Origin of the sequence: Acaryochloris sp. 'Moss Beach' (assembly GCF_021497025.1) — a bacterium.
Taxonomy (GTDB): domain Bacteria; phylum Cyanobacteriota; class Cyanobacteriia; order Thermosynechococcales; family Thermosynechococcaceae; genus Acaryochloris; species Acaryochloris marina_A.
This window is the reverse complement of the sequence record NZ_CP071717.1, coordinates 1785999-2016684: the sequence shown is the minus strand read 5'-3', so window position 1 is coordinate 2016684 and position 230686 is coordinate 1785999. Positions and strand designations below refer to the sequence as shown.

197 protein-coding genes, 6 tRNA genes and 14 pseudogenes (2 of these 217 only partly in view) are annotated in these 230686 nt (G+C 47.7%); 98 read left to right on the top strand and 119 right to left on the bottom strand.

Annotation, left to right across the window (positions count from 1 at the left end):
• Together HRE53_RS09390 and HRE53_RS09385 are read left to right on the top strand one after the other, a co-directional pair.
• A protein-coding gene (locus HRE53_RS09390; RefSeq protein WP_235110135.1) for a hypothetical protein crosses the window boundary here: on the top strand, positions 1-36 show its 3' end. The gene continues 393 nt to the left of window position 1, outside the view; only the last 36 of its 429 coding nucleotides appear in the window; the start codon falls outside the window, past its left edge; the stop codon is at positions 34-36.
• Positions 37-328: 292 nt separating this feature from the next.
• Positions 329-859, top strand: a complete 531-nt coding sequence (locus HRE53_RS09385; protein ID WP_235110134.1) for a hypothetical protein — start codon at positions 329-331, stop codon at positions 857-859.
• A 406-nt stretch (positions 860-1265) separates the two neighbouring features.
• Here the strand turns inward: HRE53_RS09385 and murJ are convergent, their stop codons facing one another.
• A complete protein-coding gene (murJ, locus tag HRE53_RS09380) occupies positions 1266-2936 on the bottom strand; it encodes a murein biosynthesis integral membrane protein MurJ (RefSeq protein WP_235110133.1) in 1671 nt (556 codons plus the stop codon).
• A gap of 462 nt (positions 2937-3398) precedes the next feature.
• Here murJ and HRE53_RS09375 point away from each other — a divergent pair, with 462 nt between their 5' ends.
• The gene (locus tag HRE53_RS09375) at positions 3399-3824 is read left to right on the top strand and encodes a DUF6444 domain-containing protein (RefSeq protein WP_235110131.1); all 426 of its coding nucleotides are present in this window, start codon (positions 3399-3401) and stop codon (positions 3822-3824) included.
• Positions 3825-3936: 112 nt separating this feature from the next.
• Here the strand turns inward: HRE53_RS09375 and HRE53_RS09370 are convergent, their stop codons facing one another.
• The gene (locus tag HRE53_RS09370; RefSeq protein WP_235110129.1) at positions 3937-4422 is read right to left on the bottom strand and encodes a hypothetical protein; all 486 of its coding nucleotides are present in this window, start codon (positions 4420-4422) and stop codon (positions 3937-3939) included.
• 46 nt (positions 4423-4468) lie between these two features.
• A pseudogene (locus HRE53_RS09365) lies at positions 4469-5708 on the bottom strand (IS256 family transposase).
• Between the two features lie 41 nt (positions 5709-5749).
• Here HRE53_RS09365 and HRE53_RS09360 point away from each other — a divergent pair.
• Positions 5750-6049 (top strand): annotated as a pseudogene (locus HRE53_RS09360) (transposase); the annotation flags it as partial.
• A gap of 168 nt (positions 6050-6217) precedes the next feature.
• Positions 6218-7201, top strand: a complete 984-nt coding sequence (locus HRE53_RS09355) for an alpha/beta fold hydrolase (RefSeq protein ID WP_235110128.1) — start codon at positions 6218-6220, stop codon at positions 7199-7201.
• Positions 7202-7322: 121 nt separating this feature from the next.
• Here the strand turns inward: HRE53_RS09355 and HRE53_RS09350 are convergent, their stop codons facing one another.
• A complete protein-coding gene (locus tag HRE53_RS09350; protein ID WP_212663188.1) occupies positions 7323-7955 on the bottom strand; it encodes a chorismate lyase in 633 nt (210 codons plus the stop codon).
• Positions 7956-8098: 143 nt separating this feature from the next.
• On the opposite strand from HRE53_RS09350, the gene HRE53_RS09345 reads away from it, so the two are divergent.
• From HRE53_RS09345 to HRE53_RS09325, 5 genes are all read left to right on the top strand, one after another.
• Positions 8099-9778 (top strand): ABC transporter ATP-binding protein, encoded by a 1680-nt coding sequence (locus tag HRE53_RS09345; RefSeq protein WP_235110126.1) that lies wholly within the window; start codon positions 8099-8101, stop codon positions 9776-9778.
• A 5-nt stretch (positions 9779-9783) separates the two neighbouring features.
• Positions 9784-10170 (top strand): VOC family protein, encoded by a 387-nt coding sequence (locus HRE53_RS09340; RefSeq protein WP_235110125.1) that lies wholly within the window; start codon positions 9784-9786, stop codon positions 10168-10170.
• Between the two features lie 137 nt (positions 10171-10307).
• On the top strand, positions 10308-10760 hold the full coding sequence (locus HRE53_RS09335) for a GNAT family N-acetyltransferase (RefSeq protein ID WP_235110124.1): 453 nt from the start codon (positions 10308-10310) through the stop codon (positions 10758-10760).
• A gap of 346 nt (positions 10761-11106) precedes the next feature.
• A complete protein-coding gene (locus tag HRE53_RS09330) occupies positions 11107-11346 on the top strand; it encodes a DUF2281 domain-containing protein (RefSeq protein WP_235110123.1) in 240 nt (79 codons plus the stop codon).
• Positions 11347-11354: 8 nt separating this feature from the next.
• Complete coding sequence (locus HRE53_RS09325; protein WP_235110122.1) at positions 11355-11762, top strand: PIN domain-containing protein; 408 nt, start codon at positions 11355-11357, stop codon at positions 11760-11762.
• A 52-nt stretch (positions 11763-11814) separates the two neighbouring features.
• Here the strand turns inward: HRE53_RS09325 and bioF are convergent, their stop codons facing one another.
• Positions 11815-12999 (bottom strand): 8-amino-7-oxononanoate synthase, encoded by a 1185-nt coding sequence (gene bioF, locus HRE53_RS09320; protein WP_235110121.1) that lies wholly within the window; start codon positions 12997-12999, stop codon positions 11815-11817.
• A 278-nt stretch (positions 13000-13277) separates the two neighbouring features.
• Between bioF and acsF the strand changes: the two genes are divergently transcribed.
• Positions 13278-14354, top strand: coding sequence for a magnesium-protoporphyrin IX monomethyl ester (oxidative) cyclase (gene acsF, locus HRE53_RS09315; RefSeq protein ID WP_212663182.1), 1077 nt, complete (start codon positions 13278-13280; stop codon positions 14352-14354).
• Positions 14355-14583: 229 nt separating this feature from the next.
• Entirely contained in the window at positions 14584-16062 is a 1479-nt protein-coding gene (locus tag HRE53_RS09310; RefSeq protein ID WP_235110120.1) for an alpha-amylase, read from the top strand.
• 5 nt (positions 16063-16067) lie between these two features.
• Here the strand turns inward: HRE53_RS09310 and HRE53_RS09305 are convergent, their stop codons facing one another.
• From HRE53_RS09305 to HRE53_RS09295, 3 genes and pseudogenes are all read right to left on the bottom strand, one after another.
• Complete coding sequence (locus HRE53_RS09305; protein ID WP_235110119.1) at positions 16068-16241, bottom strand: hypothetical protein; 174 nt, start codon at positions 16239-16241, stop codon at positions 16068-16070.
• A complete protein-coding gene (locus tag HRE53_RS09300; RefSeq protein WP_235110117.1) occupies positions 16238-16735 on the bottom strand; it encodes a hypothetical protein in 498 nt (165 codons plus the stop codon). Before HRE53_RS09300 ends, HRE53_RS09305 begins: the two co-directional genes overlap by 4 nt.
• Positions 16736-16860: 125 nt before the next feature.
• Positions 16861-18261, bottom strand: a pseudogene (locus tag HRE53_RS09295) (DNA polymerase III subunit gamma/tau); the annotation flags it as partial.
• A 571-nt stretch (positions 18262-18832) separates the two neighbouring features.
• Between HRE53_RS09295 and HRE53_RS09290 the strand changes: the two are divergent.
• Positions 18833-19057: a hypothetical protein gene (locus HRE53_RS09290; RefSeq protein ID WP_235110116.1), complete on the top strand. Its 225-nt coding sequence runs from the start codon at positions 18833-18835 to the stop codon at positions 19055-19057.
• Between the two features lie 240 nt (positions 19058-19297).
• Here HRE53_RS09290 and HRE53_RS09285 read toward each other — a convergent pair whose 3' ends face one another.
• Positions 19298-19834, bottom strand: a complete 537-nt coding sequence (locus HRE53_RS09285; protein WP_235110115.1) for a GrpB family protein — start codon at positions 19832-19834, stop codon at positions 19298-19300.
• A 460-nt stretch (positions 19835-20294) separates the two neighbouring features.
• On the bottom strand, positions 20295-20534 hold the full coding sequence (locus tag HRE53_RS09280) for a hypothetical protein (protein ID WP_212663178.1): 240 nt from the start codon (positions 20532-20534) through the stop codon (positions 20295-20297).
• A 479-nt stretch (positions 20535-21013) separates the two neighbouring features.
• Between HRE53_RS09280 and HRE53_RS09275 the strand changes: the two genes are divergently transcribed.
• The 5 genes and pseudogenes from HRE53_RS09275 to HRE53_RS09260 all read left to right on the top strand — a co-directional run bounded on the left by HRE53_RS09275 (position 21014) and on the right by HRE53_RS09260 (position 25997).
• On the top strand, positions 21014-22018 hold the full coding sequence (locus HRE53_RS09275) for a LysR substrate-binding domain-containing protein (protein WP_235110114.1): 1005 nt from the start codon (positions 21014-21016) through the stop codon (positions 22016-22018).
• Positions 22019-22101: 83 nt separating this feature from the next.
• Positions 22102-22325, top strand: a pseudogene (locus tag HRE53_RS35145) (transposase); the annotation flags it as partial.
• Positions 22326-23108: 783 nt separating this feature from the next.
• The gene (locus tag HRE53_RS09270) at positions 23109-23501 is read left to right on the top strand and encodes a hypothetical protein (RefSeq protein WP_235110113.1); all 393 of its coding nucleotides are present in this window, start codon (positions 23109-23111) and stop codon (positions 23499-23501) included.
• An 87-nt stretch (positions 23502-23588) separates the two neighbouring features.
• A complete protein-coding gene (glpX, locus tag HRE53_RS09265) occupies positions 23589-24629 on the top strand; it encodes a class II fructose-bisphosphatase (RefSeq protein WP_212663174.1) in 1041 nt (346 codons plus the stop codon).
• A 78-nt stretch (positions 24630-24707) separates the two neighbouring features.
• Positions 24708-25997: a glucose-1-phosphate adenylyltransferase gene (locus tag HRE53_RS09260; protein ID WP_212663173.1), complete on the top strand. Its 1290-nt coding sequence runs from the start codon at positions 24708-24710 to the stop codon at positions 25995-25997.
• A 166-nt stretch (positions 25998-26163) separates the two neighbouring features.
• On the opposite strand, the gene HRE53_RS09255 is transcribed toward HRE53_RS09260, so the two are convergent.
• The 4 genes from HRE53_RS09255 to HRE53_RS09240 form a co-directional block, all read right to left on the bottom strand.
• Positions 26164-26237: transfer RNA gene (locus HRE53_RS09255), tRNA-Pro, on the bottom strand.
• Positions 26238-26270: 33 nt separating this feature from the next.
• On the bottom strand, positions 26271-26633 hold the full coding sequence (locus HRE53_RS09250) for a DUF1818 family protein (protein ID WP_212663172.1): 363 nt from the start codon (positions 26631-26633) through the stop codon (positions 26271-26273).
• Positions 26633-27301, bottom strand: coding sequence for a hypothetical protein (locus tag HRE53_RS09245; protein WP_235110112.1), 669 nt, complete (start codon positions 27299-27301; stop codon positions 26633-26635). The genes HRE53_RS09250 and HRE53_RS09245 overlap by 1 nt, the downstream gene beginning before the upstream one ends.
• A 17-nt stretch (positions 27302-27318) precedes the next feature.
• Positions 27319-27549, bottom strand: a complete 231-nt coding sequence (locus HRE53_RS09240) for a DNA-directed RNA polymerase subunit omega (protein WP_212663170.1) — start codon at positions 27547-27549, stop codon at positions 27319-27321.
• 266 nt (positions 27550-27815) lie between these two features.
• Between HRE53_RS09240 and HRE53_RS09235 the strand changes: the two genes are divergently transcribed.
• Positions 27816-28961, top strand: coding sequence for an alanine--glyoxylate aminotransferase family protein (locus HRE53_RS09235; protein ID WP_235110111.1), 1146 nt, complete (start codon positions 27816-27818; stop codon positions 28959-28961).
• Here HRE53_RS09235 and HRE53_RS09230 read toward each other — a convergent pair.
• The 3 genes from HRE53_RS09230 to HRE53_RS09220 all read right to left on the bottom strand — a co-directional run bounded on the left by HRE53_RS09230 (position 28958) and on the right by HRE53_RS09220 (position 31046).
• On the bottom strand, positions 28958-29398 hold the full coding sequence (locus HRE53_RS09230; protein WP_235110110.1) for a VOC family protein: 441 nt from the start codon (positions 29396-29398) through the stop codon (positions 28958-28960). The genes HRE53_RS09235 and HRE53_RS09230 overlap by 4 nt on opposite strands.
• Positions 29399-29494: 96 nt before the next feature.
• Positions 29495-29923 (bottom strand): MAPEG family protein, encoded by a 429-nt coding sequence (locus tag HRE53_RS09225; RefSeq protein WP_235110108.1) that lies wholly within the window; start codon positions 29921-29923, stop codon positions 29495-29497.
• A 229-nt stretch (positions 29924-30152) separates the two neighbouring features.
• On the bottom strand, positions 30153-31046 hold the full coding sequence (locus tag HRE53_RS09220) for a LysR family transcriptional regulator (protein WP_235110107.1): 894 nt from the start codon (positions 31044-31046) through the stop codon (positions 30153-30155).
• A 166-nt stretch (positions 31047-31212) separates the two neighbouring features.
• On the opposite strand from HRE53_RS09220, the gene HRE53_RS09215 reads away from it, so the two are divergent.
• Both HRE53_RS09215 and HRE53_RS09210 read left to right on the top strand, forming a co-directional pair.
• Complete coding sequence (locus tag HRE53_RS09215; protein ID WP_235110105.1) at positions 31213-31680, top strand: SRPBCC family protein; 468 nt, start codon at positions 31213-31215, stop codon at positions 31678-31680.
• 46 nt (positions 31681-31726) lie between these two features.
• Entirely contained in the window at positions 31727-32116 is a 390-nt protein-coding gene (locus HRE53_RS09210) for an MAPEG family protein (protein WP_235110103.1), read from the top strand.
• Here the strand turns inward: HRE53_RS09210 and HRE53_RS09205 are convergent.
• Positions 32104-32523 (bottom strand): cupin, encoded by a 420-nt coding sequence (locus tag HRE53_RS09205; protein ID WP_235110101.1) that lies wholly within the window; start codon positions 32521-32523, stop codon positions 32104-32106. The genes HRE53_RS09210 and HRE53_RS09205 overlap by 13 nt on opposite strands.
• A 30-nt stretch (positions 32524-32553) precedes the next feature.
• On the bottom strand, positions 32554-33426 hold the full coding sequence (gene yghU, locus HRE53_RS09200; protein WP_235110099.1) for a glutathione-dependent disulfide-bond oxidoreductase: 873 nt from the start codon (positions 33424-33426) through the stop codon (positions 32554-32556).
• Between the two features lie 369 nt (positions 33427-33795).
• Between yghU and HRE53_RS09195 the strand changes: the two genes are divergently transcribed.
• The 3 genes from HRE53_RS09195 to HRE53_RS09185 all read left to right on the top strand — a co-directional run bounded on the left by HRE53_RS09195 (position 33796) and on the right by HRE53_RS09185 (position 37279).
• The gene (locus tag HRE53_RS09195) at positions 33796-35088 is read left to right on the top strand and encodes a methylglyoxal synthase (RefSeq protein WP_235110097.1); all 1293 of its coding nucleotides are present in this window, start codon (positions 33796-33798) and stop codon (positions 35086-35088) included.
• A 603-nt stretch (positions 35089-35691) separates the two neighbouring features.
• Positions 35692-36324: a hypothetical protein gene (locus HRE53_RS09190; RefSeq protein ID WP_235110096.1), complete on the top strand. Its 633-nt coding sequence runs from the start codon at positions 35692-35694 to the stop codon at positions 36322-36324.
• Positions 36325-36643: 319 nt separating this feature from the next.
• Positions 36644-37279 (top strand): hypothetical protein, encoded by a 636-nt coding sequence (locus HRE53_RS09185; RefSeq protein ID WP_235110095.1) that lies wholly within the window; start codon positions 36644-36646, stop codon positions 37277-37279.
• A gap of 23 nt (positions 37280-37302) precedes the next feature.
• Here the strand turns inward: HRE53_RS09185 and grxC are convergent, their stop codons facing one another.
• The 6 genes from grxC to HRE53_RS09155 all read right to left on the bottom strand — a co-directional run bounded on the left by grxC (position 37303) and on the right by HRE53_RS09155 (position 40488).
• Complete coding sequence (gene grxC, locus HRE53_RS09180; protein ID WP_235110094.1) at positions 37303-37584, bottom strand: glutaredoxin 3; 282 nt, start codon at positions 37582-37584, stop codon at positions 37303-37305.
• A 71-nt stretch (positions 37585-37655) separates the two neighbouring features.
• Entirely contained in the window at positions 37656-37916 is a 261-nt protein-coding gene (locus HRE53_RS09175; RefSeq protein ID WP_212663154.1) for a hypothetical protein, read from the bottom strand.
• A gap of 39 nt (positions 37917-37955) precedes the next feature.
• The gene (locus HRE53_RS09170) at positions 37956-38342 is read right to left on the bottom strand and encodes an OsmC family protein (protein WP_235110093.1); all 387 of its coding nucleotides are present in this window, start codon (positions 38340-38342) and stop codon (positions 37956-37958) included.
• Positions 38339-39019: a cupin domain-containing protein gene (locus tag HRE53_RS09165; protein ID WP_235110092.1), complete on the bottom strand. Its 681-nt coding sequence runs from the start codon at positions 39017-39019 to the stop codon at positions 38339-38341. Before HRE53_RS09165 ends, HRE53_RS09170 begins: the two co-directional genes overlap by 4 nt.
• A gap of 43 nt (positions 39020-39062) precedes the next feature.
• On the bottom strand, positions 39063-39845 hold the full coding sequence (locus HRE53_RS09160; RefSeq protein ID WP_235110091.1) for an SDR family NAD(P)-dependent oxidoreductase: 783 nt from the start codon (positions 39843-39845) through the stop codon (positions 39063-39065).
• Positions 39846-39918: 73 nt separating this feature from the next.
• Entirely contained in the window at positions 39919-40488 is a 570-nt protein-coding gene (locus HRE53_RS09155; protein WP_235110089.1) for a TetR/AcrR family transcriptional regulator, read from the bottom strand.
• 206 nt (positions 40489-40694) lie between these two features.
• On the opposite strand from HRE53_RS09155, the gene HRE53_RS09150 reads away from it, so the two are divergent.
• Entirely contained in the window at positions 40695-40898 is a 204-nt protein-coding gene (locus HRE53_RS09150; RefSeq protein WP_235110088.1) for a hypothetical protein, read from the top strand.
• Positions 40899-41026: 128 nt separating this feature from the next.
• Positions 41027-41689, top strand: a complete 663-nt coding sequence (locus HRE53_RS09145) for a Uma2 family endonuclease (protein WP_235110087.1) — start codon at positions 41027-41029, stop codon at positions 41687-41689.
• Between the two features lie 99 nt (positions 41690-41788).
• On the opposite strand, the gene HRE53_RS09140 is transcribed toward HRE53_RS09145, so the two are convergent.
• Positions 41789-43228 carry a LuxR C-terminal-related transcriptional regulator gene (locus tag HRE53_RS09140; protein ID WP_235110086.1) on the bottom strand — a complete coding sequence of 480 codons (1440 nt, stop codon included), beginning with the start codon at positions 43226-43228 and terminating at the stop codon, positions 41789-41791.
• A gap of 144 nt (positions 43229-43372) precedes the next feature.
• Between HRE53_RS09140 and HRE53_RS09135 the strand changes: the two genes are divergently transcribed.
• A complete protein-coding gene (locus tag HRE53_RS09135; protein WP_235110085.1) occupies positions 43373-43666 on the top strand; it encodes an MSMEG_0570 family nitrogen starvation response protein in 294 nt (97 codons plus the stop codon).
• Here HRE53_RS09135 and HRE53_RS09130 read toward each other — a convergent pair.
• Complete coding sequence (locus tag HRE53_RS09130) at positions 43663-44817, bottom strand: MSMEG_0565 family glycosyltransferase (protein WP_235110084.1); 1155 nt, start codon at positions 44815-44817, stop codon at positions 43663-43665. The genes HRE53_RS09135 and HRE53_RS09130 overlap by 4 nt on opposite strands.
• 297 nt (positions 44818-45114) lie before the next feature.
• Between HRE53_RS09130 and HRE53_RS35140 the strand changes: the two genes are divergently transcribed.
• The 4 genes and pseudogenes from HRE53_RS35140 to HRE53_RS09110 form a co-directional block, all read left to right on the top strand.
• Positions 45115-45447 carry a hypothetical protein gene (locus HRE53_RS35140; RefSeq protein WP_235110083.1) on the top strand — a complete coding sequence of 111 codons (333 nt, stop codon included), beginning with the start codon at positions 45115-45117 and terminating at the stop codon, positions 45445-45447.
• Positions 45365-47470 (top strand): EcoAI/FtnUII family type I restriction enzme subunit R, encoded by a 2106-nt coding sequence (gene hsdR, locus HRE53_RS09120; protein ID WP_396133421.1) that lies wholly within the window; start codon positions 45365-45367, stop codon positions 47468-47470. Before HRE53_RS35140 ends, hsdR begins: the two co-directional genes overlap by 83 nt.
• 46 nt (positions 47471-47516) lie before the next feature.
• Positions 47517-48818: an N-6 DNA methylase gene (locus HRE53_RS09115; RefSeq protein WP_235110080.1), complete on the top strand. Its 1302-nt coding sequence runs from the start codon at positions 47517-47519 to the stop codon at positions 48816-48818.
• Positions 48819-49468: 650 nt separating this feature from the next.
• Positions 49469-50653 (top strand): annotated as a pseudogene (locus HRE53_RS09110) (reverse transcriptase domain-containing protein); the annotation flags it as partial.
• 7 nt (positions 50654-50660) lie between these two features.
• On the opposite strand, the gene HRE53_RS09105 reads toward HRE53_RS09110, so the two are convergent.
• Positions 50661-51728, bottom strand: coding sequence for an ISKra4 family transposase (locus HRE53_RS09105; protein ID WP_235108859.1), 1068 nt, complete (start codon positions 51726-51728; stop codon positions 50661-50663).
• 59 nt (positions 51729-51787) lie between these two features.
• Here HRE53_RS09105 and HRE53_RS34315 point away from each other — a divergent pair.
• The 7 genes and pseudogenes from HRE53_RS34315 to HRE53_RS09075 all read left to right on the top strand — a co-directional run.
• Positions 51788-51898: pseudogene (locus HRE53_RS34315) on the top strand (group II intron maturase-specific domain-containing protein); the annotation flags it as partial.
• Between the two features lie 78 nt (positions 51899-51976).
• Entirely contained in the window at positions 51977-52354 is a 378-nt protein-coding gene (locus tag HRE53_RS09095) for an HNH endonuclease (RefSeq protein WP_235111078.1), read from the top strand.
• 167 nt (positions 52355-52521) lie between these two features.
• The gene (locus HRE53_RS34310) at positions 52522-52656 is read left to right on the top strand and encodes a hypothetical protein (RefSeq protein WP_255801326.1); all 135 of its coding nucleotides are present in this window, start codon (positions 52522-52524) and stop codon (positions 52654-52656) included.
• A gap of 29 nt (positions 52657-52685) precedes the next feature.
• Positions 52686-53117 (top strand): hypothetical protein, encoded by a 432-nt coding sequence (locus HRE53_RS09090; RefSeq protein ID WP_235110076.1) that lies wholly within the window; start codon positions 52686-52688, stop codon positions 53115-53117.
• The gene (locus HRE53_RS09085; protein WP_235110074.1) at positions 53114-53527 is read left to right on the top strand and encodes a type II toxin-antitoxin system VapC family toxin; all 414 of its coding nucleotides are present in this window, start codon (positions 53114-53116) and stop codon (positions 53525-53527) included. Before HRE53_RS09090 ends, HRE53_RS09085 begins: the two co-directional genes overlap by 4 nt.
• Before the next feature lie 74 nt (positions 53528-53601).
• Positions 53602-55320, top strand: a complete 1719-nt coding sequence (locus tag HRE53_RS09080) for a restriction endonuclease subunit S (RefSeq protein ID WP_235110072.1) — start codon at positions 53602-53604, stop codon at positions 55318-55320.
• 37 nt (positions 55321-55357) lie between these two features.
• Complete coding sequence (locus tag HRE53_RS09075) at positions 55358-56485, top strand: YhcG family protein (protein ID WP_235110071.1); 1128 nt, start codon at positions 55358-55360, stop codon at positions 56483-56485.
• Here HRE53_RS09075 and HRE53_RS09070 read toward each other — a convergent pair.
• The 7 genes from HRE53_RS09070 to HRE53_RS09040 all read right to left on the bottom strand — a co-directional run bounded on the left by HRE53_RS09070 (position 56474) and on the right by HRE53_RS09040 (position 64601).
• Entirely contained in the window at positions 56474-57475 is a 1002-nt protein-coding gene (locus HRE53_RS09070; RefSeq protein ID WP_235110070.1) for a sll0787 family AIR synthase-like protein, read from the bottom strand. The two genes, HRE53_RS09075 and HRE53_RS09070, sit on opposite strands and share 12 nt — an antisense overlap.
• Complete coding sequence (locus HRE53_RS09065) at positions 57475-57993, bottom strand: MSMEG_0567/Sll0786 family nitrogen starvation N-acetyltransferase (protein ID WP_235110069.1); 519 nt, start codon at positions 57991-57993, stop codon at positions 57475-57477. Before HRE53_RS09065 ends, HRE53_RS09070 begins: the two co-directional genes overlap by 1 nt.
• 31 nt (positions 57994-58024) lie before the next feature.
• Entirely contained in the window at positions 58025-58708 is a 684-nt protein-coding gene (locus HRE53_RS09060) for a hypothetical protein (RefSeq protein WP_235110068.1), read from the bottom strand.
• 113 nt (positions 58709-58821) lie between these two features.
• On the bottom strand, positions 58822-59904 hold the full coding sequence (locus HRE53_RS09055) for an MSMEG_0568 family radical SAM protein (RefSeq protein WP_235110067.1): 1083 nt from the start codon (positions 59902-59904) through the stop codon (positions 58822-58824).
• A 9-nt stretch (positions 59905-59913) separates the two neighbouring features.
• Positions 59914-60924 carry a Nit6803 family nitrilase gene (locus HRE53_RS09050; protein WP_235110066.1) on the bottom strand — a complete coding sequence of 337 codons (1011 nt, stop codon included), beginning with the start codon at positions 60922-60924 and terminating at the stop codon, positions 59914-59916.
• A gap of 50 nt (positions 60925-60974) precedes the next feature.
• Positions 60975-61457 carry an MSMEG_0572/Sll0783 family nitrogen starvation response protein gene (locus tag HRE53_RS09045; protein WP_212663139.1) on the bottom strand — a complete coding sequence of 161 codons (483 nt, stop codon included), beginning with the start codon at positions 61455-61457 and terminating at the stop codon, positions 60975-60977.
• 339 nt (positions 61458-61796) lie between these two features.
• Complete coding sequence (locus tag HRE53_RS09040) at positions 61797-64601, bottom strand: EAL domain-containing protein (protein ID WP_235110064.1); 2805 nt, start codon at positions 64599-64601, stop codon at positions 61797-61799.
• 1175 nt (positions 64602-65776) lie between these two features.
• Here HRE53_RS09040 and HRE53_RS09035 point away from each other — a divergent pair.
• Positions 65777-67057 (top strand): MSMEG_0569 family flavin-dependent oxidoreductase, encoded by a 1281-nt coding sequence (locus HRE53_RS09035; protein ID WP_235110062.1) that lies wholly within the window; start codon positions 65777-65779, stop codon positions 67055-67057.
• Positions 67058-67074: 17 nt separating this feature from the next.
• On the opposite strand, the gene HRE53_RS09030 is transcribed toward HRE53_RS09035, so the two are convergent.
• From HRE53_RS09030 to HRE53_RS09015, 4 genes are all read right to left on the bottom strand, one after another.
• The gene (locus HRE53_RS09030; protein WP_235110060.1) at positions 67075-68250 is read right to left on the bottom strand and encodes an ARPP-2 domain-containing protein; all 1176 of its coding nucleotides are present in this window, start codon (positions 68248-68250) and stop codon (positions 67075-67077) included.
• Positions 68240-69682 (bottom strand): VWA domain-containing protein, encoded by a 1443-nt coding sequence (locus HRE53_RS09025; protein ID WP_235110059.1) that lies wholly within the window; start codon positions 69680-69682, stop codon positions 68240-68242. The genes HRE53_RS09030 and HRE53_RS09025 overlap by 11 nt, the downstream gene beginning before the upstream one ends.
• A gap of 201 nt (positions 69683-69883) precedes the next feature.
• Complete coding sequence (locus tag HRE53_RS09020; RefSeq protein ID WP_212663134.1) at positions 69884-70207, bottom strand: hypothetical protein; 324 nt, start codon at positions 70205-70207, stop codon at positions 69884-69886.
• Positions 70208-70257: 50 nt separating this feature from the next.
• Positions 70258-71079 (bottom strand): ion transporter, encoded by an 822-nt coding sequence (locus HRE53_RS09015; protein ID WP_212663133.1) that lies wholly within the window; start codon positions 71077-71079, stop codon positions 70258-70260.
• 283 nt (positions 71080-71362) lie between these two features.
• On the opposite strand from HRE53_RS09015, the gene HRE53_RS09010 reads away from it, so the two are divergent.
• On the top strand, positions 71363-74983 hold the full coding sequence (locus tag HRE53_RS09010; RefSeq protein ID WP_235110058.1) for a calcium-binding protein: 3621 nt from the start codon (positions 71363-71365) through the stop codon (positions 74981-74983).
• Between the two features lie 332 nt (positions 74984-75315).
• Here the strand turns inward: HRE53_RS09010 and HRE53_RS09005 are convergent, their stop codons facing one another.
• From HRE53_RS09005 to HRE53_RS08990, 4 genes and pseudogenes are all read right to left on the bottom strand, one after another.
• The gene (locus HRE53_RS09005; protein WP_212663130.1) at positions 75316-76620 is read right to left on the bottom strand and encodes an ATP-dependent RecD-like DNA helicase; all 1305 of its coding nucleotides are present in this window, start codon (positions 76618-76620) and stop codon (positions 75316-75318) included.
• 509 nt (positions 76621-77129) lie between these two features.
• A complete protein-coding gene (locus HRE53_RS09000; RefSeq protein WP_235110057.1) occupies positions 77130-80378 on the bottom strand; it encodes a leucine-rich repeat domain-containing protein in 3249 nt (1082 codons plus the stop codon).
• A 174-nt stretch (positions 80379-80552) separates the two neighbouring features.
• Positions 80553-81792 (bottom strand): annotated as a pseudogene (locus tag HRE53_RS08995) (IS256 family transposase).
• A 142-nt stretch (positions 81793-81934) separates the two neighbouring features.
• Positions 81935-82336 carry a hypothetical protein gene (locus HRE53_RS08990; protein ID WP_235110056.1) on the bottom strand — a complete coding sequence of 134 codons (402 nt, stop codon included), beginning with the start codon at positions 82334-82336 and terminating at the stop codon, positions 81935-81937.
• Positions 82337-82427: 91 nt separating this feature from the next.
• Between HRE53_RS08990 and HRE53_RS08985 the strand changes: the two genes are divergently transcribed.
• From HRE53_RS08985 to HRE53_RS08940, 10 genes are all read left to right on the top strand, one after another.
• Positions 82428-83111: a response regulator transcription factor gene (locus HRE53_RS08985; protein ID WP_235110055.1), complete on the top strand. Its 684-nt coding sequence runs from the start codon at positions 82428-82430 to the stop codon at positions 83109-83111.
• A gap of 5 nt (positions 83112-83116) precedes the next feature.
• Entirely contained in the window at positions 83117-84505 is a 1389-nt protein-coding gene (locus HRE53_RS08980) for an IctB family putative bicarbonate transporter (protein ID WP_235110054.1), read from the top strand.
• Between the two features lie 111 nt (positions 84506-84616).
• Positions 84617-85351, top strand: coding sequence for a hypothetical protein (locus HRE53_RS08975; RefSeq protein WP_235110053.1), 735 nt, complete (start codon positions 84617-84619; stop codon positions 85349-85351).
• Positions 85352-85573: 222 nt separating this feature from the next.
• Entirely contained in the window at positions 85574-85846 is a 273-nt protein-coding gene (locus HRE53_RS08970; protein WP_235110052.1) for a hypothetical protein, read from the top strand.
• 312 nt (positions 85847-86158) lie between these two features.
• Entirely contained in the window at positions 86159-88750 is a 2592-nt protein-coding gene (locus tag HRE53_RS08965) for a family 16 glycoside hydrolase (RefSeq protein WP_235110050.1), read from the top strand.
• Positions 88751-89230: 480 nt separating this feature from the next.
• Positions 89231-90697, top strand: coding sequence for a glycosyltransferase family 39 protein (locus HRE53_RS08960; protein WP_255801322.1), 1467 nt, complete (start codon positions 89231-89233; stop codon positions 90695-90697).
• Positions 90698-91357: 660 nt separating this feature from the next.
• Entirely contained in the window at positions 91358-92083 is a 726-nt protein-coding gene (locus HRE53_RS08955; protein WP_235110047.1) for a class I SAM-dependent methyltransferase, read from the top strand.
• 69 nt (positions 92084-92152) lie between these two features.
• Positions 92153-92299, top strand: coding sequence for a hypothetical protein (locus HRE53_RS08950; RefSeq protein WP_212663120.1), 147 nt, complete (start codon positions 92153-92155; stop codon positions 92297-92299).
• Between the two features lie 120 nt (positions 92300-92419).
• Complete coding sequence (locus tag HRE53_RS08945) at positions 92420-93067, top strand: class I SAM-dependent methyltransferase (protein WP_315876577.1); 648 nt, start codon at positions 92420-92422, stop codon at positions 93065-93067.
• A gap of 250 nt (positions 93068-93317) precedes the next feature.
• The gene (locus HRE53_RS08940) at positions 93318-93755 is read left to right on the top strand and encodes a hypothetical protein (RefSeq protein WP_235110046.1); all 438 of its coding nucleotides are present in this window, start codon (positions 93318-93320) and stop codon (positions 93753-93755) included.
• A gap of 106 nt (positions 93756-93861) precedes the next feature.
• On the opposite strand, the gene HRE53_RS08935 is transcribed toward HRE53_RS08940, so the two are convergent.
• The 4 genes from HRE53_RS08935 to HRE53_RS08920 all read right to left on the bottom strand — a co-directional run bounded on the left by HRE53_RS08935 (position 93862) and on the right by HRE53_RS08920 (position 95921).
• Positions 93862-95463: a TROVE domain-containing protein gene (locus HRE53_RS08935; RefSeq protein WP_315876576.1), complete on the bottom strand. Its 1602-nt coding sequence runs from the start codon at positions 95461-95463 to the stop codon at positions 93862-93864.
• Between the two features lie 55 nt (positions 95464-95518).
• A tRNA-OTHER gene (locus HRE53_RS08930) sits at positions 95519-95642 on the bottom strand.
• A 7-nt stretch (positions 95643-95649) separates the two neighbouring features.
• Positions 95650-95771 (bottom strand) — tRNA-OTHER (locus tag HRE53_RS08925).
• A gap of 21 nt (positions 95772-95792) precedes the next feature.
• A tRNA-OTHER gene (locus HRE53_RS08920) sits at positions 95793-95921 on the bottom strand.
• Between the two features lie 174 nt (positions 95922-96095).
• Between HRE53_RS08920 and HRE53_RS08915 the strand changes: the two genes are divergently transcribed.
• Together HRE53_RS08915 and HRE53_RS08910 are read left to right on the top strand one after the other, a co-directional pair.
• Positions 96096-98753, top strand: coding sequence for a HEAT repeat domain-containing protein (locus tag HRE53_RS08915; protein ID WP_235110044.1), 2658 nt, complete (start codon positions 96096-96098; stop codon positions 98751-98753).
• Positions 98750-98917, top strand: a complete 168-nt coding sequence (locus tag HRE53_RS08910) for a hypothetical protein (protein ID WP_235110043.1) — start codon at positions 98750-98752, stop codon at positions 98915-98917. The genes HRE53_RS08915 and HRE53_RS08910 overlap by 4 nt, the downstream gene beginning before the upstream one ends.
• Positions 98918-98922: 5 nt before the next feature.
• Here the strand turns inward: HRE53_RS08910 and HRE53_RS08905 are convergent, their stop codons facing one another.
• From HRE53_RS08905 to mnmG, 19 genes and pseudogenes are all read right to left on the bottom strand, one after another.
• Positions 98923-100086 carry an acyltransferase gene (locus HRE53_RS08905; RefSeq protein ID WP_235110042.1) on the bottom strand — a complete coding sequence of 388 codons (1164 nt, stop codon included), beginning with the start codon at positions 100084-100086 and terminating at the stop codon, positions 98923-98925.
• A 70-nt stretch (positions 100087-100156) separates the two neighbouring features.
• On the bottom strand, positions 100157-101392 hold the full coding sequence (locus HRE53_RS08900) for a glycosyltransferase family 4 protein (RefSeq protein ID WP_212663116.1): 1236 nt from the start codon (positions 101390-101392) through the stop codon (positions 100157-100159).
• 153 nt (positions 101393-101545) lie between these two features.
• Complete coding sequence (locus tag HRE53_RS08895; RefSeq protein ID WP_235110041.1) at positions 101546-102637, bottom strand: acyltransferase; 1092 nt, start codon at positions 102635-102637, stop codon at positions 101546-101548.
• A gap of 113 nt (positions 102638-102750) precedes the next feature.
• Complete coding sequence (locus HRE53_RS08890) at positions 102751-104055, bottom strand: glycosyltransferase (RefSeq protein ID WP_235110040.1); 1305 nt, start codon at positions 104053-104055, stop codon at positions 102751-102753.
• Positions 104056-104141: 86 nt separating this feature from the next.
• Complete coding sequence (locus HRE53_RS08885; RefSeq protein WP_235110039.1) at positions 104142-105434, bottom strand: UDP-N-acetylglucosamine 2-epimerase; 1293 nt, start codon at positions 105432-105434, stop codon at positions 104142-104144.
• Positions 105435-105493: 59 nt separating this feature from the next.
• A complete protein-coding gene (locus HRE53_RS08880) occupies positions 105494-106006 on the bottom strand; it encodes an HAD family hydrolase (RefSeq protein WP_235110037.1) in 513 nt (170 codons plus the stop codon).
• A pseudogene (kdsA, locus tag HRE53_RS08875) lies at positions 106006-106846 on the bottom strand (3-deoxy-8-phosphooctulonate synthase). The gene HRE53_RS08880 and the pseudogene kdsA overlap by 1 nt, the downstream one beginning before the upstream one ends.
• Positions 106843-107580, bottom strand: coding sequence for a 3-deoxy-manno-octulosonate cytidylyltransferase (gene kdsB, locus HRE53_RS08870; RefSeq protein ID WP_212663110.1), 738 nt, complete (start codon positions 107578-107580; stop codon positions 106843-106845). The pseudogene kdsA and the gene kdsB overlap by 4 nt, the downstream one beginning before the upstream one ends.
• On the bottom strand, positions 107577-108581 hold the full coding sequence (locus tag HRE53_RS08865) for an SIS domain-containing protein (protein ID WP_235110036.1): 1005 nt from the start codon (positions 108579-108581) through the stop codon (positions 107577-107579). Before HRE53_RS08865 ends, kdsB begins: the two co-directional genes overlap by 4 nt.
• 323 nt (positions 108582-108904) lie before the next feature.
• The gene (locus HRE53_RS08860) at positions 108905-110089 is read right to left on the bottom strand and encodes a DUF563 domain-containing protein (protein ID WP_212663108.1); all 1185 of its coding nucleotides are present in this window, start codon (positions 110087-110089) and stop codon (positions 108905-108907) included.
• Between the two features lie 77 nt (positions 110090-110166).
• Positions 110167-111084, bottom strand: coding sequence for an NAD(P)-dependent oxidoreductase (locus HRE53_RS08855; RefSeq protein WP_235110035.1), 918 nt, complete (start codon positions 111082-111084; stop codon positions 110167-110169).
• A complete protein-coding gene (rfbC, locus tag HRE53_RS08850) occupies positions 111081-111638 on the bottom strand; it encodes a dTDP-4-dehydrorhamnose 3,5-epimerase (protein WP_212663106.1) in 558 nt (185 codons plus the stop codon). Before rfbC ends, HRE53_RS08855 begins: the two co-directional genes overlap by 4 nt.
• Before the next feature lie 18 nt (positions 111639-111656).
• Positions 111657-112640, bottom strand: coding sequence for a GDP-mannose 4,6-dehydratase (locus tag HRE53_RS08845; RefSeq protein ID WP_212663105.1), 984 nt, complete (start codon positions 112638-112640; stop codon positions 111657-111659).
• Positions 112640-113440: a glucose-1-phosphate cytidylyltransferase gene (gene rfbF / locus HRE53_RS08840; protein WP_235110034.1), complete on the bottom strand. Its 801-nt coding sequence runs from the start codon at positions 113438-113440 to the stop codon at positions 112640-112642. The genes HRE53_RS08845 and rfbF overlap by 1 nt, the downstream gene beginning before the upstream one ends.
• 145 nt (positions 113441-113585) lie before the next feature.
• The gene (locus tag HRE53_RS08835) at positions 113586-114446 is read right to left on the bottom strand and encodes a sialate O-acetylesterase (RefSeq protein WP_235110033.1); all 861 of its coding nucleotides are present in this window, start codon (positions 114444-114446) and stop codon (positions 113586-113588) included.
• A gap of 99 nt (positions 114447-114545) precedes the next feature.
• On the bottom strand, positions 114546-115436 hold the full coding sequence (locus HRE53_RS08830; RefSeq protein ID WP_235110032.1) for a hypothetical protein: 891 nt from the start codon (positions 115434-115436) through the stop codon (positions 114546-114548).
• 166 nt (positions 115437-115602) lie between these two features.
• Entirely contained in the window at positions 115603-116763 is a 1161-nt protein-coding gene (locus tag HRE53_RS08825) for an MBOAT family protein (protein ID WP_235110031.1), read from the bottom strand.
• Between the two features lie 639 nt (positions 116764-117402).
• Positions 117403-117476 (bottom strand) — tRNA-Pro (locus HRE53_RS08820).
• 46 nt (positions 117477-117522) lie between these two features.
• Entirely contained in the window at positions 117523-119430 is a 1908-nt protein-coding gene (gene mnmG / locus HRE53_RS08815; protein WP_235110029.1) for a tRNA uridine-5-carboxymethylaminomethyl(34) synthesis enzyme MnmG, read from the bottom strand.
• Between the two features lie 235 nt (positions 119431-119665).
• On the opposite strand from mnmG, the gene HRE53_RS08810 reads away from it, so the two are divergent.
• Complete coding sequence (locus HRE53_RS08810) at positions 119666-121270, top strand: iron ABC transporter permease (protein WP_235111075.1); 1605 nt, start codon at positions 119666-119668, stop codon at positions 121268-121270.
• Here HRE53_RS08810 and HRE53_RS08805 read toward each other — a convergent pair.
• Complete coding sequence (locus HRE53_RS08805; protein ID WP_315876435.1) at positions 121267-122379, bottom strand: hemolysin family protein; 1113 nt, start codon at positions 122377-122379, stop codon at positions 121267-121269. The two genes, HRE53_RS08810 and HRE53_RS08805, sit on opposite strands and share 4 nt — an antisense overlap.
• A 964-nt stretch (positions 122380-123343) precedes the next feature.
• Between HRE53_RS08805 and HRE53_RS08800 the strand changes: the two genes are divergently transcribed.
• Positions 123344-124669 (top strand): serine/threonine-protein kinase, encoded by a 1326-nt coding sequence (locus HRE53_RS08800; RefSeq protein WP_212663097.1) that lies wholly within the window; start codon positions 123344-123346, stop codon positions 124667-124669.
• A gap of 164 nt (positions 124670-124833) precedes the next feature.
• Entirely contained in the window at positions 124834-127530 is a 2697-nt protein-coding gene (locus HRE53_RS08795) for an FHA domain-containing protein (RefSeq protein WP_235110027.1), read from the top strand.
• Positions 127531-127612: 82 nt separating this feature from the next.
• Here the strand turns inward: HRE53_RS08795 and HRE53_RS08790 are convergent, their stop codons facing one another.
• A complete protein-coding gene (locus HRE53_RS08790) occupies positions 127613-128533 on the bottom strand; it encodes a DUF3365 domain-containing protein (protein WP_212663095.1) in 921 nt (306 codons plus the stop codon).
• A 339-nt stretch (positions 128534-128872) separates the two neighbouring features.
• On the opposite strand from HRE53_RS08790, the gene HRE53_RS08785 reads away from it, so the two are divergent.
• Entirely contained in the window at positions 128873-129730 is an 858-nt protein-coding gene (locus HRE53_RS08785; RefSeq protein ID WP_235110026.1) for a phosphate/phosphite/phosphonate ABC transporter substrate-binding protein, read from the top strand.
• Positions 129731-129782: 52 nt separating this feature from the next.
• Here HRE53_RS08785 and HRE53_RS08780 read toward each other — a convergent pair whose 3' ends face one another.
• A complete protein-coding gene (locus HRE53_RS08780) occupies positions 129783-130307 on the bottom strand; it encodes a hypothetical protein (RefSeq protein ID WP_235110025.1) in 525 nt (174 codons plus the stop codon).
• Between the two features lie 228 nt (positions 130308-130535).
• On the opposite strand from HRE53_RS08780, the gene HRE53_RS08775 reads away from it, so the two are divergent.
• The 3 genes from HRE53_RS08775 (at position 130536) to purD (ending at position 132852) form a co-directional block, all read left to right on the top strand.
• Entirely contained in the window at positions 130536-130715 is a 180-nt protein-coding gene (locus HRE53_RS08775; protein ID WP_212663093.1) for a hypothetical protein, read from the top strand.
• 51 nt (positions 130716-130766) lie between these two features.
• Positions 130767-131498: a class I SAM-dependent methyltransferase gene (locus tag HRE53_RS08770; RefSeq protein ID WP_212663092.1), complete on the top strand. Its 732-nt coding sequence runs from the start codon at positions 130767-130769 to the stop codon at positions 131496-131498.
• Positions 131499-131568: 70 nt separating this feature from the next.
• Complete coding sequence (gene purD, locus HRE53_RS08765; protein ID WP_235110024.1) at positions 131569-132852, top strand: phosphoribosylamine--glycine ligase; 1284 nt, start codon at positions 131569-131571, stop codon at positions 132850-132852.
• 5 nt (positions 132853-132857) lie between these two features.
• On the opposite strand, the gene HRE53_RS08760 is transcribed toward purD, so the two are convergent.
• The 3 genes and pseudogenes from HRE53_RS08760 to HRE53_RS08750 all read right to left on the bottom strand — a co-directional run bounded on the left by HRE53_RS08760 (position 132858) and on the right by HRE53_RS08750 (position 136873).
• Positions 132858-133310: a single-stranded DNA-binding protein gene (locus HRE53_RS08760; RefSeq protein ID WP_235110023.1), complete on the bottom strand. Its 453-nt coding sequence runs from the start codon at positions 133308-133310 to the stop codon at positions 132858-132860.
• Positions 133311-133457: 147 nt separating this feature from the next.
• Positions 133458-135993 (bottom strand): annotated as a pseudogene (locus tag HRE53_RS08755) (sugar phosphate nucleotidyltransferase).
• 136 nt (positions 135994-136129) lie between these two features.
• Positions 136130-136873, bottom strand: a complete 744-nt coding sequence (locus tag HRE53_RS08750; protein ID WP_235111074.1) for a DUF561 domain-containing protein — start codon at positions 136871-136873, stop codon at positions 136130-136132.
• Positions 136874-137132: 259 nt separating this feature from the next.
• Here HRE53_RS08750 and HRE53_RS08745 point away from each other — a divergent pair.
• A pseudogene (locus HRE53_RS08745) lies at positions 137133-137484 on the top strand (histidine triad nucleotide-binding protein).
• A gap of 121 nt (positions 137485-137605) precedes the next feature.
• Here HRE53_RS08745 and HRE53_RS08740 read toward each other — a convergent pair.
• Positions 137606-137806 carry a hypothetical protein gene (locus HRE53_RS08740; RefSeq protein ID WP_235111310.1) on the bottom strand — a complete coding sequence of 67 codons (201 nt, stop codon included), beginning with the start codon at positions 137804-137806 and terminating at the stop codon, positions 137606-137608.
• On the opposite strand from HRE53_RS08740, the pseudogene psbA reads away from it, so the two are divergent.
• Positions 137715-138713 (top strand): annotated as a pseudogene (gene psbA / locus HRE53_RS08735) (photosystem II q(b) protein). The gene HRE53_RS08740 and the pseudogene psbA overlap by 92 nt on opposite strands.
• A gap of 202 nt (positions 138714-138915) precedes the next feature.
• Here the strand turns inward: psbA and HRE53_RS08730 are convergent.
• The 12 genes from HRE53_RS08730 to HRE53_RS08675 form a co-directional block, all read right to left on the bottom strand.
• Entirely contained in the window at positions 138916-140148 is a 1233-nt protein-coding gene (locus tag HRE53_RS08730; protein WP_235110022.1) for an NAD(P)/FAD-dependent oxidoreductase, read from the bottom strand.
• A 95-nt stretch (positions 140149-140243) separates the two neighbouring features.
• Positions 140244-141092, bottom strand: coding sequence for an HNH endonuclease family protein (locus HRE53_RS08725; protein ID WP_235110020.1), 849 nt, complete (start codon positions 141090-141092; stop codon positions 140244-140246).
• 64 nt (positions 141093-141156) lie between these two features.
• Positions 141157-142014, bottom strand: coding sequence for a DUF262 domain-containing protein (locus HRE53_RS08720; protein WP_235110019.1), 858 nt, complete (start codon positions 142012-142014; stop codon positions 141157-141159).
• A gap of 302 nt (positions 142015-142316) precedes the next feature.
• Positions 142317-145268: an excinuclease ABC subunit UvrA gene (gene uvrA / locus HRE53_RS08715; protein WP_235110017.1), complete on the bottom strand. Its 2952-nt coding sequence runs from the start codon at positions 145266-145268 to the stop codon at positions 142317-142319.
• A 126-nt stretch (positions 145269-145394) separates the two neighbouring features.
• Positions 145395-145958 (bottom strand): rhomboid family intramembrane serine protease, encoded by a 564-nt coding sequence (locus HRE53_RS08710; protein WP_235110015.1) that lies wholly within the window; start codon positions 145956-145958, stop codon positions 145395-145397.
• 82 nt (positions 145959-146040) lie between these two features.
• Entirely contained in the window at positions 146041-146346 is a 306-nt protein-coding gene (nuoK, locus tag HRE53_RS08705; protein ID WP_012162654.1) for an NADH-quinone oxidoreductase subunit NuoK, read from the bottom strand.
• 43 nt (positions 146347-146389) lie between these two features.
• Positions 146390-146986, bottom strand: a complete 597-nt coding sequence (locus HRE53_RS08700; RefSeq protein ID WP_212663078.1) for an NADH-quinone oxidoreductase subunit J — start codon at positions 146984-146986, stop codon at positions 146390-146392.
• A 3-nt stretch (positions 146987-146989) separates the two neighbouring features.
• On the bottom strand, positions 146990-147592 hold the full coding sequence (ndhI, locus tag HRE53_RS08695; RefSeq protein WP_212663077.1) for an NAD(P)H-quinone oxidoreductase subunit I: 603 nt from the start codon (positions 147590-147592) through the stop codon (positions 146990-146992).
• A 71-nt stretch (positions 147593-147663) separates the two neighbouring features.
• Positions 147664-148782, bottom strand: a complete 1119-nt coding sequence (gene nuoH, locus HRE53_RS08690) for an NADH-quinone oxidoreductase subunit NuoH (protein ID WP_212663076.1) — start codon at positions 148780-148782, stop codon at positions 147664-147666.
• A 155-nt stretch (positions 148783-148937) separates the two neighbouring features.
• Positions 148938-150074, bottom strand: a complete 1137-nt coding sequence (locus tag HRE53_RS08685; protein WP_235110014.1) for a citrate synthase — start codon at positions 150072-150074, stop codon at positions 148938-148940.
• An 88-nt stretch (positions 150075-150162) separates the two neighbouring features.
• Complete coding sequence (sixA, locus tag HRE53_RS08680) at positions 150163-150666, bottom strand: phosphohistidine phosphatase SixA (protein WP_235110013.1); 504 nt, start codon at positions 150664-150666, stop codon at positions 150163-150165.
• Positions 150666-150959: a DUF3288 family protein gene (locus tag HRE53_RS08675; protein WP_235110012.1), complete on the bottom strand. Its 294-nt coding sequence runs from the start codon at positions 150957-150959 to the stop codon at positions 150666-150668. The genes sixA and HRE53_RS08675 overlap by 1 nt, the downstream gene beginning before the upstream one ends.
• Before the next feature lie 204 nt (positions 150960-151163).
• Between HRE53_RS08675 and HRE53_RS08670 the strand changes: the two genes are divergently transcribed.
• The gene (locus tag HRE53_RS08670; RefSeq protein WP_315876574.1) at positions 151164-152324 is read left to right on the top strand and encodes a phosphoserine transaminase; all 1161 of its coding nucleotides are present in this window, start codon (positions 151164-151166) and stop codon (positions 152322-152324) included.
• A gap of 81 nt (positions 152325-152405) precedes the next feature.
• On the opposite strand, the gene HRE53_RS08665 is transcribed toward HRE53_RS08670, so the two are convergent.
• Entirely contained in the window at positions 152406-152777 is a 372-nt protein-coding gene (locus HRE53_RS08665) for a hypothetical protein (protein WP_235110010.1), read from the bottom strand.
• A 49-nt stretch (positions 152778-152826) separates the two neighbouring features.
• Positions 152827-153117, bottom strand: coding sequence for a hypothetical protein (locus HRE53_RS08660; protein WP_235110009.1), 291 nt, complete (start codon positions 153115-153117; stop codon positions 152827-152829).
• 207 nt (positions 153118-153324) lie between these two features.
• Here HRE53_RS08660 and polA point away from each other — a divergent pair, with 207 nt between their 5' ends.
• On the top strand, positions 153325-156279 hold the full coding sequence (gene polA, locus HRE53_RS08655) for a DNA polymerase I (protein WP_235110007.1): 2955 nt from the start codon (positions 153325-153327) through the stop codon (positions 156277-156279).
• Between the two features lie 37 nt (positions 156280-156316).
• Here the strand turns inward: polA and HRE53_RS08650 are convergent.
• Both HRE53_RS08650 and HRE53_RS08645 read right to left on the bottom strand, forming a co-directional pair.
• Positions 156317-156403 (bottom strand) — tRNA-Ser (locus HRE53_RS08650).
• A 34-nt stretch (positions 156404-156437) separates the two neighbouring features.
• Positions 156438-157688, bottom strand: a complete 1251-nt coding sequence (locus HRE53_RS08645; RefSeq protein ID WP_255801479.1) for a ComEC/Rec2 family competence protein — start codon at positions 157686-157688, stop codon at positions 156438-156440.
• Positions 157689-158329: 641 nt separating this feature from the next.
• On the opposite strand from HRE53_RS08645, the gene HRE53_RS08640 reads away from it, so the two are divergent.
• A complete protein-coding gene (locus tag HRE53_RS08640) occupies positions 158330-160057 on the top strand; it encodes a reverse transcriptase domain-containing protein (RefSeq protein WP_235110003.1) in 1728 nt (575 codons plus the stop codon).
• A 59-nt stretch (positions 160058-160116) separates the two neighbouring features.
• On the opposite strand, the gene HRE53_RS08635 is transcribed toward HRE53_RS08640, so the two are convergent.
• From HRE53_RS08635 to HRE53_RS08620, 4 genes and pseudogenes are all read right to left on the bottom strand, one after another.
• The gene (locus HRE53_RS08635; RefSeq protein ID WP_235110002.1) at positions 160117-160869 is read right to left on the bottom strand and encodes a ComEC/Rec2 family competence protein; all 753 of its coding nucleotides are present in this window, start codon (positions 160867-160869) and stop codon (positions 160117-160119) included.
• Positions 160838-161668, bottom strand: coding sequence for an IS1 family transposase (locus HRE53_RS08630; RefSeq protein ID WP_235108928.1), 831 nt, complete (start codon positions 161666-161668; stop codon positions 160838-160840). The genes HRE53_RS08635 and HRE53_RS08630 overlap by 32 nt, the downstream gene beginning before the upstream one ends.
• Before the next feature lie 56 nt (positions 161669-161724).
• A complete protein-coding gene (locus HRE53_RS08625; RefSeq protein WP_235110000.1) occupies positions 161725-161967 on the bottom strand; it encodes a DUF4131 domain-containing protein in 243 nt (80 codons plus the stop codon).
• Positions 161968-162145: 178 nt separating this feature from the next.
• Positions 162146-162415: pseudogene (locus HRE53_RS08620) on the bottom strand (cupin domain-containing protein); the annotation flags it as partial.
• Between the two features lie 31 nt (positions 162416-162446).
• Here HRE53_RS08620 and HRE53_RS08615 point away from each other — a divergent pair.
• A complete protein-coding gene (locus HRE53_RS08615) occupies positions 162447-162602 on the top strand; it encodes a hypothetical protein (RefSeq protein ID WP_235109998.1) in 156 nt (51 codons plus the stop codon).
• Between the two features lie 205 nt (positions 162603-162807).
• Here the strand turns inward: HRE53_RS08615 and HRE53_RS08610 are convergent, their stop codons facing one another.
• Positions 162808-163275 carry a DUF4079 domain-containing protein gene (locus HRE53_RS08610; RefSeq protein ID WP_212663068.1) on the bottom strand — a complete coding sequence of 156 codons (468 nt, stop codon included), beginning with the start codon at positions 163273-163275 and terminating at the stop codon, positions 162808-162810.
• A gap of 252 nt (positions 163276-163527) precedes the next feature.
• Between HRE53_RS08610 and HRE53_RS08605 the strand changes: the two genes are divergently transcribed.
• Entirely contained in the window at positions 163528-163737 is a 210-nt protein-coding gene (locus tag HRE53_RS08605) for an NAD(P)H-quinone oxidoreductase subunit O (protein ID WP_041660842.1), read from the top strand.
• A 60-nt stretch (positions 163738-163797) separates the two neighbouring features.
• Positions 163798-164769, top strand: a complete 972-nt coding sequence (gene mdh / locus HRE53_RS08600; RefSeq protein ID WP_235109996.1) for a malate dehydrogenase — start codon at positions 163798-163800, stop codon at positions 164767-164769.
• On the opposite strand, the gene HRE53_RS08595 is transcribed toward mdh, so the two are convergent.
• The 5 genes from HRE53_RS08595 to HRE53_RS08575 form a co-directional block, all read right to left on the bottom strand.
• Positions 164766-166658 (bottom strand): N-acetylmuramoyl-L-alanine amidase, encoded by a 1893-nt coding sequence (locus tag HRE53_RS08595; RefSeq protein WP_235109994.1) that lies wholly within the window; start codon positions 166656-166658, stop codon positions 164766-164768. The genes mdh and HRE53_RS08595 overlap by 4 nt on opposite strands.
• 346 nt (positions 166659-167004) lie before the next feature.
• The gene (locus tag HRE53_RS08590) at positions 167005-168408 is read right to left on the bottom strand and encodes a cation:proton antiporter (RefSeq protein ID WP_235111073.1); all 1404 of its coding nucleotides are present in this window, start codon (positions 168406-168408) and stop codon (positions 167005-167007) included.
• Positions 168409-168589: 181 nt separating this feature from the next.
• Positions 168590-169402: a carbon-nitrogen hydrolase family protein gene (locus HRE53_RS08585; protein ID WP_212663066.1), complete on the bottom strand. Its 813-nt coding sequence runs from the start codon at positions 169400-169402 to the stop codon at positions 168590-168592.
• 151 nt (positions 169403-169553) lie between these two features.
• Complete coding sequence (gene ftsH2, locus HRE53_RS08580) at positions 169554-171446, bottom strand: ATP-dependent zinc metalloprotease FtsH2 (protein ID WP_212663065.1); 1893 nt, start codon at positions 171444-171446, stop codon at positions 169554-169556.
• A gap of 333 nt (positions 171447-171779) precedes the next feature.
• On the bottom strand, positions 171780-173882 hold the full coding sequence (locus tag HRE53_RS08575) for an FAD-dependent oxidoreductase (protein ID WP_235109992.1): 2103 nt from the start codon (positions 173880-173882) through the stop codon (positions 171780-171782).
• Between the two features lie 672 nt (positions 173883-174554).
• Here HRE53_RS08575 and nuoL point away from each other — a divergent pair.
• Both nuoL and HRE53_RS08565 read left to right on the top strand, forming a co-directional pair.
• Positions 174555-176570 carry an NADH-quinone oxidoreductase subunit L gene (gene nuoL / locus HRE53_RS08570; RefSeq protein ID WP_212663063.1) on the top strand — a complete coding sequence of 672 codons (2016 nt, stop codon included), beginning with the start codon at positions 174555-174557 and terminating at the stop codon, positions 176568-176570.
• On the top strand, positions 176497-177969 hold the full coding sequence (locus tag HRE53_RS08565) for a NuoM family protein (protein WP_212663062.1): 1473 nt from the start codon (positions 176497-176499) through the stop codon (positions 177967-177969). Before nuoL ends, HRE53_RS08565 begins: the two co-directional genes overlap by 74 nt.
• 91 nt (positions 177970-178060) lie before the next feature.
• On the opposite strand, the gene clpB is transcribed toward HRE53_RS08565, so the two are convergent.
• Positions 178061-180685, bottom strand: a complete 2625-nt coding sequence (gene clpB / locus HRE53_RS08560; RefSeq protein WP_212663061.1) for an ATP-dependent chaperone ClpB — start codon at positions 180683-180685, stop codon at positions 178061-178063.
• A gap of 287 nt (positions 180686-180972) precedes the next feature.
• Here clpB and rpmI point away from each other — a divergent pair, with 287 nt between their 5' ends.
• The 4 genes from rpmI to accC all read left to right on the top strand — a co-directional run bounded on the left by rpmI (position 180973) and on the right by accC (position 185467).
• Positions 180973-181170 (top strand): 50S ribosomal protein L35, encoded by a 198-nt coding sequence (gene rpmI / locus HRE53_RS08555; protein WP_010477430.1) that lies wholly within the window; start codon positions 180973-180975, stop codon positions 181168-181170.
• Between the two features lie 81 nt (positions 181171-181251).
• Entirely contained in the window at positions 181252-181602 is a 351-nt protein-coding gene (gene rplT, locus HRE53_RS08550) for a 50S ribosomal protein L20 (protein ID WP_212663060.1), read from the top strand.
• A gap of 291 nt (positions 181603-181893) precedes the next feature.
• Positions 181894-183840 carry a hypothetical protein gene (locus tag HRE53_RS08545; RefSeq protein ID WP_212663059.1) on the top strand — a complete coding sequence of 649 codons (1947 nt, stop codon included), beginning with the start codon at positions 181894-181896 and terminating at the stop codon, positions 183838-183840.
• Between the two features lie 277 nt (positions 183841-184117).
• A complete protein-coding gene (gene accC, locus HRE53_RS08540; protein WP_212663058.1) occupies positions 184118-185467 on the top strand; it encodes an acetyl-CoA carboxylase biotin carboxylase subunit in 1350 nt (449 codons plus the stop codon).
• Positions 185468-185540: 73 nt separating this feature from the next.
• Here the strand turns inward: accC and HRE53_RS08535 are convergent, their stop codons facing one another.
• Positions 185541-185825, bottom strand: a complete 285-nt coding sequence (locus HRE53_RS08535) for a YggT family protein (RefSeq protein WP_212663057.1) — start codon at positions 185823-185825, stop codon at positions 185541-185543.
• Between the two features lie 272 nt (positions 185826-186097).
• Between HRE53_RS08535 and HRE53_RS08530 the strand changes: the two genes are divergently transcribed.
• Positions 186098-186220, top strand: a complete 123-nt coding sequence (locus HRE53_RS08530; RefSeq protein ID WP_212666389.1) for a photosystem II reaction center X protein — start codon at positions 186098-186100, stop codon at positions 186218-186220.
• Between the two features lie 450 nt (positions 186221-186670).
• Entirely contained in the window at positions 186671-187600 is a 930-nt protein-coding gene (locus HRE53_RS08525) for a Ycf66 family protein (protein ID WP_235109988.1), read from the top strand.
• Positions 187601-187641: 41 nt separating this feature from the next.
• On the opposite strand, the gene ilvN is transcribed toward HRE53_RS08525, so the two are convergent.
• The 4 genes from ilvN to msrB form a co-directional block, all read right to left on the bottom strand.
• On the bottom strand, positions 187642-188160 hold the full coding sequence (gene ilvN / locus HRE53_RS08520; protein ID WP_212663055.1) for an acetolactate synthase small subunit: 519 nt from the start codon (positions 188158-188160) through the stop codon (positions 187642-187644).
• 55 nt (positions 188161-188215) lie between these two features.
• Positions 188216-189187, bottom strand: a complete 972-nt coding sequence (locus HRE53_RS08515; RefSeq protein ID WP_235109986.1) for an alpha/beta fold hydrolase — start codon at positions 189185-189187, stop codon at positions 188216-188218.
• Positions 189188-189230: 43 nt separating this feature from the next.
• Complete coding sequence (locus tag HRE53_RS08510; protein ID WP_235109985.1) at positions 189231-189785, bottom strand: DUF4333 domain-containing protein; 555 nt, start codon at positions 189783-189785, stop codon at positions 189231-189233.
• 121 nt (positions 189786-189906) lie between these two features.
• A complete protein-coding gene (gene msrB, locus HRE53_RS08505; protein ID WP_212663053.1) occupies positions 189907-190302 on the bottom strand; it encodes a peptide-methionine (R)-S-oxide reductase MsrB in 396 nt (131 codons plus the stop codon).
• A 521-nt stretch (positions 190303-190823) separates the two neighbouring features.
• Between msrB and HRE53_RS08500 the strand changes: the two genes are divergently transcribed.
• The 3 genes from HRE53_RS08500 to HRE53_RS08490 are packed head-to-tail and all read left to right on the top strand — an operon-like array spanning position 190824 to position 195039.
• Positions 190824-193367: a glycogen/starch/alpha-glucan phosphorylase gene (locus HRE53_RS08500; RefSeq protein ID WP_315874850.1), complete on the top strand. Its 2544-nt coding sequence runs from the start codon at positions 190824-190826 to the stop codon at positions 193365-193367.
• A gap of 17 nt (positions 193368-193384) precedes the next feature.
• The gene (locus HRE53_RS08495; protein ID WP_235109984.1) at positions 193385-194455 is read left to right on the top strand and encodes a glycerate kinase; all 1071 of its coding nucleotides are present in this window, start codon (positions 193385-193387) and stop codon (positions 194453-194455) included.
• On the top strand, positions 194452-195039 hold the full coding sequence (locus HRE53_RS08490; RefSeq protein ID WP_235109983.1) for an ACP phosphodiesterase: 588 nt from the start codon (positions 194452-194454) through the stop codon (positions 195037-195039). Before HRE53_RS08495 ends, HRE53_RS08490 begins: the two co-directional genes overlap by 4 nt.
• On the opposite strand, the gene HRE53_RS08485 is transcribed toward HRE53_RS08490, so the two are convergent.
• Both HRE53_RS08485 and sigC read right to left on the bottom strand, forming a co-directional pair.
• Complete coding sequence (locus HRE53_RS08485) at positions 195036-195485, bottom strand: Fur family transcriptional regulator (RefSeq protein ID WP_212663050.1); 450 nt, start codon at positions 195483-195485, stop codon at positions 195036-195038. The genes HRE53_RS08490 and HRE53_RS08485 overlap by 4 nt on opposite strands.
• Before the next feature lie 225 nt (positions 195486-195710).
• The gene (sigC, locus tag HRE53_RS08480; RefSeq protein ID WP_212663049.1) at positions 195711-196982 is read right to left on the bottom strand and encodes an RNA polymerase sigma factor SigC; all 1272 of its coding nucleotides are present in this window, start codon (positions 196980-196982) and stop codon (positions 195711-195713) included.
• Positions 196983-197291: 309 nt separating this feature from the next.
• Between sigC and HRE53_RS08475 the strand changes: the two genes are divergently transcribed.
• Positions 197292-197840, top strand: a complete 549-nt coding sequence (locus tag HRE53_RS08475; RefSeq protein ID WP_235109982.1) for a cofactor assembly of complex C subunit B — start codon at positions 197292-197294, stop codon at positions 197838-197840.
• Positions 197841-198108: 268 nt separating this feature from the next.
• Here HRE53_RS08475 and HRE53_RS08470 read toward each other — a convergent pair whose 3' ends face one another.
• Together HRE53_RS08470 and HRE53_RS08465 are read right to left on the bottom strand one after the other, a co-directional pair.
• Positions 198109-198303, bottom strand: a complete 195-nt coding sequence (locus HRE53_RS08470; protein ID WP_235109980.1) for a hypothetical protein — start codon at positions 198301-198303, stop codon at positions 198109-198111.
• A 74-nt stretch (positions 198304-198377) separates the two neighbouring features.
• Positions 198378-198596: a DUF4327 family protein gene (locus HRE53_RS08465; protein ID WP_212666385.1), complete on the bottom strand. Its 219-nt coding sequence runs from the start codon at positions 198594-198596 to the stop codon at positions 198378-198380.
• 221 nt (positions 198597-198817) lie between these two features.
• Here HRE53_RS08465 and HRE53_RS08460 point away from each other — a divergent pair, with 221 nt between their 5' ends.
• The 3 genes from HRE53_RS08460 to malQ are packed head-to-tail and all read left to right on the top strand — an operon-like array spanning position 198818 to position 201462.
• The gene (locus HRE53_RS08460) at positions 198818-199078 is read left to right on the top strand and encodes an FAD-dependent oxidoreductase (RefSeq protein ID WP_235109978.1); all 261 of its coding nucleotides are present in this window, start codon (positions 198818-198820) and stop codon (positions 199076-199078) included.
• On the top strand, positions 199005-199925 hold the full coding sequence (locus HRE53_RS08455; RefSeq protein WP_315876572.1) for an FAD-dependent oxidoreductase: 921 nt from the start codon (positions 199005-199007) through the stop codon (positions 199923-199925). The genes HRE53_RS08460 and HRE53_RS08455 overlap by 74 nt, the downstream gene beginning before the upstream one ends.
• A gap of 16 nt (positions 199926-199941) precedes the next feature.
• A complete protein-coding gene (malQ, locus tag HRE53_RS08450) occupies positions 199942-201462 on the top strand; it encodes a 4-alpha-glucanotransferase (protein WP_212663046.1) in 1521 nt (506 codons plus the stop codon).
• Positions 201463-201542: 80 nt separating this feature from the next.
• On the opposite strand, the gene HRE53_RS08445 is transcribed toward malQ, so the two are convergent.
• On the bottom strand, positions 201543-202181 hold the full coding sequence (locus HRE53_RS08445; protein WP_235109977.1) for a Coq4 family protein: 639 nt from the start codon (positions 202179-202181) through the stop codon (positions 201543-201545).
• Positions 202182-202596: 415 nt separating this feature from the next.
• Here HRE53_RS08445 and HRE53_RS08440 point away from each other — a divergent pair, with 415 nt between their 5' ends.
• From HRE53_RS08440 to HRE53_RS08430, 3 genes are all read left to right on the top strand, one after another.
• Positions 202597-203115, top strand: coding sequence for a winged helix-turn-helix domain-containing protein (locus tag HRE53_RS08440; RefSeq protein ID WP_235109976.1), 519 nt, complete (start codon positions 202597-202599; stop codon positions 203113-203115).
• Positions 203097-203660, top strand: a complete 564-nt coding sequence (locus HRE53_RS08435; protein WP_255801478.1) for an IS630 family transposase — start codon at positions 203097-203099, stop codon at positions 203658-203660. The genes HRE53_RS08440 and HRE53_RS08435 overlap by 19 nt, the downstream gene beginning before the upstream one ends.
• A gap of 641 nt (positions 203661-204301) precedes the next feature.
• Complete coding sequence (locus HRE53_RS08430) at positions 204302-205438, top strand: hypothetical protein (RefSeq protein ID WP_235109974.1); 1137 nt, start codon at positions 204302-204304, stop codon at positions 205436-205438.
• On the opposite strand, the pseudogene HRE53_RS08425 reads toward HRE53_RS08430, so the two are convergent.
• Positions 205419-206475 (bottom strand): annotated as a pseudogene (locus tag HRE53_RS08425) (IS630 family transposase). The gene HRE53_RS08430 and the pseudogene HRE53_RS08425 overlap by 20 nt on opposite strands.
• Before the next feature lie 300 nt (positions 206476-206775).
• On the opposite strand from HRE53_RS08425, the pseudogene HRE53_RS08420 reads away from it, so the two are divergent.
• The 3 genes and pseudogenes from HRE53_RS08420 to HRE53_RS08410 all read left to right on the top strand — a co-directional run bounded on the left by HRE53_RS08420 (position 206776) and on the right by HRE53_RS08410 (position 210801).
• A pseudogene (locus tag HRE53_RS08420) lies at positions 206776-208155 on the top strand (ISKra4 family transposase).
• A gap of 421 nt (positions 208156-208576) precedes the next feature.
• On the top strand, positions 208577-210007 hold the full coding sequence (gene gndA, locus HRE53_RS08415; RefSeq protein WP_235109973.1) for an NADP-dependent phosphogluconate dehydrogenase: 1431 nt from the start codon (positions 208577-208579) through the stop codon (positions 210005-210007).
• Positions 210008-210081: 74 nt separating this feature from the next.
• A complete protein-coding gene (locus HRE53_RS08410; protein WP_235109972.1) occupies positions 210082-210801 on the top strand; it encodes an AsmA family protein in 720 nt (239 codons plus the stop codon).
• A gap of 137 nt (positions 210802-210938) precedes the next feature.
• On the opposite strand, the gene HRE53_RS08405 is transcribed toward HRE53_RS08410, so the two are convergent.
• Positions 210939-213041, bottom strand: a complete 2103-nt coding sequence (locus tag HRE53_RS08405) for an EAL domain-containing protein (RefSeq protein ID WP_235109971.1) — start codon at positions 213039-213041, stop codon at positions 210939-210941.
• A 581-nt stretch (positions 213042-213622) separates the two neighbouring features.
• Between HRE53_RS08405 and HRE53_RS08400 the strand changes: the two genes are divergently transcribed.
• From HRE53_RS08400 to HRE53_RS08365, 8 genes are all read left to right on the top strand, one after another.
• Positions 213623-214702 carry a cytochrome-c peroxidase gene (locus HRE53_RS08400; RefSeq protein ID WP_235109970.1) on the top strand — a complete coding sequence of 360 codons (1080 nt, stop codon included), beginning with the start codon at positions 213623-213625 and terminating at the stop codon, positions 214700-214702.
• Between the two features lie 69 nt (positions 214703-214771).
• Positions 214772-216526 carry an ABC transporter substrate-binding protein gene (locus tag HRE53_RS08395; protein WP_235109969.1) on the top strand — a complete coding sequence of 585 codons (1755 nt, stop codon included), beginning with the start codon at positions 214772-214774 and terminating at the stop codon, positions 216524-216526.
• 130 nt (positions 216527-216656) lie between these two features.
• A complete protein-coding gene (locus tag HRE53_RS08390; RefSeq protein ID WP_235109968.1) occupies positions 216657-216977 on the top strand; it encodes a hypothetical protein in 321 nt (106 codons plus the stop codon).
• Positions 216978-217112: 135 nt separating this feature from the next.
• On the top strand, positions 217113-218396 hold the full coding sequence (locus HRE53_RS08385; protein ID WP_315876434.1) for a S41 family peptidase: 1284 nt from the start codon (positions 217113-217115) through the stop codon (positions 218394-218396).
• 227 nt (positions 218397-218623) lie between these two features.
• Positions 218624-219388 (top strand): SIMPL domain-containing protein, encoded by a 765-nt coding sequence (locus tag HRE53_RS08380; protein ID WP_235109964.1) that lies wholly within the window; start codon positions 218624-218626, stop codon positions 219386-219388.
• 196 nt (positions 219389-219584) lie between these two features.
• Positions 219585-221447 carry an ABC transporter substrate-binding protein gene (locus HRE53_RS08375; protein ID WP_235111070.1) on the top strand — a complete coding sequence of 621 codons (1863 nt, stop codon included), beginning with the start codon at positions 219585-219587 and terminating at the stop codon, positions 221445-221447.
• The gene (locus HRE53_RS08370; RefSeq protein WP_212663030.1) at positions 221447-222379 is read left to right on the top strand and encodes an ABC transporter permease; all 933 of its coding nucleotides are present in this window, start codon (positions 221447-221449) and stop codon (positions 222377-222379) included. Before HRE53_RS08375 ends, HRE53_RS08370 begins: the two co-directional genes overlap by 1 nt.
• 7 nt (positions 222380-222386) lie before the next feature.
• Complete coding sequence (locus HRE53_RS08365) at positions 222387-223304, top strand: ABC transporter permease (protein ID WP_212663029.1); 918 nt, start codon at positions 222387-222389, stop codon at positions 223302-223304.
• Positions 223305-223332: 28 nt separating this feature from the next.
• Here HRE53_RS08365 and HRE53_RS08360 read toward each other — a convergent pair whose 3' ends face one another.
• On the bottom strand, positions 223333-223824 hold the full coding sequence (locus HRE53_RS08360) for a DUF1772 domain-containing protein (protein WP_235109962.1): 492 nt from the start codon (positions 223822-223824) through the stop codon (positions 223333-223335).
• A 47-nt stretch (positions 223825-223871) separates the two neighbouring features.
• The gene (locus HRE53_RS08355) at positions 223872-224495 is read right to left on the bottom strand and encodes an NAD(P)-dependent oxidoreductase (RefSeq protein ID WP_235109960.1); all 624 of its coding nucleotides are present in this window, start codon (positions 224493-224495) and stop codon (positions 223872-223874) included.
• A gap of 277 nt (positions 224496-224772) precedes the next feature.
• Here HRE53_RS08355 and HRE53_RS08350 point away from each other — a divergent pair, with 277 nt between their 5' ends.
• Both HRE53_RS08350 and HRE53_RS08345 read left to right on the top strand, forming a co-directional pair.
• Positions 224773-225531, top strand: a complete 759-nt coding sequence (locus HRE53_RS08350) for a hypothetical protein (protein ID WP_235109959.1) — start codon at positions 224773-224775, stop codon at positions 225529-225531.
• Between the two features lie 95 nt (positions 225532-225626).
• Positions 225627-226496 (top strand): helix-turn-helix domain-containing protein, encoded by an 870-nt coding sequence (locus HRE53_RS08345; protein ID WP_235109958.1) that lies wholly within the window; start codon positions 225627-225629, stop codon positions 226494-226496.
• Positions 226497-226965: 469 nt separating this feature from the next.
• Here the strand turns inward: HRE53_RS08345 and HRE53_RS08340 are convergent, their stop codons facing one another.
• The 5 genes from HRE53_RS08340 to HRE53_RS08320 all read right to left on the bottom strand — a co-directional run.
• Positions 226966-227499, bottom strand: coding sequence for a hypothetical protein (locus HRE53_RS08340; protein WP_212663025.1), 534 nt, complete (start codon positions 227497-227499; stop codon positions 226966-226968).
• A 3-nt stretch (positions 227500-227502) separates the two neighbouring features.
• Positions 227503-228450: a signal peptide peptidase SppA gene (sppA, locus tag HRE53_RS08335; protein ID WP_212663024.1), complete on the bottom strand. Its 948-nt coding sequence runs from the start codon at positions 228448-228450 to the stop codon at positions 227503-227505.
• Positions 228451-228700: 250 nt separating this feature from the next.
• Positions 228701-229975, bottom strand: a complete 1275-nt coding sequence (gene serS, locus HRE53_RS08330; protein ID WP_235109957.1) for a serine--tRNA ligase — start codon at positions 229973-229975, stop codon at positions 228701-228703.
• A 172-nt stretch (positions 229976-230147) separates the two neighbouring features.
• Positions 230148-230666, bottom strand: a complete 519-nt coding sequence (locus tag HRE53_RS08325; protein ID WP_235109956.1) for an isopentenyl transferase family protein — start codon at positions 230664-230666, stop codon at positions 230148-230150.
• Positions 230614-230686: the end of a hypothetical protein gene (locus HRE53_RS08320; RefSeq protein WP_235109954.1), read on the bottom strand. Its footprint extends 239 nt past the window's final position; the window shows 73 of its 312 coding nt (coding positions 240-312); its start codon lies off the right edge, out of view — the gene reads right to left on this strand; its stop codon occupies positions 230614-230616. The genes HRE53_RS08325 and HRE53_RS08320 overlap by 53 nt, the downstream gene beginning before the upstream one ends.

Genomic DNA, 230686 nt, shown 5'->3' with positions numbered 1-230686 from the left:
CTTGCTAACTCTGGATACAAACGTGCCTCCTTTTAGTGGCTCTATCGGATGGGAATCAAGAGAACAAAGATAGCATCCATAAACTAGATAAAAATTTCGTTTTTTTAAGCTTCTAAAGATTTTCTAGTTCTGTTCACTTATATAACATTTTAATAATAAGGGTATGAATTCTAAAATAGTTACAGAAGCCTTTCTAGCAGGCTAGTCTGACACTTATGGCAGGCTAAATATCGATTAATAATACTCAAGCTAGTATAAAAAAATATGACTAGAAAAAATCGAGCATTACAAGAGAGTTAAACTAGCAGAATTAGAACTAGAAAAGAGGATGCAGGAAACAAACTTACAGATAAATGACAAGCCGTATTGGGTGCTCGTAGATTTATTTAGAAATATATCTGGATTGTGCATTCTGGGGTGGATGGTATCTGTCGGGGCTCCAATCTTCTATCTACTGGTGGTATTAACGTTTTTGGCTTTCCCCTTTTTATGCAAAGGCTACGGCTTAATCATCGCTAGTTTTACAATTTTGTCTGGCATAAAATTGGCTTTTTCGGGGCAGTTCTTCGTTATTGCTCCAGTTATACCCGTAACCGTGATGAATCTGGAAGTCAGTTATTGCTGTTTAGGGTGGGGGGTACTCGCTGCGGGGCGCAGGACTCACTCAAAGCTTGGCCTTCTCCTTGGCATTGCCTATGTACTAGGAGGTGTATTGGGTTTGCTTCAATTCAGGCAAAGCACATATATTAATGCGCCAGGTGTTTGGGGATCTGCTGTATCCGCCATCCTAATCATATGTCTTGGGTACTTCATGATTAAAGTGATTGTCGCTTCTTGGCGTAAATCAAAAGCGACTTAGAATCACGGCTATATCCAGTTCACCAGCATGAGTTCGTAAGAGGAATTGGCTAATCTTTGCCTGGGGGCTAGATATTGCTTGAGAGCTTTTATCGATGAATGATGAGTTTGATACCAGATCATAGGCAACTGGAATGCCTTTTAATGCAGGTTGTATTGGGCAGCCACCCTTGTTGAGTCACCACTGTGAGAATGGCTCTCTTGGGCATTGGAACTGCTATGAATTGGTCCGTTTTGATGTGGGTAATTTTTAGTGAAAATGGGCTTTTGGAAAGGACTTACTCCCATCCCAGCATAAGATTGGGTATTCAGATTCTTGATAAATAAGAATTTCAATGATATTTAGATGCACGATCTTATGGCGGGAAGGGAGTAAGATTGATGCGCATTGATTCATAATTCAACCTTCAAATGAATGGGATTTTGGCTCTAATACGACTTAGGAATACTTGTACTTCTGGGATGCCTAACTGCTTGGCTGCAATCCCATAAACTGTAAAACTGCCCAGAGCAGCGATACTCACATTGATCAACAGTAAGAGAAAACCTTGGCTGCCCCATACCGTGTCTGCTCCGGCCCAAAGTCCCCACGCCACTAGCCCAGACAGAGCGCTAGCCCCTGTAAGACCCATTAGGGGCTGTATCCAAGATTTTAGGTTTAATCCCTTTAAGCGTTTGTTTAAACACCACAGCATGGCCACCATCGAGAATATATTTACCCCAATCGTGGCCAGAACCAGACCTGGAGCACCCAATGGTTTAACGAAGAGGAAGTCAAACAGGATGTTAAACAAGATGCTGACCAGGCTAATTCGAAAAGGGGTATTGCCATCTCCCAAGGCATAAAACACTCGCACCAGCAGATCCCGTGCCAAGTACACAAACATCCCCAACCCATAGGCAACGAGGATGCTGGCAGTGAGTTGTGATGCCTCAGCATTAAAGGCTGATCGCTCATAGACGAGTCGTACAATGGGCAAAGCCAGCGCAATCATAAAAGCCCCTAAAGGCAACATTGCCACCGCTGTCATCACAATTCCCTGACGAATGCGGCTTTTAAGGTCGTCCCATTGGCCCGATGTTGCTAGGTGAGAGAACACAGGAAAAAAGGGCACCAAAATTGTATTAGAGAGAATACCCAGGGGAGCCATCACCAAGAAATTGGCATAGCTCCAGGCGGACACAGCAGCAGTGGCGTTAGGAATCAGAGAAGAAAAGAAAATATCAACCTGAACATTAATCTGCAGCATCCCAGAGGCAAAGGTGGCAGGCCCCAATACCTTCAACACTGCACGGACATCGGGATGATGCCATTGCCAGCGAGGCTTTAACGTTCCTAAGCCAGCACGCCACTGGACAGGCAATTGAATCAGCCACTGGGCGACTGCACCCGCTAAGGTTGCCCAAGCTAAGACTTGTCCCCCCAGCAAAGCATTGGCAGACGAAGAAGCTTCTGGTTCCAGATGGAGTGCGAAGATTCCAAGACCCATCATCATCGCCAAGCTCGAAAAAATCGGGCTGATGGAGGGCATCCAGTAAATATCGGCAGCGTTCAAGGCTCCAAACCCAATGCCAATCAGGCCAGAGAAAAGGGCGATGGGAGCCATGATTTTGAACTGGGAAATCGCAATCAGCCGAGTTTGTTGGGTGATGGCGTAGGTAGCTGGATCAATGCCTTGGCGCAGAGCATCTTCTGGAGAGATAAACAGGCCGCTAGCCATTAACCGCAAAATCGGTTCAGCAAAAATAATTAAGCCAATGGTCACCAGCAGCAATACCCCGATTAGCAGAGTGGTGATGGTTTCAATGACGGGTTTGACGTCGCTGCGCTCTTTTTTGGCGAGCACACCGACGATGGCACTGTGAAACGGACCATTAATCCCACCTAGCAGAATCAAAAAAAAGCTGGGAATCGCATAGGCAAAGCCGTAAGCGCCTACCGCTGGACCCACTCCAAAGACTGCGGCGGTTGTCATCTGACGAGCAGCGCCAATCACCTTGCTGATCAGGGTTGCGATCGCAACAATAGTGGCAATTCTTGCTAGAGAGCGGCCAGGTTTAGAAGGTGCATTGGTCACGAATGCTTAAATGACGTATGGAATTCTCACCCATTTAAGCGCATGTTCCGATCTTGGGTTAATCATCGCTAGTCAAAAATGTCTTGTCTACCCGGAACATTTCAGATCTTTACAGAAATAATTGCCGTTTTTTAACTTCACCTAGATAACCCAACTCAGTTGTTGATAAAACTGTTGTTCACGGGATGATTACTTCAATGTTGTGATTTGTAAGGGGGTTTACTTCCTATGTGTCGTATATCTATTCAGTTAAGGCGCATTGTCCGACAAATGATATCTAATCTTTTTGGAGAGAAGTTATCTGGCAGTGACTTTTTAATATCCTTCTACAGAGGTGTTATCAGTCAAGTGTCGTATAACTATCGTTACTGCTCAGGCTTAAATCATTGTGTTGAGAATGAAGTTATAACTCTCTCTGGCGCTATGTTTTAAGCACAACAGCAGTCAATCCATGATCTTCCGTTGAACAAGAAAGTCTCTGATCAGAACATTAGTGAATCTGATATTCGAGCAATCTACCATCAAGGTGAGGATGCAGTTGTTGAGCTAGTCACCCGTCTTATCGAGCGGATAGAGCGACTAGAAGAACGTCTTGACAAGGATAGTCGTAACAGTAGTAAACCACCCTCAGGCGATGGCTTTGGGAAGCGGACAAAAAGTCTACGGGGTAAGAGTAAACGCAAAAGTGGCGGGCAAAAAGGTCATCCTGGTCGCACATTGGAATGGCGTGATACCGTCGATGCCGTGGTGTTACATCCGGTGACTCAGTGTCAAGAATGTGGTGCCTCTTTAACCGAAGTAGCAGCCCACAACTATGACCTTAGGCAGGTTCATGAATTACCCCCTTTGTCATTACACACGACTTGGCAAACTTCTTTATTTTTATAGAGGGATAATTAGGTCTAGGCTGGCATTATTACCTCCACAACTTGCTCGACAGATTGGCCTTGTTCAAAGAGTGATTGACAAAACTGTACGAGCGGATGCAAAACCTCACGAGTCAATCCGTAGAGCTTCTGGCCAATGCTTGGCGTTTTACTTGCAAAGCTAAATTTTTCAGATGTTCCCCAGCGACAGGCGCATCCTGGAGCAACGACTGCGCCAGACAACTTAAAGCGATGTGGCGTTTGACCGCATCCTCGTTGCGTAGCTGAGCCGATTCCAGGCCACAGATGCCTTTGGTAAACTCATGAAAAACTTCACAGGGCCAGCGATAGCTCCAGGTGATGGCAATGCGCGAGACATCCCAGTGCAGCGCGTCAGTCACTAAAAAGCGAGGGGTATCATTCAAATCCTCCGTTTCATGAACAATGACAATCCGTTTGCGTCCGATTTTTTTGAGGCGTACGACTTTGCTAAAGGCCCAAATCTCCTTCACTTCGCCATTGCGTTGATGAATGCGGTAGTGCCGAAACGACTGGCCAGAGGTGCTACGAAGTTGTTGAGCCACTGCGTCAATGCGAGTCCATTGGTTGAACCAAAGCACGGAACGATTAGAGAGTGTTTAGATTTTTGTGTAAGCCGTAACGTATTCAATAGTTGAATCGTGTTGGGAACAGAATAGCAAAATGGGACAGCGCCGCCTTCCAATTCAAAATCGGTCTGGTCCATCTCTTCGAGATATTCCTCATCGCCAGAAACATCAATTTGTAGACAGACTCTTCATTCGGGAAGACAGCTTTGGTCTTAATCACCTTTCGCAGTGAGCGATTGAGCGACTCAATGGCATTAGTGGTGTAGATAACCTTTCGGATGGCCATTGGGTACTTAAACAACGGAGCAATATTATCCCAATGCCGTATCCAGATTTGGCTGATGCCAGGATACGTCTGGTCCCATTTGTTGGCAAACGCATCCAAGGCAGCCTCAGATTCCTCCAAAGTGGCCGCTTGATAAATGGGCTTGAGGTCTGCAGCTACGGCTCGACTTTCCTTCCAAGGCACATGGCGCAAACTATTGCGAATGAGATGAACGATACAAACTTGAACTTGAGTATCGGGATAAACCGATTCAATCGCCTGGGGAAAGCCTTTGAGACCATCACAGCAAGCAATCAAGATATCCTGAGCGCCTCGGTTTTTAAGGTCTGTGAGCACTGAAAGCCAGAATTTTGCTCCCTCCCGCTCGGCAGCCCCTATCCATAATCCCAACAGCTCTTTGTTTCCCTCCACAGTTACCGCTAGCGCGACATAGACGGCTCGCTTGCTGACTTGGCCATTGACTTTGATGTTCACATACAGGGCATCGAGATAGACAATCGGATACACCTCATCCAATGGTCTTGAGCGCCAGTCTTTAACCTCCTCCATGACACTATTGGTGACGTCACTAATCAGACCCTCAGAGATATTGGCCCCATACAGCTCCACCAATTGAGACTCGAATATCACGAGTGGTCATGCCACGAGCATATAAGGCGATGATTTTCTCGTCGAGTCCCGCGATACGTCGCTGGCCTTTGGGCACGAGGACAGGCTCAAACTCACTGCAACGGTCGCGAGGAATCGATAGGTCCATCTCTCCTTGTTCAGTCTGGACGGTCTTTTTCGAGTAACCATTGCGACTGTTTCTAGGGCCATGAGAACGCTCATCGACGGAGGATTGATGCAGGTGATGAGTCAATTCACCTGCCAAGGCTCGTTCCACTAGGCGTTTGCTGAGTTGTTTGAGCAGTCCTGATTCGCCCAGAATATCCTCTGGCTGTGGATTCTCTCCAATGAGTTCATCCAATAGCTCATCAACTCGATTGGGTACTTGTTTCTTTCTAGACATGATGCGGTCTCCTGGTGTGTTTGGATTCTAGACCGCTTACACAAAACTCTGATCAGTCTCATCTTCTCGACCGACTGGAGAAGTACCAATCTGCTGTCCTGGCCTTTATGTATGATTTCCAGGTTCCCTTTGATAACAATCAGGCTGAACGGGATATTCGCATGATGAAATTGAAGCAGAAGATCTCAGGCTGCTTCCGCTCGTTGACTGGTGCCCAGCAATTCTGCCGCATTCGCGGTTATATTTCGACTTTGAGAAAGCAAGATATCCCTGTACTTGATTCACTTAGAAGTATTTTTGTTGGTACTCCTGTTGTGCCAATGCTTCAGCCTGGGCAGTAACTAACTATCGTAATTTAGCTAAACCTATCCCATACGGAATGAAACTCCTTATTTGGACATTTTAAGATACGCGATGGCCACTGATCCCAAACCTTATGCTGCCAATAGATTGGTCAGCAAGACATACTTGTAGATAGTCGTCAGCCTTCAAACTTTGCTGCAGAAATCATGGAAAAATGGTTCGTGTTTTCCCTAGGTATTACCACCATCGGATTATTGTTGGGAATGGTTTATCAAAGAATAAGCCAAGCGGCTGATCGACGCAAATATCCTCCACAAGGCCAACTGGTCGATATAGGAGGATTTTGTCTGCATCTCAACTGTATTGGGCAGGGTACACCAACGGTTGTTATGGATGCTGGTGGTGGTGCTCCTTCCATTTCATGGGGTTTAGTTCCATCTGAAATTTCGAAATTCACTCGTGTTTGTACCTATGATCGAGCAGGGTTCGGTTGGAGCGATCCCAATCCCAGTAACCCTCGCACCAGTCAGCAGAACGTTGATGAATTACATTTACTGTTGACTCAAGCAGAGATTAATCCTCCCTACCTTTTAGTTGGACACTCATTGGGTGGCGTCAATATGCGACTGTATGCGAGTCAATATCCAGAAGAAGTAGTTGGATTAGTGCTAGTTGATTCTTCCCATGAAAATCAGATGACCTCTGAACTATGGAGACGCGTAAAAAGGATGTCTTGGTTTTATCAGGTTTTGAGGATTGTCAGCCACGTTGGAGTGGTGCGATTAATCGGGGAGATGAATTTGTTACCTATGCTTAAAGACCTTAAACGAGACATTCAAAAATATCCCCTAGCAGTACAAACCTTATTTGATACCTTTAAATCTTTCTGTTACCGTCCCGACTATTGGGCAACCGCATCCAGTGAATTCGCCAATATCAACAAAAGCTTTGAGGGACTTCAATCAGTTACATCACTGGGTAGTCTGCCTTTGACTGTGTTGAGCCAAGGGTCTCAAGATTCACAAATGAGTGATGAAAGATTCCAGAGATGGGAAGCACTCCAATTAGACCTAACAAAATTATCATCCAATAGCCAACGTATCGTTGCAGAAAACAGTGGGCATCTTATCCCACTCGATCAGCCTGAGCTAGTCGTCAATGCAGTTCGACAGTTGATTGAAAACGTTTAACGTTATAAGAGTCATGGCACTACGGTGCTTTACAATCTCTAGCAACCGCAAACCAGAAACGCAATATGATCTTCCTTCTGGCATGCATAACAGTGTTGCTAAAACATTCATCCAGCCAAGCCTATGACACCTGAGTCGACTGGAGATTGCTGGATACAGGCCCCAAATACTGATTGAGATGGGGAGAGAAAACCTCATAAATCAAGGTCAAGGGCTGACCATCATGCCAAAATAGATAGTAACGGCCCCAAAACGGTCCTGGATGATCGAAAGCTTTAGATAACGCCTCGGATTGACCACACAAAACTTGGCGAATATCTCTGAACAATTCAGTGCGAGACTGGGACAAACTAGCCCAAATCGGTAGAGAGCGGTTTTGTAAATACTCATCTACATGGCTGGCTTCCCACCAAGAGGTGGCATAGGCCAATCGCTGACCAGAAGGAGTCCGTAGCCAGACCTGACGACGCAATCGAGGACCAGGAACCGCTTTGATTAAGTCAGGGGCATTGTCTTGCTCAGCCCCGACAAAGGACATATCAATCACGTCAACTTCCGTCGGCTCACCCGTGAGGAGCTGCAAATGGCGGGTGGGAGAACCGTCTCCCAAAATCAACATTTGCCAGGTGGGAGAGAGTTGATAGTAAGGAAGGCCGGGCTGAATGCGAGCCTGATCGGCTTGCCATAAGACATCTAAATGATGCCAGGTGGAGGTGAGGGGAACTTGATTATTGGTATCAGCGTTTGCTAACAAAGGTCTTCACAAAACTTTTCAATATACCCTCATCATAGACAGTATTTGACCCTGCGTGCAAAAATCAGACCCGGTTGAGGGTTGCTGGCTATACTGGTGATTTTAGAGTCTCTGCCGACGTAAACAGCCTTGACGTAAACGTTATGCGCCCACAGGATATGAGTTCTTCCGCAGGCTTGCTGCATGTTAACGATCTGAAGATTGCCTATGCTCAGCAGCGGGGAGCCGAGACCCAGAGTTGGGCCGTCAATCAAGTCTCCTTTGCCCTGGGAGCTGGGGAACGGCTGGGATTAGTGGGAGAGTCGGGTTGCGGCAAGTCCACCATAGGGCGAGGCTTGATGCAGTTGCTGCCCCCCGGAACTCAACTAGAAGGCGAGATTAACTTTGCGGGTCGATCGGTTTTAACCTTGACGGGCAAAGATTTGCAGCGATTCCGAGGTGAGGAAATTGCCCTGGTCTTTCAGGACCCCATGACTCGCTTAAATCCGTTGTTGACGGTAAAAAAGCATTGTCTGGAGACTCTGAAAGTCCATCAACCCAAGCTTTCGGCTGAAGAAGCCAAAACTAAGGTCTTAGATACCCTGAGTGCTGTCAATATCCCTGCAGAACGATGGACGCAATATCCCCATGAGTTTAGTGGTGGCATGCGACAGCGGGTAGCGATTGCATTAGCGCTCCTCCTCGACCCCAAAATGCTGATTGCCGATGAACCTACCACCAGCTTGGATGTTACGGTTGCGGCCCAAATTCTGAAAGAGGTGACACGTCTCTGTGAAGAGCGTCAGATGGGACTGCTGCTGATTTCCCATGATTTGGCATTGGTGAGTGAATATTGCGATCGCGTTGCTGTCATGTACCAGGGCAAAATGGTCGAGTTAGGCCCAGCTCAAGAAATCCTCACCAACCCACAACATTCTTATACCCAATCATTGCTGCAGGCGGCTCTCCATCTACAAACCAGTGCCGCTGAAGCTCCTGAAATAGAAGAAAGTCCATCTGAACAATCAGTGCTGCTGCAGCTTCAAGATGTGCAGCAACATTACTCCTTAGAAACCAATTTTATTGCCCGTCTCCTCTCTAAACCTGCGGATGCCATCAAAGCCGTAGACGGGATTACCTTAAATATTCATGCAGGCGAAACCCTGGGCTTGGTGGGAGAATCCGGCTGTGGCAAGAGCACTTTATCTCGTAGTATTTTGCAGCTTGTGCGGCCGACGGCGGGGAGCGTTCAGTTTGATAAGCAGGAGTTGACCACGCTAGAGGGACGGGCACTGCGGCAATGTCGCCGCCAAATTCAAATGATCTTCCAGGATCCACGAGCCTGTCTGAATCCCCGGATGAAAATTGGCCAGAGTGTGGCTGAACCGCTCCTGATTCATGAGTTGGCAACCCCGGCTGAGGCCCAATCACAAATGCATGCCATGTTGGAGCGGGTCGGCCTGACTCCCACCACGGACTATGCCCAACGGTTCCCCAGCGATATTTCGGGAGGACAGCAGCAGCGAGTTGCCATCGCCAGAGCACTCATTACCCAACCCAAACTGGTGATCTGTGACGAACCCGTGAGTATGCTCGATGCCAGTATTCAAACTCAGGTGCTGGAGTTGATGCAGTCTTTGAAAGATGATTTCAACTTAACGTACCTATTTATTACCCATGATTTGTGGGTGGCGCGATTCTTTTGCGATCGCATTGCCGTCATGAACAAGGGCAAAATCGTCGAAATCGGTCCCACAGAAGAGATCTTCACGAATCCTCAACACCTCTATACACAAACCCTGCTCGGAGCCGCCCCCTTACTAACTCGTTTACAAGAAGGTTAACAGCCATGAAAATAGAGCCACTCATCACCGTTAAAGATGTGGTAGCGAGTAGTCAGTTTTACCAAAAACTCTTGGGTTGTGAAAGCGTCCATGGTGGTGATGAATATGAAATGCTGACGGTTGAAGGGAAGCTGCTGCTGCAACTGCATCGTCAAGATGTTCATGAGCATCCAGGGATGTGGAGTCCTGAGATACCAACTGGGAATGGGGTGATTTTGTGGTTCCGCACAGATAATTTTGATGCGAGTGTCGCTAAGGTTCGGGCACTCAGTCCAGAAATTGTCACGGAACCCCATATCAACCCAAATGCCCAGCAGCATGAAATTTGGTTCCGCGATCCTGATGGCTACTTGGTTGTAATCTCAGACCATATGGGTGATGCTAAAGCCTAGATTTGCTCTTCAATCTCGCTGATGCCAGATTGAAGCAGCATCAGCGAGATTGATTGCATGGTACAGCTGTTAATCGACACTGAACTCAATCGCTATACTGCTAGACCTAGGCTAGGGCAAAAGCCAGGAAGGACAAGATGAATATCCGAATGGCTCAACCGGATGATGTCGAGACTCTGTTTGAGATCCGCACTAGCGTCATTGAAAATTATCAATCCCGCGAAGAGATTGCTGAACTTGGCATTACGCCAGAGTCAGTTGCCAAAATGTTAGAGACGGACTGTTGTGCATGGATCGCTGAGATTGATGATCGAGCGATTGGCTTCTCAATTGCCAATGCTACAGAAAAAACGATGGTTGGCATGTTCGTTCTCCCTGCATTTGAAGGCCAGGGGGCTGGACGTGCCCTAATGCAAGCGGCTGAAACTTGGTTCTGGTCAAAGAAGATTGAAGAGATTTGGTTACTGACAGGCAATGACCCTAGCCTCAAAGCCTATGGTTTCTATTTGCATCTCAACTGGATTCCAGTCGGCGTTGAGTCAGATGGAGATTTCAAAGGAGAGATGAAATTTATCAAAAAACGCCCGTAAAAATTTGCCGCAATCATTGGTACAAACTGTCTAAGAAGTGCCTGTTCTATTAGAAGATAGGCGGATGAAATTGGATCTTCACGGGAGATCTAGATTGATACGAATATTGTTCTAGATTCGCCATGGTCTTGAGAGCTATCTTTTTAAGAGGCAGAACTTCTATTTCAAATGATGACGTTATCTGGCTAGCTTCATTCGATTGCATGTCGGCTGTCGCTGTCATCATATTGATTAACTTGATCAACACTGCGAGCTAAATGCTGACATGATCAACTCCCCTATAGAAGTCTGTCATTCGTAGAATTTAGCCATAATACGAGTACAAACCCATCTACCTTCTGAGATCATGACAGCTGCTGAAAAGCTCTATGAGCTTATTCAATCTCTCCCAGAAAGCCAAGTCAACGAAGTTCTCAACTTCGCCGAATTCCTCCATCAAAAGCAGCTCAATATCTCTCAATCGCAGGCTATCCCACCTGGAATGCTGACCGGACTGCGAGGCATCGCCAAGCGTTCTGAAGCAGCTCCTAGCGATCATGAATTGCAAGCAGAATACACAGATTACCTAACTCAAAAATATCAGTAAGCCTTCCTGTGAAAGTTCTCATCGATACTAATGTTGTTCTAGATGTACTCCTGGAACGCCAACCCTTTGTCGAGAATGCAATTGCTCTCTTTGAGCAAATTGAACTTGGTAATATAGCAGGTGCTATCGCTGCAACCACCCTTACCAATATTTTCTACATCATCCGTAAAGCGGAAAGTCGTGAAGCCGCCATCTCTGCTGTTAATCGACTCCTGATCGGTCTCCAATTTTGTGCTGTTGATCGCCAGACAGTCGAAACTGCTCTCAGTCTTGGGCTAAAAGACTTTGAAGACAGTATTCAACTTGCCTGCGCACTCCTCAATCAACTGGATGGCATTGTTACCCGTGATTCAAAAGATTTCATTGGCAGCCAGCTTCCCATTTACTCCCCTACTGAACTCTTAAGCCAGCTCTAGCCGGAAAAATACTTTCCATTACTTGAGGACAAGAGTTATTGCTTAACCTGATTTAGCTGCCCTGAGCTATCTCATCTAAGGCAACGATAAGCTGGTCAATCTGCTCGGGTTGGTGGGTGGCCATTACTGAAATCCGAATCCGACTAGTTGGAACGGTGGGTGGACGGATGGCTGGGGCAAAAATTCCTTGGGCAAGGAGTTGCTGGCTGGCGGTCAAAACGGCTGCGGGTGTGGCCATTTGTACACAGAGAATCGGTGACTCTGAGGGTAAGAGCTGCATGGTTTGATGTTCATCTTCAGAGGCCAGCTGGGTGGTTAAGGCTTGCTTGAGTTGATTGACCCGTTGCCACAGTTGCGATCGCAACTCATTCCCCTCTCGAATAATCTCTACCGCCGCCAACGCTGCTGCCGTATCTGCGGGTGAGAGTCCCGTCGTATAAATCCAGCTTGTAGATCGATTGCGCAGGTAATCAATCAGCTTGGCGGAACCTGCCACATAGCCCCCTAAGCTGCCTAGGGCCTTACTCAGCGTCCCCATTTGGATGAGTTCAGTATCACGACAACCAAAATGCTCTACACAGCCTGCCCCTGTTGCCCCTAGAACGCCAGTCCCATGGGCTTCATCAATCAGGAGCATACAGTCATAGGCTTCAGCCAGGGCAATCAGTTCCGGCAATGGGCATAAATCGCCATCCATACTAAAGACGCTATCGGTCACCAAAAGGCAGCGACGATGGTGGGAGCGATGGGTTTCTAGGAGCGATCGCAACTCTGCTACATTGGCATGGCCAAATTCATGGATGGTGGCCCCACTTAGACGTGCGCCATTTCTGAGGCTGGCATGGTTGTAGGCATCCGCCAGGACCAAATCTCGTCCACTGACTAAAGCCGTAATGGTGCCGATATTGGCGAGATAGCCAGAGCTATAGACAATCGCCGCTTCCGTCTGTTTCCAAGTTGCGATCGCAACCTCCAACTGATCATGAATCACCCGATGACCGCTGAGCAACCGTGACCCCGTACTGCCGGTTCCATAGGTATTGATGGCTGCGATTGCAGCCTCAGCTAGCCTGGAATCTCCAGCTAAACCGAGATAATCATTACTGGCAAAATTGATCACCTCCTGGCCGTTCAGTACAGCCGTTGGACCTGGACTGCTCATGGTTTTGACAGAGCGATACCAATGGGCTTTATGAATCGTGGCTAACGCCGAATCAATCCAATCGTAAGGAGCCATTACAGCTCCTCTGGAAATAGGTTGTTCAACATTAGGAGTGGTCCTTCGTAATGTTTTTCAAAATGTAACGAGTCTTTTTGCGAAATGTAACGCTTGGTGCCTTCGCGCCCTGCATCAACCGGGCATTCAGGTAATATTGCTTACAGAGCTAGCATTTAAGTTGAGAGTAATAACTGCTAGGATAGTGGTTTCTTAACAATTCCAGCTCTTTTGCTTAAAGGGTTTCCCCCCTTCTGTTGTGGGATAAATTTGTTCAAATTATAGTCATTGAGGCACCCATGGTAGATACCCTCAAAAAGCCAGAACCCCAAGAACTGCGTGACGGGATTAAAGTTCCTGCCAAAGAAACGGTTCTTACCCCTCGTTTCTACACCACTGATTTTGACGAGATGGCCAAGATGGATCTCACCGTCAATGAAGATGAGATTCGAGCCATTATTGCCGAATTTAAGGCTGACTATAATCAAAAGCACTTTACTCGTGATGAGCGCTTTGACAAGTCTTGGGATCATATTGATGGTGAAACCCGACGCTTGTTTATCGAATTTCTAGAGCGGTCTTGTACTGCGGAGTTCTCCGGCTTCCTCCTCTACAAAGAATTAGGCCGTCGTCTCAAGACCATTAATCCTCTGTTGGCTGAAGGGTTTAACCTCATGTCTCGGGATGAAGCCCGTCATGCTGGTTTCCTCAACAAGGCCATGACCGACTTCAAATTGTCCTTAGACTTGGGCTTTTTGACTAAGAGCCGTAGCTATACCTTCTTCAAGCCTAAATTTATCTTTTACGCCACCTACCTCTCTGAAAAGATTGGCTACTGGCGCTACATCACTATTTATCGCCACTTGGCTGCGAATCCAGACGATTGCGTCTATCCCATTTTCGAATTTTTCGAGAATTGGTGCCAAGACGAGAACCGTCATGGTGACTTCTTTGATGCTTTGATGCGGTCTCAGCCTCAACTGCTCAACGATTGGAAAGCCAGACTTTGGGCAAGATTCTTCTTGCTTTCTGTCTTCGTGACCATGTACCTCAATGACTTGCAGCGTTCTGGGTTCTACGCCACGATTGGTCTAGATGCCCGTGAGTACGACAAGCATGTGATTGAGAAAACCAATGATAGCGCAGGTCGTGTCTTTCCTTTGGTACTGAATGTCCAGCATCCTAGCTTCTATGGTCACCTGGAAGAGTGTGTGGACAACTGTGTGAAGTTGCGAGCCATTGATGCTACTGAGCAACCTAACGCCATCAAGACTCTGCGTAAGCTTCCTATCTTCCTCTCCAACGGATTCAACTTCTTACGTTTGTATTTGATGAAGCCCATTCCTACCGAACAGCTAGAAGGCACTATTCGCTAGAGTGCAGTAGTTTTCTCTAGCCTGAAATCCTTTCAAAAACCACCAAAGCAGCCGCTTTTCTTTGGTGGTTTTTAGTTGGGAAATAAGCGGCCAACCATGAGATCGGACGGAGCTTTGATGTCATTACTCTCTTCACAATATTTTTGACGCTAGGATGCAGATACATTTTTCCCTGGGATCTAGGGATGAAAATCTGCAAATTGCCTTCTGAATGAGGATTTAACCGCTTATGTCCGACCCCAACGGCGTAATGATGCAATTTTTTCACTGGTATAACCCTGCTGATGGCAGTCTGTGGAATGAGTTGAAGACTAAAGCCTGCGATCTTGCCCATGTGGGCGTCACATCGGTGTGGCTGCCGCCTGCTTATAAGGGCCAATCAGGAGGGTATGACGTGGGCTATGGCGTTTACGATGTCTATGATTTGGGTGAATTTGATCAAAAAGGGTCTGTTCGGACTAAGTACGGGACAAAAGAGGAATATATTGCAGCCATTGAGGCTGCCCAGGCAGCCGGAATTCATGTCTATGCCGATGTTGTGTTCAATCACATGATGGGGGCTGACGGTGAAGAAGAAGCCCAGGCTCGACCCATGAATCCTGATAATCGGTACCAGCCCATTGGCGACATGCAAACGGTCAAAGTCTGGACCCATTTCACCTTTCCAGGTCGGCAAGGCAAGTACTCGGACCTCGAGTGGCATTGGTGGCACTTTGATGCAGTGGACTATAACGCTTATAACAATGACCAGCAAGCGGTTTATCTGTTTAAAGATAAAAAATTTGACAACAATGTGGACTTAGAAAAAGGGGTCTTTGATTATCTAATGGGGTGTGACCTAGATATGCAACATCCTGAAGTAAAGGATGCCCTCAAGCATTGGGGAGAATGGGTGATTAACGAAACCCATATTGATGGGTTTCGTTTTGATGCCGTTAAGCATGTGAAAGCGGACTTTTTCCCGGAATGGCTCCAGCATTGTCGTCAACATTCGGAGAAACGGATCTTCGCCGTCGGTGAATATTGGTCAGATGAAATTGAAGCGCTCCATCACTTTGTCAAAGTGACGGGGGGTGATGTCATGCTCTTTGATGCCCCTTTGCATTACAACTTCACTGTTGCGAGTAATCGGGGGTGTGACTATGACCTCCGCCAAATCTTTGACGATACCCTGGTTAAACAACAGCCTGCCCTAGCTGTCACCCTTGTCGACAATCATGATTCTCAACCTCTCCAAGCTCTAGAATCTGTGGTTGAGCCTTGGTTCAAGCCCCTTGCTTATGCGCTAATTTTGTTGCGTCGGGATGGCTATCCCTGCATTTTTTATGCGGATTATTATGGAGCCCACTACCAGGATAAAGGTCGAGATGGCAATGACTATGAAATTTGGTTGGATAGCCATCAATGGTTAATTGATAAGTTTTTGGCTGCCCGTCGAACCTATGCCTATGGCGATCAATATGATTATTTTGATCATGCTAACTGTATAGGTTGGAGTCGCTTAGGTGATCAGGACCATCCGGGGGGCATGGCAGTGGTGATCAGTAATGGTGATGCTGGCCGCAAATGGATGGAGGTGGGCAATCCACTGCAAACTTATGTCGATGTAACGGAACATATTCCAGAGCCTGTGACTACGAATGAAGAGGGATGGGCGGAGTTTTGTTGCAAGGCTGGATCTGTTTCTGTATGGGTGCCGCAACCTTGACCCATTTATGAGTCTTTCTCAAGGGGGGCAGAGGTCTCCTTGGTTTCAACGGCTTTCGGCTCTGGGTCGACAAAGGCACCGTTAAAAAACTGGGCAAAGCTTCGGGCTGCTGATGTCATATCATCTTCTGTTGTTGTTTGCCAGCTGGGTGGTTCGGTCGCAGAGGGAGCCTCTGTCACCTCTCGGCTGGGGGGGGGGCTACGACTGGGGATTCTCGGTTATGGGGAGGAGGTGTGGATGGAGGCTTGGGTGACGTTACGGGGGCATTGGATTTGAAAGATACAGAGACCTGTGGCTGAGTCCGTATTTGCTCTTCTGTGAGTACTTTCAAGGTGACTTTAACTTTGAGATTAAAGCATTTCTCAAAGGTTTCTTCCAGTTCTGTTACTTTGCCTTGGGCCAAGCGCAGTAGCGTTTTGCGGATGCCGACCCGAACTTCTCGCCCCTGCCAATACAACAGTTGACCATGTTCTTTTAATAAGGCCCGACTCGGTAAGTTGAGGTTCTGTAATACTTGCTGCCAAGTGTCTGTGAGGTCTCTTTGAGGGGCTGCCTCAGTAGGTTTTTGTGAAGGGGGGCTGAGGAATAGGTGTTGGCCCAGGTTGCTCTCGTACGCTAGGCGTAATCGATAGTTTGGAGGACTCAGAACGATTACTGGGAGGCTCTGGTGCAATATTATCCAGTGCTGATCGACTCTCCTCAGCCTCTTTTTCTTCATCTACGGTGGGGATAGCGCTTTCTAGTTCTTGGAGCGTGTCAAACTCAATGTCTGGATAGGAGGTGGCAGGAGTTGGGGGGGGGGACAGCAGCGGCAGGTGCTGACGGAATGACAGAAGGAGGCGGATCTGGGGTGGGGAGAGGCGCGGGGAGGAGTGAATTTGCGATCGCAGATTCCGTCTCTCCTGAAACTGAAGGAGGATGAGAGGCTGAAACGGTTTCAGCAGTGGGGACTGGAGTCGTTGCGATCGCAGGTTCCGGTAGAGACGGACCTGGAAGAGGATTAGGAGTTGAAACTGGGGCAGCAATGGGGACCGGAGAACTTGCGATCGCAGGTGCAGTTCCGATCTCAAGCTGGGGACGCTGTACGGGTGGAGACTCCTCGGGTAATGCCTTTCTCGGTAGGAGTCCGAGGAGAGAGACTTCCAGCCAGAGTCGAGGTTGAGTCGAATTTTTAATCTGTCCTTCACAACTTCTCAGATGCTGTTGGTTCGCCAGAATGTCTTCGACTTCAAACTGTTGGGCCACTTGGCAGAGTTCCGTCCAAGTCGGGGCCGTGATGGCCACTAAATCTCGACGGTCGGGAGCTGTTTTGGCAATTAATAAATCCCGATAAAATCCAGCCAAATTTTGGAGGACTGTTAAGGGCTCTCGACCACGATCGAGCAAGGCATGGGTGCGCTCGACCATCAAAGCAGGCTGTTGCGCAATAATGGCTTGCAATAAGGCTAAGAGAGCCTGTTCGGGGACGGAACCGACTAAATCCCAGACTTGAGAGTTATCAATTTCACCCGCGAGTAAGCTGAGCTGATCCAGTAAACTTTCCGCATCTCGTAACCCGCCTTGAGCGACTTGAGCAATTAGCTCTACAGCCGTGGAGGTAATGGCAATCGATTCTTGTTCAGCAATATAGGTCAGATGCTGAATCATCGGATCTAGGGCAATGCGTCGAAAGTCAAATCGTTGGCAGCGAGAAATAATCGTCGGTAAAACCCGCTGTGGATCCGTCGTCGCTAGGATAAAAACCACCCGATCTGGGGGTTCTTCTAAGGTCTTTAGCAGGGCATTAAACGCTGCCGTGCTGAGCATATGGACTTCGTCGAGGCAATAGATTTTAAACCGGCACTGAACAGGTGCGAATTGTGCCCGTTCGATTAAGTCGCGAATATTATCTACACCCGTATTGCTGGCCGCATCAATTTCGATGACATCGAGAGATGAACCGAGGGCCACTTCCTGGCAAACGGAACAGGTACCACAGGGGCTGGGTGTGGGTTGCTGGCTATTTAGACAGTTAAGAGATTTGGCTAGGATCCTGGCACTGGATGTTTTCCCCGTGCCTCGGGGACCAGTAAATAGGTAGGCAGGGGCAATCCGTTCGGACTCGATCGCATTGGTCAACGTGGTTGCGATCGCATCTTGTCCCACTAAGTCCGCAAATACTTGGGGACGATATTTATGATGCAGCGGTTCGTATGCCACAGCTTGCCCGAATCCATTAGCAAAGGCGTCCACCTCTACTCTAGTGGATGAGCCTCCGAATGGCGCTAAGCTTTTAACGCTTCTCAAGCAAGGCCTCAGAAATAATGAGAGCTATTTGGTGACAGGGTGATCAGTTCTAATCAGGCCATGCGGCAGCAAATCGTTGATTCACTCCGTTGTTGATCACTAGGGGCCAGAAAGACTGGGGGAATCTGGACAATCTGCTGATCCTAAACTTTGGAATAGTCGGAACTTGTAAGGTTCTGGATGTGAATATGGGCCATATCCTAGTACGCTTATTGATTGCAATGCAGGTCGGTATGTTGGATAGAAAATATACTATTCTTCCAGTTTTCTTTATTTTTAGTGAGTAAGATTTGTATAGGGTTCTGTACGACTGCCTGGATAATGATTGGGTTGCTGAAAGTGAGGCCCTCTATAGAATGGGCTGACGAGTATCAGGCGACTTCTGATATTTGATAAAACTATACAATCTGCCCCATTCACCTGCTATTAAAAATAAGTTTCTTTTTGGGTATTCTTGAAGTGATGGCATTATCTAAACCAAAGCATGAACCGCAAAGGTAAACCGCCTAGGTATATTGATAACCATGGTCTGAAGGCTCCTAAAATTATTGAAATACCATCCATCGATGAATTCAGAAATCTACTTTCTCCTCAACGGGTAGAGGAGTGGAAAAAGGTAGGGATAGACGTTGATACCACCGATGGACTTGAAGAAGCCTATCACTGGGTATTGACAGTCTATAAAAATTTCAGAGGGGTTCATTCTTGAATGGAGAACACCCCAATGGTTGGGGCATTGGGGTAAACAGTTATCTGTATGGAGTGGGATGAAACCACGCTTCTCAAGTTATCGGTCTTCTGAGAAGAAGCAGTGAAGGAAAACTTTTTTTGATGATGCTTTTTGAGAGGGATGCAATATTTAAGCTGGCCTGGCGTTGATTGCAGAAAGCCAAGAATAGCGCTCCCGGCAAGCTCTTCATCATGCATCCACTTGCATTGCTTGGAGGAATCAGCTCCCTGACTGCTGATCTGCCTGTAATGCTTTGCACTGAGCTGCTTTTACATCTATGGCTTTAATAAAGCTATCTTTGCCGTCTACATAGCCATCGATATTCGTGTGTTTAGCTAACTGGCATTTCAATTCGCTGTATTGTTTAGCATCTGTCGGGTGGGCAATCATATAATCTCGAAATGCCAGATGACGTTTTACCTGGGTTGAGCTGTGGTTAAAAATATGGATATGGTGCGTCCGAATACCGTCTTGGTTATTTTTCCGAAAAAACCGGCGACCTGGGATACCAAATTCTCCCATTACTTCGTAGCCAAGTTGCTCCATTGGTGAATTTTGCTCATCAACTTGGGTAAGGCACTGCACCTCAACTAACAGATCGATGATCGGTTTTGCCTGTATGCCAGTAATGGCCGTGCTGCCAATATGGTGGACTGCAACGATATTCTCACCTAAAGCATCCTTGATTCGCGTGGCTTCAGCCTGAAAAATCGCTATCCATTCAGGATTGTGAGGGACAACTTCTACCTTTCTCATGCTTAGATATCTCTCTGTGAATCAACACAAGAATCCACTCAGGTATGTATTGGCCAACACCTGATGAGAAATAGATATTAAAGCCATGGGCTCGCCCTTTGCAGGCATGAGTTTACTTAGCTCTCAGTTTGACTCATCTGTCTGCAGATATTGGTAAAGATGCACCTGATTGCATTTGACACCGACTCGGTCATCATTTCCTATGTCAACAATCTGCTGGAGCGCGTAGTGATTCACTGTCTTGCTAAGGCTAAGGTTTTGAGCAGAGCCTGAACGAATTTGAAGGTACTGCTTTCAATTCACTTACATTCTTGCTGCCAATATTCCAGCTCCCTATATTTGGGGCTGATACATATGGGTTGATGACCCCGTTGTATTACGAAACGATTTTATGGATGGGAGATTTTTTAGGTGCATTCCCAAGATTTTTGGGAAAAACTTCACAGGAGAGCCTCACTTGTCACATTACCAAGGGACAAGAGTGATACTGTCTGGATTCAGTCATTTCTCGAATGAGCAGAACATGGGAGCCGAGATATCTCTCAACATTATTGACGTCTTCTTCCTTCAGGATTAACCGACGCTCTACTTGGGCCAACAGCCAGGAGACCAAGCGACTATCATTCAATCGCATGACTGGATGACTAGGCAGCTCTTCAATTAATTGCCATAGGTCGTGGAGCAAGGAAGGAGATAACACGAGACATTACCATAAACGCTAGTTAGGCATAAATTTGTCGGTTCGATGATTCTTTAAGTTTTTCTTTAGATTTATGCGTAATTAGATCCTACCTCTAGGGACAAGAGCTGAGGACAAAGTATAAACATCTTTACAAGCTGCTCCCTGAAGCTCAGTCAATCGGCCTGATTTTTATATCTGTCTTTCCTAAGTTAGTCATAACTCACTAGTAGAGGATAAGTCATAGGACCAGAGAGATAGAAGCCCAAAACTTTAATCCATAATCTTCATTGTCAAGGACAGCTTTGGACTATTCATAAGTAGCCCTTACTAGAAAGGACAGAACCTTTCATCTATCAACTGTTGACGAAGACAAAATTATAATTAAGAATCGTAACAGGTCCTGCCCTAGGTATAAATGCTTTTTTTAATTGGTTTCTGAATTGAGCCAACATCAGCCTAAGTCAGTAAGGAGATAGTGCTAAATCAGAGGGAAATTAATGCTAACGACGAATGGGCCAACGACTCTTCTAGAAGATATTGAAGTTCCTTTGAATTTACCTTTTACATTGAACCAGTTGCAGTTAATGGATGCGATTGCTAGGACTGGTAACTTCACAAAAGCCGCAGATCAGCTGTTCATTTCACAACCCACAGCCAGCCAGAGAGTTCATCACCTTGAGCGTGATTTGGACGTAACTTTATTTCATCGTTCTCACCAAAAAGTACAGTTGACACATTCGGGTGAAATTTTGCTCGGGTATTGTCATCGTATTTTGGGGCTTTGCCAAGATGCCCAACAAGCTCTCCTTGAACAAAAGAATCTTGAGGCAGGCAACTTAGTCATTGGTGCCAGTACCACGCTGGGGAGTTACTTATTGCCCAGATTAATAGGACATTACCGGCAACTTTACCCCCAGACACCAGTGCAATTACAAATCAGCACTACTTCTCAAATTTGCCAAGGTATTGCAGATGGCCAAACAGATATCGCCATTGTAGAAGGGCCTATTCCCTTTAAACTGCGAGAACTCACTCAAGTGACGATGGAATCAGAAGAGCCCATCGTCCTGATTGTGCCTTCATCTCATCCTTTCACCTCAATTAGCGCCATTGAGTTCCAAGATCTATATCAATTAAAGTTTATTGTCCTTGACTCTCAACAACCGCCCCATTCAGTGATTGATCAAGATTTGGTTATAGGTGATGTTGATCTGAAACGATTACAGCCAGAAATGAGTTTTGGTTCTCTAGAAGCGATTAAAAATGCTGTTCAGTTTGGCTTAGGTGCGGCCTTTGTGCCGTTAATGTCTATCCAAAAGGAATTAGAGCTGGGATTACTTCACCAGGTGGATATTAAACATCTAATGATTAGGCAAAAAATTTCAGTCTTAGAGAGCTTAAAGCATTACCGTCCAAGCACTACTGATCTGTTTCAGAAGCAAATTTTAAAATCATATTTTCACTCATCTATAGCAGAGCAATCAGACGCCATATCTTCATAATGATATGAATTGCTTTGACTGATTATTAGCCACTTTGTTCATTTCAATATTTACCCTCTTCAACATGAACCTGAGCCAATTGACGATGGTGTAAAGTGTGCGGCATTCACTTGAGTGGTCTGCCTTAAGGACGATCCAGGTGCAGGCCCGACTGAAACAACAAGCTCGTGATGATGAAAAGGTGTGAGTTCAGGTTGAGGGCAGGTTTGGTCAGGCCAAGCGACAGTGTAGCTTGAATCGGATGCTAACGAAGGTGGCTGACACCAATGCAAGTCCGATGGCTATAACGGTTTTGGTTATGTGTCTGTAGGGGTGGCCGTGCCGCTTGTGGTTTTGTTTGGCGTTCTTGCTCTGCTTGTACTACTTGATGGGCGGAATTAGCTCAATTCACTGTTTCAACAAGCTCGATTTAAACTTGTGCTGACTTTGCATAACTTCATATTTGTTAGAAAAACATGAAGTTATATTAATGAGTCTTTGGCTGTTGAGAAAGATCTCAGAATCTTTTACTCACTTATCATTCCGGTGAGGGTCCTTGCCTGCAGCTTGAAAAGGTATTAAAACTAAATTCTGAAAACCCTTATATGAATTGTGTTTTATAGATTTTTTGGTCTGCTTATAGGATGTCTACTTCTGGGAATTAAGTCGAGGGAAGAGCAATAGAAAATTTGAAATTAGGGTTGACTAGGTAAAATTACTCATCTAAAATGATTTCAATTTATTAATTAAGTTTACAAAAGTACAAGATTGTATGATTCAGTTTGATTCCCTATTTTTTTTCGCTGAGTCTCACGTCACTTAGACAATACAGACCGAGCTACCGTTCATTGAATGATATCCAGTTATCAGCACGGAAAGGTGAATGAGTCGTCTTTGTGTACGGTGCCTACATTCTTAAGGTTATGGCCTAGCTAGTAGGCCCTGTTTCATAAACTAGGCTCTGTTCGTGACCTCTAGTCATAAATCACTTAATTGATGCCTGATTTATTTCATTAATCCGTTAATCACGAGGAAGATAAACACCCATTTGGTCAGCGAGGGAATTAAAGATGGGTAAAGGTTTTGGTCAAGACTCCCTAAGAAGCCGAAGATGAAACCCGTACTCAGTACGCTCAATCCTGAGGATACTGAGCGGGTGTTGTTCAAAATGTATGACTTCTTGGGATGGGAGAATAATGCAAAAAGTCTAGGGCGTATGGCCCTGCGCCGATATCTGGAATCGAAGCAGAAAGGCGCAGTCGTCGCTGCGCCCTGGCAATCTGAGGATCCTGAAATTATCCCCACTGATTATATGAATATGGAGGAAATCCGAGACGCTGGATTAGCCTATCCCACTGTTTTAGATAGTTATAGGCGATATAAACCCCATGCCGAGTTTTTGTTGATTTATTGGGAACAAGACACCCCAGAAACTATGGCTGCTTGCCAGGTGATTTCGCTTCAAAGCCCTGCGATTCACCTGTATCAGAAAAAATCCAAATGACGACAGTTTCATTTGGAAGAACTAGCTTTGAGTTTTACCCACACTGTCTTGCACGAACCATTAATAACGGACTTTGAGGAAAACGAAATGGACAATGTGATTGGTTTAGAAATTATAGAAGTGGTTGAGCAAGCTGCGATCGCATCTGCTCGATGGATGGGTAAAGGCGAGAAAGATACAGCCGATGCCGTGGCTGTTGACGCGATGCGGAGTCGCATGAATCAAATCCATATGCGAGGCCGGATTGTGATTGGTGAGGGAGAACGGGATGATGCCCCCATGCTTTACATTGGTGAGCAAGTTGGTATCTGTACCCAGGAAGATGCCGCCGACTTCTGTACGATTGATGAGTTAGTTGAGATCGATATTGCTGTTGATCCGTGTGAAGGCACGAACTTAGTGGCCTATGGTCAGAATGGTTCAATGGCTGTTCTCGCCATTTCTGAGAAAGGAGGGTTGTTTGCTGCTCCTGACTTCTATATGAAGAAGTTAGCTGCTCCTCCTGCCGCGAAGGGAAAAGTTGATATTCGTAAATCCGCGACTGAAAACTTGAAAATCATTGCTGAATGCTTAGATCGCTCAATCGCCGAATTGGTTGTTGTGGTGATGGATCGATCTCGACATGGTGCACTGATTAAAGAAATTCGCGATGTAGGGGCTAGAGTCCGCTTGATTGATGATGGCGATGTCTCCGCTGCGTTGTCTTGTGCATTTTCAGGGACTAATATTCATGCGTTGATGGGGATTGGTGCCGCACCAGAAGGCGTGATTTCTGCGGCTGCCATGCGGGCATTAGGGGGACATTTCCAAGGCCAACTGATCTATGACCCAGAAATTGTCCAGACTGGATTGATTGGTGAGAGTAAAGAAAGCAACCTAGCTCGATTAAAGGAAATGGGGATTGACGATCCGGATCGCATCTATGAAGCTGAGGAGCTAGCCTGTGGCGAAACCGTTTTATTTGCCGCCTGCGGAATAACCCCCGGAACCCTGATGAAAGGGGCTCGTTTTTTCCCAGGAGGCGTGAGAACTGAATCTCTCATTATCTCTACGCAATCCAAAACGGCCCGATTTGTCGATACCATCCACAAACTGGACGACAAACACCGAGCCCTGCAACTACACTAATCTCCCAGGCCCTGAGCAATAGACTCAGGGCTTTTTCAATATGCCTTTGTGATTAAACATTATATTTAGCGAGGAAATATGAAACGCGTACTATCCATTATTCTCGGCGGCGGTGCTGGCACCCGACTCTATCCCTTGACAAAAATGAGGGCTAAACCTGCTGTGCCTTTAGCAGGTAAGTATCGTCTGATTGATATACCTGTGAGTAATTGCATTAACTCAGACATCAATAAAATCTATGTCCTGACTCAATTCAACTCAGCGTCTCTCAATCGACATTTGAGCCGAGGCTATAATTTCTCAAATTTTACAGAAGGATTTGTCGAGGTCTTGGCTGCTCAGCAGACTCCTGATAACTCAGGTTGGTTTGAAGGAACTGCGGATGCCGTTCGTCAATATTTGCAGTTGCTCAAGGAATGGGATGTGGATGAATATCTCATTCTTTCTGGAGACCACCTGTATCGCATGGACTACAGCCAATTTGTTCAACGACATCGCGATACCAATGCCGATATCACGATTTCCGTGGTGCCCATGGATGAGCGACGGGCCTCTGCTTTTGGCTTAATGAAACTGGATGAATCAGGGCGTGTGGGAGATTTTTGTGAAAAGCCCACTGGAGATGAATTAACCCAAATGCAGGTGGATACCACTTTGCTCGGGTTGAATGCAGACCAGGCTCGTGAGCAACCTTATATTGCCTCCATGGGGATTTATGTGTTCAAAAAAGAGGTTCTGATCGATTTATTGGAATCTAATCTTGAGCATACTGACTTTGGTAAAGAAGTGATTCCTACTGCTGCTGCGAATCATAATATTCAGGCATTCCTATTTGATGACTATTGGGAAGATATTGGAACGATTGAAGCCTTCTATGAGGCCAATCTCGCTTTAGCTCAACAGCCCAAACCCAAGTTTAGTTTTTACGATGAGCAAGCCCCCATCTATACCCGAGCCCGATATTTACCCCCTAGTAAAATCCTCGACTGCCGGGTCACGGAATCCATTATTGGTGAAGGCTGTATTGTTAAAAAAAGTCAAATTCACCACTCTGTTCTAGGGGTTCGCTCTTATGTCGACGATCATTGCACCCTGGACAATGTGCTGTGGCTAGGGTCAGATTATTATCAGTCTCTGTCTAAGCGGCAAGCTGATCTTGACCAAGGTAGAGTTCCCTTAGGAATTGGGGAAAACACGGTCATTCGTAAAGCGATCGTGGATAAAAATGCCCGTATTGGCAAGAACGTCAAAATAGTCAATAAAGCCCAGGTGGAGGAGGCTAATCATGAGGATGAAGGCTTCTATATCCGGAGTGGGATTGTTGTTATTCTGAAGAATGCCATCATTCCTGATGGCACTGAAATTTAACAGATCGTGATGAGATTGTCTTAGTCAGAGTGATGACTGGGAATAGAGGGTCAACCCCTGTGTCTGTAGCCGGAACAGCAGGTTGATCCTTTAATCTTCCATCTTGTAACGATGAGTCGCATTTTTAAAATAACAAAACCCCCTACTAGAGGAGGTTCTAAGTCAATCGGAGCGACAGGATTTGAACCTGCGACCCCCACTACCCCAAAGTGGTGCGCTACCAAGCTGCGCTACGCCCCGTTTTGCTTTACAAGCCTAACATAAAACCCTGAATTAAAAGACCTCAATTGTTTGGATAGCGCCCACCAATTCAGCAGTGCTCTGTGCAGACCACGAACCTTCCGCACGGCGGCCATTCAGGAGGATAAAACTCAGAGCAAACTGCTGGGGATATCCTTGTACTTCTAGCCAAACCAAATCACTGCTCGCCTCACAAGCAATAGTCTCCTCAGCCATCAGTTGATCTTGTAATTGGGTGATGGAATCGACTAGTTGCAAGAGCAGGCGGCGAAAATCAGCAAATTCTGCAGCAGTCAACTCTACTGCCCATTCATTGGTACCCAATAGGGTGGAAAAAGCGGCATTAGGCTGCAATCCTAATCGCCAACCGTTACCCTCTTTGAGCTGTCGATCCATTAAAAAGTGAGCTTTTGCGACTCACCGGTGGGCTTGCGAGTAGGTGTGGTTGACTGAGGTTGAGGCGAGCTGGATTTGGGTGTTGTTTGAGGTCGTAAGAGATCGGCACTGCCTGAACCGGGTAATGGAATGAGTTTCGGGCGAGAGATCGGTTCTGGGTCTGGAGCCGCCGCAGGCTTGGGTGGTTCTGGCTGTTGTTTCTCCGTCGGAGGGGCTGCCCGCCGTGGTGCTTGACTCGTATATAGATCGCTGAGGATTTGAGTCAACGCAAGGCGCTGTTTGCGGGTTAACTGTCGTATCAACTTGCGATCGCTCTCCATGGGATTCGTCTTCAAGTACGACTGCCCTGGATACTCTTCTTCTCGCAGATTTTCGTATAGCCCTAGGAAGTCTGCCAAGGTGATTTTCCAGTCAAACCGATACTGGGGGGATCGGCCTTTGACCAGGGTGTGATACTGAATAAGCCGACTCACTAAAGTGCTGTTCGTCGCCGGTTTATTGCCTTTTCTGCGAAAATACTGGTTTTCTTGCGGTAGCTCCGGTAATTGAGAGTAGACCGCATCCGCTGCCAGCTTGGGATTAATTCTCTGGGCGATGGCAGGCTGTGCAACGATCCATCCACTGGCAACCAAGGAGGCACAAAGCAGTGCCCGCTTGGATCGCGCCATTAGAGTGAGGGTAGGGTTCACTCGCCAATAATCTCCGGTTGCGTCAGTTCATCAGACATTTCAATAATGGCTTGCAGAACGGATTTCATGCCTGCATCTTCAAAGTCTTCTAAATTCTCACGTCGACGACGCTTCTTGGCCCGATTCGCAACTTGCACAGTAATGCGGTAACGATTGGAAGAAGCGCCAATCAATTCTTCAGCTCGCCGCATAATATGTGTTGTGTCGATGGTGAGGCGCTTAGACATAAAGTTTCTCTGGAATGGACTGCTTACTAGTCTAGCAACAATGCTCTCGCCTAGAGATGGAGTTGGCCAGAAACTCTGATAGTACAAGGACTGATTGATTGTAGGATATGCAAAGCATGTTTAAGATTCTGTTTGTTATTCCTTGGCTGCAGCGTCTGATATGCATGATCACTGACCAATCGAGATGTAGCCCGATGGGGTCATCTCCAACTATCACTGGATCAGCTTGATCGCTTGACTCTCTTCTACTATTCCGGCCCATTCCTATGACCAACGTCGCTATCAACGAGACCCATCGTCAGCAAACCGCTCAGCTAAACGTTCCACCCCGATTATTAATGGGGCCGGGGCCGTCTAATGCCCATCCCCGAGTTCTGCAAGCTTTGGGAATGCGCCAAGTGGGACACTTAGATCCCTGCTTTATTGAGCTGATGAACGAAGTCCAGTCTCTGCTCAAATATGCTTGGCAAACGGAGAGTCCGACTACGATTCCGGTGAGTGCGACGGGAAGTGCGGCCATGGAAGCGACCCTCGCCAATACCGTTGAGCCGGGAGACGTGGTTCTAGTCGGCGTCAATGGCTATTTCGGTCATCGGCTGATGGATATGGCTGGGCGTTATGGAGCGGATGTGCGCCGTATAGACAAACCCTGGGGAGAGGTCTTTTCCCTTGATGAGTTGAAAGCTGGACTAGAAGAGCATCGCCCCAAAATCTTGGGTCTGGTTCATGCCGAAACGTCTACGGGAGCCTGCCAACCCTTAGAAGGGGTGGGTGACTTATGCCGAGAATATGATTGTTTGCTGTTGGCAGATACGGTGACCAGCTTAGGAGGGGCACCTCTATTCTTGGATGAGTGGGGGGTGGATATGGCCTACAGCGGTAGCCAGAAATGCCTGAGCTGCCCACCCGGCATTAGCCCTTTCACGTTGGGGGCTCGTGCGGTAGAGAAGCTCAATAATCGCCAGAGTAAAGTGCCTAACTGGTATTTGGATATGTCGATGGTGGGCAAATATTGGGGGTCGGAACGAACCTATCACCATACGGCTCCGATTAATATGATCTATGGCTTTCGAGAAGCCCTCCGTCTGATTGCTGAAGAGGGATTGGCTGAACGCTGGGCGCGACATCAAGCCAATGCCGAATTAATGTGGGAAGGCCTCGCTTCCCTAGACATGGAGTGCTACGTGGAACGCCAGCACCGATTGCCTTCGTTAATTACAGTGCGAATTCCTGACGGGGTGGATGGAAAAGCTATCACTTCGCAGTTCCTCAAGAACTTTAATATCGAAATTGGCAATGGCTTAGGTGAACTGGCTGGCAAAGCTTGGCGCGTTGGACTGATGGGTTTTAATAGCCGCCCTGAGAATGTCCATATGGTTTTGGATGCCTTTAAGTACACTTTGAATCGCTAATTTTCTGGGTCGCAGCGGATTTCGAGGAGAAACCCATCAGGGTCATAGAAGTAGATGCCGCGCCCGGTAGGCCGATTGACGGGACCTTGTGCGATCGCAACTTGATTCGCCTGCAAAACCTGGACGGCCTGGTCGAAAGCGTCGGGGTCAATATCAAAGGCCAGATGATTGGCGCGGGTAAACTGCTGGCCTGGATCTGGGCTCGGGGGGGATAAATCTGGTTCCCAGAAGAGGTCCAATACCCATCCGTCGGGGGTGACAAAGTTACTGATGCGCCCCTGTTTGACCAGTTCTACTAAGGTTGCTGGGACTTCAGAACCCGTCAACTCATGCAGGCCTAAAATAGTGCCATAAAAATGCCGGGAGGCCTGCAGGTCTTTCACATTCAGGGCAAAGTGATGGGTCTTGCGAAGCTTGCCTTGGGGTAATACAGTCATATCGATACCAACCCTACTCTGCAATTTTAGGTGTATTGTCTTTTCTCAATTTTGACGCATTTGGCTGAGAATCATCAGTCGTTTTGGGTTTAGGCGTCAGATACGACCGAGATAGTGCCAGCTTGCTCGCAAAATCATCAGCCATAGGGCGACGGCAGCCGTCAGATAGAGATAGAACCGCAGCAAAACTCGGTTAATCGTGCAATGAACCAGGCTATGCAGGATGCGAAAACCCACAAATATCCAAGATAGGAGCATATAGAACCTATCGACTTGGCTAGTGATAAATAGGTAGTGACCGAGGGCATAAAACAGCACGGGTAGCTCAAAGAGGTTTTTGAGATTGTCGGAGGGGTTGGAGACGGCGGGCGGAGATATGCGGGCCAATTCTAAGGGCTGCATTTTTTCAGGTAGAAAGTTGTTTTGGGTGATGAAGTGAATACGACGGGCATACATGTAGATCCAGACCGTCAACGTTAGTAAGAACATCGCCAAAATGGGGGCAAAAATTGCCTGTTGATTCATGGTTTATGGTCTCCATCAGCGAACGGGGCATCAATGAGTATTTGATATTGGGGGTATCAGGCTTAAATAAATTTTTGAAAAACTCAGAAATAAATTGAGCTGAATTGTCTCAGGGCATCACACCAAGACGGATGGTTCTTCAAACTCAGCTTATGAGTCGCAGCCCATGACGACCAGTCCTCGATCAGGTACTGTTTTGTGGATTGGTGACGCGCACAATTGCTTGGAGTTAAGCAAAGGGTTCAGGGCAACGCCCTTCTAATAAATCCTGTTTTTGTTGAAAGGCTTTGGACATACAGTCCATAAAAGTTTGAATGCGTACCGTTGAGATTAGATCCTTATGGGTCAAAATCCAGACGTCATGGCAGGGGGCGCTCTGCCCCGGGGAGACTCGTTTTAAGGTGGGTTCTGGGTCGCCTAGAAAACAGGGGATACGGGCGAGTCCTAGACCGGCTTTGGCTGCTGCTAGCTGTGCGATCGCATTATTGAATCGCCCCCGCACCGGAATATTGGGAAAGTCACTCTTGCGCACCCAGTCTGGATAGGGAGTGGGTGAATCCCAACCAATCCAATACGCCCCTTCAGTATTTTCAGGCAGTGCATGGGTGGCCAAGTAGTTTACAGATGCATAATTGGCACAGTGGTAACATCCCACTTTCCGCCCTACCAAATGTTCTGGTGGGTTTTCTGTCACTCGAATAGCAACATCTGTTTCCCGCTTGGTCAAGCTATAGACCTCATAGGAAATCAGGACTTCTAAGTTCACCTCGGGATAAACCTCCATAAAACGCACCAGATCAGGCATCAGCAGGTGAACGGCCAAAGCATCTGGCAGAGTGACTCGCAGATGGCCTCGAAGCTGAATATCTTGCCCAAGGATATGTCGTTCAATCCCATTCATTTCGTCTTCTACCCGAGTGGCTGCTTCCAGCAACTCCTCACCCGCTAAGGTCAGAGCATACCCGCTGGGGAGACGGTCGAAGAGTCGCGTTTTTTGACTGGATTCAAAGGCATCAATCCGACGAGTGATGGTGGAGTGGTGAACCCCTAACTTGAAAGCAGTGGCCCGAGCGGAACCTTCGCGGGCAATGGCTAAAAAAATTCTCAAATCATCCCAATTCATAATGGACTCCTCTGGCGCATTTATGCACCGTTAGGGTGCTATTTTTTGGGTTCTCAATGCAGAAATAATTACATACTATCGAGAGAAAGCCAGTGGACACCATTCATCTCAAAAGACTGATGGAAGGGATTTTTCCCTATTTTCCTATATTTACAGGAGCATGATCATGGCTAACGTGACCGTATATCGAACCATTTATTCATCTCTAGAAAAGGTTTGGGAGAGCTGGGATGATTTTGGCGCTATCTATAAGTTCAATCCCAATCTCACCCATTCCCATCTGCTTGAAGACTCTCGCCCAACCGGGCAGGGGGCCAAGCGCCAATGTGATCTCAAGGACGGCAAAAACTGGATTCGTGAAGAAGTCATCGAATATATTCCCTACCAGCAGCTGACCCTCAATATTTATGAGGGAACCATGCCTCTGAAAAGTGCCAAGGCCACCCTACGCTTCCGTAAAGTATTGGCCAACCGCACTGAAATTAGTATGAGCATGGATTTTGAACCCAAGATGGGGTGGCTAGGCAAACTGATGCTTCCCATGATGAAACCCAAATTTGAGGAAATGCTCAATGCCCTCTTGGCAGGAAATGATGCCTTTGTCACTCAAGGTCAATTAGTCAATGCTGCCTAAGTCATATAGCAATGACCTCTGATTCAACCCTATACCTCCGACAACTATGACCCCTGAAACAACCGTTTTTCTGCTCACACTGATCTTGGCCATGGTTCATCTTGGCATTGGTGCAATGACAAGAATTTTTGAGGTTGGGCCAATGGCCCTTCTTGGTCCCCGTGACAATTTACCCCCTCGTCAAAATCCCTATGGCATTCGAGGTGAGCGAGCCAATCACAATTTCAAAGAGACCTTGCCCTGGGCTTTGGGTTTATTGCTGCTGGTACAGGCAACAGGCCATACCAATGGCGTCAGTGCCGTAGGGGCTTGGTTATATTTCTGGAGTCGAGTAATCTATTTGCCCCTGTATGTTTTTGGTGTGCCTGTTGTACGGAGCTTTTCCTTTGGGGGCTCGCTTATGGGGATGGGTCTGATTGCTAGTCAGGTGTTGTAAGCGTCGATTTGCCGAGGCCGATGTTGGGTACCGATTCCGGCGGTAATAAATAGCACCGTCGCCTCCTCCTCAACATCAGCCGTATGCCAAACACCGGGTTGATTAATGGCATATTCACTAGGATTGAGCGTTGTAGTCGTTACAGAACCCTTGCTCTCTTCTTGATGAAGTGTCACAGTTCCGGCAACACAAACCACTACCTCACTGCCCTGAGGGTGCATCTCCCAGATGTCCCAAGGTTCTGAGAAGGAGTGCATACTCACCAATCGTCCTTCAGTACCATCTGAACCATGGCGTTCAACGTAGTTGACGTACCAGTCCATAGAACCCGTGAATAAGGGCTCAGTCTCTGCGGTTGCTCCCAGGCCCAGATGAATGGGGTGAGTTTTAATATCCGTTCCAGCCATTACTCTCTCCTTAACTTTGGGGGCTATGGTTTAAGCCTGACCAAGTTTATCCTGCGTGCGAGTATTGAAATCGTTGGCATTATGGCGCTCGTGAAGTTGGTCTGCCAATGCTCCCCAGGTGCGATTAACCATGCGACCTCGTTGGACTGCTGGACGGTCTGCGATGCCTTGTGCCCAACGCACCACATGGGTATAGGAGGGAGCATCGAGAAACTCTGCCGCATCGTATAGGGTATTGCGGATGACGCCACCATACCAAGGCCAGATGGCAATATCAGCAATCGAGTAATCATCCCCGGCCATATATGAGCGGGTTTCTAGGTGGCGATTGAGAACGTCGAGCTGGCGTTTCACTTCCATGGTGAAACGGTTGATGCAATATTCAATTTTGGTGGGCGCATAGCTATAGAAATGGCCAAATCCACCCCCCAAATAAGGGGCTGACCCCATCTGCCAAAACAACCACGATAAACATTCTGTGCGGGCTGTGTGTTCTGTGGGCATCAGTTGACCGAATTTTTCCGCTAAATAGAGCAAGATAGCCCCTGATTCGAAGACACGGGCTGGTGTTGAGATTGAGTGATCGATTAAGGCCGGAATTTTGGAGTTGGGATTGGCCTCGACAAACCCACTACCGAACTGGTCGCCGTCTCCAATTTTGATTAAGTGGGCATCGTATTCAGCTCCAGTCTCACCCAAAGCCAAGAGTTCCTCCAGCATGATGGTGACTTTTTGGCCGTTGGGGGTGCCCATGGAATAGAGCTGTAAGGGATGTTTGCCAATGGGCAAGTCTTGATCATGGGTTGGCCCTGCAATCGGCCGGTTGATCTTGGCCCAAGTACCGCCACTTTCTGAATCCCATTGCCAAACTTTGGGGGGAGTGTAGTGATTGGGACTGCTCATGATCGATCTCCGTTGTAGGGCGGTTTGGATATGGCTTTCTCAATATTATCGCTGTCATTCAGTCTCAGCTGCAGCTTTTAAAATAAAGCGCATGATCCTAACTGATACTCGACTTTTGGCCATGAGACTTGCAGTTAATGCTCCATTTGCAGACCGCTCTATCAGTAATCATGGTTAACGAATTGCAGCGGGAGATATAGGGAGTCATATCCTGAGAAGGCTCGAAAGATAGATTCTTTATGACGAGGCTCCTGGCTAATTGTCATGAACATTAGGTGTGTTCATCTAACCCTCCTGGCCATGCTCTAGGATTGGCGATAAGGTCAGCAGTTCAATACACTTTAGAAATCTGGATTGAGAACAAACCCAATGTCGATTTGTGTTGCCCTAATTGCCCACAACAGCAAAAAAGACGACATCGTCGCCCTCGCCAAAAAATATCGTTCTATCCTGTCTCGCTACCACCTCATTGCCCCTGACGATACGGGACAGCAAATTGAAGCCGTTACTGGTCTGACTGTTGAACATCTTGCTTCTGGTCACCAAGGCGGTGACATCCAAATTGCCGCTCGTGTTGTCTCAGGTGAAGTTACGGGCGTCATCTTCCTGATGGATGGGTTGACCCCACACCCTCAAGACCCCGATCACCAAGCCCTTCTGCGGATCTGCAATCTTTATGATGTTCCCATTGCAACCAATGTAACCACTGCTGAATTATGTATTCAGAGCGTTGCTAAACAACGAGAGGCGTATCTAATTTTCAATCCTGTGGCAGGCCAAGGCAACCCTGATCGCGACTTAGCCCTGATTCGTCAAATATTGGAACCCCAGGTCAATCTCCACACTATTTTCACTCAGTCTGATATTGATCCGATAGAACAAGCCAAAGAAGCCATTGCCGCTATTCGTGCTCTCCAAGATGAGGGGGCATCCGGTTGCATTATCGCCTCTGGAGGAGATGGCACTGTCTCTGCCATTGCAGGTGCCACCCTAGAAACGGGCATCCCCTTCGGTGTCATTCCCCGAGGAACTGCTAACGCATTTGCAGTCGCTTTGGGATTACCTACTAACCTCAAGCGGTCTTGTGAAACCATTGCAGGAGGTAACACGCGTATGGTTGATGCCGCTTATTGTAATGATGTCCCCATGGTGTTACTGGCTGGGGTTGGATTTGAAGCTGGGATGGTCAATAATGCCAGCCGAGAATTAAAAAACCGCCTGGGCACCCTAGCTTACGTTTTTTCAGCTGCACAACAATTTTTCACCCAAGAAGATTTCAATGCCACTATTGAGATAGAGGGCCAGGTTTTGGAGTTTAAGACTGGCGCTGTGACCGTGGCTAATGCCGCCCCTCCAAGCTCAGTCAGTGCGCAGGGCTTTGGTAAAGTCATTCCGGATGATGGGCTGTTAGAGGTCACGATTCCTGTATCTAACACTCTGCTACAGGATCTCAATACCTCAGCAACTCTGTTGGTCTCTGCTCTGGTGAAGACGCAATTGGAGGACAAGAACTTAGTCTGCTTGAGGACTCATCGACTGAAAGTGACCACTGATCCACCCCAAACACTGGTTGTAGATGGTGAAATATTGGAAGCTAATCCGATTGAATTCACCTGTATTCCCAAGGGATTAACGGTTTTTTCGCCATTATCAACGGTTTAACAATCCTCTTGACAGGAGGAATAGCGGCTCGATGGTTTAACTTTTTGGCTTATGCTATCTGCTTTGAAGAAGCTTTGCTCACATCGTATAAGCCATTATTGAGACGCAATAGTGTAAGTGAGTCAAATGGCAATATTTTGAGGGTTATGGGTAACGGTAGCGTCTTTTTAGACAGTTTTAGGTGAGATGACATCCGCACTATGATGCCGATCACTGAATTTAAGTAATGGATGTTAGATCATAGATTTTGAGGAAGCAATCTGAGGGAAAAAAGATTACTTCTTTGTGTGTCAGTGAAGAAGCTGCTTATCAAAAATCTGTTCAGACGATAGCAAGCATATTCAACCGCTATCAGAACTGAAAGGCAGTGGCTGGCAGGATATAACCAGTATCAAATCTAAGAAGAGACCCTTCGGATGAGGGTGACTGAGTAATAAAGTATTGCTTCTGACGCGAAATCTAAGGTCAGATGCCCAGTTTCTCAGTCTGCTCTCTGATTTGACTGATCTGTTTCTAGACAATCATTCCATCTGAAATCCTACCTGCACAGCACCACTGGCATTAATTTGTCGTTTCAAAAAACTTAAAAGTGAGTGATCAACTATGGTTAATCTTTTACCGCACGATCGCTTTATTATCCAGACTCCCGATGCATTGCAAGCTGTTATCGCGAGACTGGAAACCAATGTAGAACCTCCTAAGGCATTACGGTGGTCCTTTAATCGTAACCACGCTCCTTATGAAGGATCTATTTCAGAGTCGGGCTTTACAATGCACCGAATTCCTGAGGGGCGCAACTCCTTTATTCCCCAAATCAAAGGTCGTTTTGAGACACCTGCAGGGGGCACTGTAGTGCACATAACCATGGAGCTTCACCCTTTCGTCATGAACTTTCTGGTGATATGGTTTCTCTTGTTTTACAGCGGTGCTTTAGCAATCTGCCTTTCAGGGAGTGTGGCTGCTATTGAAGCTCTACATATCTTGGGACTACCCTTGTTCGTGTTATTTGTCTTCTGGATTAGTTTCTGGTTTGAGGTGGAGCGCAGCCATAATGATTTGCTGAAAATCATAGTCGGACAAGTTCCTAAGTCACGGCAGCATCGGCTGCAAAATTTCTTCCTCCTTCGAGGAGCTGCCTTCGTTATCGCTGGTATATTTCCCTTCATCTTTATGGTCCATCATGCCTCTGAGTCTCCTCCAGCCCGAGAAGTGCCCGAATCATTCCGGTCTCAGTAATGGAGATGGATAAGGTCCGCCAGTTATCTATGTATCCGAGCTATCGATAAACGGAATAAGTCATGCTTGCAGGTATCTTCAGTCCCTACAAGAAAGCTGCAAGCAGGCCAACATCAAATTGTTGAAGAGATTTGAAAGCCAACGGATTGAGCAGTATGACATCTGGCGAAAACGTTCAAGACAGATGGCCAGTCTCTCAGTTAGCTCTCCGATTTGACTGACCTGTTTCTGGAAAATCATGCCATGCGATTTCGCATCTGCTCAGTCCCACTGGCATTCATTTGTTGTTTCTAAAAGTTTAAAGAGTGAGGGATCATCTATGGTTCACCTTTTACCTCGCGATCGCTTTGTAATTCAAACTTCCGACCCGTTGCAAACAGTGATGGAGAGATTGGAAGCCCAAATAGAGCCTCCCAAAACATTTCGCTCAACATATGACCTTAACCATGCTCCCTATGAAGGATCAGTGACACAGTCTGGTTTTAAGATGAACCGCATTCCTGTCGGTCGTCCAAATGCCAGCGAACCTTACATTAAGGGACGGTTTGAATCATTTTCAGGGGGCACCGTTATTCATTTCACCCTCACCTCACATCCCTCAGGGCCTATCTTTTTTGGGTGTTGGTCTATTTTTTGGTATGGCCTTCACCTGTTGATGTTGTCTTCGGGGGAAATGGATTACAGCTTGGCTCAAGATCGATTGGTGTTACCGCTCATCATCCTCGTAATTTTCTGGATCTCCTTCTGGATAGAAGTAGAACATACCCGGAATGATCTCTTCCGAATCATTTTGAAAAAGCGCCGGACTGCACGACAGAAGGGTTATTTGATGCTCAAAATCATACGAGGAATTCTCTTAATCCTTAGTGTCGCATTTTCCTTCTCGTCTATAGCTTATTATTTCCCCCTGTCTTCTCCATCTCATCAAGTGCCAGAAATATTTCGACCTCGTTGATGGGTCTGAATTGAGGATGCCAATTATCTGCTTACCTGAGCTACCGATGAGTGGAGTAAGGTATCCAATTTGCCCTGCTGTTCGAGGTCATATAGGGTATCACTCCCGCCAATATGTTGGTCATTAATAAAAATCTGCGGTACCGAACGACGACCCTGGGTGCCCCGGGCAACCATGGCATCTCGGGCAGCTTCATCACCATCGAGCACATGTTCCGTATAGGTCACCCCTTTTTGGTCGAGGAAATACTTGGCACGACGACAGAAAGGACAAGTACTCCAAGTGTAAATTTCGACATTAGCCATGATGATATTCTCCTAAATGATTTCTCAGTATCGAGTTCAAAGATTTGAGTGATGCCAGAACTTGCCAGGCCTCATGAACAAGAGAAGGGTGAATGGGCAAATTGAATCGGTTTATCATTCACTGACATTAAGTGGTCCAGACGAATGATGGTTCCATCTTGGAGCTTGATAAAGTCAGCCCGATTGGCTGCATAGACATCGATAATTTTGCTGGTTACGGTTTGTTCTTGTCCTTCTGCATCGCGATAGATGATCTGGCAAGTTTGCCGGAGTGTGGCCCAGGCTTCTAATTCATCATGAAAGCTACAGGCAACTAGACGATAGGCATCCATAACAGTCTCCTTCAGTGGATGGGGCAGACGATTAAAGTATTAGGCAAGTTGTGTCTGGATAGCGACTGGATGAGTCAGGAGTTTATGAACTGGGCAACGATCACTAATGTCCCGAAGCCGCTGGCGTTGCTGTTCATCAAGGTCACCTTCGAGGATGAGCTTGGCCTGGAGGGTGGGCTGTTGAACATCAGGGTCGTAACTCAACTCCACTGCCACAGACTCTAGCTTCCACCCTTTGCGCTCAGCATACATTTGCAGGGTGATTGCCTTACATGAACCTAATCCTGCCAAAATCAATTCCGTGGGGGTGGGGCCAACATCATCACCTCCTAGGGCAGGAGGTTCATCTGCAGCCAGGTGCAGATGGCGAATGGAAATGTCTTGACCATACCGGGAATGATTGGAGGCAACTTGGACCGAAATCATGATGATTCTCCTGGGTGATAGACGTGATCTAAATGTCCCGTTTTCACGTAAATTAGACAGCCTTCTTCACTAAAGGGGGTATGAATGCTGCCGGATGGATTACGTAGCCAAGTCCCCTGAGGATAAATGCCCTGGTCATCGGCAAAGGTACCTTCTAGGACAAAGATTTCTTCGCCACCCCAGTGCTGATGGGTTTGGAACTTTGTTTCCGGTGCCCACTTAACGAAGGCTACCTGCTCAGTACCGTGGGTATGCAGCGGCAGCACCTGTAGCCCAGGCACTAAACCCGGCACCCACTCAGCTTGAGTGGTATCAATCATCACCTGCTGTTGATCGGCTGGGTCCATTTGCCAGAGTTTGACCAGAATTGTGGCCCCTTCCTGGCTATGGGGGGTGTGGCTGGACCCAACGGGATTACGCACATAGGTGCCTGGTCCAAAGTCGCCCTGCTCATCGGAGAATACTCCATCTAGGACAATATATTCTTCGCCACCCCCGTGGGTGTGAGCAGAGAAGGCACTGCCGGGGGCATAGCGAACAATAGAGGTCGCCCGAGCCACTTCTTGGCCATCCCGCTCCAACATCCGACGTTGTACCCCTGGCATAGGAGACTCCACCCAGGGTAAGGCATCGCTATGGACGACAGCCCGTTGAGTTAGATCCGCGTGAATTTTCATAGTGTCTACCTCTCGTGTGTGTTGTCAGCGGAGCGTAGAAACGCTAGCTGTAATGGTTTCGACCGGCCATCACCCCTCCATCAATATCCCAGATGGCACCCGTCGCCCAGCTGGTTTTATCGGATAGTAAAAAGGCGATGGTTTCAGCGATATCTTCAGGGGTGCCGATGCGACCAATGGGATGGAAGCTATTGAAGCTTTGTAAGGCTCCATGGACCTCTTCTTTGGGAATAAACCCTTCATAGATGGGTGTGGCGACGACTGCGGGGGAGACGGCATTGACTCGAATCTTGTGATCGGCCAGTTCCATGGCTAGGTGCTGGGTGAGGGAATGCAGTCCGGCTTTGGCCATGGAGTAGGCGGAGGAAGGGGTAGCCTGTACGGCTTGCTTGGCCCACATGGAACCAACATTGACGATGGCTCCTTTTTGATTGCGGTTGATGATGTTCTGGGCAACGGCTTGGGTAATAAAGAAGGTGGCTTTGTTGAGGTCATGGTAGAGGTCGTAGTCTGCTTCTCCATACTCTAGAAAAGGCTTGGGCAAAAAGACACCAGCAGCGTTCACCAATAAGGTGGCATCTCCATGGGATTGATTGAGGCGGGTGATTAGAGCTTGCCGTTCTTCTGGTTTGGCAATATCGGCTAGCTCGCCTGATACAGGCCCATAGATCTGCAATTCCTCAATGGCTGCATGTAGTTTTTCGGATCGACGGCCAATTAGGACTGCAGACCCTCCATTTTCAAGGATAATCCGGGCAACTGCTTTACCCATGCCGCTACTACCACCGACAACGATTAGTTTTTGACCTACAAAGGATTGAGACATGATGAACTCCTATAGATGGATGAATGAATCAATTTAAATACCTACTAGTAGGTAGATGACAGAGTAAAAAAATTTAGCTACTGGGAAATTTGGCTGCTAAGAGGGGATAAACCACTTGTTCGAAGGTGGTGGTACTGTCCGTTGCGCAACGGGCTAGCAACTGTGCGCCTTGAAGCATGGCAATCAAACCTTTGGCTTCTTGTTCAGGCTGGCAGGTCCACTTTTGGGTGTCACATCCCTGCTGGAGGAGTTTAGTTAACCAAGCTTCGGTTTCCTGAAAGAAGGTTTGAATCTCTTCTCGAACGGATTGGGGAAGGACTGCATAATCTGCTGCCAGCATGGCACAAAGGCAGATTTGTTTATCCTTCAGACCATTGCGATAGAGATCGACAAACTGGAATATCTGCTGATCGGGATTGGTGTTGGATTGGGCGATGCGATCGCAGGCCCGCATCATGCCCTCCCGATATCGCTTCACCAGTTCTTTCACCAACTCATCCTTGGAAGGAAAGTGATAGTGAATACTGGCTTTGCGAATCCCAACTTGCTTAGAGATATCGGCGTAACTAAAGGCGCTATAGCCTCGATTCCGCACCATCTCTTGAGCAACATCTAGGATTTGAGTGGCAGTGTTCTTTTCCATATTTTGAGTATCTACCATCTAGTAGGTAGATGTCAAGGCCCATAGTTTTTGGGTGACTGAGTAAAACTGCTTAGCAAGAAAAAAATACTATGTCAACTTATGTTGCGTTTTGTTTACATAGCTGTTATATTGATTTACATAAAGATACATTTTGTTTGCCGTCTTGTTGCCCTAATCGTTTTCTACAGCCAGTTGAGAGTTATCCCATGCTTGTCCTTATTTCATTTGCGATCGCAGGCAAAGTACTCGGTTCAGTCCTAAGAACCGAGGGATATTCTCCAGTGGAGCAGATGGCTGCTTACACTCAACAGGCGGGTTCAACACCTTTGCAGACAACCAAAAGCTTTGGTTTTAATTTATCTAGCAGTAATCCAAACTCAATGCAGCATTCGATTCCAGAACCTTGCTAAAGATTTCAAATCTTTCATTGGGTAATAGCACTCTCCTCTCGCTCATCTGTCATAGATGAGTGATTTTTTTTCAACATAAATTTCACCGCTTATGCTAGAAGAGGTGAAGACTCAGGAGTCTAGAGATCATGCAAACTCAGCTACCTGTACCTGAAACAATTGAAACAAAACCTGCTGAGCAGCGCCTCACATTGACCAACGTGTCTTGGGACACTTATGAAAAATTACTGGATACCTTTGGCGAACATCGAGCCGTTCGGTTGCACTATGACCAAGGTCTACTAGAGTTTATGGTCCCTTTAGAAGCCCATGAAAATCCCAGCGATGTGATTGGTGACTTTATCAAAGCATTGGTGATTGAAAGCGGCCTCAATATTAAAAGCATGGCTTCCACCACCCTCCGTCGCCAAACCTTGCAGAAAGGAGCCGAACCAGACAAATGCTATTACATCCAAAACGAGCCCTGCGTTCGAGGCAGAACCGTTGATTTAGAAAAAGATCCACCCCCTGACTTAGTGGTAGAAGTCGATATTACCCATGCAGATATCGATAAAAACAACCTCTACGCCAGTCTAGGCGTGCCCGAGTTTTGGAGATTTAACGGCTCAGTCTTGACCATCTACCAGTTAGAGCAGGATCAGTACCAAGAAGTGGATCTTAGTCCTACTTTTCCGTGGGTACCGAAAGAGGTTTTCTACCACTTTTTGCAACAGGGCAAAACGGTGGGTGAGGCTCAGGCTCTCAGAGAGCTAAAAACTTGGATAGAACACCATGCCGGATCCTCGGCTTAACTTCGCCTTTGCTATCTGAGACTGAACATGAACTTGATGATGGATTAGTGTTGGCCCTTGGATGCCTGCTCAGTCTCATCGTAGAGTTGCGATTAATCACTAGATCCACTCTCGACTGGTGGCTTCATAGACCGCTTGATATCGGTTTTTGGCCTTTAATTTTGTCAGGGTATTGTTGACATGAAACCGAACGGTACTTTCGCTGATATGCAACTGTTTAGCAATATCGCGATCTCTAAATCCTTGAGAGAGCAACTGCATAATTTCTTGTTCTCGCTCTGATAAAACGGGCGCCAGCGAAGGCAAGGTTTGGGCCGCTTGGCCTTTAGCGACTTGGGCAACGACGGCATACAGTTGCTGGGGCAGGATATCTAGGGTCACCACGGCTTGAGCAGCAATAGGCACCTGACCTCGATGGGAATGCTGAATCCAAATGATCGGCGAGGAAGAAGTGGGCATATTCAGACGATCGGTCAAAAGGACTGCCTTCGTCCTGGAGTCATCTTTGGAGGGGGGTGGAGTATTGCTCAGGCTCAGCCCTGCTTTTAAACACAGGTGGGTAAAGGCCATTTGCAAGACAGACTGTTGGCACTGCACAGAGACTGATAAATGTTCAGGTTCAGGTACATAAGGCAAGGTCAAAGTCAGTTCAAAAACGCGATCCTTGGGGTCAGGTTGTACGCTCAAAGCCCCTCCCAGCCATAAGGTCATGAGTTGCAACTCTGAGAAGAACGAAGCGGGTGGGGTATCTCGGGTATTAGGTGGGGAGATTGCGATCGCATCCAAAGATACGGCTATATCGTCATAGGTCAAGCGGCAATAGCTACAGTCCAGCTGGGTTAACACCTCTACCCCTCGCAGCAAAGCATAGGCCGTTGAAGCTGGGAGATCTCGTTCTGTTCCCACTAGCATCAACTGAGTTGAGGTGAGAACTTTTGCGAGCTGATCGGAGAGAACCCTCGCCTCGTTCTGAAGCACAACTTGGGGAATCGTTTTTCGCGACTGGAGTGCTGCATCTAAGGCAATGGTTGTGGTGAGACACAGCATCTGCAGAACTTCCAGGAATTCTGGGGCCAGAGCTTCATGGCTAAAGGCTGCGAGGACGCCTAACACTCGATCTCCAGCCGTCAGGGGATACCCGGCAAACCCTTGAATCTGCTTAGCAATCGCCCAGTCTCGATCTTTTACCCAGGTTTCATCAGGCAAATAATTACTTAAAAATGGCACCCGATTTTGGGCAATTTTGCCCACCTTATAGGCCCCCATCGGTACATGGGCAAAGGAGCCATTGGTATGGGTATATAGCCCAGAAGAGGCAACTAACGTCAGGGCTTGCTGATCATTATCCGTTAACCAGATGCGAGCAAAGGCGCATTGAAAGCGCTCCACCAACGCCTCGGTGACGCGATGGGCAATGTCTTCTGGATCTAGACAACCAGAAATACTCTGGCCAATGGCATTAACATCCTGAAGATCGAAGAGTAATTGAACAGAATTTAGCAAAGTGCTGCTTGAAGCTTGCTGAGCTGAGGAGAACATAGATGCGTTCACCTCCCTATTGAATAGAAAAAGAACGCTTCACTTTGTATCGATAGGTACAGCTGACCCCTCCCATGGCTCCGCTAAAGTAAAGAACGGAAAAAGTCTTTCCACATCCATTCACGGGAGCATCACAACGGATCCATGCCAGAAACTCGCTTTCAAATTCAATGGCCCGACGGCAGCCATGAAATCTGCTATTCCCCTTCCTTGGTGGTGAAAGAATATCTAGAACCTGGAAGCACCTATGACCTGGATGACTTTATCTCTCGATCTCGCACGGCTTTGACGATTGGTAGCGATCGGGTGAAGGCTAAGTATGGTATGCCTTGTGGCTTAGCTTTAGGACAGCTCCAATCTCTCGAAACCCGTGCCCAGACCTATCAAGATCTGGCTGACCCTAAGGTGCAAATGATTCAGTTTATTCCTGACAGCTAAAGATTAGACTGCATTAGATTTTGATACTGCTCAATATGGCTAAGCGCCGACTGATGCCAGGAATATTGGTCTAAAATGTCCGTTGCTTTATGGATGGAAGGCTGGTCCGTAGACGGATCAAGGCTTAGCATTCCTTGGGCAATCTGGTTGGGGTCTTGGGGGTTGACCCAAACGGCTTGATCTCTGCCCAAGAATTCTGTAAACGGCGGCTGGTCTGAGAGGAGAATCGGTAGCATAGATGAGATCGCTTCTAGCACGACCAACCCCCATCCTTCTTTCAAAGATGGAAAACAAAAGGCATCCGCACAACGATACAGAACTGCAAGATCGATATCAGACACGACCCCCGGCAAAATCAGAGAACGTCCAATCTCGATCTGTAAGGCCTGAACTTGTTGGAAAAATTGGTCTCGATAATCTTGGTAGTCAAACAGGGTTGCACCTCCCACAATGACAAGCTGAGCTTGGGGGCATTGCTGCAATACTTGTGCAAAGGCAGTGAGTAAACGGATGGAGTTTTTGCGTGGTTCGATCCCGCCCACCGTCAGATAAATGGGAGATCCAGTTAAGCCCAATGTCTGTTTAAGAGCAAATTCCTGTCCAGTGGTTGTAGGAGAAAACCGCTCTAAATTAACGCCATTAGTCACGCGGGGAGCTGTGATCTGATACTCAGCGGCGAGTCTCTCTTGCCAGTGATCACTGACGCATAAACATAAATCTGGGTCTCGAATCGAGCGATCTTGGCACTGCTGCAAATAAGGACTCTGGAAGTCTTCAATATGGTGCACCGTGCGAACCACGTGGGGGAGATGCTGCTTTTGGCGCAGTTGGATTAACGCATTGGCGCTAATGCAATCCTGAGCATGATAGATATCGTGGTGATGAGGATGATCCCCTAAGAACTCTACAAATTCTTGAATGCGTTGCTGGATTAAGGCATCAATGTCGGCAGGTGCCGCCTGAGCGGGGATAAGCTGCACGGGATGAGGTAGGGCTCGCTCAAATCCTTGGCCATCTTTATCGAGGGCATAGATGCAAACTTGATGGCCCAAAGCAGTAAGCGCTGCTGCCAGCTCTAGGGTATGGATGACGCTGCCCCGTGGCTTGGTGGCATAGGTCAGCAATGCGATGGAGAGGGGTGAATCGGACATGGAGTGAACCTTGGCGTTTTTGGCAGACGGATTCAATACAAATAGCCTAAAGCCATGCCCAGTAGGATAATATACCTTGCTTAAATTGGGTGTTATTGGGTGAATTATTGGGTCGCATTGCTCTGTTGATTGATAGGTAGAAAATCAAGAGAATGGAGTGTAATCAGAGATTGATAGATGTCTAGATTGACAGAAAAAGTCCTATCAAACTGCAGAATTATATGTAATTGGCCTGGGTATGATGAGTAGGAGTGAGCTGGATGCTGTTCACGCTTAAAATACCTTTATTTTTGTTTGATGACCAAAAAATCTCTGAGTGAAGCGGATATTTGCGATCGCTATATTACTCCGGCGATTGATGGGGCGGGTTGGAAGAAAAGCCAAGTCCGGCGGGAGTATAGCTTTACGGACGGTCAGATGATTGTGCGGGGACAATTGACGACGAGGGGGAAGCGCAAGCGAGCGGATTATTTGCTGTTTTACCCTCAGAATCAGCCGATTGCCGTGATTGAAGCCAAGGACAACAAACATAGCTTGGGGGGCGGGGATGCAGCAGGCTCTCGGATATGCCGAGACTTTACACGTTCCATTTGTGTTTTCTTCGAATGGGGATGGCTTTTTGCTCCATGATCGCAGTGGTACTTATCCTCAGGTGGAGCAAACGCTAACGCTAGACGCGTTCCCGTCACCGGAGGAGCTGTGGCAACGGTATCGTCAGAGCCAAGGACTGCTAGAAACGGATGAAGAGCTGTTAAGGTCACCCTATTATTTTGAGATCGGTGGGAAGAAGCCTCGCTATTATCAGCAGTTGGCGGTTAATCAGACAATTGCGGCGATTGCCAAGGGCCAGAAGCGCTGCTTGCTGGTGATGGCCACGGGAGCTGGCAAGACTTACACGGTTTTCAATGTTATTTGGCGGTTGTGGAAAACGCGGGTTGTCAATCGGGTTCTGTTTTTAGCTGATCGCAATGCCTTGATCGATCAGACGATTACGAATGATTTTCGTCCCTTTGGTCAGGTGATGACGAAGCTGACCCGAAAACTGGTGGATAACAACGGCAAGATTGATACCTCCTATGAAGTCTATCTGGGGATTTATCAGGCCATTATTGGCCAGGAAGGCCAGGAGAATCTGTACAGCAAGTTTCCGGCAGATTTCTTTGATTTGATTGTGATTGATGAGTGTCATCGGGGGAGTGCGGCGGATGATTCCAATTGGCGGCAGGTGTTGGATTATTTTACGAGCGCCACGCAGTTGGGTTTAACCGCAACCCCCAAAGAGACCCAATACGTCTCGAATATTGATTATTTTGGCGAACCGATTTATACCTATTCCCTGCGACAGGGGATTGAGGATGGTTTCTTGGCCCCTTTTCGCCGGATTCAGGTACATCTGGATAAGGACTTGGAGGGATGGACGCCAGATGCTAATGAGGTAGACGATCAGGGGCAACTGATCGAGCAGCGGGAGTATAACTTGCGAGACTTTGACCGCACTATTGTGTTTGATCAGCGAACCCAGGCGGTGGCACAGTATGTGAGTGATTTTTTGCATCAGGGCGATCCGATGCGGAAGACGATCGTCTTTTGTGAGGATATTGACCATGCGGAGCGGATGCGGCAGGCCTTTGTGAATGTTGCGGCTAATCGGCAGCTGGTAGAGCAGGATCGGCGCTATGTAATGCGGATTACGGGGGATGAAAAAGAAGGGAAAGCCCAACTGGATCACTTTATTAATCCGAAAGAAGACTATCCGGTGATTACAACCACTTCGAAGTTGATGACGACGGGGGTGGATGCCCAAACCTGTCATGTGATTGTGTTGGATCGACGAATTCAATCGATGACGGAGTTTAAGCAAATTGTGGGACGAGGAACGCGACTGCGCCCTGATTTTGGCAAGAACTTTTTCACGATTATTGATTTTCGCAATGCTACGGCGTTGTTTAACGATGAGGATTGGGACGGACCTCCCATTCAGGATGATCAGTTTGGGGTCGGGCAGTCTCCTTCTGAGGCTGAACCCAAGGCCGTATCGCCCGATTTAGACGTTGATGATGTTCCCTCTGAACGGGTGAAATACCAAGTAGGGCGTCAGGAGTTTATGGTGGCGAGGGAGCGGGTCAGCTACTACGACAAGGAAGGGAAACTGACCACGGAATCCCTGAAGGATTACAACCGTCGGGCCATCAATGACGCCTATCAGTCCCTGGATCGCTTTTTGGGGAAATGGAATGAGGCGGATCGCAAGTCGGCAATCTTGGAAGAACTCCAGTCTCATGGGGTGATGGTAGAAGCATTAGCCAAGCAGGTGGGGGCAGAGTACGACCTATTTGATTTAATTTGCCATGTGGCCTTTGACCAGCCCCCCAGAACTCGGCAAGAACGGGCCAATCAGGTGCGGAAGCGGGATGTGTTTACGAACTATGGGGAGACGGCGCGAGCGGTGTTGGAGGGTCTGTTGGAAAAGTATGCCGATCAGGGGGTGGTCTCGATTGAGAATGCCAAGGTATTGCAGCTGGAACCCTTTGCTCAGTTAGGCACCCCTGTGGAATTGTTGAAACAGTTTGGAGGCAAGAAGCAGTATCGGGCGGCGGTGAGTGAGTTGGCTCGGATGCTGTACGATGATGAATCAGTTGATTCAGGGGCGTAAGAGACGCCTTGTAATCACGCTTTGGCATTGGTTTTGAGGAGTTGCTATGTCTTTGTCTGCCACGATTAAGTCGATTCAGGACATCATGCGCAAAGATGTGGGCGTAGACGGGGATGCCCAGCGGATCGGGCAGCTAGGCTGGATGCTGTTTTTTAAGATTTTTAGTGACCAGGACTTGGAACTGGAAGCTTTGGTAGATGACTATGAGTCACCGATCCCGGCAGATTTGCAGTGGTCTGCCTGGGCGGATAGTGAGCAATTGGGCAAGCAGGCCCAGACGGGAGAGGCGCTACTGGATCTAGTGGATAATCGCCTGTTCCCTGCCCTGAAAGAATTGGACCTGGAAGAACTGGAGGGAGTCGCCCAGGAGCGGGGGGCCTTGCTGCGGTCGGTGTTTGAGGATGCCTATAACTATATGAAGTCAGGGACGCTGCTGCGGCAAGTGGTGAATAAAATCAACGACACTATTGATTTTAATGAGTCCAAGCAGCGAGATATGTTTGGGGATATGTATGAGCAGTTGCTCAAGGATCTCCAAGGGGCAGGCAATGCGGGCGAGTTTTATACGCCGCGAGCGGTGACGCAGTTTGCGATCGATATTGTGAATCCACAGTTAGGGGAGCAGGTGCTGGATCCGGCCTGTGGCACCGGGGGATTTTTGACCTGTGCGTTTGAGCATTTGAAACAGCAGGCGGCGGGACCGAAGGAGCTGGAACAGGCAAAGCGAGGGGTGTTGGGGGTGGAGAAAAAGCCGTTGCCCCATTTGCTTTGTGTAACCAATATGCTGGTGCATGGGCTGGAAGTGCCGACGAATGTGCGCCATGACAATACGTTGCGGAAGCCATTACGAGATTATGCACGGGCGGATCAGGTGGATGTGGTGGTGACGAATCCGCCCTTTGGGGGCATGGAAGAAGATGGCATTGAACGAGGGTTCCCGACGGAGTTTCGGACGCGGGAGACGGCGGATCTGTTTCTGGTGTTGGTGATGGAGCTGCTGAAGGAGGGCGGTCGAGCGGCGATTGTGTTGCCAGACGGAACGTTGTTTGGGGAAGGGATTAAGACGCGGATTAAGGAGAAGCTGCTACGGGACTGTAATTTGCATACGATTGTGCGGCTGCCGAATGGGGTGTTTGCACCCTACACGAGCATTAAGACGAATTTGCTGTTTTTTGCGAAGGGGGAGCCGACGCAGGAGATTTGGTATTACGAGCATCCTTATCCGAAGGGGTATAAGTCGTATTCGAAGACGAAGCCGATGCGGATTGAGGAGTTTGGGCCGGAGAAGGCTTGGTGGGAGAATCGCGAGGAGACTGAGTGTGCGATTCGTTCCTACACGAAAGGCTAAAAAGCTAATAAGGTAGGGCTTCTGAGAGATAACCCCTTCTGGGTTGAGTTCGCACTTTAATCTCTCTCAGATGATAACTTGATGTACTTGTAGGTGATGCCTATGAATCTAAGAAACAGAAGCTAGTCCTACCCACCCGGTATAAGGTGTGAAAGCATAACCCCCATCTCAACGGTTTAGTGCCAATGGGATGAAGCGGGGATAAATGTCGGTATCTGGAAGCCTAATCTGGAAACCCGGCTAGCACGTGTGCATGAGTAAAGCTCAATGAGCCTGAATGTATGACTGAACCATCGTGATCCTCAACCAGTGAAAAGGCTGAAATGATTATCCAGCAATGCTTGACAATCACAACACTGGAAACAAAAGTTACTGATTTCTCGAACCTTCTCATGCTTGGAAAGAAGGTTTTATACCCATAACGAAATCCGGTGGAAAGTACAACTCTAAACACACAAACAAAGAACATCAGGAACGAAGTAACCTGACCAGTTTTTCACTCTAGAAGGTCGAATATCTAGAGCAGGTACTAAACCGAATGGACTGGCAGGAGGGATGGTCTAAGAAGCCAATGCCTGGGGTAATGCCCAGGATACGCAGACGTAGACCCGATAGTACGGAATGAAGAGCCTTTAGTCAGAGTAAAGACGATGACACACTCAATTATGGGTAGTGATGAATGGACAGACATCAACTGGAAACAAGTCCAGAAGAATGTCTATCGACTCCAAACCAGAATCTTCAAAGCCAAACATCGTGGTGATACTAAGCAGGTTCACAGACTCCAGAAACTATTGATGAAGTCCAGATCTGCCAAGCTTCTAGCAGTCAGACGGATCACGCAGGATAATCAAGGCAAGAAAACAGCAGGAGTGGATGGGGTAAAATCCCTGACACCGGAAGAACGGCTTGACCTCGTGAATAACCTGTACCTAACCGGAAAATCTAAACCGACGCGACGGGTGATGATCCCAAAACCCGGAACGACGGAGGAAAGACCGTTAGGAATCCCTTGCATGATGGAAAGGGCAAGGCAAATGCTAGTGAAACTAGCACTTGAAGCCGAATGGGAAGCGGTTTTTGAAACCAACACCCACGGCTTTAGAACTGGACGGGGTGCTCATGATGCAATCGAGACAATTTTCAACGGTATCAAGTCCAAAGAAAAATATGTTTTGGACGCTGATATTTCGAAATGTTTCGACAGGATAAACCAGAAAAAGCTATTGACTAAGCTGAACACCTTTCCCAGCTTAAACAGGCAAATTAAAGCCTGGTTGAAGTCGGGAGTGGTACTAGATGGCCAACTCTTTCCAACCAATGAAGGGGTACCCCAAGGGGGGACGATTTCCCCATTATTAGCTTTAGTAGCCCTTTATGGATTGGAAACAGCGATTAGAGAATGCATACATCCAAGTAAGACGGCACAACAGGAATTATGTGTCTGTTTTTATGCCGATGACTTCGTCATTCTCCATAAATCGCTAGATGTCATTTTACGGTGTAAATCAGTAGTGGAAGCCTGGTTAAAGGAGATGTCTCTAGAATTGAAACCTAGCAAAACCTGTATTTCCCATACACTTATTCCGTATGAAGGAAAGGTTGGATTCGATTTTCTCGGCTTCAATATCCGTCAGTATCCGGTTGGGAAACACCAATCTGGTAAAAGCCCACACGGTAAAAAACTAGGTTTCAAAACAATCATCAAGCCCAGCAAAAAGAAGGTAGCCCTGCATATTCAGAAACTTAGAGATACCATCGATGCTTATAAAACAGCGTCCCAAGCGGCACTGATTAACAAGCTCAACCCGATAGTTAGGGGATGGTGTAACTGGGAGCATGTCACCTTTGCATGCCAATTAAACCATTGAGATAAGCACACCGATGTGCAAGCACTTGCGGAACATTGCTTTCATTCCACTGCGCCCCTGAAATTTTGACTCTGCGACTAATCTGTTTGATAGCAGATTCAACAGCTCCAGACCCAATAGAACAAATTTGCTCACTCTGGTAATAGTCATAATTGACGATCCGATGCCGATGTTTGCGGATATAGTTGCAAAAGACTTGGGCTTGCTTTTTCTTCAACGATTCAAACAGAGTCAAGGTTTCATCCACCTTCCCCTGCCATAAGAGTTGTTCAGCCTGGTGCAGACGCTTGAGAGATCCACCGACCTTATAAAGATTTTCCACCAGATGGTACCAGTCCAGAATCTCCCGTCGTTGCTCAGGTATGCTCAGCTGACGAATGATGTTCCAAATGCCATCATGACCATCCCCTAAGCAGGTCACTGGAGAGGCTAACGGTTGCTGGTGAGTCCAGCCAATGAGCCGGGCATTATTGTGATAATCCGCAATGAGTCCCACGTCTGTTGCTAAGGTTTTATAGTCTTTCCACTGACAAGGTTGGCCTGCAGGTGTGCGGATGCGTACTTTGCCACCATCGACACTCACTTCAGTTAAAGCTTCGTGGGCCTGGGGCGTAGGAAACCGTTGCTGATGGACCAAGCGTTGCTGGGTTTTGGCTGCAACCTGAATACCCGTTAAATAAGCCACATCTTTAGCAGCTTGGGCGTAGGAGACATTGGCACTGATGCGCAAGCAACAATTCTCTAAATGAGGACTGATTTGACGGTAGGAGGAAACGGCTAGACGACTTGCCTGTTGAGTTGTAACCCTTAGAGCGCCCAAGGTGCTTTTCAGTTGTCGGTTGCGCCCTGCTGCTGTGCCAGTAACTGTGCGGATAAAAAAATGACCGAGTTCAGGACTGACATGGGTCTGGATTTGCTGACGCACCGTCATCTCAATGCCTTCTAGCGTCTTCATGTTTTCTGGGTCGCTCTCCTCATAGAGTAATTGTGCTATCGCATCGAGATGGATTTTGAGTTGAGCGGTTTTATCTGAGTTCATTGCTGAAGATTGCTGGGCAACACTTCATATCCTGAACGGTTTCAGATAAATCTGCAAAGGTGACATGCTCCCGGTGTAACTACTACTCACGGGTATGCAGTAAACAAACCTTCGCAAGTTGTGACAAAGTTCTGTTTTCACAACTAAGAGCATGGGCAAGGTACAGAACCGGAAAATTTAATCCCAAAACCCTGCTCAAATACTGGCATTACATTGAGGATAGGCTTACTTTCTCAACGCAGAAAGGAATGAAATTAATCTCTCATTCTTCTATCCCAATCGTGCGCCATATAAAAGTAAAGGGGAACAGGAGCTTCTTTGATGGGGATGTACTGTACTGGAGTACAAGAAGAGGCAAACACCCTGAATTACCTAACCAAGTAGCCTTACTACTTAAAAGGTACAAAGGGAAATGCCCAGCATGTGGACTACTGTTTATGGAAGGCGATTTAGTTGAGGTTGACCACAAAATTCCGAAATTGGATGGTGGGACAGATAGATTCGACAATCTGCAACCGCTTCATCGCCATTGCCACGATGTAAAAACCGCCCGTGATAACGCTAACCGTAAGGCTTTGGTACAGGAAACTGAATTAGAGTCAATCGAAAGCGTCATCAAAATATAGGGCAAATGGTACTGATGACAACAGCCGTATTGTTGAGGAGCGGTGTGAGTTCGAAAGTCTCATGCACCGTTCTGAATGGGAGGGTGACAGGGTGACCTGTCACTCGACCCTAACTTGCTTGGAAGGTATCGCTGCAGGAGATTCAGGCGAATAACTACAATCTGGATGTGAAGAATCCGAATGCGGCGGGGGAGGTGCATGAGGATGCGGCGGTATTACTGGATAAATATCGGTTTGCAATGCAGCAGGCGGATGAGGCGAGATCAGCTTTGAAGGCGGCTTTGCGAGATTGTTTAGAATAGGAAAATCCCTTGAGCGAGGAGATGATGAGATGACAACAGTAACTGAAATTGAGGCGGTGATTCGGCAGTTGCCGGAATCGGAGGCGCGGCAATTGTCAGCATGGTTGGTGGATTATTTAGAGGATATGTGGGATGCAAAAATCAAGGCTGATGTCGAGAGTGGTCGGTTGAATGCATTTATTACTAAGGTCGAGGCGGAGATTGCGGCAGGGGATGTCAGGAGTTTAGATGAAGTCCTTTTATTGGCCAAGCAATATTCGGATGCAGAAGTATCTAATACTCAGCCCAAGGAAAAGGAAACAGAGCAGTTTGACCAAGCTGAACTAAAACGACGCTGGGCAGAATGGGTCGAAGATTTAGAACAGGTTGAAATTCATGAATCCATTGACTTAGCAAACTATAAACAGGTGTACCAAGAGGCATTAAGTGAAAAATACCGCCGTAAGGGTTTGAATTTGTGATTCTCTGCGATACAGGTGTTTTGCTTTGTGTGATTGATCAATCGCAGTCATTACATAAGGTTTATATTGAAGCCTTTACCCGTTTACCGATGCCTTTTTTGACAACTTGGGCTTGTATGACTGAGGCGATGTATTTTGCAGATCGCTGTGGTGGGTATCGGTTGCAGCGTAAGTTAGGCGGAATGCTCCAGAATAATGTTTTACAAATTTATGACATTCAAACAGAGGATTATGAACGCCTCTTTGGGTTGATAGAGACATACCAAGATCGACCCATGGATTTTGCGGATGCAACGCTGGTGTTGGCGGCGGAGCGGACGGGAAAACGACAAATTTTGACGATTGATTCAGATTTTTTGTTTTATCGGATAGGTGATGGTGAGAGCTTTGAGATCATCCCAGTGGATTGATTTCCTCAAAATTAGAGACTAGAAGGCATTTCGGCGAAAGATTTTGGTGCAGTTGTGGTAGATCACTTTAACGTATGAATTTGCAGACGTTTTGGGAGAATTTCGAGGTGATTGCGGAAGCGCCGGGTGGGGTGCAACGGCTGCGGGAGTTGATTTTGGATTTGGCGGTGCGGGGAAAGTTGTCAAAGATACATGAACAAGACGGCACTGCCGCACACTCAATAGAACGGATAGCATGCGAGAAATTAGCACTATTTAAGGCCAAAGCAATTTCCAAGCCAAAAGAAACTCAGTCTGTTGAAAGTACGGAAATTCCATTTGAGCTGCCTTCTAATTGGCAATGGGTTCGTGTTGAAACGGTTTGTACGCACGTAGTGGATTGCTTGCATCGTACGCCGATATATCAGAAGGATGGGTATCCGGCAATTCGTACATCTGATATGCGTCCAGGAGAAATTCTAATTGAACAGGCCCGAAGAGTTGGGCTTGAAGAATATCAACGTCAAACTCAAAGATTACAGCCTCGACCTGGAGATATTTTCTACTCGCGTGAGGGGAATTTCGGAATCGCGGCAGTTGTTCCTAACAACTGCGAAATTTGTCTGTCACAGCGTATGATGCAATTTCGTGTCGCTGCTGAGATAGAACCTTATTTTTTCTCCTGGGCGATGAACTCATCCTTAATATATGGTCAGGCTCGAAAAGATGCTGCGGGTATGACTGTTCCACACGTTAACATTCGTTCCTTGAAGAAGTTTATCTTTCCCCTTCCTCCCCTCGCAGAGCAGAAGCGGATTGTGGCGAAGGTGGATGAATTGATGGCATTGTGCGATCGCTATGAGGTATTGCAGTGCGATCGCAACACCCTACGAACAAAAATGCGAGCAAGTGCGATCGATGCTCTGATGAATGCTGAAACAGATGAATCGCTAAATACTGCCTGGGAATTCGTTCAAGATAACTGGGCATGCCTGAGTCAACAACTTGAAGATGTTGAAGACATAAGACTTTCTATATCACAACTTGCTGTTCAAGGTCGTTTAACAGAACAAAACGACTTAGACGGCTTGGCTAACATGCTGCTTGCTGAAGTCAGAACTCAAATGGATGAGCTAGTCCAGAAGAAAATAATCAAAAAAATTGTGGTTGAAAAAATTTCTCCTGATAAACAACCTCATTTGTTGCCAGTGTCATGGGAGTGGATCAGATTAGGGGATATTCTAACCAGCCTTCGATACGGTACATCTAAGAAATGTGGTTATGATGCTGTGGGTTCGCCTGTTTTGCGAATTCCAAATATTCAGGTAGCAGATGGTTGCCTGAATATTCAAGATTTAAAGTTTGCAGTGCTGACGGATAAAGAAAGAAAAGATTTACAGGTACAACCCGGTGATCTGCTCATGATTCGTTCCAATGGGAGCAAAGCATTGGTTGGGAGAACAGCAGTTGTTACGGATGAAGAAAATGGTTATGCATATGCAGGATATTTAGTACGCCTACGCCCATTCCCAGGCAGTTGTGATGCGATCTACCTAAATCTAGCAATTGGTTCTGTTACTACTAGACAGCAAATTGAATATCCAATTCGCACTACTTCTGGAGTTAAGAATATCAATAGTAAAGAAATTGCTAGTTTGCTATTACCATTGCCCCCCCTTGCTGAACAAAAACGCATCGTCGCTAAAGTTGATCGACTAATGCCTCTCTGTGACACCCTTGAAACTCACCTGCGCAAAACCCAAGATAAAGCCACAGCTCTTGCCGCTGCGGTAGTAGGCCAATTAGAAGTTTAGATTCCAGATCTAAACGCTGTCCTGTAATCTCGTTCCCATGAGCGATAATCACCCCGATTCACTGTATCAACGTATTCGCGACATCCTGAATGCCGCCCAAGTCGGTGTTTCCCGGACCGTTAATACAACACAAGTCGTCTCCTACTGGCTAATCGGGCGCGAAATTGTCGAGCAAGAACAACAGGGACAACAACGGGCCGAATATGGCGAAAGCCTACTCAAAGACCTTTCCCGCAGACTGACCAAAGACGTTGGTAAAGGCTTTTCCCTATCCAATCTCAAATACATACGGCAATTTTATTTGGGCTTCCCTAATCTCTTAATAGCCACTTCAATAAGTCACACAGTGCGTGACCAATCTCTATCGAGTGACCAATTCACTACCCTCAGCCAATCCCAACCCAATTGGCAACCCGGTCAACTTCACCCAAACCTCTCCTGGACCCACTACCGCACCTTACTCCGTGTTGAGAATCTGAACGCTCGCGCCTTCTATGAAATCGAAGCGCTAAAAAATAACTGGTCTGCCCGCGAACTCGAACGCCAAATTAGCAGCCTTCTATTTGAGCGCCTCGCCAAAAGCACCGACAAAGCTGGACTGATGCAGCTTGCTACCGAAGGCCAAATTATCCAAACCCCCAGCGACATCTTCAAAGATCCTGTGGTGATCGAATTCCTCGACCTCCCCGAATCCCCTCACCTCGTTGAATCCGACCTTGAAACTGCCCTGATTAGCAATCTGCAAACCTTTCTGCTTGAACTGGGCAAAGGATTTGCCTTTGTCTCCCGTCAAGAACGGATCAGCCTCGACGGTGATCACTTCTATATCGATCTCGTTTTCTACCACACCATCCTCAAATGCTACATTCTCATCGATCTGAAAGTCGGCAAACTCAACCACGGCGACCTCGGCCAGCTCCAGCTCTACGTCAACTACTACGATCTCGAACGCTGTGTCTCAGACGACAACCCCACCCTCGGCCTAATCCTCTGTTCCGACAAAAACGATGCAGTGGTCAAATACACCCTTGGCCCCAACCAACAAACCAAAATCTTCGCCAGCCGCTACCAACTCCACCTCCCCACTGAAGCTGAACTCCAGGCCGAACTCCATCGCGAAATGGCCCAATTCCAAGATCGACGCCCCCCCAATTCAGATATTTGATGAGCTGTGTTCCCTTGCTGAAGGAGACGGAGAAAAGCCAGTTAGGGCTTCTTGACTTAAGTCCCAGAAGTCAGTTGACTCATCTCCAGATTTGAATGTGAGTATATGTCCCAGGGTGATCTGGCCAATCGCTGCACAGACCAAATCATGAGGTTCAAATAATTGCTGAATTGGCTCAACGCAATCGGGTCTGACGCTAAGTAAAAACCCATAACTAGGGAAACTCACCAGCCACTGTTTAAGGTCTAAACCGGAAGGACAGGGAATCGCTTCTAGATCTAGCATGGCACCACAACCAGAGGTTTCCAATAGCATCAACAAGGTGCCCACTAAGCCCCCCATACTAATGTCTTTCCCGGCATCGCATAAGCCTGACTCAGCCAAAGTGGGGAGTAAGTTGAGATGGGCCTGTAGTGTCTGTGGCTCTGCCATCGTCGCTGCATCCCAAAACGGATAGTTTGGATGAGGCTGACCGTTGAGATCGGTAACCAGCAGTAAAGTATCGCCGGGTTGGGCATTAAAACTGGTCATCAACCGCTGGGCGCGTCCCAAAATCGCAACCGACAAAGCTTCATAAGGACTATGACAGTGGGTATGACCGCCAACAATTGGCACATCAAACGCCTGAGATGCTGCCTTCATCCCGGCCCAAAGTTGTTCTGCCTGTTCAGTAGACTGACTCCAGAGGGCATCCACTACGGCTACAGGTTGACCGCCCATGGCATAGATATCGCTAACGTTGACTAAAATCCCACACCAGCCTGCAAGCCAGGGTTCTGTTTCCACCAATACGGACCACATCCCCTCCGCCGCCAGCAGCAGATACCCTTCACCATCGGGGATAGCGGCACAGTCATCCCCCAGCCAGATAGGAGTTTGAGTGGTATTGTCCGGGACCCAAGCACCCAAGTGACGGGCAACGGGTTGAATATCCCGTTTATGCAGAAGCCCCAAGGTTTGCCGTAACTCTGCTGCTAAATCCGACAGCATTAAGAGGCTTGTAGAAGAGGCTGGGAAGTTTGGGGACGAGGTTCATTCCCAGGCGGATAAAAGGCTAGGTCGGCTTCCATTAGATGATGGGGGCGATCGCAGATCTGTATCTCTTCTAAGGAGTCCCAGTGTTGGCGTTGAAAGAATCGGACGTTCTGGAGTTGGACCGTAGCGAGGAAGCGATCGCATCCCCAAGTATTGGCAGTGGTGACGGCTTTATAAATTAGTCCTTTACCGATGCGTCCGACTCGGCGATAGTCAGCATGAACCCCTAAGCGACCGCCGTACCAGAGTCGATCTTGCGTTTCATAGATGCGGACGACGCCTACCACTTGCTGATCTGGTGGGGCCTCTGGGTCAATGGCCACAATCGGATAGGCGGTGGTATCGATGTCGTCTTTATCCTTGCCTTCAAAGAGTCCTTGTTCCTGACAAAAAATCGCTTGGCGTAGCTCACAATACCCCCGCAAATCTTGGGGAGATTGCGCCAACTTGAAACTATATCGACTGGATGCCATCAGATTCTGCTCCTTTAACATTGCTGATCATTTATTGTTGAGTCGTTGATTTAGTGATGTGGGTGTAGGGATAGTCAATCTCGTTGATGTCTTCTGCCAAATCCGTTAGCGAGAGGTCATTGTTCAGAGATGAAACCAGATCTGCCGTCAGCGGCAAATGCTTATAAATATGTTGGATAGAGTTCAAGGGGATCTCAATTTCGTAATACTCTTCAGCAAACTGTTGGTAAGTGGCAGGATTGCGATCAAGGAGGGCTAGCAGGGCCTCAGAACCGTCTGGGTCGTCACCTTCAGGGAATTCAATGGAACCATGAGACCAAGATTGATCGGAGTAGCGTCGCCAAAGACCAAATGTTGTGTCATCCATTGAGAATGCAGGCTCAGACAAGGCTGACGAGAATGCTTCAGGAACACCCTCCAGCATCCCTGGCCAGATTTTAGGGGGTTGAGTTCGATAGGGGGTCATAGAACAGTCATGGACAAACCCTTTCAAGAAGCATCCAGCGTTATTGAAGAACGCAAAAAACTCATCCCCAGAGCCATCTCGCATGGAACCCATTTGTCCATCCCGTGACCATTTTGCATTGAATGAGTAGTAACGGTATTCCCATTCAGACGATAAGATTGCGTCCAGCATGGCGAGAGATTGTAATAACTGCTTGAGGCTATTCACATTGGGAAGAGAGTCAAGATTGCGGGTTGAAATACTTAGCATCAGTACAGATGAGGATGGGCAATAACAAGTACGAGTTTTGTGTACTTGTAGGAGAGAGTGTGTTGTATGGTTTCCAGTCTCTCTTCTATCAATGCCCTGAGAATGCATAGCACTTACTCAAACGTAGATAAGGCGGAACAAGCCCCACATTTGGCACATCCTGCATTCATCTCTGCGGAAGACATTCCCGCTTGCTTTAACATCGCTCCTACCTGTTGATAGAGGGCAAACATAAACTCGCTACTGGGGGCTGGATGGTGGGCTAAGGGCGTATCGGAAATGGGGACAAAGGGGACGACAAACGGATAAACCCCTAAATCAATCAGCCGTTGGCAGGTTTCCACCAGGGTTTCTAGGCTATCCCCTAGTCCTGCTAATAAATAGGTAGACACTTGGCCCCAACCAAACACCTGAACTGCGGCCTCAAAGGCTTCAAAATAATGGGATAGGGGCACTTCTGCTTTACCGGGCATGATGTGCGATCGCACCTGTGGATCAACCACTTCTAGGTGCATTCCCAAACTGTCTACCCCTGCTGCCTTCATCTGGGCAAACCAGCCAAAATCGTCTGGAGGTTCGCACTGGGCTTGGATGGGCAGGTTGACCCGAGCTTTGATGGCTTGGGCACATTCGGCTAAATAGGCTGCACCGCGATCGCGGGTATTCGGCGTTCCGGTGGTCATAATCATATGCTTGACCCCATCCAGGCGCACCGCCGCTTCCGCCACTTCTGCTAGTTGTTCGGGCGTTTTGCGGGCAATGGTCCGGTCGGCATCTAGGGACTTTTCAATGGCACAAAATTGACAGGCCGTATCGGTATTGCGATACCGCATACAGGTTTGCAATACCGTGGTAGCTAACACGTCATGACTATGGAGCAGGGCAATCTTCCAATAGGGGATGCCGTCTGCTGTTTGTAGTTGGTAAAACTGGGGCTGCTGGGGAAACTCCACCGTGGCCACGGCCTGGTCCGATTTCTTTAACATCGCCTGACGGCCTTGGTTCACCTGGGCGGTATAGGGGGACTGGCTGGCGGTTCCCGTATAGATCGGCACCATCACCGTCGTCCCATCCACGGTCACTGCTTTATGATCCGAGGGGCCAGCTCCACCTCGACGCCCCGCAACGCCAATACTGGGGTCAATCACCTGCAACCCATTCGATTGCAGTTCCGTAATCAGATGTTGTTTGTCCATAATTTTGCTTTAATCGACGGGTCGAGGAATGGGCTCATCGGATAAGAGAGGTAAAGAAGGCTCTTTGTCCTGCTCCGGGAGCGTCGTTGGGGGTGGCTGCATCACTGCCCAAGCCTTTTGATTTACCTGAAGTTGCAGGAGATCGGGCCGCGAATAATGACCCACAGAATCCATCATCCGTTTGCGCTTCGTAATCAGAGAGAAATCGAGGTCGGCAATTGCCATTCCTTCTCCCTCGGTTACGGGGTCACAGAGGGGCACGCCCTCGGGACTGATGATGGCGGTGTAGCATCCCCCACTGAGGACTTTTTGCAGTTTTTCATCGGGGGTGATTTGCAGTTTTTGCTCTGGGGTTAACCAGCCCGTGGCATTAACCACAAAACAGCCCGACTCCAAGGCATGGTGGCGCATCGTCACCTCCATTTGGTCCGCAAAGATTTGTCCCACCATCGACCCCGGAAACTGCCCACAGTGAATTTGCTCCTCCTGAGCCATCAGCGCATACCGCGCCAAGGGATTGTAATGCTCCCAGCAGGCCAAGGCTCCTACTCGACCCACTGCCGTCTCTAGGACGGTCAATCCGGCCCCATCTCCCTGCCCCCAGACCATCCGCTCATGGTAAGTGGGGGTGATCTTGCGTCGCTTTAGCCCCAAGGTGCCATCGGCATCAAAAATCAGTTGGGTGTTGTAGAGGGAACCGCCTTCCCGTTCATTCACCCCCAGAACCACGACCATCTCGTAGGAACGTGCGGCTCGGCTGATGGCATCCACCACCGCCCCCGGTACAGTCACCGCTTCTTCGTAAAGCTGCATATGGGCCTTACCCATGGCCACGGGCGGCTGAACAAAGGAGAAATAGGGGTAATAGGGAACCAAGGTTTCAGGGAAGACAATCAATTGCACCCCTTCTTGGGCTGCAGATGCGATCGCATCCAAAACTTTCTCCGTTGTCCCCTCTCGACTAAACAAGACTGGGCTGATCTGAACAGCGGCAGCTCGCACTGTTTTTGGATGTTCCATGATGATTCCCTCAGAGTATGAGCGGACTAAAGTGACGGCACATCAAAGAGCTACATCGTCCAGGTATCCAGAATGAAGGCACCATCTTTCCGGTGCATCAAGACGATATCTAGGACATCCAAAGGATTGATAGGCTGAATGCCGGGAATTAACGAGGGTTCACCGTGGCCATATAGGGCCTGTAAGGCAAACCGACAGGCATAGACTTTGCCGCCTTCTTCCATGATTTTGACCAGCTGGTTATTCATGGCCATATGACCTGGGAAAGCCTCATCCCCAAGTTTGGGAAACCCTCGCTGCACTCCCAATGTCACACCGGGACCATAGAGCAGAATGGAGGTTTCAAATCCTTTGCGAATCAGACGGGTGGCCTGCAATAAATTGACCAAGCCAATGGACCCTTCAAAGGCCACGGTATGAAAAGTGACTAAGGCTTTTTCACCTGGATCGGCCTGCACATCGGGGAATACTTTTTCCTCATAATCCACAAAAAAGTCGCCAGTCTGGTGGATGGGAGTAGTAACTTCTGGCATCGGTTAAGCATCCTTCTTGAAGAGTTTTGGAAGTGCCTGATGCGTTAATAAGCATCATTAACTCTGCACAGTAAGTGGGTTAAATTTCCTTCCCTGTATCAACTACTACAAACTCTTAATGTCTACTTGAAGTGACAGGGGTACACTAGCTTTTTGCGAAATAAAGACAGCGTAATTGGATGCTACCTATCGAAAGTAATAGGTAGACTACCTCAAAAACGCCTGGCAGCTTTTCTAGTGGGCTATGGCAAAAAGCTACAAGTAAGTTTCAAGTTTTTTATACTGTTAAAAACTATTTTGATGAAATCACCATTCATTTAGAAACAAAATTTGAGATTGTTAAAGTGTGGAGCCTTCATGCAGAAAAGTGGACAGTTGTTGGGGTCGCCCACAACCATATCCTTGTCCATAATCCACTCCCAGAGTGCGTAATTGATTGAGTATCTGATCATTTTCAACGCACTCAGCAACCGTTTCCTTATTGAGCAACTGAGCAATCTCGTTAATCGAGCGCACCATTGCCAAGTCCACTGGATCGTCAACAATATCCTTCACAAATAAGCCATCAATTTTTAAAAAATCAACCGGTAGAGTTTTTAGATATCCAAAAGACGATAACCCACTACCGAAATCATCCAATGAGAAACGACAGCCTCGTGTTCTGAGGGTCTGCATAAATCGGGTGGCATCAGTCAGATTGGCTATAGCAGCAGTTTCAGTAATCTCAAAGCAGATTTTCTTAGCGGATATACCCGTATCATCCAGTTGCTTCAATACGTATGCATGAAAAAATCGATCGCCAATGGAATGCCCAGACAAATTGAGCGTAACTAATGCCAATCGATCAAATACATCAGCGTGGGCAACCAACCACTGAAAAGCGTGACTTACCACCCAACGATCGATTGCAACGGCTAGGTTATATCGCTCGGCAGCTGGCATAAACGCTCCCGGGAGAGAGGTTTTACCATCTTCTTCAATCAAGCGTAATAACAATTCGCAGTGTAATCTGCCGGCAAAACGTTCATTGAGGGGAACAATCGGCTGAGCATACAACTCAAACAGATCTTCCTCTAATGCTTGCTGAATACGGGAGACCCACTTCATCTCGCCATATCGTTGAGCTAACATCTCGTCGTGTTCAAGGTACACATGGACACGATTGCGACCGGAGTCTTTAGCGACATAACAGGCACTATCGGCCGCCTGTAAAATATTGGCAACGTTGGTACTCATGGCATCAACCGTAACCAAACCAAGGCTGACCCCGACGCGAAAACGCTGCTCCTGCCAACTAAAGCTAAAATCTTCGACGGCTTGACGCAAGGTGTTAGCAATGGACTTGGCATTAGTGAGGGAGCAATGCTCTAACAACACCCCGAATTCATCGCCACCTAATCGTGCCAATGTATCGCACTGCCGGATTTTACTCTCGAACAAAACGGACAGCTGTTTTAACAAGGCGTCACCTGCAGCATGTCCACAGGTATCATTGACCAACTTGAACTGATCAAGGTCCAGGTAGCAAAGTGCATGTTCACTATCTTGTGCTTGGGCCATCTCGATGGCCTGCTGCAGGCGGCGTTCAAACTCATAGCGATTAAACAAACCTGTCAGCGCATCATGTTGAGCCTGATGAGAGATTTCCTCTTGTAATCGGCGCTGTTCACTCACATCGTGAAACACCAGAACGACCCCTAATAAGTGATTGTTGGTGTCCCGGATCGGAGCAGCCGAATCTTCAATGGCGAACTCTTGGCCATGCCGATTGATCAACACCGTATGATTCGCTAGACCGACTATGCATCCCTCAGCCAGGCAATGAGCAACTGGATCAGTCACTGGCTCACGACTGTATTCATTAATGAGTCGAAATACCTCAGGGAGTGGCGCTCCTTGTGCAGATTCTAGTGACCAACCCGTCAATCTCTCGGCAACTGGGTTGAGATAATCGACACGTCCCTCGGCATCAGTGGTAATCACTGCATCACCAATCGATTCAAGAGTCACTTGCGCACGCTCTTTAGCCTGTGCGAGTTCAATGGTACGCTCCTGTACTCTTTTTTCCAGTGCTTGGTTAGTCGCCTCGGTCAAAGCTTGGATTTGACGGAGCTGTTGATGTTGAGTCGCCTGTAAGCGCCAGAGCACAATCCCTAAGCTGATAGCCAGCATTCCAAAGGCAAACGCAATCAGATCTAGGGGTTGCAGTTGATGTTCAATATTGTTTTTGGGGATGACAAAAGCGATCGCCCAATTTGCTTCTTTAGAGGGGAGATAAGCAATATATTGAAGTCGCCCATCCATGTTACGCAGTTCAATGCCTTCTTGCCGATCAACCATTCGCTTGGCGATGTCAGCTAAATCTGTATTGGTATCGTCTAGCAAGCTAGCTGCAGGCTCTTCTTGCGTCGACATCCACTGAGTATCTGGATGAACCATAGCCCGGCCATCAGAATTCAGGACAAATGCATAACTATCAGGGCCATACTTTAACCTTGAGACCACCTCTGACACCAGTTCAACCGTGACAGCGTTATTAACAGCGCCTAAAATGCTGGGTTTCTGCTGAATAGCATCTGACTCATCCAGTGATGATGGGGCTGGTGGGACTGTGGACCAAATTGGTGTTGATATCAATATTTGAGTAACACCTGTGGTGGGGGAGACAACTGCATCACTGACAAACGTTTTGCCTTTTAAGACTTCTCGTAGGTAGTTTCGGTGACGTAAGTCTTGCCGCTGGAGTCCCACAGACGTGTTAGCAATTAAATAGCGGTCTTTCCCAATCAAGGAGAGCTTGAATGATTCTTGGTTTCGCTTCAGTTCATCCATAAAGTAGGGTTCTATCGTCGACCAGTCTAAAGAGAGAACCGTGGGAGTATTGGCAATGGTCTCGGTTTGAGACTTCAATCTAGCTAACCAGGTATCAATTTCTCCTGCACCATGCTGCGCTTCTTCAAAGGCATTTTGCCTCAGACTCTCCAGTGCCAAATGTCGTATTACGCTATAGCTGTAATATGCGGCTACAGTAACAATAACTAAGGCAGTTCCTACAAAAGCTTGGAGCCAGTTTATCTGTCGATCTGACTGATTGGGGGGATTGGGTGAAGCGCTAAGTGGCTTTACTTTATAGGCTTTAATCATACATTCAGAGGCCCACAAGAATTCGATGAGTTTGCAAGAATAAAATTAAATGTACTACTTGCATATTTGTGGGGATGTATTACATTGAATGTGTTAACACATATAGCGAAGAACACCAATTGCGTAGCCTTGAATCTATTGTGGCCTGTCTTAAAGAAACGTAGATAACCCAAAGGTTTGCTGAGTGAATGATCATGGAGTATACAACGATTTCTCTACAAAATTGAATATTCAATCCAGCATTAAAATATCTTAATTCCTTTTTTTTACGACTTATTGGATGTCACTCATAATAAGTTGTCAAGCATACTCGACAGGGTTGATTTCTCTTAATCATCTTGGAGGAGTATCATATTATTTCATTCCAGGTTCTAAGAGTGATTCACAGGCATCCATGAAGTTAAAATGATTTTTTATTTCCATATTAGAGTTATCTCTCAAATACCAGATAGCTCCGATACTATTATTCAGTTTTTGATAGAATTCGAGTCTCAACTGGACTATTTTAGGCAGTGGTTGTCGAAAGATTCTATTCAAGTATTCGTCATAATTTTTTTCAACCTATTTCCTTGATAAAAGAATGGTGATGCATGCCTGGAATCACTTTTTAATAAGAATTGAATATAAATCACTAATTGTATATCTTGGTGGGTTTCAGTAAGCTATTTCTTTGGTTTTCTAATTAAAGATGTGATTTCTATTACCTAGAAAACATGCCATTCTTTCTCCAGTCTTCATCCTTCGATTGATAGCATTTCATTCTTCACAACTTTCTTGAACTCGTTTGTGGCACCCTTGCTTGGGAGCATCAATTTGACTGAGCCACCTCTTGATCTTCTGCGAGACCTATAATCTATTTTCTTGCGAGAGTTTATTGAAATAACGACAGAATACTTGTGCTTCCATGCTCATTTAAGAGTCTTTGCACGGATCTCTGACTATCAAGTCAGTCCAAGTTCAAGAATTACTCTAATATTTCAGGAAGCTATCTAAACTGCTAGGTTCATCCGTTCAAAACGAGTATTCTTCACAGAGTCATTAGACCAGAGATGTCGTGAAGCCTAGGGAAAGTCACAAACCTCAGCAATCTGTATCTCTTGCTACTCGTTGTCGTCTCATTCCCCCTTTATGGTGCCAATAGTCTTCGACGTACTCAGTTCAAAGGGGAATCTAGTATGGGCAGCCATTATTCCGTCATTATTGTGGGCGGTGGACAAGCAGGCTTATCCATTAGTTACTGTTTAGGTGAATGTCAGATTGATCACATTATCTTTGAGCAGTATCAGATTGCCCATTCCTGGCGGAGCAAGCGTTGGGATTCTTTTTGTTTAGTTACCCCCAACTGGCAATGTCAGCTACCGGGATTTTCCTATTCTGGAGATGACTCCAACGGATTTATGCAAAAAGACCAAATTGTCGACTATATCGAAGCCTACGCTCGTTCCTTTAATCCTCCCGTTAGAGAAGGCGTTAGTGTGCAGCGAGTGCGCAAAAATCCCATTAGCGATGTGTTTGAAGTCTCTACCTCGATTGGGGAATTCACGGCTGATCAAATTGTGGTAGCCACTGGAGGCTATCATCGACCTCGCATTCCTGGTATAGCCCAGGGCCTTCCTGAAGAGATTTGCCAACTTCATTCTTCTGAGTATAAAAATCCGGAGAGTTTAGCCGATGGAGCTGTGATTGTAGTGGGCACCGGGCAGTCGGGCTGTCAGATTGCCGAAGACCTTCATCTAGCAGGGAAACAGGTGCATTTATGTGTCGGTAGTGCGCCGCGATCGCCCCGTCGATACCGAGGTAAAGATGTGGTGGATTGGTTGGATCAACTGGGTTACTACGACCTGACCATTGAAGATCATCCTCAAAAAGAGAATGTGAGAACTAAAACCAACCACTATGTCACGGGACGCGGAGGTGGGCGGGAAATTGATTTGCGTCATTTTGCCCTGGAAGGGATGCAGCTCTACGGGAGACTGGCGGATATTCGTGGGTCTCAGTTAACGTTTCAGCCCAATTTGAAAGCGAACTTGGATCAGGCCGATGCAGTGGCTGAAAGTATCAAAGGAACGATTGATGCTTATATTGAAAAACATCAAATTGAAGCGCCAGTGGATGCATCCTATTCGCCCGTATGGGAACCTCCCTCTGAACCCACTGCATTGGATCTACAAACGGCCAATATTGGCACCGTGATTTGGTCTATTGGCTATGACATGGACTATTCCTGGGTGGAAATTCCTGTGTTTGATGGCAAGGGCTATCCCGGTCATGATCGGGGCGTGACGGGAGTGAAAGGACTGTATTTTGTGGGCTTGCCTTGGCTCTATACTTGGGGGTCAGGCCGCTTTTCAGGGATTGCTCGGGATGTTCGGTATGTGGCTGACTATATTCAGGCCAATCATCGGGTGAATGTGCGATCTCAACTTCGCTTCAATGAAATGGCCATTGGATCTTAACCATCATCGACATTACCCTAATCCCGTCGCCTCGCTTTTTGTGCCTGCTCACGCACTTGATTATTGATTAAATAGCCAAAGCCAGCTTTTTCTAGTCGATAGATAAAGTTTTCTAGCGACTCCCCCATGGATAAGGCGGTTCGTTCTAAGTGCCAGCCCTGGGCAGCGAGCTGGCTGAGTAAATAGGCCCTTCGAGCCTGACCTGCAGATAAACGATAGGTTTTTAGGTATTCTAGTTGTCCATCATTGCGGACAATCGCTTCACCAATGTGATTTTCAGATTTGAGTTTGAGGTCGGTGATAAAGCGCTGAAGCGTAAACGGACCCGCTGTGTAAATGCGCTTGGATTCGACTGGACGTTGGAGGAGATCGCTGGCCATTAGTCCTTGAAAGTCAGCCCAGTCTTGTCTGAGGGTTGAGATCGCATCCCGCAAATCCGCCAAAGTCTCCACCTTAGACTCATCCACCTGGGACTGCATCGGCACTGTGCCCCCATAGAGTCCGTACTGATACAGCAGTTCTCCATAGAAATCTTGCAGCAGACTGGGGTGTAGCAGCCGGTAATCTTCCGGTGTGGGGGTGATAAAAGCAGAGGCCAACGCTTCCGACACAAACAGCAGCATCCCCACCTGATGCTCATGAATCTCAAATACCCGCAGGGCATCTGCGAGTCCTTGAATCGCCTGCCCTGACACGGACCATTCGGTTCGAGGCGATAACCCTTGGGAGAGAGCCTGCTTAGAATACTCACTCCAAGCAATATCTGGCCCGGAGAAAAACAGAGACAAGAAGCCTTCCATCGCTAGATGCAGAGGGAGAAATCGGAGCTGATTGCGAGCTTCCCGCTTCGCCATTCGCGATAGCACTCTGACGCTAACGGGACCGGCATTAAACCGTTGCCCGTCAGTCCCTAATTGGCTTCCTTTCGCTGCAACAGGCTGACCCTCCTCATTCCAGGACAGCACCAATCCGTGGGGCACGTAGGACGTGTACTTGAGACCAGCTTCTAGAGGTTTGCCTTGGAGCGAGACCACCGTCAGATCGTCGTTATAGTCGCGTTTGGCTAGACGCAGATCGCCCCGAATATTTCGGCGCAGTAACGGCACAATCCGAATCCCTCCCCAGACTTGAGAGGGGGCAATCTCTATCCCCTTGAGGGAAAGGGTATTCAGTAGAGGCGCTTTAGGAGCCATGATGAGGATTGAATTTGGAGAGAAACTGCTGAACCCGGACCTTTAAATACTGTTCCAGATCCCCTAGAGAAGATTTGCCGTCAGCAAATTGAGCAAAGCCCAGCACTGTTGGTAAGTCCTCAGCATCTCGTAGTCCGACAGTGGGTACTGCGGAACTGAGGTTTCGAACGGAAAAGTCATCTGCATTGAAAACCGGATTGCAGTGCAGGATCGAAACGGATGGATCAAGGCGACGACGAAACACCCGCAACACTTCTGCGGCACCATTGGGTGGATCATTCTCCCAGCCATCGGACAAAATCACCACTACATCAGGATGGGTTGCGAGGGCATCCAGCAAGGGTGTAGCCAGATCGGTCTGTCCCCGAGGTTGCACCAGTATTGGATCGGAGATAGGTAATGTCCAAAAGGCCTGATATTGATCGGATGCCGCTTGCAACAGATAGTGAATGGCTAAGGCGACTCCCAAAGGCCGTCTCCGCTTTTCATTCGAGCCGCTACTGGAATAGCTACAGTCCAGTACTGCTGCCACCTTTCCCAGCCGTAAAGGAGCCCGATGCAGCGCTGCTTGGGCCGATTGTTGTAAAGCCTCAGTCAATTCCGTATGTCGTGCTTTTCGATCCTTTATCGGCAAGGATAAGCAGTAGAGGGCCAGCTTCGTGATCGGGGTGCGTTTGAGATCAACCGTGAGTTTTGAGTTGCGATCGCATTCCGTACTCTGCTGCATCCGCACTTTTTCAGCCTGAGTCATTTGGGCTTCGATGCGGGCCAAAAAGCGATTGCGGGGAATCTGATGTTTTGCCGCCAACCCTTCTGCCACCGTAAAGGGCAGGGCATAGATCGCGTCTTGGCTGTAATACGCTTTTCGAAATTTCTCAAACAGCTCAGTTTCAAACTGCTGGGGCCAGTCTCGAAACAAAAACGGCCCCACTTCACCCGGTAGTTTCAGGTGATTGTGAGTGGCGATTCCACTGACCTTAGAGCGATACTTCACTGCATCAAAGTCCAGCCGCTGGTGGTGTTGCGCAATATAGTCCCGGGCAATCGCCCTAGCTCGACGGTTATTAATGCGTCGCTTTCGAATTTGCTCCAGCACTTTCCAGGCCCGCTGGGGTGGCAACGCATTTAGGGTAGAAGCGATCAGAGTGCCTTCTTCCTGGCGATGTTCTGGGAGTGTTTGTTTCCCCGTTGCCAGTAATTTGAGAATAATTTGGCCCTGATTAAAGTGATTAATCCCTGCGGCTAAGGTGCGGGCATAGAGCAGTCGATAGTTGCCCAAAATATAGTCATGCAAGAAATCGAGGGAAAGCTTCTGTCCCCAGGCCTCGTCGTAAAATTCCCGCTGCCCCGTACAGCTCAGACAGGCATTGATAAACATGACCAGGTCTTCTCGTTCGACCTGCTGCTGACGTTCCGTCCAGGTAGAAGCCATTGTCTTAGATATAAATCAGCCCGCTTGGGGAGTAGTGGTACGACAGACTTGCGCCATTTTCAAGATGGAGTTCGGAAGTCGCACTCAAGTCCCGCAAACGGAGCTTCCACGCTAGCACACCCACATTGTCCGAACCATGTATGGATTCAGCTCAACATATCTTTCAGAGGGTGAGACCATCGGCAGATCAGTTAAGATCCCTCAATCGAGAACTGCCAGAATATCGGGTACGAAAGCGTAGATTTGTTTTAAGCCATGACTGAACTTTGAATATAGTGCTTGGCTGATGCCATCAAAGTAGAAGTGAATCAGGTCCTGATCTGAGGTAACAATATGCACTCCATCCAGCATGACAGTGCATTCATCAATGGAATTGTATTCACCATGGCTTGGGTTATTAAACTCAACATAGATGTCGTGTGGTGCCGATTCAGTCCATTGCCACAAGATATAATCCCTCGGTCCATTGGCTGTTCTAACACTCAACACACCATCGATGGATTCAACTGAAATTTCTGTTGTCATTTTTTTTAGGGTTTCCTGGCTCAGTCTGGAAGAGAGTGAGAAAAATGGTCCTATAAAAGTTTTCCACAATGTGGACAAGTGCTGGATTCATTTGTAGGTAATTGTTTTCGCCGATCTAATTCTTCCGTAAATCCAGAAGCCAAAATCCCCGTTGGCAAAGCAAATAAACCAATCCCCAAAATCGAAATCACACTCCCTAACACTCGACCGGCGGTGGTTACAGGGTAGATATCTCCATATCCCACCGTGGTCAGAGTCGCCACCCCCCACCACATGGTGGCTGGAATATTGGCAAAGGCCTCAGGCTGAGCATCATGCTCAATAAAATACATCAACGTAGAGGCCAGCCATAGTAAGCCTAAAACCCCCATCAGGGTGACTAATAACTCATCTCGTTTCGACTTTAGGATATTGCCTAAGACTTGAAACGACTGAAAATATCGACTGAGCTTAAATAACCGTAAAACTCTCAGCAGTCGGATAAAGCGAATAAACCGGATGTCGATGGGAATCAGTAACGGTAAATAAAACGGTGCCAGGGCCATCAAGTCAATCAACGCGAGCGGTGTAAATAGAAATTTAACTCGCCCTAATAGGGGATGTTTGAAGTCTGGAGAGGCCGTACAGGACCAGATTCGTAGCAGATATTCAATCGTAAAGATCGTAATGCTGACGGTCTCACAGATCTCAAAATAGCTTCGATACTGTGTGGTTAATCCTTCTACGGTCTCTAGGGTGATCACCACCAAATTGGCTAAAATCAGCACCAACAAGCTGATATCGAAGATTTGGCTAGCTCGATCACCGGCATCGGCCACTTCTAAGATTTCAAAAACGCGTCGTCGCCAAGTTTTTTTTCTCTTGCCCCCCATCAGTTCACCCGCATTCAATAGCCTGATTTACTTCCATAAGTTAGCAGCTATCAAGGCAATTTGTTTGCTCAATACTCAAAAAAAAATCCATAATTCTACGGATGACACTCCTCGAAAGAAAAAAATTTGTTTGAGAATAAAAATAGACCTAAAGTCAATCTATTAAAGCAATATAGCGCCTAAAAAGTGTGATTCATAAGTTATTCCTATGCTCGTTTTTGTTGACCTTCAAGCTAACTGCAATGAATAACCTGAATATATACACGAGAGATAGGCCAAAATTATGCAGGTATTCGGAACTGAGAATGACGATTTATTAGTCGGCTCCTTAGAAGAAGACATGATTCTAGGAGACCTTGGTAACGATAATCTGGTCGGTGAAAAAGGGGATGACACCCTACTTGCTGGTCAAGGTGAAGACTTTGCAGATGGCGGTCAAGGCAATGACTTAGTAGACGGTGGTGCCAACCATGACCACATTAAAGGCGGCAGTGGACACGATACGCTTCTTGGTCAAGACGGCCACGATATCCTCGAAGGCGGAGCCGGGAATGACAAACTAGTCGGTGGCGCTGGCGACGATTACTGGATGTCCGGTGGGGCAGGCAACGACAGCCTCTACGGTGAAGGGAATAGCGATGTTATGAGCGGTGGCACTGGCCATGACTACCTCGCAGGCGGTGCAGATAACGATAATCTCAGTGGTGACCAGGGGAACGATAGCCTCTATGGTGGCGATAATGAAGACTATGCCAACGGCGGCCAAGGCCATGACCTCGTAGACGGTGGGGCTGGCCATGACCACATTAAGGGTGGCAGTGGTAACGATACCCTCCTCGGTCAAGATGGTCACGACATCATCGATGGTGAAGGTGGAAATGACGAGTTAATCGGTGGTGCAGGCAATGACTATTGGGTTTCCGGTGGTGCTGGCAACGATAGCTTATACGGAGAAGTCGGTGAAGACTACCTGACCGGTGGCACCGGCAACGACTATATCGAAGGCGGTACTGGCAACGATAATCTATCCGGGAATGAAGGTAAAGATACCCTATTTGCAGGAGAAGGCGAAGACTATGCAGACGGCGGTACTGGCAACGATTTGGTAGACGGCGGTGCAGGCCATGACCATATCAAAGGCGGCAGCGGTAGCGATACTCTTCTAGGGCAAGACGGCCATGATGTGATCGAAGGTGAAGTGGGCCATGACAAACTCATTGGCGGCGCGGGTGACGACTACTTTGTCTCTGGTGGAAAAGGGAATGACAGCCTCTATGGAGAAGCTGGTAATGACTTCCTAACGGGTGGAAAAGGGAATGACTATCTCACCGGGGGCGCTGATAATGACAATCTCCAGGGGAACCAAGGGCATGATGTCCTTCTTGGTGGTGAAGGTGAAGATTATGCAGATGGTGGCACTGGTCGCGACTTAGTCGATGGCGGTGCAGGCCATGATCACATCAAAGGTGGCAGCGGCAATGACACCCTTTTGGGTCAAGACGGTCACGACATTCTCGAAGGTGAAGCAGGCCATGACGAATTGATGGGTGGTGCCGGTGATGACTATTGGATGACCGGTGGGACAGGTAACGATAGTCTTTACGGTGAAGTCGGTCATGATGTCTTAAGTGGCGGCAAAGGCCATGACTACCTTGAAGGTGGCCTTGATAATGACGCACTTTTTGGAGATGAAGGCAAAGACACCCTATTTGCAGGCGAAGGTGACGATTATGCTGAAGGCGGCAAGGGCAGTGATCTTGTCGATGGTGGAGCAGGCCATGACCACATTAAAGGTGGCAGTGGCAATGACACTCTTCTGGGTCAAGATGGTCATGACATTATTGAAGGTGAAGCCGGCCATGATGAGTTAATCGGTGGTGCCGGTGATGACTACTGGATGTCTGGTGGTACTGGCAACGATAGTCTGTATGGTGAAGCGGGTCATGATGTTTTAAGTGGTGGTAAGGGCCATGACTACTTGGACGGTGGTCTCGACAATGACGCCCTCTTCGGTGATGAGGGTAAAGACACCCTATTCGCTGGAGAAGGTGACGATTATGCAGAAGGCGGCAAAGGCAGCGACCTGATCGATGGTGGAGCCGGTCATGATGTCCTCAAAGGTGGCACAGGTAATGACACCCTGCTCGGCCAAGACGGAAATGATGTATTAGAAGGTGAAGCAGGCCACGACGAATTGATGGGTGGAGCTGGCGATGACTACTGGATGTCTGGTGGGACAGGCAACGATAGTCTTTACGGTGAAGCCGGTCATGATGTCTTAAGTGGCGGTAAGGGCCGTGACTATATTGAAGGTGGCCTCGACAACGACGCCCTCTTCGGCGATGAAGGTCGTGATACTTTATATGCTGGCGACGGCGAAGATTATGCAGAAGGTGGTGCAGGACGCGATTTTGTAGATGGTGGTGCTGGCCATGATGTCCTCAAAGGTGGCACAGGTAATGATACGCTCCTCGGCCAAGACGGTCACGATATCCTTGAAGGCGAGGCAGGCCGTGACAAGTTAGTGGGTGGTGCCGGCGACGACTATTGGATGTCTGGTGGGACAGGCAACGATAGCCTCTACGGTGAAGCGGGTCATGACGTTTTAAGTGGAGACGAAGGCCGCGACTTAATCTACGGTGGCACTGGCAACGATATTGTCCTCGGTGGTGTGGGTAAAGATAAACTTTACGGTGGCGAAGGCGAAGATATTATTGTCGGCAACGAAGGTGCAGACCGCATGTATGGTGATGCGGGCCATGACATCCTCAACGGTGGCACGGGCAACGACACAATTTACGGTGGCACCGGCAACGACATTATTGACGGTGGTGCAGAAGATATTATTGCACCTCGCAACTTAGTCGCTAACGGTAGCTTTGAAGAGAATCAGCTCGGCAATCGTAACTGGGGTGTGTTTGGCTCCGTTGAGGGCTGGACAACCACTCAAGGCAAAGGAATTGAAGTTCAGCAGTTTGGCAAGGCTGATGATGGCAAAGCTCGAATTGAGCTAGACAGTCATGACAACAGTGGCATGATGCAAAACTTAGACACTGAAGCCGGAAAAACCTACGAAATCTCCTTTGCTTACACTCCTCGTCCGGGTGTGGCTGAAACCAGTAACCCTGTTGAAGTCTACTGGAATGGAGAGCTTCTAGACACCATCACTGGAGCTAGCAAGACTGAAGACTGGAAAACCTATACCTACACAGTTGAAGCGGGTGAAGGCGAGACGACTGCTCTAGAATTTAGAGCAGCAGGTAAGGATGACAGTCTAGGTGGTTATCTCGATGATGTCACTGTATTTGAATCCGTCTCTGCAATTCGTCATGACGTGTTGTTTGGTGGCGAAGGCAACGATATTGTCTTGGGCAACAATGGAAACGACCGTCTGTCCGGCAACCAAGGCGATGACATCTTAGAAGGTGGCTTTGGCAATGACACCCTCATCGGTGGAGCGGGTAACGATATTTTAGTCGGTGTCGATCCCAACGCTGGCTTTGGTCAAGGATCTGTAGATCGGCTTACAGGGGGTGCTGGTGAAGACCACTTTATTCTCGGTAATGCAGTGGCCTTCTATAACGATGGCGACGACCTACTGGCAGGTACAAATGACTTTGCCATGATTACGGACTTCAATGCCCAAGAAGACAAGATTCAGCTCGCCGGATCAGTCTCTGACTATGTATTAGGGTCTACCGCTCAAGGCGCAAATCTTTATCTAGATACCAACCAAGATGGTCAAGTGGGTGGTTCGGATGAGTTAATTGCAACAATTTCTGGCGCTTCTCAGCTTTCTTTGGCTGATTCTGCTTTCTATTACGCTAGCCCTGTTGCTGTTTTTTTAATTTTTCTTTCTCTTGTTTTTTGGTCTCAGTTGCCTTTTTCTTTGGCTTCTACCTGAAACTCTGTTGTGTTCCCATCATGTGTCTGTCGTACCTCGATTGCTTTTGCAGTCGGGGTATTTTCTTGGGAGGGTGATGGGTGGGACATCACTGGAGTCATCATCCGGACTGCCTGGGATTGTGGGGTGAGTAGTGTAGGAGTGTTCACTGGATGATGCTTTGTTTAAGAGTGGGTTTGGAGGGGTTTGTTTTTTCTCCACATCATTAGTATTACAAGGCCAGGGTTGAGATAGTGTTCAATCACAAGTTGTACTTGTATAACTTCTGTAGAAGTTTTAAAGACATTTAAAAAAGAACTTTATATTCTCTGTACCCCCCTTCTATGTATGGATTAGCGGGCTTTGCATACAAACAGCCTTTTGGCTGATCGGGTGACGGCGACATAAAGTAGCTGGTTGCGTTCGCGAATATTGCTGTTGCGCATTAGGTTGGGGAGGTCAACAAAGACATTCTGAAAGGTAGAGCCTTGGGACTTATGGACGGTTAATGCATAGCTATAGTTTAGGTTGGCAAATCGTTGTTGCTTGAGGATCCAGAAATCTTGCCATTGTTTGCCGTCTGCTAGGCGTTTGAGTTCTTTTTGAAATCGTTGATGTTCTGACTCATGCAGAACGGTGACCTCGACATCAAAGTTGGCATCGGTGACCACAAATAGTCGCCAGACCTGCCAACCAGAGGAGCTGTCCTCATAGGCATCCTCCACCCAGCATTCGGAGGAGGTTTGCATGACGATTTCATCCTTACGCCGAAACACAGGACCCGTGGCAATTAGTCGTTCGCCGGGGACAAAGCGGCAAGCCTCTTTGCCAAAGATAGCGTTACGAATTTGCTGATTGAGATGGGCGACCCGTTTGTTGGTATAGGCCAAGGCTCGGACATAATCAGAATCTTCCTGGCCTTTTTCACTGGTAAAGGCTCGGAGGAGCTGTTGGGTCCAGTCAGTTTGTCGGAGGATTACGGTGCCTTCGGTTTTATCTTCATTGAGATCCGTATGGAAGGTAGGGAGTTTGTAGGTGTCTAAATGACAGCGCACCGATTCTGCCAAGACTCCGATGGAGTTGCCATAACGCATGACTTCCGTCAGCTGAGCTTTGTTGGGAATCTCCAGGAAGGTTTGGGATGTGGGTTCATTAATGGGAGGCAGCTGGGCGGAGTCCCCCACGAATAATAACTGGGTGGTGAGGTGAAAGGCGTACAGTTCAGTTTGCAATAGCTCCCACAGGTTGCGGTTGACCATGGAGCATTCGTCAACGACTACTAAGGCAAATTTTCCAAAGGAGCTTTCTTCGTTTGAATCGAGAACGAAGTCTTGCTCTCCTGTCTCGGGATTGATCTGTGGGCGTAGACCTAGAAGCTGGCAGCAGGTGAGACATTCGACGCTCAATCCCCAGGAGGACACCATTTGGTTTAGAACTTTAGTGGCTTTGTTGGTAAAGGCACTAAAAACAATGTCTCGACGGTCTCCCCGCTCTTTTAGCTGAGAGACGAAGGCTTGCAATAGGGTGGTTTTGCCTGTACCTGCATATCCTTCTAGGACAAACAGCCGTTCTGGACTATCCAAAAAAGCATGGAGCTGGTCCAGGGCAGTCTGTTGATGCTCGGTGAGGGTGATGTTTGTTTTGGTTTTGACTGCCATCAGTCAGCAGTGGAAACGATCTTCACCATACTAAAGCAAGGGTTCGTAGGATGAGGTCAATTGCTGTTGATCTGTGGGTGGGTTTGGGCGTTAGACCAGGCTAAAAACCTTATGTCACTGCTAGGGTGTCTTGGGTAGGCAAGCTTACAGAATGCTTAATTGTCTTAGGATAACGAACTTAATAACACCGGAAAATATAGTTGAACACGGCTCTACCTCCTATCCTCCACAGCCTTAACGCCACTAATGGCCCCCTAAATCCCCCACTAGTGGGGGACTTGTCTGCTTGACCCACACAGAATCTGTGGCAGAATTGAACCTCAGCAGCTCTAGAGATCTCACTGTCTAGATTCATTAGCCTAGATATAGGCTCAAAGTCCCCCAGGATGGGGGATTTAGGGGGCGAGTGCAAAAGCTGATGTTGCCAAAAGAGACGGCAGAAATCTCGGTATTAATCAATTTTAATTCTTTAGCTTGGCAGGATGGCTATGCCAGGGCAGTATCTCTTATCACTGTTCGCGCTGCTCTGGATAATCTTCGCTGTAGGTGGAAGCATATTCCCGAGCATGTTTTTCGCAGAGCCAGAGGTAATCGCCTTCTGGGGTAAGGATGCGTTTTAAGCCACCCCAATGTTGATCGGGATCTTTTTCGTCCAGAAAATGGCGGAGAGAGCGCAGAGCTGAACCCGATAGTCGTTCAATCTCATCTTTGTGCCGATTCTCTTGCCAGCGGAAGTCTGGAGAGTCGATGATGTCTGGGAGTTTGGTGACTAAGGCATTCATTAACCCTACGTCGGCTTTGACGGCTTCAGCAATGTCGGGGAGAGTTTTGCCCAGTACGGGACTGACTAGTGGAGACGCATATTTAAAGACTTTCACTAGCCGTCGCATATGAGGGGCCATTGCCTGTAACCATTTTGTAGGAGCATCAATGGTGTACAGACCGTTTTTGGGTTGTTCGGGAGTACTGGTTGGATGCCACTGACCAGGAGCTTGGCAGTAGAGCTGGAGGTTGATGCGGGTTTGATCAAGATCTTTGGTCCACATACCCCGATCATCAGGACGTAAAGCAAAGACGTTAGGGCATTGGGATTCGGGGAACTGCTGATCGCGGCGAAATTGGCGGAGGAATTCGCGCTGGAGGAGTTCGCGCAATTCGGAAAAGCCCGATTGCATGTCGGAAAAACCTGCTTGAGTGGTTTGGTTGAGTTCGTCAATTTTCCGGAAGACTGCGGCTTCGGTGGTGGGGTGGAGACCAAAGAGCAGTTGGGGGACGTAGATATTTTCTAGGCAGTTGGGGCATTCAATATGATTTTTGGGCTGCTTGCGCTCAAGGCGCTTAATCAGGTTGGCATAGTCAAACTCGTGGAAGCAAGGTTCTTGGTTAGGATCTGGGCAGGGAATCAATCGGGTTACTTTGAGGCCAGGATAGCGGTTAAGGGTGACTTCTATACCTTCTTTGAGGAGGTCAAAGAAATTGTGGGGCATGGGACCACGCACCGTTAGCTCTAAAAATTCCACGTTGGTAGAAGGATCGCGGCCAATTTTGACTAAGCCCAAGTGCTTGTGTGCCGGGCTATCAGCTAGTAGAACACCTGTGCGCCAGTGGTTCCCGGTTGTGAAGCGATGCTGACGGGCAATAAACCAAGTGGGAATACCGGGCAAGATCTCACTGAGTTGAAACTTCATGGAGAGTTGCTTGCAGGGTTCTGTTTGGGTGGGTTTTTCCCATAGTTCTTGGTAGGCAGAAGGCTCAAAGGCAAGGCGCTCTACAACTAAGCTAATGTCTTTATTTTCAAGGGTGCGATAAGACAGATCAAACCGCTCCATGAGGCGGAGAAAATGGATGTGCAAAGACAACTCTAGATCGGACCAAATTTGATCCATGCACTGGCGGGTAAAGATACCTTGATTGTTAATGACACCCTCTGCTTCTAAGACCTTGCTGATGTACTCAGTTACCCATTGGGGCTTGAGGATCACTAAGTCATTGAGGTCTTCGCTATCTACAAAGAAAAGGATGTCACCTAACTCATGCAGCCATTGGGCCAGTATGGCGTGATGCTCTTGCGTGACATGTTTCTCAGTCATTCGTTGCCAAAGCTGATGGGGAGAGATACATTTTTGATCCTTCGGTAAATTGCGAATTACAGTAGCAGCTTGCAGCCAATTTTCAGGCCAGATTTCACCCATTAGAGGGAGGTCTGCTGCTGCATTGGTGATAGCCTGGCGAAGTTCTGGAATGCCTTGTCCATCTTTATTGCTGATGGTATATTGACCAACGATTTGTGGAAACTGTTGTTTGAATTCACTGAAAGGTAGGTCAGCAAACCGCTCGTCGATATGGGAGGCAACAATCAAGATAGGGGATTCGGGAGCATTGGCTCGAATTGTTTTGAGCCAGTAGCTAAGCTTGCCTTGTTCAAAACCCAAACGAGCATTCCACACCACAACAAATAAAGAGCGATTGGTGAGAAAAAATTGGTGGGTCGCATGGTAAATCTCCTGACCGCCAAAATCCCAGCTATTGAGTTGCATTGTGACTCCAGGTTTTTGGCAATGTTGGAGTTCCAAAGTTTGGATATCAATACCGTGGGTTGTGGACTCAGCTACATCAAAGAGTTCGTTGCGTAACGCTCGTATGAGAGATGTTTTGCCTACCCCACCCTCTCCGACAACGAGTAGCTTAGAGATCCATTGAGGTTGGCCTGCTTTGAGTTGTGCTCGCAAATGCCCCAAAATAGCTGCAGGTCCTTGAGCCAAAATCTCTGGCGAGATATTTGATAGTTGGTTATCACGGAGGTCTAGTTCCTTCAAGTTTTTGAGTTGTGCTAATTCCGGAGGCACACTTGTCAGTTGGTTGGAACGGAGATATAACCACGTCAAGTTTGTCAGTTGTGCTAATTCCAGAGGAATATCTAGTAGATGGTTGCCGCTGAGATGTAACTCTTCTAAGTTTTTGAGTTGTGCTAATTCTGAGGGCACACGCATTAATTGGTTGTTGCTGAGGGATAGCAAAGTCAAGTTGGTTAGCTGAGCCAATTCTGCGGGCAGACTTGTGAGCTGGTTAGAACGGAGGTAAAGCTCTTTTAAGTTTTTGAGTTGTGCCAATTCTGCAGGCACACTTGTGAGCTTGTTGTCGCGTAGGGATAGCGCTGTTAAGTTTTTGAGTTGTGCCAATTCTGCAGGCACACTTGTGAGCTTGTTAGAACTGAGGGATAGGAGAGTTAAATTTTGTAGCTGAGCCACTTCTGCGGGCAGACTTGTGAGCTGGTTAGCACTGAGGTATAGCTCCTTCAAGTTTTGTAGTTGTGCCAATTCTGCAGGCAAACTTGTGAGCTGGTTAGCACTGAGGTATAGCTCCTTCAAGTTTTGTAGTTGTGCTAATTCTGGTGGCACACTCGCCAGATTGTTAGAGCGGAGGTCTAGCTCCTTTAGGTTTTGTAGTTGTGCCAATTCTGCAGGCAAACTTGTAAGCTGGTTATCGCTCAAGTACAGCAGAGTTAAGTTTTTGAGTTGTTCTAATTCTGGTGGAAAATGCGTCAGTTGATTCTTACTTAGATCTAGCGCTGTCAAGTTTTTAAGTTGTGCCAATTCTGGTGGCACACTCGTCAGATTGTTATCGCTGAGAGATAGGAGAGTTAAGTTTTTGAGTTGTGTCAATTCTGGCGGCACATGCGTCAGTTGCTTATTGTTGAGGTATAGCTCACCAGTTTGCTTAGCTTGCTCAATTTGGCACATCAGTGTTACCGAGTCCATGTAAAAAGGCTCCATAACTTACTCTGTTCTAGGTTGGAGTCGGCTCATTTAATATGACCTGGAGAGTGTTTAGATTTTTGTGTAAGCCGTAACGTATTCAATAGTTGAATCGTGTTGGGAACAGAATAGCAAAATGGGGAGAGTGTTTAGATTTTTGTGTAAGCCGTAACGTATTCAATAGTTGAATCGTGTTGGGAACAGAATAGCAAAATGGGACAGCGCCGCCTTCCAATTCAAAATCGGTCTGGTCCATCTCTTCGAGATATTCCTCATCGCCAGAAACATCAATTTGTAGACAGACTCTTCATTCGGGAAGACAGCTTTGGTCTTAATCACCTTTCGCAGTGAGCGATTGAGCGACTCAATGGCATTAGTGGTGTAGATAACCTTTCGGATGGCCATTGGGTACTTAAACAACGGAGCAATATTATCCCAATGCCGTATCCAGATTTGGCTGATGCCAGGATACGTCTGGTCCCATTTGTTGGCAAACGCATCCAAGGCAGCCTCAGATTCCTCCAAAGTGGCCGCTTGATAAATGGGCTTGAGGTCTGCAGCTACGGCTCGACTTTCCTTCCAAGGCACATGGCGCAAACTATTGCGAATGAGATGAACGATACAAACTTGAACTTGAGTATCGGGATAAACCGATTCAATCGCCTGGGGAAAGCCTTTGAGACCATCACAGCAAGCAATCAAGATATCCTGAGCGCCTCGGTTTTTAAGGTCTGTGAGCACTGAAAGCCAGAATTTTGCTCCCTCTCGCTCGGCAGCCCCTATCCATAATCCCAACAGCTCTTTGTTTCCCTCCACAGTTACCGCTAGCGCGACATAGACGGCTCGCTTGCTGACTTGGCCATTGACTTTGATGTTCACATACAGGGCATCGAGATAGACAATCGGATACACCTCATCCAATGGTCTTGAGCGCCAGTCTTTAACCTCCTCCATGACACTATTGGTGACGTCACTAATCAGACCCTCAGAGATATTGGCCCCATACAGCTCCACCAATTGAGAACCGAATATCACGAGTGGTCATGCCACGAGCATATAAGGCGATGATTTTCTCGTCGAGTCCCGCGATACGTCGCTGGCCTTTGGGCACGAGGACAGGCTCAAACTCACTGCAACGGTCGCGAGGAATCGATAGGTCCATCTCTCCTTGTTCAGTCTGGACGGTCTTTTTCGAGTAACCATTGCGACTGTTTCTAGGGCCATGAGAACGCTCATCGACGGAGGATTGATGCAGGTGATGAGTCAATTCACCTGCCAAGGCTCGTTCCACTAGGCGTTTGCTGAGTTGTTTGAGCAGTCCTGATTCGCCCAGAATATCCTCTGGCTGTGGATTCTCTCCAATGAGTTCATCCAATAGCTCATCAACTCGATTGGGTACTTGTTTCTTTCTAGACATGATGCGGTCTCCTGGTGTGTTTGGATTCTAGACCGCTTACACAAAACTCTGATCAGTCTCCCAATAGCTCATCAACTCGATTGGGTACTTGTTTCTTTCTAGACATGATGCGGTCTCCTGGTGTGTTTGGATTCTAGACCGCTTACACAAAACTCTGATCAGTCTCGACCTGAAACTCCTCTTGCAACTTAGCCTTCAACTGCTGCAAAAACTCATCCCGCTGGCCAAACTTCTCCGTCCGCTTAGGCTTGCGATTCTCATCCAACATCCAGCCAAAATCACTATTCAACCGCAGTGCCTCTCCCCAATCCGAAATTGAAACAATCAACTCCTCCGCCGGGGTACAATCCACCTCATACACCCTGAATACATAATTAAAACTGTTCTGCTGAGCCGATGCCACCGTCGAAGACTGTCCCAACGTGGTCGCCAACTTCTCCTGCATTTGAGCCACCAATTCAGGATTCTCAATCTCCGTCAGCACCCGCACACAGAGCGTAATCGCAAAGTAAAACTCTTCTACTGGCACAAACTCTAACCGCATCGGCTCAATTCCTCATTCGGCAATTCACCCCTCATACTGACAGATTCGGGCGGTAAACTGAAGCTAGTAGTACTCATTGACGGAAACTTCTATGACCGGGCATTTATTATTGGTAGACGATGAGCCAGGATTGCGGGAAGCCGTGCAAGCCTACCTCGAAGACAGCGGCTTTACCGTTGATGTTGCCAGTAATGCCAAAGCCGGGTGGGACCTGCTGCAACAACGAATTCCCGACCTGGTGATTTCTGACATCATGATGCCCGAAGTCGATGGCTATCAGTTCCTGGCCCAAATGCGAGAAGATCCCCGATTTCTGCGGTTGCCCATCGTGTTTTTAACGGCCCGAGGCATGACCAAAGATCGAATTGAAGGCTATAACGCCGGGGTGGATGCCTATCTCTCCAAGCCCTTTGACCCGGACGAACTAGTTGCCATTGTCACCAATCTGCTGACCCGCAAAGAAGCCAAAGACGCCAATGCGACTACCGATATTGCCGATTTAGCCAATCAGGTAGCTGAAATTCGGGCCATTCTAATGAACCGTGCCCCTTTGCCTACCCAAAATACCCCCACGATCAAAATTGACTTTACCCCTCGCGAACAGAGTGTCTTAGATCTGGTTGCCGTAGGGCTGATGAACAAAGAGATTGCCCGCCGCTTAGAAACTAGCGTCCGCAATGTCGAGAAATATGTGAGCCGACTTTTTAGTAAAACAGGCACCAATAGTCGGACAGAACTGGTACGCTTTGCCTTGGAGAACGGTCTGACACAGTAACTCTTATGAATACCATTTGGCAGACATTGACCTTGAACAATATCCAATCTCTGCAGTGGCGGCAAGGCAGTCTGTTCTGGCGACTGCTCGCCTTCCTCCGCCAATGGCGGCAGGGCAGCTGGTTGTTGCAATGGCATCAGGAAATTGGTGCAGTCTTGCTAACGGCGGTTTTTGCCCTGGCTCCCTTTGTCCCTAATAGTCTGACGGGATTATTAGCGATGGCTTGTGGCGGTTTTTGGCTGTTGCTAACCCTGTCGGATGACTTAAGACCGCATCGATTTTCCCCGATTTATCTACTGGTGTTTTTGTTCTGGGGAGTGACGATCATTGCTACGGCCCTGTCGCCGGTGAAGATGGCAGCAGCCTCTGGGCTGGTGAAAATGACTCTGTATGTGTTTGTTTTTGTTCTGGCGGAGCGGGTAGTGAGGTCGCCTCGGTTACGCTCTTGGCTGATCGCCGTCTATCTGCATGCGGCGATCGTTGTGTCTATTTATGGGGTGCGGCAAAAATTCTTTGGGGCAGAAGCCCTAGCCACTTGGGTTGATCCCAACTCCACTACCGCTGATGAGGTGAGAGTCTATAGTTACTTGGGCAATCCCAACTTGCTGGCAGCCTATATTTTACCCGCCATCCTCTTTAGCATCTGTGCCCTGGTGGTTTGGCAGCGTTGGGGCGCTAAACTCCTGGCTGGGACAATGCTGCTGGTTCACTGTGCCTGTATGTACTGGACGGGCTGCCGAGGGGCTTGGATTGGCTTAGTCCTGGCTATTTTTGTGATGGCCATGATGACCCTTTATTTGTTATTGCCTCGCTTACCCCGGTTTTGGCAGATTTGGGCGTTTCCCCTCACCATCGGCACGATTGTCGGTGCGGTCGCCTTGGGGATTTTATTTGTGGCTCCCCTCCGCAACCGAGCGTTGAGTGTCTTTTCAGGCCATGACGATAGCAGCAATAGCTTTCGACTCAATGTGTGGGCCGGGGTGCAGGACATGATCCAGAGACGTCCGATCTTGGGAATTGGACCTGGTAACGTAGCCTTTAACAAGATTTATCCCTTATTTCAAAGACCTAATTACACGGCTCTAAGTGCCTACTCGATTTATTTAGAAACCTTGGTGGAGACTGGGGTTGTTGGGTTCGCCAGCTTGATGTGGCTGCTTGCCCTGATTTTTCAGCAAACCTGGGTGCAGTTTCACAAGCTGCGTCAGCTCAAGAGCCAGGATGTCTGGTGGTTAGTGGGTGCTATTGCATCCATCCTTGGCATGCTTATTCATGGGTTTGTGGATACGGTTTGGTATCGCCCTGAAATCAATACTCTGTGGTGGTTAACGGTGGCCATCGTCGCCAGCTATTATCGCCAAACCACTGCGGCTGATACCGCCGTATCGCCCTGAGCAGAAGGCAAATCACTTACTCGCCAGAAACTATTTAGATTTTTGGGGCGTCAGAAGATGTACCGATCGGTTGTTGAATCTCTCTGAACTCCTTGTAAGGCAGTGATACTTATGAAATCTAAAATCAGACTTTTACCTACAACCCTGGCTTCTGTGGTCTTGCTGGGCTCAGGACTGGGCATTGATTCGGCCCACGCCCAGTTTTCCGGTCGGCGACCGCGCTCCTTCCCAGAAGCCGCAGAACGGTGGGGCTATGAGTGCAAACGCCAGCGCAGTGGCTATTTCTGTAAAGTGGATGATGACCGGGTCGATGATGACGACCGCTTTGACGATCGGCGGGACCAACGACAAGATTCTCAACGGTTTAACAAAGGTCGGTTGTATGAAGGTCAAACGATACAGACCTCGGCGAAGAACCGCGATCGCATCGTGATGCGCAAAGACGATAACCGAGATCTCATCCTCTATATCGATGACGATATTCGGGCAGACGATACGGGCCGGGTGATTATCCCACGCAATAGCCGCATTGAAGGCCGTCTGCGTTCTCGCGATGGTGGCATTCAGTATGATGCCAAGCGGATCGTGTTATCCAATGGCCGTCGTTACAATCTGGATGCTTTCTCGGAGGTTATTTATCCCAATCGCCGGGTTGCCTCTCGCCGCACTAAAACTTCTGAGGGGGTTCGAGATGTCTTATCCACGATTTTGGGCGATCGCCGCCGCCGAGATGATGACTTCGATAGACGCAATGACGATATTGATACCAGAGATCGCAACCTCGTCGTTATCTATCCCGATCGCGATTTGGATTTGCGGTTAAAAAAAGATCTCAAAATCGACTAAGCGACATCTACTGAAACCCTTTCCAACACACTAAACCTCACACCGGACTGATGCGAGTGATCGCCTTCCTCTCCAGGTTGGCCTGCTCAAGCATCAGTCTATTTTTTTGATCGCTACAACGTTTTTAACGTAGAGCGATACCGAGGACTGTTCCTGAAAATTGACCATGCTAAGTCGTTCCCCCATCCGGGAAACCTAAAGACGAAGCATACAAAGACGATCGTGACTCCCATTGAAGTTGGCACCCTTGTACTCATTCTGTCCTGTGCGCTGTTTCTTTGGCAGCAGTCAGGATTTAAATGTCCCCTGTATATTCATGTGATCGGTGGTTGTGCGACGGCGTTAGGCCTTTTAATTGCGAGTAATATTGAACCCCATACTCCCATTAATGAATGGTGGCTGTTGGGTAAATGGTGGACGATTTTCATTATGCCTGCCTTTGTATACGGTAGCTTTGCCGTATATGGTGTTGCTATCTACTCACGAGATGATTAGTTTGCGGTCATCTATGAGCCAGCCTTCTCTTCAAGCAACCGTTGCAAGTTATTGAATGTTGCAGTATGGAGCATCTTAAATCCTTCTTAAGCAAGGGCTGCATAATCCTGCCCTGTAGCGCTGATAAGACCATAACAGTCGAAATTTCCTGAATTTAGTCTTTCAGTAGAGTAAATTGTTTCCCCTCCGTTTCAACGAGGGCCTTCCCCTATTCTTTGGTCGGGGAAGCTATATCTATGGACTTCAACCTTGGTCGTTCTTGTCCTAGGAGAGATTTCTCATGCCCATTCTTACCGCAAGGAGCATCTGTTCATGCCATTAAATAAACTGGCTGATACCGGTCAGCCACTGCCCCTACCCGATCTGCAGAGAACCACCTTTGCCATCGATGGGATTGCTCGCTTTGTCTGCAATACCTGGTCCGAAATTCAAGCGGCTCAAATGGGTGGACCTTTTGATGTCGTGGTGATTGGATCTGGTATGTATGGTGCCTACTGTGCCACCAAAATCTTTGAATTTACCCAAACGGCAGCGGTGAAGCCTCGCATTTTAGTCCTAGAGGCGGGGCCCTTCTTAATCAGTGAACATTTCCAAAATATGACTCGGATTGGGGGCTTATTCGGTGTCACCCTGGAGCCTATCGTCGAGTCAGATCGGGCGCAATTTACGGAACCCAACTATGTCAATAGCGGTCAGTTTGTCCAGCACCACAAGTGTGTTGGTGGGAAATCTCTGTTTTGGGGTGGGTGGACACCGCGGCTGACGGAGGCAGACCTCAACCAATGGCCGGATGATGTGCGAGATTACTTACTCCAAACCGGGCAGCCTGATGGGTATGAATTTGTAGAACGGGAGATTGGGGCCGTGCCCGCCGCCGATTTTATCAATGGCGAGCTGTTCGACATCATCAAGCAAAAGGCCAGTAGCGTTCTGGGAGAGAACGAACGCTTAACCGCTGTAGAAGATGCCCCAATTGCGGTATTAGGGCAATCCCCAGGTTCAGGGCTCTTTAGTCTGGATAAGTTCAGCAGCTTGCCTTTGCTGTTGGATAATATTCGCCAAGATAACGACCAAACCAATGCCAATAATAATGCCCGCCGCCTGTTTCTGGTTCCCAATGCCGAAGTCTTGAAACTCGAAACGGTAAATGGGGTGGTCACGGAAATCGTGGTGGCCTTGAAAAATCAGTTTGCTGATAATCCTAAGGACACCACCCAGGCCCAAGTGGTCCGGTTGCCGCTCCAGCCCAGTGCCTCCGTTGTCTTGGCTGGGAATACCATCAACTCCACTCGCCTCGCCCTCAATTCTTTTCCGCGACCTGCGGCCTTAGCGCCCAATGGAGAACTGATGGGTCGCAACTTAATGGCCCATGTGCGCGGCAACTTTGTCTGGAAAGTGAAGCGTGACCTCCTGGGGGTTCCCGACCAGCTCAACACTGAACTGCAAACCGCTGCCCTCAATATTCGGGGCAAAACCAATACCCCTGCTGGTGAAGGACAATTTCATTTCCAGTTCTATGCGGCCCCCAATATGAATACCCCAGCTTTTCCAGGAGCCGCCAATAATCCCGAAGAATTCCTCTACCGGATGGTGCCTAACTTTGAGGAGCTGGACAAGATATTGGAAGCCCAAACTTCAGGACCGATTAGCGATCGCATCGTTATCGGCATTCGTACCTGCGGGGAAATGTTCGGGGATAAAACCGCTGCTGTTGGCAATATCAATTCCCCCACCAGCTGGATGAACGTCAATCCCTTTGGGGGAACTGGGGATGATCTCTACTTTGAAAATGGCCAAGAATTGCGGGTTCCTAAAGCTTTTGTTCGATTTGTAGAAACCCCCGCCGACAAAAAAGTGCGAGAAGATCAGTCCGGCTCCGCCTTTAAGTTTATTTCTACCCTAGCGGGGCAACCTCTTGCGAGTGCGGATGATACCAACCCCAATGGCAATATCCAGTATTTCGATCCGGATCGGGAGACCAGTGACGAAGACGGCATTGGCACCACCTACCATGAGTGCGGCTCCCTCTGGATGGGTAGAGACTTCCGCAACTCAGTCACGGATGTAAATGGCAGATTTCACCATATTTACAATGCCTATTGCGCCGATCAAGCCCTATTCCCTACGGCTGGATCCGCTAATCCCGTACCCACCGGTCTGGCCTTAGCCCGCAAGGTAGCCCGCTCGATTGTGGAACGGTATCAGCCTGCTATGCCCAGCACCGATGAAGCTGGGTTTCAGCCCCTCTATACTGGCAACTATGCTGCCGATGGTTGGCAATATGTAGGGGGGCAGTTTGATGGCCAAATCCCCTTCTTCGATGTCAATGGGGAGCAACCCATTCTGAGTGCGGGTATTGAAAATCCTGGATTTAATAGTGTTCTCGGAGTCCTTTGGTATACCCCCACTAGCTTTAGGGATTTTGTCCTCAAACTAGAGTGGAAAAGCTTTGATATTACTGCCAATTCTGGTATCTTTCTCCGTATTCCTAGGCCACTGATCCTTGACAGTGACAACTTCTATAATTCATCGATAGAAGTCCAAATTGACGAGCGGGGGCTACAGTTTAATCCTGCCAATAGCGTTTATGGCAGTCCGTTCCATCGGACGGGAGCCGTGTATGAAGTCTTCCCGGCACAACAATGGGCTGCGAAGCAGATTAGCTCCCGTGATGGCAATGGTCGGGATTTCTGGAATAGCTATGAAATTAGGCTAGAAGGGAATCAGATTGAGGTGAAACTCAACGACCAGCTGGTGTGTCAAGGTACGTTTCCTGAGCTGCAGCCGCCGGGACAAGCGAATGCACCTAATACCAATGGGACAAAGCGATCGGATGGCTTTATTGGTTTGCAGTGCCATACCGAAGTGGTGCAGTTTCGGAATATTCGGATCCGACCGTTATAAAGCTGATCTCTGTTCTGCCTGAACGTTGAGAACAGAGATCAGCTTATACGGTTGATCTCTTCCTTATTGATGAGTGGGGATAGAGGGTTGCCTGGTATTAGTGAGGATGGATAGAGAGTTGCGATGCGCAACCCTCTATCCCTTAAGTCTGCACTTCCAAAAGTAGCCCTGCTCCCAGTCTGTCCTCCTGATGTGGCAAATTTATGTCGGCTCAACCTTTACTGTGAAAGCTAAGATGGGCGCCTGATTAAAGATAATCTACAAGTAGACTTTTTATTTACTAGCTAATATTAATTAGTCTTCTTTATTCTGCGCTCAGTTTTGTAAAGGAGATGTAGTTAAGATCTGTTTTCGTGACATAACTCCACCTTGCTAGATATTATGGTCTAGGAGAATAAAAAGTGTCCCCCCCCACAGCAACCCACGAACTGCCCACTGAACCACCGATTTCAGTGCAACTGATTACTGATATAGAAGCTAATGCAAAGATCATCCTTAGATACTAGATTTAGTGGCAATAAATCGATCCGAGAATTCCTGCCGTTTGGCATTGTTTTTATCCTCGCAATTTTTCTGTTTTTCTATCAATTAGATAGTGAAAGCCTTTGGAATGATGAGGCTTTTAGCATTCGAGATGCTACTAATATTAGAACTAAATTTAAAATCTCACGCCCTCTCTACTTTCTGATATTGCACGTTTGGATGCAATTGGGAACGAATGAGTTTTGGATGAGGAGTTTATCAGTTCTATTTGCATTAGCCAGTGTTGGCTTAATTTATGTATTAGGGACTCGGCTGGATAGCAAAGTCACAGGGGTTACGGCAGCACTCCTTTTAACGCTCTCGCCCTTATTTATCAACCATGCCCAAGAAATCCGCATGTATACCTTGGGAACTTGTCTTGCCTTAGCCGGGACATTAGCGCTCACGCAAGCCTTGCAAGAGCATAAAGTTGCCCCTGTCTTTGCATGGGCGATTGCGCGGTGGTTGATGTTTTTGACAGCGCCCTTAAATATCGCGATGATATTTGCTGATTTTTTGCTGGTAGGGTGGCATTTTCGGCGACATCGCAAACTGCTGATGATGTTTGGTATCAGTGCGTTATTTCTGGGGGCTGCCTGTTTACCCACTTTTTTAATTACGGCTAAAGGGAGCGGAGATGTTCTGCAAACTTGGGCCCTTTATCAACCTCGTCCAGGTCTGAAGAGTTTGCCGGGGATGCTAACCCGGTTTACGATTTGGTCGGTAAAACCGCCTTTTGATATCTCTTGGTTAGGGCCGCTGATTAATATCTATACCTTAGTGTTAGTGGGAGTGGTTGTTTTTCTGATCGCAACCAAACCTTGGAAGTCATCGATTGGTTGGGTGATTGTCTGGTGGTTTATTCCTCAGTCAGCCGTTTTTGTAGCGTCCTATCTCACTAGTTCTTTATGGATTGAACGGTATTTACTCTTTACCGCTCCCTATGCATTAGTGATGTTGGCCGCAGGGTTTACCCGAATTTGGAAGTGGAAATGGTCTGTTGCCCTGGGGATTGTCATTCTCTATTCCATTGTTGTGGGTGGCGGGCTGTCTCGCTACTATGCTGACACTCATCGATCGGACTGGCGTGGTGTTGTCCAAACCCTCTCTCAGCAAGCGCAGGCGGGTGATCAGATTGCGGTTCATGCTAACCCAACCGTGTTCAAGTATTATTACCAGGGTTCAGCTCCCACCCAATTTATGGACATTGTCAGTAAAAATAGAACACTCGAAGAGATTGATCAGGTCTTAGAAGATATTCCAATGTTTGAATCGCGTCTGTGGCTGACCTATGAACATACGGCATTTGTCACGGATGAAGGTCATGACCGCTTTCGACAGGCAGTCGTCGATAAATTCCAACTCCAAGAGAAGCAAGAGTTCGAAGATGTAGATCTGTTCTTACTAACGCCGAAGTTAGACTGATCGGGATTTAGCTCAGATAGCAAACTTGCCTGAAAAAGTATGAGGTACTTCAAGCAAGTTTGCTAAGATCGTTCTAGGCAAATTTACTGAGATTGGAAAAATAATTGTATTCGTTGAATTAGACTTGAGATAGATGAAAGCTATTAGTTGAAGAGAATGGAAATATTCTCTTCAATCTGTATGTTTATGTGCTTTGATGCTTCTGTAGAATGAATGCTACGGATTATACTTGCAAGTATGTATACGCTTATACTTAAGACTATTTATTGCTCAAAAGTATTGATATATAATAGCTTTATCTGATTTTTTAGCTCCATATTATTGGAATCTATATGGTTTTATCTAAGGATAAAGTTGTAGCCTGACTAGGCCTGGAATGGACAAGCAGTAAGGGCTATAGGAACAAATCTATAGATTGAATTTTTTCTCTTCATACCAAGCTTATGAGTCAAAAGAGTATGTGGGTTTGATCGGAGATAGATAATTTTTGAGTTATTAAAACTATTAACAATGTGCGATAGATTACCAAGGTCTTGGTGGCTTGTATTTATGATGATTTTGTAATCTAGTTAGCTAACATCATAATTTTTCAGTTAAAGAGTAGCAAGTGAAGCTAGAAAGATACTAGTGCCTGTTTGTCCACCAAACACTTTTTGACTTATGAATATTCCCAACATTCCTAACTATGTGAAGGGATGGCTTACTGATACAGAAGCACAATTCCTTTATACGAGAGCCAAGGCCTGTCCCCCTGAAACAGTCATCGTGGAAATCGGTTCCTGGAAAGGCAAGTCAACGATTTGCCTCAGCCAAGGCTCAGCGGCAGGCGAAAATGTTCCTATCTATGCTGTTGACCCCCACCAAGAAGATTCTTATCAAGAGTTTGAACATAATGTATCGAGTGCTGGTGTTAGGGAGTTAGTGACTCCGATGGTTAAAACATCAGCCGAGGCCTGTGAAGGATGGACCCAGCCGATAGGGTTGCTGTTTATTGATGGGAACCATGAACATGACATGGTGGAGCAGGATTATTTGCTATGGTCTCCTTTTGTTGTAGAAGGGGGAACGATTGCCTTTCATGATTCGACGAGTAGCCCGTTCAATCAGCTTATGGGCTATTTAGGACCCAAACGAGTGGTGGATAAATACCTGTTTCAATCCAAGGCATTTAAGAATATTGGGTTTACGGGTACGACGACCTATGCCACCAAAGAGCTTGCCCAGACAGTGGCTGATACCTTGGCTCGGTGGTCTACACGTGGGCAGAAATTGCTCCCTGATAGCCTGATGCTCATACATCACCATGTTTTGCTAAAGCTGCCCTCGGGTGTGCTTAAAGGGATTCGCAGACTTATGGGATATCAGAAACTGACTTTAGGCAGATAATTGGCTGTCAGTGTTTGTATGGATCATGAATGCTGTTGCCAGTGGAATTTTCAAGACCTAGGGTAACTGATGCTGTTGGAGAAAAGCTATGAGCTGTATGGCGCTGGCGCGATGGGTGTTTTGGGGGGTGGGTGTAGTTGGGTTGCGATCGCAACCCAACTACAGAGACAAGGCCATCATGTAATCCTTGCCCCTCAGACTATTGGGGCATCATGAAATGTTTAGATCTGATCTATCCTGCTGTGAGATTGGCGTGCCTACCCAGTATGATTCTTCAGTGCCTGTCATCGGAGCAAATCGCTCATTTCTACTCATCAGCTTTCGCAGACCACCCATATCGTTCCTCTTCTAGATCAGTGTTGTCCGTTATGTCAGTCAGGTAACGCGAGCCTATTTCACCAAGATGATCGGGCCTATTTTCGTTGCCCTGACTGTTTTTTGGTCTTTGTGCTCCCCCATCAGTTTTTATCAGCGCAAGATGAAAAGTCTAGATACGATACTCACGAAAATTCTGCTGAGGATGCAGGGTATCGTCGCTTTCTGAATCGGCTTTTTCTGCCCTTGTCTCAGTGTTTGCTTCCCCAGAGCTGTGGACTCGATTTTGGGTCGGGACCAGGACCGACTCTATCAGGCATGTTTGAGGAAGCTGGACATTCTGTGGCACTCTACGATCTGTTTTATGCCCCAGATACTAAGGTGTTGCAACGACAGTACGATTTTATTTCTGCATCTGAGGTGGTTGAACATCTCCATCATCCTCGACGAGAGCTTGAACGATTATGGTCTTGCCTAAAGCCCAAGGGTGTATTGGGGATTATGACCAAGCAAGTTATTGATCAGGCGGCTTTTCCTCACTGGCATTACAAACGTGATCTGACCCATGTGTGTTTCTTTTCGATTGAGACGTTTGAATGGTTGGCCCATCATTGGCAGGCAGCTCTGACCATTTCAGGAAACGATGTGGTTCTGCTGACAAAAACTTAAGCCGATGGAGCAACTGTTGATGATTACCATTCACCATTAGATGAATCCTTGATGTTTGGAGTCACTTGGTGTTGGTAAAGTTTTTCGCTTGCCGTGATTTGGGGGGTTATCCATACTGGGTATTCTTAATATAGGCATAGCTTTTTTTAAGACAAAGTAAATTATTAATATCGCTCAATAACCCAGTATTTGTATTGATGGGCGACTCTCATGAAATCTAGTAGCCATGTGCTTAGAAGCGAGCAGCAACATGACTTATATGACTCGTAATAATTCTCTTGCTGATCTGAATGTTCTAAGTTATCAGAGTTTAGAAAGTAATGGTCTTTCCTTCGAACTGATGGTAGATAGAAAAACTATTGGGGAAATAGCAGGTACTGCAGATACAGCCGTTCCCTATTGGCTTTTTAAGACTGGCGTCGCTTTGCGACCACTTTCTCGACTGGACAATGGTTACCCAGAAAAACGCGTGGTTGCTGTATGTCCCTGCGGAACATATGGATGCAGTTGTATTAGCTGTAATGTAGTGCAAAGTTGGGATCGCAATATTATATTTCGAGATTTTGAAACTGATCCACGAAGCTCTCTCTTGCCATTCAATCTGCTGATGTTTAGTGTCTCACTAGATAACTATGCCTCTGTTCTAAAGGGTATTTTTGAAGATATTCGAGTATTTGAAGCTGTTTAGATACTAAATTTTTTACTCACTTGATGGGTGTATTTGAATATAAATATTTAAGAAAAGAAAGAGGTTACTAAGCCTTGATAAAAAGGTGATTAGTAACCTCTATTTGTTAGATCTCTCCTTGAGCAATCATTTGAATCGCTCGTGGAGCTGCGGGGTCGAAACCACCGAAGTCCCAAGATAGTAGATCCGAAGGATCTACTAAGGAGAGTTGGTAAGGCGCAAGGGTCACGTAGACTGCCTTAGCCTTTGGATTCACGAGACGTCGATACTCTGCTAGTGCCTGACTCGGATGCTGTCGTCCCGCATAGGACTCAGAATCCGTCCAGAAGCAGAAGACATCGGCATAGAAGCGATTCTGAATCGCCCACTCGTAGGCCACCGCTGCATTAGTGCCTCCGAAGTTGTTATCCGTTGCCTTCTTTAGAGCATCGCGAAAGCTATCTCGGGCCGTGATACCCAAGTCACGGAACTGGGTGGAGAACCCGCGAATGGCGTAATTCTGCTCTGCTTTGGCCGTTGCTAGCGCCATCGCCGTGGCAATCTCGCAACAGCTCAGACCCACAGAACCAACGGTGTAGTAAGACATGGACCCGGAAACATCAATGGCATGCATAAACACTTTGCCCGTCGGGGCAACCGTCTCGAAAGATAGCTCAAGGGCCGTTTCGAGCATATCGGTGATCCGAGCGATAGGTGTCCAAGTCTTGCGACTCCGCCCCACCTGACCACCAGATGCATAGGTTTTCAAAGCTTTGAGCACATCAATTGGATGAATCCGAGCCTTGCGCAAGCGCTGCTTGTTGGTTAACATCGCGGCTACTCGCTTCAGGTTCTTGCTCTTATGGGCTTCGAGAACCCCTAGTGCTGTCAAAGATCCCAGATTTCGCAATAGGGCTCCCATGGGCATTCCATCTAAGAGGAGCTGCCAAGCCCGCTGATCCATCTGACCAATAGGAGCGATCATCTCGTGGGTTAAACGGCCTTGGGTAATCGCTTCATAGGTAGCCTCCGGCTGGCGCTTGACCCGCTCGTACCACCAGATTTGCGCTAACGCATGACTGGGAGCAGCTTGAGGTAATGCCTCCCAACCCTGGGTGACCCAGTGATAAAGGGCCTGGTGGTCCGCACTGATAGGCTTGACGTGGAATAGCCGTAAGGCATCCCGGTGAGTAAAGCCATGACGCTGCTGGTACTTCAGCAACTGATAGGCCAGGGCCTTGGCATCGGGGTTAGAGAGCCATGCAGTTCCGCACTGGCGGACGATTTTACCAAAGCCTCGTAAGGACTTGGTGTAGTTCAACCACTCGTAGAAATGGCTTCCGGTTCGTACCGCTTGGGGGAACAGCTCTACAAAGGCCTGCTTGGCCGTCTGGGTTTCACCCATGGATAAGAGTACTAAAGCCAAGATAGGGGCACTGTTGTTGATCGATCGGCCATCGCTAGCGTAGAGAATCTCTTCAGCGGTGCGCTGGGGATTCTCATGGACACACTGCTGAATGACATTAATAAAATCATCGGTTAGCTCATGCTTATCGGCATAGTAGGTGCTTTGGGCTGTACCGATCAGTAGGCATCGGCGCAGCATACCCCAAATGCCTGGGTCAAACATATAGCCTCCAGACCGACCTTGGACCATTTCAGCGTCACGGCCAGGAATGGGCTGGGTCTGAGGTGTACGGGCAGTGTTGGTCAAAAATTTATAAGTCATCATTATCTCCGGCCCGACTGGGCAAATAAAAACTTGAAACCCCATATGGGGAAAGGGAGTGGAGCGGGAGTCGAACCCGCATCCCGATGGATAAAGGACAAGTCGTTAAAAGCGATAACCTTATTTCCTGCGGCCCTAATGGGCAAAAAATGGTGCTCTACCGTTTGAGCGACCCACTCCAGGGGATGGACGGAAGGGGAGTCGAACCCCTATCTTCCGCGTGGTAGGCGATAACCCTAATTCTTCGACCCTTGCGGATAAGTGATGAACAAGGGGGGTAAGATGTTCTACCTTTGAACTATCCGCCCATGGATATTGGTGTTTTGGTTTGGACAGTAGAGGATTCGAACCTCTACCCCCTGTTCCTTAGCGATAACCCTAATTCTTCGACCCTTGCGGATAAAGTTGTGAATAAGGAGATTCATATAACAGGAGTTCTACCGTTAAACTAACCGTCCGTGTTTGAAGTGAAGTAACCTCGTTTCTGATCGTTGAACCCAATCTACTGGCCGTCTCTCCCCCTATTCCACTCCAGTTGCTTTAGAGTCAAATGCCGATAGCGTGAGGGTTCTAGAATGAGGGGAGATATCTAAGTTAAGGGGAACCCCCTAACTTTGTCGTGAAATTTCTCTATGCCCAAGCAAAGTTTTGGTCCCATTACCCAACACAGAACCCAAACCCTCCTGATGGGCCTGGTACAGTTCGCCAATGATTCCTTAGCCCTAGAAGACGAGAAAATCCTGGCAGGACTACGGAGCAATATCAAAACCTATTGGCAAACGGACCAGCGGTTGGTGGTACAGACCACTGCTCGGCATTTGGTGGCCCTGACCCAATATTTAGAAACACCCCTCACCCTGGCTCAGGTGAAAGCAGGACTAAAGCATCTCCAAACCTTTATAGGCATTCTGGAAGATCACCGCACAAGTCAGCGGGGGTCGGATCAGTGGCATTTCACCCTGACTTTGTGGCAGAACCGCTGGGAAGAGGAAACCAATCAGCAGACCTTTGACCAAGTTTGGAATCAGCATCGCCCAGATCGAGCAGTGTCTCAGCCATCAACAACAGAGACTACTAGCTCTTGGCGAGTCTGTTGTCAGGCAGCTTTGGATACTCGGTTAACGTCTAATCCCCTGACGGCCCATACGGGCTTGGCCTTTGACCTTAAGGATGTCTACTGTCCAGTGGGGTTGGTGGCTTACCAGACCGATGCTGCTAAACAAACGGGAGATTCAGCAGCCGAATCTGACCTAGAATCAATCGTTTATCAACCGGATCAGTTTTTAGACGTTTTACTGTCTCAACCAGAGGTTCAGCGGGTTGCCATTGTCGGTCCACCAGGAGCAGGCAAAACGACGCTGCTGCAAACCTTATCCCTCAAATTGTTGGCACAAGAACAGGTTCTGCCTATTTGGATCTCCCTAGCCGATCTAGAGGGACAATCCCTAGAGACGTATCTGCTAGAAACTTGGCTAAAACAAACCCTGAAGGTATTTACCGTTCCGTTGAGTCAGCAGCAAGCCTTTGCCCAGCAGTTTGCCACAGGTAAAGTTTGGCTGTTGCTGGATGCCGTGGATGAAATGGGGATGGTGCCTAGCCAAGCATTGGCTTTTGTGGCCAAGCAGCTCAAGGGCTGGCTGGGAGCAGCCCATGTGATACTGACTTCGCGATCGCAACTCTGGGACACAGGCCACAATGCTCTGGAAGCCTTCACCCCCTATCGCAGCCTCAGCTTCAGCTATCGCCACGGCGGTAATCAAGTCCAGACGGTGATCCAAAACTGGTTCCATAACCAGCAAGGCGATACGCTGTATCACCAAATTAATCGCCCGGAGATGCGGCGGCTCAAAGTCCTGATCCAGAATCCTTTACACTTAGCCCTACTCTGTCGAACCTGGCAGCTTACTCAAGGACAACTGCCAGAAACTAAAGCTATGCTCTATCGGCAGTTTGTTGAGGCCCTCTACGACTGGAAGCAGGATCATCACCCCACCAGCTTGGGTCAACGCCAGCAGCTTAACCAAGCCTTAGCCCACCTCGCTTTGCAGGCCATGGCGCAACCTTCACCGCTGTTTCGCTTGCCTGAGATCTTTGTCAGTCAGCAGTTAGACCCAGACCAACTCACGCTCGCCTTGCAATTAGGGTGGTTACAGCCCGCAGGTTGGTCTCCTACGACCGGGGGCAAAGTCTATGCTTTCTATCACGCTACGTTCCAGGAATATTTTGCGGCCCAAGGGATTGCAGATTGGCATCAGTTGATCGAATATCAGAATGCGAAAACCACCTTCCATCCCATCTTTAGTGCTCAATGGCAGGAAGTGATCTTGCTATGGCTGGGGCGCAGTGACATTGCTGATGTGGATAAGGCAGATTTTCTGCAAGCCTTGGTGGATTTTTCTGATGGCTGTGGTGGATTTTATGACACTCAAGCGAAATTACTCGCGACCAAAGGCTTAGCGGAATATCCCCAATTTGCTGGGGCAGAAACCTTAGTGACTGAGGTGGTCCATTGGCGATTTCAGCAGCAGAAAGGTAAACCCACCGTTTGGATCGAACCTGCAGCGGAAGCGTTGTCCCACTGCGATCGCACCCTCGTAACCACAGCGATTGAACAGTTTGTGGCCCAGGCCTCCAACCCTTTTGAACAGTGGCTGGCGGCCCATAGCTTGGGTAAAAGTTACGATCCAGGGAATGGAGTTGCGAGCGCAACCCTAGAACAACTCCTCTCCCAAGCGCCCAATGAGGATCTGCGTATTGAGATGGCCAAAAGCTTAGGGGATATTCAGCCAGGTCATCCCCAAGCCATCCAAACCTTACAAGATATTATTCAGTCTCATGATTCTCTGACGCTTCGTCGCAAGGCCGCCCATCGGCTCGGCACTATTGCGCCGGATCAACCGATGGTGCTCCAAACCCTAGAACATATCCTGCAAACAACGGATGATCCCTGTCTCCGGCGGCAAACGCTGCAATCTTTGCAACAATTGGCTCCCCAGCATTCTGCATTGCCGGTAGAGCCCTCTCGGCGTCGGTCTCGCAAAACCCCCCTGAACCCGGAGCAGCTTATTCCTGTTTTGGAGCAAAAACTCCAAAACAGTCGAGATATTGAGACTCGCATTCGCTATGCAGGCCGTTTGGGACGCCTGCAACCCAACCACAAGGGAGCCATCGATATATTGTTAGAACTGCTCCCCACGACCCATCGCAAAACCCATCTCAAACAGATGGGTCTGCATCTCCAACAGGCGATCACCCCTGAAGAGGACAGCATCCCCCCCCAACCCTGGTGAAAGCAATATCCGTTGTCCAATGGGTCTATACCCAGTCCCCCCACCTCTCTCAGGTTCAAGCGACCTACAGGCTGCTGTGGCACTGGTCGAAGGCGGTTTCCTTTGAGCAATTTCGTGTGCTCTGGCAGGCCAACTCATCTGCTGAGACTAGCCCCTATCCATAAAGACGCTACTGGGCCTTAAGGGTCTGAGGACGGAGTTTGATTTTCATAAAAGGCTTTTCAAACAGGAGATAAGTCACAGAAGACAATAAGATAGTCGCCCCAAAAACAGCAACATACTGGATAAAACCGGGGGCTTTTAGATAGGCTTCAACATATCCAAGAACCGCAATATGCCAAAGATAGACTCCGAAACTGACGACCCCGACAAATCGCAGGGCCACATTTTCTAGAACCTTTTTGATCCACCCATCCGTATGTAAATGGGACACTAGCAAGATACATAGCAAGATGGCTTGGTAGGTATAAAACCCGTGGTTGGCTGAAAGTCGAACATAATTCGCTTGGAATACCGTATCCCACAGCGGACGGCTCAGCAGAGTCGGAAAATTGAACACAATCAACACTAAAGAGGAGTTGGCCAGGATGGACATCCATCTTTGCTGTTTGGGGTTGGCCGGATCTAAGACTGCTGTCAGTTTGGTATTCACCACTGCGGCTAGAGATCCCAGAAGGAAAATAGGGATATGAGGGAGAATCGATAATCTTGAGGTAAAGTCCACGACATTATTGGCCCCCTCCGTCGCAATAATGGCAGTCAATAAAAAGAGCACTGAAGCTTTAAAGTCTCGCTTTAAGAGAACAGCAATGATCAAAATGACGAACGGGAAAAATAAGTAGTATTTGAATTCGACGACAATCGTCCAAAAATGATTTAAAGCTTCTTGCAGAATGACATGGGCTGTGAAATTGCCCAAGGTAAACTTGAAGCCTGGGAAAATCGTGTAAACGGCTAAAACAAAGAGATACAGCGGATAAATTCTGAGGACTCGTTTTAACCCATAGTTAATCCATGTTTTTATATGCTTTAAATCGATGGTTTCCCGCAACATTTGTCCCGTGAGCAGGAAACTACTCAAGATAAAAAATAAGTAGACTCCAGTGCGGCCATAGATCGTACCGGCGGCTTGAAAATAATGCCCAACAATTGCCTGATCCCAAGATAAGCCCAAGAGCCGTTTGCTATGGGTCATGACCACTAGCAAAACAGCAATCCCTCGTAACCCATCTAAAGATGCCATCCAACTCTTAGACGCCCGCGCACCAAAGAATAGATGCTGGAGCGAAAATTTCTGACTTGCTGCTGCTGGTTCACTCAGTTGTTCTGTCATGCTAGTTAAAGAAGAGCTTGCGATTAGTTCAATCAAATCAGCCGTCTAAGACGGGGTATCCAATGGCCACTTATGCAGCCAATAACTCTTCGAAGAGTGTGCGATACTGTCGAGCTTGGATCTCCAGGGAGAACTGATCGACTGCGGCTTGACGAGCCTGCTCACATAACTTGCGATGGCGATCAGTATCTTCTAAGACCCAAGCCATGCCGTGGGCTAAATCATCCACTTCGTAGGGCTTCACCAGGTAACCATTCTGTTGATGGCTAACAATATCTTTCTGCCCAGCGGCATTAAATGCAACCACAGGCGTGCCACAGGCCAATCCTTCCGATGCCGTTTGGCCAAAGGATTCATAGAGAGAGGGCACAATCATGACATCAGCGGCTGAATAGGCAATAGATAAACTTAAATCGTCGGCAAAGCTCCCCAAGTAATGGGCCTTAAATCCTAGATCGGCCGGTTCTGCGGGGGCATCTGCCCCAAAAATTGCTACCTCAATCCGGTCGGCCCAGCCCGCTTGACTCAGTTTTTTCAGGGCGGGCTGTAGTAGATGAAACCCTTTTCTTAAGTCAGCGGTCGCCGATAAGGCTCCAAATAGAATGATCAGCTTGTCTGAAGGCAGCCCCAATAAATCACGGCTAAAGCCTTTATTCGCAGGTCGATATTTCTGGACATCTAGACAAAACGGAATCACCTCAACCCGTCGATGGCCAAACAACGAACTCTCCCGGACACAATCCGCCATCCATTGACTGGGAGTAACAATGGTGAGGTTAATGTCCTGCCAGGCTTTTTGCTTGCGTTGCCAAATTTTGCGAGACAAGTCAGATTCTTTTTGGCTATTTAGTTGAGGGCATTGGCCACAGGCTTTTTGGTAGCCATCGCAGGTTTCTGCATAGTGACATCCCCCCGTAAACGGCCACATGTCCTGAAGGGTCCATACCAAGGGCTTGTTGAGCTTGGGCAAGGTTTCTACCTTGAGGAAGCCATTACAAACCCAATGCATATTGACGATATCTGGGTTGAGCTGTGCAACGTTCTTTGCGATCGCATCCGGAAACCATTGGCTTGAAAAGAGGGTTTTGGTTTGATAGGACCCTAGCTTTAAGGGCCAGCCATTCATCTGTGGCCCCAATTTTGTTAATGCCGACTTCTCTGCCAGCACCGATTTCTGACCACTGAAACGGGCGCGAACTAGCATTTGGGAATCATGACCAATCGCTAAAAGCCCTTGATGTAGTCGGTATGCTGCTCTAGCAGCTCCACCTTCAATGTCAGATGTACTCAATAAAAGAGATTTCATAGACGCTGTGTTTTTCTAGGGTCCTATAGGAACAATCAAGGTCTTTTTTGGCGGGGCTGTCAACTAAGGATGAGAGATCTTCCACTCGGTATCCCCCCGCTTCTACCTAAACGCCCTCTCGTTTTGTTTCACCATTGGCTAGATGGTATCCAGTTATCTAGGTAAGTACTTCTTCAAACGAAAGAAGGGCCGCTCAATCACGAAGAAACTCATGATTGCAACCCCAAGCGTGATCGTCAAAATAATCGAGAATTTAATCGGTGGAGCCATATTGAGATGGGCATTGGTATAGCCAATCAGGGCCATATGCCAAAGGTACATACTAAAACTGATCGTTCCCACAAACCGAATAATGGGATGACTCAAGAGACCACGAATCAGACCGCGACCATGTAGCTGAGCCACTAAAAATAAAGACCATGCCCCTCCAAAGGCGATGAATATTAGGGTATCTGACCAATCCTGTTGTAAGAGAAACCAATCGGGTTTGGTCCGCAACGTGGTGATTAAGCCAAACGTCGCGATCAAACTGAGGAGGGCCACGCCTTCCGCAATATATCCAAAGGTGTCAGACTCCAGAAACTGGGTTTGATGATTTTGTAAATGGGCATGAATTAAGGCAGCTAATATCCCTAAGAGAAAAATAGGTAAATACTTGACGAGAGAAACTCGAGCCACCTCAGCTGGTTCAATGGTGATCAGGAAACTGGCACTCATCACGGCCCCTAAGAAAAGAGTCGAAAGTCCAAGGTTCTTCTTCAAAACTTTAACAATCAGCCACATTAAGATCGGTAAAAATAGGTAGAACTTAAATTCAACAGGAATAGCCCAAAATTGGTCTTTTCCTTCCTGTAGAAATATATGGCTGAAGACATCTGTAGCCGTGTATTTAAAACTGGGTACGATGCCATAAAGCAACATAATAAAGATGTACAACGGATAGATCCGTAAGACTCGCTTGAGTGCGTAACTTACCCAGAGGGACCAACGCCCCAGTTCGCAGTCATCCCTCAGGAATTGTCCCGCTAACAAAAAGCTACTCAACACGAAGAATAAATAGACGCCTGCCTTACCAAAGCCAGTAGGGTTTAGAACTGGGAATAGCTCTAGTCCTTGTCCTTTGGCATGATCAAAAAAAACAAATAAAATTGCAAATCCTCTAATGCCATCTAAAGAGTGAATTTGTTTTGTGGATGGCGATGGATTACCTAAAAAAATAGATTTAACTTTTTCAATAACTACCACGGTTCCCTTGTCCTCACGTTATAGAAAGCCAGTGTCTTTAATCAATGGTCCGAACCATTAATCTATGGCCTGAAATAATTCTCTCCACTAAAAAAATGATTATTCTAAATATCCTATGATGGGCTAGTTGTTTGCTGTTGTTGATGAACAGTGGTGAGATTGAGCACATCTTGAAAAGACTTTGCGAGCTGTTGTAGGGAGTGTTGGTTGCAGTATCCTTCAAAGTCTGGCTGATGGTCAGTTTTGGGTTGGGTGAGTCTGGATTTGAGTTCTATTAAAGCCTCTACACAAGCGTCAACATCCCCTTCCGGAATGGTCACCCCTAACTCAAACTGCTGCACTCGTTTGCCCATACAATACCCTTCGCTGGCCATCACCAATTTTTGGAACGTGGCTGCTTTAACTAAGGCATTGCTACTGTAGGGAAAGTTTTCATAAGCTGAAAAAATGACATCACAGCTATTCACTAAGGCATTAAATTGAGGTTCACCGGGAATAAATTCAAAATGAAAGAGACAGTTGTCAGGAGAAGACTCAACGATGGTTTGGACCATTTCATAGTCTTCATTCAATCGGGTTGAGTAATCTTGATGAAACATGGCCTTAGAGAGCGATCCTGCAAAGACAAAGAAAAAATCATCTGGATCGCACCGCTCAGCGGCGTGCAATAAGGTTAAAAGTCCCTTGCGCTTACTCAGAGCGCCGAACAGCCCGATAATGGTGCGATTACCTGCCTTAGCTTTGATGTCTGCGGCTAATGAATAGGTCAAATCGGGAGGGGTGATATCGGTAAAGTCGGGAAAGGCAATCACGGGTTTGTTGTCGATATCTGCCTGCAGATTTTTCGCTTCATACTCATCTAGCAGGGTGATGGCTTGGCAGTGATCAGACTGGGCCACCGCGAGATGGGATAAAGGCTTTTTGAGAATGGGAAGATAGCGTTGACCAAACCGATAGGTTGCGGGTCGAAAATAGAGGCCAGACCAAGAGTAAGGGAAGACCCAATCAATCATCGAGCCGCGTAAGTAGTAGCTTAAATAGTTGTCTAACCAATTGAGAAAAACCAGGTCGGGCTCATGGCCAATTTGTTTCGCTGCCTCTTGAATCATGGCAGCCGTTTTTTGCCAGCGTCCCAAAATTAAAATAGGTTGTGGCCATCGGTTCCACTTAGGAAACAGTGCGGGTAATCGACCCAACACGGGCAGTTCTTGCCATTGATATTCCTGCATTTCAAAGGCATAAAAATTTTCAGCCTTATCTGGACAATTCTCTTGGATCCACGGCAAGACGTCATCAGGCTGGGGATAAAAAGACATCACTCGATAGCCCATTTCTAGCAGTGTCTTACTGAAGAAACGCATATACGTGAGATGATGCCCCCTGCCATGATTGGTATCAACGAGCGCAACGGTTTTCATAGACACTGGCATCAAAAATGGGGTTTATGAGATTGGAGTGAATCGGCATATTGCTCAACGACCATAATCATGGTCGTTGACCGGAGTTAGCGAACAGATAGACGCTGAACAATTTCATCAACAGCTCGTTGGGTAGACTGGCCATCTAAGGCATAGGTAAATTCTGCTGCAAGATCGATGGTTGTACTGTGATCTGAGTCTCTATCCAATAACATACGTTCAATTTCAGTCTTTAAAGCCGGTTTAGGGTCTGCATAGACCGTCTGGTAGACCCCGTACTCTTCTAAATGTTTATAGCCTTTGGAGGGGCCATCTTCAAATAAATCAAAGGCGACGACCTGCTTGCCCATCATCAACGCTTCCTCCGCCACCGTAGAACTGCGTGTTAGCAGTAAATCGGCGATGGAAAGCAGGGCATATACACTGAGTTCTGTTACTTCCGGTTCGATCACGACGACTGAATCGAGATCTGCAAATTCCTGGGCAGCCTGTTGATATAAATTTGGATTTCTTTGATCGTTGGGATGCATTTTGATCAGCAACAACACCTTGGAAAAATCCAGGCTTTCATAAATATGTTGAATATATTGTCGATAGAGCTGGGCTTCGTCCCCATACCCCTGATATTCCGTATGCAGGCAGGCGGCTAAAACCACAATTTTTTTATGGGGGAGTTGCGGTTGAACCTGGGGATAGCATTTTTGCAACGTCGTCAAAGCAGCTTCGGGATCTAGCGTATTGAGGACGTCATGTAACGGATTTCCTACCACTCGAATTCGTTGGGGATCGACCCCATAATCCTGGACCAATTCCCGCTCCACCCGCTTACCCCAAACCATGATTAGGTCTGAAACCGTGGAAGCGAGTCCTTTAACGGAGTCCTTGCGAGTCCCACCATGTTGAATAGAGAGGGTTTTAACGCCAAACTGGCGGAGCTGATCGGCGGTATCAACGCCACACCGATGAAATTCATAGAGTTCTCGATGATCTAAGCAAAAGACCACCCCTTTATTCTGGGGGGATAAACAGGCTCGAATGAGGCTTAAATAATTGGCCTGGGGGGTGATGCCCAAAGAACTCAATTTTTCTAGGGTTTGGGGAACGAGCTGCAGTTGATGAATCCCCGGTAGAACAACCAGATTCAGCTTGATGTCATTTTTCTCAAGAATGCCACTCTCTGCTAAGTGCAATAGCAGTGGGATTAATAAGCGTTCACAAGCCTTGGAATAGAGAAAGAAGCTGATTTCCGGCTGGGGCGATGAACGAGAGAGCCGAAGCGGTAATGATTGAAACAGCATCGCTAGCTTCTCATCAAAGCCCAAATAGTCTTGCAGTGGAAAATAATATTGCCCTAGAATTGCTTTTTCAAGGGGGGACAATATCCTGACGCGATCTGATTTTCAGCTTTTGTTGCATCTTGTCGGATCCTTGCCAGGGATTAAGATGAAGAACCGGCCTGGCTTTGAATCAGTAAATCACAAAGTTCTCGGACTGCGCCACATCCTCCGTTTTTCTGAGTAATGTAAATGGCTGCGCCTCGGTTGGCAGGCATGGCATCATTGACGGTGAAGGGACAGCCGATATTTTGTAAGATGGGCACATCATTGACATCATCTCCTGCATAGGCCACTTGGGACAGCTCAATGTTGAGAGTTTGGCAGAGAGATTTGAGCACCGAGAGCTTTTCTTCAATCCCAAGAAAGACATGTTGAATGCCCAACTTTTTGGCTCGATGTCGGGTGACAGGAGAATCGCTGGCAGTAATAATGGCCACCTCAACTCCTGCCTGCATGAGGAGCTTTAAGCCTTGACCGTCTTTGACATTAAACTTTTTCAGTTCTGCACCAGTTTCGGTGTAGTACAGCCCGCCATCCGTTAAGACACCATCCACATCTAAGGCTAAGAGCTTCACGTTGGCGAGTCGGGATTGTAGGTCTGATAGGGTACTCATCAAGCTAATACGGGTTGAGTCGTTTTTAAGACGTTATGCACCTCAAGGATGGGCCGCAACACATCTTCTAACTGATGGAGCGGAATCATGTTTGGACCGTCGCTGGGGGCCTGATCGGGATTCTCATGCACTTCCATGAATAAGGCATCAATACCGATGGCGGCGGCTGCCCGAGCGAGATAGGGGGGCATATTCCCGCTGGCCACCGGAGCTACTGCCTTGGCCTCCAGGCATTTGGACGCTGTGGGTGGCGTCAAACACAATGGGATAACCAAAGCTACGCATTTGGGGCAGAGACCGAAAATCAACGACGAGGGCGTTATAGCCGAAGCTAGTGCCGCGCTCTGTTAACAGGATGTTCTTAGCGCCGCCAGACTCCAGTTTGCTCACCACATTTTTCATGTCCCAGGGGGCTAAAAATTGCCCTTTTTTGACATTAATCGTGCGACCTGTGGCGGCTGCCGCCATGAGTAGATCGGTTTGGCGACATAAAAAAGCAGGGATCTGCAAAATATCGGCAACTTCGGCGACGGGAGCGGCCTGGTGGCTTTCATGGATATCCGTGACGATGGGGACGCCGACTTCATCCTTGACCCGCTGTAAGATTCTTAGTCCTTCTTCCATGGGGTGGCCCCGAAAGGAGCTAACGGATGTGCGGTTGGCTTTATCAAAGGAGGATTTGAATACATAAGAAATGCCCAGCTTCTCACAGATGCGAGCGATGCTCGTGGCCATCTTCAAGGTGAAATCTTCAGATTCAATCACACAGGGACCACTCAGCAGTGTCAGCGGACATCCATCGCCGATGGCTAATGTATCAGTCACTTGAGTACGGATCATGAGGTCATTCCTTGTTGGATGAATAACTGAGCTTTAACTAAATCCTCGGGGGTATTAATTTCAATCGCTGCTTTTTGGGTTTGGCAAACCTTAATGGCATAGCCGTACTCTAAAACTCGCAATTGCTCTAGACCTTCACAGGTTTCAAAGGGCGTCGGTTCGAGTTGAGAATATTGCATTAGGAAGTCATGGCGAAAAGCATAGAGCCCTAAGTGGTGATAAACCGGTACCGTGCCTGGGGTGCGAAAGTAAGGAATGGGAGAGCGGGAAAAATAGAGGGCATGGCCGTTGCGATCGCAAAGTACTTTCACTGCATTTGGGCTGGCGTAATCCTCTTCCATGTCTAGGGGACAGCCCAGGGTGGTCATCTCGGGTCGTTCTCCCTCCCGGTAGGGACGAACCAGCTGTTCGAGGGCTTCCGGTGTGACAAAGGGCTGATCCCCCTGAACATTGACGACGACATCCATATCATCGTAGAAGCCAGCGACTTCGGCGACGCGATCGGTGCCCGTCAGATGATCGTCCCGGGTCATCACTACTTTGCCGCCAAACCCTTTCACACAGTCGGCAATTTTGTCACTGTCCGTGGCCACCACTGCATCTTGAAAGAAATCGCAGCTTTTAGCGGCTTCATAGACCCACTGAACCATAGGCCGCTCATCTAGCATCACTAGGGGTTTGCCAGGGAAGCGTTGGGATTGATAGCGGGCAGGAATGACCGCAAGAATATTCATATAAGACCCGCTTGAGCAATATCGTGCAGTCTCAATACTCCCACGCAACGATCGTCTTGATCGACGACGGGCAATACCGAAATTTGAGACGGGCGATCTTCCATGACCTGTAAGGCGTCGTAGGCCAACTGGTCCGGTGCAGCAGTGGTGGGATTGGCAGTCATTATTTTTTCTGCGTTCATCTGCTCCAAGTCTACTGGGCGAATCTTTTCCATGGCGCGACGCAGATCACCATCTGTGACAATTCCCAGCAGTTGGTTGTGAGCATCCACCACGTTAACGGCTCCTAACCCACCCTGGCTAATGCTCGTCACGATTTCCAGCCAGCTGGCCTCTGAGGAAATACAAGGATGCTCGGGGCCTTGGTGCATCAGATCTGAGACCTTAATGGTTAAGCGTTTGCCTAACCGACCCGCCGGGTGATTGACGGCAAAGGCTTCAGGAGTGACCCCTTTAGCATGGGTGACGGTCATGGCTAGGGCATCGCCGATTGCGATCGCAACTGTCGTACTGGCCGTGGGGGCTAAATTCATGGGACAAGCTTCTTGGTCCACCGTCGCCGCTAACACCACATCTGCTTCATCTGCCAAGGTTGATTTCACATTCCCCACTAGGGCAATCAGAGGGACTTGGCGCTGCTTTAAGCAAGGCAACATGGCAATCAGTTCATCCGTCTCGCCACTGTTGCTTAACACCACCACGACATCACTGGTGGCCACAATCCCTAAATCGCCATGTAGGGCTTCTACTGGATGTAGGAATACTGCCATCACTCCCACACTGGTCAGGGTGGCGGCGATTTTGCGGGCCACAATCCCTGATTTACCCACCCCGGATAACACCACTTTGCCGGAGCAATTAATCATCAGATCGACGGCTTGATTGACCTGTTCGGGCTGCAATCGCTCCGCCGCTTTGGCAATGGCTTCGGCTTCTAACAGCAGCAGCTTCTCAACTTGAGATGCGAAGGTAGTTGGGGTAGATGTAATCAGAGATTGCATAGAAATCAATATCTCATTAGTAGTTCTAGCGTATCTTATGGAGTTATTTATTGTGGGTACAAAACCCTTGGCCTGTTTAGTCAGAAAGGCTCATTACACCGACAGAATGAAAACGGGGTGCATGGCCTTCATGCCGGAGCCACTTCACTCTTTTCTCAACTCTCGTCAATTTCGGTTGGGTTATTCTTTTGGGGGTTATACTCCGAACGAGTTGAAAGTTTACTTTTTTCATGAGCTTCAAATCCCTTGTTAGAAAGAGTTGTAGCTCAATCTAAAATGTTAAACCCTCAGCCGTTGGCAGTATAGATAACTTCATCTCCGTTTTAACACCAACCTTCTAGTAACTGCAAAACCTGAGAAATATCAACTTCAAAGTTCTCGCGGTTGTTGGCTTTGTCCGAGAACCAGAAGCGATAGTCATGTCCCAATGCTTTGGCTAAGTAATAGTAATAGGTTTGGGTTTTAGCCATGACCTGCAGTTCCAAGATCTTTACAGACTCGGAAAAGAGGACGTGGGTGATACCACCCCCATAGGCCCCCACTACAATTTCAGCATCATAGAAAAGTTCAACTTTCTCTTCTAAGGAGAAATCTTCCAGCTCATAGATTTCAAACCCCAAGGGTTTGAGGGCTGCAATTAATTCGGCTTCATTAACAATATGCCGCTTTTTCTGGCCTTTGGCCGACTGGGCTCGGGAAATATAAATCCGTTTGTTTTGGGTTGAAGGACGCTTCGGAAAAATGGCTTGCCGAAGCTGCTGGATATAGGCTTGGGGCAGATAGCCAGACCCGAACTGAGTCAGAAACGTCGGCAAAATCAATTTTTCGACGCGGTAAAGCCGACTGGGTTCTAACTTGGTTAAGGTGACATTTTCTGGAATCAGTTTCGGGACTAATAGAGTTTCTGTCTCCGACACAGGATCAGAATAGAGGAGCTGAATATTGTCTATCTCTGCATATTCTGGCTGGCTCAGCAGGGAACAACGGGGGACTAAGTCAATAAATTTGTGGTAGTAACCATTGGGCAATCCTTGATAAATACTGGCATACCCCGAAATCTCTTGGACCGGCTTCTCAAGCATTCTGCGCCGGATAAAGCTTTTATTGAGTAAGGCCCCATAAATCGTGATGTCGTCCATTTGGGGATACATGGACTCGGCAATCACCTTGCGAGAAGGCGTTAAGACGATGCCGTTGCCCGGTTCGACTAACACGTTTTCTAACACCGTTGAGAAAATATCGTGGGTGGTATAGGTTTCACTCTCCAGATAGGCAAAGGGACCGTCAAAGGGCGGCATATCCTTGATTTCAGGCGTATCAATGGTCTCCGGGGGAAAGCGCCGATGCTTCGGATGGTCTTTGCCAAAAGCCTGAGCCACGGTTTGCCGTGGGAGCAGATATGCGATCGCAGGCTTGAGTACGGCCCAACTAAACAGGGGACGAAGGATGGGCTTTAACGCGTTAGAGATTGTTTCAGGCATATTTCCAGAGAGTGTTCCTAAAACCATGGCTGTCTTCTTTCCACTGATCGCGACCTTGACTTGTCCCTATACAAGTATTGCCAAGGGGGCTAGCTGCTCAGTCTTTAGACTGATAACAACCGTTGACACAATTTAAATACAAAGTTTTCTAGGGTGAGTTGAGGTTGATAAACGGCTGATAATCCTTGGCTGGTATAGGTAAATGTATCTTCTATCGGCTCCCCATCCGGCAGGACGACATCAATCGCAATATCAAATCGCTCTTGCATCACCCGTTGGACTAGTTGAGCAAGCCCTCGAATACTGAGGGTTTCTGGCCCTGGTAAATGGAGGAGATCTAGGGTGTCCATTTGGGGATACGCGGCTGCGATCGCACCACAGATATCTTGGACGGCAATAAAGTTGCGTCGTTGATATCCCGGCGTTCTCAAGACAATCTGTTTCTCTTCCACTGCGGCCTGACAGAACCCTAAAGGGGTTAAGGTCCAGCGGTTGCAGCTTTTAACATCGGCTGGTACACCAAAAAAATTACTGGGCCTCAACACTAAAGTCTGTAGAGACTGCTCTCGCCGATAAAGCCGTAAGTAATCTTCAGACTGTAAATGACTTAAACCATAGTCGTTTGCAGGCAACGGCGTCGTGGATTCATCAATCCGGCCGGTGGGATGGCCAAAGACATGAAAGGTCGATAAGTACACAAACCGCGAAATGTGGTTGGCCACACAAAAGTCCAGGGCGGCCCGGGTACCGGCCACATTCTGAAAAATGCTTTGATAGGGCTGGTCCCGACAGGTCACTTCATGGGCGGCGGCCGCATGTATAAACAAATCAACAGGTTGCTCTAGCTTTTGGGCGGCAAACTGGTCTGGCTGATTGAGATCAAACGGGACATCTGCATCTGGGCGGCGGGTTGCCGTTAAGACAGTCCAGGACCGATCTCTAAAAAACTGACAGGCTATGCCCCCAAAATAGCCATTGGCTCCGGAAATCAGGACCGTTGGTGATGGCTGGGAATGAGTCATGAGTGGGCAGGCTCATAGACAAACGGACTTTCATAGTCAGCCAGGGTCTTCCATCCTTGATCTTTTTCAGAAATAATCGGATTTGGACTCGGCCAGGGAATCTCAGCCGAGTTCCACAACAGACCTTGTTCATGGCCAGGGGCATATACCGTGGACACCTGATACATCACGAGGGCGGTTTCACTGACAATGTAAAAACCATGGGCTAATCCAGGGGGGATATAGGCCGAATTGCCTTTTTCGGCGCTGAGTTCAAATACTTCAAATTGCCCATAGGTAGGCGAACCCACTCTTAAATCGACCACCGCATCTATGATCTCACCCTGGGCGCAGTGAACCATCTTCGTATGATCTTTAGGGGGGATCTGAAAATGGAGGCCCCGCAATACATTTTGGGTGGAGTAAGAATAATAGGCTTCAGGGAAATGGGTTTCTAACTGGTGGCTGGCGAAAATCTCTTCATGAAAAGTTTTAACAAACCGACCCCGCTGATCCTTGAAAACGTTTAATTCTAATTCAAAACAGCCTGGTATTTTGGTGGAATGAAGTTGCATATCCTTCCTATACAAGTACTAAGCAGAAGTGGACTCAAGAAATGCTGTGTACCACTGAATGGTTTCTAATAATGCCGCATCCAAATCATAGGGAGATTTCCAATCTAATAGCTTTCTTGCCTTTGCGGCAGAGAGATATTGATGCTTGATTTCATTCTGAGCTTGGTTCAAAATCGTCGGCTCCAGATGAGGTTTGCCCATCAACTTTAGGATTTTATGAACTAACTCTAAGACTGAAATCTGCAGCTCATTACTAAAGTTAAAGGCCTCACCCAATATTTCCGGCCGATCCATTTGTTCCGCCAGATGAAGGTAGGCCAGCACACCATCCTTGACATAAAAATAGTCACGGATATAAGTCCCATCACTGCGAATCACAATGGGTTTGTCACGCAACGTCGATCGAATGGTATCCGGGACAATTCGATTGAAATTCAAGTCCCCACCGCCATAGAAATTCCCGCAGCGGGTAATACAGACGGGTAGGTTGTAAGTCACATAGTAGGTCCGACACAGTAAATCTGCGCAACTTTTGGACACATCATAGGGATGCTCGCCTTGGAGTGGTGTTTGTTCGTCGTAGGGCAAGATATCTTGATCACCATAGGCCTTATCACTGGAAGCGACGACAATACGACTGACTCCCCCCACCCGACGACAGGCTTCTAAGACATTCCATGTCCCTTTGATATTGGCTTCAAAGGTGCCCAGGGGTTCGCGATTGGCAACCCCCACAATGGTTTGGGCAGCTAAATGGAATACTGTATCCACTTCGTATTCATTGATAGCCCGCTCCAAAACCCCTAAATCTTCAATGCCGCCGTAAACCGTTGTAATTTTGTCGGAGAGCCCTTCTGTAAACAAACGAGACTGAGGAACCCAATCTCGGACGAGTCCAACGACACGAGCGCCACGGGCCACTAGCTCTTGAGTCATCCAACTCCCTAACAGCCCAGTGCAACCCGTAATCAATACCGATCGATCCTGCCAAAATTCACTCATTACCAAACCCTCCACTGTGCTTGATTGGAGGTATATAGCTCATTGAGAAGTCCGAGTTCTCTATAGGTATCCATACATTGCCAAAATCCATCGTGTTTATAGACAGCGAGTTCTCCCAATGCCGCTAATGCTTTAAAGGGCTCGGCTTCCAGAACGGTGCTATCTCCTTGAATTAGATCTAGAACCTTGCGATGAAACACAAAGTATCCCCCGTTGATCCAGCCTTCGCTGGTTTGGGGTTTTTCTTGGAAGTAGCTGACAAAATTGTTATCAATGGCAAGCTCACCAAAACGTGAAGGCGGGCGAACGGAGGTGATGGTGGCTAGCTTGCCATGGCTGTTATGGAACTCCAGCAATTTCTGGATATCAACGTTGCTCACCCCATCGCCATAGGTGCCCATAAACAAGTCACTACCAATGTCGTTGAAATAAGGAGATAGACGTTTTAATCGTCCCCCAGTCATGGTTTCAGGGCCAGTATCAATCAACCAGATTCTCCAGTTCTCTTCTCCATGGGAGCTATCTAATTTGGTGATTTTTTTATTGCCTAATTCCAGCAAGACATTGCTATGGTTCCAATCATAGTTAAAGAAATAGTCACGAATCATATCGCCTTTATAGCCAAGGCAGAGAAGAAAATCCGTAAAACCATAGTGAGCATAGATTTTCATGATGTGCCAAATCATGGGACGGTCACCGACCATGACCATGGGCTTGGGACGAAACTCGGTTTCTTCTTTTAATCTCGTTCCTTTACCACCACACAAAATTGCGACAGGAATTCTTGGTTTTGTCTCCATTAGCTCACTCAATGAACAACTCTAACAATCGATTTGAAACGGTTAATAAAAAACTAAAGATAAAGACGCATTTAAAAGCTATTTAAAAAAATCCAAAATTGTTTCAATCATATATTAATATTTCCCATTTTGTAGTACATTCACATCATAGATTCTTCTCGGTCAGTTTAATATATGCATTGGCAAATCGCTGTCCAATCGTACGATAACTTTTAGTCGTGTAATGAACATAGTCTTGAAGAGCTAAATCATCAGTGGTAATCATAGATACATGGGGTAATTTAATATTCTCTTGCTGCTTTTTAATGGCTTCCCACTCTGTTAAGAGATCAGGAGCATCATGGGACCCAATTTGAGCAAACACAATCGGTAAGTTCTCTTGCTTTGTATCTAGTCGAAAATTCTCAACAAACTTTTCAAACTTTTTGGACCATTGTTGGGGAGATAGAGAGAGGTGAGAAAATTGCTTTTGATCCAGAGCATCTGCTTCCCCTTGAAAAAATAACATTCCTTTCAGATGGCCCATCAAAGAGGCAGCGCGCAATCGCTTGAGACAGGAGCCATAGAGGGAGTTTTCACTTAAATTGCGTTGCCATTCTTGAATGGTTGTCCCTCCTTTTGCACAGGGAATCAGGCCAATCACAGCATCCGCATCATGCTTGAGTAATGCTGATGCAAAGGTCATACCGGGACCTACACCGGGAGCCTTACCTTCTTGGGATATCGGATCAACTTGGCCTTCTATAGAATCCAGGGGATCTTTGGCGAGGTGCCATCGGTAATCATTCCCAAATACAAAAACCTGGGGATGTGTGGTTGAACTCTCAGCATCCAGCGGGCCTCTGCCCGCCATATTGGATTGCCCAGCTAAAACATAGAGGGATATTTTTCCTTGCCATGGATCAGGGATAGTCGGTAATGCTTGTACCTGGGAGACTTGAGGCGTCTGGAGGCGGTCTTTAAAAAGAAACTTATGCAGAAGCACCCCACCGGTAACTCCACTCAAAAATAGAATGATCAACCATATTTTTGACGGAATAAACTTCATAGTAACTAGGCAATATCCTTCGTAAGTGAGAAATATAGCAAGTCTAGATTAAACCCTTCAGCTCCCATTGTTGGTGTCAATACTTTCTGCTAAACGCCTTGATAATTGTTTTGAAATGAATTCTGAACGAACTTTGGCACCTTTGTGATTGAGATGATATTCAGAATCAAAGAAGTACTCTTTGCTAAAGGCCATATCTTTGGGGTCGTCTAACAGGGGGAAATCTAATGATTTTTTGAGTTGATCATCGATGCGGCGAATGGCAACAGCATTATCTCGAAACACAGAGTCTAGCAATGATGGATAGGAATAATAAATCTTTGCTCCTTTTTGGATGGCTGACTGATTAAATTCATTCAAAATGGTAATCGCCGTTTGCACTGAGTCATCATTGACGGTTAGTTTCCCTTTGATTTGGGTCAAGTCTCGCCCACTTTCGGTGTTGTTGATAGTGGCATCACCGATCTCATTCAAGTTACTGCGTTGATAAACTCTATCAATCTCATAGGTTCCTAGCACTGAGTTGATCGCTGTCCGGATAACGCCCCCAAGATAGAGCTGGCCTTTATCCAGCATGATGGGTGCATAGTACCAAGGAACGAACTGAAGATTCTGGGGACGATTCTCTATCACCGTATACAGGCGTTCTGGAATGTCGGGTAAAGGACTAGAAAATTGCTCATATTCAAACGAAATAACCACAATATCTCCTTCTACCAAGGAGGCCTCCACTTCATTGAGCATATATTCAAGCCCTACCGCTGCATGTAGACCCATATTGACGGGGTTACGATTTAAGCGACGTCCAATGAGTGAAGAATCTAAGCCAAAGGCTACATTAGAGCCCCCTAGGAAAATTACCCGAGGTTTTTGCTGTTTAGCCAGTAAAGCATGTTTATCGAGGGTTGCTGCTAAGTAGTTGGTTTTAGCTGTTTTGTCATGGTTCATGACGTAAAAAAACGAGCACTATTAACAGAACTAAAGACTGGACTGATATGAATTTTAGAAGGCGAAAGATAAATTTATTCATTAAGAGAACACTTAAATAAATCTATAAGTCAGGCTAGGAGAGTCCTAACTGTAATTAGGCTTTGAAATCATCATTGACAAGTACTTAAAACTGAAAATATACAAATTGTCCAGTACTCCATGTGCCGTATGCCAAGGTGATCCACAGCAATAGGGTATAGGCTGACCATCTGATACTTTGGGGTAACTTCTTCAATACCAAGGGGTGGGCATACCTTCTCTGTAGCCATTCAATGAGCACTAAGCAGGCTAAAACCACAACAATCCATTTACCAATGGGGCAATCTGCAACAATGGTTCCGAAAGATTTATAAGCCGCAGGACGGAGTGCATCCACAAATATCTTCTGCACCATAAAGCCAGCATCTTGAATTGTTTTAGCTCGGAAGAAGATCCAAGATAGACAAGTGAGGGAGAAGGTGATCAGCACTCTGATCAAAATTCCCAACTTGGGAAATAACCCCTCTCCGCAGGGGGTATCTGTTGCTTTCAGGGTTTGATCAGGAATCCACAGCTTTTCTACGAGCACGACGCCACCATGGATGCCGCCCCAGATGACAAAATTCCAGGCTGCTCCATGCCATAAACCACTGATTAAGAAGGTCAACATCACGTTGACGATTCTGCGGAGGGAGGTGACCCGACTGCCGCCTAGAGGAATATAGACATAGTCCCTCAACCATGAAGAGAAGGAAATATGCCATCGCCGCCAAAATTCAGCCATAGACTGGGAGAAATAGGGGTAGGCAAAATTCCGCATCAAGTCAAAGCCAAAGAGCCGAGCTGTGCCAATAGCAATATCAGAGTAGGCGGAAAAATCACAGTAAATTTGAAAGGCAAAGGCAATGGTCGCAAAGACTAGCTGGGGGCCAGGATATTCACTCGGCTGTCCAAATGCGCTGTCGACGATAGCTGCCAGGTTGTCCGCAACCAACATTTTTTTGGCTAGGCCCCAAAGAATCTGCCGGCATCCATCCACGGCTAACTCATAATTAAACTGCCTGGAGTTGAGAAATTGCGGAAGTAGGTGAGGTGCACGCTCAATCGGGCCAGCTACGAGTTGAGGAAAGAAGGAAACGTAAGCTAGGTAGTCAATATAGTTTTGGGTGGGCTGTAGTTGACGCCGATAAATATCGATGGTGTAACTCAGGGTTTGGAAGGTATAGAAGCTAATGCCAACGGGCAAAATAACATTAAGGGCCACATAGTCTAATTTCCATCCCACTAGGGAGAGTGAATCAACCAAACTCTGAGAGAAAAAAATTCCAATATTTGAAGAATCCCAGTAACCCTAAATTGATACATAGACTGCTGAATAATAAAAGTTTCCGTTTGCGGTCAGAGTCTGCTCGAGCTAGGTATAGGCCAATCCAATAATCGACAGAACTAGAGGCTAGTAATAAAAAGCAAAAGCGATAATCCCACCAGCCATAAAAAAATGTAGCTAATAACAACCAGAAAAATATTTTGTAATGACCTTTTTCCTAATTTCCAGTAACTGGTAAAGGTCAGTAGTAAAAATACTACGAAAGTTAAGGTCGTAAATGTCATATGAGGTTATTGGGGATAGCCAGTTAATGAGTATGAATCACATTTATTACTGATTTGTACACTAAAAACAGTTCAATATGGGATGAGTAGCAATACTCAGTTTTTTGAAGGTGTATTGATACCCAGAAGCGTTAACTGACAGCATAGATTAATCTATATTGCTGATGTTTGTGGCAATGTAGACTCCTAAAGAATGGGTACTCAGGAGATAGATATGATGACAGTCTAGATAGACCTTTTTTCATCACATTATCTAGTAAAGTCATGATAGTTCAGAGTTGCGGTGATCACCCTCACTATCAGAGACTTTTCTGCTCTAATTCTAAAGATTAAATCGGGATGACAGGATTCGAACCTGCGACATCCTGCTCCCAAAGCAGGCGCGCTACCAAGCTGCGCTACATCCCGTTGTTGGCTCATTGCCAATAAGACTTTAACATCCTATCACAGGCTTTTAACTGACTGGGGACAATCGAGCCAAGGTTTCTAGATAAAATAGCAAAGCATTGATATCTGAAGGATTGACGCCACCAATGCGGGATGCCTGTCCTACGGTCAGGGGCTGCACTTTCGCCAATTTCTCCCGTGCTTCCATCGACAATGTCTTAATGTTGGCGTAGTCTAAATTTTCTGGTAACTTACGCTGCTCTTGCCGACTCACCTGCTCAATCTGGCGCTGTTGGCGCTGAATATAGCCCGCATATTTGATTTCAATTTCGACACTTTCGCGTTCGGCTCGTTCGAGGGTCTCTATGCCCAGGCCATGCTGGTGAAGATCGCAGTAGTGAAATTTGGGGCGACGCAGTAACTCTGACAGAGTAATGGATCCTTTAATTTTTTCGCCGGTTGCCTGGACAATGGCCTGGGCTGCTGGCTCACGCTCCTTAATACGAGTGGCATGGAGCCGTTCTTTTTCAGCTGTGATGGTGGCCTGCTTACGGGTAAATAAGTGCCAGCGTCGATCATCAATCAGACCCACTTCACGTCCTAAGGGCGTCAATCGCTGATCGGCATTGTCTGATCGCAACAGCAATCGATATTCGGATCGGCCTGTCAACATCCGATAGGGCTCTCGTAAGTCTTTGGTGCAGAGATCGTCGATCAGCGTGCCAATATAGCTTTGGGCTCGAGGGAAGACGATCATTTCCTGTTGGTTCACGAATCGAGCGGCATTGATGCCCGCGACAATGCCCTGGGCAGCCGCTTCTTCATAGCCGGTGGTGCCATTAATTTGTCCCGCACAGAAGAGACCTTCAATGCGTTTGGTCATGAGGGTGGGATAACACTGGGTGGCGGGCAGATAATCATATTCCACGGCATAAGCCGGGCGGAGCATGGCACAACGTTCGAGACCAGGAAGCGATCTCAACATCCGTAACTGCAGTGCTTCGGGCAAACCCGTTGAGAATCCTTGAATATAGAGTTCAGGAATATCGCGACCTTCTGGCTCAATAAAAATCTGATGACTGGCCTTATCGGCAAACCGCACGATTTTATCTTCAATGCTGGGACAGTAGCGGGGGCCTTTGGCATCGACCCAACCGCCATAGACTGGAGACAGGTGTAAATTGTCCTGAATCAATTTGTGGGTTTCAGGGGTCGTGCGGGTGATATAGCAGTTCATTTGCTCCCGTTCAATCCAAACGGCAGGATCAAAACTAAACCACCGTACTTGCTGATCCGGGGGCTGAGGTTCCATGACGCTAAAGTCCACAGACCGTTTGTCGACGCGAGCGGGGGTTCCGGTTTTCAGCCGATCTGTTTCAAACCCTAATTTATTCAGGGTTTCGGTCAGTCCCTCCGCTGCAAACTCTCCGGCTCGTCCGGCCGGCATGGACTTATCTCCGACCCAGATCCGTCCTCCTAAAAAGGTACCTGTGGTCAGAATGACGGCCTGGCAACGAAAGGCGACACCAAAGTAGGTCTGGACGCCAACGACCTCATCATTGGCTCCTAGCACTAGGTCAGTGACCATGCCCTCCCGTACGGTCAGATTGCCCTGATTCTCGACGATGGTTTTCATCACCGCGGCATATTCGCGCTTGTCGGTCTGAGCCCGTAGAGCCCAAACGGCAGGACCACGGGAATGGTTAAGGAGACGTTTTTGCAAATAGGTGCGATCCGCCATTTTGCCAATTTCGCCGCCTAGGGCATCGACTTCATGGGTGAGCTGGGACTTGGCAGGTGCTCCTACGGCTGGATTACAGGGTTGCCAAGCGATTCTGTCTAGATTGAGGGTCAGCAATAGGGTACTGCAGCCCATCCGAGCAGAGGCTAACGCTGCTTCACAACCGGCATGGCCTGCCCCCACGACAATTACTTCAAACTCATCCAAAAATTCAACTGCCTGGGGGGACGTCATAGGTGTGGCCCTGAACTGATCTCCCTCTGATTCTAGCGGTTCTTTGGAATCTCCTTGTATCGATACATGAGTGGGGTAGTCTCCTAAATGAAGCGTGACAGAGTGTAATACTGGACGTTAAACCCATATATTCCATGGACTCATTTTGAATACCGTTCCTAAGTCTGTTTCCAAACTCTCTCGCCAAATATTGACCCATCCTTCCCTCCAATGGAATATTTGGACGATTGGGGTGATGGGGGTTGCGGTGTTAATTGCCACTCCGATTTTGGTGGTGTTAAGCAGTATTTTTACGAACCAAAGTGAGACATGGGGACATCTCGCCACCACGGTTCTGCCCACCTACATCATCAATTCCCTGTTGCTGATGCTAGGGGTGAGTGCAGGGGTCTTGGTCATTGGGGTGGGGACTGCATGGCTGGTGACCATGTGTGATTTTCCTGGGAGTCGAGTTTTTGAATGGGCTCTCTTGTTGCCCCTGGCTGCTCCTGCTTACCTGTTGGCTTATACCTATACGGATGTTCTCGAGTATTTTGGCCCTGTTCAAACCTTCCTTCGATATCTGTTTGGGTGGAAAAGCGCAACGGATTATTGGTTCCCGAATATTCGGTCGTTAGGGGGGGCGATCGCAATGATGAGTCTAGTACTCTATCCCTATGTTTATCTGTTGACGCGGGTGACGTTTTTAGAGCAGTCCGTTTGTACCCAAGAAGCCAGTCGGTCCTTAGGGTGTAATCCCTGGCAAAGCTTTTTTAAAGTGGCGCTGCCCTTGGCTCGCCCTGCCATCACGGCAGGCTTGGCCCTGGCCTTGATGGAGACCCTGAATGACTTTGGTACGGTTCAATACTTTGGTGTCCCTACCTTTACGACGGGCATTTACCGGACATGGTTTGGCGGTGGCGAGCGCATTGCTGCAACGCAGCTGGCTGCCGTCTTAATGATGTTTATTCTCAGCCTGATTTTATTGGAGCGATGGTCCCGCCGACAGGCCCGCTATTATCAGACCAGTAGCCCTTTTCAGCGCCTATCGACCTATAAACTGGAGGGGGGGCGAGCGTTATTGGCCGGGTTGAGCTGTTTTGTACCTATTGTTCTGGGGTTGCTGATTCCCGGAGCTTTACTCGTACAGATGACCCTGGAGAATATGGCCGAGACGGTGGGGCAGCAATTTTTGCCCCTGGCCCTGAATAGCTTACTCCTGGCCACCCTGACGGCGGGGTTGGCGGTGTTACTGTCCTTGTTTCTGGTCTATGGTTTGCGTTTGAGCGGTACGTCTGTGATGCGATTTGGGGTCAGGATCGCAGCGATGGGATATGCCATTCCTGGCTCCGTGATTGCCGTGGGCATTCTGATTCCACTGGCTCAATTCGAAGGTGCGATCGCACCCTTGCTGCAAAATTGGTTTAACCTGCCCGGTTCCTTTCTTCAGGGCACCATTACCGCTTTGATCTTTGCCTATTTAGTGCGATTTTTGGCGGTCTCTCTGAGTTCAGTGGAGTCAGGACTAGCCAAAATCAAACCCAGTTTTGACGATGCGGCCCATAGCTTAGGCCATTCCGCCCGCAGCACCCTCTCCAAGGTTCATGCCCCCATGATGGGGGGGAGTCTGCTCACAGCTTTGATGTTGGTGTTTGTGGATGTGATGAAAGAACTCCCCGCCACCATCGTGATTCAACCCCCCAATTTCGATACCTTAGCCGTGCGTGTATATCGTTATGCGTCTGATGAACGGTTAGTGGAAGCTGCAGCACCTGCTTTAGCTATCGTGCTGGTGGGACTATTGCCAGTCATTTTTCTCAGTTGGCAAATTGCTCAATCCCGCATACGGTCTACTGACTAAGAAGAGGTAGATCCTGGTCGGGATAATAATCCTAACCCTAAATATCGTCGCGGCGTTGCGGAGTTGGGGGAATCACTCTCATCATAAATTTCGCCCACCAGCTCTTCTAGCAGATCTTCTAAGGTCACCAAACCCACCGTACCGCCATACTCATCTACAGCAATGGCTAAATGAAGGCGCTGATGCAACATCTCTTTCATTAGATCTGCGACTCGTTTAGTTTCTGGAATGTATACCGGTGGATCCATTGCGGCTGTCACGATGTCATTCCCGTGGGTTTTGAGGTGCTGCACCGCACTTTTTAAGTGGATTACGCCCACAATGGAATCTTTGGACTCCTCTTGGACTGGAATCCGCGAATACCCACTGTCTAGACAAATATCAATCACGTCTTGCATCGTAGCTTCATGGGCAACCGTCTGCATCTCCACCCGTGGCTTGACGACTTGGCGCACCGTCAGGTTGTCCAACATCAAAGCTTTGTTGAGGAGTTGGCGTTTCTGTAAATCGAGCTGACCTCGTCCTCCGAGCACTTCAATTAAGAGCTGCAAATCTTGAAGCGACTCATTTTGTTGTTTTAAACCACTTTGGAAAAAGCGAATCACGACCTGCACAATCGATTCAAACAGGCGAATGATCGGTAATAACATAACCGACAACCAATAGATGGGGCGCACCACCCATTGAAAGATAGGCATGGAATTATTCACGGCTAAGGATTTGGGGGTAATTTCACCAAACAGTAGCAGCAAAAAAGTGACCGCAGCTGTTGCTAGTCCAACCCCCGCACCACCAAACCAAATCACAAATAAATTGCTGGTCAAGATCGCCGCAAAATTGTTGACCAAATTGTTGCCAATCAGCAGAGTTGTAATAAATCGAGCCCGTTTCTCTAGCACCAACCGATAGAGCCCATCAGGATCCCCTTCCGCTTTCATCAGAGCCCTGAGCTTCAGATTGTCGAGGGCCGTGATGGCGGTTTCAGATCCGGCGAAGAAAGCTGATAAAAACAGCAAAATCACCAGAATTATCAGATCCAGGCGGACATCTCCCAATAAAGGCTTTACAGTACTAGCCACTGATAATGGGGAGATAGGCAACAGAAACATTAATTTGAATATGGGGGGCAGACTGCAAGTATATCGTTGAAATAACGGCCCAGAGATATATCTTAATCGCTGCCTTTAAGAACCCGCTGCGCTGAATAATATCATTCTCCTAATCGCCTCATTTAGGGTGATCAGGAATTGTTGGTTGTAAAGTTTTAAGACGAATATTAACCGAATGGCTCATATTCAGAATGGGGATATGCTCAGAATTGTCACTTCCTTCCTCTATAAGGCTTTAAGTAAGGTAATGAGAGATCATCATTGTTTCCATAGCATGAAAATAATTTCATTGGCCAAGTTGAAATCGTGCCTTATCTTTCTACTCTAGACTGTTTGAGATAAGTATATAAAACTACAACTATTGGCTTATAAAATATCTAGAAAAGCGGATGTTCTCTGCATAGACACTCTGAAGTGATTTTTTGTCAGCTGTGCTGACGAAAGGCCATGTATCTAGACCAAGACTCCCAGAATATCTGTAGAAGTCTGACACGATGTGATCTTGAGCTAGATCACCAACCACTATTGATCATAAGAAAGATGTAGGGATGACAGAGATCATTTTCGTGGCGCCCTTGGCCCCATAAACTGAAACTAGAAAGTCGTAATTGTCACCCGTTCGATCCGAACCCATTAGCCGCAAGTAAATTCTGTGAATGTGGGTAACCTTCCAATATGTTTTCTGGAACTTGCATAAAGATCCTGGAAGCTGTTGATATTTCTATAGGGGGTAAAAGAAATTGTTGATGAGACAACCTGTCTTCTGCCCATGATTCCTCGGGTTATCACCCCGATGTCATACCTCATAGATGAAGGCACTCAACCGAAACAGTATTGGACTTCACCCTAGAGTCCTACTGCCTGCGACTTGGCAAAACACTATCTTTACACCGCCGCGAATCATGACTGGAATCTTTCGGTCTGACCTTTGCTGCTTTACTCCCATTCTGTTAATTACCCTCGCATGAGTCTCTGCATCAATCCTAGTTGTGCCGATCCACAAAGCTCAGATGACCATCTGTTCTGTGCGAGTTGTGGTTCAGAACTGTTATTAGAAGGTCGTTATCGAGTCCTTAGTCTGCGAGGGCAGGGAGGATTTGGCAAAACCTACGAAGTGAGTGATTTAGAGAGTAGTTCTAAAATCCTTAAAATACTGACTGACAATTATCCAAAACATGTGGAGTTGTTTCAGCGCGAGGCTAATTTGCTGAGCCAACTCCATCATCCTGGCATTCCTAAAGTTGAGCCCAATTCTTACTTCACGTTCTATCCTCGCAATTGGAAAGAACCCCTCCATTGCCTGGTCATGGAAAAAATTGTGGGGTTAGATTTGCAAGATTATTTACGACAACGGGGTCATCCCATTGATGAAAAACTGGCTGTCCAATGGCTGAAACAAGTCCTGAAGATTCTTCAGGTTGTTCATCAACAGCAGGTGCTGCACCGGGACATTAAGCCCTCTAACATTATGCTGAAAGCCAATGGCAACATCTGTTTGGTTGACTTTGGTACGGCCCGCTCAGTGACGAATGTGACCAACACTCAACAAGGTGGAACACGCGTTGTCTCCTCCTTTTATACTCCCCGTGAACAAATTCATGGGCAGGCAGTTCCCCAGTCTGACTTTTTTGCTTTAGGTCGAACCTTCGTCTACTTGGTGACGGGCAAAGAACTCAGCCAATTTTATGACGGTAGTACGGATGAATTCGAATGGCGTTCCACCGCCATTAATATCTCACCTCGGTTTTCCAATCTTTTAGATTGGCTGATGGCTCCGGTGGCTAGCCAACGACCCGCAAATGCTGAAGTGCTACTGCAGCAGCTCGTTGTTTTGGAAAGTAGCGGTCAATCTATTCCTGCTTCCGTGCTGAATCCAGCGTTGGGTGTTGAACCTACCCAGGCGGTTAATTCTGCTCATCCTCATTCATCTGGCTCCAGCATTCCTCCCAGTGCTCAACCTCCTAGTCAGCCTGTTTCCTCTAGTGCTCAGGCAAACAGTCAGCCGATTACGCCAGCTCCTTCTCCTCCGGCAACAGGTCCTGCATCGACAGCACCGGAATCGGCCACCGTGCCCATTGTCCCTAATTCAAAATCTGCCGTTCGGCCAGAATTTGGGCAAAAGTGTCAAAATCTTCTAGCAGAGTTTATTGGCCCCATCTCAGCTATTGTTTATCAGCGCACACTGACCCAGTATCCGGATGTGACGGAACAAGAGTTAGTCAAACTGCTTTCGCAGCAAATTCCGATTGCAGAGCAAGCCACAGAATTTCGGCAACGATTACGCTCCTAAGTGTTGCGGAATAACTTTATCTTGAAGGATTCGAACTTTAATGGGATTAATATTGATCAATGTTCGAATGTGATCGAATGGGATCCTAATACGAAGCCCTAGTTCCCTCGTTCATAATCGACCCATTGCCAGCCAATTCCGTTTATGCTGTCTCGAATCTGACGATGCCTAATCCTGCTGCCAAACTTGCTATCCGCAAAGACCAAGCTCTCATTAGAGAATTTCCACTGACCCAAACTGAAGTCAACTTAGGTCGCTCCCCAGATAATCAGCTCGTTTTAAGTGATGATTTGTCAGTCTCTAGGCATCATGCCCAATTCAAATATTCTGGTAATGCTTATGCTGTCACAGATCTCAATAGCTCGGATGGTACCTACGTCAATGGCATTCAGTTAGCCCCTCACACGCCCCGATCACTGGTTGCAGGCGATCAAGTACGCATCGGTAAATATGAAATAATTTTGGCGATTGCAGCACCCGTTCCTATTCCCGCCCAGTCTCCTGTTCCGGTTTCAGCTCAAAAAACGACTATTTCAGGCGTTCCAGAGGCTGGTGTGGGAGCTCCTCCCACCCAATCTCGACATTTAGACTTAAAAGGACGTGATACCTTCACCTTGGGGCGTGATCCCCTCAATGACATGGAGATCAACCACCCGTCTGTCTCCCGGTTCCATGCCCAAATCAAAAAGCAAGACGGTTCTTATATTGTTCTCGATCTCAACTCTACAAATGGCACTTTCTTAAATGGCAAGCAAATTGCGGGACATCATCCTCTCCGAGTAGGGGATTCGATTCGTGTGGGTCCGACCAATCTGGTCTTTAACCTGAATGAGACCCTTTTGCATAGCAATGAAGAAGGTAATCTGCGGATTGATGCTATTGGCTTGAATAAGCAAATCAATAAGGACCTCAACCTGCTGCAAGATATCTCCTTGTCGATTCAGGCTCGGGAATTTGTCGTGATTGCGGGAGTCAGTGGTGGGGGGAAATCTACCCTACTGGACGCCCTGAACGGATTTCGTCCAGCGACTAGTGGGAATGTCTTAGTCAACGGTACGGATTTATACCGTAATTTCAATGCCTATCGCAATCAAATTGGCTATGTTCCCCAGCGGGACATTGTCCATATGGAGTTAACGGTTGAACAAGCCTTAGATTTTGCGGCTCAACTGAGAATGCCCAATGATACAACCCGAGCAGAACGTAAAATGCGGGTGAGTGAAGTCCTTAAAGACTTAGGGCTGGAACATCGGCGTTCTGTTCCCATTAAGTCTTTGAGTGGTGGTCAAATTAAGCGAGTGTCCATCGGGGTGGAACTCCTGACGAAGCCTAGCCTATTTTATTTAGATGAAGCAACGTCGGGCCTTGATCCTGGGACAGAAGCCGAACTCATGCAGCTATTGCGGGAGTTAGCGGATCAAGGCCGCACCATTTTGCTGATTACCCATGCCACCGACAATGTGACCATGTGTGATCAGGTGGTGTTTATGGCCCGGGGCGGTTATTTAGCCTACTATGGCCCGCCTAAAGAAGCGCCCGGCTATTTTGGCGTAGAAAAATTCAACCAAATTTACAGCAAGGTTGAACATGAATTATCCCCCCAGGAATGGCAACAGCGGTATCAGCAATCGCCCCTGTATCAGAAATATGTGGCGCAACGCCAACAATCCTTGGGGGCATCTGGAACTCAAAGAGGTGCGAAACGCCTGAAGCAGCAATTACCCGGCGCTCAGGTCAAAACTATTTCGAGTTGGAAACAATTCCTGATTTTATCGAAGCGGAATATCGCGATACTGATGCGCGATCGCGTCAGTTTGATGTTAATGCTAGCTGTTGCCCCTATCCTGGGGATGCTGGATCTCGTGACCTGGAGTCAACCGCTCTTTGGTAGGGAAGATGGGAGTGCCAACTTAGCGCTGACGATGTTATTCACGACAATTTTGTTCTCCGTTATGGTGGGTGCACTTCCAACCATGCGTGAAATTGTCAAAGAAGTTGATATTTATAGTCGTGAACGAATCATCGGCTTACAAATCATTCCTTATGTTTTCTCAAAGGTATGGGTCAGCGTGCTGCTGGCGCTGTATCAAGGGGGTGTCTTCCTACTCTTTAAAGTGATTGCTATCCCAGATTTGCCGAGTGAACCTGGCATTCTAGTAGGAATGTATTTCACGATTACCCTTTCTGTTGTAGCCGGGATGTTGTTGGGACTATTGGGATCAGCAGCGGCTCCAAATCAAAGTGTGGCACCGATTTTAGTATTGGTTTTTCTTATTCCTCAAATTATTTTTGGGGGTGGAGTCTTGCCGATAGATACCTTTGGCCCTCCGGGTAAGGTTTTGAACCAATTGTCTCTGACCAAGTGGCCATTTGAAGCGCTTTCTACCCTTTCGAAAGTCGGCGTTGATGTAGCCGAAGATCCCTGCTGGCAGGATGTTACATCAGGAAAGGTCAAAGAAGTCGATGCTATTGAAGAAGAACGAAAAAAGAGTTGTGATTGTATGGGAAAAAGCGTCTTTAAGACATGCAATTTTCCTGGCATCTTGGCAGAATATGATAAAAGCGTAGACGAGCCAGAACCCGTAAAGCCTAAGCAACCGACTGGGGCGGCGGCCCAATCTCCAGACGCTTTTGACAAATTTGAAAAAGATTTAGAAGAATACCAAACCGCTTTTAGAGACTGGAGCTCGAAGCGAAACAAAGCGCTCGGTAATGCTGAAGGCTTAATCAACGGCATTAATGAGCAATTCAGCAATGCGTTCAAAGTCAATGTCAATCAACATTTAGGTATCTTTGGCATCTTTATATTTGCCATTTTTGCTCTAACTCTTGTAGTTCAGAAAGCTAAAGACTTTTTCTAAGTTCAAGAGGGAGAAGCTGACTGACATTGCTTTAACTCATACTCACTTTTAGCTATCTTCCTGTTACTCCTATTGGGATAACTTAAGGATTGTCAGGGTTCTGCTTGAGCATATTCATTGCCATTTCCAAGCTGACTTTCAAGCGGTTCACAGAAGCTGCAAGTACCCCGATTTCATCATTAGGCTTATGTTCAAAATCAGTATCTGACGCCCCTGTGCTGACATCTCGTGACCACTTGGACATTTTGGTCAAGGGCGTAATAATTGAGAATTTCAAGAACAGGTTGAGAATAACGGCTGCAACGATAAAGCCTGCTGCTAGGATGCCGATTACAAGCAATTGCAAGCGTCGAGCTTCTGCAAATACCTTGCTGGCCGGTACGGAAATCATTTGAGCGCCAATAATCTCATTGAGTTCCCAACCAAAACCACCGGTATCTCCGTAGGTTTTAATTTGGCTAGCGGGGGCTTTTTCAGGGGTACTGTGGCAGACTAAACAACTTTCACTTTTAATCTGCAAAGGTCGCGCAATATAAAATAGGTCGCCAGCTGAAATTTTGCGAAAACCGACTTGCTCTTGCAAATCTGGTTGACTGCGGAATTTTTCAACGACTTCAGTTTCGAATCTATCGGCTTTATCGCGAGGATAAGTAGGGTTTAGGGTTGCTTCTTTATAGAAGAAATCACTGTACTGCTCACGTTTTTGTAGGTTACTAAAGACTTCCCGAGCGGAATAGCCAGGCACGCTTGTCTTGACAAACTGACCATCAATCTCTAATTCAGGAGATAGCTTTTTGATTGTCCCTTGGTTTACTTGCTTACTGGTATATTCGCGCACAGAAGTCATGGTCTCAATTAGGACTAGGGCTTTATCCTTGACTTCTTGCTCCGCATTCTTCTGCAGGATATTAGATAAAAGCAAACCATTAATCAGAACAATAATTAAGAAAACCGACAGCAAAATGAGGTTTAGCTTGACGCCCAACTTGAGATTTTGGAACATTGGCAGGATTCCTTAGCTATTGTTCATGGTGAGTATTATTCTTCAAGACTGAGTGACTTAATACCAGACCTTTAAGTCATGTAAAGGTAAAACAATTATTTTCAAACGGAGAATTATTACTACGATCAACTCTCTATTGATGTCACTGTAGAATGTGGTCTATCCTGGGATATTATCCTCTGCGCTTCTAGTCATTGTGATACTTCGAAACAATTGATTTTGCTAGCTTATAGCTATTTCCAAGCTTAGCCTAGCTAGACGAACCGCGACAAGATCAAGCATAGATAAGTTAGATGAAGTTTTTTTATGATCTTGAAGATGCATTCACGCCGTTTTTTTTTGGTTTTCTTATTACCTATTTTGTGGTTGTTGGTAGCCTGTGACTCTACTGAAAATACAACCTTGAAGAAATTAGTGGTCGGTGTGGTTAGTTATGGTGAAGGGGCCCGCTCATTAGAGCAATATGCCGCATTAAAAGAGCATTTAGGGGCGGAATTAAAAAGCCTAATTGAATTAGAGCCTGCTCTCAATGAAATTCAGGCTATCGATCAGATTGAACGGCAAAATTGGGATTTAGTTTTTGCGCCTCCTGGGTTAGCCGCAATCGCTATTTCTCAGGCTCAGTATGTTCCACTCTTGCCTCGTGAAGGTGGAGATCAAGAACGATCGGTCATCGTTGTTCGTGATGATCACCCTGCTATGGCTATTAAAGATCTCAGTAACACAACTGTTGCCTTAGGTCAGAGAGGATCTGCGGCTGGCTACTATTTTCCGGTCTTTAATTTGTATGGTTTGACCCTCGCCGAGATCAAGTTTGGCTCCACCCCTAAAGAGGTATTGAAGTGGATCAATCAGGGGGAAGTGGCTGCAGGTGCTTTGTCTTTGGCAGAATTAGGGCAATATCGTGCCGATTTCAAGGATGCAGACTTTCGGATTTTGCATCGGGACTCCCATTTGGTGCCTTCAGGAGCAGTATTAATTGGGCCAGATGTTGATAATGTCTTACAGACTCAGCTATTGGATGCCTTAGAATCTGCTGCGCCCAAAACAAAACGTTCGGTGGGTTACATCTCCAATGCCCAGCCGCCTGATTATGAATACTTGATCAAGGTAGTTAAACGCGTTCAACCCATTGCCCAACGCATTAGGGAAAAACCAGCCCCTATCTATGAGTCAACGGTAGTACCTGCTCCATAGAGTTAGAAGGAGGCTATTGACCCATATGTAGATCTCAAGAGAGCTTGTGATACTACTTCTGAGGATTTGTGAATCCATTTGAGGGAAGCTTCTTGGCTGCTGTTGCTTTAAGGATTTCAGCAGGCCCAGCTCCAATGCCTTGCCAAGCTTGATGTAAGTTTTCCTGATCAAAGGGTGGAATCAAACGAGTCACGACTCTTTCCATTAGCCGGAGGCCACCTAGTTGGTAGAGGATATGGCCGCATTGCTGTGCGATCGCAACATTGCGTCCCCGCGTATAAGTCAGCCGGGGTTCTCCCACAGCACCATACTCATCTGCAGCCAAACTGAGTCGTAACAATTGCATAATGACTCGACTCGCTGTTAGGGAATCAAAAGCTGACAGGCGAATATCTTGAATTAAATTTGGGGTAAAGCCCTGGTCATAGCGCTGCAGAATTTGCCGAGCTTGTGCTCTCGCTTTTTGATCCTGTGCAGCCAGATGCTTTTGCTGTTCAAGGGTCTGTTGATAGTCGTCATCCGTAATGACTTCCGTCTCGACAGATACTGCATCTGGATCCTGGGAAGACTGGGGCATTGTTCATTCCCTTGTAAGTTCTATCATGACATTCTGTCGCTGATACAGTCTGAATTGCTTTTCTAGAGACAGAACCAGACCTCAATCTCAACTAGCAGAACCGATCTGTAGCTTCAGCGTAAACCAACACGGCATTACAGAACTGTGCAGATGCAAACAATTACTGAATCTGTGAACTAAAATTGATGCATTATCATCGTCGAATGTTCGATCAGGAGGACATCGTTTATGCCCTTTTTTGTCTGGCTATTGTTAATCGTTATCTATACCGGTGGCGGCTGGCGATTTTGGTCCGGATTTAGACAGACGAATTTTACTTCTAACCGTCTAATTCTCACCCTTCTCTGGCCCGTGATGTTGGCGAACAAGTCCTATCGGCAAAATTTTACCAAGGCGCTTAAAGGCTAATCCCTCTTTTCGTCACAGATCAGATGCTCACCTTATATCCTGAGTCACACTATGGCTAAAAAGCAGCAGCAAACGAATTTGTACACCAGTTTGCCCGAGTTAGCCAATCCTGATGATCAATGGCAGGAGCAGATACAAGCAGTGACCCAGCGATTTAACCGCGAATACGAGCAAGCGGCCTTTGAGCTACCGCCAGAAGTAGAAGCAATGCCTGTATTTCAAGACTGGAATGCGGGGCGTCTGCAAGCCAGAATTGCCTCTGAATTTTGGCAGTTCCAAAAACCCAAGAAAAAGCAGAATTGGCTGGATATTGGTTGTGGACTGAGCTTTTTGGTGTATCCCTGGTTTGAGTGGGAAGCCTACTTCTACGGTCAAGAGCTGAGTAAAGTCGCCCAGGAAGCGGTCAATAGTCGGGGGCCGCAGTTGAACTCCAAATTGTTCAAAGGTGTAGAACGCGGTCCGGCTCATCACCTGCAATACGAAGACAATCAGTTTGATGGGGTGGTAGCGACTGGATTTAGCTGCTATTTTTCCCCGGACTATTGGCAAACCGTGGTGACAGAAATCAAGCGAGTGCTGAAACCGGGTAGTGTTCTGGTCTTCGATGTGATCGATCCCGATAGCGAATTGGCCGATAACTGGTCAATCTTAGAAACTTACCTCGGAGCAGAAGTATTTCCTGAGCCCTTAGAGACCTGGACAAGCTTGATCAAAACGGCGGGTGGCAAGGTGCTTAAAGCAGAGAGTCAAGAGCTGTTTCACCTCTTCAAAGTCAAGTTTTAACCAGGCTGTTGACCAATGCCACTGGCGTCACCCAGACTATAGGATGTTCTCTGTTGGGTAGAAGTTAGCCGTGAATATCTTAGTGATTGGCAGTGGTGGTCGCGAGCATGCGTTGGCGTGGTCTTTGTTGCGATCGCAAACGGTGCATCAGGTGTATTGCTTACCCGGGAATGGCGGTACCGCTACCCTTACTAACTGCCAAAACATTGATATTTCCGAGGAAGACTTTACTGCTATCGGTCAATTTGCCCAATCTCATGACATTGCCCTAGTGGTTGTGGGGCCAGAAGCGCCACTGGCCTCAGGGATTACTGATGCCCTGCAACTGTTTAATATTCCTGTTTTTGGTCCCACCCAAGCCGGTGCCCAACTCGAAGCCAGCAAAACCTGGGCCAAAACTTTAATGACCGAGGCTGGAATCCCTACGGCCAAAGCTCAAACCTTTACCGATGCTGACGCAGCCCAGGCCTATATTCAGGCGGAGGGTGCTCCGATTGTGATTAAGGCCGATGGTCTGGCCGCAGGCAAAGGAGTGACCGTTGCCCTCACCCTGGATGAAGCTTTCAACGCAGTGAATGAAGCTTTCTCGGGCAAATTTGGTGAAGCGGGCCAGACGGTGCTGATTGAAGAATATCTCACGGGTCAAGAAGTCTCAGTTTTAGCCCTGGCAGATGGCAAAACCATTAAGCCGCTGGTCCCTGCTCAAGACCATAAGCCCATTGGAGAAGGAGATACGGGGCCAAATACCGGCGGCATGGGAGCCTACGCCCCTGTGCCCTGGGTGACACCTAAATTGATGCAGCGAGTAGAGACAGAAATTCTCCAACCCACTTTGACTGCACTCCAACACCAAGGCATTGATTATCGAGGGGTTGTGTATGCAGGCCTGATTATTACTCCAACAGGCGAGCCCAAAGTAATCGAATTTAACTGTCGGTTTGGGGATCCTGAGACCCAAGCGGTCTTAAGTCTTCTCACTACTCCTTTAGATCAGCTACTCCTGGCCTGTACCCAACAGAGATTGGCTGAAATTGATATTCAGTGGCAGTCAGGCTTTTCAGCCTGTGTCGTATTGGCGTCTGGGGGGTATCCTGGCAGTTACCAAAAAGGTTTGCCGATTTCCGGTATTGCTAAGGCCGAAGCTCAAAGGGTGACAGTCTTTCACGCAGGTACCCAATTGAAAAACCAAGCCATTGTCACTAGTGGCGGTCGAGTATTAGCTGTGACTGGACAAGGGAGTACCTTTGAAGAAGCTCTAAAAACCGTCTATCAGGCAATACCGTCCATTCAATTTGAGGGTTGCTACTACCGCCAAGATATTGGTCAACGCACCATCAATATCAATTTGGACTAAGCAAACTAGAAGGGAATGTCATCATAATTGGGTTCTGCTTCTGCTTGGGGTGGAGCAGGAGGTGCTGGAATAGCCGCAGGTGCTGCTGCCGCCGGCGGAGCCGGAGGACGAGCAGGTGCAGGGGATGCCGCGGGGGCAGCACTAGCACTGATGGACATATCAGTGGTATGAATTCGAGATGCCGTCAGTTCAGCTTGCTTCTCTTTGAAGCCTTCGGGACGGTCGATGGTATTCATACCCAAGCGACCCTCAATAATGACTTGATCGCCTTCGTGAAACTGTTCTTGAATTTGTTGGGCCAAATTACCCCATCCCGTCACTTTGATGGTGCACATGGGATCGCCGGAGCGTAAGGGTTGGAACTGCACCCACATTTCGGAGATGGCCGTTTGTCCATCCTGGGTATATCGCAGTTGCGGGGCTTTGGTAATCTCTGCCATTAAGACACAAGTATTCATATATTTAATCCTTCAAATCTTCTGTTTGGGGGAGATGGCAGCCTTCTAAGAGCAGAGTCGCAAACTGAACTCCAATGGGTTCTCAGCATCGTGAGGTTGATTTTCATTTCGCAGACTCAGGCAGTCTACCAAGAATGAAGAAATGGATCAGCTTTCCTCAAGATTGTTTTCTAAATCCGGATCCCGTTCAGTAAACTCTTGGATTCGCTGACGATACTCCCTTAAAGTCGCGTCAACCCATTCGCGATCGCCTCCATTGGCAAAAATATGTACCAGAGGTTCGCTGGCATCAGGGAGGATTAATGTCCAATTATCCGATGCTGGGTCTTTGACCTTAACGCCATCAATGAGTTCTAATGTCTCAGCAGGGTGGGTCTCGACTAAATAGCGCATCAGCGCCCCTTTACGATTCCAAGGACATCGTACAGTTTGAGTTCGATGAAAAATGCGGGGCAAATCGGCCTTGAGCTGCCCAAGAGATTTTTGTTGCAAAGTCAGTATTTCAATCAGCTTGGCAATAGAAAACATGGCATCAAACCCGGGGTGTAGCTGGGGGGAAGATAAATCCCGTATCAGCACTGCCCCCTAACACCACATTGGGGTTGGTCCAGCAGGTTTCCATTAAAGCGGTGGGGTTGACCTTAGTTCGAATAACGGTGGCATCGTGACGGCGGGCAATTTGCTCGACGGCACTTGAAGTATGCACAGGGACCACAACGGTGCCCCTAGGATTGGCGGTCAAAATAATCTCCACCATCAATGCCGTTAATTGCTCTCCTCGAATGGCACTTCCTGTTTCATCTACCAGTAAAAGCTGTTCACCATTGGCCGCCACTTGGACCCCAAAATTGGCCTTCAAGGCTTCAACAACAGGGCCTAACTGAGTGAGTAATTCTTCCCGCTGTTCTGGGGTGGGGCCTTTCGTTCGCAAACTGGCATTTAGAACCACGGCATCACAGCCAAATTTGCTGAGCAATCGCGGTAATACAGCACCCGATACGGCATAGACATAGTCGATGACCACCTTAAAGTCACCTTCTCGAACAACGGTGGTATTCAGCCACTTTTCGAAAATTTGGGCGTAATCATCTAATAAAACGCCGGGATAGGTAATGCCACCAATTTCTCCAATGGGAGCTCGCCGAAAATCTTCTTTGAAGTAGGCTCCTTCAATTTTCTTTTCCTTGGTTTTGGAAATGTTTATGCCTTGCTCATCAAAAAATTCAATCAGGATAAAGTCAGATCGATCGGGATGAATCCGCACATGAACCCCGCCCACCACTAGAGCATTTCGAGGGACACAGCGGGCAATCGGTAATGCGGTTGCCTCTAGATTCTGGACATCGATGCCCACGGACATGATGCCGGAGATTAAGGATCGGGAAACCATCCGAGAAATACTGCGCTGATCACGAGAAATCGTGATCTGAGAATCCGGTTTAAGGGTCGAGGCATAGGCCGCACCGAGCTTAACAGCAAATTCTGGCGTAATGTCTACATTCGCTAAACCTGCGACGCCCCTTTGACCAAAAAGATTTCGGGGGGCAGTATTCCCCCAAATTAAGTTGATATTGAGGGCCGCACCGGGTTCGATCAGCTTACTGGGCCATACTCGCACCCCAGGACTAACTTGAGCTTCTTCTCCCACTGTTGATAGAGCCCCAACCACTGCCCCTTCTAGGACATGGGCCCGTCGATCTACCCGAGCACCCCGGGCGATGACACAAGCTCGGAGATGGGCTTCTTCGCCAATTAAGACTCCATTCCAGATAATCGGCCGTTTTAGATCTGCATCATTGCCAATGGTGACGTTGTCCCCCACGACGGTTCCGGATTCTATATTGGCTCGGGGTCCAATCCGACAATTGTCTCCAATCAGGATGGGGGGATGAAGTTTCGCATCTGGATCAATATGGATGTTTTGTCCCATCCACAGCCTTGGCTTCACTTCCTGATAGGCAAATTCAATCTGGACTTTCCCTTGTAGGGCATCATACTGAGCTTCCCGGTAGGAGTCTAAACTGCCGACATCACACCAATACCCATCGGCGACGTAGCCAAACATCGGTTCATCCTTTTCTAGGAGCAGAGGAAACAAGTCCTTGGAAAAGTCAGTTGGTTGATCGCTGGGTAGGTAGTCTAAAACCTCTGGTTCAAGGATGTAGATACCGGTATTGACCGTATCGGAAAAAACTTCACTGGTGGAGGGCTTTTCTAAGAAGCGGCAAATTCGATCCTCTTCGTCCGTAATCACCACCCCAAATTCCATTGGATTTGGAACGCGGGCTAGTACTAGGGTTGCTTTAGATCCTTTCTCTTGATGAAACTGAATAGCGGCGGTTAAATCGAAATCGGTGATGCAGTCGCCGCTAATCACCAGGAATGTATGGGTTAGCAGGGCAGAAATATTTTTGACGCAGCCTGCAGTTCCCAAGGCCTGTTCTTCTTCGATACCATAGGTCATCTGTACGCCAAAGTCGGACCCATCGCGGAAATAGTCCCGCATGACATCAGGGAGATAATAGAGCGTAGCAATGATTTCGTAGATCTGATGGTGCTTGAGCAGATTAACGATATGTTCGGCAATCGGTCGATTGAGAATAGGTACCATCGGCTTGGGTAGATCGCAGGTTAGCGGTCGTAACCGAGTCCCTTCCCCACCGGCCATGAGTACGGCTCTCATAATTTATGCTCCATGAACTACGCCCAATCTCCTGCATCCGCAGGAGATTGAAGTTATTGTCTGAGGCTATGCAGCCACCACATTAAAGTCAGTCGCGGTTGCAGACTGGCCGTCAGGCAGCAGTTGTCAAGGTAAATTATCCAACCGCAGGCCGATTAACGGATTGTGGGAGGGATTCCACTAAACTTCGGACGGCTGCAACCATTGCTAAGGGATCATTCAGTCGATTGATGGCTGAACCAACCCCAATCCCCGAGGCTCCTGCGGCAATCGCTAAGGGGGCTGTGACATTGGATAAACCGGAGGCACAAAGCACTGGAATATCAACGGACCGGGAGATTTCATAGGCAGCCGCTAAGGTGGGGGCTGCTTTCTCCATCAATCCTAACGTGCCTGAATGACTTGGATCACTGCTGGTGCCCCCTTCTGTTTGAATCAGATTGGCTCCTGCTGTTACTAGGTCATGAGCTAGCTGGACCTGTTGATCCAATTCCAAAATGTGAGGGACGGTTGCAGATAAAGGAATGGTAGGTAGTAAGGCTCTGGTTTGATAGGTCAGTTCTAAGACTTCCTTTGCATTGAACTGACGCCCTTGGGCATAAAAGCTATCAAAGTTACCAATTTCGATTAGATCTGCGCCTGCAGCAACGGCTTCGACAAATTTCTCTGGTTCTACGGCGGATACACAAATGGGTAATTGGATTGATTGTCGGACTGTGCGGATCAGATTAGGGTCGGCAGCAATATCAACAAAGGTGGCTCCACCTTGTTCAGCAGCTTTTACCACAGCAGTGACATGGGTTGTATCGAAGTTATTTAAGCCACTGATAATCTTGATGGCACGGCATTGGGCCAAAGCTGATTGCAAGTGAGGATGCATCATTATTTCCTACCGGTTCTACTGAGATATTTCTGTCAAGTTTGAAACACGCTCAAACGTTTACATGCCTTTACATTGCAACGTTTACAGCGCCTTACCATACTACTTCGCACCTGACTATCTGTATACGTTTCTGCAGGCTTTCTCTGGAGGGGGATTTTCGCCTGGATTATTCTTTACTACTAAAGATTTGAATTCCTAGACGGACCTCCCGTAGGATGAACTCAAATTCCTCTCATTTGGCTGGATTAGTTTCTTTATGAGTCAAGCGCCTGAAACGATTTTTAGCAAGATTATCCGTCGCGAAATTCCCGCAGATATCGTTTATGAAGACGAGTTTGCGATCGCATTCCGAGACGTCAGTCCTCAAGCACCGATCCACATTTTGGTTATTCCCAAAAAGCCCATTCCCCGTTTATCAGAATCTGAACAAGAAGATGAGACTTTACTGGGCCATCTTTTAAAGGTGGTTCAACAAGTGGCAGTCCAAGAAAAGCTGGATCAGGGGTTTCGGGTTGTGATTAACAACGGTGAAGACGGCGGTCAAACTGTTGATCATTTACACCTGCATCTTCTAGGGGGGACGCTCACTAAATTGGCCACCCGGATAAAACAAGACCATGTCGAAACCCTAAGAAAATATTAAAAAAGTTTACATTTTTACACAAGATGGTTACAATCAGGTACAGAAGTTAACCAGGTTTGATCTTGGTGCTTCTACTTCATACAAATTTATACTTCAGCAATCATAACCATGACAACAGTCTTGCAAAGACGCGAAAGCGCCAGCGCATGGGAAAGATTCTGTAGCTTCATCACCAGCACCAACAACCGTTTATACATCGGTTGGTTCGGCGTATTGATGATTCCTACCCTTCTCACCGCTGTAACTTGTTTCGTAATCGCCTTTATTGGCGCCCCTCCCGTCGACATCGATGGAATCCGTGAGCCCGTAGCTGGTTCACTTTTTATATGGCAACAACATCATCACTGGTGCCGTTGTTCCTTCCTCTAACGCTATTGGTCTTCACCTGTATCCCATTTGGGAAGCAGCTTCTCTAGACGAGTGGTTGTACAACGGTGGCCCTTACCAGCTAATCATCTTCCATTACATGATTGGTTGTATTTGCTACCTAGGCCGTCAGTGGGAATATAGCTATCGCCTAGGGATGCGTCCTTGGATTTGCGTAGCTTACTCTGCACCTTTGGCTGCTACCTACTCCGTCTTCTTGATTCTACCCACTAGGTCAGGGCAGCTTCTCCGACGGCATGCCTCTAGGCATCAGCGGAACCTTCAACTTCATGTTCGTGTTCCAAGCTGAGCACAACATCTTGATGCACCCCTTCCACATGTTTGGTGTGGCCGGAGTCTTGGGTGGTTCCTTATTCGCCGCCATGCACGGTTCCTTGGTTAGCTCCACCCTAGTTCGTGAGACCACCGAAGGTGAGTCCGCCAACTACGGTTACAAGTTCGGCCAAGAGGAAGAGACCTATAACATCGTTGCAGCCCACGGCTACTTCGGTCGTTTGATCTTCCAATATGCATCCTTCAGCAACAGCCGTTCCCTTGCACTTCTTCTTGGGTGCCTGGCCCGTTGTCTGCATCTGGTTGACTGCAATGGGCATCAGCACCATGGCCTTCAACTTGAACGGATTCAACTTCAACCACTCCATCGTTGATTCACAAGGTAACGTTGTGAACACATGGGCTGACGTTCTTAACCGCGCAAACCTAGGTTTCGAAGTTATGCACGAGCGCAATGCTCATAACTTCCCCTTAGACTTGGCTGCTGGTGAGTCTGCTCCTGTTGCTCTTACTGCTCCTGTCATCAACGGCTAATTCTCGAACTAACTTAGTTCTGAATTAAAGGTTGAACCTCAGTTGAACTGAGAACCTAATTTGAATAAAGCGCTCCTCTGGGGGCGCTTTATTTTTGTCTGTTTAAGGTCTGAGAGGAGAGGGGATAAAGCTGGATTCTTTGAATGGATCTGAGCATATGCTCTTCGGTCTTTGAATAAGAGCGACTGGTTCAAGCCCTCAGCTAAGCTTGGGCGCTTGGATCATACTGATAAAGCCAATCTGAAAATGCTTTCTCACTAACTTTGGCCTGTTTGGGTACTTCTCCTAATGATGTCTTAAACCATTGGGGCCGTAGAAATGGGTTGCGCATTTGAGCTGCAGAAAACATGGTTCGATATTGAATCGTTTGAGCGCGTTCTATGCGACTGGCTTCATACTGGTCTAAAGCAGCTTCTAAATTATCCTGCTGAGATAAGCAGGTGGACAAGGCCCATACGTCTTCAAAGGTAGTGTTGGTGCCTTGCCCTAAAAAGGGTGCCATTGGATGGGCGGCATCTCCGATGAGAGTGACTCTGCCGTTGCTCCATTGAGGCAAGATGATGGGTTCGCATACGGGCCTTTCAACGATGGTATCTGCATCTGTCAGTTTGATCAGTTCTTGCAGGGCAGGATGCCAGTGGTCGAGTTCTTGTAGGACTCGGGCTTTTGCTGCTTCGGGATGTTGGGAGCGATGAATGGTGGGATTGATCATCTCCAATGCCCAGGACAAATAACCTTGACCGTTATCTAGAAGGATTAAGCTTTTGCCTCGCTTGGCAAAAATTGTGGTGTGGTGAGGGGGGAGCAAACGATGCTGATATTTTTGGACGCCACGCCAGGTCATCCAGCCCCCATAGGCTGGGTCTTCTAGGCCAAAGAGTTGTTTTCGAACGACGGAACGAATGCCGTCTGCACCAATGAGGAGATCAACGCTGGCTGTTTCGCCGTTATCAAAGGACAGATTGACGCTTTGCTGGTTTTGTTCAAAGTGTATGAGTTGATGATTGAGATGCAGGATTTCTGGGGGGAGTTTGGCCCTCATGATTTCTTGGAGGCTAAACCAGCGAATGGCTAGGAAGGGCTGATCGTATTCGTCGTCTTTGACGGGTTGGTTGAGGATGGGCCATCCTCTAGTGGTTCTGATTCGGAAGCGATTGAGTTGTGAGCCTTGCTGTTTAAGTTGCTGGACAATATCGGCATCAATGGCGGCTAGGCTTTTAACGCCGTTGGGGGAAAGGGTTACGCCAGCACCAATGGGCCGAAAGGCTTTTGTGCGCTCGAATATATGAACATCTAGGCCCTGTTTTTCAAGGGCAATTGCTGCGGCGAGTCCGGCGGGGCCAGCGCCAATGATACCGACTTTATCTAGGTAGATGCTTGGGGGCTTTGGATTAGTGTCTACTAATTGACTCTCAGATGGAGTATTGAAAGTCACTTGATTCTGTCCTTGAACCGTGGAGTCATAATGCCAGGCTTAGTCTTTAGTGGAAGCAGTAGTTCCCTGACAATGTTATCCGGATTCTAGAACAGCTATTGTTGAACTAACTGGGGAGAAAAAGAAAATTTTGCCTGTGTTGAAATCGAATATGCATCTAGATCCCAAAGTCTTATCAATTGTAAAACATAGTTTTCCTGAAAACGCCTGACAACTTCTGGTGTCCAGCAATTCTCATTCAGAACTTTAGTCGTAATTGGATACACAGGTACTTCTGAGTTAGAGATAAAGTACTCGCCTTTCTTCTTGAAAAAGTCATAGTTTTTGGCTTTGGCATTTGCTTTTCCTGAGAGGAATGCTAAATTTCCTAATCGATGTACCCAGTACTTAATCTCACTCTCATTCCAGTCATATCGCCATTGGCTGTTCGCATTAGGATTTTGAGGCAGAATATGTTCAATAGTTGGTTTGCGATCAAAGCTGGGGCTTTTCCCTCCATCTGCTAATTTGGAGTCTAACCTTAGCAGCACATAATTTCTATAGGGTTTAGCCTTCCCTTCGTAAATTTTATCGTCAAGGGCTTTAACAACCTTTGTACATATCCCTTTGCCTAGTGACTTATGTGCTTGGCTAATTGCTAATTCAGGACTTTCTTTTATTGAGCTGATGAGTGAGGCGAAAATTTTATCCCGCTCTTTTCTCCATGTGCGTGAAATCATTAATCCAGCTGCTAATCGCTCTAGCTGAGTTAGAAATTGAAGGATTAAATCAGAGTCGTTTGGATAGCTGATCAAGAAATAAATTGCTGATGGTAACCAGTCATTATTATCAATTTCATTTAGCCAAGAGCATAAATCGCGAATTTGTCTTTGATGATCGAGATTGTTGCAAACGAAACTGACCTTCTTTATTTGCTCAAAAGTATCAGAGCTTGGCTTGAGCACTTTATCAATAAAATCAGTAGCCTTAAATCTAGGTAATATCTCTTTTCGATATGAGGTTAGTAATTCAGTATATTGCTTTTTTATTTAGCAGGAAACTACGAATGGTGAAAAATAATCGTTCAAAGTCATCTCGCCCTAAGTCAGACTCTTCTATGTCCCATATTTGGGTATATTGACTACGCAGTTCTGGATGGACTTTCCCGATTATCTCTGATTTGAGAACATCATTAGGCTTTAAATTTAAACCTCTAGAGTTAATTGTTGAAAAGATTCGATATGCTGAATTAAAATCTTCAGTCGATATTGTGACTAGATAACAGTGTCTTGTGATTTTTTTTAGGAGATGTGTTAGCCAATCTAAGATCTCAACTGTTTCAGGCTTATGAAGCTGTTCCTCTAAAAGGTACTTGATGTTCAAGATAAGTCGTTGTTCACTCGCCGATTTGTCGAAAGTATCTACTTTAGTAATTTCATCAAGATTCTGTCCTTCTCGAATCCACTGACCAAAAAATTTATCATCAGAGTCGCGTAATCTGAGTACTGGAGTTTTTTTGTTTTCATCAAGAAAATCTACTGTTTCAATAAGCTGGGATCTAATTTTGCTCTTTTGCGTTTCGTTTGTTAATAAGTGGCAAATTACTGAAAGAATTAGTGTTAAAGTTGTAATTCGTTGTTGTCCATCGACAATGTCAGCTTGAGGGTTACCACGTTTTTTAATTAAAACAACGCTTCCTAAGAAATAATCTTCATCAGATTCTGAGCTTTCTCCGTAAGGAAATGCACTGGCGATATCATCTAATAGACTAGACACTTCTTTTTCAGTCCAAGAATATGGACGCTGATAATCAGGAATTCTAAACTGGTAACTAGCTGTGGAAAAAAGCTCATCAATAGTGGAGTTGCTAACGGAGATTGCGGACATAAATTGGGACCTGTGGAAGATAAAGAATCCCCAGATGATTTGTCGAGGATGAAGGCATTAATCTTGCACCATCATCATTCAACTTCTATCGAGAGCTGAAACAGATACATTAGACTAATTAGACTACTGTATAAGAATTAAAGCTAGTTGCTCTTTGTACAGAATTACTAATTCCAAGAATAATATCTAGGAATAGTCAGCATGTAAGGTATTTCACTGGGTTTGGAATAATAATTCCCCAATCAAGAGTTTAATCTGCACTTTTGCTTCAATACAGTGTCAAACGTTAGATGGCTAATTATCTAAGATGGCGTTATTGGAGGATGTAGGGTTAGTACTTGTTTCAAATACTGCCCCGTATAGGATTCAGATACATCAGCAACAGTCTCTGGTGTACCCGTCGCCACCAACTCTCCCCCTCGATCACCGCCATCCGGTCCTAGATCAATAACCCAATCTGAGCAGCGAATCACATCCAAATTATGCTCAATCACCAACACTGAATTGCCCTTATCTACCAACCGCTGCAACACATCTAGCAATTTGTGAACATCATAAAAAGACAACCCCGTTGTCGGTTCATCAATTAAATACAGCGTTTTACCTGTCGCCCGCCGAGATAGTTCTGTTGCCAACTTCAACCGCTGGGCTTCTCCACCCGATAACGTCGGAGCCGTTTGGCCGAGCCGCACATACCCAAGTCCCACATCCACCATTGTTTGCAGCTTATTCGCCGCCTTGGGGATATTCTCACAAAACTTCAGGGCTTCCTCCGCTGTCATCGCCAGTACATCTGCAATCGACTTGCCCTTGTACTTCACCTGCAGCGTTTCCCGGTTATAGCGTGCTCCTTTGCACACCTCGCATTGGACATAGACATCCGGCAGGAAATTCATCTCAATTACATTAACGCCTTGCCCACTGCAGGCTTCACAGCGCCCGCCCTTAACATTGAAGGAAAATCGACCCGGTTTATAACCACGGGCCTTGGCTTCCACCGTTTCCGAAAATACACTCCGAATCACGTCAAACACCCCCGTATAGGTGGCTGGGTTGGAGCGAGGTGTACGCCCGATGGGAGATTGGTCAATAACGATGGCTTTATCCAGACTTTTCAGACCCGCCACCCGATCTAGCTCACTGGGGAACGGCACCTTAAATCCCAAGTGATGCTGCAAAGCTGGATAAAGCAGCTCATTCATTAGCGTCGATTTACCCGACCCCGAAACCCCTGTAATGCAGACCAGCTTACCCAAGGGGATTTCCACATCTAAGCTTTGGAGATTGTTGCGATAGGCGTTATGGAGGCGCAGCGCTCGGCCATTTCCTGATCGTCGTTCAGGTGGTGTGGGTATCACCTGCTTCCCAGACAGATAAGCCCCTGTCAGGGATTCGCGACTATCCAGTAGATCTTCTAGGCCCCCCTGCACCACAATGTCGCCGCCATGCACCCCTGCTGCTGGGCCAATATCTACTAGATAGTCTGCTGCTCGAATTGTATCCTCGTCATGTTCCACCACAATCAAGGTATTACCGAGGTCCCGCAGCTTAGTCAGAGTTTGCAGCAACCGATGATTATCTCGCTGATGCAGACCAATACTCGGTTCGTCCAATACGTAGAGAACCCCCGTCAGACCCGCTCCAATTTGCGTGGCTAGACGGATGCGCTGAGCCTCTCCCCCCGACAGGGTCATGGCGGTTCGATCTAGGGTTAGGTAATCCAGCCCCACATCTAGCAAGAACTGCAATCGGGCTTTAATTTCCTTCAGTACTAGCTCCCCAATTTTGGCTTGGCGAGTACTCAAAGTCATGGCGTTGATCCGTTCCAAGCAGTCCCGGATCGAAGCTCCTGTTAAGTCTGGGAGACAGAACTGTCCCATGCGCACCGATAGGGCTTCTGGCTTGAGGCGCTTGCCCCCGCAGACTTCACAGGACTGCTGAATCAAGTATTTGTCTAACTTTTGCCGATACTGATCGGAGGTCGTTTCCCGATAATGCCGATCCAGCAACGGAATCACACCCTCATAGCGTTTGTTATAGCCCTTCGATTCCCGATATCGAGAATCCACTTCCATATAAATGGGCTCTTTGGTGCCATGTAAGACAATATGGCGTTGCTCATCCGTCAGATCAGCCCAGCTTGATTGCAGCTCAAAGCCAAACGCCTGCCCCACGCTGTAGAGCAGCGAGAAGTAGTAGGTATTATCCTTCTCCGACCAAGGGGCAATGGCGGCATAGACGGGCAGATTGGGGTCCGGCACAATCAGATCTGCCGAAAAGACCTTGAGACTGCCTAGACCATGGCATTCCGGGCAGGCCCCGTAGGGGGAGTTAAAGGAGAATAAGCGTGGGGATAGTTCTTCCATCACCGCCCCATGCTCGGGACAGGCAAAATTTTCAGAAAACACAGAGAGTTTGGGCTGGGTGTCGTCGCTGTAACTGCCTTCCGCTTCGGCAACCTTAAGAGATTTTGCCTGAGTAATGGGCACCACATTATCGGAGGGTGCGGGCAATACCTCCACCATAACGATGCCCTCGGCCCGCTGCAGTCCTGTAGACAAGGAATCCGCTAATCGCTCTTCAATCCCTGGCTTCATTACCAAGCGATCCACCACGACTTCGATGTCATGCTTGAAGTTTTTATCTAGGGCAATGGCATCACTCAGTTCTCGTACCTCGCCATTCACCCGAACTCGAACAAATCCTTCGGCAGCCAGACTAGAGAGCAATTTTTTATGGGTGCCTTTTTTGCCGCGCACAACCGGAGCCAGAATTTGGAACCGTGCTTTCTCTGGCAGTTCCATAACCTGATCCACCATCTGGTCGATGGTTTGGGGGGTGATGGTGCGCTCACAATGGGGACAATGGGGCTCCCCCGCCCGTCCATAGAGCAAACGCAGATAGTCGTAAATCTCTGTCACCGTACCCACTGTGGATCGAGGGTTGTGGGAGGTGGATTTTTGGTCGATGGAGATGGCCGGACTCAGCCCCTCAATGGCATCCACGTCCGGCTTGTCAACTTGGCCTAAAAACTGCCGAGCATAGGCACTCAGAGATTCCACATAGCGCCGCTGCCCTTCTGCAAAGATGGTGTCAAAGGCCAAGGAAGACTTGCCTGACCCCGATACCCCTGTGAAGACGATTAGCTGATCTCGGGGGAGGTCTAGATCAATATTTTTGAGGTTATGCTGACGAGCCCCTCGAATCCGAATTTGATGCTCTGGGGGGTATCTTGACTTTCTTGACCCGGCCATTAGTGGAGGAATGACTGGCCGCTGCTTTTTTTCTCTCGTTTGGAAGCATCAGCACGGCGGGGCATAGAAATATTTTGAAAAATTACTTAATAATTCTACCGCTAATTTGTGAGCTTCTAAGGTCTATTAGCCTGCCGATTTGGGTTTTGCGGTGAGCCATTTAGCGGCCATTCCACCCCCGATAAATCCAAATAGATGACCTTCCCAGGAAATATGAGGCATCGTGGGTAACAAACCAAATAGCATACTGCCATAGACAATTGCTACAAACACCGACAGGGTAATGGCGGGCCAGCTGCGCTCAAAGTATCCCCGAAACAGAAGATAGCCCAGGTAACCAAACACTAACCCGCTAGCGCCAATATGGACGGTATTCTGGCCGCCAATGAGCCAGGTCCCCAAGCCTCCCACCACCATCACAATTAAACTGACGGAGAAAAAATCCATAATCCGGCGGACCATGACCAAACCGCCCAAGACTAAAAAGGGGGCAGTATTTGCCAGTAGATGTCTGAAGTTGCCGTGGAGAAAGGGGGCAAATAGAATACCCCGCAGGCCGACTAGGGTACGGGGTTGAATGCCAAACTGAATTAAAAAACCATCCGTGATCCAATTGAGAAGCTGAATGCTCCAAAGTGTGATCGCACAGACTCCTAAAATTTGCAGTTGGGTTTTGAGCTGATCTCTCATTCAGGTTGCGATGCACTACACCTCAAGCATAATCAGCTCAGCGGTGAAATCGCCACTCTTGACTAAAAGATGAGATGGCCTACTACCACTTCAGCAAATTGAACTGTTCCATGTCGACTGTGTCACGGTTGCGGTAGATGGAGAGGATAATGGCCAAACCAACTGCTGCTTCAGCCGCTGCAATGGTGATTACAAATACTGTAAACACCTGACCGTTAATGTTTTGGCCATCCAAAAAGTTGGAGAAGGACACTAAATTCAAGTTAACGGCATTCAGCAATAGTTCCACCGACATCAATACCCGAACTGCGTTACGGCTAGTCACTAGGCCATAGATGCCAATGCAAAAGAGGGCAGCTGCTAAGAGTAAAAAGAACTCAAGGTTCATAGGGATTCTCTGAAATTCTCCAAGACTTAAAAGGTATCAAGCGCTAAGCAATAGGCTCTTTGGGACGCTCTGGTAATTCCAACACTGGAGCTGGTTCTTCTCCCACAATGGCTGTTTCCTCGCCAATAATGGTTTCCCGGCGGGCTAAGACAACTGCGCCGACCAAAGCCATCAGCAAGAGAATGGAAGCCAATTCAAAGGGCAACAAATAATCCGTAAAGAAATGAATACCAATGGTTTCCACAGAGGAAGCAGGAGGCGTTAGGGTTACATCCACTGGCCAATTGGTCTGCAGGACCATTGTTGCTAGCAGTGTGAACAGAGCCAAGGACACAAAAGCGGTAGAAACCTTACGAATCCAGCGCCTGGGTAATGGTTTAAATTCTTCTGTCTTATTAACCAGCATGATCGCAAACAGAATCAAGACGTTCACCGCACCCACATAGACAAGGATTTGGGCTGCCGACACAAAGTCAGCATTTAGCAAAATGTAAAGACCCGCAATGCTGATAAATACCGCACCCAGGGTAAACGCTGAGTAGACAATACTCTCAAATAGAACCACTCCTAAAGCAGCTCCGAGCATCATCACAGACAAAATAATGAGGGAGACTAGCTGAACCCCTTCTGCTAGATTCACTGATTAGCCCTCCTTGGTTTCTGGTTGCGGTGTGCTAGCGACAATCTCAGCTGGCGTTTGCCCAGCTCGCGGTGCCGTATGGTCAACGTTATGACCGTCAATTTCTGATGCTGGTAAGTAGGCAAATTCGCGAATGGGGGTGACCATTGGATCTTGCGTCACTTTATAGGGCAAGCGTCCCATCGCTACGCTATCGAAGTTCAGCTCATGGCGGTCGAAGGTAGATAGCTCATACTCTTCTGTGACTGAGAGGCAGTTGGTGGGACAGTATTCCACGCAGTTGGCACAGAAAATACAGACTCCAAAGTCAATACTGTAGTGCTTGAGCTGCTTCTTTTTGATCTCTTTGTTAAATTCCCAATCCACTACGGGGAGATTAATTGGGCAAACTCGGACACAGACTTCGCAAGAGATGCACTTATCAAATTCAAAGTGAATGCGACCGCGAAATCGCTCGGAAGGGATGAGCTTCTCATAGGGATACTGCACCGTAATGGGGCGGCGCTTCATATGATCGAAGGTCACTGCTAGACCTTGACCAATGTAACGGGCAGCTTGGAAAGATTCTTTCCCGTAACTGGTGACTTGATTCAGAAACTTGAGCATGGATGTTCACTCTCAGATGTCGGCAGATGAAGGTTGGCGCTAATTTACAGTTTAGAAAATTTGCCTTAAGCCTATCCACCAAAGGCAAAAGGAAACGCTAATTTTAGACCGGCGGTGAGAAGGAGATTCACCAATCCCACAGGCAGTAAAAATTTCCAACCAAAATCTAAAAGCTGGTCAATGCGGACCCGAGGAACGGTCCAGCGCAACAAAATAGCTAGGAATAGAAAGAAATAGGCTTTTAGCAAGGTCATCACCAAGCCTAAGCCTGCTGTCACCAATTCAAAAATGGCATTATTGGGATCGACATTAATCCAGTCCGCAATCATCGTTGCTGGAATGGGAAGGTCCCAACCTCCAAAGTAGAGGACCGCTACCAAAATCGAAGACAGCACTAGGTTGACGTAGGACCCCAAATAAAACAGAGCAAACTTCATGCCTGCATATTCAGTTTGATAACCCGCCACCAATTCTTCTTCCGCTTCGGGTAAGTCAAAGGGCAGGCGTTCACATTCCGCCAAGGCGGCAATCCAGAACAACATAAACCCAATGGGCTGGCGAATAATGTTCCAGCCGAGAATGCCATAGCCCGACTGCTTGTTAACGATTTCAATCGTGCTAAGGCTGTTGGACATCATCACTACAGCCAATACAGCCAAGGCTAGTGGAATTTCGTAGCTAATCGATTGAGCAGCCGCTCGCAGCCCACCTATCAAAGAGTACTTATTGTTGGATGAATATCCCGCCATTAACAGACCAATCGGCGCAATGCTGGATAGTGCAATCCAGAAAAAGATGCCAATGCCCAGGTCTGTAATCAGGATATTCTGACCAAACGGGACAATCAGATAGGAGAAAAATACGGGAATAACGACCAGAATGGGACCTAACGTAAAGAGCCAGGGGTCAGTATTTGCGGGCACGATGTCTTCTTTAAAGACAAGTTTGATGCCATCTGCCACTGGCGCTAGGATACCCAACGGTCCAATATATTCGGGGCCTATTCGTTGCTGAGCTGCCGCTGAAACTTTTCGCTCTAGCCAAACCGAAACCAGCACACCCACCGTTGCACCGATAATCATCAACAACATGGGGATTGGGAGCCAAATGGTTTTGGCGACACCGGGGGTTAACCCCAATTCCATCAAATTTTCAACGAAGCGTTGTTCAAGATCAATACCTGGGTTCATTGCCGCCCGTTCTTACTGAATATATGATTTGTAAAGTTTCTTGATGCCTAAACCAGTATATACGCCTAGGAGAGTTTCTTGGCGAATAACTTCATGGTCTGACATCCGGTTCAATTAGGGTTTAGTAAAAGGATTGATTCTAGTCAATGTCTGCCCTAACGACTTTCCGGGGGGATATAAGAAAGGCTATGTTCGCCGATGTAAACCTGGCTAGGGCGATAGATTCGGTTGGTTTCCAGCTGCTCTCGCCAGTGGGCTAACCAGCCTGCCACTCTTGCGATCGCAAATATGGGCGTAAATAAATCGGTGGGGATTCCCAGCTTTTGATAAACCAACCCGGAGTAGAAATCAACATTAGGGTAAATGCCTTTACTCCCTAACTTTTCGGCCACTGCTGTTTCCAGGGCTAGGGCAATCTCATAGGATGGATCACCACCGGTTTTGGCAAATAATTTTTCGGCTAATTTTTGCAAGATCTTAGCTCGGGGATCTTTGACCTTATAGACTCGATGCCCAAATCCCATAATTTTCGATTTGGTGGCTAGCTTCTCGTCCAAGAAAGGCTGGACATTCTCAACCGAGCCGATCTCCTCCAACATTGTGATCACTTCCTCATTGGCTCCTCCATGCAAGGGACCTGCTAAGGTGCCCACCGCTGAGGCCACAATGGCATAGGGATCCGTGAGGGTGGAGGCTGTGACCCGAGCCGAGAAGGTGGAGGCGTTCATCGTATGTTCGGCGTGCAGGATCAAGCAGGTGTCAAATACTTGGGCCAAAAAGGGATCGGGCTCCTGCTCATTCATCATGTAGAGAAAATTAGCGGCATAGCTCAAATCATCTCGTGGCCGAACGGGGTCATTCCCCTTACGAATATGCTCAAATGCCGCCACCATTGTCGGGATTTTTGCCAGTAACCGCACCACGGCCTGCCGAATATAAGTGGGATCGTCTAAGGCCCGTCGGGAGTAGAACAGCCCTAGGGCTGCAGCAGATGCCTGTAGCGCATCCATCGGGTGACCGCTTTCGGGGAAACACTTCATCATGTCCCGAATGCGATATTTGATGCGGCGATGGTGGGTGATTTCTTCCTGGAAGGTGTGCAGGTCATCTGATTTGGGAAATTCACCCCAAATCAATAGATAAGCCGTTTCGAGAAAGCTGCTTTGGTCCGCTAGGGCTTCAATGGGAACACCACGGTACTCCAATTGACCCACTTGACCATTGACAAAGCTGACCTGGGATTGAGCAGCAGGAATACCTTCTAAACCGGGTTGAAATTCACAAGCGACCATAGTGTCTCTCAGATGAAGATGAATATATCGCCAAGCTGTCTGGGTGAACTGAGGGGGGAGCTGGACAGGGCGAAGGCGTTTATTGGCTCTAAAACAGCAATTTTGGAGCAGTCAACCAAAACAGGGTACTTTGCCCCACAGGGTTGTGATGCTCTGGCAAGAGTAGTCCAATCATACCAGCCTTCTTCAAAACCAGTTGCTGACGGGGTTGCCCCCATACTAAGATTTCTGCCCATGCGCTCAAGTTAGGTTCGTGTCCGACCAAGGCTAAATGCTTCAAACCTTGTTTTCGCCAGTTCTGAAACCAATTCAGCCAGTCTTGCCAGTTTCCTTCGGGACTCAATAAACCAGAGACATGGATGGCGCTGATGAGTCCCTGTTGCTGGATAATCTCAGCGGTTTGGTGGGCGCGTACTAGAGGACTGGTTTGCAAATAGTCAAAATTGATTCCCAGTGTTTGCAGTTGCTGGGCCACTTTCTGGGTTTTCTGTTGACTTTTAGAGGTTAATGTTCGTTGCTTGTCGGGGAGATGGGACTGTCGCTTTTCGGCAATTCCATGACGAATGAAATAGAGCTTCAGAGGCTGCGCCATTAGGTCCAGTCTTCTTTTTTATTGGTCCGAACCGTGTAAATTTTCTGGGTGGCGTGAATTTCGCGGGTTTTCTCGAAAAGTTGGGCTTCGGTGACGCCCCATTTCTCTAGTAACTTATCCAGATCTTTTTGAATATCTCGACTTCCTGGAAATCCGGCATAGCGAATGCGAAGCCGAGCTAGTTCAGCCCAGTTGAGGGAATTGGGCTCTTCCCGCAGCAGACGATTGAGGGTGTTGCGATCGCGCTCTTGCTGCGGATGACGTTGATCCTTGAGGCTATTCTCTGGCGCCATGGAATATCGACCGAATGTGACTCATGAAGGATTTAAGTTTACCAGCGACCTCCTTAGGCCTTCCCAGATCTTAAAAAAATAATTCGGAACGCTGGATCCCGGACGAAGCAGCTTAGACTAATTAACTTCATTCAGTAAGCTATGGGCCAAGCTGCCCAAGTTTTGCTGCAACTCGATAGTCCTGACCCCGACGTAAAATTTTATATGACTTCCCAACCTAGCCAACGTCCTCAACGTCCCTACTTTTCTTCAGGCCCTTGCTCCAAGCGTCCGGGTTGGAATCTGGAAGCCCTGAATAATGCGTTGGTGGGACGCTCCCATCGGTCTGGTCCGGGTAAGGCCCGCCTCAAAGAGGTGATTGATCGGACGAAAGCAATTTTAGGCATTCCTGAAGACTATCTCTGTGGAATTGTCCCTGCCTCCGATACGGGCGCAGTGGAAATTGCCATGTGGTCTCTCCTGGGCGCTCGGGGTACTGAAATGGTTGCCTGGGAAAGCTTTGGCTCTGGCTGGGTTACGGATGTGCAAAAGCAGTTGAAACTGCCGGATTGCAACATTACCAAGGCCGAGTATGGTCACTTGCCGGATCTGTCGAAACTGGATTGCGATCGCGACATTGTATTCACCTGGAACGGCACCACTTCTGGGGTCAAAGTTCCCAACGGTGACTGGATTGCGGACAATCGCCAGGGCCTCACGATTGCGGATGCCACCTCCGCCGCCTTTGCCATGGATATTCCTTGGTCCAAGCTGGATGTGGTCACCTGGTCCTGGCAAAAGGTCATGGGTGGAGAAGCTGCCCACGGTATGTTGGTTCTGAGTCCTCGGGCTGTCGAGCGGCTGGAGTCCTATGCCCCGGCTTGGCCTCTCCCTAAGATTTTCCAGTTAACGAAAAAGGGCAAGCTTAATGCAGCCATTTTTACAGGTGCAACTATTAATACTCCTTCCATGCTTTGTGTGGAAGATGCCTTAGATGGGTTGAAATGGGCGGAGAGTTTGGGAGGCGTATCGGCATTAATCGCCCGTTCTCAAGCAAATCTGACTGTGATAACTAATTGGGTTGATCGAACAGATTGGGTGGATTTCCTTGCCGTCGATCCAGCCACCCGCTCTAATACGTCTATCTGTCTTAAAATTGTCGATCCTTGGTATACGGCTCTCGCTGCCGAAGACCAGGCGAAAGGGGCTAAGCAGTTAGCTACTTTATTAGATAAGGAAGGAGTGGCTTACGATATTGGAGCCTATCGGGATGCGCCTCCAGGACTCAGAATCTGGGGTGGAGCCACAGTGGATACAGCCGATCTTGAAGCATTGACGCCTTGGTTAGACTGGGCTTATGAACAGATGAAGGCAAGCCACGGTTAGCCTAAGGCATCCGTCTGCTTATCTTGTGCATCTATCAAGTTGAGTTTAGGGAGTGTTGTGCTTAAGCAACGCTCCCATGTTTTAGGGGGTGTTAATCGATAATCCTGACTTCCCATTAAAAATTCGCTTAAGGCTATCAATCAGGCGAGTCATCTCTGATGGAGTCAATTCAAATTGAAGGTCATAGTACTGATATCCATCTAGAGAAGCAGCGGTTTCTTCCTCTAACGTGGCTGTTATCAGATTGGAAGACACAGATATCGTCACATCATCAACGTGGCTAACTAGCTGATTAAGGACCATCACCTCAATTTGTTCAGCGTTAGGAAATCTTGAGAGGGAAAAACAATAGTTTTTTGCTGCATCGAAGCAGTAAACATAGGCCATATCGTAGTCTGCATCGTCTGGTGAAGCTGAAATATCGACGACCAGTTCGACCTTGTGTTCAATCATTGCTAGGAGATTTGAACATTAGAGGGGAGGGTTATCACTATCTAGCATGTCACTTGATATCCACTAAACTGCCGACTTTCCCATCTTTAAGGGTTACGAGAATGCGATAAGAAGAATCATCTTGTTTCCAGACATAGGTCGTTTCGGTTGAGGGTTGCCCTGGGAATTTCTTCACCTTTCCGGGACTGCCCATGATTCCTTTGACTTCCTCATAAGACATATCTAACTTGAGCTGATCGTATTTCTCCTTGCTGACCAGCGCTTGCTTTTGGCAGCTGATGAGGAGAAAGAAGGCAAAGATCAGGCTGCCCAAATAAGTCAGACTTTTGTGGTTAGTCATAGCTACTCTTTTCAATTCCGATGAGAATAGGGGAGCAAAAGTGGCGACACACTATAGCTTCAGCTTATTGTTCCCTTCTCAGAGCTTTCCGCTAACGGTTTGGGTGACCCTTTGGAGTCAGAGGGGATGGTCCTTGACTGGATTAGGAATCGTATGGAAAGTCTTGTATATCACGGATAAAGCCTTGTAAATCCGTACAATAGGGGCATGACTCCCACCTCTACTTCCCAAACACCCACTGCACTTCAGTCTTCTGCAAGCGCAGACTCCAAACCCACCCTGGTTTTGGTCGATGGACATTCCTTGGCCTTTCGGGCTTACTATGCCTTTTCCAAAGGCCGAGAAGGTGGATTACGCACCTCTAAGGGAATTCCTACGAGTGTCTGTTATGGGTTTCTCAAGAATCTATTAGATTTATTGAAAAGGGAGAAACCCCATTATTTAGCCATTGCGTTTGACTTGGGGGGACCTACCTTTCGGCATAAAGCGGATGAAACCTACAAAGCGAACCGAGCTGAAACACCAGAAGACTTCATTCCTGATTTAGAGAATCTACAAGAGCTGTTGACCGCAATGGATTTACCTATTGTTGTCGAGCCTGGCTATGAAGCCGATGATGTGTTGGGCACGTTGGCTTATCAGGCGAGCCAGCAGGGATTTAAGGTGAAGATCCTGAGTGGCGATCGCGATTTATTTCAGCTGGTTCAGCCTGATGATCGTGTTCGTATTCTTTATATGAGCAATATTTATAGTGCAGCCTCTCGTAGTGGGGCAGAACCGGGGTCATTTGGTCCAACCGAAGTCCAGGAAAAGATGGGAGTCACGGTTGAGCAGATTGTGGATTATAAGGCCCTCTGTGGTGACTCATCCGATAATATTCCAGGGGTGAAAGGGATTGGCGATAAAACCGCCATTAAGCTGCTGGCTGAATATGGCACCCTCGACAATGTCTATGCCTCTGTTGAGCAAATCAAAGGGGCCGTTCAGAAAAAACTGGTGACGGGGAAAGAGGCTGCCTATCATTCTCAATTTATGGCTCGCATTGTTTTGGATGTGCCTTTAAAGGTCGGGCCGCAAGACTTTGAGATAAAAGGCTTCACTGCCGATAAAGTATCTCCCGTTTTGGAGAAGCTAGAATTCCAGTCTTTCCTGCGCCAAATCAATCAACTTCAGAAGCAGTTTGGCGGAGAAGCTATTGCTCCACCTGCCGCTACGGCCACTCCATCAACGGCTGATGATGGAGATGACACCTGGTTTTTTAGTGCGGAAGATACGGATGCAGCTCAAACCCCTCCACCCCCCCAGCTTGTTCCTCGGATTATCGATACTCCCGCCAAATTGGCAGAGTTAGTCACTCTCTTGGAGGCTTACACAGATGCTTCTCAGCCCGTGGCTTGGGATACAGAAACCGATAGTCTTTCCCCTCGAGATGCCCATCTCGTTGGCATTGGCTGTTGTTGGCAGGGAGATGAACAATCCATTGCTTATATTCCATTAGGTCATAAAGAGGGCGACAACTTAGATCTAGAAACGGCTCTAGCAGGATTACGTCCCATTTTGGAAAGTGATAGCTATCCCAAGGCGTTTCAAAATGCCAAGTTTGATCGGTTAGTGTTCCAGTTCCAGGGGATTCAGATTCGGGGTGTTGTGTTTGACACCATGTTGGCCAGCTATGTGTTGAACCCAGAGCGCAGCCATAACCTTACAGATCTATCTCGGAATTATCTCCAAATAACGGCGAAAAGTTATAAGGAATTGGTCAAAAAGGGGCAAACTATTGCCGACTTATCTATTCCGCAAGTGGCTGAATATTGTGGGTTGGATGTATTCACTACCTATCAGCTGAGGGAGAAGCTGGAAGCTGAACTGGCTGCGATTCCCTCACTGCATGGCCTGTTTCAGGAGGTGGAACTGCCTCTGGAAGCAGTGCTGGCGGTGATGGAAACGTCGGGAGTCCGTATCGACCAAGACTATCTACAAACCCTATCTACCCAATTGGATACGGATCTAAAGCGATTGGAGGCAGGGGCTTATGAGCTGGCAGGCGAAATCTTCAATTTAGGCTCACCTAAGCAGTTAAGTGAAATTCTGTTTGGCCGCTTGGAGCTGGATGTCAAAAAGTCTCGTAAGACCAAGCTGGGGTATTCCACAGATGCCGCCACCTTGGAAAAACTCCAGGGCGATCATCCGATTATCGATGTGTTGTTGGAATACCGAACTTTAGCCAAACTCAAGTCGACCTATGTGGATGCTTTGCCGACTTTGGTAAGAGAAGATACCCACCGCATCCATACGGACTTTAATCAGGCGGTGACTGCGACGGGACGGCTGTCCTCTTCTAATCCCAACTTGCAGAATATTCCCATTCGGACTGAATTTAGTCGCAAAATCCGAGCTGCCTTTATTCCTGAATCGAGCTGGATTTTAATGGCAGCGGATTATTCCCAAATTGAGCTGCGTATTCTAGCCCACCTCAGCCAAGAGCCTCGCCTGCTAGAGGCCTATCGTAATGGCCAGGATGTTCATACCCTGACAGCCCAATTGCTGTTGGAAAAAGACGAGATTGCAGCAGAAGAACGACGACTAGCGAAGATCATCAATTTTGGTGTGATTTACGGAATGGGACCCCATCGGTTTGCCCGGGAAGCAGGGGTTAAATATGGCGAGGCCAAAGACTTTATTCAGCGATTTTACGATCGCTATCCAGAGGTGTTTGCCTATTTGCAGCGGATGGAGCGGGAAGCGATCAGCCAAGGCTATGTGGAAACGATTCTGGGACGTCGTCGCTACTTTGAGTTTGATAGTCGGGGCCTCAAGAAATATCGCGGCAAAGATCTAGAAGAGATGGCAGAGGTTGATCTGAGCGACATCAAAATGAGTAGCTATGATCGGGGCTTGTTGAGGGCTGCAGCTAATGCCCCCATCCAAGGATCTAGTGCGGATCTGATTAAAATTGCCATGGTCCAGCTCCAAGCTGCTCTAGAACCCTATAAGAGTCGGCTGTTAATGCAGGTTCATGATGAATTGGTGTTGGAAGTACCGCCTGATGAAGTGGAGGATGTGCGATCGCAAGTTAGAACCACGATGGAAATGGCTCTCCCTTTGAGTATCCCCTTAGTAGCTGAAGTTCATACTGGAGCCAACTGGATGGAGGCTAAATAGCACTATTATCCGCTTGCTGACTATATCTCAATTAAAACGGAGAGGGGGGGATTCGAACCCCCGTTAAGTTTGACCCTAAAACAGATTTCGAGTCTGCCGCATTCAACCACTCTGCCACCTCTCCAGGTTGGGGTTGTTGGTTTAGTCTAACGCCTATTCTACAGGGGAGAAGCCGGATTTTCACTAAGGGGGAAGGTGGATTCAAAACCGCGATCGCGGGTCCACTGCACGGAGCCATCTCTGGGCGTCCAGAAGACTCGGGGGATTTGGCGTTCTAGCTGGCTCAAAGTTTGGGCATCAATAGTGCGAGACGTGAGAATGAGAACTTGGGGCTGCAACTGCATGATGGCCTCTAGATCTAATTTTGTGGACCACCATAACACTTGTGGAGAAGGTACTTGGGTCGTTTGCAGCCAAGGCAATAAACGCTGATACCGACCTGCAACCATCAGCCAATTTTGCTGATTGACGGTGAACTGCAGCAGAGTGGGTTGATGACGCAATACGCTGATTTGAGTTTGGTTTTGCAGGAGTAGTTCCCCCACTTGGAGTAAACGCAGTTGTCCCGGCTGGACCTGGGATTTAAGAATCCACTCTTTTAATGCGGTGTTGTCGGTTAAAGAGATGGAAATGAGCTGTTTTAAGGGGATCTGCTGGAGTAAAGCGGGCCATCCTTCTCGCCAGCGAGGTCGTAGGTCTGTGGCTAAGGCTAGGTCTACTTGATCAATGCCCTGGCGTTGTAAAAAGGGAACGAGGGTTTGCGAGGCGGTATTGCGATCGCCACTATTCAACACCAACGTTCCACCTGGCTGCTGGATCACCATCATCGGTGGTGTCGCCCGGTCAAAAATCGTGATTTGAAAGCGATGGACTTGATGATGCCAAATGGGAAGAATGATGATGGCTGAAGCCAGGGTTATCAATAGGGGTATACGTTGCTTCCACATCGGTAAGAGCCATGCCGATACCAGCAGTCCATAGAGCAGCACCAACTGCCCAATCGAGATGGTCCCCAGAGTGATGGAAGCTCCCGGCAACTGGCTAATCTGAGTCACTAGCCAAATCAATCCCTGGGTGGGTATCGCCAGCAGCCAAGCCAGCAGACTCCCTGCCCAAGGCCATACCACTGATACGATGCCGCTGAAAAATCCGCCTGCCGTTAGCAGAATCAAAAACGGTGTTGTGCAGAGATTGGCCAGCAAACTGTAAAGGGGGGCAATTCCAAACTGATAGAGCTGTAAGGGCAAAGTCCACAGCATGGCAGCGATGGGTACTGCGAATAGGGATGCGATCGCAGGGGGTAACCAATCCAGTTTCTGAGTTAAGGAGGGCACTGTCACGATCAGCCCCAAGGTGGCGAGGAAGCTGAGCGTGCGATTCGTTCCTACACGAAAGGCTAAAAAGCTAATAAGGTAGGGCTTCTGAGAGATAACCCCTTCTGGGTTGAGTTCGCACTTTAATCTCTCTCAGATGATAACTTGATGTACTTGTAGGTGATGCCTATGAATCTAAGAAACAGAAGCTAGTCCTACCCACCCGGTATAAGGTGTGAAAGCATAACCCCCATCTCAACGGTTTAGTGCCAATGGGATGAAGCGGGGATAAATGTCGGTATCTGGAAGCCTAATCTGGAAACCCGGCTAGCACGTGTGCATGAGTAAAGCTCAATGAGCCTGAATGTATGACTGAACCATCGTGATCCTCAACCAGTGAAAAGGCTGAAATGATTATCCAGCAATGCTTGACAATCACAACACTGGAAACAAAAGTTACTGATTTCTCGAACCTTCTCATGCTTGGAAAGAAGGTTTTATACCCATAACGAAATCCGGTGGAAAGTACAACTCTAAACACACAAACAAAGAACATCAGGAACGAAGTAACCTGACCAGTTTTTCACTCTAGAAGGTCGAATATCTAGAGCAGGTACTAAACCGAATGGACTGGCAGGAGGGATGGTCTAAGAAGCCAATGCCTGGGGTAATGCCCAGGATACGCAGACGTAGACCCGATAGTACGGAATGAAGAGCCTTTAGTCAGAGTAAAGACGATGACACACTCAATTATGGGTAGTGATGAATGGACAGACATCAACTGGAAACAAGTCCAGAAGAATGTCTATCGACTCCAAACCAGAATCTTCAAAGCCAAACATCGTGGTGATACTAAGCAGGTTCACAGACTCCAGAAACTATTGATGAAGTCCAGATCTGCCAAGCTTCTAGCAGTCAGACGGATCACGCAGGATAATCAAGGCAAGAAAACAGCAGGAGTGGATGGGGTAAAATCCCTGACACCGGAAGAACGGCTTGACCTCGTGAATAACCTGTACCTAACCGGAAAATCTAAACCGACGCGACGGGTGATGATCCCAAAACCCGGAACGACGGAGGAAAGACCGTTAGGAATCCCTTGCATGATGGAAAGGGCAAGGCAAATGCTAGTGAAACTAGCACTTGAAGCCGAATGGGAAGCGGTTTTTGAAACCAACACCCACGGCTTTAGAACTGGACGGGGTGCTCATGATGCAATCGAGACAATTTTCAACGGTATCAAGTCCAAAGAAAAATATGTTTTGGACGCTGATATTTCGAAATGTTTCGACAGGATAAACCAGAAAAAGCTATTGACTAAGCTGAACACCTTTCCCAGCTTAAACAGGCAAATTAAAGCCTGGTTGAAGTCGGGAGTGGTACTAGATGGCCAACTCTTTCCAACCAATGAAGGGGTACCCCAAGGGGGGACGATTTCCCCATTATTAGCTTTAGTAGCCCTTTATGGATTGGAAACAGCGATTAGAGAATGCATACATCCAAGTAAGACGGCACAACAGGAATTATGTGTCTGTTTTTATGCCGATGACTTCGTCATTCTCCATAAATCGCTAGATGTCATTTTACGGTGTAAATCAGTAGTGGAAGCCTGGTTAAAGGAGATGTCTCTAGAATTGAAACCTAGCAAAACCTGTATTTCCCATACACTTATTCCGTATGAAGGAAAGGTTGGATTCGATTTTCTCGGCTTCAATATCCGTCAGTATCCGGTTGGGAAACACCAATCTGGTAAAAGCCCACACGGTAAAAAACTAGGTTTCAAAACAATCATCAAGCCCAGCAAAAAGAAGGTAGCCCTGCATATTCAGAAACTTAGAGATACCATCGATGCTTATAAAACAGCGTCCCAAGCGGCACTGATTAACAAGCTCAACCCGATAGTTAGGGGATGGTGTAACTACTACTCACGGGTATGCAGTAAACAAACCTTCGCAAGTTGTGACAAAGTTCTGTTTTCACAACTAAGAGCATGGGCAAGGTACAGAACCGGAAAATTTAATCCCAAAACCCTGCTCAAATACTGGCATTACATTGAGGATAGGCTTACTTTCTCAACGCAGAAAGGAATGAAATTAATCTCTCATTCTTCTATCCCAATCGTGCGCCATATAAAAGTAAAGGGGAACAGGAGCTTCTTTGATGGGGATGTACTGTACTGGAGTACAAGAAGAGGCAAACACCCTGAATTACCTAACCAAGTAGCCTTACTACTTAAAAGGTACAAAGGGAAATGCCCAGCATGTGGACTACTGTTTATGGAAGGCGATTTAGTTGAGGTTGACCACAAAATTCCGAAATTGGATGGTGGGACAGATAGATTCGACAATCTGCAACCGCTTCATCGCCATTGCCACGATGTAAAAACCGCCCGTGATAACGCTAACCGTAAGGCTTTGGTACAGGAAACTGAATTAGAGTCAATCGAAAGCGTCATCAAAATATAGGGCAAATGGTACTGATGACAACAGCCGTATTGTTGAGGAGCGGTGTGAGTTCGAAAGTCTCATGCACCGTTCTGAATGGGAGGGTGACAGGGTGACCTGTCACTCGACCCTAACTGAAATCCCAAATCCCAGATCCATTGGGGCTGGATGACGAGCAGCCCAACAGCCACGACCAGCAATACGCCGACTGGATTCAATTTTTGATTCGTTGCAACGGCTACCAGACTGGCCATGCCCATTAAGACCGCGCGGGAAACAGAAGGCTCAAACCCACTCAAGAGGATAAAAACACTGAGTCCGATGAGCCCAGTGAGAAGTTGTGTTCGAGACGATAGACGACTCGTGACCTTCAGCAGTCCCAAGAGAATGATGGAAACATGGAACCCTGACGCGGCTAGGGCATGGGCTAAACCCACTTTGACAAAGCGATTGCGTAGATCGAACGGCAAATCGACCCGACGATGGCCTAAAACCATGGCGCTGACTAAGGCCCCTTTGTCGGGTCCCAGGTATCGGGAGTGCGATCGCACAATGCGTTGCCGCACAGCCCATCCGCCCCAAGTTCCTCCAGGCTTTTTAACCGTAACGGTTTTACCTCGTAAGCCTGCAAAGATGCCGGAGCGGGTCAAGTAGTCTTCGAAGTCAAAGCCTTGGGGCGTAGAGGAGCGGCGAGGCTTATAAAGATAGCCAGAAACTTCTATTTGTTGCCCTGGATGTAGCTCTTGTCCCTGTTTCGGAGGCAAGGATACATAGAGCAATCCGCGAACCGTTGGTCGTGCCTCAAATAATTGTGGGGTAGCAAAGAATGTCATTCCAGTTCCATGGGCAATCAGCTAATCCTGCTCGTTGGGCCGCAGTCGTTTTGAATCGGCTGTGAGTCCAAATCCAATTAAAATAGCTCACCCCTAACCGAGCCGTAACCTTCGTTTGCTCCCAAACTTTGCCAAACTTATTTTGGCGGCGATGCCATCGACCTGTTTGCTGCCGAACAATCCCATTGGTACGCTCCAATCGTTGAGTTCGGTCTTTACCAATGTAGTGGATAATGTCTGGCCCTAAGATGCGCTCATAACCGCCCCAATCATCACTATTCCAAAACTTGCAATCGGTCTTGCCTTCAGTGCTGGTCATCAGTTCATCCAACAATGAGTCGGTATGCTTGCCCACCCGACAGGTCAATATCAAACCACTGGTGTTGGCCAACGTAATCGCCATCCAACAATCGCCCACCTCTAGCTCTGATGGTCGGCAATGTTTTTGCTTTTTTTTCACAAAGGACCACATCTCATCGGCACTGACATCATCGGTGCTGACTGCTTGAACGTTGCCATTATGAAGTTGCTGAGAGCGTTGGCTAGCAGAACGCACGAGGGAGACAACCGTGTTGTAGGAAAGCCCAGTGATTCGGGCAATGCCTCTGAGACTCGTGCCTTCTGCATGAGATTGGAGAACTTGATGGATCGTCTCTCGGCAGGTCTGTCGACGATAGTAAAGGGTATCAAAGGTTTCAGTGAAAGTTCGTTTACAAATAGGACAGTGATACCGTTGTTTCTCATTGGCCATCTTGCCATGCTTATAGGCTTTGGGATGACCGCACAATGGGCATTGCATGGTTACTCTAATAGCAGAAGGAATGTATTATTCTATCTGACCCACATTTGATTGAATCACAACCGAACCGTTTTTTGAGTCGGCTTTGCTTGTAGTTTTAGGGCCTCCATCTGAAACTGAATATTTTGACTTCGCGTTAGGCGAGGCAGGGTTGTCACGGTGCCTGTGACGGTAACGGGTGAGCGAGAGACTTCAGCGACGGCTCGGCTGATATCTCGTGGTCCAGGCGTTGGAGTCCGCATCGTGAAATATAGGCTGGCAAATAGAGCTAGTCCTAACGTGCCTAGCCAAAAGATCACAGTGGGGGCCGCGTCGCCAAGGATAGAGAACAGGCCAAGGCTGTTGCAAACTGAGGACTCGCATTCCCATTAGCCCCAGCCCTAATGCAATAAGCCCTATCCAGCCGTTAGGTGCAGCGGTGGAGAGTAATCCGACGATCCAAGCAATGTAGAGAATAGCACCATTCAATGCCTGCATTTAGGTCTCAAATGGCTGCTGATCATCCCAGTTATAAAGTTGACGGTTCTCACCATGGCGAATTAAGCGTTGCTGCAATTTGGGATAGTCACAGATATCTACAGAGCGTCGTTCTCCCCCCATCAAATAAACCAAGTCTTGGTCAAAGGGATTAGACAAACTATGGGGTTGGGAAGGGGCTGTAAATCCCATAAAGTCGCCTGGGCCGACTTCATATTCAGCTTCACCAATGGCGGCAATCCCTTTTCCTGAAAGGATATAAATAAATTCTTCTTCTTGATGATGGTAGTGAAACTGTGTTGTGTCTCGGCCCGGCTCTACTCGGACTAGGTGGACCCCCCAGTCGTTTGAGTCCTACCCAATCTCCTATCGATTTAGTGTGACGGATGGCATTGGGATTCAAGGGATGTTGAAAACATTGTTCTGGCGACTCTTGGAGGGTGGAGGCTTTGACTAAATGGGGTGTGAAATTCATCGCTACACTCTTGAGTCACGTGTACAGTAACCATCCCCTTGCAAGAGAGGATGGTTACTCAATCTTTGCGTTAGACAGACTCAGTATAAAGTGTTGGGAAATAACGCAGTATTGACGTGGCTTCTTCCTATTCTGGGAAGAGAGAGGTGTGGGCTGACTTGAGGTTAGCGACTGTAGTTCCGTTAGGTTAAAACGATAAACCTAATTTAAAACCCAGTAGTGTATGGACAACCAGTAGAACTAAGGCAGAGCTACCAACATAAGCATGGGCCGAGCGAAAACTGTTTTCTCCCCAAAAGTTGCTGATAGACAGCACCGCATTAGTCGCCAATAAACCAATCACAGCGGTACCCGACCAGAAGTGAGGACTCTCAAAAATTGGTTGCTCCTGCATCACCAAAGACAGCACGCCTCCGGTATATCCCAAAACGATAAACAAAAACATCCAGGGCACCACTTGAGCATGGGCCGCTCTTTTCTGGCTCCCATCTTCTTCATCAGTGGCTAATCGGCCTTGCCAGCCTTTTACACCCGCATAGGATCCCATCACAAACACCACAATTCCCATCATGGTGGGATGGCCCCAATGCACGATGGGCTCAGGCAATCCTAAACTTTGAAAAAATCCCGCGATAGGGGCTAATAGTTCTTCCATTCTTAATGTGTTCCTTTCAGGCTTCGGCAGTGTTCTCAATGCAGCGTGATTCCCTTCAATCGGGTGAATGCAACCGCTACGACTTTTAAGTGTAATGATTTCTTGCGAACAGTTGGGATGGAGTGACAACGGCTCAAACTTGCGCCTGAATGAGACAGTCTATCGGCAGCGTGAATCACTGAATTTAGGATCAGGGCAAGGAAAGCGACTACAATGGCGATGGCTCTCACTTTGGTAAAGTTACCCGCAATTATGGCTGTAAAGAAAGGAAGTCTAGTCCGTATCGTTCCCGAAAAATTTGAAAATAGCGTAGAGGCCAAGGCCAGCGATCGTCGCTTGCCCCCCTATGTGTTTGAGGGGACCGGAGAAGTATTAGAGATTAAGGGTGACTATGCCCAGATTCAGTTTCGTGTCCCTGTCCCCACAGTCTGGCTCCGGGTCGATCAGCTAGAAGCAGCCTAATCATCTCAACGATTGGTTACGGATCAGTGCGATTGCAGTTTGTCCGACCACAATAGAGGTATGGACCTCACCTGCTTACCAGGAACCCAAGCCCCCCGCGTCACCATTGTGGGAGCGGGTAATGTTGGCAGCACCTTAGGGCAGCGAATTGTCGAGAAGAATATTGCTGACGTCGTTCTGCTCGATATTCAGGCAGGACGTCCTCAAGGATTAGCCTTAGATTTAATGGAAGCACGGGGTGTGGAGCATCACGATCGCACCATTATCGGCACGGCAGATTATGCCGACACTCAACACTCCGATGTCATTGTGATTACGGCTGGCCTCCCCCGCAAACCGGGCATGAGCCGTGATGATCTGCTGAAGGTGAATGCCCAGATCATTACAGAGGTCACCCGCCAGGCCATTGCCCAGTCGCCTAATGCCATCTTGGTGGTGGTTACGAATCCTTTAGACGTCATGACCTATTTGGCTTGGCAGTCGAGTGGATTACCTCCAGAACGGGTGGTCGGAATGGCAGGAGTCTTAGATGCTGCCCGATTCGAAACCTTTATTGCTCTAGAATTGAAAGTCTCGATTGCCAACGTCCATGCCATGGTGCTGGGAGGCCATGGAGATTTGATGGTGCCCTTGCCGCGCTATTCCACTGTTAGTGGCATCCCTATCACCGAACTAATGGATGAAGGGACAATTCAGCAGTTAGTCGATCGAACCCGTAATGGTGGGGCAGAGATTGTTAGCCTGATGCAGGCCGGTAGCGCCTATTTTGCCCCGGCTTCTTCCGCGTCCTTAATGGTGGAATCCATTCTATTTGATCGGTCTCGTGTTTTACCTGCTGCCGCCTATCTGGATGGGCAATATGGTCTCTCTGATATTTTCTTGGGAGTTCCCACCTGTTTGAGTCGTCAAGGGGTGACGAAGGTGTTAGAACTTGATCTGTCCCCAGACGATGCCCAAGCATTACAGACTTCAGCTCAAGCTGTGCGCAAAAGCATTACGATGGCCAATGCTTTGTTAAAGTCTCAAACCTAGTTGTAGCGACCATTCAGATAATTGAGAATTCCCTGGGCAATGGCTTGAGCCATGCGTTTACGCCAGGCAGGATTTCTCAAGCCCACAATATCTTTTGCCCCTGTGAGAAAACCGGTTTCTACTAAAATGGCGGGCATCGAGGTCTTGCGAATCACATAGAATCGAGCAGGTCTGACTTTGCGATCGGGCATTCTGAGGCTGCGCAAAATGGTATTGTGAACGGTTCGAGCAAAGCGAGAGCCTAAGCGAGCCCCTGGAGCATGGTAGGTCTCTAAGCCATTCACATCGGGACGACTCATACTAATGGCATTGGCATGAATACTGACGAAAGCGGTTGCCCTGACTTTCTCCGCTAATCTCACTCGGGGGGGTAGATCAACATCCACTTCTCGCGTTCGGGTGAGATAAACGACGACTCCCTGGCGTTGGAGAATTCGGGAGACTTCTAAGCTAATGTCCAAAACAACATTGGTTTCTCGTAAACCACCAATGCCGATGGCACCGGGATCGGGTCCCCCATGGCCGGGATCGATCACAATGACTTTGCGACCCCGAACTGGGCGTCCCGTAATGGGAGGTGTTGGTTGGGTTGAGGTGGGAGAGGGAGTACTCGGAATTCGGGTGGTAATGGGGCGCTGACCCGGACGGAGTAAATTGAGGGAAATAGACTGATTGGATAACCGTTGGACACCCGTCACTCTGACATTCGTGCTGGGTTTGGCCGAAATGATCACCGTATTCTGGCCCGATTCCGTCACGGAAATGTCAGATAAGGGGCTGCCAGAGCCTAGTCGTGGTTTTCTCAAGTCATCGGCTAATTTGGCAGAATTAATCGTGATTTGATAGGCCCTACCAGACCAACGGGTCGTGTATGAGATCGGTTGATCGGCTTTGATCAGGAGTTGTCGTCCGCCCAAGTCTATGCGGCGAATGGTATTGATTTGGCTAGTTGAGGCTGTTGGAGCGGTGGAGCGATTCGGCGAGACTAAGCTGACCGTTGTACCAGGGCGACGGGCTGAACGGTTGGCAGAGGGGCCACCCTTGGGCAAGAGCACAATCCCACTGAACCGACTGACACTTGCCATCCAGTCAGGGCTGTCTTTGTCCACCGTTAACAGCAGCTCTGCTTCTGAATCAGATACAGACTTTAAGGTCATGCTCTTGATGCCGTGATATCCAGGCGTGAAGGTCTTCGCCAGTTGGGGGGCAATAGTGGTGCCAGAAATCTTGAACGTGATCTCTTTTTTATTCCGGCTGCGCTTGACTTTTACCTTGGGTTTAGTCTTCTTCGTCGGCAGGAACAGACCATCGACGGTCACCAAAATATCACTGATCCCCGATGAGCTTTGGGCAATTTGGAGAGGGGGAGATGAAGGCTTTGTGGCGACTATTTGTGGCGAGGGGGCCGATGTCGGCTTAACGACCTGGGATGGCGACAGAGGAGCTGGAGTGGATGCTGTAAGAGTATTGTCAGTCGTTTCACCAGAAGGCTTCCATCGCTTGGGTTCTGGTAGGTTGATAGACCAGTTTGTCGGTGAAGAACCTTCCACTTTGACTTGCTGTGGATCGAGGGTATAGGCCGGATCTAATTCCACCACAATTCGTGCAGTTTGGGCATTGACTTGTCCGAGTCGGACGGAGCGAAACTGGCTACCTAAACTCTGTTTTAAGGTGCGTTTGCCTAGGACAATCCCTGGTAAATCGACGACTAAACGAGTGGGGTTAGGAATCAGCTGTACCCGAGGCCGAATTTCTTCATCCGTGGTGAATTCTAAACGATTTTTGTTTTGATCAAACCGCCAAGACTGGAGTTGGGCTGCTTCTGCTGGCAAATAGCTGAGAAACATTCCACACAGACTGGGGAGTAACCAGCGTAGCGAGTGAGTCATCCCCCTTTGTCTATGAACAGTCTGTAAATGGTGGCGCATGCAATGTCTCCATGGATAAATCGACCCCCTAACGTTTTCAAGCTGTCTCAACGTAGGAGCACTTGACGCTCGCCTAGTCCGTAAACGGGGTATGCCAGTCTGCAAGCTTTGGGACGCCCAATTGAGCATCAAAGTTTCTGAGATGACTTGCGGCTGTACCCCAATGACGGCATTAGATGCCATATCAGGTAGTGGTTACAGAGATTTGATCTTAATCATGTTTTGATCAAGCATTATCTGTATTTGGGAGAACAGTAGGTCCTTAAAGGTCCTGATTGAACAGTGCTCTGTCGGCTACAACATTGATTTAAGTATCAACATCATCGGCCGCTACAGATGCAACCTCTACACTCAAGGCTGGTTCACCTGAATCGGATGACTGGAATACAACACGCAGCATGGGTGGTGCTAGAAACGTTGTTGAAATCACCATAACAATGATGGCTGCTTCTAGTGGACGTGATAAGGCACCACTAGCTGAACCAACACCGGCGAACACCAGTCCAACTTCTCCCCTGGGAATCATCCCGACGCCAATGGCTAGACGATTAATCTCAGGTTGCCCCAAAATAGTGAATCCTGTGATCACTTTGCCAATAATAGCAACAATAATCAAAAATGCGGCGATGACCAGTCCTTCACGATTCTCTGGTACCAGTGGGTTGAGAACGCTAACATCGGTTTTTGCCCCCACACAGACAAAAAAGATAGGGACAAACATGTCTGCTAAGGGGATGACTTGTTCTTCTAGTTCCTTATGTTTGTCGGTTTCGGCTAGGACTAATCCAGCTGTAAAAGCGCCCAGAATGGCTTCTAAATGAATGGCTGTAGCGATATAAGACAGAAAGAAGACAAAGATTAAGGACGATAGGAGCAAGTCACCGCGAGTTTGTAGTTTGTCGACGAGGGCAACAAAGTAGGGACTCAAGAAACGGCCAAGGACAATCGAGCCGACGAGAAAGACAACGGAACTAATCACCAAATAGACAATATTGGAGATTTCGACTTCGCCGGTTTTAGCTAAGCTGGCAACGACGGCTAAAACAATAATGCCTAGGACATCATCCAGCACCGCTGCCCCAATAATGATTTGCCCTTCTTCCGAACTCAGTTGCTGTAACTCAGCCAGGACTTTGGCGGTAATGCCGATACTCGTTGCCGTGAGGGCTGCCCCAGCAAAAATGGCTGGAATAGCTGTCATATGAAAAAGGTAGATTAACCCCAATGTCCCTGAAAGGAAGGGAGCAACTACCCCGACGACTGCCACAATGGCAGCTTGAGGGCCAACTCGGATTAATTCTTGCAGATCTGACTCTAAACCAATCTCAAAAAGTAAGATAATCACGCCTAGTTCGGCGAGTACGGAGATGACTTCGCTATAGGTTTGCGACACTGCGATCGCAGTTTCAGTACCTGCTCCAGTAGTGGATCCTAAAAAGCTGACTAGCATAGAGGGCGTGGTTTCTACCGCCCCCGCTTCTGGAAACATCAACAAATGTAGGGCTGAAACTCCAACGACAACACCCCCGACGAGTTCGCCCAAAACTGGCGGTAGATTAATGCGGGCACAGAGTTCTCCACCTACCTTGCTTGCCAGATAAATCACCATCAGGCTGAGGAGCACCCCGGCTAAAATCAGTGGGGCTTCTTCGGCTCCCACACTCGCCTCTCCACTCACTTCAGCTAACGGTAAAGCAGGCGCAAAATCCATAAGGGAAGGCATCCCCGCTACCGTTGTAACCGAAGGAATTAATACATCAGCCATACATTTTAGGGATAAAGAGGACTTATAAAGTGGAAGTCGGCACAGCCATTAACCTACACTTCCAAAACCGTAGCAAATTGCTCAACATCCTGTAGTCAATAGATGGGGGTGCTTGGAAGCCAAAGACTTAACCAAATACGCGATGGTTTAAACAAGGCATTTGCTGTCGCACTTGATCTAGTCGAGAAGGTTCGATGGCAGCTACAGCTACCCCTGGCTCAATGCTGGCATCTGCTAAGACGACTCCCCACGGATCAACGATCTGAGCATGGCCATGGGACTGACGGCGAGAGTTGTGAAAACCCGTTTGGGCTGGGGCAATTACGTAAGTGGTATTTTCAATGGCACGAGCTTGGAGTAACACTTGCCAGTGGTCTTTTCCGGTAAAAGCAGTAAAAGCAGCAGGAACAAACAGCACGTCTGCGCCAGCCTTAGACAAAGCCCGATAGAACTCGGGAAAGCGGACATCGTAGCAAACGGACATCCCCAAGTTGCCATATTTGGGTGACGAGTAAATGGGGGGGATCTCAGATCCGGCGAGTACAATTCCTGATTCATGATAAATATTGCCGTCTGGAAGCTCAACGTCGAAGAGATGGACTTTGCGGTAACGAGCCAGCTCTTGACCATTGGGAGCGACGAGTAGGGCTGTATTGTAAACTTTGCCAGCCTCAGCAGGAACTGGATATCCACCTCCCAAAATCGTAATTTGGAACCGCTGAGCCATGGTTTTGAGAAATTTCTCAGATTCTAAACCAATCGTCTCAGCTTGTTCGATTTTGGCTGCTTCATCTCCAAGAAAAGAGAAGTTTTCGGGTAAACATACTAACTCGGCCCCGCGGCGCACTGAGAGCTCAATTAAATCTGTGGCTTGGGCCAAATTTTTGTGTAAATCTGGCAAACTGGTCATTTGAACTGCGGCAGCAAGGTAGGGCTTCATAGCGTGTGGCGAACGATGAAAGGCATAAACTAACTCATCGTAAAGCTTTGCGGGCCATCCTCGTCAAGAGATCCTCGTAAAAGAACATATTTGCGAAAAAAGAGGGCGAGTTTAACTCACCCTCTTTTCAATGATTGGCTAGTGTTTGAGCTTATAGCTGGGGAACAAAGCGTTCTTTCTCAGGTACCGTCGTGTATTCTGCCAGAATATGACGTAATTCTTCACCGTCAATGGTTTCTTTCTCTACTAAGAGGTCAACCAATCGGTCAACCGCAGGACGATGGTCCCGAACGATGATAATCGCTTCTTCATAGGCATGCTGAATCAATTCACGAACTTGGGCGTCAATACGACCTGCAATGGCATCGGAGTATTCAGATCGAGACATGAGGTCTCTCCCCAGAAATACATCTGCTTGCTGACCTTCTAAAGACAGGGGACCTAAATCAGACATTCCGAATCGGGTCACCATCTGCCGGGCCATACCTGTTACCTGCTGCAAGTCGCCGCCGGCACCCGTGGTTACTTCTGCATCACCAAACACAACTTGCTCGGCAGCACGTCCACCCATCGCTCCTGCCATTCGGGCTTTGAGTTGCGATCTCGAGACCAATTCCTGCTCATCCGAGGGAGTAAACCAAGTTAAACCTTGGGCTTGGCCTCGAGGGATCAGGGTCACTTTTTGGACGGGATCATGTTCTTTCTTGAGAGTGCCAACAATGGCATGACCGATTTCATGATAGGCAATCAAGCGCTTGCTCTTGCTATCCACTAAGGGAGTGCCTTCCATACCGGCGACGACCCGGTCTACGGCATCATCGATTTCAGAAAGTGTAATGGCTTCTTTCCGACGACGAGCGGTCAGAATAGCCGCTTCATTCAGTAAGTTAGCTAGGTCAGCCCCAGTAAAGCCAGGGGTGCGGCGAGCAATCGTTTTTAAGGAAACGTCTTCAGCTAGCTTTTTATCCCGAGCATGCACAGACAGAATCTCTAAGCGACCCTTGATATCCGGGGCATCTACCGTGACTTGACGGTCAAATCGGCCTGGACGGAGTAAAGCGTTGTCTAAGACGTCAGGGCGGTTGGTGGCAGCAAGAATAATAATTCCGGTGTTGCCCTCGAAACCATCCATCTCAGTTAAGAGCTGGTTAAGAGTTTGCTCTCTTTCATCATTACCGCCACCGATACCAGCACCCCGCTGACGACCAACGGCATCAATCTCATCGATGAAGATAATACAAGGGGCGTTTTCCTTGGCTTTTTTGAATAGGTCACGGACTCGAGAAGCACCGACACCTACAAACATTTCTACAAATTCTGAGCCAGAAATACTGAAGAAAGGAACACCTGCTTCACCTGCAATAGCTTTGGCGAGTAAGGTCTTACCAGTTCCAGGAGGGCCAACTAACAAGACTCCTTTAGGAATCCGGGCGCCGACGGCTGTGAACTTCTCTGGCTTTTTCAGAAAGGTGACGACTTCTTCTAGTTCTTCTTTGGCTTCTTCGACACCGGCTACATCATCAAACATGACTCCGGTTTGGGCTTCCATTTGGAAGCGGGCTTTGGACTTACCAAAGTTCATGGCTTGGCCAGGTCCACCAGGGACATTGCTAGACCGACGGAAAATAAAGAATAGACCCACAATCAAGAAGATGGGGAAAATTAAGTTGCCGAGTAAGCCCCAAACAGCTCCTGTGTTGCGTTCTGGGTGAATATCAAAGTCAACCTTGTCTTCCCTGAGTTTGGCAATCAGCTGGGGAGCTGACCCAGGTAGGGCCACGCGGACTCGCTGAACTGGACCGCCAATTTCTATGTCTGTCGTCTCAATAATGGCGGTTTGGCCACCATCAAATAGATCGACCTTCTGGATTCGGCCTGCTTCTAGATAGTCAAGAAACCGACCATAGGTCATCCGTGAGTTTGCAGCATTACTCGTTTCTGGTGTGGTGTTTGCTGCAGGGGCAAAGACACTTTGCCAGAGGAAGAACACAATCAATAAAGATGGCAAAAGCCACAGAAGAAGTATTTTCCAAGAAGATTTCATCGTTTATATGGGCCCTTTCGGTAAAAGCAACGCACAGCCTTGCTTGGGGTGGCATGTCTGAAGCGAAGCAAGAACGATTTCAACCGACTTTGTATAAACTCTTTGAGAGTTCCCTCAGGATTGGACCTCGTGAAAAGCCAACTCGAGACAAGTCGAACATCAATCTTAACTAAATTTAACTTAATTCTCAGGCGGTGGACAACTTAGATGGAGAGTTTTTGTAGATAAATGAGAGGTCAATCCATTTCCCTGACTTGGTCTCCATCTCGATGTCGTGTTCTGCAACGTAGGGGCGTTGGCTCTAAATCGATTAATCTTATCGATGATTGAAGGTTAAAGATGGGGGATAGATGTCCATAGGTGCCACAAAATCTGGGCAGCAATCCGGTTCGTAATAGGTTTGTTCTCAGCCAATGAAGCGTTAAAGGTTGCTGGTAGCGGGTCTAGGGATAGCTGCTCAAGTAACCGTTTGCCTTGGCTAAGGGAGATGGGATGTTCAGAATCGAACTGAAAACGGTCTAGGCTGTTTTCCCTTGCAAGCCGAGCTCTAGCAGCAGAGGGGATTGGTTCTAGAGAAGCAAGATTCGAGATGTCGGATTCAAGGGACCATTGCAATACCTGTGCCAATGCCCTCCGAAAGCGCCTCCAGATGACAGCCTGATCGGGCATGAAGTTTAAGGTTTGCAGGTTCTGGAGTGGGAGAATTCCTGTGGCTGTTAATACTTGAATAGCTGCAAAGTCTGGATCGTCATGACTTACGTCGTTAAACCAAATGATGGGAATGCCCTGATGGGTTAGATGGGTTTGGAACTGTATTCGTAGTGTCTGCTGTTCCGTGATGTTTTGTATGGTCACGCCTTCCATAAGAGCAAAGGCGGCTAAATGACCTCCAGCTTCACCAATGGCCCATTCCATAGGATGCATGCGATAAGCGGCATTGGTAATGTGAGTGGTGCCGATACTTTTGGCAGATAGGATCAGCCCTTCAGTATCTATGGGGATTAAAGCTGACAAGGGCAGGGTAAACGGCAGGGCATCGTGACCATCTCCTAACTCCACATGTCCAGGGGCATGGTTGGGGTGAACGTCGAGGTAATGGTATTGACCGATGCCCACGCTGTCTGTAAAAGTCCGGGCTCGCATCTGATTGGGGAAAAATTTGGCCGCAACATCTTCATGGCGAATGGTGGTGAGTGCGATGCCGCGGCGGGCTTCTCGGATATAAGGTTCTAGGGCAATACCATCTTCGGTCCAGGTCAAATCTCCTCTGGGTTTGAGTTCGGGGTGACCATGGGTTTGGAGGTAGTGGATATAGGCTTGGGTGCGATCACGCGCCCGTATCACCTGTTCTTGTCGTTTCTCTGGGCTAACTCCGACTAGGCAACCAAAGGGATAATCATTGCCACACCCCAGTGGTGCTGAGGGATCTGGCGGTCCACCATTAATTCCTAAAGGGCTCGTTGCCCAGTTGAGAACCGTGATATCTCCAGGCTGAACGGCATCACTATCCTGACTGCGATACACCCGACGATACCGAAACATACCGTCTGGATCGTAAAAGTCATATTTTTGCCATTGATCCGGCTGGTGGATCCAAAACTCATCGGTGAAATCGCAGGATTGTAGCCATGGTTGATGGTCATACCCTGATGGGGCTGATAGGGGGGATGTATGTTGGGAACTACGCTCGACTACGGCACAAAACGTGATGGCCTGCTGGCATTCAGGGTGAGAATCTTCGGGTAATGCGGCTTCCTGGGTTTGGGAACGGGACTCTTGCCCTACGCGCGAGGGAATATTGCCGAGTTCGAGCAGGTCCCCCAGATCCGTGGCCTCAATAGTGATTTGTGCCCTAACGGTGAAGTGATGGTGAGTCTGTGCATCTTTGAACTGAACGCCCATGATGCGGCGTGGCGATTCTTCCATCAATATCTTTATGGGAGTTGACCAAGGAATAAGCGTCAATAAACCTTGCTCTAAATAGGGCCGAATCGCTGCATTAAGACAGTCTGCAGCTACTGTTGGCGTGACGGACAGATGACTAACCCAACTGCCTCCAGGATTTTGAATGATTTGGTTATTAACGGGTTGTTGCTGACGTTGGCATTGTCGGAATTGTCGTTGCGATCGCGACAATGCAAAGCACTCACTATCCCTTAATTGATTGGGATCTCGTCGATGGGAGGGGATCAGCTCATAGGGGGTTAATAACTTGCCATCATCAGAGGCCGGTAAGCCTTGGGCTGTGAACTGTCCGCCTAGGACTAGTTGAGGCTGCACTAAACACACTTGGCTCCCAGCCTGTAACGCTCCTAATGTTGCTCCATAGGCGGCGGTAGATCCCCCCACAATCAGGATGGAGGTGACTAATTCCTGGTCGGCAGTGGGGCGGAGGAAGAAATGCTCCTCAAAGATGCCATTACCCATCATATTCATGGTCTAATTGGGGCCCTCTCCTACAAAACGTGGCTAGAAAGCCAACTGCATTATGGCTTGGGCAGCTGCATTTTATGGCTCAAGAGTGCCGATACATTTGTTTACATATGGGACATATTTCTTAGGTTAAAGAAACTTAAGTTTTAACTCTGAAAAATTTGAAATAAAAGATTTTCTTCAGGATCAGTTTTTCCACAGTAATTCATCAAAAAATGATGACTCTGCTCAAATCAAGTAAGCGACTATGGAGTCAGCTTTTGAAGACCTAGGAAAAGAGAAGCGGGATAAACAGGAGATCGGTCAAAATCTAGGGATGAATTCCCATTTTTAACGCCCTGTCGATTGACCACCCATCACCTAAAATTTGTTGCTGTTAAAATAAGGTCTTGCAGGCAGAGACAGGGTTTTAAGCCTTTCCCTGCTTGACATACACACTTTTTTTTTAGCAAGTACGATTAACGAAATGAAAAATCGACTCGACCCTTAATTTGGTTCTGTCGTCGGTATTTCCGTCCACCCATGAATTATGTAAAATTTCTGAAATTTATCTTTGTTTTATTTAATAGTCTATCGATTCCACGGAGCAGCTTAGCTTAATGTTTAGCTGCTGCCGCCAGAATCAGGAAGACAGTTTGTGGGGATACATTAATCGATCTCTTGAAATGGGAAACTATGACTGAATTTGCATACCTAATACCCCTATTTCCTTTGATTGCGTTTGCAATCAATCTTTTCTTTGGTCATCGGTTAGGTAGTTTCTCTGGATGGATTTCAGTCCTGACAAGTGTTGCCTCTTCGGCCATTGCTTTACCGGCAGCTTGGGCAGTCGCTCAAGGCGGCCAGTACTCCCATGAGTGGCTGTGGTTGACCTTAGGAAATTACGACCTCAATTTTGGCTATTTATTGGATCCACTCTCAGCTACCTTGCTGTTTGTGGTGACGGTGATTGGTACCCTGATTCAGGTCTATTCCATTGGCTATATGCACGGTGAGAAATACTATCACCGGTTTTTTGCCTATGTGTCCCTGTTCATGGCGGCCATGCTGACCTTGGTCATTGCCAACAATTATGTGCAGTACTTCATGGCTTGGGAAGTCATGGGTCTCTGCTCTTATTTGCTAATTGGTTTTTACTTTCACAAGGATTCAGCCGCGAATGCCTCTCGGAAAGCCTTCTTAACCACCCGCGTTGGTGATGTGGGCTTATTTCTCGGCATCATGACCTTGTTTGTGACGGGTGGCACTCTCAGCTTTGTGGATCTTCCCAATGCTGTAGAGACAGGTGCACCGTTGCTGTGGCTGGCAGCTCCTTTGATCTTTTGTGGAACCGTCGGTAAATCGGCTCAATTTCCGTTGCATGTCTGGTTGCCAGACGCCATGGAAGGCCCGACTCCGGTGAGTGCCTTGATTCATGCGGCGACGATGGTGGCGGCAGGTGTTTATCTGGTTGCTCGCTCCTTTGTGCTGTTCACCAGTTTCCCGGCGGTGATGCCCTGGGTGATGGGGATCGGCACCTTGACCGCTTTTATGGCGGCTTATATTGCCTTAACCGCTACGGATATCAAAAAAGTTCTGGCCTTTTCCACTATTTCCCAGTTGGGTTATATGGTGACAGCCATGGGCTTGGGTGGCATGACCGCAGGGACGTTTCATCTGATGACCCATGCCTTCTTTAAGGCGTTGCTATTCCTTGGTGCAGGCAGTGTGATCCACGGTGCCCATGAACAAGATATGCGCCAATTAGGCGGTCTGTTCGGGAAGATGAAGCAGACGGGTGCGACCTTCATTATTGCCTCTTTGGCAATCGCTGGGGTTCCTCCTCTGTCTGGTTTCTGGTCTAAAGACGAAATTCTGCTGGAAGCTTATAAAGAAGGACATTTCTTGGTATACGGCATCCTCTTGTTGACGGCTTTTATGACGGCCTTCTACATGTTCCGTGTCGTGTTTATGACCTTCTTTGGCAAAGCCCGTAACCCTGAGATTCATGCCCATGAATCTCCAGCATTGATGACAGTGCCCCTTTGGTGTCTAGCCATTGGTGCCATCTTTGTGGGTATCCCCGGTTCACCGTTTATGGATAACTGGTTCCAGGCGTTCATCTCGGGTGAACATCATGCGGCCGCGATTGACTGGATGGTGATGGGATCTTCGATTGCTGCGGGTGTATTGGGGATTGGTCTAGCAGCAGTGCTCTACCTCGCTAAGCCCCAATGGCCCGTTGCGATCGCAACCACGTTTCGTCCTCTCTACCTGTTGTCCATTAACCAATTCTGGATTGATGACATCTATTCCGTCTTAATCCTCAATCCTTTTCAAGCGCTGGGAGAACTCCTATTTGGGTTTGATCGCCTCGTGATTGATGGCTTAGTCAACAGTTCAGCTACCGCCATGCAGAAAATGAGCCAAATCCAGCTCTGGATTGATCGCAACATTGTCGATGGGCTCGTTAATCTCACTGGCCGAGGCACCGTCATTGGCGGCGATATCCTCAAGCTGTTCCAAACAGGGTCTACCCAGTTTTATTTATTGATTACTTGCATTAGTGTTCTGGCCTTCCTGTCCGTTGAATTAACGACAGGTTTCCAAGAACTTCCTTTGCTCAGAGAGGAGTTTTATGGCATCTCATCTTTTATCCTTGATAATATTTTCCCCGCTCGTTGGGGCGGTCATAATCCTTTTGCTCCCTAAGGCTCAAGAAAGCCTTTACAAATGGATATCTTTGGCCAACATGGTCGTGGTGAGTGCGCTTGTATTTGCAGCATTTCTCCAATTTGACCCGAATCAGACTGGCTTTCAGCTGGTCGAAAAGACCCTCTGGATTCCTCAGCTTAATGTCTATTACCTGCTGGGAACCGATGGTATTAGCTTTCCAATGGTGGTCTTAACCGCTTTAATTTCTACCCTGGCCAGTATTGGCTCCTTCAGTATCAAGAAACGGGAAAAGGAATACTACTGTTTGTATCTCTTCCTCGTGACCGGCATGATGGGGACCTTCCTGGCTCTAGACATGATTCTGTTCTATGTCTTTTGGGAAGTGGTTCTCGTTCCCATGTACTTCTTGATTGGTATTTGGGGGGGAGCTAGGAAAGAGTATGCAGCGATGAAATTCTTTCTGTATACCTTTGCCGGTAGCTTGCTGATGTTGGTTGGCATTTTGGGGCTGTACTTTAACTCTGCTCCCCACACCTTCAACATTATGGAGCTGGTAAACCAAGACTTTAGCTTTGGATTTCAAAAGCTGGTCTTCTTAGCGCTCTTTGTGGGCTTTGCAGTCAAAGTTCCCACCTTTCCTTTCCATACTTGGCTACCCGATGCTCACGTGGAAGCTCCAACCCCCATCAGCGTGATTCTGGCGGGTGTCTTGCTCAAAATGGGAACTTACGGATTCTTCCGCTTTAGCTTCCCTATTTTGCCGGAAGCTGCGAACTGGTTTCGACCTTATCTTGCCATTTTGGCGGCCATTGGTATTGTCTACGGTGGTTTTATTGCTCTCGCCCAGACCGACTTTAAAAAGATGGTGGCTTATTCCAGTATCAGTCACATGGGATTCGTGTTGTTGGGCCTAGCAGCCTTCTCCACCAATGGCTTTAACGGGGCCATGCTGCAGATGTTTAGCCACGGTGTGATCACTGGAGCCCTTTTCTTGCTGGTAGGCGTGATTTATGACCGGGCCCACACCCGCGATATGAACGCTTTTGGTGGGTTGAATGCTCAACTTCCGGTTTACTCTGGATTTTTGGTATTCTTCTCCCTCGCCTCTTTGGGGCTACCGGGTCTTAGCGGCTTTGTCAGTGAGTTTCTAGTCTTGCTGGGTGCCTATGAGTACAGCAAGCTATATACTGCTTTTGCCTGTTTAGGCATTCTCTTAGCAGCCTGTTATCTCCTGTTTATGGTGCGTCGGGTGCTGTTGGGACCTGCCAATCCTAAGTGGGACAGCTTGCCGGATATCAATATCCGCGAGGTAGTCACTATCATTCCTCTTTTGGTTATCACCTTAGGAATTGGTATTTATCCTCGATATATCCTCAGCTTCTTTATTCCTACACTGCAAGATTTGCTAGCCAGTATTGGCGGCACCGTGATGTAGCTTAAAGCATTAACTCCTCACTCAAAGCCCTCCAGCGTTTCCTGGAGGGCTTTTGCTTATGATTCGCAATTTCAGCGAGGCCGAAACGCTATTAACTCGAAGTGGTTAAGACTTCTGCACCCATGCGCTTAAAGGTCAACCGCTCACTCTCAACATCGGTGAAGATCGTGTCCCCTTCACCAAAGTCTCCGCGCAAAATCGCTTTAGCAATTTGGGTTTCTAGCTCTCGCTGAATGGCTCGCTTCAAAGGTCTGGCTCCATAGACCGGGTCGTAACCGACTTCTGCGAGGAAATCTAAAGCCGTTTCAGAAAGTTTGAGAGACATCTTGCGATCGCCCAGCCGTTTCGCCAGTCGTTGCACCTGTATTTTGGTGATATTGCGGAGCTGATCTTTGCGTAGACTGCGGAAAATAATCAGCTCATCAATCCGATTGAGAAATTCAGGTCGGAAGTGCGAACGCATAGCATCCATGACCCGACTCTGCATTTCGCTGTAGCGGCTATCATCTCCTGCCAAATCTAAAATATGTTGGGAGCCAATATTGCTAGTCATAATAATCACCGCATTCTTAAAGTCGATGGTGCGACCCTGGGAATCTGTAACCCGGCCATCATCAAGAATTTGCAGCATGATATTGAAGACATCGGGATGGGCCTTCTCAATTTCATCAAATAGAATGACCGCATAGGGACGACGACGAACCGCTTCCGTGAGTTGACCCCCTTCGTCATAGCCAACATAGCCAGGAGGGGCTCCAATCATCCGGGCCACGGTATGCTTCTCCATATATTCCGACATGTCGATGCGGACCATGGCATCTTCGGTATCAAAGAGGTAGGCGGCTAAGGCTTTGCCGAGTTCTGTTTTGCCCACCCCTGTAGGACCTAAGAAAATAAAGCTAGCAATGGGACGATTGGGGTCAGCAAGACCCGCCCGCGATCGCTGAATCGCATCGGATACAGCTGTCACTGCTTCTTCCTGGCCAATCACCCGCTGATGCAGCTCATCTTCCAGGTGCAGCAGCTTCTCCATCTCTGAAGCCACCAGCTTGCTAACGGGGATTCCTGTCCATTTAGAGATGATTTCGGCAATGTCAGCGTCGGTCACTTCTTCTCTTAAGAGGGAATTGGTATTGGTTTGGCGCTGAGCCAGCTGGGCTTCTGCTGATTCTAGCTGCCGTTGGAGATTGGTAAGTCTGCCATATTTGAGTTCAGCTGCATGATTAAGATCATAGTTACGCTCTGCCTGCTGAATTTCAATATTGACCCGATCAATTTCTTCTTTGATAGTTTGAATATCATCAATGATCTGCTTCTCAGATTGCCACTGAGCATTTAGGGTCTTCTGATCTTCTTGTAAATTGGCAATCTCTTGTTCGATCCGTTCGAGCCGCTCTAGAGACGAGCGATCGCTTTCTTTCTCTAGAGATAGACGCTCCATCTCTAGCTGCAGGATTTTGCGATCAATTTCGTCCAGCTCTTCTGGCTTCGAGGTAATCTCCATTTTGAGTTTGGCCGCCGCTTCATCCATGAGGTCAATCGCTTTGTCTGGCAAAAAGCGATCGCTAATGTAGCGGGTCGAGAGGGTGGCTGCAGCAACGAGGGCATTATCCGAAATCCTGACGCCATGATGGACTTCATAGCGTTCCTTCAGACCCCGCAGAATCGAGACGGTGTCCTGAATGTTGGGCTGATCGATATAGACCTGCTGGAAGCGTCGTTCTAGAGCAGCATCTTTTTCAATATATTTGCGATATTCGTCTAAAGTGGTGGCTCCAATACAGCGTAGTTCGCCTCGGGCCAACATGGGCTTAAGCAAGTTGCCTGCATCCATTGCTCCTTGACTGGCACCTGCTCCGACGACGGTATGAATCTCATCAATAAACAAGATCATCAGCCCATCTGACTCGGTGACTTCTTTGAGGACGGACTTGAGACGTTCTTCGAATTCACCCCGATATTTGGCCCCAGCAATCAGGGACCCCATATCTAGGGCAATCAATTTTCGATCGCGCAAGGATTCCGGCACATCGCGGGCCACAATTCGCTGGGCTAACCCTTCTGCGATGGCTGTTTTGCCGACGCCCGGTTCTCCAATCAAAACTGGATTATTCTTCGTACGCCGCGACAGGATTTGGATGGTGCGTCGAATCTCATCATCTCGGCCAATCACAGGATCTAGCTTGCCTTCCCGCGCCAGTTCCGTCAGGTCCCGACCATATTTTTCTAGGGATTCATACTTTCCCTCTGGATTCTTGTCCGTGACTTTATGACTCCCCCGAATTTCGGTGACGGTTTGCTTGAGCATTGGCTCCGTGATGCCTAGCCCTTGGAGGAGGGGCTGGCCGAATCGATCATCTTCGATATAGCCTAAAACCAAGTGCTCAATGGAGATAAAGTCATCCCCGAGGGAGCGGCGAAAGTTTTCGGCTCGATCAAAGAGGGTGTCTAGACTTCGACCTAGGTAAACCGACTCGCTGGGAGTGGTGAGCTTGGCTTGTCGATTAATGAATTCCGTGGTGCGATCGCGGACTCGCTGCACATCAGCTCCAGCCTTGGTAAAAATTTGCCCCGCTAAACCATCTTCTTCAACGAGCGCTTGTAGAAGATGTTCGCTCTCAATTTGCTGTTGCTGGGCCTCTTTCGCCAAGTCAGAGGTCCGTACAATCGCAGCCCAAGCCTTCTCGGTAAATTGGTCATGATTGGTGGGTTGCATGAATTCGGGAACCTCCTGGACATTGGGGATTAACTTCAGGCGGGCTTGGTGCCTACTGCCATTGTAGAGAGGAGAGGGCGTTGCTAAAGGTCGGTCTTCCCCCCCTCAGGGATAGGTATTGCCGTCCTGCATTCAGTCAGTAGTCTTGGCCCACATATAGGAGTCTTCTCTCAGATTGCCTACTGCTATTAGGGTGACAATCCATCCGTTCTGATCAGCTATTGTCAATCGGTTATTACATATACTATGATGCTAGTTTGTGTCGATGCTGCGATCCTAGACGAACAATGCCCAAACTAAAAACCCGACGATCCGCTGCCAAACGCTTTAAAAGAAGCGGAAGTGGCAAATTCATGCGTCGCAAGGCATACAAGAATCACTTGTTAGAGCATAAAGGTCCCGACCGTAAGAGTCGCCTCTCTAAGAAATGTGTTGTCAGCGAGCAAGATGCAGAAAACGTTAGAGCTATGATGCCCTACTCCTAGGAAGAGAACCTGAGCCAGGCTTCGACTTCATACCTAAAATAGTTTTCCCTACCTAAAAAATCATAAACAAGGACCAAGACCATGACTCGCGTCAAACGCGGTAACGTTGCTCGTAAGCGCCGCAAAAAGATATTAAAGCTTGCCAAAGGCTTCAGAGGCTCCCATTCTCGCCTATTTAGAATGGCGAACCAACAGGTGATGAAAGCCTTACGTAACGCCTATCGCGATCGCCGTAAGCGCAAAAGGGATTTTCGCCGTTTGTGGATTGCCCGCATCAATGCTGCAACTCGGCAGCATGGTGTGAGCTATAGCAAATTTATGGGACAGCTAAAGCAGGCTGATATTCAACTCAACCGCAAGATGCTCGCCCAACTTGCCGCTACAGATCCGGACAGCTTTAGCAAAATTGTCGAACTTGCCGGTAAGGCATAGCGCTTCGTCAAGAGAGCGATACGCTTAGTCCCAGCAGCATCAACCCGTTATTTATAGCCCATCCATCCAAGGAAAACTGTGGGTCGCCTAGGTGTCACCCAACGTCGATATCTTTCCTTGGATGGATGGGCTATTTTTGCTGAACTGTCAATTCTCAGTTTTCTAGCCTATTATCTACATGAGGCTTGTTTCTGCCATACCTCCATATTGGGGATGTGCAGGATAGAACAAATTATTTACAAATAATGTTGAGCAAGTCTCTGTGTGATTTTCTGCTTTAGTCCTGAGGATATGACGAGTAACCAACCCGCTGACAGTAACCCTCCTTCTCTGGAGCCTGGACAAGGATCCGAGCTGCCTGACCCTGGGCAAAATCCCAAACTCCAGAAGGTCCAAAATACCTTGGGCAAAATTGTAACTTTCAAAGGGTGGCCCTGGTTGATCACCATTGTTGTGTCTTGGGTGACAGGCGCTACGGCCTTGCAATGGTTGTCCAGTCTGCCGCCGTCACCGAACTGTAAGCAGATTGCCGCAACTCTGTCTGAAGCAGAACAGCTAGAATGTGCCGATCAGTTGGCCCGTAAAGGTAATGTCAAAGATGTCAAAGCGGCTCTAGCCATTGCTGATAAATGGGATGCAGAACATCCGTTATATCCACGGGTTTCCCTGCTATCAGATGAATGGTCTCGCTCTATGTTGGGGCTAGCCCGCCAAGAAATCGCTAAAGGTAATCTGAAAGAAGCGATTAGTCTGGCGAAGGAAGTACCTGCAGCCAGCAGTATTCAACCCGAGTCCAAACGCTTAATTAAGCGCTGGGAAGCCAACTGGGAATTGGGTGAAGAGTCCTTAGAAAATGCTCGCAAGGCGATTAAAAAGCAGGATTGGACTCAGGCTGCCCTGCAGGTTCGGTCTTTAGTCCAATTGGGAGACGGCTATTGGCAAGATCAAGCCGATAAAATCCTGGGGGATATGGCGATTGAGAAAAAAGCCTTTCAGGATCTGTATAAAGCTCAAGATATAGCCGCCTATGGTCGTGCTAAGGACTTATCCGAAGCGATTCAACTGGCTAGCAAAATTGATCCTAAGCGCCTTGCGAAAGAAGAAGTTCAAAAGAATATTGAAAAGTGGAGCCAGAAGCTCCTTGACTTGTCAGAAGAGCACCAAGAGTATGGCCAGTTTGAAAAGGCTATTGCGGCTGCACAACGGATTCCCCCCAATACTAAAGCGGCTAAGAACGCAACGACCTTAGTGCAGCTGAGTCGGGCTGAGGCGACGGTTGAGGAGGATGATTTCTATAGCTATATCCATGCGTGGACTTTAGCGGAGCAGATTGATCGCAAGAGTGACTTGTTTGAAAAAAATCGCGATCGCGTTGACGCCTGGGAGCAAAAAATTCAAAATACTGGCCAGCTCCATTTGGCGAAATTCTTTGCCAATGTCGATAACGTTCATACCTATCAGTTGGCGATGGATCATGCGGCCTTGATTGATACGGAGAAGCCGGGTCGGATTCAGGCCCAAACTTTGATTGCCCAATGGAATCAACAGATCAATACCTTCCAAGATCGTCAGGTATTGGCTCGGGCTCGTCAATTTGCAACTCAAAAGACGACGGCAGGGTTCCAAGCTGCAATTTTGGAAGCGCGGAAAGTGGAGTTTGGTAATCCGTTACGGGATGAAGCCCAAACTCTGATGCAGGAATGGGAAGGATCCATTGAAAAGGTGGAAGATCAGCCAATTCTGGATGAGGCTCGTCAGCTAGCTAAGGCTGGTAAGTTAAATGATGCCATCAAAACCGCTGAACAAATTGAATCTGGACGGTCGCTCCATAGAGAAGCTCAAGACGATATTTACGCTTGGGTCGCTGACATTCAATCCGTTGAAGATCGCCCCATTCTCAATGAAGCAAATGCCTTAGCCCGGAATGGTCGTTTGTCGGATGCGATCGCAACTGCCTCCCAGATTGGTTATGGTAGAGCCCTCTATTATGATGCGCAGGATAAGATTGCGGCTTGGGCTGCCGAACGGGATGCGATTTATGCTTCTCGCCGACGTCGAGAAGAACCTCGGTATGAGCCCGAGCCTCGATATGACCCAGAACCTCGATATGACCCAGAACCCGCTCCAGTCCAGCGGCAAGCTCCACCGGCAGCACCGCCGCCTGCTGAAACCTATGCCCCGGATCCGGATGGCGAACTTTCTCGACCGGTCATTCTTGATCCCACAGCAGAAGAATAGCGGCGTCTTAAATTGAGTCAGACAACTTTGCCAGGAAAGGGCTATCCTCGTACATTTGCCCTTCGTTGAACTCTCAGGATTACCAGAGCAAACTTGGCCGCATCTGCATGATACGATGACTCTGGATTTTACTTTTGACACTGCTTACCGCTACTGGACGAATGTGTGGTGGAATTTCGTTTCACGCAGCTCCTTAGGGGTTTTGACTTGGGGCGTGTAGCAGGTTCGTCCTGGGTCATTGCGAGAAGGTTATTGAGCGTTACGCTCCTGTTGAAACATGCGTTTTTCTAAGATTTTAATTGCTAATCGAGGCGAGATTGCCTTGAGGATACTCCGCACCTGTGGAGAGATGGGAATTGCCACGGTAGCAGTCCATTCCACGGTGGATCAGCAATCTCTCAATGTGCAGTTAGCAGATGAAGCGGTTTGTATTGGCGAACCGGCGAGCAGTAAGAGCTACCTCAATATCCCCAATATTATTTCGGCTGCGTTAACCCGGAATGCCACTGCCATTCATCCGGGGTATGGCTTCCTGGCGGAAAATGCTCGCTTCGCTGAAATATGTGCTGATCATAAGATTCACTTTATTGGTCCTACCCCTGAAGCCATGAGGGCGATGGGAGATAAGTCTACGGCCAAAGAAACCATGCAAAACGCCGGAGTGCCCACCGTTCCTGGGAGTGATGGGCTGGTACCGGATGAAGCAACGGCTAAGAAAATTGCCGATGAGATGGGCTATCCCGTCATGGTCAAAGCCACTGCTGGTGGGGGTGGTCGGGGAATGCGATTGGTGCGGGAACCTGAAAATTTAGGCAAGCTTTATTTAGCGGCTCAGGGAGAAGCAGAGGCGGCCTTTGGTAATCCTGGGGTCTATATCGAAAAATTTATTGAAAATCCTCGCCATATTGAGTTTCAGATTTTTGCAGATAGCTATGGCAATGTGGTTCACTTGGGCGAGCGGGATTGCTCGATCCAGCGACGACATCAAAAGTTACTAGAAGAGTCCCCCAGCCCAGCTCTAAGTCCAGAACTGAGAGAAAAAATGGGATCTGCAGCTGTCCGGGCTGCCGCATCCATCGGCTACGTGGGTGCAGGCACTGTTGAGTTCCTCCTGTCTTCTACGGGGGAATTCTTCTTCATGGAGATGAATACCCGAATTCAGGTAGAACATCCGGTGACGGAGGTAACAACGGGCTTAGATTTGATTGCGGAGCAGATCCGCATTGCCCAAGGCGAAAAACTGAGCGTGACCCAAGATCAAGTGAAGTTGACGGGGCATGCCATCGAGTGCCGCATTAATGCCGAAGATCCTGACCATAATTTCCGTCCCCATCCAGGTCGCATCAATGGCTATCTGCCGCCTGGAGGGCCTGGGGTACGGGTGGACTCTCATGTTTATACGGATTATGAGATTCCTCCCTATTATGATTCGCTGATTGGCAAGCTGATTGTTTGGGGGCGAGATCGACCGACTGCGATCGCACGCATGAAGCGGGCATTGCAAGAATGTGCAATTACCGGATTGCCCACCACTATTGGATTTCACCAAAAGATTTTAGACACCCCAGAATTTAATCAAGGTGAGGTTTATACCAATTTCATTCAAGAAGTGATGGGGTTGCAATAGTTCGCCTGATTTAGGCTGCTATGCATTGGCTCTAATCTCTTTCCCATCAACAAGATGGGATGGAAAAAGTGGCTTAGAATAGCATTCTCAGTAAACCTTGCTGTCCAAGCAGGACTTCACGCAGCAGGCTAGTGATGCCGACCCAAATAATAGGTGTAATATCTACGCCTCCCATAGGTGGGATAAGTTTACGGGTGGGGATCAAAAAGGGTTCTGTTGGCCAGGTTGCCAGGGAAACCGGCATCTGATTGAGATCAACCTGGGGATACCAAGTCAGGATAATTCTAAAAATAAATAGAAAGATAAATAGCCCGAAGCAAAAGCTAAGGCCCCAAATTAGTAGCGTTTCTAAGGTCATAAAAAAGTATCCAACCCAGTACCCTGATTTGTTATCAGTGTAGCGCGTTGCCTAGGCTTGGGATAGCAACAGCGAGAGTCTGCATCTTATGTGGAGCGGAGAGATTACCAGCCCAAAATGATCAGGAAGAGACCCAGAAAAGTGATGTCAATTCAGAGGAGGTGCGGGTGTTATGGATCAGTTGTCGTTAAGAGAAGACTTCTCAATATCCTTACAAACCTTTAAGATTAGAGATGCTGTCGTAATATCAAAAAAATATGACTTCCTTGTTAATGACCGTTACCCCTTCTTTACAGGGCTTCTTCTATAGCATCCTTTTTGGTGCCATTGTTGTGGGTCTGCTTGGTGGAGCATTCATCCTCTTCAGCCAAAAAGATAAGATTGTACGACGCTAGGTTGTTTGGGTGATTGTTGGTCTCTAGCGTTGACTTTTCCAGTCCACCTGTAGCGCAATAATCACCTCCAACAGCGTTTTGGCAGCTTAACTATTAATGCCATTTGGGGCAAAATTTCTTAAAATATGTTTTCTTAAAGCGCGGCTGGAAATACTGTTCAGCCGTTCTTCGTTTTTATTGGTTGATATGCCATACCGCCCGCCTCGTTCCTTGTAATCACCTCACAACCCTTGTAGCTAGGGAAGATATTCTGCTGTACCCAGAAACTGAGATGCCCTGCTCATCCCATTTCGGCCCATAACTCGTTAGCATGGAGTTTGATCAAGGTGGGGCGTAGCGGTTAAGTTACAATTTGGTTCCCTACAGCCAACCTAGCGGTTCTCCTTCGTTTTACTACTGATTGAGTGCGCGGATCCTGGCTATCAGTCGTCACCCAGAGAGACATCCCAAGTGAATTTCGGTACTCCTGTTCCACTCATTGTTGGAGTTATTCTGATCGTCGGTTCGATCGCATTATTCTTTTTGGATAAAATCAAGCCTGGCTACCATCGAGATTCCGACAATGTCTATGCCTTTCTCGGCTTGCTAGCGGGTGTTATCCTCTTAGCCCATTTGGGTATGGAGTTTACCCTGTCCTTGCAACAAATGATCGTGGTGGGGATGTTAGTGGCGCTGATGATTGAGAATATCCAGAGCCGCCTGCCTAATAATGGCCCTATGAGACAGCCCCGAGAGCGGGGTGGGCCACGGGATCGAGACGATGACTATCGCCCTAAACGACCTCAACGCTCTAGCCGTATGCGGTCTGAAGCTCAATTGGAGTTTGAAGACGATATTCCCGCTCGGCCTCGTCGCATTCGGAGCGAGGGTGACCGTCGGCCAAGACGGGATGAATATGCCTATGGGAGTGACTATAACGAGGAAGCACCCAGTCGGCGATCTAGACGGCGGCCTGCTGCCTATGATGACTATGAGCAGGGCAACAACAGCTATTCCCAAGATAGCTATGGCCAGGATCAAGATAATGGCTATGACCCAGGTTACAGTTCATCTACGTCCTATGCCCCTCCCGAACCTTCAACAGAAGATCGGCCGCGCCGTCGTCGCCCGCTGCAAATAACAGGAGAGCTGGAAGATCAGGACTATACCCCCGATGATTACTCATCAGCGGTCAAGGCTATGAGAAACCGCCGGCGGAAGGGCACAGGTGCTGACGATGTGGATGCTAATGGCTATTCATCTAATAATGCTGGCGATAGTAGTGCAGACTCCTACGGCCAAAACGGCAACGATGATTACGTAGACTATAAGCCCTTGGATTTACCCAAGTATCCAGGCCCTGGTTCAGGTGGACCTGAGAATGACGACGGCAGTTATTAAGATAGCTCTTGAATCCCCAGAGTCTGACGGATCTTCAACGGTCAGACCTTGGCTGCTAAAGATTTCAAGTATTCAGTATTAACCCGTGACTCTCGGGTTAAAGCAATCTTGCCAGTTCGAGCAATTTCTTGGATCCCGAACTTGTTCAGCATTTGGACAATGGCCACCATCTTGCCTGGATCGCCTGAAACCTCAATGGTGAGGGCATCTTCGGAAACATCCACAACTTTAGCTCGGAAAATTTGGACGATCTCTACAATCTCGGATCGTAGAGAAGCGGCTGCGTTGACTTTAATCAACATCAACTCGCGTTCCACACAAGGGACTTCAGTAATATCCTGAACCTTGAGGACATTGATTAGCTTATAGAGCTGTTTGGTGAGCTGCTCAATGCTGCGATCATCACCGGGGACGACCATCGTAATGCGAGAGACCCCAATTTGCTCGGCAGGTCCAACGGCTAGACTTTCGATGTTAAATCCTCGTCGGGCAAAGAGTCCGGCGATACGAGTGAGAACGCCAGCTTCGTCTTCTACTAAGACGGATAGTGTATGTTTCATGATTTGATTGAGCCCCAACTTGGGGTGGTGTAATGGCCTGATTATGCGATCAAATCTAGGCGCAGTGCAACTGTTCTGGCTGTGGCCTACTCAGGGGGAAGTGAGAGGCGAGCCACTCTAGAAGAATGGGGTTGAGTCGGTCTGGACATTCGTCATGGGGGCAATGCCCGGCATTTGCTAACTCTACCAGCTGTATCCGAGGATTGCAGCAGGCAAAGAGCGGCCCCAACTTGGGTGGGATCATGACATCTTGTTGACCCCAAACCAATAGAGTCGGAATGGTTAATTGAGGCAGCATCTCCTTCGCCGTATGTTTCGGTATTTGGGGCTTGGACATGGTGTTGACCATGGCTCGGAGGGCATCTACGGCGCCCTGATCATAAGCAGGACTAGAAAGGATATCCACTAGATCATCTTCAACGGAAGTGGTATCGATATAGGCCTTCTTGACCCAGGAGCGAATAATCTTCGGTTGACGAATGAATCGAAAAAATGGGTTGAAGACTAGGGGAGAAGTGAAAAAGGCTTTGGCTAATGCGGCCACTGGGTTGAGGGCTAGTTTCAAGGGTGCGATCGCAGGTTTGACCCATGAAGGATTTTCCAATACCGACGTATCTGGCAGAGTTAACATTGCTAGGCCCGCTACCATCTCTGGGTACAGGGCAGCGGCAGTGAGACTGACCAATGATCCTAGAGAGTTCCCCACTAAAATCATCGGAGTGCGGATATAGGTTTGCCAGAAATCATGAACCTGTTCCACCCACAGTGTCACTAAATAATCTGTAGAAACTTTCTCGGACGCCCCAAACCCTAATAAATCTAGAGCGTAGACCGTTCGGTCTTGGGCAAATACCGGTACATTGAATCGCCAATGGCCAATCGAGGCACCGAACCCATGCAATAACAGCATAGGGGGCTGATTCGTCTTCTGTGTTCCGCGCATAAAGGTATAGCGAATTTGCCATCCCCGCCAAGCCCAGTCTCGCTGGTGCCCGATTTGTTGTTGCCAAGTTCTGGTTGTACTCAATCCGATTGCCTATCTTACTGCCGACTTAATTCTAGTGATACCCCTACTGATCAGAGGGCCGTTCATCTTCTGCTGCAGGATCAGCATGGTCTAAGAACTGAAAATTGACTTTGCCCTGCTTATCCGTCACTTTGACCATCACTTTGCCCTGGTCATCATTCCCCTCCTGGACGTCGCATTCAAAGGTGTCTCCTTGGCGAGCAATTTTGAACTTGCCATCACAAGAGGCTTTGACTTTGCTTAAGCGCTCATCTTGGAAGGTTTTCTCAATATTCTCTTCAATCACCCCTAAATTGACGAGGCCCGTCTGGACAGACCATGAAATATCACCTTGGTCATCTTTTAAGGTGACTTGGGTTTTGAGAATATTCCCCTCTAGAGCATAGATATCGCAAACAAATTTTTTGCCTACTTTGCTCTCAATATCTTGGGGACATTTCACCGAGTGCACCGCAATTTCAGTTTTGCGTTCAAATTCCTTGTGAATTCGGCGACCCACCTCATCCCCATCCACAATGGGTGCACAGGCTAGGAGCACACTGGGGAGAAGGAGTAGACTATACCCTCGCAAATATTGCAAGCAATGATTTCTGTTCACAGGATTTTGGCGTAAGGATGGGACTTCAAAAGACTATGAGTGCTGTTGGGTCTATAAGTTTCAGAGGCTGGGCTGCAGCCCAGCCTAGGATTAAACCCCCTGGTTCATCAGGGGCAGACCCTTAACTTGTGGGGATAAATTTTAGGGCCGCAGAGTTCATGCAATATCTTAGGCCTGTGGGTTGAGGACCATCATTAAAAACATGACCTAGATGGGCATCGCAGGCTGCACAGAGCACCTCAGTTCGGACCATAAACAAACTGCGATCTGACTTTTCCTGGACATGAGTTTTGTCTGCAGGTGCCCAAAAGCTAGGCCAGCCAGTTCCGGAATCAAACTTAGTGTCGGATTTGAATAAGTCTGTACCGCAACAAACACATTGATAGGTGCCTGCTGTCTTCAGGTCATGATATTCCCCGGTAAAGGCCCGCTCCGTCCCATGGTGACGGGTCACCCGAAATTGTTCTGGAGTGAGTTGGGCTTCCCATTCCTGTTCTGTTTTCTGTACTTTTTCCATAAATTTTGTGTTGAGTCAGAAGGGCAATCTTGCGTGGATAAGTGATATCAGGAGAAACATAAGCAGCCGCCACCATTGAGCTGACAACCATGCTGCTTATCTAAATCCTAACGTTACTTTTTCCATCTTTGGGTCTGGTTGGTGGTGATTTCCCCAGGGTATGGCGGATAACCGATATCGCGAGTCCATGCAACCCAATCGGTGTGATGACTAACATCTTGGACTAGCGCCCCTTCCTGGGATGCCGAAGGCTATATTTTGAGGGAAATTCAGCTGAATCTAACTTTCTCTGTTCAAAATCGGGAGATTGTAGAGGCCGAATGCAGCAAATGAGCCTTTGATGCAGGATCGGAGATGAAGTGTGGGGATCTAAAGCAAATCCTAAATTATGAAGTTAAGGGGGGTCTTCTAGTGCTGCACAGCACAAACATGATTAACATTGAATGATAATAATCTGAGCACAGCTCTCAAGTGCGATTGAGGCTGACCGTTTATTCCTGGTACTTTCTTCCTTTAGTGCAATGACCAGCAATCCTTCAGCCCAAGTTCATGGTTCTTCTAGCGAACTGTCTCTCGATGCTATCGACTTACAAGATCGCTGCGAGTTAAGCAATCGCACCGGTATGGATAGCGAAACCCTTAAACGGGCTTTCCTCAATAATCTTTTCTATGTACAGGGCAAGTTTCCTGCCCTGGCGACGACCAATGACTACTATATGGCGTTGGCCTATACCGTCAGAGATCGTCTCTTACAACGGTGGATCAATACGGCAGCTACCTATACCGAGCTAGGGTCTCGGACTGTCGCCTATTTCTCTGCGGAATTTCTAATGGGACCGCATTTGGGCAATAACCTCATCAACCTCGGGATTTATGACCAAGTTGAGCAAGGCATGGCGGAATTAGGCCTCAGCTTGGATGCACTGCAAGAAGAAGAAGAAGAGCCAGGCCTTGGAAATGGCGGTTTAGGCCGTTTAGCCGCCTGTTATTTGGATTCCCTCGCCACGTTGGATATTCCCTCTCTGGGGTATGGCATTCGCTATGAATTTGGCATTTTTGATCAAGATATTCGCGATGGCTGGCAAGTAGAACGCACTGATAAGTGGTTAAGTGCAGGCAACCCCTGGGAAATTGCCCGGCCAGAATGGTCCGTAGAAATTAAATTGGGCGGCCACACCGAACATTACACAGATGATCATGGTATCTACCGTTCACGCTGGGTGCCAGATCAAGTCGTTAAAGGGATTCCCTACGACACTCCTATCTTGGGTTATCAAACTAATACTGCGAACACCCTGCGTTTATGGACGGCAGAAGCACCTGAATCCTTCGACTTTAGGTCCTTTAACTCCGGTGACTATTTGGGAGCGGTTTACGAAAAAATGATCTCGGAAAATATTTCCAAGGTCCTTTACCCCAATGATGATTCTTCTCAAGGCAAGCAACTCCGTCTGACCCAGCAATTCTTCTTCGTTTCCTGTTCGTTGCAGGATATGATTCGCATTCTGCATGGCCAGAACTTACCCCTAGAAAATTTCCACAAGAAATTTGCCGTTCAGCTGAATGACACTCACCCCGCTATCTCAGTGGTAGAACTGATGCGGCTATTGATCGATTACCACCAGCTGGATTGGGAGCAAGCCTGGGCCATTACCCATCAGACCTTTGCTTACACCAACCATACCCTCTTGCCTGAAGCCTTAGAACGTTGGCCCATCGAGCTATTTGGTTCATTGTTACCTCGCCATTTGGAACTCATTTATGAGATTAATCAGCGCTTCTTGGATGAGGTGCGGATTAAGTTTCCGGATGATGAAGAGCGCATGATTCGCATGTCTCTAATTGATGAAAGTGGTGAGCGGTATGTACGGATGGCTCACCTGGCTTGTGTCGGTAGCCATGCCATCAATGGGGTTGCCGCGCTACATACGGAGCTGCTGCAAAAAGACGTGCTTCGGGATTTCTATGAAATGTATCCCCACAAGTTCACCAATAAAACGAATGGGGTGACGCCACGTCGGTTTATGGTTCTCAGTAATCCCCAGCTTAGTAAGCTGATTACCAGTAAAATTGGCGATTCCTGGATTAAAAAGCTGAATGAACTGCAGCAGTTAGAGCAATTTGTGGATGATGCAGGCTTTCAAGTCGAGTGGCGGCGTATCAAGCAGCATAGCAAGACCGAGCTAGCGACATACATCCAAAATAATAACAACATCACCGTTGACCCGGATTCTTTGTTTGATATTCAGGCGAAACGCTTCCATGAGTACAAGCGGCAGCATTTGAGCTTGCTCCATATCGTTACCCTCTATAACCGGATTAAGGCTAATCCTGAAATGGAGATTACGCCTCGTACGTTTATTTTTGGGGGTAAAGCGGCTCCGGGCTATTTTATGGCCAAGCTCATCATCAAGCTGATTAACTCCGTGGGAAATGTGGTTAACCGCGATCCTGATGTGCGAGGCCGACTAAAGGTGGTCTTTTTGAAAGACTACAATGTCAAACTGGCCCAGCGCATTTACCCTGCTGCCGATTTGTCGGAGCAGATTTCTACCGCTGGAAAAGAAGCCTCCGGAACAGGCAATATGAAATTTGCCCTGAATGGTGCCCTTACCGTTGGTACCTTAGATGGGGCTAACGTGGAAATTCGGGAAGAAGTGGGTGAAGACAACTTCTTCTTATTCGGCCTGACGACGGAAGAAGTCTATCACAAGCGGGCTCATGGGTATCGTTCTCGGGACTATTACCATACCAACGCTGAGCTGAAGCTGGCGATTGACCGGATTGCTTCTGGGTTCTTCTCTCAGGGAGATGCGGAGCTGTTCCGACCCTTGGTGGATGATCTGCTGAATCAGGACCAATACTTCCTCTGTGCCGACTATGCTTCCTATATTGCCTGTCAAGATCAGGTGGCTGCGGTGTATAAGGATCAGGAAAAATGGACTCGCATGTCGATTTTGAATGCGGCCCGTATGGGTAAGTTTTCTTCGGATCGCTCGATTGATGACTATTGTCGAGATATCTGGAAGATTGAGCCTGTTAACGTTGAACTGCGTCAATGTTAGGAATAAGCGCCTAAATCATGGACAGTTTAGAGCAACTGGTTCAAGGGAAGGCACTGACTAAACATCAAATTGCTGAATTAGGCCAATGGATGTTGTCTGAACCAGATCGGTCAGCAGCTTTTGGCCTGACTCCAGGGTCGGTAGAAGAAACGATTCACCAGTTTGCCCAGCTCCTCCCCCGGATCTATCCCGAGGTGGAGGAGTTTTGGTGCGGAGACTGTCAAATTTCCACTTCACCGCTACAGACCCTCTGGCGGGTATGGATGCCGTTAGCCTTGCAGCTGGCAGAGGCTAGACGGAAACTCAATCGCCCTTTGATTCAAGGCATTTTGGGGATGCAAGGGGCTGGAAAAACAACCCTGACCACGGTGCTGCAGATCCTTCTTGAGCAGCTAGGCTACTCATGTTGCTGTCTGTCCATTGATGATCTCTATAAGACCTATGGCGAGCGCCAACAGCTGCAGGTAGAAGATCCTCGACTGAAATGGCGAGGACCACCGGGAACCCATGATGTCGATTTAGGCATTCAAATTCTGGATCAGGTGCGAGCAAATGAGGCTGATACTCATCTGCAAGTGCCTCGATTTGATAAGTCGGCCTATGGAGGGCAAGGCGATCGCAGTGGGTTTGAAACGGTGCCGACCGCCGATATTGTGTTATTTGAGGGCTGGTTTGTGGGGGCACAGCCCATTCCACCTGATGTCTTTGAGCAAGCCCCTTCCCCCATTGATACGGCAGTAGATTGCCAGTTCGCGGTGGAGATGAATCAACGTCTGCAGGACTATTTGCCGTTGTGGGACCGTCTCGATCGTTTGATGGTGCTGAACTTAGCGGATTACCAGCTCAGTAAGCAGTGGCGGAAAGAAGCAGAACATAAAGCGATCGCATCTGGTAACGCCGGGATGAGTGATGGGGAAATCGATGAATTTGTGGATTACTTTTGGAAAGCGCTGCATCCAGAGCTATTTGTAAAACCGTTGTCCACTCAGGAAACCGGAGCAGATCTGGTGATTACAGTGAATGCAGATCACACCTTAGGCGATATTTATCAACCGGCTCGCCGGTATTGGGACACCCCTCTTGCATGAACTTTTTAGCCCATCTCTACCTGGCTCAGCCGACGGTTGAACATCGACTAGGCAACTTACTCGCAGACTTCATTAAAGGGACGGTCCGCCAGGAGTTCTCCGTGGAGATGCAGGCCGGAATGAAACACCATCAACAGATTGATAGTTTTACGGATCGACATTCGGTGGTTCGCCATAGCAAACGTCTGATCAGTCCTGCCCATCGCCGCATGGCAGGTATCCTGGTGGATATCTTTTACGATCACCACCTAGCTTGTCATTGGTCAGAGTACAGTGATGTGCCATTGGCAACGTTTACACACGATGTCTACCGCTCATTTCAAACCTATTCTGGCTGGCTACCGGCAGAGATTCACGCTCTTTTAGATCGGATAGCTACGGAAGATTGGCTGACCCAATACCAGACCATTGAGGGCATCGAAAATACCTTGTCTCGCTTATCTCGTAGAATCAGCCACCGTTGGCAACGTTCTGTGAATTTATGTCCTGCTATGGAAGATTGGATGGCCCATTACCCCACCTTTACCCAGGACTTTTCGCAATTTTTCCCAGATATGATTCAACATTGCCACACCCTGGATTAGGTGGGGAGTAAAGACCGCTGACATTGGGGGCAGATGGCATGAATCGATAGTTGACAGTCCAATAAGTGGAAGCCTGATTTTTTGGCGGTCTTAGAGCCAATTTTCAGAACGGAGTCACTTTTAAACTCAATGGTTTTATTGCATTTGACGCAAATTAGGTGGTGATGATGGTAAGGATAGGGCTGATTCAACTCATAGTGCTTATGACCTTCAGCAAATTCTAATTCTCGCAAGATTCCCATGCGAGCCATTAATTTAACCGTTCGATAAATGGTCGACAAACTAATGGGCTCACCCTGTTCTTCCAGGAGATTGTATAAATCTTCAGCGCTTAAATGCTTCCCTTTTTGCAGGTCTTGAAACACATTGAGGATCGTTTCTCTTTGAGGAGTAAGACGCCATCCTCGGTCATTCAGTTCTGCTTTGAGTGAGTTGGAACTGTACATAGTCTTTTCTCAAGAACATGAGCTTATTGAAAGTCTAAACTAATGATGTGTCTGATGGCAACAAGAAGATTCTATTGAGAAAAGTAAAGTGAATCGGTTAATGCAGGGGGAGACTGTAACTCCATACTTTGAAGCGTGGCTCAGCCCATTAGCCCTGAACACAAGAAAGAGGATCGCTTAGCGATCCTCTTAGGGTGATCTTGGCAATTTTTAACGAAATAATCGTTATGCAAACGCTTCTAGGAAGTCACGGATGCGATTACGACGCTTGGGCTGTCGCAGTTTCTGTAAGGCTTTAGATTCGATTTGGCGGACCCGCTCGCGGGATAAATCTAAGGACTTACCAATTTGGGCGAGGGAATGGGTTTTGCCATCATTAAGGCCAAATCGCATGGTGATTACATCTCGCTCCCGAGGGGTTAAGTCGGCGAGGAGCTGCTTGAGTTCATGCTGTAAGGACTCTCGCATGATCAGCTCTTCAGGAGAGATATCATCCGTTTCCAGCAGGTCGCCCAATTCAGTATCTTTGTCCTTACCAACTTTGATCTCCAGGGAGACAGAGCGGGGGACCCGGACTAGGAGTTCCCGAATTTGCTCCGGGGTCATATCCATTTCCTGGGCAATGTCCTCAATGCTGGCGGTTCGCCCTTTGCTTTGGGACAGTTTGCGCTGAGCCTTCTTGATTTTGTTCAGCTTTTCGGTGATGTGGACCGGGAGTCGGATGGTGCGGCTTTGGGTTGCGATCGCACGAGTGATTCCTTGTCGAATCCACCAGTAGGCATAGGTACTAAAGCGATACCCTTTAGTGGGGTCAAACTTTTCTACCGCCCGTTCTAGGCCTAAAGTGCCTTCTTGAATTAAGTCTAGAAGTTCTAAGCCTCGGTTTTGGTATTTCTTGGCAACAGAGACGACCAAGCGCAGGTTGGCTTGAATCATATGCTCTTTGGCTTTAATGCCGTGCTTGACCATTTGGTCTAGCTCCGCAGTAGATAATTCTGCCTTTTCGGCCCAGGCCGTTTTGCCTTCGGCCAGTCGAGGTTTTAGCTCTTCTACTGGAATATCAGCTTCCTTGGCCCAGCGTTTGAAAGAGGGGCGATGCCCCAACATGGCGGTCAGCCGAGCACGGACATCCGTTAAGCGTGCATACTCAGCAATAACCGGATGACTCTCTAATAATTCTTCTCGCGTTTCCAGCAGATGCATATAGCGTTGCACCTTCTGGGCTTCAGCGACTTCTTCATCTCGCTCTAATAGGTTTACTCGGCCAATTTCTTGCAAGTATAACCGCACCAAATCCGTCGTTCCGCGACGGTTGGCAGCAGAAATGGGAGTCATCTTCAGAGCGGCAAGATCTTCAGAAGCATCATCATCTAATTCAGCGCTTGGATCAAAATCTACTTCCTCAGGTTCATTGGAATTTTGGTCAAGGTCACGACTGTTCCCTTGACCGTCATAAACGGCATGAATGACTTCTGCTTTTTGCGGAATTGCCGACATCTAAGATCACCTCTAACAGGTTAAAGCGAAAACAGCTCCCTTCCTCTATAGTTCCCAAAAAATAAGACTTTCAAGCATATGAAGAGTTCTAGTTTTGGCTGTAAACTAAACAGAGAAGACACCTCTAAGCGATTTTTTCGCCGCGACCAAATAATTGTTTTTTGTTTGGAAGACAGAAGAAATTACAACAATTTCTCAGGGGTGTATTCTCATACAATATGTTTTCTTCCAAGTGCTTGCAGTGACTGAGGTCAATTCGATCTGGCAACTTGCATCACATTTGTTTTATTCACTTGGCTTAAATCACCTATGATGCGCTCCTTTGTTTTACCCTCAACGTTTCTGCTGACCTTATTGCTGATGGTGGGGTTATTCTTCTTCATTCGCGCCTCGGTGAAAGATCGCATAGAGGAGCTGCAATGGCTGTCTACCCAGCCAGAAGAAACCGTGCTGAAGACAGTTGAAGACCACCTGACGAATCGGTCCTATCGGCTAGCGGCTTTGGACAAAGAATTGGATCAAGTCACCTTTGAAGGGATGGTGCGGCCCAGCGTTGTAATGGCCTGTTTCCTAACGGCACTGATGCTAACGGCAACCCTCTGCTTAAGCCTAGTGTTTAGCATTCTCTTCCCCACCGTTGGTTTGGGCTTTACGGTGATCACGGTCATCTCACCGATAGCAGGCTGGTTCTACTGGCAAAGAGCGCAACGGCCAGAGCAGGTTAGACTCAAGGTCGAATCGGTGGAGTCCTCGACTGCTGACGCAGAGCCCCAAACCCTACTTACCGTCATTGCCCACCGGGATGAAATCACGGCAATGCGCCCGACCCTGAAAACTTTTGGCGTTATTGCACCGTAGCGACCGCTCGCTGCCTCAGGAGTAGCCCTAATTCAATCTAGTATCGAGACATCAGTTTACTAGTACCGCCGATTGCGAGACTGTCTCCATTCTTGCGGATGACATGCGTAAATATTTGATGGGCAATGTGTCACCTAAACAGATGCGCTTCGCCTGGTGGGCTTTCGTTAAAGTTGGAGCTGACTAGCCATCTCCTGGTCCTCTATCTGTTGGACGGATATCTTCGTGCTTGTCCGACATCATTGAAGGATCGCATTAATCGCTGGTGCTAGCGTTCATCTAAAATGCTGCTGTTTTCATGGATCGGCCTCAACGTTTTTGTGGGGACAAAGCCCGGATTAAGGCCAATACCTTGAAGGCTCTTTTCCCATGGGTGGAGATATCGTAGAGAGTCTTGACTCAAGAAGAGGTGTTGAATATGAATGGGGGTTTCACCAGCATCCTGAACTCGGCCGCCAGCCATAGGGAAACGTCCTGCAGTATTGCGGGTGGCTAACTATCTGTTGGTTCAATCAATGCTGAATGAAAACTGTGTCGCTATTCGTCTTCCCAGGTTTCCACTTCTAGGAAGCTGGCGATTGGATCTTGCATCGAAAATTCAAAGTCGATTAACTCATCTTTTAGATGTGTCCATTTATCGGGAAACAACAACCCAACTTTCCATAGGCTATCGGTTGGCTTGAGTTTTTGAGAATTGACTAACGACTGCACTTGGCGCTGCAGTTTACCCATTGGGTGCAGAACCGCCGGAGTCATGGTGGTATTTGTCATAGATGAATTGTAGAAAGATTAAACGGATTGCTAATAGTGCAAACACTAAAAACAGCTACGTTGCGTTGTCTAAGAGGTGTTATGCAACCGGCTGCTTGAATTCGCTCATCATCCTAACACATGCTTATGAATTTCTTGGTAGTCAGATTATTGATTTTTTCCTTAATAATCATGTTATTCATAAGTTCCTCAAGGCAGGGAACGCAATGCGAGTTGGCATTATTGGCTGTGGTGTAGTGGGGGCAGCAATTGCCTTTGAACTGAGCCAGACCCATCAGGTCACGGTTTGGGATGCGCGAGGGGAGCATCAATGGCAGGCGACAGGGGCCGCCCTAGGCGTGTTGATGGCGGCGATTACCCCCAAAGCTCAAGGGGAAACATCTCCAGTTACGCCTGGACAGTCTAAAGCGCTACGAAACCCTCATACCCGAACTGGAAGCTATCACTCAAACATCCTTGTCCTATAACCGCCAAGGCATTCTACGCCTGTGTTTTGATGGCGATGAGCTGAATCGGTGGTATAAGACTCAGCAAGTCCGGGCAAAACAGGGATTTCACCTGGATATTTTGGATCGAGAACAGCTATTTCAGGCCTATCCCCATTTGCGCACAGCCCATCTGTGGGAATCTAAAGTGCCAACGGTAGGTGCCATTTATTCGCCGCAGGATCGCCAAATTAATCCCGTTGCTTTATCGGCTGCGTTGATCGCGGCTGCTCAAAAGCAGGGAGCCAAGTTTTATTTCAATGCTCCGGTTACTGAATTTAAATCTTTGGCAGAGAATGATCTCCCCCACCTGACCCAGGTTTGTACGGCAACCGCAAGCGATGCAGTGGATTGGGTGATTTTAGCGGCTGGATTAGGAACAATGCCCCTGACGACGACCCTTAAACAGACTGTGCCGATTTATCCTGTATTGGGCCAAGGATTACACCTGCGCCGCCAAACCCCTCTTGCTGACCCTATGCCGGTCGTGAATGGTGATCAGGTCCATATTGTGCCGATCAATGCTTCTGAGGTGTGGGTGGGGGCTACGGTGGAGTTTCCGGCAGAAGTGGGGGCTGCAGTAGAGGCGGATCCAGCGCAAATGTATGAGCTGCATCAGCGTGGGATCGCATTAGATGAATCCTTAGCCCATGCCAGTATTCTGAGAACCTGGTCTGGGTTGCGTCCTCGGCCTCATGAACGGCCTGCTCCCATCATTGAACGGCTACCTGGCTATGACAATGTGGTGGTGGCTAGCGGGCATTATCGCAATGGTGTTTTATTAGCTCCCATTACGGCCCAAAAAGTGCGACAGTTGATATCGAACTAAAGTGAGTTCTTGATTTATGCCCTTCCCCCGAGCTAGTGGCCTTCTCCTGCATCCTACGTCTTTCCCTGGTCGATTTGGAGTCGGTGACTTAGGGCCAGAAGCCTACCGATTTGTTGATTTTATGGCCAAGAGTGGCCAGCAACTTTGGCAGGTATTGCCTTTGGGGCCAACGGGGTTCGGTAACTCTCCCTATATGTGCTACTCAGCCATGGCGGGCAATCCTTTATTAATTAGTCTTGAGCAACTGCAAGAGCAGGAATTGCTGCAAGAAGAAGACCTAGAGCTAGGGGTCGGCTTTCGGCCCGAGACGATTGCCTACGAGCAGGTTCTCCCCATGAAGCTCGGTCTGCTGCGGCGGGCCTATGACAACTTTAAGGCTGGGGTCTTTCCAGAACTCGCCGTCGCCTTTCGAGATTTTTGTCAAACTCGGGTCTGGTTAGAAGATCTTGCCTTATTTATGGCCCTCAAAGATGCTCATTGGGGAGCGGCTTGGAATACGTGGCCCCAAGAGATTGCCCAACGGCAACCCGCTGCCATGGCCCATTGGCGACAAAAGCTGCAGTCTGATGTGGAGATGCATAAGTTTTGGCAGTTTCAGTTTTTTCAGCAATGGTCCAATTTGAAGAAGTATGCCAACGATAACGGCATTCAGATTATTGGTGATATTCCCATTTATGTGGCTCACAATAGTGCAGATGTTTGGGCCAATCCTGAACAATTTTTCTTAGATCCAGCAACAGGCGAACCGGCGCTGATGGCTGGGGTGCCACCAGATTATTTTAGTGATACGGGGCAGCTATGGGGTAATCCCATTTACCAATGGGAGCGGATGAAACATCAAGGCTTCAAATGGTGGATTCAGCGTTTCCGCACCATGCTGGACTATGTGGATCTGATCCGTGTGGATCACTTCCGGGGCTTTCGAGCCTTTTGGCAGGTCAAGCAAGGGGAAACCACTGCCATGAACGGAGAGTGGATCAAAGCCCCTGGAGATGAGCTATTCGAAGCCCTCAGAGATGAACTGGGCAATCTGCCGATACTGGCCGAGGACTTGGGCATCATTACCCCCGATGTGGAAGAGCTGCGGGATAAGTTTGAATTTCCCGGCATGAAGATTCTCCACTTCGCTTTTGGCTCTGGTTCTGGCAATCCGTACCTGCCCTTTAACCATGTGCAGAATTGCCTGGTTTATACCGGCACCCATGACAACAACACGACAGTGGGCTGGTTTCAAGATATGCCTGACCATGAGCGGGTGTTTGTGGAAGGCTATATGGGCGGTTTTTCAGAGGAGGGCATTCACTGGGATTTAATGCGACTGGCTTTGAGTTCCGTTGCCAACCAGGTGATTATCCCGGTGCAAGATCTGTTGGGGTTAGGAACCGAGGCCCGGATGAACTTACCCAGCACGTCGGGGGGGAACTGGGCTTGGCGGTATCGTTCGGGTGGATTGACGGATGCGATCGCAGAACGGTTACTGCAACTCACTGACACCTATGGTCGTGCTCCCGTCAAAACAGATGACTCCTGGGATTAGTGGTGCGTAAGAATCTCGGAACTTTGAGGTCTTGAGTTTGACGCTCTGGAAGCAGCTAGGCTGATCCAGGGCTGAAGTTTTTATGCCAAACCTAGGCGAGATCGAACCGTAGAGAGTGGTTCTGACCAATAGTCTTCGAGGGGATGGGCGATGATGCAAGCTGCTTGCTGTCCAAGTTTATGACTTTGCTGCTCGATGGCACGTAGTTGTCGGTATTGGTGTGGAATAACCAGAGGATATAAGTAATGGGCCAGCCAGGCTGCTGTCTTATAGCTGGGACCATAGTGCTGAGCATCGACAAAAGCCCATACCCCCATTTCTCCGACAAGGCTGGTGTCATATCCTAACAGCACATGAAACACATCATGGAGGAGGGTATAGCGCAGTCCCAAGGATTGGTTTGGCAATTTAGCTATGATGTCTTCGCTAATCTCCAATGGGGTTAGATGGCATTCATCCATATGCTGGGCATAGATTCGTCCAAAGGTTCCTTCAGGTAGGGGTCTTAAGGCTGCCAAGTCAATTTTGGGAAAGCAGATTGTTAATCTAGAGAGCTTCTCAGCAATCTCTGGATAAGCTTTAGTGCCTAATATTGCAGACTTGTAAGCAGCAACGTCCCCCAATTTACCTTGGCGATAGGCTTGTACGGCTAAGAAGAAAAAGGAGAACCGCTGGCTAGAGGTTAGTAGATGACTGCTATCCATTTCTTCAAACTTCATGATCGAACAATAGCAATAGACGCACCCTTAATTCGAGATTGGAGCAGTTCTACATGACAATCGCCGAAAATGGCTGCCTCGACCATGCGGTGATAATCTGCGACGGACCATAGATAGTCAATCGGTTAAGTCAGGGGTGAGCGTGAAGGCGTCATATGCTGGATGACTATGTCCTGTCACTATTGTATCGAGGGTAAGAAAGTCTTCAACTTCGGACTCAGATATGTCTTGGGAATGACGTTTGTTGTGGAAGAGGATAGTACGTCTTATCTACTAAACGTAGTTTTCTCGGTGTGGAAAACGTAATATAAACCAAGTATTAGGTCACAGGCTAGGTCAGGGAGTTTGTAATACCAATTTGTGTTTTGGGATGTAATTTAGATAGGATCTAATCCTATGTTCATTCCATAAGTATATGAGTCGAGTTAGTACAGTTAAACCGCATCTAACAGTGGATGAGGTGAAAGACAAAATTGCCACGGCTCCGACTGCCCGCTGTCAGCAAAAATGGATGATTATTTATAACGCCCTGGTAGATCCTCGCCCAGCTATCGAAATAGCCACGCATACTGCAACTAGTCTTCGAACGGTCCATCAGGTGATTTCCGCTTACAATCGCCTAGGAGCAGCAGCAATTGCTCCTAGGGCTAAACGGAAGAAGAATCCCGGTGCTTATCTGAGTATTGAGGAAGAGATTGAATTTTTAGAATCGTTTATTGAACGTGCTCAACAAGGTCATTTAACAACGGTTCAAGAGATCCAAACGGCCTTTGAGACTAAAGTGGAGACGTCAGTGGCACCCAGTACTATCTATCGTTTGCTAGACCGACACGGATGGCGCAAATTCATGCCTCGTCCGTCCTATCCCAATGGGAACAAAGCGGCACGAGAGGCTTTTAAAAAAACTTTCGGGGGCTGGTCCAAACTGCTGTAGCAGATCGCTCAGCCGAAGACCAACGTCCCATTGTGATCATGGCAGCAGACGAAGGGCGCTTTGGTCGTCTAGGACAAGTAAGAAGAGCTTGGTGTGCTCCTGGAATTCGACCCGAAAGTGGGCAGCAGCTTGTCCGTGAATATCTCTATGGCTATGTTGCTGTTGCTCCTGCGTTAGGAAAGATGAGTGCTTTAGTCTTACCCTTTTCCAATACTCAGATGATGAACTTATTCCTAGCACAAGTGGCGGATGAATTTTCAGACTATTTTGTGGTGATGCAGGTCGATGGAGCGTCTTACCACACCAGAAAGAAGCTCGTCATTCCAGACAATATACGCTTGATTGTTCAGCCTCCTCGAAGTCCACAACTCAATGCTGTAGAGCATATCTGGGAGGAGATGAAAGAAAAGCACTTCTACAATCAGGTTTTTGATTCTTTAGATGAGGTATCCGATACCTTGTGCAAGGGACTCAAAGAACTCATGGATTTACCCGATAGGCTGACTTCTATGACCAATTTTCCTCATATGAGAATTACGATTTAAAACGCAAATTGGTATAAGGTGGCATAGATTACCTGAGAATAACCGATGTTTCGCCCATAAACATCCTTCATTATTACACCGATAGATATATTAGACCTCTTGCATAATTGAGCTAACGATATGGTGATGAACTAAAGATCTAAGTCAGAATGCAGCATAAATTTAATCAATAACATATCGCGAAACGAATATTGCAAGAGGTCTATTGGAAATGCTTTCCCTATCTTATTTACAGGCAAGTAACTATAAGTTTGCATGTCGGGAATTTTCTTAATACTTAAGTCTGTATGTTTTGATGCTGGTGTAGGGAATACTAATATTTCAGAAGTAAATAGATTGCTCACTTGTTTTATGCCAAGAGGAAATCAACCTTCTAATTATAGTCATACTAGACCTCTTGCATAATTCAGCTAACGATATGGTAGCGGACTCAAAATCCAAGGCAGGTCGCAGTATTTATTGAGTAAGTACTTTATGAAACTAAAATTGCAAGAAGTCTACTGACTTGTACATAAATCAAAAGTAATTAATTTCGCTAACTTCAAGCCTAGTTAAGATGCAAAATCATACTAGTCATTAGGTTTTTTATCCACTCTTTTTGATCTTTATTCAGAAGTTACTATATAAAAAAACTAATTATAATGGCACAAGCAGATTCATTTTCCTTGCTTCAAGTAATTGCTACAAGTTCAGCAACATTCATTACTTCTGGGATAGGAGGTGCTTTATTTCAAAAGTGGCTTACAAGATCTAAGCCATCAATAAGTATTACCTCTGTTGGATTTGAGGTTCCTGAAGAACTGATTCGGTTGCCAGAATCCTTGCAAATAAGGTCAGACGAAAATGCTTGGGTTAGAAAGTTTAAAAATTATGAAGAGTCTGAGGATTTACTAAAGTTTCATGAAGAGGCTCAAACTATTACTGAGCAACTAAGAAATGCTTTAGAATTGGCGCAAACGTGGCTACAGGAAAATGAAGGAAAAGATATAAGTTCGGCAATAGCTCTTGCCGAACTTAAAAAGCATCCATACTTTGAGGATGTAATAATTGGAAGTCTTATTTTAGGAGGGATTAAACGCGCTGAAATCAGCAATCCACCTGTTGTCCTAGAACAGGCAAGTGAAGTTTATGAAGATCTCTTCGAAACTAAAGAGATGGATGAAATGATATCTATCGATCTTGGCAAGAAAAGAGTTCAATTTTCTTTTGATAATATGTTTTCAAAGCAAAAGATGCAGGTTGAAACTCTCGCAAAGTCTTTTGCTAAGGGTATATACGGGAATTTGGCTTATTACACAAAGGAATTCATTGCAGGTGCCAATAGAGACATCAATAGGCTACAGCAATTGAGCAAAGAACTAGAAAGTGTACTGCTTCCTAGATTGAGGCTCTCGATTGGACTGTCTGTATATAACTCAGGCAAGTCCTCGACAGTTTTATATCCGTATGTAGGCCTAAAAATATTAGATCAAGCTTTTGAGGATAGATCATTTTTGCTTGCAATTAAGCGAGTACAAAAACCAGGAGCTTTTGAGATCAAAAACTTATTTCCTATGTTGAAAGAGAGAGGAGAGAGAGGTAAAGATATTGTTGTCAGTGGTCTCTTACCTGAAACAAGTACTAGCCCATATATTGATATCCCACCTGAAAAATTCAAAGAATTGAAACTAGTTGCAACTGAACCTATTGGTGGTGACGATATCAGCATAGTGAAAGAAATATATTCGACAGGCCTTTTAACCTGTCAAGTCGTATACTCTAGACGGCTAAGATATTAACTTCTTTAAAAGACTGAAACTTGAGTGATAGAAGGCTTGTTAGTTTCGCCTTGTGCTCTCCATTGCATTGATCAATGCAATGTTGAATGGCCCCTTTGAAAGAGTGAAAATCGGCATAATACTTCGAGTAGAGACATTCCTTGCGCACAAAGCGCCAAAGCCGCTCAATCAAATTCAAATGGGGGTGAATAGGAGGGCAAATAGACTAACTCAATATCGACGATCTCAGCAAAGTCAGTCACCAGCTGGCATTTTTGATATCGGGCATTGTCTAAAATGACGCTGATGGGTATGACTGGGTCGAGTAGTGCCAGCTTGGCTAGCAACAGACACATGCTATGAGAGTTGATGTAGGTGTGGTTGGTGATACTGGTGACTTCTTTGGTGACAGCGTTGAGTGCACCCAGAACATTGAATCGTTGACGGCCAGAAGGAGACGGGATGAAGATCCGACGAAGGCACCAGAGAAACCCCAGATAAGCCCGGTGAACAAAATGAGCAGCATCCACAAAAAAGACAAGACGCTCTTGGCGTTGAGCTTCCTCTAATAAGGGTTCAAGGCGAGTTTGTCGAAACTGCTCTTGCTCCTCAATTTTCTCGGGCAGACTCGACTTTCCCGGCACATACCCCACTTTTCGATAGCGACAACCAATGCGCTTGAGGAAGGCTTTGATCTGGGTTGGAGAACGCTTAATGCCTGTCAATTGTTCAATGACTGCTTGGGCTTCTGCACTGGTGCGGGGCGGGTGGTGCTCAAAGTAGGCTCTCACACTATCGCTATGAGCATTGAGTGAACTAGGTTGACCTTTGTATTCCAGGGTCTTCAGTCCTTCAATTCCGCCTTGTTGATACTGACGAAGGGTTTTAGCTAAGGTCGGACGACTAATCTGACAAAGCTGACAAATCTGGGCATGGGGAAGACCCTGACTTTTCAAGTAGAGCACTTCCATCCGTCGCTGCACCCGTGGGTGAGGATGATGATAGCGTTCGTAGTTGAGGTGTTGGATTTCCTCTGCGGTGAAATCAATTTTAATCATGCAAGTAAGAGAGTAGGTGGGGGATACTCCCAGTGTGCCAAATCTCTCCGCTACTATGTTAAGTCACAAGTCGTCTGCAGTATAGCTATGACGGTAGATAAAAAAGCGATTTGGTCATTGCCAGCTATTTTCGGAGACAAAATTAATGATGAGGATTCCTTGAAATTAAAAAACCTAGTCGTTGGCAAGGCTCATAGAAGAAGTAAGTTTAGAGGGGCGTAAGCACAGAATCGGGGATGCATGGCTCAAAGAAAAACGGGTCAAGGACAATAGATCCTGTACCCGAATCAAAAACTTGTCATGAGCCTACCATCGCAATTGCCAACCGTACTAGAGCATCACGAATTTCTAGAACAGGCCGAAGCACTCTGTCTGAGTCAGATGGTTTATATCGTTCTGCAAATGGGTTTGTTTTTGGCTCGATGGCTTCTGGAGGATGAACTCTCACGGCGAGCAAAAACAGTATTGGAATGGCCGAGGTGTCCCACCTGCGGAACCCGCTTGCACTCGAAGGGATGGGAATCTCGTCAGATGCAGACACTGGTGGGAAATATTGCCTGAAAGCGACGGGTGGGTCGTTGTCCCAACAGGTGTCCAGGTAGTCTATCCGCTCCTTTGGATCAATCCATTGGGATTACCTCCTATCAGCACAGCAGTGAAGAATTGGTTCGTCTAGGCTGCTTGTTCAGTTTATTTATGCCCTATGAACTGGCCAGTTGGATGCTGAGTCAGTGGAGTGGTTTATCCGTCAGCTCATCAAGCTTGTGGAATTGGGTGCAAGTCATGGGCAACAAAGCTTATCAGGAGCTAGAGACTCAACTCAAAGCTCAAGCATCAGGTGACCAGGCTCCTTGTGAAGCGATTTCAGCGGTGTTGTCTGCTCTACCTTTGGCCATTGCTGCTGACGGTGTGATGGTGCCCTTTCGCCCCACCCCGAAAACCCCCAAGGGAAAAATCCAGTGGCGAGAAGTCAAAGTCGCTATCTTAGCCCGCCTAGGAACACGGGTCACCCGAGCACAAAAGCGTGTCCCCCAACTACTGCGTCGAAGACTGGTGGCAGTATTGGGCGATATCGACCAGTTCATCCCCTTACTGCACCTCGAAGCCCGCAAACAAGACTTTGAATCGGCCCCAAGCATCATCTGGTTGAGTGATGGGGGGCGAGGCTTCTGGCGAGTCTACCGCACCTTGTTCTCTCACTGTGCTGTGGCAGTTCTCGATTTCTTTCATGCAGCAGGCCATCTTGCACGAGCAACAAAAGCGATGTTTGGGGATGCTCGCTCTGCTCAAGCCCAAGCCTGGCTCCGGCGCTGGCGACACCAATTGCGACATGGGCAACACCTATTAGTATTGCGGTCCTTGACGATGTTGATTCACTCACAATTGTTTACGGGCAAATCTTTTACGACGTTGCTCCAGGTACAGGCTTATTTCCAGCGCCATCTGCGACACATCCAATATCGCCACTTTGAACAACTACAGATACCGCTGGGGTCAGGAATGGTCGAAAGTGCTTGTAAGTGGCTGATTCAACAGCGCTTTAAGGGGGTTGGTATGCGCTGGAGCGAGGATGGTTTCAATCATCTACTCATGCTGCGGCTTGCCTGGGTCAATCAACGGTTTGACTCCCTATTCCCAGGGGTAACCATTCCGAAGTCTAAGGCATCCCCGATCCATTAGTTACGCCCAGTTTAGAGCTGTTGTACGTAAGTAAATATGGGCGTTCGCTTCTCTAAGAAGTATTGATAACAGCATAATGTAGGTTAATCCTGGTCATTGAAGAGTGTCAGTATAACGATCTAAATACAGCGGACGCTCGCAAGTGTCTGGCGTTTGACCTTTACTCGGAAAAGTGGACAGTTGCAGAGTGGTTTCTCAGCTAGCTTGCCTACCGAGTAGTTGGAGCAAGCGGTTTTCCCGTGCCAGACTTAACGGCAGCTATTCCTCAGGGTGTGAACTACAAATTTCCATGAGCATAGGTCTGACCGATTCTCACCCGATTCTCTGCGTCTTTTAATCTCTTCTTCCAGTAGTTCCCATGGGGATCGAGCTACCCTGTAGTGAACGCATTGTGACTCTCATTATTTAGAGCAAATTCCTTATGCCCCAGCAACAATTTGGACTGATTGGCCTCGCAGTTATGGGGGAAAATCTAGCCCTCAACGTTGAGCGCAATGGCTTTCCCATCGCCGTCTACAATCGGACGCGAGCAAAAACCGATGCCTTTATGGCAGAGCGGGCCCAAGGACGACAAGTGGTCGCCGCATATACACCTGAAGAATTAGTGGCGTCTCTCGCCCGGCCTCGACGCATTTTGATCATGGTCAAAGCTGGTGCACCAGTGGATGCTGTGATTCAGCAGCTCAAGCCCATGCTGGAGCCGGGAGATGTGCTGATTGATGGCGGCAACTCCCTGTATGGAGATACCGTACGGCGCACGGAAGAGTTAGAAGCAGTTGGCCTGCGCTTTATCGGCATGGGCGTTAGCGGCGGTGAAGAAGGAGCGCTCAACGGTCCTAGTCTCATGCCGGGTGGCACAGAAGCAGCCTATAAAGACCTATCTCCCATCCTGACGAAAATGGCTGCTCAAGTAGATGATGGCCCCTGTGTGACCTACATCGGTCCGGGAGGTGCAGGGCACTACGTCAAAATGGTTCATAACGGCATTGAATATGGCGATATGCAGCTGATTGCCGAAGCCTATGACCTGCTCAAAAATGTTCTAGGACTGAGTCATACAGAACTGCATGAGGTATTTAGTGAGTGGAACACCACGGATGAACTGAATTCCTTTTTGGTGGAAATTACAGCTGAAATTTTCACCTATGTTGATCCAGGTACCCAGCAGCCTCTGGTCGAGCTGATTTTGGATAAGGCAGGCCAAAAAGGTACTGGGCGCTGGACTGTGATGAGTGCGTTGGAATTAGGCGTACCCATTCCGACGATTACGGCAGCTGTGAATGCCCGCATTACCTCATCTTTTAAGGATGAGCGGGTCAAGGCAGCTGAAATTCTGACGGGGCCAACCGCGACCTTTAGCGGCGACAAGCAAGCCTTTATTGGCAAAGTTCGGGACGCCCTCTATTGCTCTAAGATCTGCTCCTATGCTCAGGGCATGGCCTTGATGAGTGCGGCTTCCAAAGAGTTCAACTTCAATTTGAATTTAAGTGAAATCTCTCGCATTTGGAAAGGCGGCTGTATTATTCGCGCCGGCTTCTTGGACAAGATCAAGTCAGCCTTTGCTGATGATCCAGCCTTGGCAAATCTACTGCTTGCCCCTGAGTTTCGGCAGACCATTTTGGATCGTCAGCAGGCCTGGCGGGAAGTGATGGCTACTGCAGCTCAGTTGGGGATTCCAGTCCCAGCCTTTAGTGCTTCTTTGGATTACTTTGATAGCTATCGCCGCGATCGCTTGCCCCAAAACCTGACTCAGGCCCAGCGCGATTTCTTTGGTGCTCATACCTATGAGCGCATTGATAAGGAAGGAACGTTCCATACAGAATGGACCGCTATTAATGAGTCCAACAGCTAGTTTCCCAAGCTGGATTCTTGTGGGATAAGCTGGAACTGCCGTGCTAGCGCGGCAGTTCTCGGTGCAGGGTGGCTATGGCGAAGCGTGCATTAAAGATTTTGGGTGGTGGCGTTGCGATCGCAGTTCTCGCATTGGGAATTGGCTGGTTGAGTCGCAATGGCATTATTGAGTCAGCCCTAGAAGGAGCGATTAAAGACACGACGGGCGTGAGTACGGATGTAGAGGGACTCAACTTTCAGCCCTTCGCTGGGGATTTGACCATTAAAGCCATTACCCTCAAAAATCCTGAGGGATTTTCCACGCCTCATCTGATTAAAGTCCAAAATTTAGATTTAGATTTTCAGCTTTCCAACCTTTGGCAAGATCAGGTGGATATTGAATCCCTGACCGTCAATGGATTGGATCTGAAGGTGGAGCAACAGATTCCAGACAATAATTTAGTGAAAGTGGTTGATACCCTGCAAGAAAAGGAGCAGCCCGAAAGCAGCGGCAACGAGAAGGTCGTTAAGATTGGTCGCCTCAGTATCCGTAATATCAAAGCTTCGATTAAAGTCAGTGCCATTGGTGATTTTGGCATCGAAGAGGATCTTGATATCAGCGATATTGAGCTAACGGACGTGACTTCTAAGAATGCCGAGGGGAAATTGTCGGTTGCGATCGCAAATGCCGTAACCACTGCTTTACTCGAAAAAATTCCTCAAGATGGCTTTCCCATCAAGCTTGATGGCGATAATCCCCTCAAGGACTTACCCATTGATGATATTCCCTTTGATATTGAAGATCTGATTCCCTAGGTCAGCCGTTTGCCCAGAGATCGATGAACTGATGTAAGGCAGCCTGACCTGCGTTGGCGTTATTTCATAAAGGAATCCCAGAGTAGTTTCTGTCAGCCCCTGGAAAGTGCTAGCTTATCTGGCGGTAACGCAATGGCTTACGCCTGAAATAATTGACTAACCTGATCAGAGGGCATGGGTTTGCCTGTGTAATATCCTTGTACAAAATCGACCCCACAGTGCTGAACTAACTGTAGCTGGGACAAGCTTTCAATCCCTTCTGCCACCACAGAAAATCCTAAGTCATGACAGAGCTTCACACTAGCTTCCAGTAACACTTGTCCCCGCTGCCTTTCCCCTTCAGGAGCGATGACCAGTTTGCGATCTAATTTGACCGAATCTGCTTCTAGAGAAACTAAGGTTGTGAGGGAAGAATAGCCTGCCCCAAAATCATCAATTGAAACTTGATGTCCAGCAGATCGAAGGTCACGAACCACTGATGCTAAAGATTGCACTTCCGAAGTGTAAGTATGTTCGGTAATTTCTAGTTCAAAATAAATCCCTTCTTGTCTGGCTTGAGCAATCAAAGTCTGCACAGAGGGCGGATCTAATAAAAAATCTTTATCCAGGTTAATACTAATCTGAGGAAATCGTTGACCCTCCCCTCGCCACTGTTTGATCTGGTCAAAAACAAGCGACAACACTTTTTGATCCACAGCCTTAGATAGACCCTGTTGGTAGAGGATCGGCAAAAACGTAGGGGGGACAATTTTACCCGCTGCATTTTGGAACCGCAGCAACGTTTCTAAGCCAACGAGTGCTTCCGATTGGGCATCTACCTTAGGCTGAAAATAGAGGAGAAACTGCCCGCCTTTGAGTTGCTGTAGTAAGCGTTGGACTTCTTCCATTCCTTGGACTTGATCCATTTTCTGAGTCATAAACCGTCGCTCTTCTTGGCGATTGATTTCTGTATTCACAAATTGGTAGGCATCACCATGTAAGAGCTTGCGAAGATTACGTGGAGTATTCGACTGTTGCTTTGCCAGAACTAGAAATGGATAGTAGATACTAATATCGATAACGATACAAAGGAACTGGGTCAGTACCGCCCCTCCCGATCCTCCAGAGGCCGCATAGGCACTATATAAGGGAGGAGACATCCAGTTTATGGCAGTCGCACTAATGGTGAATGCTCCCCAGTGAATTGCAGTCAGCGCAATAGCCATATTGACCAGCGGAGCTAACAGAAACGGTGCCAGAAAGAGTGGATTTAGAATAATCGGAAGTCCGAACAATAAAATCTCATTCACATTGAAGAGTGCGAATGGCAGACTCAGCTGCGCAATGGATTTGAATTGGGTAGATCCGGGTAGAAAAAGAATCGCCAATGGTACGACAAAAGTGGAGCCAGACCCTCCAATATTCATAAACACATCATGTAAAACTTTGAAGTGAATACTGCCAGCTTCAGATGATGGAATCGCATTCAAAATTCGAAATAGACCGTCGGCACTATACTCGCCATGAATCCCGAAAAACCAAGAAAGTTGAGAAATTAGCTTAAATAGAATGACTTCTTGGGTGGCTTGCAGTTTAGGTAGGATTTCGAATAAAAAACTGAAAAGACCAGCCTTAAAAAACAGCCTAAATCCTTGACCGATTAACTCAAAACACAACACTGTTAAAAGACCTGGAATCAGGAGGTTCAGCGTTCTTTGGAGGGCTGGACTCACCTCAGATCGACCTCTAAAAAATTGCAGAGCAGAGAATCGACTGAAGTAATGGAGTAGTGTGACTGCTACCAGTGTGGCTGGAATACTGGTGAGCACTGAACCTTGAAACGAGAGGATTTGGCCTGTCGAATCGATAAATAAGAAGCCCGACACGCGCAAGAAACAAACGCCTGAAATCAGAACAGTACTGACCTGATCCAGCTCTTTCTCCTTTGCCATTAGGGTGCTCAGGGAAATGTTGAGAAAAAACGGGACTAAAAAGAAATAGAGTCGGCTGACTTCATTCCCGTTGATGAAACCCTCTGCTACCACACCCTGAGATGCCAGCAGGCCAGACAGACCTGACAGCAAAACGATAATATTCATCACTAAGACGACAGGCAAGAGGGATGTAAATGCCTCTCGCAATAACAGCAGGGTCTTAGAGTGAACAAGACGAGTCAGGTACATGGATGAACAACAAATACAGGTAAAAGCTTTTTGGAGTGGGGTTAAAGCCGCTCTAAATGGTTGGATGCCTAGCATCATGATCTCAAGCGTCAGAGCTATTTTATGTTAAACGTATAAAAAAGATGACCTGACACATGAAGAATTTAGAAACTTAGATATTAACCATCTGTAAGCGAACGTATCAAGGTTTTTAAGCAAGTTCTGGAGAGCATTTTCGGTCGTCATTGAAAAAAAATAAAACAGTCAGTAGATGGTAACTGGGCGTTATTGCTTCACCTCAGACAAAGCGATCAGCCTTTGCCAGTTACCGAGTGATTGCAATTACTCGGTTTGGAAGTGCCATGAAGGCATTGTTGTGAGCTGCATCTGACTTTGCAAGGGTGGCAGCCTTACGAGAAAAATCTCTCAGGATAGCTTTCCCCTATGGGCGATAATCCCCTTAAGGATCTGCCCATAGATGACATCTCCATTGATATTGAAGGGTTAATGATTGAGTTCAACCTTTTCTTGCGAACTTCGAAGCTATGTATGGTTTTGTGCCAAAACGTCATGGAGCCATCACGTTTTCTTACGGGTCGTCATTCACTTTTGGCTAACTCATAAAATTTGGGTGGAGTGCAGCTTGCGCCCATAGAGTTTTCTAAGAGGAGAGGTGGCCCATGACTTTGCAATGGCATCACGGAACCCGCGATAAGATTCAGCGGTTGATTGTGTTTTGGGTAGTATTGGCAGCGACTTTGTTGATGTTGCTCTGCGTTTCGGATGTTGCGATTGCCGATGAAGTCCCCAACCTCGCCTTATTTGGTCCGCCCTTACCCGAGAATTTCTATCCCCAACAGCAGCCTGCCGATCCTGAGCTAGTAGCCTTAGGCCGGAGCCTCTACTTTGAAAAGCGCCTCAGCAAAAATCAGGATATTTCCTGCAATAGCTGCCATCAGCTCGATCACTATGGCGTTGATAACCAGCCTTTTTCTCCTGGCCACAAGGGACAACTCGGGGGACGTAATTCTCCCTCGGTGTATAACGCTGCTTCCCATGTGGCCCAGTTCTGGGATGGCCGTGCTGCCGATGTCGAAGCTCAAGCCAAAGGCCCCATTCTCAATCCGGTAGAGATGGCGATGCCTTCCGAGGCTCAGGTGCTCAAAGTCCTTAATTCTATGCCGGAATATGTAGAAGCCTTTGCGACAGCCTTTCCCCAAGACAAACCGTCCGTTACTTACGATCACCTGGGTCAAGCCGTCGGTGCCTTCGAGCGGGGATTGGTGACGCCTGCCCCCTTTGATCGCTACTTTGCTGGCGACCAAACCGCTCTCAATGCCAAACAAAAACAGGGTCTAACCCTCTTTACGGATGCAGGCTGTGCCCAATGTCATAACGGCACCTATTTGGGCGGTAATACCTATCAAAAAGCCGGTCGAGTTAATCCTTGGCCGAATCAAGATGATCAAGGGCGTTACAAAGTGACTGGAAGTGACGATGACCGGATGCTGTTTAAGGTACCTTCTCTGCGCAATGTAGCTGAGACAGGTCCCTATTTTCATGATGGTTCTGTCAAATCTCTGAAAGCGGCTGTGGTGCAAATGGCTAACACTCAGTTGGGTAAAGATCTTTCCAATGCAGAAGCAGGCGATATAGTTGCCTTTCTAGAGTCTTTGACCGGAGAACCCCCCGCTGAATATATTCAGTCTCCCGTTTTGCCTGTGAGTACGGAGAGTACTCCTGCTGCTGACCCCACTTAAGAGCGGCCTGACACTTTCTAGTAGGCTTGTACGCTACCATCAGACTCAGCGTTAAACGTTAGGAACAGTATGGCTTTTCTGCGTCGGTGGGTGGCTTTGAGTTTGGTATTGGTGGTTGCGATCGCACTCCCTGGCTGTAGCCTCTCCCAATTCAAAACCCAAACGGCACGGGTGCCCCAGTATGTAGATACCCTGCTGAGTGCCCCTAAAACGTTTAATTCTTCCCAAAGTCAAGAAGCCAACAATGTCTTCGGCTTGATTTATGAAGGATTAACGACCCAGAATGGTCTTACAGGCGAGATTGAGCCTGCCCTTGCGGAGTCTTGGGAATTCTCTGCCGATAAACTCACAATTATCTTTACCCTCCGACCTAATCTGAAATGGTCAGATGGGGTTGCTTTAACAGCAGATGATGTTGTTTTTTCCTATAACGATGTCTATCTGAATGAAGCTATTCCTACTGATACTCGCGATGTTCTCAGAATTGGTAAAAGTCGGGCTTTACCCAAGGTCAGAAAACTAGATGACCGGCGAGTCGAGTTCTCCATTCCTGAACCCTTTGCCCCATTTCTGCGGACTGCTGGGGCAATCAATATTTTGCCGGCCCATGCCCTCAAGCAATTGGTGGATACGCTCGATCGCAAAGGCAATCCTCAATTCATTTCTGCTTGGGGGGTCGATACGGACCCCAGGGAAATTATTGTCAATGGGCCTTACCAACTAGAATCCTACGAAACCAATCAGCGAGTCGTGTTTCGACGCAACCCGTTTTACTGGCGCTATCAAATCCCTGGTCGTGCCAACGGAAATATTGAGCGCATTATTTGGAAAATTGTTGAATCTCCCGATACGGCTCTTCTACAATTCCGCTCGGGTGGTTTAGATTCTGTAGGGGTGCGGGCCAGTACGTTTTCGCTCTTGAAGCGAGAAGAAAAGGCTGGTAACTTCACCATCTATGAAGGGGGGCCTGATTTTGGCACGACCTTTATTCTCTTTAACCTCAATCGAGGACGCAGAAACAACAAGCCTCTGGTCAACCCTATGAAGTCGCGATGGTTTAATAACGTCAAATTTCGCCAAGCCGTTGCCTATGCCATTGATCGAGAGCGAATGCTGGCTAATACCTATCAAGGACTAGGTTTACCCCAGAATTCGTCGATATCGGTTCAAAGTCCTTATTACCTATCTCCTGAAGAAGGCCTGAAGGTTTATAACTATGATTTGGAGAAATCCAGGCAACTTCTGAAAGATGCTGGGTTTACTACCAAAAATAAAGGACAACTCTTTGATGACAAGGATAACCCAGTTCGTTTTACGCTGATGGCCCCGGCAGGCAGTACATTAGGAGCCCAAATCAAGCAAGATTTATCGAAAGTCGGCATAAAAGTGGACTATACCCCCATTGCTTTCAATACGATGGTTGATAAATTGAGTGACTCATTAGATTGGGACTGCGCTTTGTTGGGGTTAACGGGTGGTTTAGAACCCAATACGGGTGCGAATGTCTGGTCTCCAGAAGGGGGCCTACATATGTTTAATCAAAAACCCCAGCCCCCTAGTGAGCCGATCCAAGGATTTACGGTTAGCGACTGGGAACAGGAGATTGACGATCTCTATATTCAAGGTGCTCAAGAGATCGATGAGGCTAAGCGAAAAGCGATTTATGCAAAGACCCAACAGATTGCCCAGGAGTATTTGCCGTTTATTTATCTGATTAATCCGCTGGCTCTAGCAGCAGTCCGTAATGACTTTGAGGGCACTCAATATACGGCTTTAGGCAAAGTAACTTGGAATATTCATGATATCCGAGAGGTAAGAGAGTGACCTCTGATGAAGTCATAAGGCAGAGGTGGTCAGACCAAAATGAGAAGATTTGCAGTGGCCTGAACTGCTAAAGACGTGATCAAGGTTGCTATTTATTTCACTCGCTACACTAGTGGCAGAGGTCAGTTCAATGACAGCCCTTTGCCACCATAGATCCCTGAGCGTATTTTTGACGGCTGCTTTTATCCTGAGCTTGTCACCCTCTCTACTGGCCCAAACGCCTATTTATTCTCAACCATATCGACAGCAGCGGCCTCTTCTTCAGCAAAGGCTTCCGCAACAACAGCGCTTTCAACAGCCGTTAGACTTTCATCGACAGCTCCGTCTTCATCAGCATCGGCATATCGATGAATTGCTAAGGCAGCGACAGCAGGAGTTTAGGCAGCAACGGCAGCAACGCCGTGACTTGAAGCGCAGGCAATTCTTACCGCAGAGACAGATGGAACATTAGCCTAGAACGTTTTGCGTATCAGGGATGCAGAGCTATCACTTGGATCAGATTATTCAGCCCTGTTGATTGTTCTCATACAAGGATGGTCTTAGATATCAGACTTAGCAACGCAGCTTATTGCAGGTTAGACACAAGATGAAGACTGTGATCAGAAAACTGAAGCGCTCTAAAAGCTATCTACTGAGTTTCTTAATCGCAATAGGGATTGGCCTGGTACTTTGGCTCTCACAGGGGTCAATGTCTTCTGTGTCCTCTGCTCAGCCCAGCTTACTGGATGCAGTTTGGAACACCGTCAATGAAAACTTTTATGACCCAGAATTCAATGGCTTAGACTGGGACGCCTTGAAATCGCAATACCAGCCGCAGGTAGCACAGGCATCGTCTCGGGCCGAAAAGGCTGAGGTGATCAACGAGATGCTGGATCAGTTGCAGACGTCTCATACCCATCTATTTACTGCCGATGAACCCGCCTACTACCAGCTATTGGGTATTTTTTATCCCCGCATTAGAGAATTACGCACTCAGCTCCAATCTACGTTTCCGCAGGGAAAAATTCAGTATGAAGGCATTGGGATTGTCACGCAGCCGATCCAAGGTGAACCGTTTATTAAAGCAATCTTCGAGGGGAGTCCTGCAGCAAAGGCAGGGCTGAAAGTGGGAGACCAGATTCTTCGTGTGGCAGGACAGCCTTTTCATCCGCTGGAATCGTTTCAAGGCCAAGCAAACCAGCCGATTAAGGTGCGGATCCAACGGACTTCAGAGCCTAGCAGTCAGAAAGCCATTACCGTAATCCCCAAGCGCTTCGACAGCACCACGATGTTTGTCGAGGCTATCACTGATAGTGTGCAGATGGTTGAAGCGGATGGGAAAAAGATTGGTTATATCCACATGTGGTCCTATGCCGGAGATCAGTATCAGCAAGAGTTAGAAGACGAAGTTCTCTATGGTCGTTTGAAAAAAGCCGATGCTCTGGTACTGGATTTAAGAGATGGGTGGGGCGGTGATCCGCTGACGGCACTGCAATTATTTACCGCTAGAGGTCCCAGTTTGACCAGTATTGGTAGAAATGGGGTGGCGTCTACCTTCCAGGGGCAGTGGGACAAGCCAGTCGTTATGCTCATTAATGAAGGCAGCCGCAGCGCCAAGGAAATCCTGGCCTATGGTTTTCAGCAATATGATATTGGCCCCGTAGTCGGTAGTTCGACAGCGGGGGCAGTGGTAGCTGGCCGCCCTTTTCTGATGCCCGATCAAAGCTTGCTATATGTTGCGGTGAAAGATGTTTATGTTGATAAAACCGTTCGCTTAGAAGGAGTTGGCGTAACCCCTGATGTGGTTGTTCCTTTATCCATCCCCTATGCTCAGGGCAAAGATCCACAAAAAGACCGTGCGATCGCAATGGCGAGACAGGCCATCAATTAGTATCGCCACAATTGTTAACTCACTGTCGTTAGCACTCTGAAATTATCTTGCTCTGGCTATCTGAGCCTCTCAATTCAAGTGTCCAGAGCTATTTGAGGACAGCCTTCTAGGAACCCAAAAAGTATATTAGGAGACAACTAAACTAACAGCTTTGAGGGGATGACAATTGCCCTTAAGCAAAGCCAACAGTGCTGTTCTTATCTCTAAATTACACAACCTAAGACCCTATGAAATCTGATCGTTCTGTTGACCATCAAGGCTATTTCGTCCGCCATTTTGCTTGCTCTGGCCTCTTAGGAGTGACGATTCTGTTAGGGCTATCGGGACCCATTTATGCCCAACCCCAGCCGCCAACGATTTCAGAACGGCAGTATCGTGTGCTGTCAGTCACCGGGCAAGGGGTTGAAAATATTCAGACTACTGAAGCACAGGTGCGCTTGGGTGTGGAGGTTCAAGGCAAAACTGCCGAGGTGGTTCAGCAACAGGTCGCCAGCCGTTCTGCTGCCGTTGTCTCTCTCTTAAAGTCTCGCAAGGTGGACAAGCTGGAAACAACAGGGATTAATCTGAGGCCGAACTACAGCTCCAATAACGGTCAACGGCGACTAGTGGGATATCGAGGGAGCAATGTGGTCAGTTTTCGGGTCGATATTGCATCAGCAGGAGCCTTGATGGACGATGCCGTGAAGGCAGGAGCGTCCCGGATTGATAACGTATCGTTTGTTGCTACAGAAGATGCGATCGCAACGGCCCAAAAACAAGCTTTAACCAAGGCCACTCAGGATGCCCAAGCTCAGGCCAGGGCTGTACTATCTGCGCTCAATCTCTCTCCCCAAGACGTCATTAGTATTCAAATTAACGGTGCTAATGCACCTGTGCCGCCCCCAGTTCCATTTCAGACAACGAGCATGTTGCGAGGAGAAGCCGCGTCTACCCCAGTTGTGGGCGGTGAACAAACGGTAAGGGCCTCGGTCACTCTACACATCAGATACTAAGCCTCGTTTAGCGATAGTTATTCCCGATCGGCATCACTTGATGGCCCATCTGTGATTTGCTATGAGCAGAAAATATTGGGATAGCCCCTGCGATGAGTGGGGGCGGTTTTTGGGCATTGGTGCCACAATACGATCTAAATGAACACTCAGATTTGATCAAACCATAACTTCCCATTAATCTTGTCTCAACGGTTTGATGATTCCCTCTGATGGGTTTGTCGTTTATGTAGCGTTGTCTGAATTTATGGCTGTACAGAGAATTTCAATCTGGCAAAAAGCACCCCAATTAGTTTTGTCTGCCTTACTTATCGCCACAGTGGCAGTGCCCCTTGGGTGTCGCCCACGAGACGGTGTGGGGAATACCGATGTCAAAGTATTGGATTCTTATCGGGGGGATGTCTATAGGAGCCTCGATCCACCTAAACAGTTTGATGCAGCATCTTCCCGAATCATTAGTCATATCTATGACCCTCTCTTGGACTATCACTATCTCAAACGTCCCTATGAGTTAACCCCAAATCTTTTAGAGTCTATGCCTGAGATAGGAGAGGATAAGCTCACCTACACGTTCAAACTTCGCAAAGGTATCAAGTTTCATGATGATCCGTGTTTCTCAGGCGGGAAAGGGCGAGAACTGACAGTAGATGATGTCCTGTTCACGATCAAGCGATTTGCAGACGTGAACGTCAATCCCCAAAGTTATCCAGCACTACTTCAAAATCGAATTAAGGGGCTGGATGAGTTTCGGGAAAAAACCCGTCAACAAAAGGATCTAGATTATGACCAGGAGAGTATTGCTGGTCTAGAAAAGGTCGATGAGTACACCTTTAAGATTGTGATGATTGAGCCTGATCCATTGTTACTCATGTCTTTTGCTACCAATGCATTGTCGATTGTGCCAAAGGAAGCCGTTGAGAAGTATGGCCGTAAATTAGAACATCATGCTGTCGGGACTGGCCCCTTTACCTTGGCTAAAAATCCGCGTAAAGGGGTGATGGTGCTTAAGAAAAATCCCAACTACCATGGCACCTATCCCACTGAAGGAGAGCCGGACGATCAAAGCCAGGGTCTACTCACCAACGCAGGAGAACAGCTCCCTTTTGTTGACGAAGTTCGAATTCCCCTGATCGAAGAAGCACAGCCTCGAATGCTCAAATTTCTGAGTGGAGAGTTGGACTCCATTGGTATTGATCGGGATAATTTCACCAAAATGGCTGAAAAAGTGGGCAATGAGTTTCAGCTAAAGGGTAAGTTTGCTAAGCAATTTAATATTTCCTCCGTTGATGCACTCTCCTCTTTTTACATCACTATTAACTTTAGAGATAAAGTCTTTGGCCAAAATAAGGTGCTACGTCAAGCCTTAGCCTATGCCCTGGATACTCCAGCCTATATTGAGAAAATGGAAAATGGTCGTGGCCATACCCTTAATACCATCGTGCCGCTACCGATTGCGGGGAGTGAGCAGTCCGTTTCGGTCCAATGGTATTCTCACAACTTGCAAAAGGCCAAAGCCAAGTTAAAAGAAGCTGGATATCCAGAGGGAAAAGGACTTCCTCCTGTCGTTATCCTGTATGGATCACAAGATAATATTACCCGTCAGAATCATGAGTTTCTGCGGGCGCAACTGGCTAAATCTGGCATTCAGTTAAAGGGTGAATTTCTATCCTTCTCTGACTATTTAGGTCGTAAGGAAGGAGGCAGTTTTCAGCTAGCCAGTGGGGGGTGGAGAGCCGACTATCCCGATGCCGAGAACTTCTATCAACTCTTCTATGGTCCTAATAAAGCGCCGGGACCCAATGATGGCTCTTACCAAAACCCTGAATTTGATCGACTGTATGAGCAGATGCGACGGATGCCTGCCGGATCAGAGCGTAATCAGATTATTGAAAAGATGGCGTTGTTACTGAAAGCAGATGTTCCAGTGGTCTTTTTGAAAGCACCTATTAGTGTAGGGATGCGCCAGAAATGGCTGCTGAATTCCAAGCCGAACCTGATGTTGGGATCGACTGCTAAATTTCTGGATATTGATACAGAAATGAAGGCTGAAGGACTGAAGTAATGGTTGGGTATATCATTCGCCGCCTCCTCTATATCATTCCCACCATTTTTGGGGTTGCTGTTTTAGTTTTTGTGTTATTCACCGCTGCTGGGGAAGACCCCGTTAGAGTGGCTTTAGGACAACATGCTACACCGCAAGCGATTGCGGATCTAGAAGCGCTTTGGGGATTGGATCAGCCCCTATGGAGGCAGTTCATTAGTTTTCTGGGGCAAATTGTCACCTTTAATTATGGAGAGTCTTACTTTACGGGCGAGGTTTTGAGTGAAGCGTTTGCTAGTGGGGCGTTGGTGTCTCTGAGCTTGACGCTACCGCCTTTTGTTTTTGGTTTGGTATTGAATATTGCGATCGCAATGATGATTGCTTACTACCGAGATACCTGGATTGATCGCTTTTCAACGGCCACAGCGGTGATTTCCATGAGTTTCTCTTACTTGGTTTATATCATTGCCATGCAGTATTTTCTGGCCTATGAGTTTGAGTGGTTTCCCATCAATGGCTATGCGCCAGGATGGGATGCACTTCCTTATCTGGCCTTACCGTGGCTGATTATTATCCTGGTATCCATTGGCCCAGATGTGCGCATCTATAGAACGATCTTTCTGAATGAGATGCAGGCTAATTATGTTCGTACGGCTCGGGCTAAAGGGGTAAGCGAACGCAGTATCCTCTTTATCCATATTCTCAAAAACGCCATGATTCCCATCCTGACTTTTACTATCGTGGCGGTTCCCTTCTTAATATTGGGCTCGTTCTTAATGGAGCGATTTTTTAGTATTCCTGGCTTAGGCGATTTGATGATTACAGCCATTAATAATGGTGATTTCCCCGTACTCAAAGGGATGACGATGTATATCACGATGACCTATGCACTGTTTAATCTTCTGACGGATTTGCTCATTGCTGCGGTGGATCCGCGCGTCAAACTACATTGAGGAACCCATGCCCCGTTTTAATAACCTCTATTGGGACGCTGCCCAAAAGCTGAGTCGTCAAAAGTTAGTCGTCATCTGCTTGGGGATTATTGCTGTTTATATTTTTGTGGCTTTACTAGGTATCTTAAATCTGCTGCCCGATTACCAAACTCGGGTAGCGACAGGATACGAAGCTCCTTCTCTAGGCCTCGCAAAACTGTTGGGCACGGATATATTTGGTCGCTCAGTCCTATATAAAATTCTAGCTGGAACCAAAACGGCGATGCTGATTGGCATCTTGGTGACCAGTATCTCTGTTCCCCTTGGAGTGACGTTAGGAGCCGTTGCTGGATATTACGGTGGTTTAGTGGATGTGGGTATTGTTTGGCTCTACACCGTCATCAGTTCTGTGCCTTATATTTTGATGGTGATTGCTATCTCTTATGTGATTGGCAAGGGTCTAGTTGCTATTTGTCTGGCAATGGGGCTACTCGGTTGGGTCGGTCTGTGTCGCCTGATTCGGAGTGAGGTCCTCAAAAACCGCAATCTTGAATATGTAGCTGCAGCACGAGTCATTGGTGCCAACGACCTGCAGATCATTTTTAGGCATATTCTGCCCAACGTTGTACATTTAGCGATTATCAGTGCCTCTCTCCAAATTCTTGGGGCAATCAAATCAGAAGTGATTCTGACCTTTTTGGGCGTAGGTATTCAAGATGGAGCCAGTTGGGGGTCTATGATTTCGGATGCAACCGGGGAATTAGTTCAGGGGATCTGGTGGCCCTTGGCGGGGGTTGTATTTACTATGTTCTTGATTATTTATGCCTTAAATGTTGTCAGTGATGCCTTGCGAGATGCATTAGATCCAAAATTGCGAGGGTCGACTGAGGTGGTAGAAGAAGATTCTCAATTGGGTGCCAAAGAAGCTGCAGTTCAGAAGGCTTAATAGCGCTTTTTAAGCCATATCTGAGCATTTATAACTGGGGTGCTCTCAGGGCGAGGGTTAGTGATGCTGTTGCAGCTAGAGCAGCAGCAGTGCGGATATGATTCCAGAATGTCCATTGGGTCAGGTAGTGGTTCCAAAGACCAACTGCATCAGGGCTATTGGGTTGAACAATCGCTAGGGCATCGTTCATTGGCACGTTAAACCGCATGGTGACGAATAGGGTGCCGATTAGATAGAACAGGCTCCCCATGAGGAGGTAGATAGACCCCGACTGTTGCCATTGAAACAATGAGGAAATGGCAAGACCCAGACAAGTTACAGCCGTTCCAAGAAACGCGATCATAAACCAAGGATTAATCACTGTGATATTGATGGCCTGCATGACCGCAATGCCTTCAGCGGGTGGGCGTTGCCCCAGAGCCAGCATCACAAAGGTGGAGAAGGCAAAGAACATCCCAGCAACCAGTCCACAGCCTAGAATCGAGAACAACTTGATGGAAAAAAGAAGTTGATTTGACATGGTGATTCTCCTACTGAATACATCAATTCGACGAAGATAGACTGTGGTTAATAGGACAAGCCTGGTGTTTGGTGTAAATAGGTAGGGTCTTGCAATTGCTGCAGCATAAAGTCGGCTACATCGGCTCTAGAAATGGTGAGGGTTAGCCTTTGTTGATCGGCTGGAAAGCCATGCAGATAGGCTTCCGTTTGGGGCTCGTCCGTAAATGCTGCAGGGCGGACGATGGTCCAGTCCAAGTTGCTTTGCATGACGTAGGTTTCTTGAGTCACATGATCCGCATAGGCAGGCCGCAATAGCAGCCCAAACATGATGTATTTCCAAAAGAAATCTAGATTGCTTCGGCTATCACCAACCCCTAATGTGGTCTGACAAATCAGACGAGAGATAGAGGCATTCTCCATGGCCTGGACAATATGCCGAGTCCCTTCAGACCGGATTACCCCATTTCGACCTGCTCCCAGAGAACAGAGCACCGCGTCTTGTCCTTGCATGGCCTGCTCAACGGTGGGGAAATCCATCACATCTCCTGGAAATAGCTTGAGATGGGGATTTTGGATATCAAGTTTCTGGGGATTGCGGGCAAGGGCTGTAACGGTGTGTCCCTGGGCTAAGGCTTGTTCAACCACATGGCGACCCACGCTTCCTGTTGCGCCAAAAACGAGTAATTGCATAATGTTGCTCTCCTAAGTCAAGACAGTCTCAGCTTAGGAAAACCCTTTAGATGCCACTATCACCCTCTTGCGACACTGTCACGATCTTGCGGTCAATTTCTAAACGACATTCCATCTACGATTGTCTGGCTATTGCATCGCCATAAATGGGATGCTCAGCAGAATGGCTGAACCAACCGTTTTATACCTGACCTGTATGTGGGATGAATGCAAGAAGGTGAACTGAGGTGTGTCGAGCTAGCATCGAATCAGTATCTGAACTGGCTGTCACCCAAAGATGTCGTCATCAAGACCTGATATTAATCAAGTTCTTCCAACTTATAGACTGCCAAATTTACATCCTGATCTTCAGCCTTATCAATTTGAGGATGAGCTGCACCATCCTTTATTGAACTACGAATGCGGTGTCTATCCAAGGGTCTATGGGCGGATTAACACGATCTATCAATACCGAAAAACAAAAGCTGCAAGCAAGCTGGAGCCGAATTTATGGCAATCTTACTATCCCCATTTAGACGTCACAGAGCGTCTGCACAAATTTATCATTGAAGAAATGGCCAAACCTGATTTTCCAAAGCGAGATCCTGATTTCTTCAAACTTCTGAGCCAAATTTGGACGGATAAAGATACCGAAGCATGGGGGCAATCATCAGGATTTCTTGAACTGCTATTAGGCATTGCGGATGGTATGCCCCTTAGCAAGCATGCTCGCCATATGATGACATCTACGGAACAGGATAAATTGGCGGCATTACCAGACGAATTGACGGTATTCCGTGGTCATGCCCATCCCTTACTTCAAGGCATTTCATGGACGCTTAAGCTCGATGTAGCCCTACTGTTTGCGGTAGGCAATCCACTCCAATCATCCGTTTCTATTGGTACAGTCCAAAAATCAGATGTGATAGCGCTGATTGATCGATGGGATGAGGATGAGCTAATTGTATTGACTAGGGATGTCTATGAGGTTGAAACCCATCCTATTGACGATCGATGGTGCCCGATAGAGCGTACAGCACCCTGGCAGAAATCTTGATGATGGTCCGTGGGATTCTAAATTCTGTAAGCAGTTTCACTTTCTCAGATAGGGTGGAATTGTATAGTTGCAATTAACAGCATGGGTTGAACCTCGTGAAAGCAACCGCATCGCCACAGACTGCTGCCACGGCCTACCTCAATTTGCCAAGCTCAGAGCAAAAGGGGAAGGATATCCATGTCCACCAGTTTCAGAATCCACCGGGAGAAGGTCAGTGCCATTTTGAAGCAGAACATACGCTGTTTATGTCATTGGCACCCCGGCCGCTTCACTATGTCCAATCCCAAGACGGCAACAAATTCACAGGACTGATTCAGAAAGGGGATTTTTCCCTTGCACCCGCTGGCTCTCCGTTTTTCGCCCGGTGGGAAGGGAATGAACATTGTTTAGAAGTGAGGCTTACTGATCGGCTTGTCCGCAGTATTGCCCAGGAAACCCTGAAACAAGATTGCGATCGCATGTCCCTAATCCCTGGCTTTCGGATCCGTGATCCCCAAGTTGAAGCCATCGCCATGATGCTACTGACGGAGTGCCAACAGGGCACGGGCAGTAGACTGTATATCGACTCGTTGGCAAACGTATTGGTGGTGCAGTTGCTCAGGCAGCATGCTACTCTCCAGCCTCATTTACCTGTGTATGAGGGCGGCATTCCCCAGCGTCAGCTTTTACAGGTGCTCGATTTTGTGGATGCCCATTTAGACCAAGATCTCAAGCTAGCTGAGTTAGCTCAATTGCTGGATATGAGCCAATTTCATTTCAGTCGCCTGTTCAAACAGTCCATGGGGCTATCTCCGTTTCAATATTTGCTTCAGCAGCGTGTAGAACGGGCGAAGCAGCTTTTGAAACAAACAAACCAGCCCATTATCGAAATCGCTTTGGAATGCGGCTTCAGTAGCCATAGCCATTTGAGTAAGCAATTTCGACAATTGACGGGCATTACACCGAAAGCTTACCGAGTGGGTTAAAGCATCCGTAGGCTGCTTGGGTACTCGCGGTATATCCACCAGCGAGACCTAGGAGTTCTGTAACCATGAAAAAAGCAGCACAGTTGACGCTGGGCTGCTGTTGGTTAATTTAGGAGGTTTGTTGAAAGTTGCTTGCTGCAAATAAAAGCAATAATTACTGAGGTTTGTTGTGGCGCTTTTCCCCTTGAGCGAGGTAGGTAATTAAACCGAAAGCGGCCAAGAATTCACAGACCATGATGGTCCAAAACATTGTGCTGGTTGGCTCTTGAAACATGATGTAGCCCTGCGTGGTTGTGACTGTTCAAAAGAACTAATTGCTTAATTCCATTGTTTCCAAAATGCTATCAAAATCGCCTGGGTAGATGCACTGAAAAATGCCTGGGATCAGTATCTTTTTATTAAAAAAGAAGCAAATTTCGTTATGAATTATTGCAGTCGATGAAAAAGTGTTGATGTGATTGCATCAACACTACAAGCCCAATACTAAAACGAGGGGCCAGAGAATTAACCCTAACCAAGCCAGCATAGAGCTTACAGCTGTTAAGGCAACCGTCAATAAGGCCTTGCCCCACTTCAGTTGATGGGCTTGGCCAATGGATCGAGTTAGGGTGAGCAAAGTGCCGATCAGGACGACTAGCCCCAGTAACAGACCTAAAAATTGACCTGCAATACCGGGCCACTGCGATGCTGCGATCGCAGGTCCAGATACCATCAACGGCCATAGGCCAAGCAGCACGGCCCGTAAGCTATCTTGGGCCGTGCCTTGTCCCCCTAAGAGTTGAGCAAAAAAGTTAAAGGCGGCGGCTAACCAAAGTCCACCTAATAGACCCGCCACTAAAAACAGCAGGAAGAAAATAATTACCCCCCCAATGCCTGCCCCTACTTTTCCTGCTGCATTCAAGGACAGAATACTGAGGAGTACAAAGCCAATCAGGATCGAGACAGATTGAGTATTGCGGGAAGATTGAGAACCAAAGAACGTTGTAAACAGGGCATCTAGCATCGCTTACTCCATGATCGTCAGCGGAATCTTATGCCAACGGGGCAATTGGGATTCTGAAGAGAGCCATTCCGTCGTTAGCTGGGGGAGTTGTTGATTAGACGTGGATAGAAACGGACCGAAATCCCCAAAGAAACTGCCTTTGCCAAAATCCCGTACCTTCGGTTCACCGGAAATTTTGGCTAGTTCAGCCGTCTTGTTCAACGCATCGTAGTAATTTCCGAGGGAATCCACGAGCTTTTTGTCTTTTGCCTGGGTCCCAGTGTAAATTCGACCATCTGCCAAAGGCTTTAATTTCTCCAGGGACATGCCCCGTCCAGCAACGATGGCATCTAGAAACTGCTTATAGGACTCATCCACCACCGACTGCAGGATTTTTCGCTCTTCTGGCTTAGTTTCCCGAAACGGCGACAAAATATCTTTCAAGGGGCCACTTTTAATCGTGCTGGTTTGGACCCCAATCTTATCGAGGAGAGACGTCACATTTTGGGTTTGCACAATCACCCCAATGGATCCTGTGATCGAAGAGGGATTAGCAACAATATGATCGGCCGCACTGGCAATGTAATATCCCCCTGAGGCGGCAACATCCCCCAAGCTAGCGACAATTTTGATATCCGTTTCTTGACGGGTTCGCATCAGCTCTTCATATACAGCTTGAGAGGCTGCAGCCGTGCCGCCAGGACTGTTAATCCGGAGCAGAATGGCTTTAATTCCATCATCCTCCCTCGCTTTCTTAATATTGCTGATCAACTTATTGGCGTTGGCCCCTTCTCCAGAACTGAAAGGACCGCCAGAGGCTTCATCGCTAATCACACCATAAACATTGATTTGGGCGACATTAGCAGAGCCTTTGGCTTTGCTTTTGTTAATCGATCCGCCTAACCAGTTTCCTAAGGCTGCAATTAAACATAAAGTCACTAACGCTAAGGCTAGGACACGATTCAGACGCATAGAAGATTATTCTCCCTTTACTGAACTTGGGCTAGAAAAGAGACGGCTCAATGGTCAGATACCTGCACTGATCCCCACAGTATTAGAACGACAGTTCTCTCAAATATCTCTAGCAATATTGACTCGTTTGCAGCAGGTCGACATTGAGGTCGCTAACGGCAAACCTCTGACTCAAATAAGAGATTGCTTACAGATAAAGACTCCCCCGTCAGTGTCCCACCTATTGTAGAAGGTCCGTCGCTTCGGCAGTTTACAAGACTTTGCGTTTCAAATAGGGTTGCAAGACCTCTGGCACCTGCACAGATCCATCTGGCTGTTGATAATTTTCGAGCACGGCAGCCATCGTGCGACCGATGGCCAATCCTGAACCATTGAGGGTATGAACGAACTGAGTGCCTTTCTGTCCGGATTCCTTAAAGCGGATATTTCCGCGTCTAGCTTGGAAGTCCTGGAAGTTGGAGCAGCTCGAAATCTCTCGATAACAATCAGCTGAGGGCAGCCACACTTCTAGGTCATAGCATTTAGCTGCAGAGAATCCTAAATCCCCAGTACAGAGCTGTAAGACCCGGTAAGGAAGCTTCAATGCTTCGAGGATGGCAGCTGCATTTTTGACCAGGGCTTCATGTTCGGCAGCAGAGGTACTGGGATGAACCAGCTTGACCAATTCCACCTTATTAAACTGGTGGAGTCGAATCAGTCCCCGAGTATCGCGACCATAGCTCCCCGCTTCCCGGCGAAAACAAGGAGTATAGGCGCAGTGAAAAATAGGCAGATCATCGGCGTTGAGAATCTCATCCCGATAGAGGTTAGTGACGGGGACTTCAGCCGTCGGGCTGAGCCACAAATCATCCTCAGCACATTTGAAGCTTTCTTCGGCAAACTTGGGAAGTTGTCCGGTGGCCGTTAACGAGTCACTGTTGACTAGAACGGGTGGTAACACTTCGATATAGCCCGCTTCCACCTGCTGGTCCAGCATGAACTGAATCAGAGCGCGTTCAAGGGCAGCCCCTGCCCCAATCAGCGTGACAAATCGACTTTGAGCAATTTTGACAGAGCGCTCAAAGTTCAAAATCCCTAGATTTTCGCCAATCTCCCAATGGGCCAGTTTGGCGTTTTTGGGAATGTATTCATCTCCCCACTGCTTCACTTCTACATTGGCGGTTTCGTCTTTACCCACTGGTGTATCGTCACTGGGTAAATTCGGGATCGTCAGCAGCAGCTCCCCAATTTGGGCTTTGAGATCCCGCTCTTTCGGTTCTAGATCGCTGAGGGTTGCTTTGACACTACTGCCTTCCTGCCGTAGGTCTTGGATTTCTGGATCTTTGGGATTGGCCCCCCCTTTCATCCGTTCACCAATGGTTTTGCCAATTTGGTTACTTTGGGCTTGCAGTTGCGATCGCTCGGTTTCTAGTTCGCGCTGTTTTTGATCCAGGTCCAAAATAGCTTGCAAATCATAGTCACCTCGCCGACTGAGGCGTTCTGCAAAGGCTTCAGGATTATCCCTTAGCTGCTTTAAATCAATCACGTCTTAACTATTCCGCTGCGCGATACCGACAATTTAACAGGATATACCGGATACAGGTGTAACGATCAGTTTTGAGAATGGCATGTAGTTTCTAAGCGAGACGAGACAGCTGATTGAGCAATATTGGCTGGCTCGTCTATGCTGGAACCCCATGGCCACTCCCCTGCACGACTTATGAATTGGCCAATGTGGTTAAAAACTGCGAGATATCAGGAACTGATCTGAGGTGATACACCGTTTGAGTCTCCCTGGCTTGGCCCACAAAATCGCGATATCGCGGTGTCAAATACCGATGGCATAGCCACAATGTCCGATAACTATTCAGGCTGCTTTTAAGGATGGGGCTTCCCTCAGGCCAGCCTGAAGGCAGTTGCACAAATCCCGTGATCATCCGTTTGGTCACCCAGGCAAAATGGATATACAACGGCAAATCGAGATAGACCAGGGTGTCTGCAGTCTTGAGTCGTTCCCATAAGGTTTCCATGCAGCCAAAGCCATCGATCACCCAGGCCTCTTCTCGCAGGATCTGATCATGAGTGGCCCGATAAACGGATTGTGATACCTTTTCTCCTCCGGCTTTGTATTGGATTTTGTCTAAGACATAGAGGGGTAACCCCGTTACCTCTGCTAATTGAGCGCTAAGGGTGGATTTCCCTCCACCGGTATTGCCAAAGACGGCGACTTTTTTCATGATTGACCTCCTGAGTTGCC

Coding starts and splice junctions, on each gene's coding strand:
- HRE53_RS35140 (WP_235110083.1), top strand. CDS start 45,115: ATGACCAAAAAATCTCTGAGTGAAGCGGATATTTGCGATCGCTATATT.
- hsdR (WP_396133421.1), top strand. CDS start 45,365: ATGCAGCAGGCTCTCGGATATGCCGAGACTTTACACGTTCCATTTGTG.
- HRE53_RS08770 (WP_212663092.1), top strand. CDS start 130,767: ATGGCTAAAAAGCAGCAGCAAACGAATTTGTACACCAGTTTGCCCGAG.
- HRE53_RS08325 (WP_235109956.1), bottom strand. CDS start 230,666: ATGAAAAAAGTCGCCGTCTTTGGCAATACCGGTGGAGGGAAATCCACC.
- malQ (WP_212663046.1), top strand. CDS start 199,942: ATGCCCTTCCCCCGAGCTAGTGGCCTTCTCCTGCATCCTACGTCTTTC.
- HRE53_RS09195 (WP_235110097.1), top strand. CDS start 33,796: ATGTCGATTTGTGTTGCCCTAATTGCCCACAACAGCAAAAAAGACGAC.
- rpmI (WP_010477430.1), top strand. CDS start 180,973: ATGCCCAAACTAAAAACCCGACGATCCGCTGCCAAACGCTTTAAAAGA.
- glpX (WP_212663174.1), top strand. CDS start 23,589: ATGGACAATGTGATTGGTTTAGAAATTATAGAAGTGGTTGAGCAAGCT.
- sppA (WP_212663024.1), bottom strand. CDS start 228,450: ATGCGTCTGAATCGTGTCCTAGCCTTAGCGTTAGTGACTTTATGTTTA.
- mdh (WP_235109996.1), top strand. CDS start 163,798: ATGGACCTCACCTGCTTACCAGGAACCCAAGCCCCCCGCGTCACCATT.
- polA (WP_235110007.1), top strand. CDS start 153,325: ATGACTCCCACCTCTACTTCCCAAACACCCACTGCACTTCAGTCTTCT.
- HRE53_RS09175 (WP_212663154.1), bottom strand. CDS start 37,916: ATGGATGCCTATCGTCTAGTTGCCTGTAGCTTTCATGATGAATTAGAA.
- HRE53_RS08390 (WP_235109968.1), top strand. CDS start 216,657: ATGACAGCCCTTTGCCACCATAGATCCCTGAGCGTATTTTTGACGGCT.
- HRE53_RS09095 (WP_235111078.1), top strand. CDS start 51,977: ATGAAATTAATCTCTCATTCTTCTATCCCAATCGTGCGCCATATAAAA.
- HRE53_RS08660 (WP_235110009.1), bottom strand. CDS start 153,117: ATGACTAACCACAAAAGTCTGACTTATTTGGGCAGCCTGATCTTTGCC.
- gndA (WP_235109973.1), top strand. CDS start 208,577: ATGCCCCAGCAACAATTTGGACTGATTGGCCTCGCAGTTATGGGGGAA.
- HRE53_RS08790 (WP_212663095.1), bottom strand. CDS start 128,533: ATGTTCCAAAATCTCAAGTTGGGCGTCAAGCTAAACCTCATTTTGCTG.
- rplT (WP_212663060.1), top strand. CDS start 181,252: ATGACTCGCGTCAAACGCGGTAACGTTGCTCGTAAGCGCCGCAAAAAG.
- HRE53_RS08410 (WP_235109972.1), top strand. CDS start 210,082: ATGGCGAAGCGTGCATTAAAGATTTTGGGTGGTGGCGTTGCGATCGCA.
- HRE53_RS08500 (WP_315874850.1), top strand. CDS start 190,824: ATGACCAGCAATCCTTCAGCCCAAGTTCATGGTTCTTCTAGCGAACTG.
- HRE53_RS08980 (WP_235110054.1), top strand. CDS start 83,117: ATGAATACCATTTGGCAGACATTGACCTTGAACAATATCCAATCTCTG.
- HRE53_RS08965 (WP_235110050.1), top strand. CDS start 86,159: ATGCCATTAAATAAACTGGCTGATACCGGTCAGCCACTGCCCCTACCC.
- HRE53_RS09010 (WP_235110058.1), top strand. CDS start 71,363: ATGCAGGTATTCGGAACTGAGAATGACGATTTATTAGTCGGCTCCTTA.
- HRE53_RS08760 (WP_235110023.1), bottom strand. CDS start 133,310: ATGAATACTTGTGTCTTAATGGCAGAGATTACCAAAGCCCCGCAACTG.
- grxC (WP_235110094.1), bottom strand. CDS start 37,584: ATGGCTAATGTCGAAATTTACACTTGGAGTACTTGTCCTTTCTGTCGT.
- HRE53_RS08355 (WP_235109960.1), bottom strand. CDS start 224,495: ATGCAATTACTCGTTTTTGGCGCAACAGGAAGCGTGGGTCGCCATGTG.
- HRE53_RS08375 (WP_235111070.1), top strand. CDS start 219,585: ATGATTCCCTCTGATGGGTTTGTCGTTTATGTAGCGTTGTCTGAATTT.
- HRE53_RS08720 (WP_235110019.1), bottom strand. CDS start 142,014: ATGTCCGCAATCTCCGTTAGCAACTCCACTATTGATGAGCTTTTTTCC.
- HRE53_RS08610 (WP_212663068.1), bottom strand. CDS start 163,275: ATGGAAGAACTATTAGCCCCTATCGCGGGATTTTTTCAAAGTTTAGGA.
- HRE53_RS09330 (WP_235110123.1), top strand. CDS start 11,107: ATGACAGCTGCTGAAAAGCTCTATGAGCTTATTCAATCTCTCCCAGAA.
- HRE53_RS08530 (WP_212666389.1), top strand. CDS start 186,098: ATGACCGTTACCCCTTCTTTACAGGGCTTCTTCTATAGCATCCTTTTT.
- HRE53_RS08830 (WP_235110032.1), bottom strand. CDS start 115,436: ATGAACCATGACAAAACAGCTAAAACCAACTACTTAGCAGCAACCCTC.
- kdsB (WP_212663110.1), bottom strand. CDS start 107,580: ATGAATATTCTTGCGGTCATTCCTGCCCGCTATCAATCCCAACGCTTC.
- HRE53_RS08710 (WP_235110015.1), bottom strand. CDS start 145,958: ATGAGAGATCAGCTCAAAACCCAACTGCAAATTTTAGGAGTCTGTGCG.
- HRE53_RS09000 (WP_235110057.1), bottom strand. CDS start 80,378: ATGGACTCGGTAACACTGATGTGCCAAATTGAGCAAGCTAAGCAAACT.
- HRE53_RS08365 (WP_212663029.1), top strand. CDS start 222,387: ATGCCCCGTTTTAATAACCTCTATTGGGACGCTGCCCAAAAGCTGAGT.
- HRE53_RS08565 (WP_212663062.1), top strand. CDS start 176,497: ATGGCATCTCATCTTTTATCCTTGATAATATTTTCCCCGCTCGTTGGG.
- HRE53_RS08795 (WP_235110027.1), top strand. CDS start 124,834: ATGCCTAATCCTGCTGCCAAACTTGCTATCCGCAAAGACCAAGCTCTC.
- mnmG (WP_235110029.1), bottom strand. CDS start 119,430: ATGACGTCCCCCCAGGCAGTTGAATTTTTGGATGAGTTTGAAGTAATT.
- HRE53_RS08545 (WP_212663059.1), top strand. CDS start 181,894: ATGACGAGTAACCAACCCGCTGACAGTAACCCTCCTTCTCTGGAGCCT.
- HRE53_RS08900 (WP_212663116.1), bottom strand. CDS start 101,392: ATGAAATCTCTTTTATTGAGTACATCTGACATTGAAGGTGGAGCTGCT.
- HRE53_RS08350 (WP_235109959.1), top strand. CDS start 224,773: ATGTCGTCATCAAGACCTGATATTAATCAAGTTCTTCCAACTTATAGA.
- HRE53_RS09235 (WP_235110111.1), top strand. CDS start 27,816: ATGACCAACGTCGCTATCAACGAGACCCATCGTCAGCAAACCGCTCAG.
- HRE53_RS08955 (WP_235110047.1), top strand. CDS start 91,358: ATGAATATTCCCAACATTCCTAACTATGTGAAGGGATGGCTTACTGAT.
- HRE53_RS09005 (WP_212663130.1), bottom strand. CDS start 76,620: ATGGCAGTCAAAACCAAAACAAACATCACCCTCACCGAGCATCAACAG.
- HRE53_RS09335 (WP_235110124.1), top strand. CDS start 10,308: ATGAATATCCGAATGGCTCAACCGGATGATGTCGAGACTCTGTTTGAG.
- HRE53_RS09080 (WP_235110072.1), top strand. CDS start 53,602: ATGAATTTGCAGACGTTTTGGGAGAATTTCGAGGTGATTGCGGAAGCG.
- HRE53_RS09190 (WP_235110096.1), top strand. CDS start 35,692: ATGGTTAATCTTTTACCGCACGATCGCTTTATTATCCAGACTCCCGAT.
- HRE53_RS08340 (WP_212663025.1), bottom strand. CDS start 227,499: ATGCTAGATGCCCTGTTTACAACGTTCTTTGGTTCTCAATCTTCCCGC.
- sixA (WP_235110013.1), bottom strand. CDS start 150,666: ATGGCGCAGCCTCTGAAGCTCTATTTCATTCGTCATGGAATTGCCGAA.
- HRE53_RS09225 (WP_235110108.1), bottom strand. CDS start 29,923: ATGAATCAACAGGCAATTTTTGCCCCCATTTTGGCGATGTTCTTACTA.
- HRE53_RS08465 (WP_212666385.1), bottom strand. CDS start 198,596: ATGACTCCGGCGGTTCTGCACCCAATGGGTAAACTGCAGCGCCAAGTG.
- HRE53_RS09355 (WP_235110128.1), top strand. CDS start 6,218: ATGGAAAAATGGTTCGTGTTTTCCCTAGGTATTACCACCATCGGATTA.
- yghU (WP_235110099.1), bottom strand. CDS start 33,426: ATGAGCAGTCCCAATCACTACACTCCCCCCAAAGTTTGGCAATGGGAT.
- HRE53_RS09270 (WP_235110113.1), top strand. CDS start 23,109: ATGAAACCCGTACTCAGTACGCTCAATCCTGAGGATACTGAGCGGGTG.
- HRE53_RS08975 (WP_235110053.1), top strand. CDS start 84,617: ATGAAATCTAAAATCAGACTTTTACCTACAACCCTGGCTTCTGTGGTC.
- HRE53_RS08860 (WP_212663108.1), bottom strand. CDS start 110,089: ATGGTTTTAGGAACACTCTCTGGAAATATGCCTGAAACAATCTCTAAC.
- HRE53_RS09160 (WP_235110091.1), bottom strand. CDS start 39,845: ATGTCTCAATCCTTTGTAGGTCAAAAACTAATCGTTGTCGGTGGTAGT.
- uvrA (WP_235110017.1), bottom strand. CDS start 145,268: ATGGCCGGGTCAAGAAAGTCAAGATACCCCCCAGAGCATCAAATTCGG.
- HRE53_RS08685 (WP_235110014.1), bottom strand. CDS start 150,074: ATGGTCGCTTGTGAATTTCAACCCGGTTTAGAAGGTATTCCTGCTGCT.
- HRE53_RS08440 (WP_235109976.1), top strand. CDS start 202,597: ATGAGTCGAGTTAGTACAGTTAAACCGCATCTAACAGTGGATGAGGTG.
- nuoK (WP_012162654.1), bottom strand. CDS start 146,346: ATGAACCTTGAGTTCTTTTTACTCTTAGCAGCTGCCCTCTTTTGCATT.
- HRE53_RS09290 (WP_235110116.1), top strand. CDS start 18,833: ATGAACCGCAAAGGTAAACCGCCTAGGTATATTGATAACCATGGTCTG.
- rfbF (WP_235110034.1), bottom strand. CDS start 113,440: ATGGAGACAAAACCAAGAATTCCTGTCGCAATTTTGTGTGGTGGTAAA.
- HRE53_RS09055 (WP_235110067.1), bottom strand. CDS start 59,904: ATGGACAAACAACATCTGATTACGGAACTGCAATCGAATGGGTTGCAG.
- HRE53_RS09250 (WP_212663172.1), bottom strand. CDS start 26,633: ATGGATCGACAGCTCAAAGAGGGTAACGGTTGGCGATTAGGATTGCAG.
- HRE53_RS08940 (WP_235110046.1), top strand. CDS start 93,318: ATGACTTATATGACTCGTAATAATTCTCTTGCTGATCTGAATGTTCTA.
- HRE53_RS08640 (WP_235110003.1), top strand. CDS start 158,330: ATGACACACTCAATTATGGGTAGTGATGAATGGACAGACATCAACTGG.
- HRE53_RS09285 (WP_235110115.1), bottom strand. CDS start 19,834: ATGAGAAAGGTAGAAGTTGTCCCTCACAATCCTGAATGGATAGCGATT.
- HRE53_RS08985 (WP_235110055.1), top strand. CDS start 82,428: ATGACCGGGCATTTATTATTGGTAGACGATGAGCCAGGATTGCGGGAA.
- HRE53_RS08935 (WP_315876576.1), bottom strand. CDS start 95,463: ATGACTTATAAATTTTTGACCAACACTGCCCGTACACCTCAGACCCAG.
- HRE53_RS08490 (WP_235109983.1), top strand. CDS start 194,452: ATGAACTTTTTAGCCCATCTCTACCTGGCTCAGCCGACGGTTGAACAT.
- HRE53_RS09130 (WP_235110084.1), bottom strand. CDS start 44,817: ATGTCCGATTCACCCCTCTCCATCGCATTGCTGACCTATGCCACCAAG.
- accC (WP_212663058.1), top strand. CDS start 184,118: ATGCGTTTTTCTAAGATTTTAATTGCTAATCGAGGCGAGATTGCCTTG.
- ndhI (WP_212663077.1), bottom strand. CDS start 147,592: ATGCTCAAGTTTCTGAATCAAGTCACCAGTTACGGGAAAGAATCTTTC.
- HRE53_RS08890 (WP_235110040.1), bottom strand. CDS start 104,055: ATGAAAACCGTTGCGCTCGTTGATACCAATCATGGCAGGGGGCATCAT.
- HRE53_RS08630 (WP_235108928.1), bottom strand. CDS start 161,668: ATGCAATGCCCATTGTGCGGTCATCCCAAAGCCTATAAGCATGGCAAG.
- HRE53_RS09210 (WP_235110103.1), top strand. CDS start 31,727: ATGACCCCTGAAACAACCGTTTTTCTGCTCACACTGATCTTGGCCATG.
- HRE53_RS08740 (WP_235111310.1), bottom strand. CDS start 137,806: ATGTCGACGGGAGGGGCGCCAATAAAGGCGATTACGAAACAAGTTACA.
- HRE53_RS09340 (WP_235110125.1), top strand. CDS start 9,784: ATGAAAATAGAGCCACTCATCACCGTTAAAGATGTGGTAGCGAGTAGT.
- HRE53_RS09220 (WP_235110107.1), bottom strand. CDS start 31,046: ATGAATTGGGATGATTTGAGAATTTTTTTAGCCATTGCCCGCGAAGGT.
- HRE53_RS08360 (WP_235109962.1), bottom strand. CDS start 223,824: ATGTCAAATCAACTTCTTTTTTCCATCAAGTTGTTCTCGATTCTAGGC.
- HRE53_RS08470 (WP_235109980.1), bottom strand. CDS start 198,303: ATGGCTGGCGGCCGAGTTCAGGATGCTGGTGAAACCCCCATTCATATT.
- HRE53_RS08675 (WP_235110012.1), bottom strand. CDS start 150,959: ATGGCGCCAGAGAATAGCCTCAAGGATCAACGTCATCCGCAGCAAGAG.
- HRE53_RS08915 (WP_235110044.1), top strand. CDS start 96,096: ATGCCCAAGCAAAGTTTTGGTCCCATTACCCAACACAGAACCCAAACC.
- HRE53_RS09275 (WP_235110114.1), top strand. CDS start 21,014: ATGCTAACGACGAATGGGCCAACGACTCTTCTAGAAGATATTGAAGTT.
- HRE53_RS09065 (WP_235110069.1), bottom strand. CDS start 57,993: ATGGCATCCAGTCGATATAGTTTCAAGTTGGCGCAATCTCCCCAAGAT.
- sigC (WP_212663049.1), bottom strand. CDS start 196,982: ATGTCGGCAATTCCGCAAAAAGCAGAAGTCATTCATGCCGTTTATGAC.
- HRE53_RS08585 (WP_212663066.1), bottom strand. CDS start 169,402: ATGAAGCCCTACCTTGCTGCCGCAGTTCAAATGACCAGTTTGCCAGAT.
- HRE53_RS08950 (WP_212663120.1), top strand. CDS start 92,153: ATGCTGTTGGAGAAAAGCTATGAGCTGTATGGCGCTGGCGCGATGGGT.
- HRE53_RS08380 (WP_235109964.1), top strand. CDS start 218,624: ATGAAATCTGATCGTTCTGTTGACCATCAAGGCTATTTCGTCCGCCAT.
- HRE53_RS08880 (WP_235110037.1), bottom strand. CDS start 106,006: ATGAGTACCCTATCAGACCTACAATCCCGACTCGCCAACGTGAAGCTC.
- HRE53_RS08400 (WP_235109970.1), top strand. CDS start 213,623: ATGACTTTGCAATGGCATCACGGAACCCGCGATAAGATTCAGCGGTTG.
- HRE53_RS08395 (WP_235109969.1), top strand. CDS start 214,772: ATGGCTTTTCTGCGTCGGTGGGTGGCTTTGAGTTTGGTATTGGTGGTT.
- HRE53_RS08665 (WP_235110010.1), bottom strand. CDS start 152,777: ATGATTGAACACAAGGTCGAACTGGTCGTCGATATTTCAGCTTCACCA.
- HRE53_RS09185 (WP_235110095.1), top strand. CDS start 36,644: ATGGTTCACCTTTTACCTCGCGATCGCTTTGTAATTCAAACTTCCGAC.
- HRE53_RS09115 (WP_235110080.1), top strand. CDS start 47,517: ATGTCTTTGTCTGCCACGATTAAGTCGATTCAGGACATCATGCGCAAA.
- HRE53_RS08865 (WP_235110036.1), bottom strand. CDS start 108,581: ATGCAATCTCTGATTACATCTACCCCAACTACCTTCGCATCTCAAGTT.
- HRE53_RS08960 (WP_255801322.1), top strand. CDS start 89,231: ATGCAAAGATCATCCTTAGATACTAGATTTAGTGGCAATAAATCGATC.
- HRE53_RS08430 (WP_235109974.1), top strand. CDS start 204,302: ATGGCACAAGCAGATTCATTTTCCTTGCTTCAAGTAATTGCTACAAGT.
- HRE53_RS08475 (WP_235109982.1), top strand. CDS start 197,292: ATGATGCGCTCCTTTGTTTTACCCTCAACGTTTCTGCTGACCTTATTG.
- HRE53_RS09050 (WP_235110066.1), bottom strand. CDS start 60,924: ATGGAACATCCAAAAACAGTGCGAGCTGCCGCTGTTCAGATCAGCCCA.
- acsF (WP_212663182.1), top strand. CDS start 13,278: ATGGTAGATACCCTCAAAAAGCCAGAACCCCAAGAACTGCGTGACGGG.
- HRE53_RS09170 (WP_235110093.1), bottom strand. CDS start 38,342: ATGATTTCGGTCCAAGTTGCCTCCAATCATTCCCGGTATGGTCAAGAC.
- HRE53_RS09215 (WP_235110105.1), top strand. CDS start 31,213: ATGGCTAACGTGACCGTATATCGAACCATTTATTCATCTCTAGAAAAG.
- HRE53_RS08460 (WP_235109978.1), top strand. CDS start 198,818: ATGCGAGTTGGCATTATTGGCTGTGGTGTAGTGGGGGCAGCAATTGCC.
- HRE53_RS08445 (WP_235109977.1), bottom strand. CDS start 202,181: ATGAAGTTTGAAGAAATGGATAGCAGTCATCTACTAACCTCTAGCCAG.
- HRE53_RS09015 (WP_212663133.1), bottom strand. CDS start 71,079: ATGGGGGGCAAGAGAAAAAAAACTTGGCGACGACGCGTTTTTGAAATC.
- HRE53_RS08905 (WP_235110042.1), bottom strand. CDS start 100,086: ATGACAGAACAACTGAGTGAACCAGCAGCAGCAAGTCAGAAATTTTCG.
- msrB (WP_212663053.1), bottom strand. CDS start 190,302: ATGGAAAAAGTACAGAAAACAGAACAGGAATGGGAAGCCCAACTCACT.
- HRE53_RS08810 (WP_235111075.1), top strand. CDS start 119,666: ATGGGGGTTGCGGTGTTAATTGCCACTCCGATTTTGGTGGTGTTAAGC.
- HRE53_RS09145 (WP_235110087.1), top strand. CDS start 41,027: ATGCAAACTCAGCTACCTGTACCTGAAACAATTGAAACAAAACCTGCT.
- HRE53_RS08590 (WP_235111073.1), bottom strand. CDS start 168,408: ATGGATTTTGCGCCTGCTTTACCGTTAGCTGAAGTGAGTGGAGAGGCG.
- HRE53_RS08780 (WP_235110025.1), bottom strand. CDS start 130,307: ATGCCCCAGTCTTCCCAGGATCCAGATGCAGTATCTGTCGAGACGGAA.
- HRE53_RS09245 (WP_235110112.1), bottom strand. CDS start 27,301: ATGGCGCGATCCAAGCGGGCACTGCTTTGTGCCTCCTTGGTTGCCAGT.
- nuoH (WP_212663076.1), bottom strand. CDS start 148,782: ATGAACCCAGGTATTGATCTTGAACAACGCTTCGTTGAAAATTTGATG.
- HRE53_RS09025 (WP_235110059.1), bottom strand. CDS start 69,682: ATGGCTTCTACCTGGACGGAACGTCAGCAGCAGGTCGAACGAGAAGAC.
- HRE53_RS08750 (WP_235111074.1), bottom strand. CDS start 136,873: ATGCATCCTCACTTGCAATCAGCTTTGGCCCAATGCCGTGCCATCAAG.
- HRE53_RS08495 (WP_235109984.1), top strand. CDS start 193,385: ATGGACAGTTTAGAGCAACTGGTTCAAGGGAAGGCACTGACTAAACAT.
- HRE53_RS09090 (WP_235110076.1), top strand. CDS start 52,686: ATGACAACAGTAACTGAAATTGAGGCGGTGATTCGGCAGTTGCCGGAA.
- HRE53_RS08800 (WP_212663097.1), top strand. CDS start 123,344: ATGAGTCTCTGCATCAATCCTAGTTGTGCCGATCCACAAAGCTCAGAT.
- HRE53_RS09310 (WP_235110120.1), top strand. CDS start 14,584: ATGTCCGACCCCAACGGCGTAATGATGCAATTTTTTCACTGGTATAAC.
- HRE53_RS08805 (WP_315876435.1), bottom strand. CDS start 122,379: ATGTTTCTGTTGCCTATCTCCCCATTATCAGTGGCTAGTACTGTAAAG.
- HRE53_RS09205 (WP_235110101.1), bottom strand. CDS start 32,523: ATGGCTGGAACGGATATTAAAACTCACCCCATTCATCTGGGCCTGGGA.
- HRE53_RS08855 (WP_235110035.1), bottom strand. CDS start 111,084: ATGACTCATTCCCAGCCATCACCAACGGTCCTGATTTCCGGAGCCAAT.
- HRE53_RS08775 (WP_212663093.1), top strand. CDS start 130,536: ATGCCCTTTTTTGTCTGGCTATTGTTAATCGTTATCTATACCGGTGGC.
- HRE53_RS08670 (WP_315876574.1), top strand. CDS start 151,164: ATGACTTCCCAACCTAGCCAACGTCCTCAACGTCCCTACTTTTCTTCA.
- bioF (WP_235110121.1), bottom strand. CDS start 12,999: ATGGCTCCTTACGATTGGATTGATTCGGCGTTAGCCACGATTCATAAA.
- HRE53_RS09155 (WP_235110089.1), bottom strand. CDS start 40,488: ATGGAAAAGAACACTGCCACTCAAATCCTAGATGTTGCTCAAGAGATG.
- HRE53_RS08385 (WP_315876434.1), top strand. CDS start 217,113: ATGAAGACTGTGATCAGAAAACTGAAGCGCTCTAAAAGCTATCTACTG.
- HRE53_RS09030 (WP_235110060.1), bottom strand. CDS start 68,250: ATGGCTCCTAAAGCGCCTCTACTGAATACCCTTTCCCTCAAGGGGATA.
- HRE53_RS09045 (WP_212663139.1), bottom strand. CDS start 61,457: ATGCCAGAAGTTACTACTCCCATCCACCAGACTGGCGACTTTTTTGTG.
- HRE53_RS09150 (WP_235110088.1), top strand. CDS start 40,695: ATGCTTGTCCTTATTTCATTTGCGATCGCAGGCAAAGTACTCGGTTCA.
- HRE53_RS09140 (WP_235110086.1), bottom strand. CDS start 43,228: ATGTTCTCCTCAGCTCAGCAAGCTTCAAGCAGCACTTTGCTAAATTCT.
- HRE53_RS08370 (WP_212663030.1), top strand. CDS start 221,447: ATGGTTGGGTATATCATTCGCCGCCTCCTCTATATCATTCCCACCATT.
- HRE53_RS08405 (WP_235109971.1), bottom strand. CDS start 213,041: ATGATGCTAGGCATCCAACCATTTAGAGCGGCTTTAACCCCACTCCAA.
- HRE53_RS08635 (WP_235110002.1), bottom strand. CDS start 160,869: ATGACATTCTTTGCTACCCCACAATTATTTGAGGCACGACCAACGGTT.
- HRE53_RS08535 (WP_212663057.1), bottom strand. CDS start 185,825: ATGACCTTAGAAACGCTACTAATTTGGGGCCTTAGCTTTTGCTTCGGG.
- HRE53_RS09075 (WP_235110071.1), top strand. CDS start 55,358: ATGAGCGATAATCACCCCGATTCACTGTATCAACGTATTCGCGACATC.
- HRE53_RS09070 (WP_235110070.1), bottom strand. CDS start 57,475: ATGCTGTCGGATTTAGCAGCAGAGTTACGGCAAACCTTGGGGCTTCTG.
- HRE53_RS09020 (WP_212663134.1), bottom strand. CDS start 70,207: ATGACAACAGAAATTTCAGTTGAATCCATCGATGGTGTGTTGAGTGTT.
- ftsH2 (WP_212663065.1), bottom strand. CDS start 171,446: ATGAAATCTTCTTGGAAAATACTTCTTCTGTGGCTTTTGCCATCTTTA.
- HRE53_RS09240 (WP_212663170.1), bottom strand. CDS start 27,549: ATGTCTAAGCGCCTCACCATCGACACAACACATATTATGCGGCGAGCT.
- HRE53_RS09035 (WP_235110062.1), top strand. CDS start 65,777: ATGGGCAGCCATTATTCCGTCATTATTGTGGGCGGTGGACAAGCAGGC.
- rfbC (WP_212663106.1), bottom strand. CDS start 111,638: ATGCAACTTCATTCCACCAAAATACCAGGCTGTTTTGAATTAGAATTA.
- HRE53_RS09165 (WP_235110092.1), bottom strand. CDS start 39,019: ATGAAAATTCACGCGGATCTAACTCAACGGGCTGTCGTCCATAGCGAT.
- HRE53_RS09105 (WP_235108859.1), bottom strand. CDS start 51,728: ATGAACTCAGATAAAACCGCTCAACTCAAAATCCATCTCGATGCGATA.
- clpB (WP_212663061.1), bottom strand. CDS start 180,685: ATGCAACCCACCAATCATGACCAATTTACCGAGAAGGCTTGGGCTGCG.
- HRE53_RS08485 (WP_212663050.1), bottom strand. CDS start 195,485: ATGTACAGTTCCAACTCACTCAAAGCAGAACTGAATGACCGAGGATGG.
- ilvN (WP_212663055.1), bottom strand. CDS start 188,160: ATGAAACATACACTATCCGTCTTAGTAGAAGACGAAGCTGGCGTTCTC.
- HRE53_RS08605 (WP_041660842.1), top strand. CDS start 163,528: ATGGCTGTAAAGAAAGGAAGTCTAGTCCGTATCGTTCCCGAAAAATTT.
- HRE53_RS08845 (WP_212663105.1), bottom strand. CDS start 112,640: ATGAGTGAATTTTGGCAGGATCGATCGGTATTGATTACGGGTTGCACT.
- HRE53_RS09385 (WP_235110134.1), top strand. CDS start 329: ATGCAGGAAACAAACTTACAGATAAATGACAAGCCGTATTGGGTGCTC.
- HRE53_RS09040 (WP_235110064.1), bottom strand. CDS start 64,601: ATGATTAAAGCCTATAAAGTAAAGCCACTTAGCGCTTCACCCAATCCC.
- HRE53_RS09260 (WP_212663173.1), top strand. CDS start 24,708: ATGAAACGCGTACTATCCATTATTCTCGGCGGCGGTGCTGGCACCCGA.
- HRE53_RS09345 (WP_235110126.1), top strand. CDS start 8,099: ATGCGCCCACAGGATATGAGTTCTTCCGCAGGCTTGCTGCATGTTAAC.
- HRE53_RS08990 (WP_235110056.1), bottom strand. CDS start 82,336: ATGCGGTTAGAGTTTGTGCCAGTAGAAGAGTTTTACTTTGCGATTACG.
- HRE53_RS08595 (WP_235109994.1), bottom strand. CDS start 166,658: ATGACTCACTCGCTACGCTGGTTACTCCCCAGTCTGTGTGGAATGTTT.
- HRE53_RS08575 (WP_235109992.1), bottom strand. CDS start 173,882: ATGAATATGATGGGTAATGGCATCTTTGAGGAGCATTTCTTCCTCCGC.
- HRE53_RS09135 (WP_235110085.1), top strand. CDS start 43,373: ATGCCAGAAACTCGCTTTCAAATTCAATGGCCCGACGGCAGCCATGAA.
- nuoL (WP_212663063.1), top strand. CDS start 174,555: ATGACTGAATTTGCATACCTAATACCCCTATTTCCTTTGATTGCGTTT.
- HRE53_RS09230 (WP_235110110.1), bottom strand. CDS start 29,398: ATGACTGTATTACCCCAAGGCAAGCTTCGCAAGACCCATCACTTTGCC.
- HRE53_RS09060 (WP_235110068.1), bottom strand. CDS start 58,708: ATGCTAAGTATTTCAACCCGCAATCTTGACTCTCTTCCCAATGTGAAT.